The organism is Fibrobacter sp. (genome assembly GCF_045131395.1).
In the GTDB taxonomy this organism is placed as follows: Bacteria; Fibrobacterota; Fibrobacteria; order Fibrobacterales; family Fibrobacteraceae; genus Fibrobacter.
The window spans coordinates 57672-288357 of record NZ_JBGUQY010000002.1 but is presented as its reverse complement, the minus strand read 5'-3'; the positions used below and the strand labels follow the sequence as shown (position 1 = coordinate 288357).

The following is a 230686-nucleotide window of genomic DNA, read 5'->3' as shown; positions in this document are numbered from 1 at the left end:
CATGAACAACGTGTAGCGACCTCCGCCCAAGCAAACCTTTTCCTTGTCCACCTTCGGAGCAGTCAAGGAAGTCAAATCAAAGCCACACTTGTACACACCTGGAGTAGACACATTTTCAAAACCTGGTACCGGTTCAGAAGAAATCAGGTTTCCTTTTACAAGAGTATAAGAAATGTTTAGACCAGCATTCGCAATCTCACCACCGCAATAGGTTTCTTCACTCTTGCCACCCGTCATGGCAGCAGCGCAAGAGCCATCACCAGACGTAGTATAACAAACGTCATAAGAAAGTTCGGCTGGATTCTGTTTGCTCTTTGCCGACCTCACTTCGATAGCAGACTTCTGCAAGATGTACATATTCGTCTTGATACGTACGTTACTCATGGTGGTACGACGGTCGCAGAAGAAGATATCGATATCGTATTGGTTGCCCACTATGAGCTTTCCACTCAAGCCTTCGAACCTATCCAAATCGACATAACCAGGAGCAGCCAAGTGGGTACCGCCAAGGTCTACGGCCAGCTTGTTGTCTACGAAAACCCAAATATCATCGTCTCCGCGGAAGCTGAAGCGAAGTCCAGGCTTGTGGGTAAACTTAGCGTGGGATTCAAAACAGAAGTGCTGGTTACGGCCAGTCTTTGAGGTCCAACGAGCACTAGGACTTCTCGATGATGCAGATGACGACACAGGGGTTTCTGTGCCATACTCAAAAAACGACCATCCCGCTGGAGCCCCGGATTCAAGGCAACTCCAACCAAACACGCAATCACCAGAACTTAAACCAAGCCATTCACTTAAGGCTTCCTCGGTAGAAGCACCATCTCCAAACAAGCCTGTACAATCATATCCCTTATCCCAACCGGGGCCATTACATGCCAAGTCAATTAAAGGGGCTCCTTCAGCAGGATCTAATTGTCGAAGTTTTGGCCCATAGAAAACAGGTCCTTCAGCAGCTCGTTTGATACGAGCGTCGCTCACAGGTTTTTGAGTCGGATCTGCAGCCAAAATGAACTCATCCGTCGAAAGTTCCACCGGATAGAAACCACCCTGAGCTGTTACGCCGGGACTAGTATAGTAGTCCGAATCGAATTCCCACTTACCGTCGCTACTCCGAGTAAACGGCATATCGTAGCAGCTCTTTTCGTTTACATTTTCAGTATAGTTAAACAGCTGATTAAAGAACGTTTCATTTATAAAGCATTTCGCTCCAGCCTTAGACAGCTTCGGCTTTTTCGTGGTGGGGTCCAAGGTAGATTCTACAAGTCCCGGAGTCACACCAATACAAGTATTAATAGCAGTTCTGACAGTAATAGAATCTACACCAGGAAAACCAAATTGGCACCCCTCGCCACCAGCAGAATAACAGGAGAATGACGGATGCAATTTGGCATCGGTATCATAAATGATGGCGGCTAACGAATAAGAGCATGTTCCTTCAATGCCATCGATTTCGGCAGCACTGTAATAAAAACCATCTTCATTCGTTTTTTGCTCTTCGTCTGGTACAAAGAACAGGGAATCTACACCCATACTGTAGAACAGTCCCAGCGGAATCGGCTGTGCCGTATTCCCCGGTTCCCAGTTGCCGTACACGCCAATCATATCTTCACGGTCAATGTCTTCGTCACGATAAAGCACCACTTCATCTGTGATTTCTTCATTCCAGAACACATAAGAGTACCAACCGCACATATCCGCCACAGCAGTCATGGGCCTACCGGTCTTACCGCCATCCATACTGATCATGGGGACAGACGACATCCATTCTTCAAAATCAGGAGGAATCATCACAAAGAAATACTTGGCGTCAGGAGGATTTGCAGAAACTACGGTTTTACCAGGATCTTTGGGATTTTCGTAAATGTAAAGAACTTCCTCATCTGCACATGAAAATGTATTCATTTGATCCCAATCGCCTTGATCATATAAGGATGCCGTCACAGCCTTATTGTATATGTAATCAGAAGTACTAGTAAATAGGAATCTTGATTCAAAAGACTGACCTACACTTGCAGCAGAAATAACATACCATCCATTATGAAGCATCTCCTGAGGCAACAGAGAGAAACTAGCAGCTGACATCAAATACACTTTACTCCAAGACTCCGGTGCCTTGAAATAAATAGTACCTTCGCAAGCCAATGCAAACGCATTCTGCACTCCTGCCATAGCAAGGAGCAATACAAACACAAACTTCTTTATCATCGTATTCATTTTTATACTCCTTTAAATAAACCAGTAAGCAATGTTGAACTGCCACTGCCATGTCTTGGGAGAATCATCGGCATCGCTAAGGGCCGTAATGCCATACACAAAACGCAGTCCAATATCGAGCATCGTTTTTCCGATGGGTCGCATTCCGCCGATTCCGTACACCGTCGCAAATTCAAAGGTGTTAAAGCAATTGTGATCCCTAAATTCTTCGGTACCATAAATATCCGTCACCGAGAACTTGGTCTTGGAATACAGATTAAAGGACATCATGGGGCCCGCTTCAAGGTAAACCCTGGAGGGGAACATAAAGCGCAAGGCCAGAGGCACATCGATATTCATCTGGCGCACATAATACTTCATCTTGATATCGGATTTTTCGGGCTGACGGGTTTCGTCATCCCAATACAGTCTTACCGAAACATCGGATTCGCCGTCACCGCGCCTCGATGCAAGGGCCAAATCGGCACGAACGCCAAAATAGGAGTTAATCAGGAACAAGCCACTCAAGCCCACATTGGCGCCCAGGCCCCAATAGTTGGCCATGATATCGTTCGATCCCTTGACCGTCAACTGGTAACCCTCGCCCGATTCGATATTGTCGAAACCGAACTTGGTGCTATGGAAATCGTTATAGGTCCCAGCCACAGTAAGACCAGCCCAGAAACGCTTTATGCCGGGATCAGAAGAGGTCTTGGCGGCTGCGGCAGGAGCTGCGGCAACCTCTTTAGCGGCGGGAGCGGGCTTCTCGACGGGTTTGACAACCGGTTGAGGAGCCGGCTGCGGAGCAGGAGCTGGTTCTGCTTGCTGCACTGGGGCCGGAGCGGGCGCAGGTTGCGGGGCAGGAACCGGTTCCGCCTGCTGCACGGGAGCCGGGGCTGGCGTCGGCTGTGGCGCTGGAGCCGGTTCGGCCTGTTGCACGGGAGCCGGAGCTGGGGCAGGTTGCGGGGCAGGAGCCGGTTCGGCCTGCTGCACGGGAGCCGGAGCAGGCGCAGGCTGCGGCGCTGGAGCCGGTTTTGCCTGTTGTACGGGAGCCGGAGCGGGCTTGGGTTGAGGAGCTGGCTTCGGAGCGGGAGCGGGCTTAGGCTGAGGCGCCGGCTTCGGCTGTTCAACCACTTTAGGCTTACCAACGACAGCATCTCCCCAAAGATCGTCCTGGGCAAATGCAGAGAAAGCGAGCAACAAGGTGCCCGCACAGAGTATATTGCGAATCGTTTTCATATTTCCCTATTAGTACAATTTCTTCATGTCAGTAAGTTCGCCAGCCTTTTCATGGAAAAGAACCAACGAGCCACCCTGTAACTTCTTGAAGACCGCAGTCAGCTTCGCAACAACGGGGGCTTCTTCAAAGCCAATTTCGTTGTAAGCCGTTTCGCCAATCACAATTCCCACATTCATCAGGTCCGGAGACTTACGACGCAGGTAATTCAAAAAGTCCTCATCGTTATTCAGGATATCCGTTGCGGTCGGCTTTTCAAGTTCGGCCGGGTCACGGGTACTGACCAAAAGCGGATACATTTCGTCAGAAATGACCTGCTTTGAATTGAGGTAGAAAGTATTGCCCACGAACAGGCTAATGGAGTCATTCAAAACCTGGCGCACTTCGAGGATCACATCGCTCTGCGAAGATGCTTCCTGGATTTCGAGTTTAGACGGACCGCAAGCCATAAAAGCCAGCGAAACGACAGACAGGACTGCTAGGGCAAGTTTTTTCATATTTTCACCTCTTTATTATATAGCAAAGATATATTTTTTTTAAGAAATCGTGAAAATATTTGTCTACAATGGGGGCTTTTAGCTGGATTTCAAAATATCCAAGGCCCGTTCAATGAGTTCGGGTTTCAAGTCAAAAATGCGGCTCAAAGTTTCAACGCGGGAAGATTCCTCTATTTTTTCGATACGGGAACCATGGGCATCGCGGGTCACGAGGTTACCCTTCTGGTAATAGTACTGCACGCCCCTCTCCCGATCCAAGCGATTCAGCACCGGATAAGTCATCATTTCCCGGTAAAAGCTTTCATTCCAGTGCTGCTTAAATTCTTCGACAGACACGCCCTCGACAGGGTATTCAAAACGAAGTTTCATGGGAGCGCCTGCGCCACCCGTCCACAAGGCCATGCTATCCATAGTCGGGCGGTCCAGCCTTACACAGTTAGGGACTAGCGGAAAGAACGCAGACCCCGTACCGAACGGCGACGGCAAGGGCATGGGAAGCGGATCAAAAATCAGATAACCAGGGTCGAAGAGGTATTCTGTTTTATGGATTGCCGCGCCTTCGGCTCGTAATGACGCAGCGGGGTCGTCGTCGGGCAAAATGAGGGCGCAGTGAATATTGCGTTCCTTGCGCTTGTGGCCCATGACAAGACGCGGGTTCAACCCCATGTCCTTGAAAACCTGATACAGGTGCCAGGTCATGCTAAAGCAGGTGCCGCCACCCATCCAAGCATCCACATCGTTCTGAAAACTGTCATCCAGTTTTTGCGCGGCGGAAGAACTCCCTGTCGATTCCAGACGGATAATTTTCGTCAGGTTCTCGTAGGTGACTTTGGACAGCTTATCGCAAATGTCCTGAATTTTTTTCCATACTTCCGATTGCATAAAGTAAATGTAGAAATTACGTCATTTGGATCGCCACGCCAACGGCTCGCGATGACGTACTTAAAACAACATAGAGATGCCGTCGACACCGAGAACGGTAAGGCAGGCCACAACGGCAACGCCCACAAGGCCTTGGCCCAAAAGCGACGCAATTACCGCGGCAACCAAGGCGCAGGCACCTGAAAGCACCCTATCCGTCGAATACAGAATGGCAGGAACCGTCATGGCGGCAAGTACGGTGTAAGGCACATAAGCCAAGAAGGAACGCCAAAAACGGCTCTTGATTTTACCCTTTAGCAGAACAAAGGGGACCGCACGCAACAGGTATGTCACGCCTGCCATCACGAGCAGGAACAAGAAATAATCTCTTATGTGCATGCATCCTCCTGCGAATCCTCACCATCTTTAATCGGGAACAGTGCCGCACCGATAAGCGAGGCTACCAGGGCGCAAATAATGATGGCAAAGCCAACAGTCACGCCGCTTAGCGCCGGTACAAACTTGAATGCAAGACTACAAGCAATCGCTATCAAAACCGCGATAAATGTGGGGCGATGAGCCTTCATTTGCGGAACAACGATGGCGATAAACATGCCATAGAGGGCAACGCCCAAGGCATTCGTGACGATCCCGGGCAAAATCTCGCCACAAATAGCACCGCACAAAGTACCCGAAGACCAACCGATATAAGGCAACGCCATGAGTCCTGCAAAATACCGAGCAGTCACCGGTTCCCTCTGGCTCACCGCAAGGGCATAGATTTCATCGGTAATGCCCGTTGCCAAAAGCAAACGCTTGAAGGTACCAAAACTCGGCGAAACCTTTTGGGACAAGGAAATAGCCATAAGGCTATAACGCAAGTTGATGAAGAATGTGGCGATTGCCATTTCGATAAAGGTGCCGGCGGCATCGGACATAATCTGGAGTCCTGCAAACTGCCCTGCAGAAGTCAGGTTCGTCATCGAGATAAAAGTAACCAGCGGCCAACTAATCAACTTGGACCCGGCAATACCAAAGGAAAACGACACTGCAAAGTAGCCGAGTCCTATAGGAAAGCCGTCTCTTACACCATCCGAAAATCTCATGGGCCCAAAATATAGAAAAAACTATTAGAGCAGTATGCAAATATGCAAATTTATGCAAAGAAAAAAAATCCCCGACATAAAGCGGGGATTCTGCACTACAAAGGTCTATATCACTTAATTGCGATTCGACGGATCAAGCTATTGGAGCCCGAACGCACCTGGACAAGGTAGTTCCCCTGGCGGAGCATGTCAAGAGCAACGGAACCCTTCACCTGCTTGAAGCTGGCCACCGGGCGTCCCTGCAAGTCGAACACGTTAACGTCGGCCCATTCCACACCGCCCACAAGGAGCATGCGGCCCTCAACGGCAAGCGTCATCGACCCCATACGCTGAGCAACGATACCCGTTGTTCCGCTGGAGCTAGAAGCAGGATTAGTCGAGCTACTGGTTTCTGCAACAGAAGAACTGCTTTCGGCGGCAATCACCGTCAACTTCAGTTTGTACTCCTGTGCTCCAATGGTAAAGGTCTCGGTATAGTTGCCTGCAGCGAATTCCTTCGGAACGATACCCGAAACGACCAAGCCTTGGTTATTCGATTCAAAGTCCAGGAAGTACAGGTTCCAAGTGCGAGTGTAATCCCTGGCGTTCTTAAAGGTAACAGCTTCAAGCTTGCCACCCTGAGCAACGGACTGTTCCAAATCGCCGCTGACAACGACAACAGGGGCTACAGAAGAACTGCTTACCGCGCTAGACGAAGACACCACAGAGCTAGAGGAGCGAACGACGGAACTGGAGGACAACACGACAGAGCTAGAGGAGCGTGCAACAGAACTGGAAGAGCGGACAACAGAGCTGGAAGAACGCACTACAGAACTACTCGAGGCAACGGCAGAACTGGAGGAGCGAACCACGGAGCTGGAAGAACGGACAACAGAAGAGGAACTTGCAACACTGGAAGAAGACGCCAGCGAGCTAGAGGAGCGTGCCACAGAACTGGAGGAACGGGCAGCGGAGCTGGAAGAGCGCACCGAAGAGCTAGAAGAGGTCGGAAGCGCAATCGCCATTCCCGTGCAACGCACATCGTCAACATACAAGTAGTTCAGAGTCGGCTGATCGCCCTTGACTTCCCACGTAAGCTTGGCAATGCGCTTTTGAGAAAGATCCACCGGATCAGGCCATGCTTCCTGGGAAAGCATATCCCAAGGAACCGTCACCGTCGTCCAGGTGCTAGATGCAGACTTATGAATCTGATGGTATCCATAATCCAAGACTTCTGTATCTTCGGCCTTGAAGTTATGGGCAGCACCCTTGTACCTGTAGGTAATCTGCTTGCAAGCGGACAAATCGTAGGCGGTCTGCTTTGCATTCAGCGAAAGGCCCAAAGCCACATAGGGATCGTACAAGTTATCACCCTGCGAGAGTTTGATTCCCGTAACGCCAGCCACGTACTTGCTGGAGTCACCGGCCTTGGAGCCAGCGATAACTACATCATAACCACCGCGGGCGCCCTCGCCGTTGGTAATCGTGGAAGCACCAAGGTCACCATCATCGGTGTAGGCATACCATTCGCCACCGGTATAGGTATAGTTGTCGCCATCTTCCAAGTCATCGATGTAGTCGGTAGTGCCTGCCGGCTGCACGTAGCTAGAAGAACTTGCGGCAGAGCTGCTAGAAGCCGGAACGCCGGAGCATGCCGTATAAGATTTGGGGAGCGAGGCGAACACATTGGAATTCACCCACTGGCCGCTCGTAGAATAAGACAGATTGTTCATGCCGCCTGAATAGTAGGAAGCGGATTCATCCTTGTTGGACACAGACCAGTTCGCACCGGAAAGCTTGTGCGTTTTCATCCAGTTGTACCAAGTGGTACTATTGGAGGAATTGAAGCCGCCGTTACCCGAAGCATCGACAGTGCCCCATTCGGTCACAAACACAGAAAGGCCGCTATTCATTGCCGAAACAGCATTTTTACCTTCTTCAGTGGTATAGTGCGAGCCGGCATAGTAGTGGAAGGTGTAAGCGATGTTATTCTTGGAATCGGCAACAGGGCTGCTCGCCGCTTCATTCGGATACTGGTCCCAACTGCGGGTACCCACCACAATCAAGTTATCCGAATACTCTCGAATAGTCTTCACCACATCGTCGGCGTAGGTCTTGATAGAACCCCAAGACTGATCTTGTAACGGTTCATTGAAGATTTCAAAAATCACGTTGTCGTAGCCGCCCCACTTCTGGGCCATGGTAGCAAAGAATGCCTTTGCGTTGCTCGGGTTGTCGGCAGCATGGTGGCTATGATAGTCAATAATCACGTAGATATCGTTGTCGATGGCTGCCTGCACCACAGTATTCATCAAACCCTGGTAATAGCCGGTATTCGTAAAGTAGTTGCCAGCATACCAGTCTTCGTCAACACCCATGGGAGCGCGAATCAGCTGGATATTCTGCTCCTTGACAAGCTTATCCACATGTTCAGCAGTCCAGAAGGGAGCGCCAACATCGCTGGAAATGCTCCAGAAAAGGCTCATGCCCTGCACGGCAACTTCGGCCCCGTCGGCAACGCCCTTGCAGGCGCCATAAATCTGGCCCTTGCCACTAGAGTTTTTACCAGCCTGCAATTGGCCGTAAGCACTCACCGGGCCCACGCGACCAAAAGAGAGCGAGACAAGGCCCATGGCGAGTACGCCCAAGCCCAACATCTTTGCGCTAAAATTGATTGCCATACATCCTCTTTTTTACCAATTTTTCGCTGACAAATTTAGATTAATGGACCCACTTTTCCACGTGATTTCAAGCACATAATTTTTTTATAAGGATACGGGCGTAAACATGCTTTTATAAGGCGGAAATAAAAGTTCCAGAAAAAAAAAGCCCGGCTTTTTAAGCCAGGCAACCAGTAAGCGAAATGTCGCGAAACGAATTAGTTTTCGTTGTTGTGCATTTCCATCTGTTCACGGTCCATCGTGTGCTGCAAGTATTCCTTGAAGTCACGGTCGATGTTCACACCGTCGAGATCCAGGTCGTCGTTTTCCAACACGAACACGGCGCTGGGGTTATCGAGCCAGCCGACCACGTCCACCTGATCGAGTTTCATGGACTTATCGCCTGCAGCCTGTGCAACATATTCAATCTTGGATTTCTGAACCCAACCCTGTCCGCACGGACCCTTCACGAGCACTTCGGTTTCACCGTCCTTAAGGATAGTGAGTTCATCATTGAAGCTTGCGGTACAAACAACGGAACCGCCATCTTTTTCCTTGGTCAGGTCCACGTCACCCAGCTTAGATTTGACCTTCTTGCCAGCAGCGAAGGAAACGCTAACCATCAGAGCAAGAGCAATTAAAAGCACCTTTTTCATATCTTTCCTCAGAAACAGGTTAAAAACTTGACAATGCAGATACGAATATACCTTTTATTTTTGACTTTCGTCACAATTTCTTTTAAATTTTTGCGATATGAAGAAGATTTTACTTATTTTGACCCTCATTTTGGCACTTTTGGGCACTTTTTTAGCCCTAAACCTCAAGTCTAGGATGGAGGAAAAGGCTCAAAACAGTCAAACCGTGCTCCTGGAAGTCCCCAAGGGCAGTTCTCCCTCGAAAGTTTTCCAGATTCTAAGACAGAACGGAATCTGGAGCGACGACCTCGCCTTCCGGTTGACCATGAAAAGGTTGAACCCGAGCCTCAAGGCCGGCTGGTTTGAAATCCCCGCAGGGCTTACACTACCCCAGGTACTGGACATTATTGCAAGCGGCAAGGTCGCCGTGCGCCGCGTAACTATCCCCGAAGGTCGAGCCTCTTGGGAAATTCCCGACTACCTGAAAAAGGCTTACCCGGACCTGGACGAGACCCGCTGGAACAAGCTCGTCCAAGACCCGAAGTTCGCCCGCAGCCTCGGCGTCGAGGCAAACTCCTTGGAAGGCTACCTGCTCCCCGACACCTATCCCTTCCCCATCGACGCCAACGAAGAAACCATCCTGAAACAGATGGTGGCCGCCAACCTGAAGGTCCGCGACGAAATGCAAAAGAAGCCCGGCTCCATGTGGAAGACTCTCGGAAACTGGCACAAGGTGCTGACCCTGGCTAGCGTGGTAGAAGAAGAGACCGGCATTCCCGAAGAACGCCCGCTGATTGCAGGAGTGTTCCACAACCGCCTGCGCATCGGCATGCCGCTGGGAGCAGACCCCACGGTGCGGTTCATCTTCAAGAACCTGACCGGTCCCATCTACAAGAGCCAGCTCAACAGCGACAGTCCCTACAACACCCGCAAGTTCAAGGGACTCATGCCCGGTCCCATCTCGAATCCGGGCCGCAAGGCTATCGAGGCCGCCCTGTTCCCCGCCAAGACCGAAGCCCTCTATTTTGTCGCAAAGGACGATGGCTCCATGACCCATTTCTTCAGCAGCAACCTGTCCGACCACAACAAATACAAGGACGTCGCCGCCAAGAACCGCGGTGAATAAGGCAAGAACATTCTAACTCATTGATGGTTGCAGAATTACACAACCTGTAAGGCCTCTTGAAAAAAGAGGCCTTTTTTTACCTTAAAAGCGCCTGACGGAAAGCAAAATATAGTCCGCGGAATCCCTTTGGGAGCACCCCCTTATTTTCTATATTTGGGGCACACATAAGAACAGTAAAAGAAGACTCGGCCGCCCAAATTTATGGCGTTGGAAAGCCGAGCAAAGAAGGAAAATCATGAGCGAAGCATGGAAAGGCTTTGAAGGTGGACTTTGGCAGAGCGAAATCAACGTCCGCGACTTTATTCAACGTAACTACACCGCCTACGAAGGAGACAAGTCCTTCCTCGCAGGCCCGACCGACGCAACGGAAAAGTTGTGGGGCGAGCTGCAGAAGCTGCAGGCTGAAGAACGCAAGAAGGGCGGCGTGCTCGATATGGACACCGACATCGTCTCGACGATTACGAGCCATAAGCCGGGCTACATCAGCGAAGGCCTCAAGGACCTGGAAAAGGTCGTCGGCCTCCAGACTGACAAACCCCTGAAGCGCGCCTTCATGCCGTTCGGCGGCATCAAGATGGCCGAAGAATCCTGCCTGCAGTACGGCTACCAGCCGAGCGCAGACCTCCACAAGATTTTTACCGATTACCACAAGACCCACAACCAGGCTGTGTTCGATTGCTACACTCCTGAAATCCGCGCCGTCCGCAAGGCTCACTTGCTCACCGGTCTTCCGGATACCTACGGCCGCGGCCGTATCGTGGGCGACTACCGTCGCGTAGCTCTTTACGGTATCGACTACATTATCAAGCAGAAGATGAACGACCTCGCCCACGTGGGTGACGGCACCATGACCGACGACGTGATCCGCCTCCGCGAAGAAGTCGCCGAACAGATCAAGTCCCTCAAGGCCATGAAAGTGATGGCCCAGAGCTACGGCTTCGATATTTCGAAGCCCGCCACGAACGCCCGCGAAGCTTTCCAGTGGCTCTACTTCGGTTACCTCTCTGCTATCAAGACCCAGAACGGCGCCGCCATGAGCGTTGGCCGTATCTCAACCTTCCTCGACATTTATATCGAACGTGACCTCAAGAACGGCACGCTCACCGAAAGCGAAGCCCAGGAACTGGTGGACCACATGGTCATGAAGTTCCGCATGGTGAAGTTCGCCCGTATCGAATCCTACAACCAGCTCTTCAGCGGCGACCCGGTGTGGGCCACCCTCGAAGTCGGCGGTATGGGTCAGGACGGCCGTCCGATGGTCACCAAGAACGACTTCCGCTTCTTGCACACTCTTGAAAACATGGGCCCGTCTCCGGAACCCAACCTCACCGTTCTCTACACCAAGCGCCTCCCTGAAAACTTCAAGGAATACGCCGCCTTCATTTCTGTGACGACCAGCTCGATCCAGTATGAAAACGACGACGTGATGCGCCCGGTATGGGGTGACGACTACAGCATTTGCTGCTGCGTGTCCGCTACTCAGACTGGTAAGGAAATGCAGTTCTTCGGCGCCCGCGCTAACCTCGCCAAGGCTCTCCTCTACGCTATCAACGGCGGCAAGGACGAAGAAGCCGGTCTCGTGCCCGGCATGCAGATTGGCCCCGAACTCGCCCCGATTACGGGCGACGTGCTGAACTACGACGAAGTGATGCACAAGTATGACATCATGCTCGAATGGCTCGCAGGCATCTACGTGAATACGCTGAACCTGATCCATTACATGCACGACAAGTACTACTACGAAGCTGCAGAACTCGCCCTCATCGATACCGACGTGCGCCGCACCTTTGCAACGGGTATCGCAGGCTTCAGCCACGTGGTCGATAGCCTCTGCGCCATCAAGTACGCCAAGGTTTCTGTCGTTCGCGGCGAAAACGGCCTCGTGAAGGATTTCAAGATCGAAGGCGACTTCCCGAAGTACGGCAACGACGACGATCGCGCCGACGAAATCGCAGTATGGCTCCTCAAGGAATTCATCGCTAAGATCAAGAAACACCACACCTACCGCGGTGCCGAACCGACTACGTCGATTCTTACGATTACCAGTAACGTTGTTTACGGCAAGGCCACCGGCAGCCTCCCTGACGGTCGCCCGGCTCACGCCCCGTTCGCTCCCGGTGCAAACCCGAGCTACGGCGCCGAAAAGAACGGCCTGCTGGCCTCGCTCAACTCTGTCGCCAAGCTTCCGTATGAATACGCGCTCGATGGTATCAGCAACACGCAGACCATCAGCCCGAACGCTCTCGGCCACAGCGACGAAGAACGCTCCCAGAAGCTCGTAACCGTCATGGACGGCTACTTCGCCCAGGGCGCACACCACCTGAACGTGAACGTGTTCGGTGTGGAAAAGCTCCTCGACGCACAGGCCCATCCGGAAAAGCCCGAATACGCGAACTTCACCATCCGCGTTTCCGGCTACGCCGTCAAGTTCCTCTCTCTCACGAAGGAACAGCAGGACGACGTAATCAGCCGTACCTGCCACGGCGTACTATAAGACCGCTCGGCTCTACCGCATTCACTAGAATGTGATATCGCCTCGCTCTCGCAACCGCCCTCGGTTAACACCCGAGGGCTTTGTTGCTCACGGAAGACCGCTCGGCTCTACCACAATAGATGGCGGGTCTAGCCCGCCATGACGTCATTAAAAAACGCCTCGGAAGCAAGCTTCCGGGGCGTTCAACTTTTATGGAGGAGAACAAAAATCTCTTTTTCTATTACGACTATTCAGCAGCGGCTGCGTCAGCGCGAGTCATCAGGAGCTTGCAGTAACCGTCTTCGACCACCACATTTTCCGGAGCCAGATTCACCTTTTCCATTTCCCAGTTACCGGTAGACCAGTGAGCGGACAGAGAAGAACCTTCAAAGTCATCAACCCAGGATTCGGTAAAGGACTTGGTTTCGGTATCGTAGGAATAGACGCGCACGAAGTCAATCCACTGAGCCTTAGGAGCTTCAGCAAGTTCATCACCCGTGAATGCGCCTACCCAGCCAGCGCTCTTGGATGCCCAGAGGTTGAAGCGGAGCGACTGATCCTTGGTGAGGAATGCAACCTGGTCGGCGTCAGCATGAGTGCCACGAATCATGCCCAGCGTATCACGGCGAATTTCTACACCGTCAATTTCCCAAGACACATATTCAGGTGTCCAAGTCATTGCGAACAAGTGGAAATCTTCAGTTGCGTCGAAGCCAAATTCATGCAGAGGCTTGCTTTCGGAAGAAGTATTCTTGCCGATGGTCGAAACGCCTTCGCGAGTGATGATGTTGGACTGCCACATTGAACCGCCCTTACCGAGAACTTCGATATCAATTTCGTTCCACGGTTCATCGCCCTTCTTCCAGGAATCATCGTAGTAAAGGAACATGGAGCTCACAGAACCCGGAATCGAGACCATCTTCATACAGGCTTCGAAACGACCATACTTAAACTGATCGACACCAGAAAGTTCGGCACCAAAGTACTCATACGAACCGGAAGACGGCGTTGCTGCATAGGTCGGTTCCACAACCGGAGTACGGGCAGAATTGCGGCATGCAGCCACCGATGCAGAGGGATCGACCGGAGTGCCTACGACAGGGTCGGTTGCCGGGTCGCCGGCAGGATCCGTTGCCGGGTCAGTAGCCGGGTCACCTGCAGGATCGGTAGCGGGGTCTGCTGCAGGGTCCGTATTGCCAGCAGGATCAGCAGCCGGATCACCGGCAGGGTCACCTGCGGGGTTAGAAGCCGGGTCGCCAGTCGGATTTTCAACTGCGGCGGGATCGGTTCCAGGAACAGTGTTTTCAGGAGCTCCAGAGCTGCTGTCGTCGCCACAAGCGGCAAACAGACCAAGTGCAATAATCGGGAGAAGGAATTTCGTTTTCATAATAAACCTCTTGTCTTTGAATATAAATATACCCCCTTTTCCACCCCTTGGGTAGTACCCGAAACGCAAACCAATCATAACTGTACTAATTGTACTCGCTCATATATTTCTACATTTACAATATGCTCGGACGAATCAATAAACTAGAGACCTTTGGCTCCGTAGATGGCCCCGGAGTACGTTTTGTTGTATTCATGCAGGGTTGCCCCATGCGTTGCCAATTCTGCCACAACCCCGAAACCTGGGATTTCGGCGCACAAAGCGCAAACGGTATTAGCAACGGTTCGTTCGAAATTTCCGCCGAAGGTTTACTCAAGAAAGCCCTGCGCTACCAAAGCTACTGGGGCAAAGACGGAGGCATCACCGTCAGCGGCGGCGAACCGCTTGCGCAAATGGATTTTCTTATTGAGTTCCTCGAAGCAGCAAAGGCCGCAGGCGTACACACCTGCATCGACACCTCGGGAGTAAACTTTGTCCGTAACGAACCCTACTTCGGTAAATTCAAGCGCCTTATGGACGCGACTGATTTACTTCTCGTAGACATCAAGAACATCGACCCCGCAGAGCACAAGAAACTTACCGGACACGACAACAAGAACATCCTGGACATGTTCCGCTACCTAGACGAAATCAGCAAGCCCATCTGGATACGCCACGTACTGGTGCCCGACGGCAGCGACAACGACGAGCTCCTTATCAAGACACGCGAATTCATCGACACACTCCACAACGTGCAGAAAGTCGAAGTCCTCCCCTACCACGCGCTAGCCCTGGCCAAGTATCAGGAACTGGGCATCGACTACGTGCTGAAAGACGTGAAGTCTCCCAGCCCGGAACGAATTGCTAACGCTAAAAAGATTCTTGGCGCTTAGCGCCACACCAAATCGTTCTTGGTCTTGCTCGATTCTGATCAAAAGACCGACAATAAAAAAAAGGCGGACCAAAGTCCGTCTTTAATAATTTTGCTTAGATACGAGATTTTGTCGAAAGGCAAGCAACGAAGTATTACGCCGTTTACTAGCCCTTGATTGCGTCGCCCATCGAGAACATCGGCATATACATTGCAATCAGCAAGCCACCGACAGCGCCACCGAGGAACACGATGATAATCGGTTCCATCATACCCACGACACCATCCACAGCAGCATCCACTTCTTCGTCATAGAAGTCAGCCAATTTCAAAAGCATGCCACCCAGGTTACCGGTCTTTTCACCCACGCCCGTCATCTGAATCACCATGGGAGGGAACAAACCTGTATCGGCCATGGGGTCCGCAATACTCTTACCGCCGGCAATACCGATGGCAATCTTATTGATACCCTTTTCCACCACTTTATTCGTAACAGTAGAGGCCACCACCTTCAAGGAATCCATGATGGACACACCGGCATTCAACAAGGTTCCCAGCGTTCTAGAAAAGCCAGCCGTAGTCGACTTAATCTGAAGGTCGCCTAACTTGGGCACCTTCAGCATAAACCCGTCAAAGGCAAATCTGGCCTGGGGCACACGCATGGCGAGCTTAAAACCTACACCCAGAACTATCGCGCCAATAAACAGGAACGCACCATTATCGCGGATGAAGTCAGAAATACTCATCACAAATTGCGTTGGAGCCGGAAGCTCCGCACCAAGGGAGGCAAACTGTTCAGCAAACACCGGCACCACGAAGGTCATAAGGGCAATCACCACCAAGATACCCACGATAATAAGCATCACCGGGTAAGTCAGTGCCTTTTTCACCTTACGTTTCAGGCGTTCATTGTTTTCAAGCGTTTCTGCCAGACGGGCCAAGATACCATCCAAAATACCGCCCGCTTCACCAGCAGCCACCATGTTGGTATACAAAGTACTGAACACCTTGGGGTGCTGGGACAATGCGTCTGCCAAAGAAGAACCACCGTTAATGGACTGCGTAATCTTGTGGACCACATTCTTGAGTTCTGGGTTTTCGCACTGGTTTTCAAGAATATTCAAGCACTGCAACATGGGCAAACCGGCAGAGCTCATAGAAGAGAACATACGGGTAAAGCGAGCGATTTCTGCAGGCTTGATACCTGAACCTATCTTAATCTTGATTTCAGTAGGCTTCTTTTTTAGGCTTACAATAATCAGGCGACGACGCATGAGCATGGATTCGGCTTCAGCCTTGTCCTTCGCCTCAATTGAACCTTCAAAGTTGTTGCCTTGGCTATTTGTCGCCTTGTAAAGGAATTCAGCCATAGATTACACCCCTTCTTTCACGAACAACTGTTCCAACTGGTCCGGGCTCGGAGAACGAGCGAGAGCATCAAAGCGGTCGACCTTGTGAGCCTTCACCAGATCGCACAAGCACATATTCATGGTGTTCATGCCGAACTTCTGACCGATTTCAATCATGGACTCAATCTGGTGCACCTTGTCATCACGAATCAAGGCACGGATACCAGGAGTCACGTTCATGACTTCGTAAGCCATCACGCGGCCACCGCCAATACGCGGCATAAGGGTCTGGCATATCACGCCCTGCAGCACGAACGAAAGCTGGGTACGCACGGTCTGCTGTTCGCCCTTGGGGAATGCGTCCACCACACGGTTGATGGTCTGCACGCAAGAGTTGGTATGCAAAGTTGCAAAAGCCAAGTGACCCGTTTCTGCAATGGTCAAAGCAGCACGGATCGTTTCAAGGTCACGCATTTCGCCGATAAGCACCACGTCGGGGTCCTGACGGAGAGCCATCTTCAAGGCCTGAGCAAAGCTGTTGGTATCGCTACCCACTTCGCGCTGGTTGATCATACAGCCCTGGTGCTTATGCAAGAATTCGATCGGGTCTTCCACCGTCAAGATGTGGTCGTGACGCTCCTTGTTGATTTTGTCGATCATGGCAGCCAAGGTTGTGGATTTACCGGAACCGGTTGCACCCGTCACCAGCACAAGGCCAGAGGGACGGGTCGTAAATTCGGCCATAATCTTCGGAAGGCCGAGATCTTTAAAGGTCTTAATTTCGAGCGGAATAATACGCAAGGCAAGAGCCACGCATCCGCGCTGCAAATAAGCGTTCGCACGGAAACGCGCGAGGTTTGCAATACCGAAAGAGAAGTCGCATTCCTTCTGCTGTTCGAAAGTCTTTTTCTGGCCTTCGTTCATCAAGCTATAGGTCATGCGCATGGTTTCGTCCGGTTTCAGCTTGTCTTCGCCAATGGGAGTAAGCTTACCAGAAAGACGAATAAGAGGGGGCGCACCCGCGGTAATGTGCAAGTCAGAAGCGCCACGCTGGACCATTTCAGAAAGAAGATCTTGAATATTATATGCCATACCAAAGAATATAACTTAAAATAGGGCCGTTTTTTCATTAAAATTGCACATTTTTTCAAAAAAAACACTATTTTATTATATCGGAATGGAACTTGGGCGTAAAATAACCTCTTTACGGGGTGTTTTTTCTGTAATTTGCATGGGACTTCTAGCTCTTGCAATCGTGTTTTCTGCATGCGGACAGGAACACTTCCAAACCGCCCCCACAAAAATTTCGGATTTCAAGGGCAAGCTTCTAGACGGCCATATATCCAATTACCAAAATGAGAAAGGAACCGTCACCTTGATTGCCCTTACGGCATCCTGGTGCCCCGGCTGCCGCGCAGAACTGCCACACCTCAAAAGACTCGATGAAGAATTCGCCGACAAGGGCTTCAAGATCCTCATGGTGAACGAGGACGACTCCCCTAAAATCGGCGCAAAGTACAACAAGGCCGCAGGAATTTCGTGGACGACCTTCCACTGGAATTACGACATGATGAACGCCCTGGGGAATCCGGGAGTCATTCCCGTGACGTACCTTGTGAATGCACAAGACAGTATCATCAAAATCAACGTCGGCGAGTTCGACGAAGACGAGATGCGAAAGCTAATCGAAAAATTAATTCGCAATTAAGCGATAATGCTGGGGAAGAGAATAACGTCAGAGATATTCTCTTTTTTCATCGCCAACATAAAGAGACGATCAAGACCAAGGGCCACGCCGGAGCAGGCGGGCATTCCTGATTCTAGTGCCGCCAAGAAATGTTCATCCACAGGCGGCAAGGGCTTATTCATACCGCGACGGATTTCAAGGTCGGCGTCAAAACGACGGCGCTGTTCCTTGGCGTCGGTGAGTTCGGTGTAACCGTTGCAAAGTTCCACCTGGTCCACAAACAGTTCGAAGCGACGGGCCCAAGTGTAGCCATCCTCGCCCACATACGTCTGCGCAAGGGCCGCCTGGGACTGCGGGTAATCTAAAATGAACTCGGGGCCGTTCTTGGCCAGCTCGGGTTCTACGGCAAAGACCATCAGGTAATCCCACCAGTCTTCGCGGGACATGGCCGTGCCATCAGCCGGGAGCGGAATTTCGCGGGCGGTACAGGCCGCGGCGAATTCTTCACCCGATGCCGTCAGCGGGTTCACGCCTGCATAATTCTTGAACGCATCAATCCAGCGGGTACGACGGGCGTTAATGGGCTTGCCAATGATTTCAGAAACGAGCGCCTCGACTTCGTCCATCAACTTTTCTTGCGGCATGCCTACGCGGTACCATTCCACCATGCTGAATTCATTGTTATGGTGGGCACCGAATTCATCTTTACGGAAAGACTTTGTAATCTGGAAAATGTCGCCGAAACCCGCAGCCAGCAAACGCTTCATGTGGAATTCGGGACTCGTCATCATAAAACGCTTGCCTTCAACCTCGAAGTAATCCAGCTGAGGATCGGTGCCGCCCGCAGCCGAAAGCACAGGCGTTTCAACTTCGAGAACTCCACGACCTTCAAAGAAGCGACGGACCTTGTTCATCAAGGCCTGGCGCTTTATCCAGGATTCGCGATCGCAAGTCGGTTTAAAAGACATTTTTTACTCAGCAGCAGGTTCTTCTGCAGGAGCTGCGTTTACAACGCAGCGGACAGACAGCCAGAATTTCTTATCCACAGGAATGGCAGAAACTTCTTTATCGGTACTGAACATGGAACGAGCGACACCGCGGCCGTCACCCACATCCTTGCTGGTCCAGAAGTAGGCGCCCTCGCCCATGATCACAGAGATGCCATTCTTGTTAGCATAGCCGCCAAAGGTAGCGGTAAAGGCGTAGTCGTCAGAACCGTTACTGCGGAGACGCACGGCAGCTTCATTCGCACCGCCCGCATAGATTTCAAGCATTTTCCAATCGTCGTCTGTAGCAAGGTGCGTGCCTTCGGGGCAAGCCGTCAAAGCGGCATCATGCGTATACAGGCGACCATAGGATTTACAGTTGTCATCTTCACGGTCATAGCACATGGAATTTTCTTCAATGACAAAGTTCAGGTTTTCTACAAACCAGCGAGTACCATTGATTTCTTTCACCTTGTAGGTCTGACCATCACGATTATCCACAAAGGACTCGAACACCGGACAGCGGGTTTCAAATTCCTTGGCACCCAAAATAGAGTCCACAGCCGGTTGCCATGCGGTGCAGAAACGGAAGAGTTCGCCACCGGGGAGAGCCGTAGAATCGGCCTTGTGCTTGTCGGCCCAGCGATTCACGTAAGCAATATTGATAACCGAGGTATCAGGAATCGAAAGGGTTTTCGCACTCGCCTGCAATACCTTTGCATAGCGTTCTGCATTGGACTTGGGAGTTTTCCAGTAACCTTCCAAAAGACCGGTACGAAGCTTTTCGTAAAGCGGAGACGGCTTAGTCACCTTAACCGTAGTATCTACAAAATGTTCCGGCTTTGTTGCACAGGCCGCTTCGCGAATGGTATCGCGCAGGCTACCGGCCTTTTCGTAACATTCTTCGACGCACTTATCGCGGGCTTCGCCTTTTCTCTTGGGACAGGGCACCCAGAGGCTCGTATCAGAGTCAACCTTTACCGGCTTTGCATAAGCCTTGGTCTTCAAAGCAGCCTTGGCCACCTTTTCAAGAGTTTCGGTCGCCTTGACGTTTCCGTTTTCGCCTTCGAGCAACAAGTAAGAAATTACCTCGGTACAGGCATCCATGGCCTTGGCGTTGGTGCATACCTTTTCACCATAGCCATAAGAAAACTGAGATTGGCAATTGGAAAAGGATTCATAAGGCATGGCCTTGAAGATTTTTTCGTAAACCTTGACGGCATCTTCAGGGGACAACTTTCCGCAATAGATTTCTTCGGCAGCGCCCTTCTTCACAATCTTCTGGGCAGTTGCAATATCGCCGTTATCAATAGCATCGCGGAGCTCCGGCTGGGCAAAAACAGAAGACACGCCCAAGGCAAGAACTCCAGTCAATAAACCTCTAAGAAATTTCATTGTAACCCTCGCTAAAAATTCCGAGATAAATATAGAAAAACGGCCATAAGCAGAACACAACAACCCATAATAACTTGTGCCTTTATCCACTCATAATTTATGGCTATAGCGTCAATTACTATATTTGGGCCCATGATTGATGCAGAAAAAATCCGCAACGAATTTCCGATGCTCGTCGCTGGCGACAAGGATGCAAAACCCCTCGCCTTCTTGGACAGCACCGCCACCACGCAAAAACCCGCCTGCGTGATTGACGCCATGGACGACTTTTACCGCGAGCATTACAGCTCAGTAAAGCGCGGCGTATACCGCCTGAGCGCTCGCACTACCGAAGCATTCGAAGCCACCCGCAAGAACGTGGCAAAATTTATTAACGCCAAAACCGAAGACGAAATCGTATTCACCCGCGGCACCACCGAAAGCATCAATCTGGTGGCATGGAGTTACGGTCGCAAGTTCTTCGAAGCCGGCGACGAAATTTTGATTAGCGGTCTCGAGCACCACGCCAACATTGTGAGCTGGCAGCTCGTCGCCGAAATGAAGGGTGCAAAAATCAAGGTCATCCCCGTCAAGGATGATGGCGATCTAGATTTAGCGGCACTTCCCGGGCTCCTCACGGCACGCACCAAGATGGTGGCCGTTACCCACGTGAGTAACGCCGTGGGCACAGTGAACCCGATTGCCGAAATCATCGCCACCGTGCGCAAACTAGCCCCGCAATCCAAGATTTTGATTGACGGCGCCCAGAGTTCCAGCCACATCAAGATTGATGTGCAAAAGTTGGACTGCGATTTTCTCGTTTTCAGCGGACACAAGATGTATGGCCCCACCGGCGTGGGCGTACTCTACGGCAAGTACGAGGTTTTAGACAGCATGCCCCCCTGGCATGGCGGCGGCGAAATGATCAAGAATGTGACTTTCGAAAAGACGACTTACGCAGATGTTCCCGCCCGCTTTGAAGCCGGCACGCCCGCCATCGCCGAAGTCATCGGCCTCGGCAAGGCCATCGAATGGCTGAACGAAAAGGGTATCGAAAACATCCGCAAGCACGAAGAAGAAATCACGAACTACGCACTGGAACAGCTCGCCACGATTCCGCAGGTAAAAGTGCTGGGCAACCCCAAGGAACGCGGCGCCCTCGTGAGCATCACCCTGGACGGCATCGCCGTAAGCGACGCCGCCATGATTCTCGACGAAGAAAACATCGCCGTCCGCAGCGGACACCACTGCGCCCAACCCGTAATGGACCGTTTCGGAGTCGACGCCACGCTTCGTTTGAGCTTCGGCGCCTACACCCTGAAGCGCGATATCGACCGCCTGATTGCAGGCCTCCAGAGAGTCGTCCGACTTTTCGCATAGTTCATTATGGGTATTGAAAAAGGCATTTTCAACCGCACATCGCTCCTTCTCGGAGACGATGTCATGGAAAGCATCTACCAGAAGCGCGTCATCATCTTTGGACTCGGCGGTGTGGGCAGCTGGTGCGCCGAGAGTCTGGTGCGCTCCGGCATCAAGGAACTCGTCCTCGTTGATTCCGACCGCGTTTGCGTTACCAACGTGAACAGGCAACTGATGGCCACCACCAAGACTGTGGGGCAAGTCAAAGTCGAAGTTCTCAAGAACCGCCTCCTCGAAATCAACCCGCACGCCAACATTGTCGCTTTGCAGGACATCTACGAAGAAGCGAATACCGAGAAGTTCCAACTCGACACCTTCGACTACATCATCGACGCTATCGACAGCCTTGAAAACAAGATGCAGTTGCTCTGGCACGCCACGCGCACCAAGGCTACCGTTTTCTCTTCAATGGGAGCGGCCCTCAAGATGGACCCTACGCGCATCAAGGTCGCCGAATTCTGGAAAGTGGCCGGCTGCCCCCTCGCCCGCGCCCTCCGCGACAAATTCAAGCGCAAGAAAAAGAACCTCAAGAAAAAAGTCCTGTGCGTCTACAGCGACGAAATCCTGAAAAATCGCGGCAAGAACTCCTCTTGCGGAACCGCCGCCTGCATGTGCCCCAAGGTCCGCAGCGAACACAGCGAAGCTGAACTTAAGAACGCCGAACTCGTCGGCCACGAATGGTGCAGCAGCAAGGCGCAAATCAACGGCACCATGGCCCACGCCACCGCTATTTTCGGTTTCACGATTGCGGGCCTCGTGATGCAGGATATTTATCAGAAAGCCTTAGCAAGCGCCGAGTAAAAAGCTAGAATTCCGGCATGCTAAAATCGCCGTAAAGTTCACGGCCGTCAAACACCCAGACCACCATCTTTTTGCCATCCAAGAATTCCGAACGGTCCTTGAACAAGGTCGGGCCCAAGTTTCCCCCGCCGATACGGCTACGCGTAAACGTCTCTATCCCTGTCGCCTGCGCAATGTAGGCGCCAATATTGGAAGAACTATTCCAGCCAAAATCGGCATTGCTATCGCCAATTACCACAATGGGAGCATCTTTGGATCCGCGGTAGCGTTTACCTTCTGCATCCACGGTCTTTAACACGCGCACATCGTAATCCGGGTAAGAATTGTACTTCAAGTGATAAAGATTCCCGGTACCGGGAACAACCGTATCGCGCAGGAACCATTCTTCCCTCGGAACATCCAAGTCCATCTCGTTGATAGAATCGGCAATCATCTGGGCAAGCAACTGCCGGCCGGCACTTGTATAATGGCTTTCGTACGCCTCGAACATGGGCGTTTCTTCGTTCTTTTCGAGAAACTCCTCTACCGCATCGACAACGACAACGCCTTCGTCTTGCAATGCATCTACCCATTCTTCATATTGCGGGGCAACGATACCACCCGACATTTCTTCCGAATAATGTTCCGCCTCGATTTGCAATTTGTCTGGAACAGGCACGACCACCAACTTGATACCGCGCGCTTCCAGCGAATCGTTGAAAGCGACAAATGAATTCAAGTTTTCTTTCCAGTCCACCACCAGGTTGACAAGACTTTCCTGCAAGAAAATCCAGTCATCTACACCGCTTACCGCGCAACGAGTCTCTTTCAGCTGCCCGCCACATTTTTCAATATCGGCTTCGATCTGTTCCTGAACGACCAACGGGATAAGCGGACGAGTAGATAGGTAGACCATGGCAAGCGCAACAACCGCCACTCCAAATCCGAAAATAAGCCCCAAATGTTTCCTAAAAAACATGACAGGGCCAAATTTAGAATTTTTCGGATTCTTTGGCACAAGCCTGACAGCGATAATACTGCCGACACAATAGTTCCTCCGCCCCAATAGGCGACAATTAATGTCGTCCGCTTTTTATATATTATAAAATACTCCCCGCCTCGCGGGGATTGCATTGTGCAGGAGGCTTTATGGCAGATCAGGCTCGCGGCGAACGAATGATACAGATATTCGTCTACATGATGGCGCACTACAACAACCGTTATAGCGTAACAGACATCATGCGACACTTAGACTTCCGTGAAGAGGACTTACGGAGCGTTCAGCGAGACATGCAAGCACTCTCCAATATTGGAGGCGGCTACATCAAGCGCTCTGTTGAAAGCGGCAAGATCTATTACCAAGTGGCACTCGAACGCGCAAACAAGCTCGTTTTCCCCGAATTTGGCGACACGCTACTGCATTTCATGTTCCTGCAGCGCATCGCAAACATCTACCCCGCGACATCAAATCTCATCGAAGACCTGACCAAGAGAATCACGCAGGACTTGCCCGCTAAGGAACAATCGACTTTAGCGCATTACGCGAAGGAACTGAACGGACGCATTCTGTTTATGGGAACGCCTCCGAGCGTTGACGATAACGTAGGCAAGAATCTGCCAGTCATTCTCGACGCCATTCGCAAAAAGCAGAAAGTACAAATCACCTACACCGACAACTGGGGCAATACAACCAACAAGCCTCGCATTCCGCTGATGGTCGCCATCAATCAGGGCGAAATCTACATCGGCTGCGTATCGCAACACCTCCCCGACAAAACATACGCCCTCAAGCTCCGCCGCATCCAATCCGTAAAGCTTTTACGCGAACAATTCGTCGAAGATCCGAAAGTCGTTGAGACACTCCGCAAGCGAATCCGCACAGGCACGCTACTTTCAGGCGACCAAGACCAACAAGAAGAAAAAGTCGTCATCTATTTCCCGGGCTACGCCAAAAACTTTCTGCAGGAACGCCCCTATCACCCCAGCATGAAAATCAAGGAATTGGAATGCGGAGACATTCACGTCACCATGAAAGTCGCCGTGAACGGCCTGCTCAAGCAATGGGTCATGTACTATGGTTCCATCGCAGAGGTGCTAAAGCCCGCCAAGCTCCGAAAAATGGTACTTGAAAGTGCCAAAGATTTGGTGAAACTGTACGAGAGATGAAATCCATCTCAAGTAAAATCTTCCATTTCTAGAAAATCTTTTAGCTTGATGTGCCTGACGGTACTAGTGGAATAATCAATATCGTCATTGGAAATGAGGATCTTTGCATGAGTATTGTCAATATCTGCAAACGCCCCCATTTCTCGGTCGTAAGTTGAACGCTCTGCCACGGAATAGGCAACCTGAATGAAGTATTTTTTGTTTTCCTTTTGGGCACAAAAGTCTATTTCCTGTTTTCCGGAATAAACGCTCAGTGAATACCCCCTATACAGAAGTTCGTTATAGACAACATTCTCTAAGTTGTGAGTCAAATCGAAAATGCCATCTGCAACGCGAATTGAATTAAAAGCCACATCTTCGTCATATATTTTTTCGAAGAAGTTTAGTTCCCGCTTAGCCTTTGTTGAATACTGCTTGATGGAGCTGATGACATACGCCTCTTTCAGATAGCCCAAATATTTAGTTATCGTATTGACGGAACATTCGCTAAATTGCCCTTTGATATAGTTGTAGATGGATTTTGCAGACAGAATTCTTGAATTGGAAATAAGAACGTAATTGGCAAGTTTGGAAAAAAGCTCCGGCTTGCGTATTTTGTAACGGTTAACAATATCATTGATTACAATCGTTTGGTCAAGATCGTTCAGGTAGTTCCGTGTAGCACTTTCAGTGTTGAATTCAAACCGCATCGGGAATCCGCCATAGACTAGGTAATCAGTAATGGTTGCGGATCTACCCTGTTGCGTCAAACATTCCTGAATTTCTTTAAAGACAAATGGCCTTATCCTGAACGCCACATAACGGCCACTCAGTTCCTTGGTAAATTCCTTGGATAATAGTTTTGAATTGGAACCAGTGATGAATACGGAGCAATCATGCAAGCGCAATGTCTTGCAAGCATCAGGCCAGTCTTTTACATTCTGAATTTCGTCAAGGAAAAGGAAACATTTGCTCTTATGGCGAGTCTTTTCCACATAAGCAAGAAGTTCATCGCAATTGGATATTTTAGACAATGTGCCACGATCTTCAAAATTCAGGAAGATAACATTGTCCGTTTTTTTGCGGATTTCTTCGGAAATCTGCGAAAGCACAACCGACTTGCCACATCGGCGAATGCCAGTAATAATCTTGATGAGATCGCTGTCATAAAAGTCTCGAATTGGGGCGATGTATTTTTCGCGTTGAATCATAGCTTCCCTTCTACTGAACTCTTTTTTATAAATATAACAAAAGTTTTCAGTATAGTGAAAACTTTTTCAATTTTTAGCAAAAGTTTTCACTACAGAAGGATGAAATACAGGTAAATTGGCGTTTTTCGCTTAAAAAGGTGGTATTATACCACCTTTTACGCATTATTCTCGTTCAAAAACGGCAAATTCAGGGTTTATTTAATCCTATCCCCGCAGAATTCCTGGCGACCGCATTTTTTGCAGTGCGAACCCATCCATAGCGTATCGAACTGTTCTATAGCAGGTTCGACAAGCGCAGGGTCGTTCGTGAGGATACCCGCTTCAAAGTTGCGACGCAGAGAACTTTTCATACCGATTCCGGCCCCCGTCAAATTCGCAGAGCCGATGTAAGCCGTTTCGAGATCAAAAATCATCATCTTAAAATGCACCCGCGGGCACATCACGCGTTCCAAATCCGTCACCAGAATCGGGAACCGGTCAAAATCCTCGCGAAAATTCGGACCAGGTTCCTTTGCATGAATCAAGCGCACACCCACCCCTCGCTTCAAAAGTGCGGCCAACTGTCCCAGCAATGGAATCGCATCGCCATCCTGTTTTACATACACATCCTTAATGTCGGCAGTACCAATCCACAAATTATTGCGAACCGACATGATTCGAGAAATCACTTCGGAGTAATGTTCTTCGTTCTGGATGTATTTAGTGAAAATGGACATGGTGGGAAATATCGTTTTGTTGGACTTCCTATTTTCTCTCCGCTCTTGCAGCTTTGATTTCGGTGACAATTTCTTCTTCGCTCATGCCTGCAGAGCCGTTTTTCAATGCATCATCATTGAGCGCACGTAATGCCGACATAAGTTCAGAAGATTCATTCACCGTCGGACGTTCAGACACCTTAAACGGCAACCCTCTTTCAATTACCGCACGCTTGAAAAAAATGCGAACGGCCGTAGGAATGTCCATTCCCAGACTTTCAAACAAGTCGGAGACCTCGTCTTTCAACTTGTCATCAACGCGTATTTGTAATATTGATGTCGCCATACAGACCTCAAACGATATACAACTACTAAATATAGTATAAACACATTACAAAAACAATATGTTTGTATATTTATTGAAAAAGGCCGTCCAAGGAACACCGTTTTAGCCAATATTCAAGCCTTTTTTCGTTTTGTTCTTGATGAATTCGCCAATGTTTCCAACTGTTCAAGGATTATGCGCAGCAACGCTTCTTTACTATTAAGCGTCTTTCGCAATCCAGCGAGTTCGCTTTTTACAAGGCTGATTTCAGACTCAACATCACTTGTTGCAATATCAACGAACGACAACTTTTCAAGATACTTATTTTGTTCTTCATCAAAACCCATACTAGTGCAGAATTTCAAAAAATCCTTATATTTCCTCAATCGATCAAAATTTCCAGAAAAATCTTGCAATAAGACCTTTTGTCCTTCAAGGCAATGCAACCGTTTCTTCGCATTTTTAACATCCCAGCTGAGAGTCCGCTGCAAACATTCAATGCGATGATCAATCCATAATTTTAGCATCTGCGCAAACGAAAGTTTCTCAACTTTTTCACCGGTCCAAATAGAAAACGTCCTAGAATCGTCCAACAATGGATGATGCGATTGCGAAGCACCGTTACAACAATCACGCACACAAGTAATAACATCTAAAAAATCATGCGGGGGAACACTAGCGCACGCACCTTCAAATCCGTTCACAAGCAGATTAGGGAACATTGACGGCAAATAAAGCGGTTCTTTGAACATGCCATTGTAATTGTCATACAATGGTACTGCATTTTTCTCAACCCCATCCAACATAGCCTTTCCAATACGTGAAATTTTCACTTCAGTATACCGCGCTGCACTGTTTCTCAAAGGTTCATAATCTTCACGTTCTCGAATTAACGGCCACTCGGCGTCAAATTTTGCAAATAGAGCCATGTCGGCAAGCGCCTTATTAACATCATCATCTTCACAAGGAATATAGCGTATCAGAGCAAAGAAAGCTACCGTCGTAGACCTTACAAACCTATTCCATGTAGGCTTCGAAGCATCCGATAAAGCCCAAAAGATTTTTCTCTGCACAGAAGTCAAGCCATCCCGCACATCGGGATACAATTCCATCTGTTTTGTATCGTTATTGTTTATCGTGTTCATAACCGTCTCCTTTTTCATGAAGATAGATTGTGTCCACGACAATTAGCGTCGTTTGGTTCTACGGCAAAAAATATGCAAAAAGGTAGTCGAAAGACTACCTTTTAACTATTTTTAATAAAGCTACCAAATCCGTGATTACCATCTGAATGATTTTTTCGTACAAACAGACTACGAAAATGCCTAATATGGCAAAAAATGAAAGAATCTTATCCCAAGCATCTAAATTACCCCAATAAATAGGAATACAAACAGTTCCTATCAATAAATCTAATGGCAATACTAGCTCCAAAAGAAACCCCAAGGGATCTCTTTTGATTCTCAATACCCGATTTTCAGAGTTACTTGTTTTCATAATCATCTCCTTTTTTCTTGAAGATAGATTATGGTCATGACAATAAGCGTCGTTTGATTCTATGGTAAAAAATATGCAAAGAGATAGTCGGAAGACAACCTTTTTTAATGGTTATTTCCACAAGGAGCAAATCTTTTGGATGATTTCTTCCTGAGCCTTTCCTTGCGGATGCGGCACGACAATGCAACGATGCGTTTTTCCAGATTCGCCAACCAGGATAAATTCGCCCGTAGACTCATTTTTAGATTTAAGTTGCCCGCGAGGCTCCCAGCGTTCAAAGAACCGACCGACTCCTTTTCTACTACTGCTGTCTTCATTTACACCTGTCAAAAAAACAGAAACACAGGGTTCCAGGTCATCCATTTCAGCAAGCAACAACTGGGCACATTCATTAATCTGTTCGCTTCTTAAGCCTTGCGTAGTTCCCTGTTTCGCACGGAAATTGATCTTATACAAATCGCTCCAATAGAAATCATGGAAGACATCTGGGCCATACGATTCACCACGAACACGTTCAAGAACATGACCGACCACCCGCCAAAAGGAGGAATCGTCAAAGTAATAACCATCCCTGGATTTGAGCCAAGCCAGTTCATCGTATTCGTAATCGGTCACCAACGGAACCTTGTCTTGCCCAAGGCCATAAGTATCTCGACCGACGAACATCGGCATCCCTTTCTTAAAACGGCTTCGTGGACCAACGAAATGCGTCGGCATAATACCCAAAGCGTCGCTATTGGGCAAAGATTTCACCTTGTCGTAAAGAACTTTGTAAAGTTGTTTAACTTGTGGGGTCATAAAGATAATCCACTTACTTCAAAATTTTACTAAAACTATCCACAATTAAGCCTATATCTGTTTGAACAGATTCATCATTTTTAAATTTATCGAAAACACTAGTCAACTTTTTCTGTATTCTTTCAATATTGTTAATGTCGTTTGAATTTATAAAAGCCTTATCATCCTCAATTGCATCTAATTTATCTTCAACAAATTTTAACATTTGAAAATCAAGAACTTGTTTTTTTCGAACATGCTCCTGCAATATCGGCAAATAATCATCAAGCTCTCTAATAGCTTTAGAAACCTTATCCTTTCTTGTTCGTTCTTCAAGCAGTCTATTTTTTTCATCTCGTTCTTTTCGAATTCTATCTTCCATTTCGTGTCTAATACGTTTTTGTTCCTCCTGGAGTCTTTGATTTTCAAGACGTTCTTTTTCTGAAGCATCCTGAATCAGCCGTTTTACTTTCATTGCTATTTCAGCCTTATTTTCCACATAAAACGTCCTTCCAACATAGTCCAATATTTTCATACAATTCTGATAAGTATTTTTATTTTCAATTTCATACTTATCCATACTCGTCCGACGTTCTTCTATTTTCTTGGAATATTCATCCAATTTCTTTTTTCTACGGAAAAACCAATTCTTCTTCAATTCTTCAGTATGCTTCTCTTGTTCAGAACTAATTTCATTTTCGAAATACTTCACAGCCCTTTCATATTCTGATACAAAGAATATCGCATCATCAACCTTTTCCATATTTCCCAATTCTTTGAAGATATATTGAGCAATTCTGTTCACTCTCTTACAGAATACAACTCTGATTACCACCAGTACTAAAATTGCTAATAAAATTGCTGATGCAATAACGATAATGGAGGCAGTCGTTTCCATATTCACCCCTTCCCAATCAAGCCATTTTTCATATCATTAAGGCTGCTATTGAACGATTTGTCAATCTCTAAATACTTTATTGCATCTTCAAGATTACCTTGGGATTTAAGATAAGTTGTATAAAGTTCAGATTTTTGGTCTTCAAGCTTGCTTATATCTGATGATATGAGCGCGTATTTGTTTGCATCGCTTATATATTGGCGGCGTTCATCCTCTAGGAATTTGATATGTTCGCTCAACAAGTCTCGTTCCTTCGAATACATATTTTCCAAGCAATTTAATTGAGCCGTGTAAAAATCAATTTTCTTTTCATAGGCCGCAGATGCGGCCTCAATCGCAATTCTGAAAGCTTCACATTGCTGCTTGTACATAGCTTCTTCATGGCGATTCTGTTCTTGTAGAATCTCTTTTTCATGCTCATTTTGAATTTTTTGCATTTTTTCCTTATGAGCAAGCTCCCTTTCCAAATTCATTTGTTGCATTTTATTTTGAAGTTTCTGCAACTTTATAGTCTGATGACTTTGCAAAGCGTGATCAAACATTTCAACAACCGAGGATGCCGTTCGGCCTGCACTATCCACAACAGAAGACGCCATTCCCCCTACAGCCCCAACAGCGCCACTCACGGCATTAGCGACACCTGCATCACCAAGCACTTCTATGCTTTTGCAAGCTATTTCGAAAGACTTGTCAATTGAATTATTTTCGTTAGACATGAATAGCACTCCTTGCAATTTGATTATCTCGCCATTTTAACATTTTATCCATGAATTCGCACAAAACACTAAATAAATCATCCAATGACATTGGAGTAGATTCCAACAAAATATACTTCCCTTCACATACAGGAATCTCTTTCGTTGATAAATTAAAAGGAGACGACATTAATATGTTTCCTGCTGTACAACAAGAAAAATCATGTGTATAAAAACGTACACCTATATTGTTAGAATCAAATTTCACTTCCAATTGCATCGTTTGTTTTGAATCAAACCTTATCGTTCCACCTTCATACGCATACAAAATACACGTCAGAGCGATTTCACTAACCTTGTATTCAAATTTTCCCTTATATACTCTATGAATTCGATGATACATTTCCTCAATTTTATTCTTTATCAAGATATCAATAGAAGCCATGGGAAAATTGAGGTATTTTTCATTTAATATTTTAAACTTTCTTATTTCCTCAGAATGATTCCATGATTTTTCATTTGAAGGATGATGTATGGGATAAAATAATACTGAAGGATATGTTGAATAGGCAAAGCACCCAATGTCTTTCATCCAACCGTCCACATTTCCGTCAGGTTTTGGCATCATTTTCTTCAGATATTCGCCCCAAACAAAAACTAGTTTAGGCTTCAAAATGTTTAAGACGCATTTTTCTTTATTTTTCGTACCAAAGAATAATTCTTCAGCCTCTTGCTGAAAAACTTGTTTATTTTCTTCTAGCCAGCTATGATCATGAAATTTAGGAGTACCTACGCATCTTTGAAAATAATTGTAAAAAGCCAACGAGTCCCACACACTATCACAATTACGATCTTTTTCAGAAGCGGTCTTCAACAGATTCGCCATGCGTCTAAAATTTTTTCTTATACCTTTAGCCTGTCCTTTGGGGAACTCCTTAAAAGAAGAAAAATTATATTTCCAATTTTGATTTAAATATTCACCAACAATAACTTCAAATGTATAGCAAAGCAAACAATCCTTTTCTCTTCTTCTTTCTTTCTCCGAATAATGAGATTCTCCTAAAACAAGAATCCGAGGATTAGAATCCCAATAATCCTTTCCAATAAATGGTATAAAATTGACGCAAGTATTCTCAAAAGGCTTACGACATTCCAACCACAGTCGATTATAAGTATCTTCATTCATTTATATCAACATTTCCATTTTCTATAAGGTCTTCTTTTACACAATCTCTTTCAATAAATGTTTTAATAGCGGCATTTCCAACAATATTTGTTGACACCCCATCAAAAATTGAACCAACAACGCATCCCAAAACTGGAACCATTTTTCCTATGTTAACAATCCCAGTTGATCCACCTTTTGTAAGGAATCTGAATCCAATTGCCCTATTGATTTTTGTAATCATTTTTCCTGTAATTTTAGGCATTATCTTTTTTACAAAAACTTTTTCCGTCGTTTTTATTCCCGCCTTTTTTAAGAATGATTGTACGCTCTCTCCTAATAAGCAACATTTGACAGCAGTCTGCAATTGGTCATTTCTTAAATCACGAATTCCACCAATATAAGCAATCGCAGCTATCATTCTTATTTGAATAAACAAAATACTCGAAACATTAATCGGAAGCGTCGCTATCATTGTAGCGAAACCTCCAAATCCAGTAATAGCTCCATCTACAGCGGCCTTTGTATTCTGCCACCGAACAAGCGCATTTGCAGCTTTTATTGGAGTTTTATACTTAGCTAGATAAGTTTTAGCCAAATCTGACGCGGAATCAACACCAGGAATTGATCCATCCACCACAACGCCATATATTTTATCAATAGCCTTTACTACAACATTACTTTGATTATCAGCAGAGTTCTCATTTTTGATTTCTTTTTGAGGATCAAGCTCTCCCGACACTTGCTCATTAGCCTGAACATCTTGATCCGCAACATCTTTAATAGATTTTTCGTCTTTTTTAAAAACAGAAGTCACACGTTCCAAGCCATCGCTAATGATTTTCGTACTTTCAGCAATTTTTTGAGCATTCTGTTTGATTACATCTAGATTTAACTTTACCATATAAAGCTCCGTTTTCTATGACATCCGCAAGCAATGAAAAATTCCAACTTACTCCAATTTTTACATCACTTCATGTTTCCCGCCACGACTGCAGTTGCCGTTAGCGATTGTCCAAAAATCATATTCAAATCCGCATTTGGCGCACACATATTTCGGACCTTGTTGCATTCCGCGATAAGGGTCATGCTTGCCACCCTTGCTACAGCCACCGTTTGCAATAGTCCAGGCGTCATAAGACTGTCCGCATTTTTTGCAATAAAAGTTCATTTTCCCTCCTTTTTTACTTCACAATCAACGCTACAATCGCAACGATCAAACCGCCGAGCAACAGAGCGGCAATTACGACGGCGATGACCATAAACCATTTGGCGTATTTCAGGATTTTCACCAAGGCAGAATTCTGGTCCTTTGAAAACTGCTGAACCACATTCATGGTAGCAGTCACAAGGAATCCGATATCATCGAGCCAGCCCACTACGGGGATGGCATCGGGAGCCAAGTCGATGGGCGACGCAGTGTACAAAAGCGACATGATCATCAAAAAAACGGCAAGCCCTTTCTGCACGGGCGACGCACCGTTCATATCCTTCACATCGAAAACTTCGGGTTCTTTATCCATATTTTTTCCTTCTTGAAAAGAAATATATCCTATTTTCTACAAAAGAGTGCAATTCCCCACAAAAACTATAGTTTCCCCTCAAAAAACGTTGTTTTTGATGTTCCAATTTGGAATAAATAGGGCTTAGTAGTCTTTCACACAGCGGGCTGCACAGGCGCAGGAAATGTCGTACAAGAAATTGCCAATGTAGGCGTCATCTGAGAAGTTATAGAACTGAACGCGACGGAACCTATTGTCCATTTCGTCGCGACTCCAAAATGTGGCGGTACTACCAATTTTGGCATTTTTGCCATGCGAGATGCAGTCCGAGGGAAATATGCTAAAGCCAAACAGATCTATTTGTTCTCCGGGAGATACGCCTCGCGGAAAGTCTTTGTCAACCATCCACTCGCCAGCCAACTTTAAAACCTTCGCCACACTGGAATAGACTTCTTCGTTATCCACGATTCCCGCAAATTTTCCACCAACATTATGGAAAAGAATTCGCCATTCATCTACTGTCGGCAAATGCCACCCGTCAGGTATTGCATCCGACAATCGCTCCCTGCAATAGAGCTGAATTTCACTTTCGCATTTGTAACGCAAGTTTTCGGCAAACCAAATTTGATTACCGATTTTCACAGTTCGATAGGTTTCTCCATCTCGCGGGTCCGTAAAGTATGAGTCATTCATAAAAGCCTCTTTTTTGTTTTAAGAAAATGTTGTCATCAACAGTCCTTCACGCAGCGGATTGAATTTGCGCAAGAAAAGTCGTTCCAAAAACGGTCGAGAACGGCATCGTCGTAGAAGTTGTCCAGGCAAACGCGGCACGCCCACTTATTTTGCCCAACAGAACTCCAAAAACGCGTGTGTCGGCCACGCGCTCCACAAAAACCGAATTCTTCCATGCAACCCGCTGGGTACGCAGTAAAGCCGAAAGCATCGGTGCTTTTGCCGACAGGGAAAAGTTCGTCTTCTTCCCAGCCGTCTTTGGACTTTAACGCAAGAGCCGCCCCAAGGTAAGTTTCGGCACCATGCTCGCCCATTTCGCATTTTGCACCGACGGCATTAAACAGGTCTCGCCAATCGTCATTGTTCGGCAAACGCCAACCTTCGGGGACAGCGGCTTCCGCAAATTTCCAGTAGTAGCACAAGCCATACTTTTTCACATCCGGATCGCAGCTCCAATCGTAGGGCGGGGTTTCACCATTCAAGCACAAATACCCCATGCCGCCGGCATACGCCTGCGCACCTTCGCATTTATGCCGCAAGTTTTCGGCGAACCAAATCCGATTTCCGATTTTCACGGTGCGGTAGGTTTCTCCGTCTCGCGAGTCTGTAAAATATGAGTCATTCATAAAAACCTCCTACATAATCAAGTTCACCACGAGCTTGGTCATGGTTTCACATTTTTCGGGTTTACTTTCAGCGATGAGCAGCGTGAGTGCGACTAGGGCACCATCGCTTACGATTTTGGAACCATCCACACGATAAAGGATATCGTTGCGCGACATGTACCACAAGAAAATGAATGCGGCAATGCGCTTATTGCCATCGACAAAGGAGTGGTTCTTGACAAGCAGATACAGGAGTGTTGCCGCCTTCATCTGCACGGTCGGATAAAGTTCCTTGCCGTCGAAGGTCTGGTAAATTTGTCCGAGTGAACTCTTGAAAGAAGCATCCTTTTCGACACCGAAGATTCCGCTGTCACGAAATTTTTCCTTGAGTACACCAATCGCTTCCATCGCCTGCTCGTAGGTGATGGGGCCGTTCGTTTCGCTGTAGTCTACACCGGATTTCGGCAATTCCAGCTGCTGGTGGTCGTAACGATCCAAGGTTTCAAGGGCCGCACGAAAATCACCGATGACATTCGATATTTCAAGTTTTTCCATTCTGTTCATGACGCACTCCTTTTAGGGGAACATCACGAATATAGATTGAGCATGCGACAATAGACGTCGCAGTTCGCCCTATTGCACGCCCTACTAAAATTTTGTATATTCTTGCCGATGTGAGCTAATCCCGCTGACCGAGGCGTACGCATCCACGGGCGGGTACATTCCTACTCGCAGTCGTAGGTCCGGTTCTGACGGAGGCGAAAGCCCTGGCCTTGGAAAACCCATGCGGAATACGCTGCGATACATATACCGACTTGCCTAGCGGTCGGCTTCCATAACAAACCAACAATCAGTTATACACCATTCGTGTACGTTTTTTCGTACGCGAGCAAACCGCTATAAAGCAAAGGTTCTTTATGAATAAGGAACAGTACGCAGGCATGCTCAAGGAAATCAGCGACACCCACAAGCAGGGAGGCGATGTTTCCGCATGCATTGCAAAATACAAGGAACGCTACAAGTACGTCTATATCTACAACGACGCCGTCATCAAGTTGCTTCTCGGGGTTCCCGAGAATGAGTCGATTGCGGTGGATTTCTTCAACGCGGCACTTCATCTTTACGGAAGCGACTGCATCGAACACCTCACCTTCGTGAACAAGGAACTCCCCGGGACAATCACCAAGAGTTCTTTTTCGGACATCGTGGCCGAGGACCAGCGCACGGACCGCATTGTGCTGGAGGTCCAGCACATTGAGGACGAAAGCTTCAACAGTCGCTTGGTGTACTACGCTTCGAAGCACACGGTCGCAAGCCTTGCCAAGGGGCACCCGTACAATCTGAAGAGCTTGAATCTAATTAGCCTCCAGATGTTCGTGGGGTTCCCGGAATGGAAGAACTACGTGCACACGATCCGCCTCAAGAATCAGGATAACGAGGAATTCTACAAAAAGCAGACCATCACCCTGGTGGAAATACCCAAGTTTCTTAAGGGTGGGTTCGAGGCCGACAACAGCCGTTTTGCCCAGTGGCTGCGTATATTTGACGGGCTGAACAACGAATCTTCCGTACCCGTTCCTGAAGGGTCGCCGTTCTCCCTCTTGCAGAAAAAGGCCGAATTGAGTAAATTTACGGAAGAATTTCTTATTAGCGAGGCTATGAAGATGAGCGACCGTGAATATGAACTCTACGTAGAAAAAAAGCACGCCCGTGCCGAGGGCCTTGAAGAAGGACGTACGGAAGGTGCCGACAATAAGGCTCGTGAGATGGCAGCCAAAATGCTCGCAGAAGGTGATTCTGTTGAGAAGGTCGTGCGCATTTCTAAGCTGACAGAAGCCGATGTTCTTGCAATCAAGGCAAGCCTCGAACATTAGCCGACACATCGTCAAAATTATGCAAAAAAGGTAGTCCAAGGACTACCTTTTTTCACATTTTCAACGCACAATTGGCGAGACTTAGTAAATAAACAGCATTTCTCTGTACTTCGGCAAAGGCCACATTTCGTCGGGGACGACCTTTTCGAGGCCATCGACAACCTTGCGGAGCGCAGCCATTGCATCGAGAATGCCTTCGTGCAGGCCGTTCAGGCTTTCTTCCATCGTAGCGATGGCGGCACTCAAGTTCTTGACGCCTTCGCCGAGAGACTTCACGTAGGCATCGACGCCAGGGAATCCCTGGTTGAGAGCCATTTCGTTGGTCTTGAGGGCGCTAGAGTAAGCTTCGACGACCTTCGGCAAGATAATGTTCTTGGCCATGTCGCGGCAGACTTCGCCTTCGATGTGGATGCGCTTGTGGAAATCTTCGACATTGATTTCGTAGCGGGATTCCATTTCGCGGCGGTTCATGACGCCATACTTTTCGAACAACTGAATGTTTTCTTCCTTGGTGAGAGCCTTGAGGGCTTCCACGGAGGTGCGGATATTCGGAAGTCCGCGACGTTCGGCTTCGGCGACCCATTCATCGGTGTAGCCGTTACCGTTGAAGATGACGCGCTTGTGTTCCTTCACGATCTTCTGCAGAATCTTTTGCAGGCCCGTGTGGAAGTTCTTTTCGTCGAGTTTTTCGAGCTGTTCAGAAATCATGTCGAATGCTTCGGCGACGATGGTGTTCAGCACCACGTTCGGTTCGGAGCAGCTCTGGCTAGAACCCGGTGCGCGGAATTCGAACTTGTTGCCGGTGAAGGCGAACGGAGAAGTTCTGTTGCGGTCGGTGGCGTCGCGCGGGAGCGGCGGAAGCATGTCAGCACCAATGCGGAGTGCACCAGCTTGCTTACTGGACTTGGGCACGCCTTGTTCAATCTGTTCGATGACATCCATGAGTTGGTCGCCGAGGAACATAGAAACGATTGCCGGAGGAGCTTCGTTTGCACCGAGGCGGTGATCGTTGCCGGCGCCAGCAGTCGTCATGCGGAGCAAATCAGCATGGGTGTCGACAGCGTAAATGATAGCGCAGAGCGTGGTGAGGAACACGGCGTTCTGGTGCGGGTCCTTACCCGGATTCAGGAGGTTGCCCTTGCCGTAAGACACAGACCAGTTGTTGTGTTTGCCGGAACCGTTCACGCCAGCGAAAGGTTTTTCGTGCAGCAGGCAGACGAGGCCATTCTTATCGGCCACGTTGCGGAGCACTTCCATAATTTGCATGTTGTGGTCGCAAGCGAGGTTCACTTCTTCGAACATCGGAGCGAGTTCGAACTGAGCGGGAGCGACTTCGTTGTGGCGAGTCTTGGCCGGAATGCCGAGCTTCCAAAGTTCAACTTCGACTTCGTTCATGAAGTTCAGGATGCGGGCCGGAATGCTACCGAAGTAGTGGTCATCCATCTGTTGGTGCTTGGCGGGAGCGGCACCGAACAGCGTGCGGCCGGCCTGGTACAGGTCCGGGCGTTGCAGGTAGAAACGCTTGTCGATCAGGAAGTATTCCTGTTCGGCACCGAGCGTGACCGTCGTCTTCTTGGGGCCAGCCTTGAAGCAGGTCATAAGGCGGCGAGTAGATTTAGAAAGAGCTTGCAAACTGCGCAAAAGCGGAGTCTTCTTGTCGAGAGCTTCGCCGGTGTAGCTGCAGAATGCCGTCGGGATGCAAAGCGTGGCACCGTTGCCGTGGCGCTTGAGGAACGCCGGAGAAGTCGGATCCCAGGCGGTATAGCCGCGGGCTTCGAAGGTGGATCGCAAACCGCCGCTCGGGAAGGACGATGCGTCCGGTTCGCCGACGATCAAGTTCTTGCCGCTGAAGGCCATGATGGCGCGGCAGCCTTCGGGTTCAAGGAAGGAGTCATGCTTTTCGGCAGTAGAACCGGTGAGCGGCTGGAACCAGTGAGTAAAGTGAGTTGCACCGCGGTCCATAGCCCACTTTTTCATGGCATGGGCGACATCGCCAGCAATGCTCGGGTCAAGGGCAGCGCCTTCGTCGATTGTCGCAAGCAGTTTCTCGCAGACATCCTTGGGCAGGTATTCGCGCATGGCGTCGGCGTTGAACACATCTTCGCCGTAGAAATCCACATTTACCGGAGCGGCCGGCTTGACAGGCGCGGTCGGTTCCTTCGCGATTTCGTTGATGGTCTTTTTGCGGTAGCTTACGCTCATTTTGAACCTCATTTTTGCCATATTATGGCTGTTTTTCAATTTATGAAAGGAAATTAGGAATAAAAATGGGGTCTGGCACCCGAATTTTACAGGTTTTGAAACAAAATGTTTTACAATATTGTAAAATTAAGGTATATTATTACATTATTGTAAAACTCATAAGGCGTTGTATGAGCATAGGGAGATCCTTCGACTCCGAGGCTACGACTCTACGCTCAGGATGACAAATTGAACGAAACAGAAGAAATAGAGAGACTGAAAGCGGAGATCCGCGAATTGCGCAACATCATCGACGAGAAGCCGGGAAAGATGGTCGGCAACAGCGGTGAAATGCGCGCGGTGTACAAGCAGATCAAGGCTTGCGCGGGTAACGATGCACCGGCGCTCATCTATGGCAATGACGGCACCGGCAAGGAACTTACCGCCCGCACCATCGCAGAACTTTCGCCCCGTAAAGACAAGCCCTTTGTCGTGCTGGGCTGCGCCAACCTTCGCGAAAGCTTCGGGAACCCAGCCAACACTTTTGAAAGCGAACTCTTCGGCTACGAACGCGGAGCGTTCCTCGGCGCAAACACTCGCCGCATCGGAAAGGCGGAAACCGCTAACGGCGGCACCTTATTTCTGGACGACATCTCAGCACTTTCCCCCTCCGATCAAGAAAAGCTGCTCCGCTTTCTGCAAGGCCAGACATTCAACCGCCTAGGCGGAAACATGCAGCTGCATTCCGATGTGCGACTGATTGCGGCATCTAGCCGAAACCTCGAAGAAATGATGTTGCAGAAGCTATTCCGCGAAGACCTTTTCTACCGTTTGAATATCGTGCAGATTACGCTCCCCGACTTGGCGCAGCGCAAAAGCGACATCCTGCTTTTGGCGGAACACTTCATATCGCAAGTGAACCTGAAATACGGCAAGCATGTGGTGCGACTTTCGACGCCCGCCATCGACATGCTCATGAGTTACCATTGGCCGGGCAATGTGCAGGAGCTGGAGAACTGCATCGAGCGCGCAGCACTTGCCACTGACGACGACTGCATTCACTCCCATAACTTGCCACCCACCTTGCAGACCGATGAATCGGCCCGCAAGCCCATGCTCACGGGAAAGATTGCGCCACTGTCGACGCTCATGGATACCTACGAAAAGGAAATTCTTAGCGAAGCATTAAAAAGAAACGGCGGCAACATGTCTGCCGCCGCCAGAGATTTAAGCATTTCGCCGAGAGTCATGCACTACAAGGTGCACAGGCTGAAAATAATTCAACGTTAAATTGCTTCCTCCACGCTTCGCTCGAAGCTGGCTTACTGCGTTCCTCGCTATGACGTCTGCATCTACCTAACGTTAACCTGGACCGCATCCTTGTCCACGCGTACCGTGTAGCTACCGGACTTGGACACATTCACACGCTGGGACCCATTGGATACAACACCGCGTTTTACAATGCGACCATCCATATCGAACACCATGTAACGTGCGCCCAGGCGGGCTTCCTGAATTTCGAAGGCTCGGTTATCGAGGACCACATTGAAGCGAACCACGAGTTTCTTGAAGGTCGCCGTATAAACATCGTCTTCAAGCACCCACGCGTCAAAGGTGTACTTGACGCCGTTCTTCGAGTAATCCTTGGGCTTCACACTCAATAAGGCGCGGGCAATAGTCGTATCGGCGCGATCCGTATAGATCACCACGATTTCACCCTTGTCGCCATTGGCATCGTAACGGATCGTCTTCTGGAACAAGGGATACAAGCTCTTGTTGCCGGAATCCTTTTCACGCATGGCCTTTACGCGGTCGCCGCGACCCTTGGTCTTTGTATACCAGCCATTAAACTTCCAGCTCGTATCGGACTTCATGACCGCATCGGGCAACTTGGTCACCACGCCAGGCCTGTAACCGTCAAATTTCTTGGTCAGTTCAGCACCCTTAGGCAGGTGGAAATTAATCTTGAATAGGAGATTTTCAATCTTCACAAAGAGGGGTTCATAAATACCCGTCTCTGTATTCAAAACAAACTTTGCAAATTCGTATTCATACAGAGAATCGGCAGCCTTGGTCGGAAGCGGAATGACGGGATCGTGTTTTGCAAACGCATCCTTGATCAATTCCTGCAATTCCTCGTCCGTTTTAAACTTAGAATCCTTAATGTCAATATGGATGGTATCCTTCGCTCCGGTACCATAGGCAACGATGATTTCCTTGGGACGTTCAGATTGTTCAAAGATCGGTTCATAAACCGCCAACGAATCGGACACCCACTTCAAGGAATAAACATACTTGTCATTATAATCCTTGGTCGGGAGCTCAATCTTAGGTTCATAGGACAGCAAGGCTTCGCTAATAGCATTGCTCACCAGCGAATCCGATTTGACGTCGCCGATGTCCACCCAAACCGTATCCTTGTCTTCGGAGCCGTAGTGGACCTTGACACGCTTGGACCAATAGGGATAAAGCATCAAGTCTGACTCACCGCCATACTTGCCGCCAAATTCATATTGCTTAGAACCACCATCGGTCAAGGCCCACCCATCATGGAGGAAACTGACCCTGTAATCACTATTATAGTAGGAATACTTTTCCGACGAGAGCACCAATGTATCGCCATGGGTCTTGTAGTCAATTTCCACGGAACCCATGCCACGAACACCTGCGGAATAAATCACCTCGTATTGTCTCGGAATCCATTTCGCATACAGGGTAACCGCACCAAAAGAGCCTTCCGAAATCTGAGTTGCCAACTGGGTATAGTCGGCATCGTAATACCAGCCATCGAACAGATAGCCGATCCTGTTCTTCGCAGAATCCAGAATAATCGTTTCGTCTTCAATCGTATAGCTGGTGGGGTTCGATTCCTTATTTTCACCACCATTCATCTCGTAAGTGATCGCATACGATTCAAGATTCCACTTGGCGTACAGGGTAATATCCTCCGTAATAGCCGTATTGAAATCAAAGGCATTCTGACAAGCGGGTTCAATAAACCAGCCTCCGAAAGAATAACCGTCCGCTGTCGGTTCAGGCTTTACCGCCTTGCCGTTCTTTTTAATTTGCTGGGAATGCAACTCGCCGCCTTTTCCCTGTTCATCGAAAGCGACGGTGTAGGTCGCATTGGTAGACCAGACGGCATAATAAGTCAAACCTTCTTCAGCAACGCCCAATACGGCCAAGGGTTCCGTTGCCGTCTTGGTTTTGGCCCAACCGGTAAAATAGTACATGTCGTCAGATGCATCGGTATAAGCAGCCGGAGCAGTAACCGCAACGATAGGATCGCCGAGTCCAATCTTCTTTACGGCAACACCCGGATTCACGTCGTTGTTATAGTCGAACGAAACTTCAATCGCCTTTTTCCAGACCGCATACACTGTCCTCTGACCATAAACCGTATCGATAACGGTCGACGTCACCGGAGCGGTTGCGGCGGGATCCATCGACCAGCCCCAGAAAATACTGTCACCTTCATAAATCGGAGCCGTAATTTCATCACTCGTCACCACTTCTGCAAAGCGTAAGTACTTGACCGTTTTGGCTCCTTCCGGGAATTTGCCGCCGTTAGCATTGAATTTAATGGTGAAAATGGTTTCGTTCTTCTCGTTTTTCGAAACACCCTGGTTGGTAATGTGGTCTCCCGTAGACCAAACTCCATCCTTAGAGCAAGTTGTTCCATTCCATTCGCCTTCGTTCAATATACAGGCAATTTGCTCTTCGTTAAGGATGGACGCCGAATAAACACCGTTCGAGGAACCGAGAGCAACGCCCTTATCCACATCGTTCTGGTCGTAATAGGAATTCTTTACAAGTGTCGTATTTCCTTCATAACGGAAACCGATTACGCCACCGTCTCGGGCTGTGGAATCGTTGATAAACTTACCACCGTCATAAACGCACGATTCAATTTTGACATTGTTCTTTGCCTGACCGATGATACCGCCTACATAGGCTTCGCTACCTGAAATTTGAATCGAAATGATGCTCAAGTTGTTCTTGATGGTACCTGAATCCGCATTACCGACAATGCCGCCGACAGCCTGGCCCTTACCGCTGTTGTAGATAATGCCCGATGCGTAGCAGCCCTCGACCGTTCCAGACTTCTGCCAAGCAACAATAGTACCCACACTGATTTTATTGTCCTCTCCTTTAAGAATCGATCCAATATCGGTTGTAGCCTTGATGTATACGCTGTCTAGAACCACATTTTTTACGGTACCATTATTCAAGGCCGCAATAAAGGCAATATTCTGTCCATAATCCCTATTAATGCTAGAAATATGATCGCTACTAATGCTCAAATTCTTGATAACCACGTGGTTGCCGTCAAATATACCGCTAAAGTATTGGTCTCCCTTTCCTGCAGCGATAGGCACAAAGGGCTTATGATTCATGTCGATAAAGTTTGCGACAACCTTGGCATTCAGCTTCACGTCACCACGAGCCGAATGATTCACCGTATCGGAGAACCACGCCAAGTTAGCAGCGGATTCAATCATGAAATAATCTGTTTTACCAATTTTTTCAACCTTTGCCGGAGTCTTGGTTACACCATCCCAAACATCCGCCCACACAGATTGAGCTCCCAACAAGAAAATAAGCAGGGAGAGCACCTTTCCGAGAGAAATCTTACCTGTATTCATAGACATTCCTCTTATTCTAGCGTTTTGTCCTTCAGCAAAAACAAGGAAAACCACTAGGAATCCTTCTTGACACAAAACTAATTATTTTTTTTTACAAATTCCATTTTTTTTAATATTTTTTTGCGCAATGGCTATTTTTTACTTATTTTTTGTACTTGAAACCCTGTTTACGGGAGCCAACGCACGATTATGACAACAATTCGCAAAATTTTAACCCTCAGCAGCCTTTTGGCTGTTTTCGGATTTGCCCAAGGATCCCCCGAACCTCCCCCCGCAAATAACGATGGATGGGACGAATGGACCGAATCCAGCGATTCAACCGCCACGAGCCAACCGCAGGTGGCCAACCAGGATTCTACGGCAAAGGATACCTCTGCCGTCCAGGCCGTTGCAGACAGCACTAAGCCTGCTGACACCAACAAGGTGGCCGAAGTCCCCCAGGACTCGCTCAAGGCGGACTCCACCGTTGCAGACAGCGCGGCTCCTAAAAAACCCCGCAACAAGATTACCTACGCCGACTACCAGAAGAAGGTCCTGCGCGCCGCCAAAAAGCGTTCGAAGACCTTGCACCACGGCCTAAGCCTTGTCAGTGCAGACTACCATGACAAGAACTACTGGCATACGGACCATGAGGCCAACTGGGGCATGGGCATGGGTATGTACTACTTCTACAGGCGCTACATTGGCAATTACCTGGGATTTCAGGGCAGGCTGGGCGCCCTCTACCGTTACTCCCGCTGGACCTTTGACGCCGACGAGCAGGACGGAAAGCTTTCTACCGGCGAAAAGTACACCCTGGTACAAAACCTTGACCGCAAGTACTACAACTTCTCGGCGGACATGCCTCTCACGGGAAAGGTCGGTTACCATGTCAAGGGCACGACCACGTTCCTTTTCGCCAGTGCAACATTTGGCCTGGCCAAGCCCATTTACGAAATGACCGATACCGAAAACAGGCTCTACCTTAAGACAAACGACAAGAACCTGAAGGCTGACCTGGACTTGATCGGCAATGCCGGCCAGAGCCCCTTCCCCGTTTACGAAAGCCACCAGACCAACAAGTTCTTTTATATGGACGACTGGGAAACCAACGGCTGGATCGGCCTCGGTATCGAAAGCAGACTGGTCTCTATCGAATTCCAGATGTTCGCTATTGGCGGTGCATCGCAAAATGCAAACCACCGGTACTATCACATTGGACACGACAGCCACCCGACCTGGCGCATGTTCCTGGACTTTAGCATAAGGTAATGAGGTAACGTTATGAATCAGAAAAGCTTTATGTTGAAACTCGTTACCGTTCCGTTGTTTGCCCTGACGGCCCTGCAGTTTACAGCCTGCGGCGACAACCCCATTGAAGCCGAGAACAAGAAACAGGTTGAACTTTCCATTGACGTGGATTCGGCCCTGGACACCCTGGCAAGCCGTCGCGAAAACATGGATTACTATTCTTGCTACGACAAGACCAAGCGCTATGTGGCCAACTACAAGAAGCGTTGCGACAACTTTATTGAAAGGTATCGCGGCAGCGACGCCGACTCGGTGCTGAGCCTTTCCACCGTCATCAGGATGGTCAAGGACGAAGACGGCTACAACGACAAGGGTAGCTTTATCGGAGGCAGCTACGATGATCCGGCCATTAACTACCTGCAAGCCTCGAAAATGCTGAGCATCACGCTCACCAGCTACAAGCAGACGGCAAGCTCCATTAGCAAGAGCGAAAAGATTGGCGACCCTGAAATCAGGTTCCTCGTGAAGTCCTATATCGATTCCGAGCCTTCGGAATACGACCCGCTTTCTGCAACGGTACTAGACACAGTCGACGTCAAGGAATGGAGCGGCGAAAAGAAAGTCGCCATCCAGATTCCCCGCGGTATAGACGCCATCAAGATCTGCCCCGTACTCAGGGACAAGAACGAGCATGATGCCTACTACGACGACGAAGACCTGTTGAAGGAATCTGACTGCGTCTCCGTGAAAAACCTGGGATGGGTCGAAGAGAACAAGGTCAAGTCCCAGACCACGAAGGGAGACAAGGCAACCATTTCCTGGAAATGGTTCCTGTACCCGATTGAATAGCTTAATTGCCTTGAGCGCGGCGAGCGGCCTCTGCGGCTTCACGCATGCGCTTGCGGGCTCGCGAGCCGGGACGATTCTTGCCGATGGTACGGCGACCCAGCTGGTCTTGCGGATTCACCTTTTGAACTCCCTCGCTCCCAAAGCTTTCGCTTTTTTGAGCGGGGCGTTTTTCGTTTTGCGGCTTAGGCTTATTGCTGGGCTTCTGTCCGCCTTGACGGTTTTCGTTGCGGTTATCGCGGCTGTCGCGATTGTTGTTACCGGGCTTGTTTTCGTTACGGCGGTTGTCACGATTGCCGCCACGGTTCTTGAATCCGCGACCACGGGCATTGCGCATTTCGCTTTCGGGAGTTTCTTTCTGCTGGGGCGGGAGCTTTTCGTAGATAGCCTTGTCGCCTTCGGGAATACTGATGCGGGTCAGCTTTTCGATGGCGCGCAAGTCCTGTTCTTCGTCGGGAGCGCAGAAAGAAATGGCGATGCCGTCTTTGCCAGCTCGGGCGGTACGGCCAATGCGGTGCACGAAGGTTTCCGGCACATCGGGCAGGTCGTAGTTGAATACGTGTGACACGTCGTCCACGTCAATACCGCGGGCAGCAATATCCGTTGCCACCAAGACGCGGATCTGTTCGCACTTGAAGTTGCCCAAAGCCTCTTGCCTGCGATTCTGGCTCTTGTTGCCGTGAATGGCGGCACACTTGATACCAGCCTTTTCAAGCACGCGGGTAATCTTATCGGCGCCGTGCTTGGTGCGGCTAAAGACCAGCACCTTCTTCATTTCGGGGTGGGCCAGCAGCAGTTCCTTGAGGAGAGCGCCCTTGCGGCGCTTGTCGATGCGGTAGAGCTCCTGGTGAATGCGTTCGATAGGCGTGCTCTGGGGCGCCACCTCCACCCTCACTGGGTTCGGGCGCAGGATCGTGGCGGCAAGCTTCGTAATGTCATCGGGCATGGTCGCGCTGAAAAAAAGATTCTGGCGATTCTGCGGCAACAGCGCCACCACCTTGCGAATATCATGAATAAAGCCCATGTCCAACATGCGGTCCGCTTCGTCCAGCACAAAGAATTCCAAGGCCTTCAAGGACACCGCTTTCTGGTTAATCAAATCCAGCAGGCGCCCTGGCGTTGCCACCAAGACATCTACGCCGCGAATCAGGTTACGCTTCTGGCTTACATCGCTAACGCCGCCGAAAATACAGGCGGTAGAAATTGCCGTAAACTGGGCGTATTGCTTAAAACAGTCTTCTACCTGAATGGCAAGCTCGCGGGTCGGGAGCAAAATAAGGGCGCGGCAAGTCTTGGGCGCACGGAACTTCCCGGAATCCAGCAACAACTGCAAAATCGGGAGCGCAAAGGCGGCCGTCTTGCCCGTACCCGTCTGGGCGATACCCAGCAGGTCACGACCCTCCAACAGACTCGGGATTGATTTTTCCTGAATCGGAGTGGGTTGTTCGTAACCGACAGCGCGAATGGCGCGCTGCAAGGGATTAGCCAAGGGAAGTTCTGAAAATAGCATATTAATGTCAAATGTAGAAAATGAAAGCGTTGTTCACTACTATAAGAAGAAAACCCTTTGAGGATTGTGTTCCTCAAAGGGTTTTCTTTTAGAGAGAGGTTTTAAAGTTCTTATTAAAGCTTGACCTTATAGGACTTGCTGCCCACCTTGACAACATAGACGCCCTTGGCACCGGTGTAAACCTTCTGCACGGCACCGAGACCGCGAGTAGTACGCACCTGATGGCCGAGGCTGTTGAACACGGTAATGTTCATGCCCTGAGCGCCACCTACGACGATATAGTTGTCAGAAGACCTGTAAACAGAGACATGGAAGTCGTTCGGAATTGTCGGGGCAATTGCTGTGCTTTGGCAATTAGGATCGAACGGATTGTTGCAAACTTGTCCCTCAGAGCTAGAAGAGTTGTCAGCCGGGCCTGCGCTAGAAGAAGAAACTTCGGAGCTGGAAGAAGACGGGCCAGCACCTTCGCCTGCGATAACGATATCACCTGCATTCGGGACGGCATCAAAGATAGCATAGCCACCTTCAATCTTGGCTTCGAGCTTGGCACCCGCCTGGGTGACTTCGGCCTTGGAAAGGCTCGTCTTGACCTTCAAGGTAAGCGGATAGTCGTAATCGGAAATGTTGTCCTTAATATTATGCGTCAGCTTAACGGTAGTGGTGCTGCCGCTGGTGGATGCAGAAACCTGAGAGGCCTTGCGTTCCTTGATATACATGGCGACATGGCCCATCGGGGCAACCCAGATATCCTTGTCATTCTGCTGAGCCCACTTAAGAGCACCTTCGATAGCGCTGATATCCGTCGGCGAGTAACTGGCACCACCATTGTTCTTCCCCTGGAAACCATGAGTAAGGAACATGACCCATCCATTGCTGCTAACGGCCTGTTGCATTAAGCCCGTAAAATCATTCGTAGACTTGACGCTGTTCTCAGCACCCGTCATGGCTGCCGGAACTTTAGCCCAGTTGCTCGGGCCGTCTTTACTCATCACATCGCTAGGGATTTGTGCCCAGCTGGCATTGCAAACTCGACCCGCAATATAGTTCTGCAGAACCTGCCGCTCATCGGGAACATTGCAGTTCGGGTAAGCAAGGGTTATGCATCCGTATTTCTGCTTGATCTTTTCGTTAATATGGCTCTTTGAAGATGCAATTTCACTATTGGGCATAGTTCCATTACCCGGGTGAGTATCACTATGACTAGCCATCTCATGACCAGTATCCGCCATTTTTTGGAAGCCGTTCCAGTCCGGAGTATTCCAACCAGCAGAGACAATCAGATTAAATGTAGCCTTATAGTTGTACTTATCAAACAACGGGCCCGCATCGCTCACATGGCTCGGGGCGCTATCATCAAACGTGAACGAGGTAGCCCCTTTGCGGAAACCAGACCATGTAGCAATTTCTGCATCTTGGGCGTAAATCATTGATGCGCCCATAAGAGCTGCAGCAACAGTCAATTTTTTGTAATCCATACTCGGACACTCCTTGCATTATTTCACTCGCCCATAAATATATATATGGGGTATAAAAAAAGGCCCTTTCGGGCCCATATAGCGTTGTTTCAATTTACAACGCCTAATCGCAACACTTTTGTATAAATACGTTTACAATATTTAGCCGAGTTTCTGGAGGAAATCCATGAACAGGTAGAGAGCCGGTGCAGCCAGGTAGAAGGAATCGCAGCGATCCAGAACGCCGCCGTGACCCACGAACAGGTTGCCGGAATCCTTGGTACCGCTCCAACGCTTGAGTGCGCTCATCAAGAGGTCGCCCACCTGACCGGCCACCGTCAAGAGCAAGCCGATAACGACGGCAGAGCCCCAGTTGATTTCGGCACCGAAAACAGAGAGTGCCGTGCTGCACTTGGCCCAATAAGTCACCCAGACGATGGTAGCGACAGAGCCTGCAACAGAACCTTCCCAAGTCTTTTTCGGGCTAATGCTCGGAGCAAACGGATGACGACCGAAGGGGCCCTTGCCCGCCGCAAACTTTCCGAAGAAATAGGCGACGGTATCGCAAAGCCAGCACGACGTCATGACCAGGATAAACGGATAGCAATGTTCAAAACCCTGACCGTTACCCATCATGAGCACGTTCATGCCGCCCCAGAGACCCACATAGAGAGGAGCTCCAAGCTGCATCACCAGCCAAGGGAACAGATGGTCGATTTCGACCTTCGCGAATGCCACGCCAATGTAGATGGCAAAAATCACGAGGAAGGTCATTCCCACCACGTAAGGCACGGCCGGAAGACCAAAGAAAGCACCCTTAGAAAGAGCCCAGGCAATCGTAAGGGCCAGGGATGCCGCAAACGAAAGGTAGCGGGTATCAGGGCCCTTGTACATTTTGCATGCCATGCCGGCCCATTCCCAGGCGCCGACACCGGCCAAAAAACACATCAGTCCTACGCGGCTGTAGTCGCTGAACCACAGCAAGAAGAATACGATAGGAATGGCGATAAACGCCGTAATTAAACGCTGCGCAAGATTACTCATGCAACACCTTTCCAAAACGTCTTTCTCGAGTATTAAAGAACTCGACGGCCTTCAGGAATTCCTCCTTGGTAAAGTCGGGCCACAGCGTATCCGTTACGTAGAACTCACTGTAGGCGGCCTGCCAAAGCAGGTAATTCGAAAGCCTGAACTCTCCCCCGGTACGGATTACGAGATCCGGATCGGGAGCCCCTTTTAAATACAAATTCTTAGCGAAGAGGGTCTCGTCGATATCTTCGACCTTGATAGCCCCCGATGCTACCTGCGCGGCAATGGAACGGGTCGCTTCTACAATTTCTTGCCTGCCACCGTAAGAAATGGCGAGGTTCAGTTGCATACCCGTATTCTTGGCAGTCTTGTCGATAGCGGACTGGAGACTGGCGCGAGGCTTGTCCGGCAAACGGTTCATGTTTCCAATTACCGTAAGCTTTACATTTTTTTCCATAAGGTCGGGAATTTCCTTGACCACCATCTCGATCAGAAGGTTCATCAGGTAATCCACTTCCTTGGAAGGCCTGCCCCAGTTCTCGGAGCTGAACACATACAACGTCATGTGCTCGAGCTTAAGGTTGACACCGACTTCCACAGCATCGATAGTCGCCTGGGTGCCCTTGCGGTGACCCAGGAAACGTTCAAGACCGCGGCTACGGGCCCAACGCCCGTTACCATCCATGATAATCGCTACATGTCTAAGCTGATTTGCCACGCAAACCCCGGACTACACCTTGAGGATGTCTGCTTCCTTTTCGGCCAGGAGGCTGTCAATCTTGGCAATAGCCTTGTCGGTAGCCTTCTGGATTTCGTCCTGTTGCTTCTTGACTTCGTCTTCAGAAATTTCCTTGTTCTTCTTGAGAGAGTCGTTAGCATCGCGACGAATGTTGCGAATTGCCACGCGACCTTCTTCGGCATGCTTGCGGGCAATCTTTGCAAGTTCCTGACGGCGTTCCGTGGTAAGAATCGGGAGCGACACGCGGATGCAGTTGCCGTCCTTCATCGGGGTAAGACCGATGTTTGCAGCAAGAATAGCCTTTTCGATCGGGTCCACCATGGTCTTTTCCCACGGAGACACAAGCAGCATGCGCGGTTCGGGCACAGAAACCTTGGCCACCTGAGAAATCGGAGTCGGCGTACCGTAGTAGTCGATACGCACGTCATTCAGGATAGCGGGACTTGCCTGTCCAGCACGGATTTTCGAAAATTCACGTTCGGTGGCCTCGATGGCCTTTTCCATTTTTTCGGTATATTCTGCCATAGTTATTTGTTAGTTAATAGTGAATATTTACTAGTAGCGAAATATAGATAATTGATTTTAGGGGAGCAAAAAAAGTGAGCTTTTTATAAGTGAAAACGAAAAAAAACGGCACCTCCTTTTAAAAATTCTAAATTTGACTATATGCCTACTAAAAAGCCCAAAGTTTTCGTTGTTCATTTAGGATGCGCCAAGAACCAGGTCGATGCAGAGAACCTGGTCGGCGAAATGCTGCACGCCGGCTTTACCACTTGCGACAGCGCCGCCAAGGCGGACTACATTCTGGTGAACACCTGCGGATTTATCGAAGCCGCCAAGGAAGAATCCATCAACGCGATTCTCGCACAAATTAACGGCAAGAAGCCGAAGCAGAAACTGATTGTATCGGGCTGCCTTTCGGGTCGTTACGGTGACGAACTGGTGAAGGAACTCCCCGAAGTCGACTACTGGGTAGGCACCTACAAGCCGGGCGAACTCTTGAAGAAGATGGGCATCGTGGCTCCCGCTACTTGCGATGCAGAAAACTTGCCCCGCATGAACCTGGGCGGATTCAAGCACCACGCCTACCTGAAAATTGCCGAAGGCTGCAACCGCCGTTGCGCCTACTGCGCCATTCCGCTCATTCGCGGCAAGCAGGTTTCCCGCAGCATCGAAGACATCGTTGCAGAAGCCAAGGAACTTGAAAAGCAGGGCGTCCAGGAAATCACGCTTATCGCCCAGGACACGACTTACTTCGGTCGCGAAAAGGGCAAGAAGGGCGGTACCCTCGCCCAGCTTTTGAAGGCCATTCTCGACAATACGAACATTCCGTGGATCCGTACGCTTTACTGGTACCCCATGTTTGTGGACGACGAGCTCCTGGACCTGATGGCCAAGGAACCGCGCCTGGTGAAGTACGTGGACATGCCGATCCAGCATGCCAGCGACAACGTGCTCAAGAACATGAAGCGCAACTACCGCAAGAAGGAACTCGTGGACATTCTGCACAAGATTCGCGAGCGCATTCCGGGCGTTACGCTGCGCACCACGGTGCTTGTCGGGTTCCCCGGCGAGACCCACGAAGATTTTGAAGAACTGATGGAACTCCTGGAAGACATCAAGTTCGATCACTTGGGCGGATTCGTATTCAGCCCCGAAGAGGGCACCCCCGTGATGGAAATGGACCTGCCCGCCGTGGACGAAAGCGAAGCCCGAGCAAGGCTAGACGCCGTGACCGACTTGCAAGAAGAACTGGACGCCGAACACGCCGAAGCGATGATCGGAAAGACAGTCCGCATTATCATCGACCAAGTGGCCGAAGAAAGCGAATACCATTTCTACGGACGCACCGAAGGCAACTCCATGGAAAACGACGATATCGTGAAGGTGCTGGAAGGCGATGCCGACGTGGGAGAATTCCGCGACGCACTGGTTGTCGACGCCGAGCCCCATGAACTGATTGTGAAGCTGGTGTAGGATGCGATTGTACACAAACCTTCGGTTTGTGTACCTGCCCCTCGGCTCAGAAATAGGCAAGCTAGCTTGCCTGCTTCATTCGCCTTGCGGGGCAGTCGAACTTGCATTTTCATCTAAATCAAAAAGTATAAAAGGAATGCTCCCTAAGGGAGCATTCCTTTTATACCCTTGATGCGATTCGAACGCATGACCTTCAACTTCGGAGGCTGACACTCTATCCAACTGAGCTACAAGGGCGAGTGGTGCAAATATAGCAAAAAGGCCGGCATTGCCGACCTTTTTTATAAACGATAATCAGGACTTAGCGACCGGCGACGCCAGAGCGGGCTCTAGCCTTTTCACGTTCGCGGCGACGCTTTTCGGTGTCATCCGGGAAGAGTTCCGGCAGGGCGTAACCGATGGCAATACCAAAGACAATGCCCGTCTTATTCATACCATCTTTTTCAACGACCCTAGTAACCCATTCTTCGTTCAGCCAAATCTTTCCGCCAGCGCCATCATCAAGTTCCCTCTTGCGGAAGCTGGGGTTGTCAGTTTCGGCTTCATGAGTCTGCGGAATCTTGGCAAGCTTCGGAGCATAGTACATACCGATAGAGAACTGCAGGTAGTACCATTCGTTGGTGAGGTAAGTGATAAGAGCATCAACCTGAATACCGTCCACCTTAATCAAGGCACGAACGCCACTATCATCCGGTTTGATGTCATGGTCAAAGTAAACCGTACCATAGGAAACAGACACTCCCAAATGGAGCGGGTTCTTGGGGAACAGGTAGTAGTTCAAGCCGACCTTGTAACCCGTGCCGCCTTCAAGTTCCCATTCATCGAAGTCGTTGTCGGTACCCTTAGGCAAGAAACCGAAAGAACCATAGAGAGCCAGGTGGAAGGGCAAGATGTATTCAACGCCAGCACCGAGACCCATACCCATACCGGTTTCACCCATAATCGGGTAGCGGGAACCCATACCGATCTGGAAAATCAGACGGTTGCGGAGCCAATCACGACGGCGTTCAGAGTTTGCATATTCGTCCAAACGCTGTTCTTCTTCAAACTTTTTGCGTTCGGCCATCTCTCTACGCTGGGCAGAGTTCATACCGACGTCATAGACTTCCTCTTCTTCGTCTTCATCAGTAGCTATTTTGGCATGAGAACCGCCTTCATCACCTTCCTGCGCAGCAGCCGGAGCAGAAATGAAGCCTTCATCATCTTCATCAAAATCGTCTTGCGCCCAAGACAAGAAGGCAGACAAACATAAGGTCAAAAGTACTTTCTTAAACATGAAAAGCCTCAGATTATATAATCGCATCTGCGAATATAACTTTTAAGCGCGTAAATTGCAAAAAACAAAATGTAAAAAAAGCAAAAAACTCGCTTTTCCATGGGCATTTTTGCACAAAATAGCAACAAACGTCCCAATTATTTTACATCCAGCAATTTTGCCTTTATCGAGCCAAGAGCGATTTCGCACTCCATGAGCACCGGAATACGGCGGTCATCGTCCGTCAGCCAGATGAAAATACGACCCTTGGACACGAAAATTCCATCACCATCGAGCACTGGTTCCACCTTGATGCAGGGAACCTCGCCAAGGACACTCTTTATTTTTTCGCGGCCGTGCACGACCACTTTAAGTTCGTAACGCTTCTTGCCGCTCACCGCCGAAAAGCGGGAGGTCTCGCCCACCGTCAGTGGGAGGGTTCGAACCAGATAAAACGCCGACATAATGCTATGTTCCATGCCCTGGATAGCCACAGAGGTATCGGCGGAACGTTTGACATTACGGGTCTTCATGTCCGTAAACACCGTATCCGAGAGCCAGGCCTTTTCGCCCTTGCGGTCAAAACGGATAACCGAGGTATTATGGTAGGTTCCCTCGTGCAGGCGCTTGCGGAATACTTCGGTCATGAGGCCCTTGTTGCGCACGCGAGTGTAGATGGTATCGTTGACCGGATAGATTTTATTGATGGTCTTATTGCCAGTGGCAAAGGTCAAGAACTCCGTCTTGCCATCCAGCGTCGGACGGACTTCAAGCGTTGCAGAACCCGCTGTAATAAAGCCCCAACCGAGGCTGAAGGTCAACTTTTCGCCCTTCATCCAAGGAGCTTTGACCTCGGGCAAATCCGGTTCGCCAGCAAAACACGTAGCCACAAGGAACGCCGCGAGTGCGACGACCTTGAAGCTTAACTTAATGCACCCCCTGTACATTCGCAGGATTAGCCTTCGATATCGCCGAGGCTCTTGCGGTAGGCAACGAGCTTTTCACGAACAGCGGGGTCAGCAATGGCGACGATGTGGGCGGCGAGGTAACCGGCGTTCTTGCCGTTACCGATGCCGACGGTGGCCACCGGGATTCCCGGGGGCATCTGCACGATAGAGTGCAGGGCATCGACGCCGTTGAGCGGGCCGCCGGCGCAGGGCAGGCCAATGACCGGAAGAATCGTGTGCCCTGCGAGCACGCCCGGGAGGGCTGCAGCGAGGCCAGCAACACCGATGAGGACCTGGAGGCCTCGCCCGGCGGCTTCACGGGCATACTTTGCCGTAGCGTTCGGGGTGCGGTGAGCAGAGAGAATGTTGAATTCCCACACGATGCCGAACTGGTCGAGCACCGCGGTGATCTTGTCTACAGTTTCCTGGTCGGACTTGCTACCGGCAACGATACCGACCTTTGCGTTTTCTTTCAAATCCATAATTTGAATCCTTTTATGGTTCCGCCCCGCACGTCATTGCGAGCGAAGCGAAGCAATCCCTTTACTTTGCCAACCTTGCAAGGCCCTTCTTACCGATGTCCTTGCGGTAGAACTTGCCTTCGAACTGAACCTTTTCGCAGGCGGCGTAAGCGATGTTCAAGGCTTCCTGGAGCGTTGCGCCATGGCCCACCACACCAAACACGCGGCCACCGTTGGTCACGAGCTTGCCGTCGGCCATCTTGGTACCGGCATGGAGCACCTGGGCGCCGTTCTTTTCGGCTTCTTCGATACCCGTAACGACCTTGCCCTTTTCGTAAGAGCCCGGATAACCGGCGCTAGCGAGCACGACGATAGCGGAGCTGCCCTTCGGAGCCTTCGGGGCACCGAGCTTGGCCAGTTCGCCCTTTTCGGCGGCATCGAACAAAGCAAGCACGTCGCCGTCATAGAGCGGGAGCACAATCTGGCATTCGGGGTCACCGAGGCGGCAGTTGTATTCCACAACCTTTGGGCCCTTGGAGGTCACCATGATGCCCACATAGAGAACGCCCGTGTAAGGCTTGCCTTCGGCGGCCATGCCCTTGAGGGTCGGTTCGATAATAGTCTTCTTCACTTCGTCGAGGAGGGCGTCCGTCACTACCGGAGCCGGGCTGTAGGCGCCCATGCCGCCAGTGTTGGGGCCCTTGTCGTCGTCAAAGACGCGCTTGTGGTCCTGGGCGGAGCTGAGGATCACGTAGTCCTTGCCGTCGCAAACCACGAAGATGGAGGCTTCTTCGCCGTCCATGAATTCTTCAATCACCACCGTCTTGCCGGATTCGCCGAAGACAGCCTTGTCGCCGAGCATTTCTTCGACAGCGTCGTTCGCTTCCTTGTCGGTCATGCAGACGATAGCGCCCTTGCCCGCAGCGAGGCCCGACGCTTTCACCACGATCGGAGCCGGGTGTTCGGCGAGGAACTTCTTAGCAGAGGCGAGATCGGTGAAAGTCTCGAAGGCTGCCGTCGGCACGCCGTACTTCTTCATGATATCCTTGCTGAAAGCCTTGGAGCCTTCGAGGGCAGCGGCAGCTGCCGTCGGGCCGAAAGCGCGCAGACCGCGACGGCGGAATTCATCCACCACGCCAGCGACCAGCGGAATTTCCGGGCCGATGACCGCGAGGTCAATCTTTTCTGCCACGGCGAGGTCGGCAATGGCCTTGGGGTCGGCAACGTCCACCGGCACGCACTTGCCGAGGTTTGCCATGCCCGGGTTACCCGGAGCGCACACGAGGGTATCGCACAGCGGCGACTTCTTCACAGCGAGGGCAATCGCATGTTCACGACCACCGCTACCAACAACGAGAATATTCATATAGCGTATCCTTTGTTTTTTACGGAGGATAATTTAGAAAAATACGAGGTGCGAGAAAAAGTCACCCACGCGACAAGCCCTTAATTCATTATCTCCCAATGGCCGTCTTTTAACAATACGCAGGGTTAAGCCCCGCTTTTTACTAATTGTATGATGTCGACGTTGGCAAAATGGTTCTCGACAATCTCCGAAACCTTAGCTCTTTGCTTTACTTCTTTTCTTTAAGTTTCCGTATTGCTCAATAAACTGTTCCTTTTGCATTTCAATCTCGCGGGCCAGAATTTCCTTAGACGGAATGTAGGTCAAATATTTTGCAGCATACATACGTTTATTTGTTGCAAGTGTTGAAAAACGAGCGACATCGGCATTAGTGTCGGAGCAGAGAATTATGCCAATTGTCGGGTTATCTCCTTCGGTCTTTTTGTAAGTGTCATAGAGTTTGAGATACATATCCATTTGTCCGACATCTTCGTACGATATTTTTCTTGTTTTCAAGTCTATCAAAACAAAACATTTCAGCATATAATTGTAAAACACCAAGTCAATATAATAGTCGTCATCTTCTGTATGAATATGTTGCTGTCGGCCAACGAAAGCATAGCCTTTCCCCATTTCCATCAGAAAATTTTGCAAGTGGTTCAAAATCGCACTTTCCAACGTTGACTCGGTCACCGCAGTACCCTGGTTTACTCCAAGAAATTCTGCAATCAAAGGATTCTTGATAAACTCCGAACGCTCCTTCTGATAATCGGCCGTCAGTTTTTTCATTTCCTTGACAACGGTAGCCTTTTTGGCCTTGGGCGTTTGCATTAACCGATAGTAATATTGAGATGCAATATTCCGCTTCAGGGTGCGATAATCCCATTGTTGCGAAGCGACTTCCTGCATATACCACGTTCGAGCATCGATGTCAGTGACACGCATAAGGCATTCGTAATGGCTCCACGATAATTGGGTAGGCAGAGCCTGCCTTATTTCCTCACTTTCAAAAAGGGCAGGCAATGCCTGCCCTTTTGCAGCAATCGCTTTCTTAAACTCTACAGGCAGAGTTTGAAATACCTGTAAATCCTGAAAATTAAGATAAAATTTCCTATAACTTTTTAACGATGCGATCGAGAAACCCTTTCCGAATTCAGCAGTTAAATTTTCGGAAGCCGTTTCAATAACATGTTTCCCATAATCAGCTCTAGCCTTTCCATGCTGTTCCTGTTCCACAATTCGCCAGCCTAGCAGCCAATTGCAGGCGACCTGCATCAGATTTGCCGCACGAAAACTCATATTCCGTGCCGTAGAAACGATGTTCTTCAAATCTGTTATAAAGTCGGCGTTGAGGTTCGCGTTGCTCTTTGACGAAGCGAGTTTCTTTTTAGACATAGCAGCTCCTTTGAAAAAAAGAAAAACATTTGATAATCATCAAATGCCTTTCGGAGCCTACACTATTAGGAACCGCAGCTGAAATGTAGATAATATTGGGTTTCTGGCAAGGGGCTTAAGGAAATTTTACAGAGCGCTTCTAATCACTTCGCGTAGCCGACGGGATTGTTCAGCAAGGGCGTCTGCGAGTCCGAAAGCTTGAGAACCTTCTTGATGGCGGGAACGTCCATCGTCATGCGCGGGCGGGTCACCAGGCCCATGCCGGCACAGAACAAATTAATATTCTCGCTCACGATGCCCGCATCGGTTCCCATCGTCACCTTCGCGCGAGCGTCGCTGCTTCCGAACTTGGTCTCGTCTGCAACGATGAGGATGCTGACCGGGGCCGCCTTCGCCCAATCCTGACGGTCGGCAACGAGCCCCCTGTGGTCACCCTTCGCCACCTGCTTCAGCGCGTTTTCCTTGTTCAGGTATTCCGAGACGCCCTTGCTCGTGAACACGAACACGCGGATTTCCTGGAAGTTGCGGGCAGTCGGCGACGTGAGCTTGCCGTCGGCAGGGCGGTTTACGCCGATAGCCGCAAAAAGCAAATTCGAAAGATCCTGGTCAGAGAGCATCTTGTCGCTGAACTCCGTGCCGGAAGCCCTGTCCCAGAGCGCCTCCATGACAGGCTTGCCGCCGGTCTTTGCCGGAGCGGGGAGCTTTTGGAGCTGCGCCATGGCAAGCGTACTGCAGATGAGCGTTGCCATAAGCGTGAGTGCAAAACGATTTTTCATGGGGAACTCCTTGTGGAACAGTTGGGTTTATTGTTGCGTCCTTGTTCAGGTACAATAATATATATTCTATTACATGATAACGTTTATAGTCATTCTCAGTGCAATCGTCTTTTGCATGTGGTTCTTCCAGAACCAGATTGTCGGGCACATCGGCGAGAAACACACGGCAAACAGAATCCGTGCCATCAGCAAGGGAACCGTCTTCAGGGATGTCTATGTGGAAGGGAGCCATGGCGTACAGCAAATCGACATTATCGCCGTGACAGAGAAAGGCGTTCTCGTCATAGAGAAAAAGACACGCATCGGGCTCATCGTGGGGAGCGCCTATGACAAGCAGCGGCAAGTCATCTTGAATCGCGGCAAGAAAAGATTCACAATGACTAATCCCCATCACCAGAATTACGGGCATATACAGGCCCTATGCGAAAAGTTCCCAACACTCAAAGACAAGTTCATCGACCTCGTGATATTCGGGAACAACGCGAAACTCGGCGACAGAATCCCCGAAGGCACAATCCGCGACAGGGATTTCAAGAAGTTCTACAGGAACCTGCCGACACGAATGAACACCCAGGAAATTGAAAGCGCCGCCCGAAACATTGCCTCCCTTAACAGCGACAGGGCAAGGCTCAAGGCGATGCACAAGCAGAAAATTAAGAGGAAGAAGAAGGAGTGGGATTAAAAGATAGCCTAATTCATCCTTAAAGTGCATGATTTTTTAGATTTATCATATGATAAAAACTTTTTCAAAAAATTACCCTCATGAGCAGATCCAAACAAATAAAAAGAGCAATAACAAATTACCTCAATTCTATAAAGGAATTAAAACGATTGGGAATAATTAAAACAAATCCATCTTTAGGCGAGATAGGCGAATTTCTTTGTCTGCTCGTTTATCCAGGTTTAGAATTAGCAGAATCGCCTACAAATCCATGTTACGATGCATTATTTAATGGGAAAAAAATCCAAATCAAATTTACCGATTCATCTTTAGCAGGCAACTTTAATGTAGGTGACCCCAATAATTATGATGAATTAATCTTTATTACAGGCCCCAACAGTTGCCATCGGAATCCTTCAGAACCTGACGAAAGAAAAAAGCTATATCTTTTTTATAGGTATTCAAGCGCAGAAGTAATAGATAAGTTTAAAAGCGGATCCAATTACTCTATATCCAAAACAAAACATTTCAAACTAGCTGAAAGGGTTTGGGCCTTATAACTCGTAGGGCATTTTAATGTTTTTAATGGATGGCAGATAAAGGCTTTGCTCTATACAATGTTCGGGAAAGCTCCCTCGAACAGTTTTTTTGCGAGCGAAAGGATATACATGTCAGAATTAGAAGAAATTGAAAAAAAAATCGATGCAGATATTGTTTATAATCAGCATTATGTTCCAAGATGTTATTTGAGAGCCTGGTTGGGCGGAAATGGAAAACTGGAATGCTACGACAAATCCAATACTAGAACATTCTACCCAAGTGTTGAAAATGTTGCAAACGAACATTATTTCTATACGGCAGCATCTTTGACAAAAGAACAGATGACTTTCCTTTATGATATGTGGATTGCAGATACTCAAGACCCATTAAAGAGTCTCTTGATGGGTTGGATTAAGTGTTTCTCACTAAAAGATGCTTTGATGGCTTTTTGTAAACAAGTGAATTGGAATGCTGCTGCAAACTGGTATGAAAAAAATACAGAAGAAAAATTTTACTCTATTATTGAAGGTAAAATTCCTATATGGAGAGAAAAATTAGAATCATTTGATTCAACCTACTGGTCCGACGAGGATAATGAAATAGAATTTATTTTTTGGATTGTATTGCAGTTCATACGAACGCCCCTAATGCAGGATAAATATATAGAAGCGGCGAAAAAGGCAGGTGGAGAACTTGAGAAATTGTCGCTAAATACGCAAAATGTATATCGACTGATTTTCGCCACTAGATTTGCTCATAATATAATAATGTCTGATGATATGAAAATTTTCCCATTTGTGAATAAAACGGGAATACAATTTATAACATCGGACCAACCCGTTGTAAATGTATGTGCTTCATATAAACCGCTTGGCGAGCTGTCTTACTATGACTTAGAGCTTTATTATCCCATTTCTCCTGAAATAGCAGTTCTTATTTCTCCGAAAGATTGTTATACAAAATGGAGAAGTATTGAATTGAATCAAGGACAGGTAAATGCGTACAATCAAGTGATAGAAAAAATGTCTAAAAGGTTTATTTTTAGAAAACCTTAAAAAATAAAACGAATGCCACAGAAATGTTGCATTCGTTTTATTTAAGGAGAAGAGAGCGCTATTTCCGCCTTTTCGCCCTCACCTGTCTAACCATTGAATAAGCCTTGTGGAAAGGCAATCTCGTGTACAGCAGATATTCGGTTCAGCGATTGCCAAGTTCACGTAATAGTATGCGAGAAATTCATAGCCGCTGAACTTCTTGCTCGGAAACACTTTCAGCATTTACGTCTTGTCGCCACCAACCGAAAAGCCATTCACGCCCGCAAAAGCATACTCCACGAAAACGTCCTTAACTTATTCTGTAACTTTCCTCGCAATCAAAAACGCACATAACTAGACAAAAATGTATCCCTTTGTCAAAATGATACCTTTGATAGCAAAGAAAGAGCCCAAAACAGACTTATTCCAAACAGGGAAAAAGCACATGAGCATCGACATCAATCAGCTTGAACACCTAAAGGAGCACAAAGAAGGACAAAAAAAAATCAAGCAGACGCAAGCCAATCTCCTCCCTATACAATGTCGAATAGCAAGAACAAGGCTATTTTACAAACTTTAAAGCGATCCTAAAAATGGGTAACTAACAATTGCGGAGAAACTTACAATTTCATGCATGACTCGGGATGAGCAAATTCATAAGTCATCGTCCTATAAACGGATTCATCTTGTCTTTTAACAAGCGTTCAAGAGCCGAAGTCACATAGTACGTTTTCGCAGTCATCCCAAATTCGCTCAAATCAATGTAACTAAGCGAAATTCGGCTAGTATCAAACGAATTCTTCTGCAAAAAAATTTCTAGTCTCATTGATTTTGTTGTAGAATCGCAGGGGAGATTCCAATGCTCCTTTATACGCTTCTTCAACTCTTCGCTTTTCCCGATATACATGGGGAAGCCCCCCACGCCATCAATAGATTTACATTTTTTTGATTTGCTCTTATTGAAGGGGGATGCATTGGCACAATTCTTTAGATGCGCCTCCCAAAGAGCTTCTATTTCAAAGATCTTTTCGTTGTAGCAAAAAAGATACAAACCACAATTGTTCGGAATTTCCTCAAATTTCGCTGGATTTATAGGTTTAAGATTTTTCTTGAGATATGACTCAATATCATCCGCGACATGGCAAACCTCTTCATTTAAAGCTAAATGTTTTGTCAATAAACCTGATATATTATCTTTATTCACAAAAACTCCTTCATACAAAATCTAGTTTCTTTCTTTTGAAAAATATTTTTGTTTTCTATTGTCAAATGCTGGGTATGTTCCTTCAAGCACATCAACTACACATTGGTTTATAGCAGGATTCTCGATTGATCCCGAAACAAAAGAAACTGTATTTTTATTAACCTTATCAATATCCATTTTAATAATTTGATCGGCATCACAAACCACAGCAAGATTGGGATTGTGCGTAACCATAATAATCTGTCTCTTTTTCTTCGCAGCCTTTATGAAGGAAACTAGATATTTGTAAACACTTTCATTATCAAGATTTTCTTCTGGCTGGTCTATAATCAATGGCTTATCATCGTTGTCTATGAATAAGTAGAATAACAATAGAATGGCACCTCGTTCACCTGGTGAAAGCGAGGCCAATTTCTTACCAGACATTTGCAATTGGAATAGTGGCTTTATGTAAGACAAACCATAAATATAATTATACAACTCCAATATTGAATGTCCCTTTTTTAATTGGTTGGTTATATCACGAGGGATACTTTTGCCCTCTCTGTCATCTATTTTCAAGCAACTCTCAAGTTTTTTTGCAAAAGCGCATATTTCGCAATCGTTATTCAAATTTACATCATCGCAAAGTTCTTTTAGTTTTGCTGCACCGGCTTCTTTCCCGCTAAAGGAACCAACAACACCTTGACTGATAAAATCAAAAAACTTTTCATTGATTTCGTCAAAGATAAAGGTTGATTGTATTTCAATTGGAAATTCCTTTAAATTTTCTTTATTCCGTTCAATAAATTCAGTAATAGGCGCAAACAATCGTGCATAGTTGGTTAAGATTTTCTTTTTGTTATTTAAAAGATCGACAACAAGACTATCCCTATTCTGACTTGCTATTTGCAAATCACCTTCCAAATGTTTTTCAACATATTCTATTTGTTTTTCATAGAAAATAATTGTATCTGGTATTGTTTCAGATCCATTAATTTGCGCGATCTTTTCATTCCAATCTTTCAAATCTTCTACATATTTTTGGTATTTTCTATCGGCTTCTCCAAGTTTTTCTTGTTTTGCCACAATTTCAGCCGTTATTTTTTCTTTCTGTTGCGACAAACTATCTGGATTATCATTATTTATCTGAGCTTTCAAAGAAGAAATCGTTTCTGTAGATGCCGCTATTGTTTTGCCAAGCATCTCTGTATTCAATGACAAAGAGATGACATCATCTACCTTCAACCCATTAGTTTCCAATAACGGAGAAATTTTGGCAATTACATCGTTTACATATTGCCGCGCTCGAACTATTTGATCTTGTACAAATTTAAGATCTTGATTCTTTTGAGTTTCTTTTGTTAGTTGATTTTGTACTTCAACTATTTTATCTTCTATCTCTTTTTGCTTCTTCGTAAGAGACGTTATTTCTTCTTGTTTTCTTTGATCTTCTGCGTTATCTTCATGAACCGGTTTTTCGACTTTTTGGGGTTCCGCAGACTTAAGATTTTCAAGAATTGCTCGTTTTAGTTCTAAGTTGTTTTTTAATGATATTATATATTTGGGTTCTTGTTTGGCTTCTAAGTCAACTATTTTTTTATTAACTTCATTAATTTTCTCGAATAGCTCTTTCTCAGAAAAAATGATTTCCTGCGATAGATAATCTATAACATCATCTAATTTTATTTTTCCATATTTTTGCTCTTCTGGCAAATACTGAAATATGATTGATTTTAATTCCTTTTCAAAATCTTTATCATTCTCTGTCGTACACAATTCTTCAAGGAAATTTTGAGGAATATATTTCACACGTTCTGGTTGAGTTACATTAGAATTGGAATCCAAGGAAATATTTTCTGTTTCAGAATCATCGGCCCATGTTATGTGCGCTTCAAAAGCCTTTGATCGATTAAATGGTCTAGGCATCCTAAATTTCGTCGGCTTTAAAAAGGACCAATGTTCAGGATCAACATGTGTATTGGCGCATAGGCTAGTAATATCAGCAATAGCGCTTTTTCCACTACCCTTATTCCCGATGATAGCAACAAGTCCCGGATTTATATCAATATCAGTATTGTTGTACCATATTTCGTTAATTATTGAGTCCTGTTTTTTATTTATAAAAAGTTTTTTTATGAAATTTTGCGGACTCACTTTAATTTTCTTTAGAAGCTCAGGAGCATCATCCAAGCAGATTCGTTCCATTTCGTTAAGTGTCTGCCTCAAGCCTCTAAAAGTAGGATCTGCTTTAACCCATGAATATTTTTGTCCAATCTGAGAAAATGAGTGAGCATCACTGCTTTGGAATAACGGCCTATTTTGTTGAGCCCAAAATTTTTGATCATCAATTAAATTTCTTGGATTCTCAGATGAATGTATTAGGAAATTAGTCTTTTCATATATTTTTTCATAAGCCGAACTAGTTCGACCATTCCCTTTTCCTCGAGACAAAAAACCGGCTAGACATCTATGGCAGATACCTAAAGACTCATCCTCTATTTTGTTTATTATTTCATCTAGTTCAATAACGCCCTTAAGATAGTCGTTTGACGACTCTATTTTGCTTGCTTTTTTAGGATGCCCCTCCACAAGCACGTTTAAGTTACTCAAAAAAAGATCTATTGCATCTTTTTCCAAACTGTTATCAAATATTATATGAAAATCACAGCAGTCATCTTCCTTATTTTGATAAGTCAAGCGAATTTCTAAATTGAGGAAAACAGTTATTCCCGCCGATTCTAATTTTTTCTTTAATTGATAATCTTCTTCTTTAAAATTAAAATAATTTGTCAATCCAATGACTTTTAAACCCGAACCAACAATTTTATCAACAAAATCTTCTTCCGTCTTGTTGTCAGATTTATAATTATTATTCATATGCGTATAAAATGAATGAAGGTGCAAATCCCACTTTCTCCATTCGGATCCTTTTGCATATAATTCTGGCATATTAAATTTCCTTTTTTTAAAGATTTTTCTCAATGCGTTAATATAAATTAAAAATTTACTTTATAAACAAAAGAAAGCATTTTTATTAGTTTTTAATTTATTTCTCTTTTTACGAAGGGACTAAACTATTTGAGCAAAAAATATCAGGCTATGTAGAACTTTAATGTTGAAGCACCGCCTGATGTTTAAAATTTTAAACAAAAAGGACTTTAAAAGGGCTTTTGGTGATTCGACAGGATTCAACGGCTCTTAAAAGCACGGTTCTTGTCAACATTCCATTAACAACAAAAAAGTTCTACTTATCCCTATATTTAGTGCGCAAGTGTATAGTCTTTGGCGTTTTTTCCAGAAAACACTGCGCTTCGGTCATGCCTGATTGCAAACAAGTTTGCATCAGTCACGACTCTCAGCTTTGGCGTTTTTCCGCTTGTATGCCAGAGGAGTTGACGATGAAGAAAAAAGATGTAGTACCGGCGGCCAACAAGGATGAAATTGTTGTTTATCAGCCGGAAGGCGCAGAATTCCACATAGCAGTCCGGGTAGAAAATGAGACCGTCTGACTTACGCAGGCGCAGATGGCGGAACTTTTCCATGCCACTAAACAGAATATCAGCCACCACGTCGCAAAAATTTTCAAGGAAGGCGAATTGGACCCTAGAGTGGTTGTCAAAGAATATTTGACAACCACTTCGCATGGCGCTATTAGCGGAAAAACGCAGGTCCACGCTGTAAAAAATTACAATCTCGATGTCATCATTTCCGTTGGATATCGCATAAAATCGATTCAAGGAACTCGTTTTCGCCAATGGGCTTTGAACATTCTGAAGGATTACATGCTCAAGGGCTATGCAGTAAATCAGCGAATGCTCGTTCCCCAGGCCCAACAAACGCAACTTGAAAATGTCAACACCCGGTTAACAGCGGTTGAGCAGCGAGCAGATTTCTTCGTCAATACAGTCCATTCGGCACAAAATCAGAAGATAGAACAGCTTTCGAACGATGTGCAAAAAGTCATGGAGAACTTCATCGACCCAACAACCTACAAACATTGAGTCGTAAGTTGTTTTCTGCATAAAAAACGATCATCTTTATGCAGAAAAGCCACAAAATCTGCATAATAATTCAAAGTTTTTATGCAGATTCAGGTGTTTCTGGGGATTATTTATGCAATACCCGTTCCCAGGACCTTTTCCATCGAAATCCACGAGACTCCGTTTTCAAAATACTTGGTTTCGAATGTGCGGAAACCTTCGCGCTCGTAGAACGAAACGGTCTGCGGAACATCGCCACTAGTATCGAGCCACGCGCGGTTATGCGGCAAGAAGGATTGAATTTCATGCAACAGAATGCGACCGTAGCCGTTTTTCTGGAATTCCGGCAGAACCATCAGTCGGCCAATAAAAAGCGAGCCGTCATCAACGCGACCGCGGACTGAGCCGATGATTTTTCCATCATCCGCAAGCATCTTGAGCGTCGTATACTTCGGAAATTCTGCGAGCGCATGTTCCACAGTTTCGGTCAAGGTTGGTGCATCAAGCCAATTCAGGCTTTCAGCAACAGGGCGAAACGCCTTGTACTGAAGGTTTAAAATTTCCGGGACATCGTCTACTGTTGCAATTTCGATTTTCATTATAACTATTTCTAGAATCGTCTCGAATGTTTGCAATACTCTTCGTATTCTTCGCCGAAGTCGCGGCGGAGGCGGCGTTCTTCGCTGAACACCTGCACCATCATGATGACAAAGAAAGCCACGAGCACGACGGCAGCTTGCCAGTGCCACAGCCATACGGCAGCGCCTGCAAGGTACACAAGCGTTCCGGTCAGCATAGGATTGCGGTTAATCTTGTACGGACCTTCGACCATCAAATGTTGCGTACGCGGGGCAACCTCGTGACCGAAGGCGTCCATCGGATTGCCCTTACCGCGATTTCGCATGTAGACGATGGTATAAACGCTGAGCACGAGGCCGCAGAGCATCAGCACCGCAGCGCCAATGCCACGAGCTACCCCGACGGGGCATAATTCCGGCATGCCGGATGCGAGCCACATGATAGACGGAATCAGGGCCACAAATAAAATGCCGCCCAGAAGGTAACCAAAGAAATCTCTTATACGCTTCATAAATTTCCTCCTTTCACGTATAAGATAATAAATCTTATACGTTACCGTTTCTTGAAGACGACGATTTCGGCGTCGGTGCCGTTCTTGCCGTATTCGCTTACGAGAATGTAGTGTTCGTCGCAGGCGATTCCGAAACAGCGGCCTTCGGAGCCAATCTTTTCGACCTGGTTTCCCCAGTAGCTGGCGTTATCGTCAAGGAGCTTGACGGAGTTGCCATTGATGTGGTATTCCTGATTGATGAACGAGCCCTGCAATACGAAGAGATTGTCGATGCGGGGCATATCCTTGATGCCGAGGGCATTGACTTCTTCAATAAATTTCTGCTTCATGGGCGAAGTGGCGTGCGGCAATTGATCAGCCGGAAGGCGCCAGCGCTTGAGGGACGGGAAATACTTGCGGAGTTCCACCTTGTATTCATCACGGGTAAGGCTCTTGCCAGTATTCTTGTTGAATTCGTCCACGAACTGCGAGCAGAATTCCACCATCTCTTCCATGGTGAAGTCGCCCGTGAACGCGCCGTCTTTGTAGCAGTAGATGCAATATTCCTCGTTCTTGCTACCGTCGGCATTCGTACCGAGAATTTCGTTAGTGAGCGGCATGCCGCAGCTTTGACAGAATTTCATTTCCATAAGTTCCCCTTTATTTCTTCTTTATCGGGTGGCGGATGACTGTTTTCAACTTTTCCGGGGCGACTTTGCGCGCGTCGGAGAGATAAATCTCGTGATGACGCCTCGTGTCCGAGATGTCATTTTCGTAACCGTTGTCGGCGATAAACTTGTCCATTGCAGCGATTGTCGCGGATTCGTCATCGTACGAGCCGGAATGCATGCACTGCACACAAAGTCCTTCTTCGATTTCTAGAAATTCGACTTTTGAAAAGTCCATTTTCTTTTTGCGGGTCGCTTCTTCGGTTGCCCACTCGAAATCACTTCGAGTCACAAAATCAGGGAGCCTGACGACAGAAATCCATCGGAAGTTTTCCTTGTGGCTGTAATCAATTCCGTCAACTCCCTCTTGCCACCAGAAGCCCTCTAGCGGAGGAACCACATAATCAAAATAGCCATCGATCTTGTGATCGCCCTTTTTGCTCATCTTGATGGTATAGGCGATTCCGTACAAGAGTTCAATAGACTTCTTGTAGTCACCACCTTCCTCGTTCGGGTTGCCGCAGCCACGGACCGCGATATAATTCATCGCCGGTACAGTGACGATTTCCGGTTTGCCCTTGGGCATGTAGAATTCTTTGTATTCTTTCTTGAAGTCAAACGGCATGGTTACTCCTTGACGAACGAGCCGATTTCCACCAGATTCCCTTCGGGATCGGCGATGTAGCAAGTACGCTGCCCCCACGGCTCCGTAGTCGGCGGCATGACGCCTTTTGCACCTGCAGCAGTGACTTTGGCGTACGCCTTATCGACTTCGGCATAGTTCGCGACGCCTAATGCAATTTCAAAATGCCCGTTGACGCCTTTGCAATAAGCGAACTTTTGGCTTGTCATTTTTTCAAAATCGGATTTTCGGAACAGCAAGAACAAAGTGCCGTCCTTTTCTAGAAAAACGTTAGTCGTATTTTCGTCTTCCTTGATTTCAAAGCCCAAGACATCTCTGTAAAAGCGGACCATCGTCGCCATATCATCGACAAAAATTCCAAAGCCCTCTAATTTCATCGCAAAACCTCCTTATAATACATACACAAATGTACACTATTTTAAAGGCTCTGTCAAGCCAATCCGTATAAAAAGTAGGTGCTAGCAAACTTTTCTTGATTTGTAAGCCCCTAGAAAACTGCATTTTTACTTCAAAAACGCCATTTTTAGGTAGTTTTTAGGTTTCGGCGCCGCAGCATAACCACAGCCAAAAAATAGCCGTACGACCAGACTTGACAGAGCCGTGGCTAAAACCGCAGCAGAACCGCAGTTTTTCGGAAATAACCACGCAGCTATATAAAAAGGCTTGACAGAGCCATTTTAAAATTCTTGTCAAGGAACTTATTCAAATTATTTCAAAATTTGAGCAATCGGTTCCAGGGTATCGAGATTCACGAAGTCCAATTGCTTGCCATAGGTGGCGATGAGGGCGCGGACTTCGGCGTTGCGCTCCGCTTCGGGGATTTTCGTGACCTTCGAATACAAAAGCTTCATCATGATTCTGTGTTTCAAACCGAGTTTGGTGTAATCGATGGCGCCATTTTACTTTCGTCGTAATGCGATGCAGGAACCTGCTTTTTGAGGCTTTATCACACCACGTCATATCCCGCATCAGACAAGACTTTCAGCGCTTTCTCGAAATTTTCGGCTTTCACAAGGATATAATCCGTATTGAATGTGGATACTGCAAAAATACCAATGTTATTTTCTGCGAGAATAGCTGATAGCTTTGAAAGAATGCCGATAAAAGAAAAATCAAGTACACCCTGAATACGGAATCCTCGCCATCCATCATCTCGTTCAATAGTATTTTGGGGTACATCATCTGTTTTGCATACGAGGGATATCTCTTCGTCGGTCTTGCCAATGAAATAAAAATCCTTACCCGTATCGACATCACCAACGTCCGCTACTTTACAGACTGTTAGTTTGTGATCCAATTTCTTTATTACCATAAATTCAATCGTTTGTTAGAGTTTTACTTTCGTCGTTGACTATACTAAATACAAAAGTTTTAGGATATTCGCCTCCCCAAATTAACTCCAGGCCAGTAGCACCATGCAATAACAGCGGGAATGAGGGACGAGAAACATCGCAACCAAGTAAAATCATTGATACAGCTAAAACCACCAACCAGAGCGCGAAGGCTGTAGAGCACAACAATGGTGATGATTGCCATACGTGTCAAGGGCAAGCGCCGGATGTCGCCGGTAGCCGAGAGTGCGTAAAGTCCAGCCACGCAGAATGCAAAGGCAAGACCGATGGTCAGGGCATACAATATCCAAATGTGGCCTGATACCATCTGATGCATGATATCTTTAATTCCATAGGCTTCGAATGCCTCGTCTAAAGCGAACAGGCAGCATACATGACCAATAGCAATAAGGAAGTGGAGCGCCGCTCCGAATCGTAATCTTTTCATGTTTTTTTATCGCAGTTCATTGATAGCCTTTTGCAAATTCGCGAGGAATTTTCCGGCGTGTGCCCCGTCCATTTGCGTGTGGTGAAACTGGAACGAAACCGGCAATTCATAGCGGAAAAGACGCTTCCTGTAACGACCCCAAATCATAAACGGATTGTTGAAAATGCCGGAATTCATGCCGACAGCTCCGTCGATTTCTGTATCGATGATAGCCGATGTGCCGATGACCATGCTGTTCTCGGACAGGTCCCAATCCCCACAACTTTCCGCCACGATTTTTGTGTACTTGAGGTAGTCACGATTGAACGTCGCCAAATTTTCGGAATACGGGATGTCGCAAGAGCTGACTTCGCCTTCGTCGTTTTTCACGATTGTATTCACCGCAATTGAATCGTATTGCATGAGCTTGCCGTTTACCGGGAGCATGTAAAATTCCTTAACGCTTGTGGCGGCTTTGCCGATGCAGTAATCCATAAGCATGTTAAACTTCAAGCCGCGCTTCTTGCTCACCTTTACAAGTCTAGTGACGTTCAACGTTTTGAAAAATGTCACCATCGGGTTCGGAGCTTGCATCCAAAGTTCGAATGCCATTGCTCTAGTAGTGCTTTTCGGATCGATTTCTTTTGCCATGATGAATTTAATAGATTAAGTCCGCCCCAAAACGGGGCAGACTATGGATAAAGTTTATTCTATTGGAATCTGGATGACCGAGAGCCATTTTTCAGGGTCTTCTTGGTTCCAGGCTCCGTCGATGTAACTGGTGCGGGGGTTGCCAGCGATTTTGTACCCCTTTTCTTCGATGTAGCGGAAGGCTTCGATGAACGACTCGTAGAATCGTTCGTACGGGCCGACATGCTTCATGCAGAGCGCCTTGGGCACTGCCGGAATACGCTTAAACTGGATGATATCGCTATCGGTTCCCATATCCAGGACTTGTTCGCAATATTCGATATCGACATCTGTCGGAGTGTATTCCTTGTTGTGCTCGATGGTAAAGCAATAGCCGGGTTTGGGGCACTTGCAGTTGAGTCGCTGCATTTCAGGGCCGATTTTCTCGTAGCACAGAGGGCCAAGTGCTTCGTAGTTGGGGATGATTTCTCGATGACTTGCCACGATGATTTCTGGCAAAGACTGGACACTGAATTTTTCCATGGTATTCATTTCCTTTAGAGAATTCTTCCAGTTGAGCAGTTGGTCGCGGCGGGCAATCAAAAGTTTCAGTTGCGCTTCCGTTTCCTTGATTTTCTCTTCCATCTGGTGGATGTTTGGCGTGTGCGAATTGTCTTCGTACAGTTCCTTCACTTCATCCAACGAGAATCCGAGCCTTTGCAATTCACGGATATTTTGCAGCTTCTGCATCTGATCGATACTGTAATAGCGGTACCCCGTCAAGTTGTCCACATCGTGAGGCAATAGCAGACCTTTCTGTTCGTAGTGACGCAAAGTCTTTACGGTAACTTGCATCAACTGCGAGAACTCTCCGATTTTAAGTTTGGTTTTGTAGTTTGTCATCGTACGATTTTGGTTTAGATTCGAATCTGCTTAAAATATAAGGTCTGCCCTAAGGGACGAGTCAAGGGGTTTTCTTGAAAAAATTTGCCTCCAGTTTCATAACTCTTACAGGGCGGTCGGAACCTACCGCAAGGCTTGCGCATAAAGTTTCTTCGCCGGTGTCGACGAACCCGCATTTTTCCATCACACGGCCTGATGACGGATTGTCGAGAAAGTAGTCTCCCCACAGAGCGGTAAAGCTTTTCACGCGGATGCAGTAGTCTACCACCAACTTCATCGCTTCGGTGCAAATCCCCATACCCCAATACGGGCGGGCAATCCAGTAGCCTACTTCGCATTCGGTTTCCGCAATTTTCAAGTTTGATGCGGTTGATGGCAAATAGCCAACGCAACCGATGGGTTCATTAGTCTCTTTCCAGATGATGGCCCACATCCCTTCGCCGCTGAAAACCATGCGGATGATTTGCAAACTTTCAGCGATGCTTTTGTGCGGAGGCCAACCTGCACGCGGCCCCACTTCAGGGTCACTCGCGTATTTGAACAGCGCCTCGGCATCGCTTTCGTTCCAACGACGCAGTAAAATTCTATTCGTTTCCATCATTTAATAACCTGATAACGCAATCTCAAATATGAGTTTTGTAAAGCTGTGCAGTCCATCAGTTTCAATGCACAGAGCTTGTGAAGTTCTTCTACGGATTGTAGCGAATCTCCGTCAATCAAAGTTACGGTCTCTTTCCCGCCAATCAAAATCGGTGCCACTACAATGTCGATAAAGTCAAATAACTTTTCCCGCAAAAAGAGTCCGTTGATTGTTCCGCCGGATTGCACCGTCAGCCGCTCGCAACCATAATCCGCTTTCAGGCTTGCAAGGGCGCCCTGCAAGTTCAATTCTTTTTGGTAGATAATGTGCAAGTTTTCTTCGTGAACTGAAAACGCGGGATGCTTCGGATTTGAGGTGATTAAAACAAAAGCCTTGGACCTCGCGCAAAAATAGCGGACGCCATGTTCGGTCAGGTGCGTGTTGTCCAAAAGGACGAACGATACCGGCGACTTGGCAGGCATTTCTTTTTGGTTGCAGCCCATCTTTTGCTGGACACGGCCCGTGTTGAATGACCACAAGTCAGTTGTCTGCTCGATTTCGTAATACTGGTGCAGTCCTTCCTTGACGCCATCAATATGCGGAAAATCCTGGTCTACGTCCAATGCGTCCGTAGAACCTGTGCTGATTTTTCCGTCAACGGACATCAACATGAACAAAGTGGTAATCGGACGATTCATTTCTTATAAGTCTCAAAAAAATGTTCTAGGTGCTTTCGGATAATCTTTAAGGATTCTTTTTTACTATTTGGTTGCCGGTCGACTTTCGAAAGCAATATTACGACGGGTGCCGTAATTTCTAGCGCGAGCAATGCAGAGTCGCCTTTGGCGAGAATGCCCTTTTGCATCATACCTTCGATAATCGCTTGGTACATTTTTTGAATGCCTTCGATTTGATGGCGCGTCGTGATTTCGGCGAGGCGCTCGTTGCGGAACTGCTCCTGCACTAGAAAAATGCGCATTTTTCGGATCAAGGGGTCGCTCATGGTAAAGCGGATTTTTTCGACCGTTTCATGAATGAACTCGTCGATGCTATCGGGAATCTTGTCAATATTCTTGTCGGAGCCGAAGTTTTCTTCGTAACGGGCTTCCGCCGTATCGATCAGCGAATTCAAGATATCCTCTTTGCCCTTGAAGTGCTTGTAAAGCGACGGCGCCTTGATGCCGACATTCTGCGCGATTTGCTCCATGCTGGTGCCATTGTACCCGTTCTCGGCAAACAGGGTTAGGGCTGTTTCGAGGATTTTTTCTTTTGTGGACATCTGGGCGCTCCGAGCTTCAAAATTTTTAGCTAACAAACGTTAGCCTCACAGCGCACAAATTTAGCTAATATTCATTAGCCTGACAAGGGGTTCAAGGAGAAAGAGTTTTCACAATCGGTTCCAGGGCATCGAAATTCACAAAGTCGACTTGCTTGCTGTAGGTGGCGATTAGGGCGCGGACTTCGGCATTGCGCTCCGCTTCTGGGATTTTCAGAACCTTCGAATACAGGAGTTTCATCATGATTCGGTGTTTCAGGCCGAGTTTGGTGTAATCGATGGCGCCGCGAAGGTGAAAGATTTTGCTTTCGTCGTAATGCGATGCGGGAACCTGCTTTTTGAGGCCGCCCCTGATGTGATTGACATTTTCGGCATCGGTCGGGTCAGCGAGACCGACAGTCGCGACAATCAGCTCTTGATTAGGAGTCAGCGAGCTAACGGTTTTCTTGAGGCCCATAACACCACCTGCGCAGAGGGCTCCCAAATAAATAATGCGGTCATAATCGGCGACACACTTCACATCCTTAAAGAAAACAGCTTGAAGCCCCGTCATTTGAGCGAGGCGTTCCGCGTAGCGCTTTGTCGAGCCATAGCGGCTCCCGTAAATGATGATAGAGTTTTTAGCCATAAATTTCCTTGTATTCAAGCCGATTTACGCTTTAATAATAGAATTTAGAGGGGCCCTTTACCGCTTTTCTGATAAAATTCGATTATATTCAGTATAAAGAGAGAAGGGAAAATGAAATATTTTGGCTTGTTAGGTGTATTGGCGGTGGCATTTGGAATTGTTGCTTGCGGCGATGACGGGAGCAGCGTTTCGGCGGAGGTAACATCTAGTTCGTCGGAAGAGGTTCTGTCAAGCAGTTCTTCGCAAACGCTTTCATCTGACAATCATTCGTCAAGCAGTGAAGATCATAACAGTTCATCGTCAGACTTTTCTGCGGCGAGCAGTGCAGGCACAAGTTCCGCAACTACACCGGACACCACCAAAATCACATACTCTCTCAAACGTTTCGATGGACCGCTGGCTAACCCGCACAAGGGTTTCACGGTCCCCACCGGCGGAGCGTGGGTTTTCGTTCCTGAATTTGAATACGGACCTTACGGTTCATTGAACAACAAGGCATGGGATCTTGTCACCTACGGCTCCGGTCACCAGAGGTGGAGCAAGCTGAACCCCGCAAAGGGTGTTTACGACTGGACGGAACTCGACAAATTGCTAGAGGCATTAGCAGAACACAACATGGGCTACGCCTTGCGCGTTCTCCCGTATTCGCCTTCATATATCAAGAGCGACGACACACCCGAAGAAGAATACGACTGGACACCGCCCTTCGTCTATGAAATGGGTGCAAAGAAAATCACGGCCACCTTGCAGGGGAAAGGCTACCGTGCCTCCGTTCCCGTTTGGGACGACCCGATCTATTTACAGGCGGCAAAGGATTTTGCGAAGGCCCTGGCGCAGAAATACGATGGCGATCCGCGAATCGAATACATCGACATACGTCCCTTTGGCGAATGGGGCGAGTGGCACGCATCTCATCTAGATGGCAGCGAGATGCCCTCCGATTCGATAAAGATGGACATGCTGGATTACTACGCCTCCGTTTTCAAGAAGACGTTGCTGGTGTTGCCTTCAAGCGGCGCGGGAGACGTCTATACGCATGCGCTCGAACTCGGCATTGCCAAGCGCGACGACGGTTTTATCGGCACCCCCGGCAGGCCGGATTCGTTGGTGCGCGCCTACAAGGCCAACTTGCCAACCATCGCCGAGAACATCGCCGGATATACCACCATGCTTAATTACACTGACGTGATTCCCGGCGGTTACCTCAAATGGACTCCGCAGCGTTGGGTGGACGCGATTACCACGGCGCACCTGACTTACTACGTGCTGGACCAAGATAGCGATTGCGGTTATAACTTCTACAAAGACAACAAAACGCTCGCCGATTCCATGAGCAAGGTCATCGGCTACAATTTCACGGTGACGCAAGCGGAACTTACGACCATCGCAAGCGATGCAGACTTCACGAGCAATTTGAACATTACCATCAAGAACACCGGCGTAGCACCGTGCTTCTTTGACATCTATCTGGTGGCAGAATTCGTCGACAGCACAGGAGCTGCCATCGCGCAGTTGGGCAAGACGATTCACATACCCAAGGCAACATTCAAGGACAATTCTTCGCAAGACTTTTCGTTTAGCGGCGCAACTCCATTTGCGGCAGCATCAGGCGCAAGAATCGCCCTTTCACTCTACGAAAGTGAAGACACCTTCAAAAGCGGAAAAAATCCCACAGTGCGCTTTGACAACGACGGAATCCAAGAAAACAAGAAACTTCTTTTGAAGTAGCTTCGTAAAATTTTATAAAACATGCACTGATTACACCGCTCCCATCGGATTGCGAAAAACCACAAATTGTGCAATTTTGGTTAAAATCGCCCATTTTGCAAACAATCCGCTTTTCAGGTGTTGTTTTTACAATCAACGGCTTTTTATAAAGAAAAGTGGGTATTTGTTAGGATAGGACTATATTATACCCAAAAGGAGTGATTTATGAAGTCGATGAAGTTGCCCGCAATTGCGATTTCTGCAATTTTGGGGTTTGTTGCTTGTTCAGACGATAAAAACAACATTACGGATCCCAATAACGGGGATCTCCCTTACAGCGATCCAAGTTCCTGCAACGATGTTCCCGGTTACGACACCCCGGGTAACGACAATCCAGGTAGCAACATCCCTGACGGAACTATTCCGGGCGAAAATAATCCCGGCGGTAATGTTCCTGGCGAAACAATTCCGGGTGGCGACGTTCCCGAAGGAACTAATCCGGGCGGTAACTTGCCGGGCGACGTTTCCAGTTCTAGCACTTTGCTTCCGGGCGAAGGCGCTCCTGTCCTTAGTTCCAGCAGCGTAGGCGGCTCTACGCCGGGCGGCCAGACTCCTGGTGACGACGAGAACGACAACGAAGATTCCAGAACCCTGGACGGCTCGCAGATTCTCTTGAAGCTGGCAGGGACTTCAGCTACGGTCGAAAACAACAACGGCTGTGTCAACATTGCCGACAAGAGCGCCACCATCACTTGCCCGGGCGCCTACTATGTGACTGGCGAAGCTTCTGACTTCCAGGTGGTGGTGAACACTCCGGGTACCGAAAACGAAGGCAACACCGGCATCTACCTCTACAACGCGACTTTAAAGAGCCAGAACGCCCCGATTCTCGTGAAGAATGCCGACAAGACTGTCATTCACTTAGTCAAGGGCACCACCAACGTGGTGGAAGATGGCAACGGCAACCATTTGTTCACAACAGTCAACGGCAAGCAGGATACCGCAAAGGCCGCCATCTATGCCAAGGACGACTTGAACATCAAAGGCGCCGGCACCCTGACTGTCAACGGAAATTTCAAGAACGGCATTCAGTCCAGCAACGACCTTAAAATCAAGAACGGCAACATCACCGTGGTGGCCGCAGAAAACGCCATCAAGGGTAAGGGCAGCCTGCATATTTCGGGCGGCATTCTGAATGTGACCGCCAAGCAGGGCGACGGCCTTGAAAGCGACGAATGCGTCGAGAACAATGATGGTTCCTTCAAGGACACCGTAGCCACCAAGGGCATCGTGAAAATCACGGGTGGTAACATTACTATCAAGGCCCAGGACGATGGCATCGACGCCGCGAACTATATTCTTTTGAACGACTCTACCGAAGAAGCCAAGATCAAGGTGACCGCTACCGGCAAGGGCCTTGCAGCCGAAAAATTCATCTACGTGGACGGCAGTACCCTCGAAGTCAATTCCGATGACGACGCCTTGCATACCCATTGGCAGGTCTACATGAACGGCGGCAACGTAACCGTCAGTTCCAAAGACGACGGCATTCACGCGGATTCCGCCTTGTATCTGAAGGGTTCTACCATCAACGTGGTCACTGCCAACGAAGGTCTTGAAGCTTACAGGATTTTTGCCGAAGGCGGCATAACCTCTGTGTTCGCAACCAACGACGGCTGGAACGCTGCAGGCGGCCCCAAGGAAAACGCTGGTGGCTATTCCATGTTCAGCGAATCTAGCGGTCACGCCGTCATTAGCGGCGGCTACCACTACATTAGTGCCAAGGGCAGCATGATCGACGTGCTGGATGCTAACGGCTCTGCAAAGATGACCGGCGGCGTGCTGATTCTCGAAATCACGGGCGAAAGCTACGAGAACGGCATGGGCGGCGGTGGCATGTGGGGCGGTGGCGGCGGCTGGGGCGGCGGCATGGGTGGCGGTGGCGGCTGCTCCGAAAACATGGCCGGCGGCTTGATCGATACGGATACCGGTTTTGAAATTACGGGCGGCGTGCTGCTTGCATTCGGCAACTACTCCACAGACCTTCCCAAGTGCGCAACCGTCACTTACAACAACACCAGCTACTACGGCACAAGCAATGCGGCCTTCAAGCCCACGTACCAGGGCAACGCCATTATTTACGGCGGTTCCGTGACGTCAGTCGCCCAGGTGCAAACCAACGGCATGACGGAACTCAAGTTCCCCAATGGCGTAAGCTACATGTACAAGTAGGGCTATTTATTCAAAATATCTGACAAGAGCGTAGCTTTTCAGAGAAAATTCATCTATATTCAAAAAGAATATAAGAGGGAAGAATGAAAAGTTACGCTTTTTTAGGTGTATTGGCAGTTGCATTCGGATTGTCCGCTTGCGGTGATGACGGGAGTAGTACTTCGGCGGAGTTAACGTCCAGTTCGTCGGAAGAGGTTCTGTTAAGCAGTTCTTCGCAAAAACTTTCATCAAACAATTTTTCTTCAAGCAAAGAAACAGGGGATTCCGGCTCAGGGGCCGGAATGACAAATTCGAGTAGTTCATCTTGGATTGCCGCGAACTCTTCGAGCAGCGCAGACACAAGTTCTGCGGCAGCACCGGACACCACGAAAACCACCTATACCCTGAAGCGCTTTAACGGTCCGCTAACAAACCCGCATAAGGGTTTCACCGTCCCCACCGAAGCCGCATGGACTTTTGATCCCGGCTTTGAATACGGTCCCCACGGTTCCTTGAATAACAAGGCTTGGGACTTGGTGACTTATGGATCCGGTTACCAGCAGTGGAACAAGTTGAATCCGGCAAAAGGTGTTTACGACTGGAGTGAACTGGAAGAATTGCTGGATGCACTTTCGGAACATAACATGGGTTACGCCTTGCGCGTTTTCCCGTATTCGCCGTCTTTTATCAGGGACAATAACACGCCCGAAGAAAACTACGACTGGACTCCAAAATTCGTCTATGAAGCGGGCGCGAAAAAGATTACCGCTAGGTACAAGGAAAACAACGCAAACGCGGCCGTTCCCGTTTGGGACGATTCCGTTTACTTGTATTATACAAAGGAATTCGCCACGGCGCTTGCAGCAAAGTACGATGGAGACCCACGCATCGAATATATTGACGTGCGCTCCTTCGGCGAATGGGGCGAATGGCATGTCTCGAATCTGGACGGCAGCAAGATGCCTTCCGTAGAAATTCAAAAGGACATGCTGAAGCATTACGCCTCTGTTTTCAAGAAGAGTTTACTGGTTCTCCCCTCTGACGGCTACGGCGATGTTTACACGTACGCGCTGAGCCTCGGCATTACCAAGCGCGACGATTGCCTTATCGGAATTCCCGGAACCGCGGATTCGCTGGTGCGGGCCTACGAGGCAAACTTGCCGACAGTCGCTGAGAACTGCGGAGGTTACGCCATCATGCTAAATTACACCGACGTGATTCCCGGTGGTTACCTCAAATGGACTCCGGAACGCTGGGTGGATGCGATTACGACAGCGCACTTGACTTACTATGTGCTGGATCAGGATTTCGACGATTGCGGTTACAACTTCTACAAAGACAACAAGGTCCTCGCAGATTCCATGACCAAAGTGATCGGCTACAACTTTACCGTCGAGCGCGCGGAACTGGAGACGGTCGCAAGCGACAAAGATGCGATGAGCACTTTGACCATCACTGTCAAGAACACCGGCGTAGCCCCCTGCTTCTTTGACTTGTACTTGGTGGCAGAATTTGTGGACAGCACGGGAAGCGCTCTCAAACAATGGAATTCCTTCAAAATACCGAAGGGGACTTTCAAGGACAACACATCAAAGGACTTCGCCTTTATGCATGTATCGCCTTCCGGGGAACCCCACATCGCGACTCAGCCGGGAGTCCGCATCGCACTTTCCCTCTACGAAAGCGAAGAAGCCTTCAAAAGCAAAAAGAATCCCACCGTGCGCTTTGACAACGATGGGATTCTTGAAAACAAGAAATTGTTATTGAAAGAGTAATTAGCCGAGGTCTACATCGGGAGCAATGTGCACATCGTAGCCCGGGAAGGCTTCGCTGACTTCTTTAGTAAGAATGGAAGCACCTTCTTCGGCAACAATTTCAAAACTCATGACCACGTCAAAACGCATCGCTTTTTCCTGCAGATCCACATAAAAACCGTGGAGCTGCAATGCCCACGGGTGGGCCTTGACAATCGAAAGAACCTTGCTGCGAATTTCGGAAGCTTCATCGTGCTTGGTATTGTAGGAATACACGCTCACGCCCGTGAGGAGAACTCCCGTTTCTTTATAGACTTTGGCCTCTAGCTTGCGGGTCAGATTGTCCAATTCTTCGACGGTCATGGTATCGGGCAATTCCAGGTGAACGGAACCAATAAACTTGCTCGGGCCGTAATCGTTCAGAATCAAGTCGTAAGCGCCACGCACGGGTTCCTCGGACACGAGGACAGCCTTGATGCGCTTGACCAGATCTCCGTCGGCACGCTTGCCCAAGATGTCATCCAACGTATCCTTGAGCATTTCAATACCCGACTTGATGATGAATATGGAAATCAAAACGCCCACATAAGCTTCCAGCGAAACGCCCGTAGTCACGAATACGATGGCAGAGGCAAGCACCGATGCCGAAAGGATGGCATCAAACAATGCGTCTGCACCGGAGGCCACTAGCGCACCGGAATTCACGCGTTCGCCCTGGCGCTTCACATACTTGCCAAGCACAATCTTCACCACCACTGCAGTAGCGATGATGATAAGAGAGACTGTCGAATAGTCGGCATCTTCGGGGTGGATAATCTTCTTGACAGATTCCACTGCAGAAGTTCCGCCCGCGTATAGCACGATGGCCGCCACCGTCATGGCGCTCAGGTATTCAATACGGCCATAGCCCAGCGGATGCTTCTTGTTCGGGCGCTTATTCGAAAGCTTCGCCCCTACGATGGTAATCACCGAGGACAGAGCATCGGAAAGGTTGTTCACTGCATCAAGCGTCACAGCGATGGAACCAGTGATAAAGCCCACCGCAGCCTTGAACGCCGAAAGCACCACGTTCGTCACAATGCCCACGATACTCGTGCGCACGATGACTTTGCTACGATTTTCAATTTCGTTATCAACCATATAAACCGTCCAGAGGGGTTATTTCAAGAACAGTGAAAGTTTGGTAAAATCAAGAATCGTGATGAATACGAAGAAACTGATAAAGAAGGCCGCAGCCACATTCTGAATGACGGTCTGGGTCTTGGTAGAAAGAGGTTTGCCGCGCAGCTTTTCGATGCCCAGGAACATGAGCAGGCCACCGTCGGTGATTGCGAGCGGGAGCAGGTTCATAACGCCCAGGTTAATGCTGATGAGGGCAAGAAGCATCAGGAAATCCTGGAAGCCGCTCATCCATACGTTACCCATGACAGCTACGATAGAAACCGGGCCAGAGAAGGCATCCACCTTGACTTGGCCTTGGAACATGCGCTTAAAATAACGGAAGATGCTGGTGGTCATTTTCCAGCTGGTGGCGCAAGTTTTAGTGAAGGCTTCCACAGGGCCGCGACGAACCAGTTTCGTTTCGCGGAAAAGCACGTAACCCATCTGGATGCCCACCATGTAACGCTTGTATTCTTCGTTATAGGCAGGCGTGAGAGCCTTGGTCAGCGTATCACCATTGCGGATGACCGTAATGTTCACCGATTCACCCTTGCTGCCGTCAATGATGCGGACCACATCTTCGTAACGGGAAATGTGTTCGCCGTTGATTTCAAAAATCGTGTCGTTCTGGAGAATGCCTGCCTTTTCGGCCGCAGAACCGGCCATAGGCGGAAGGCGCACCATCACGCGGTTTTGCGGATAGATGCCAATATCGCCGATACCCATCTTGATTTCAGAACTGGTAGAATCCTGAGCGGGAATCACAAGTTCTTCGGGTACAACCGTCACGACGACAGGTTCACCGCCGCGATGAACGGTGAGGGGCACGTTTGCGCCGAGACTCACACCAATCTGTTCGCGGAAATCATCCCAGCCCTGGGTGGGTTTGCCATTAATTTCGACGATGGTATCGCCAGGTACAATGCCTGCGGCCTGAGCCGGAGAATCCTTACCCACAAAGCCAACGATAAGCTCATTGGTCGCAGGTTCCTGCACTCCCACCATATAAAGAATCATCAAAAGCACAAAGGCAAAGACAATGTTGATGAACGGGCCCGCAAAAGCAATCGCAGCGCGAGCACCCACCGACTTGCCCATAAAATCGCGTTCACCGGGAACTTCGCCTTCTTTCAGCTTATCGGGATTCTCGCCGGCCATGGCCACATAACCGCCAAAAGGAATTGCCGAAATGCAGTATTCCGTTTCGCCATGGCGATAGCGAATCAATTTTTTACCGAAACCGACGCTGAATGTATTGACCTTGACATTATTCCACTTGGCCACCAGAAAATGGCCCAGTTCATGAATGGTCACCAAAAAACTCAAGCCCAACAGGCCGAGCACAAACATCAAGACATTGCTGAGAATCGATTCCATCAGCAAAAAGATAGCAAATGGAGCCCTAACAAAAACACCCCGGCTCTTACGAGTCGGGGTTGTTTTCAGCTGAAGTATTTGATTACTTCTTCAGGAATTCATTAATTCCCGCGGCAGCGCGACGGCCCTCACCCATAGCGAGGATCACGGTTGCAGCGCCGAGCACGATGTCGCCACCGGCGTAGACCTTTTCCATAAAGGTCTTGTTGGCGGTTGCATCTTCGAGAAGGATGTGACCCTTCTTGTCCACAGAGAGTTCCGGCGTGGTGTTGCTGATAAGCGGGTTGGAACCGTTACCGATAGCAACGAGCACGGTGTCGCATTCGATTTCGAAGCTTGCACCTTCGACCTTGACCGGACGCGGACGGCCCTTTTCGTCGGGTTCGCCGAGTTCGTACTTGTCGACGAGCATGCCGCGAACGTGACCGGCTTCATCACCGAGGATCTTGGCCGGGTTCTGCAGAACGCAGAATTCGACACCTTCTTCCTGGGCGTGGAGGATTTCTTCCTTACGGGCCGGGAGTTCGTTCATGCTACGACGGTAAACGATGCGGACCTTTTCGGCACCGAGACGGAGAGCCATACGGGCAGCGTCCATAGCGACGTTACCACCACCGAGCACGACCACGTTCTTACCGGGCCACATCGGAGTATCGGCATTTTCCTTGTCATAGGCGCGCATGAGGTTAGCGCGGGTCAGGTATTCGTTAGCAGCGAACACACCGACGAGGTTTTCGCCTTCAATGTTCATGAAGAGCGGGAGACCTGCACCGGTACCGACGAACACAGCGTCAAAGCCATCCTTTTCGATGAGGTCTTTGAGCTTGCGGGTACGACCGATGACAAAATTTGTCTCAAACTTCACGCCCATGGCAGCGAGGGATTCAATTTCCTTGTCAACGATTGCCTTCGGCAGACGGAATTCAGGAATACCGTAGCGGACCACACCACCGAGCTTGTGGAAAGCTTCGAAGATGGTCACGTCGTGGCCTTCGCGGCGCACGTCAGCGGCAACAACCAGGCCGGCAGGACCGGAACCGATCACAGCCACCTTCTTGCCGGTAGCGGGCTTCACGGCCGGCACAGAGGCGCCACCGTTGTTGCGTTCATAGTCAGCGGCAAAGCGTTCGAGGCGGCCGATAGCCACAGCCTTGTTCACGTCCTTGTGAGTCTTACCGACGGTGCAGTTCATCTGGCACTGGCGTTCCTGCGGGCAAACACGGCCGCAGATAGCCGGGAGAAGGCTCGTTTCCTTAATCTTGGCGATAGCGGCCTTGAAGTCGCCCTTGGCGATTTCAGCAATGAAGGCCGGAATGTTGATGTGCACGGGGCAGCTTTCAACGCAGAACGGCTTCTTACAAGCAAGGCAGCGGTTAGCTTCAACGATAGCCTGAGCTTCGGTGTAACCCTGGGCAACTTCTTCCATCACGCGGGCGCGGTAGGAAGGTTCGAGCTGCGGCATCGGCTGAGAAGGAATAGCAAGCTTGTCCTTCATCTTGAGGGGTTCGGCAGCGCTTCTAATCTTTTCAAGTTCCACCTTGGCGGCGGCGTCCAACTGTTCGCGAGTCATATGTTCAGACATTACTTGCTCTCCTTGGCCTTTGCGTCAGCCATCTTGTCAATGTTGCACTTGTGGCCATCGTTTGCACCGAAGCGGTGCAGGGCTTCCTGTTCCTGGGGCTTGAAGGCGCCCATACGCTGGAGCATGTTGTTCCAATCGACTTCGTGACCGTCGAATTCCGGGCCATCGACGCAGACGAACTTGGTCTTGCCACCGATAGTTACGCGGCAGCCACCGCACATGCCGGTTCCGTCCACCATGATGCTGTTAAGGCTGACCACGGTCTTGACTTCGTAGGGCTTGGTAGTGAGGGCGCAGAACTTCATCATGATCGGAGGACCGATGGCGATGACCATGTCCGGCTTGCCCTTGGTGTCTTCGCAGAGTTCCTTAAGGGGTTCGGTCACGAGACCCTTGCGGCCATAAGAACCGTCGTCGGTCATGAAGATAATGTTGTCGGCGAGAGCAGTCATTTCTTCCTTCATGAGGAAGAGGCTTTCGTTACGGGCACCCATGATGATGGTGACCTTGTTGCCGGCGGCCTTGAGGGCCTGAACGATCGGGTGCATCGGGGCGATACCCACGCCACCGCACACGCAGACCACGTGGCCAAAATTCTCGATGTGGGTCGGGGAACCAAGGGGGCCCACGAGCACCGGGATATCGTCACCGACTTCGAACTTGGAAAGTTCGGTGGTGGTCTTACCAACGGTCTGGAAAATCAAAGTGATAGAGCCTTCAGTCGTGTCGGCATCAGCGATGGTGAGAGGCACGCGTTCGCCGTTGTCCTTGTTCGTCTGGAGGATGATAAACTGGCCGGCCTTACGCTCTTGAGCGATCAGCGGGGCCTCGACGCGGAATTGGAATACCGCAGGAGATAACTGTTTTTTAAAGAGAATTTTTGCCATAGTGGGTGGAAAAATAGAAAAAAGGCACCCCTAACGAGGTTACCTTTTTAATAAAATGATGTTCCAAAACGGGCTAAAACAGCCCGACTAGGCAATTAGAAGTAGATGAATCCGCCGAAGCTCACGAACACGCCTTCGCCATTGAAAATGGACTTGGTGTCGGTGAAGAAGGAATCGCCAAAGGCAAATTCGCAGGCGGCCCAATTCTTATACTGGTAACGGAATCCCATGGAGGCGTCCACCTTGTCGGAGACACTCTTCTTGATTTCCACGTTGTCGTAAGGGGTCTTGCTATCCACATAGCGGAAGGCTTCCCAGGTGTAGCTGGCTTCGCCAAAGAGCATCAGGGATTCGGTCAAAAGGACCTCGCCCAAGATATTGGGAGTCAAGCTCAGTCCAACAGTCTTCAAAGATACTTCCTTGAGCTTGCCAGAAGTCGTATCGCGCATATCTGCCTTGTCATAAATGGTGATGGGCAATGCGGAATTCACGCCCATATAGACGTTGGCATAGCTTGCACGGAGTACCGGGACACCATAGCTAAACACCGGAACAATGGAAATGCTAGAAGCCAAGGAGTCGCCAATCAGCGTTTCTCCAACTTCCATTTCGTCTTCGTGGCGGTTAAAGGCTACACCGGCAGACCAGAAATGCTTCTGGGCAGAGGGGCCATCCGACACAATCAAGGATGCATCCAGGTCGCGGTAACGCTGTTCAATTTCGGGTCCATTCTTAGGCTCCGTGCTGGTTTCATTAGCGAAGGTGGTCCAGTCACCAGCCAAGGTCACCGAGTAGCCACCAAGCGTTGCAGAAAGGGTAAGTCCCCAATCATCGCCTTCGATAGTTTCCTTGACTTCGGCACTCTTGGTATCGGTCTTAATTTGTCCCAAACCAATGCGGGCGGCAACGGCAAACACCGGCGTTGCATAACCGAGGGTTGCACGGCCCAGTTGACCGGAAATATCCATTGCACCGAAGAAGCCTCCCAGCGAAACAACGCCCATCTCACCCGAAGGTTCGACGTAGAAGAACTTGTTGAAGGCCATTTTGGTCAGGCTCTTGTTCAGCAAGCCGTTTACGTTATCGGCAGCGGCTTCGTTTTCGACACGGTTGTAGGCATTGCCATGCAACACGGTAAAGGGAGTCTTGGGCGGACCCATACGAACGGCACCTTCCGGGGCGGGAGCCGCATTTTCGGGAGCAGGTGCAACAGCAACTTCAGCGGGAGCAGCAGGGGCAACAGCTGCGGCAGGAGCTTCGGCGGTTGCCTCAGGAGCCTGGGCGACAGGTTCCGCAGTCTGGGGTTGTTCTGCAGGCGCAGCTACCTCGGCAGGCTTAGCCTCATCAGCCTTGGCTGCCTCCTGGGCAGGCTGGGCAGCTTCAGCAGCAGGAGCCGCAGAAGCTTTCTCAACGGGCTGAACTTCGGCAGCGGGCTGTGCTGTAGCCGTTTCGGCAGCATTAGCAGGGGCCGCTGCGGGTTGTTCCTGGGCCATAGCAAAAGCCACGGACACTAGAGTCATTGCAATAGTTTTCTTCAGATTCATATCTTCCTCACTGAATACTTTCTTTTGCAATTATAACCTAAAAACTTGCCAAAAGCAAGTATTTTTTTACAAAAGCGATTTTTTTAGCGCAACATATCACAGATTTCAGGGCCAATTACCCCGTTCTGGATAGTCGTTACTAACAAACGTTGTTCAATTTCGCTAGGCGGATCCTGCACGCCCACGAATGGCTTAGCCTCTCCGGTCCAATCCTGCAGCAGACGTTCCCCCAGGGCCGCATGCAAGGCAAGACTTGTATCGATATACTTGAGATGGGTGGGTTCATCCAGCACAAAATTCAAGGGAGATTTTTCGTTCAGCACCCTTGTCTTGGGAACATGTTCGCCAAATTCATCTTCCACGCCCATATTGGCCACAACAGCCTTGGTATTCGCAAGAATTGCCGATACGGCAGACAAGGTAAGCGCATTCTTGAGACCGGTCGCCGTCACCACGAAATCAGCATGGGTAACCACATCTGCAACCATGTCATCATCTAGGTAATCCTCGATGCGAACATCGTTGTTCAACAACACGCTGCTAAAATTCGAATTAGAATTGCCGTTACGGGTATTGGTAATCGTGCAGACCTTCATACCACGGCGCACACCATGCAAGGCAATGCCACAGCCCACCTTGCCACTTCCGAAAACCACCAGCGATTTACCTTCAAAGTCTCCATAGCCCAAGGATTCCAGCCCACGGAAATAGCCGTCACCCGTTCCAAGCACCGTTTCAATGCGCTTGACAATTCCGCTATCGGCCACATACACCGGGTGTTCCGACTTTTCAAAGAACTGCACTCCGCTGCGGGTGAGTTCCACGAAGCCCTTTCTGGGGTGGCAAAAGGCAAACTGACCGGCACAATCCAGAATCAAGTCGAAGTCATCGGCGACTTTACCGCTCTTGATATCTTCATCGGTAATGACGGGAATGCCTTTTTCTTTCAGCAAGTCAATGATTTTCTGGTCGCAGGGCATGACCGCCCCCGAAGTTCCGACGGAATGGCCCACATACAGATTGGCGCCGCCCGCCAAAAGCGCTCGGTATTCCACCAAGGTATTCCTAAAAATCGGTGTTGCCACAAGGACTTTACAGCCCCAAAACGGGCGCATCTGCAACCACTGATCCGAAAGCAGGGCCAGTGCCGGATATTCCCTCGGTTCGTAGGATTCTTTGATGATTTCGGAAAAAATCATGGCGCCGAATTTAGAAAAAAAATTTCGGATAATGTGACCTAGTCACAGATAAGCGGACTCACATTAGGTAAAATATAGGTGTAAACAAGAATAAAAACAAAGAGAGGTAAAAATGTCCGAATTGAACATCACCAAGAGCAACTTTGAAACAGAAGTCATGAATTCCGACAAGCCCGTCCTGATCGACTTTTGGGCACCCTGGTGCGGGCCCTGCCGCATGCTTTCGCCCACCATCTCCGAAATCGCCGAAGAACATGGTGACAAGGTGAAGGTCTGCAAGGTGAACGTCGACGAACAGGGAGAACTGGCATCTTTCTTTGGCGTCATGAGCATCCCTACGCTCGTCGTCATCAAGGATGGCAAGATTGTCAATTCCGCAGTCGGGGTTCGCCCGAAAGACCAGATCGTAAGCATGATCAGCTAAACGATTAACGAACTAAACCTTTCTCCTTGAGGCGATGCACCTTTTTTGTATATTACAAGGAAGGTGCATCTTTTATGAGCTTAGGTCCATTCAGTCACTTCCTTCCGAATCTGCCCTTTTGGCAGAATCTTTCGCCCGAAGAAAAGGCGATGGTTTCGGACCGTTGCGTCACAAAGCGCTTCGGCAAGAATCAGATGATTCACAACAGCAAGACCTCTTGCCTCGGGATTATCTTTATCTTGAGCGGAGGGATTCGCGTGGGACTCATCTCTGACGAAGGCCGAGAAATCACCCTGTACCGCGCCAAGGCTAACGAGTTTTGCGTATCGACGGCATCTTGTGTGATTCACCAGCTGACTTTCGAAACCTTGGTCACCGCCGAAGAGGATACCACCGTACTGGTGATTCCGGCATCTTTGTGCGCGAAGCTGATGGATTCCAACATCCATGTGCGAGCATTCATCTTTGAAAAAGAGACCGAGCGTTATTCGCAGACCATTTGGGCCATTCAGCTCATGCTGTTCAAACGGTTCGACCAGCGTCTGGCCTCTTACCTGATTTCGGCTTTTGAAAGCACCGGCAAAGACGAAATCAAGAAAACGCAAGAAGAAATCGCCCGCGACGTGAATTCTGCCCGCGAGGTGGTGGCCCGTATGCTCCAAGAATTCGCCGCCAAGGGCCTTGTCGAAATCAAGCGGGGCCGAATCTTGCTCCGCGACATCGACGGACTGAAGAAAATTCTGTAAAAATATTCTAAATTTGTGCCCGTCCGGCGCAGGTTGCGCCGCATTAACTAACCGGAGGCTTAAAATGGCACTTCAATTCTATAACACTGCATCGCGTAAGAAAGAGATTTTCACACTTCCTGAAGGCGTTCCCGCCGTGCGCATGTACTGTTGTGGCCCGACGGTGTACCATTTCGCCCACATTGGCAACCTCCGCACCTACATTTTTGAAGACTTCCTGGTCCGTACACTGAACTACTACGGCTACAAGGTCAACCACATCGTGAACATAACCGACGTGGGCCACTTGACCAGCGACGCCGACTCCGGCGACGACAAAATGGAAAAGGGCGCCGCCCGCGAAGGCAAGTCCGTGTGGGATATCGCTAAATTCTACACCGACGCCTTCATGGCCGACTGGCACCGCCTCAACATCCAGGAACCGACCCGCTGGACCCCTGCCACGCAGCACATCCAGGAACAGATTGACTTGGTGAAGACGCTCGAAGAAAAGGGCTACACCTACCGCACTTCTGACGGCATCTACTTCGACAGCCTCAAGTTCCCGCGCTACGCCGACTTTGCACGCCTCGACGTGGAAAACCTGCGCAAGGGTAGCCGCATCGACATGGGCGAAAAGCACAACGCCACCGACTTTGCTCTGTGGAAGTTCAGCCCGAAGGACAAGAAGCGCGCCATGGAATGGGATAGCCCCTGGGGCGTCGGCTTCCCCGGCTGGCACATCGAATGCTCCGCCATGGCCATGAAGTATAACGGTCCGACCCTCGACATCCACTGCGGCGGCACGGACCACATCCGCGTGCACCACACGAACGAAATCGCCCAGAGCGAATGCGCCAACGGCGTTCCGTTCGCACGTTTCTGGATGCATGGTGAATTCCTCCGCACCGCAAGCGAAGAAAAGCTGGAAGACGGCACCACCGAACAGAAGTTCGGCAAGATGAGCAAGTCCAGCGGCGAATTCCTGACGGTTTCTCTCCTGATGGACCGCGGCTTCAACCCGCTCGACTACCGCTTCTTCGCCATCGGCAGCCACTACCGCAACTACCTGAACTTCACGTGGGAAGCCCTGGAAGGCGCCAAGGAAGGCCTCAAGAGTTTGCACAAGAAGACGGACCCGCTGATCGGCAAGGCTACCGCGATTACTAGCGAAGCTGCCAAGGCATTCCAGAACGAATTCAAGGACGCCATCGGCGACGACCTGAACATGCCTCGCGCGCTGGGCATCATGAACACGATGCTCAAAAGCGATATTGACGACGGCGAAAAGGCCGCCCTGGTTGCTGACTTCGACAAGATCTTCGGCCTCAAGCTGAATGAACCCCGCGAAGAATACGCCAAGAAGGGTGCCAACGACGGCGTTGACGTTGCCAAGATCGAAGCCTTGATTGCCGCCCGTAAGGAAGCCCGTGCCAACAAGAACTGGGCCGAAAGTGACCGCATCCGCGACGAACTCGCCGCCATGAACGTGGTCATCAAGGATTCCAAGGAAGGCACGACCTGGGAAATCAAAGGATAAATAGAGATTCCGGGTCAAGCCCGGAATGACAGCGTTCTGCGAATCATTTCAACATTGTCATGCCCGGCTACGACCGGGCATCTCCTTTTTTATATTAGGCATTATGGTTATCAAGCAATTTGTCGTGAATTCCTTTGGCGTGAACGGATTCGTTTTAAGCAACGATGACGGCGAAGCGATTCTCATTGACCCGAGTGTCAGTAACGAGCAGGAAGAAGAAGCCCTCGCCCGCTACATCGAGACGAATCATTTGAAGGTGCGCCGACTCCTGAACACGCATTTGCACTTGGACCATGTGCTGGGCAATGCATTTGTGGCAAACAAGTACGGCGTACAGCCCGAAGCCCACGAAGAAGACACCTTCCTTTTGGAATTGCAAGAAGAACAGAGCCAGATGTTCGGGCTCCCCCTGCGCGAGCCTTCGCCGGCATTAGGAAATTACCTAGCCGAAGGCGACAGCATCGAAATTCCCGGAATCAAGCTACAAGTGTTCCATGTGGCAGGGCACTCCCCCGGCGGCATCGCCTTCTACTGCGAAAAGCCAGGGGTCGTCAACGGCCAGAAAGATGTGCCGCCGCTGCTATTCCCAGGCGATATTCTGTTCGCAGGCAGCCGCGGGCGAAGCGATTTGTTCGGTGGCGACGAAGAAGCTCTGGTCAGCGGAATCAAGAGTAAACTGCTGACGCTCCCGAAAGAGACGGTCGTGTTCCCCGGACACGGACCCCTGACAACAATCGCCGATGAGAGTAGATGGTATTAAAGAGATTCCGGCTCAAAGGCCGGAATGACGGAAAAACGGATGGAGAAATCGGCAAGAATCGGGTGGATTGACGAATTCAAGGGATTCGTGTTGCTGCTGGTATGCCTATTCCATGTAGAGCAATCCTTCTCGTGCGCGAACATGGGAATGCTGCACTTGAGTGCGCTGCGCATGTCGGCCTTCTTCTTTATTTCGGGAATGCTCTTTAGTACCCGCCACTTTCCGAATTTCAAAGGCTACTTTATTCACAAGACAAAAGTCCTGCTTATCCCCTACATTTTGCTTTCGCTCTTATTTTTGGCGCTAGACCCGGTACTATACAACTTCGACTTGTTCCCGAAAGCGCCGCGCATGACGGTGATGAATATACGCCCCGCAATCGCAGGCGTGTGGGATTATATCTACTGGAACCTGGCGAAGATTTTTGTGGCCGGAAAATCATCCATCGGATCGGGCCCGCTGTGGTTCGTGTTTACGCTGTATTCTGTGAGTTTAATGTTTTATGGAGTGCAAAAATTAGCCGGGAAGACAATCGTGGGCGCCAGGATGACAGTTGCGGTCATCGCAATCGCATGCCTTATAGGCGGCTGGTTCCTCTACAAGAATCACATTCGCTTTCCTCTCGGAATCGAACGCGATTTGACGGTGCTATTCTTCTTTGCTTGCGGCTGGCTAAGCAAGGACCCGATTCGCGACACGCTCTGCGCGAAAGGAAAAAAAGGAATCCCTTGGAGTCTTGTTGTTGCCTCCTCCATCACCGCATTCATTCTTTATGCCGCATTCGAAATCCCGGATCCGAATTTCAGCATCATGAATAATGACTTGGGCAAAAGCCTTCCCGTTTTTGTTGCCAGTTCCGTCTTCGGCATCGCAGGCCTTGTAACCGCCTTTGTCGCAGCGGACAAGATTCCAAACATCGGCCCCATCCGCATACTCAAGGGCATTCTGCGCAACATTTCAAGGAATGCGTTGGTGATTCTTGCCGTGCACTGGTACATTCTGCTGGTCATGCGCCTGCTCTTCCGCAGTACCTTCAATAAGCCCGGCATCGCCTACATTACAATCGCCATCGTAGCGGCAGGCGTTATCGCAGCAATCCCGCTGTTCCGCAGCAAGCTCTACAAGCTGCTCGGCAAGCAGCCTGCAAGCGTGCGGGAAAGCTTGAATATCCGCGATTAAATTTCCAGGAAAGCCTTCAAGTCGTCCATGCGCTTTTTCGCCATTTCGACGCCGTGCTCATAGGACTCGTTCATCTTTTCCATATTGGTGTCAAACTGGTCGCACAAGTCGATAATTGGGCGAATTAAGAAGAGTTTGCCCTCTTTTTCCAGTTTTTCCATGCGTACGAACATTTTTTCGTAGCGTTTCAGGCGAACCATGAGCGCACGGAACAGGTCCGGGTACTTGCGCTTGTACATGGGGTTCAGAATCGCACGATACTTGCGGAAATCCGTCACCGCTTCGCCCGGGTAATGGGTCGAAATGGCCACCACCTTGTCGCAGCCCTTTTCAAAAGCACGTTCGAAAGGAATCGCCGCCGAAATGCAACCGTCGGCATAATGCTTGCCGTCCAGTTCCGCCATCGGGAAAATCATCGGCAAGGCACAGCTGGCGCTGATCAAATCGCACAGACGCTTCTTGTCGTTCTTTTCGCTCTTGAATTCGGCGCGGCCCGTTTCGCAACAGGTGAGTCCGATTTCGCATTCGATTTTGGAATTGTGGTACGCCTCGAAATCCAGTGGCATATCGCCATCGGCAGCCAGATAGTTCAATGCATGGAATTCCTTTTGAATCCCGATGAACTTGCTGGCCCATTTCTTGCCTTTCTGTAGGCGAGTCGGCAACACGATAAAACGCAAACGGCCCTGCTGGCGCGTAATGAAGTTCACCGCCGCATGGGCTCCGGCAGAAACACCTGCCACGTAATTAAAATCAATACCTTCGTCGAGCCAGGTGTCAATCACGCCTGCGCTGAACATGGTCTGACGAGAACCGCCCTCTAACACCAACCCAGTCTTCATGCTTGCACCTCTTCGGGTGTTTCTGCTGCAACCGGGAGCGGAGCCACTTCAGTCTTGCCCAGAGCCTGTTGCTTGAGGCCCCAGACTTTCTGCCTGAAATATTCACTGCGTTCAGTCAAGTGTTTCGAAGAAGGAATTCCCTTCACGCGTTCAATCTTTTCGGGTTCACTCACCACAATCTGCGTGCGGTGACCACGCTTATAAATACCATCGATACCCACCGAAAGCACCGGAGCTCCGGTACTGCGGGCAAGGAACGCAAAACCAGTCTTGAATTCATTCAGCAAGCCGTCATAGCGGCACTTGCCTTCAGGGAAGATAATCACAGAATTGCCTTTTTCCAGTTCGCGCTTGGCAATCAGGGCCCATTCGGTATCCAGGTTAAAACGGTCGCAAGGAATCACGCACTTCACGCGGGTCAGGGCCCAGCTAAAATGCGGGTCTTCAATCTGGTCCTTCGCCACCACGATGCTTTTATGGTGAAAAAAGATAGCGAGCATCATGAGGGGATCCCACATGCTCGAATGGTTCGCAATAATCACCGAGGGCGTCTTCAGGCGCGGAGACTTCACTGTTTCGCCCACAAAGGTAACCTTCGGGCGGTACCAAACAAACAAGTAAACTCGCACGGTGTAGATGACTATCACCATCACGAGTTGCATGAAAAGTTCAAACAGCGGGTTCTTTTTCTTTACGTCAGACATCTACCTTACTTACCCAAACTTTCCTTGGGAATACTGGTGAAGGTAAGGGCGCCCTTGGCATGAACGTTGCCGTTCACTTTCACGATGCAGTCAAAGCCGACCAACACGCCGCCTTCCTTCGTCTTCTTGACAGAGATTTCAAGCTGGTCGCCCGGAATCACCGGCTTCACGAACTTAAAACCGTCAATCTTCAAAAGCACGTAGAGATTCTTTTCCAAATCTTCGGCAGGCTTTTCGATCACGAGGGAGCAAAGCTGAGCGCAACTTTCCACAATGAGCACGCCCGGCATAATGGGAGTGCCCGGAAAGTGACCCGTAAAGTACGGTTCGTTCACGCTCACGTTCTTGATACCCACGGCAGATTCATTCGGCACCAGTTCCGTGACCTTTTCAATCATCTGGAACGGCGGACGCTGAGCAATCTTTTCGCTGATTTCGTAAATATTCATCATAGAGAAAGTCCTCCGTCGAGCACGAACACCTGGCCGGTCACATAGGCGAACTGGTCAGAAGCCAAGGCAGACACAATGTTTGCAACTTCATCGGCAGAGCCAAAGCGCTTCAGAGGAATCTTTTCGAGGTAGCCCTTGCGGGTTTCTTCGGGAATCGCTTCGATCATTTCGGTAGCGATAAAGCCCGGAGCCACGGCGTTCACGCGAATGCCAAAACCGCCCAGTTCCTTGGCAAGCGTCTGGGTCAAGGAATTCACGGCACCCTTCGTGGCGCTGTAAACAGCCTGGCCAGCGAGAGCGAACTTGGAAGACACAGAACTCATGTTGATAATCACGCCGGACTTCTGCTTGTACATCTTCACGGCCACCTGCTGTGCGCAGTAGAAGTAACCCTTCACGTTCAGGTCAAAGCACTTGTCCAGGGTTTCGGGATTCATCATCATCAGGTATTCGTCGCGCACGATACCGGCGTTATTCACCAGCACGTCAATGCGGCCGTATGCCTTGAAGACTTCGCGAATCATGACCTTCACCTGAGAAAGGTCGGCGACATTTGCCTTGTAAATCATGCCGTCACCACCTTCAGACTTGATCTGGTCCAAAGTCTGCTGGGCAGCCTCGTCGGAACTGGAGTAGTTCACCACGACAGTATAGCCATCGCGAGCAAGGCGCAAGGCGCAAGCCTTGCCGATTCCCTTAGAAGCACCTGTTACCAAAGCTACTTTCATATTCAAGCTCCTTCTACCTAAACACTATTTTCCAAGCACGACTGCGCTGTAAGAACCGCCCGTCGCGTAAGAGATAACCAAAATTTTCTTGAGATTTGCCGATTCAGCCGTCTTTGCAGAGACAGATCCGTCTGCTGCCACAAAGTAAGCGTTATCGTTTACCATTTCACCGCTCAAAAGGAGAGCGGCTTCGGCAGCGGCAAGGGCTGCAGACCCCGCACGGCCTTCACCGGTGCGTTCCTTGACTTCGAAGAGCGGCATCGTAGCAAGCTTTTCGCCAAAGACACGCTTGAGAGCACCCTTTTCGATATCGTCAATCTTCTTGCAGCCGTTTGCAAAACCGCAGACTGCATCCACGTCGGCAGCCGTAATGCCAGCATCGGCCAGAGCGTCGGCAATGGCCTTGTCCAAAGCTTCGTCAGAACCAACCAGCTTACCGAACTTCACGTTCTTGCGGCCATGGCCGAATCCGAGAGCGTAGCAGTAAACCTTGGCACCGCGGGCCTTTGCATATTCTTCTTCTTCGAGCAAAATCGACACGGAACCGTCACCCACCACAAAGCCTTCGGCGTTTGCGTAAGGAGCGACCACATCGTTTGCGGCCACGCCAAGCTTCTGGGCAAATTCCGTAATGATGGGCAAGTTTTCGTCGGTACCGGTAGCCATCATGGCCTGTTCCTGACCGTCGTGAATCACGTTCATGGAATAGCCAATGCTATCGAGGCCAGAAAGCGGACCGGTGGTAATGGTAACGCCGTAGCCCTTGATGCCCGAGCAAATGGAGAGGTAACCGCCAGCCGCATTGTAAACGGTGTGGGGGAACTTGAAGGCGGAACCGCCGGCATTGCCGAGTTCTGCAATCAGTTCTTCAAAATCGTAAGTGGCGCCGAGGCCGCCTTCGCTGGTACCCACGATAATACCGATATCCATGGCATTTTCGTCAGAGACCTTGAAGTTTGCATCTTGCAGCGCACGCATGCCCGAAACGGTCTGGAGCTGGCCCAGGTTGTCAAGCTTGCGGTAGAAAGCCATCTTGATGCCCAGTTCCTTGTAGTCTTCCAGGGCAATCGTCGAACGCACCGAAGCGGATTCCGGCTTCTTGCCGGCCTTCACGGCTTCAACGTAGGCGGTCTTGCTGTTGCCGAGGGGCGACACAATTCCGAGACCCGTCACGGCAATCTTCTTGCTTGCCGCGCTCTGGGCAGACACGTTACCCGATTCCTTCGAGAAAACGATAGCGGCATTGGTACCACCGAAGGCAACGTTATTGCTCAGCACGCACTTCAAATCCTTGTGGCGTGCAAAGTTCTGCACGAAGTCCATTTCGCCCACCTTTTCCTTGAGGGCGGTAGACTGTTCTTCGCTATAGGGGAAAGTCGGGAGCACGGTATCGGTAGTCAAAGCCTTAATGCTGAACACGGCTTCGATGGCACCGGCAGCACCCAGGCAGTGGCCCGTAAGCACCTTGGTAGAGCTCACGCTCACCGTCGGGTTTTCTTCGCCAAAGTATGCCTTGAAGGCAGTCATTTCGGCGTTATCGTTCTTGCCCGTACCCGTACCGTGGGCATTGATGTAACCGATGTCGGTCTTTGCAATGCCGGAATTCTTGACGGAGCGGTTGATGGCTTCCTTAAGGCAAAGGCCATCTTCGCGGGGGGCGGTAATATGGTTGGCATCGCTGGTGACACCAGAACCCAGTACTTCACAGTACTGCTTGGCAGAGCGCTTCTGGGCATGTTCGTAAGATTCAACGATCACGATGCCGGCGCCTTCGCCCAGCGTAATACCGTTGCAACGGTTAAACGGGGAGCAGCCGTTTTCATCAAGGGCATGCAAAGAAAGGAATCCGGAATAAGGCACCGAGGCAAAAGAGTCGGCACCGCCCGCAATGACAACATCCGCCTTGCCGGCGCGAATCAAGTCGCAAGCCACCGCAATGGAAATCGTACCGGCAGCGCAAGCGTTAGCCACGTTCGTTACAATGCCACCGGCACCGCAGGTTTCAGCCACCTGGGAGGCAATGGAGGCAATAGGCATCTTGGCAATTTCAGAAGCGTCGCGACCATGCTGATGATACTGTTCAATGGAAAGAACACCACCCACGCAACTTCCGATCACCACGCTCACGCGCTGGTCGTCGCCAAAGTTCTTGAGACCTGCATCGGCCAAAGCTTCGTTTGCAGCCTTGATGCAAAGTTTCGAGACGCGGTCCTTTTCTTCGGGAGCATCAATTTTATCGAGGGTGTCGCACTTGACTTCGGCAGCCAAGTCAGCATAGCAGTTCACCGTATCAACAGAAGTGGTCTTATGAATGCCGGAAACCGATTCCAGGGCATTCTTCCAAGTTTCTTCGACATTGTTACCGACGGCACAAATGACGCCTAAACCTGTAACTACACAACGCTTATCATTAGGGGTCATAATTATTCCAAAGAGCTAATGGCCCCGATCGTTTGTTCCAAAAAGACAATTATGACAGGGACCAAGATACCAAAGATAAAGAGAGCCGAGGTTTTTCCCCTCGGCTTAAGTTTATTAGGCCTTGTGAGCTTCGATGTATGCAGCGATTGTATCGATGCTCTGGAAGTTTTCCTTAGCAACGCCAGTCATGGAGACACCGAAGTTACTATCGACAAAGGAAATGATTTCGAGAGAATCAACGGAATCGAGGCCGATTTCTTCACCAAAAAGCGGAGTATCGAACTGGAGAACGTCGCCGTCGACACCGAGATCAGACATAAAGAAGGCCTTGAGTTTTTCTTTCATTTCGTTCATATTTTTACCTCATAACATTTTTGGCGCAAAGATAGAAAATAATTACAATCATATTGTCAAATATCTTACAAAAGCGACATATAGACATAAATCGGAGACGAAATGCACAGAACAGTGCCGTTTTTGGCCAAAAATCGATATTAGAACGCTTGACGAACGTAGAACGACAAACCTAAATGGTCAAAATCGACCCAAGAAAAATCGGCTCGGGCAAACAGATTTTGTTTAAGATTCAGTCCTAAAAGTGCGCCTACGCCAACGGACCGGTGCCAGTCGTTGCGAACAAGTTCGCTAAAATACCGCCCCGCCTTTCCGCCTTCAAAAAACAGATGACTCCCCAGACGCCACCAAATAAGCTGACGGACCTCGGCCTGCATAATCACAGCCTGGTTGTCGCCAAAATACAGGCTTTCTACCCCTCGAAAACGGCAAATTCCATCGGGCCCCGCAAGCATGTCAAAGGGGACATCGCCATCGGCGCGTTGCCACAGGAATCCAAGGGCCATGGTTGTCGTGGAGGTTACCGTTGAATAGCCTCGCATATCCAGCATTTCTACATCGAAGGTGTAATCGCCCAGGCGGTCGCTGTAAAACATCTGCTGCCACTGCACCAAATATCCGTGGCGGGTCCAGTTGATATTGTCACGGGTATCAAGACCGACCAAGTATCCCGCTCCATTGCGCCAGCCGGAATGGTCGTCGGGAAGGTCCGTCACCCCGCCCTCTTCAAAGTCTATCTCAGTGTACTCCGCATGGACTTCAACCCCATACTTGAGGAATGTCGGAAGGCCGATTCTAGATTCGATTCTAGTGCCGTACTGGAACTTTTTGCGGTTGAAGTTGGTGAACACATCGATGTCGGGATCATTGCCGCGGCCATAGTAACCCGCCACCCAGTCCTGGTACTTGAGCAAGCCCCAAATACTGATCTGGTCATGGAACATGTAGTAGTAGGGTTCCAAGGCAACCTGCAACTGACCACGGGTCGAACCATAGGCAGTAAGGCCGATTTCGGGAACATTGCCCCCCTTTTCGTCGGGCCTTAAAAAGAACAACGACATCACGCCAATCTGGAATTCCGTTTCTTCGGTATAGCCAAGAATGGGCACTACAGAATACCGTTGAAAATCGTCTTCGGGTGCATCATCTGTTTCCGCGACGGCAAACGCCACGAAAACAATCAAGAGCAGTCCGATCTTTTTCAACAATTCCATTATAAACCAAATATAAAATTTAAACGGGAACTCTTTTTTATTGTTAATTTTTCATCATTCATTTTTCATTCTCAACTCCGAAAGCTGAATCCAATATTTCGAATTCGTATGGCCCGCGCACGCAAGACAATTACACCAGACCCGTATGCCAAACCGATAGCGAAACCGCTACCGCCCGAGCAAAGCTTGCCAGGGCACTTGAAGCAGTTCCAGGCCAGCACCCGGGCAGAATTTGTCCTAGAGAGTCCTTATGGGGCTGCAGGCGACCAGCCTAAAGCCATCGAAGAAATTACAAACGGATTCAAGAACGGCGACCAGTTCCAGACGCTCCTGGGTGTTACCGGTTCGGGCAAGACCTTTACAATGGCAAACGTCATCAAGAACGTGGGCAAACCCACGCTCATCTTGACCCACAACAAGACGCTTGCAGCCCAGCTTTACCAGGAATTCAAGGCATTTTTCCCCCACAATGCGGTGGAATACTTCGTGAGCTACTACGACTACTTCCAGCCCGAAGCCTACATTCCCCACACCGATACCTTTATCGAAAAAGACGCCAGCATCAACGACGAAATCGACAAGCTCCGCCTGCGGGCCACCGCAAACTTGCTCACCCGCAGGGACGTGATTATCGTTGCCTCCGTGAGCTGCATCTACGGTTTGGGAAGCCCCAGCGAATATTTCGACCTGATGGTGCGAATCAAGAAAGGCGAAATCTACGATCGCGACAAGATTCTGCACGACTTGGTACGCATCCAGTACACCCGCAACGATTTCAGTCTGGAACGCGGCACCTTCCGCGTACATGGCGACGTCATTGAAATCCAGCCCAGCTATGACGAAGAAGGGCTCCGCATCGAACTGTTCGGCGACGAAGTAGACAGACTCTGCCGCTTCAACATTGTCACCGGCGAAGTCACACAAGACTTGGACGAGATGACGATCGCTCCGGCGAAACACTTTGTGACCAAAGAAGAGGGCCGCGCCGGCATTCTGCAGCGCATGCAGGTGGAACTCACCGAGCGCCTCGCCGAACTCGACAAGGAAGGCAAGGTGCTGGAATCGGCACGCCTTAGCAGCCGCACCCGCTACGACATGGAAATGATCCGCGAAACGGGACAGTGCAGCGGCATCGAAAACTATTCCCGCATTATCGAAAACCGCGCCCCGGGTACGCGCCCCTTTACACTTATCGACTATTTCGGTGACGACTGGCTCTTGATGGTGGACGAATCCCACGTGAGTATCCCGCAGGTGGGCGGCATGGCCGAAGGCGATAAAAGCCGCAAGACAACTCTTGTGCAGTATGGTTTCCGCCTGCCTTGTGCCCTGGACAACCGCCCCATGAACTTCGCCGAATTCGAATACATGTATCCGAAGCAGGTGCTTTTCGTGAGCGCCACCCCCGGCGATTACGAACTTACCAAGACAGGCGGCGTAGTCACCGAACAGATCAACAGGCCCACCGGACTTCTGGACCCGAAAATCGAAATGTTCCCCATCAAGGGACAGATGGACGTGTTGCTTTACCGCATCGAAGAAGTGGTCAAGAAGGGCGATCGTGTGCTGGTCACGACGCTGACCAAGAAGATGGCCCAGGACCTTACCGACTTCTTTGTGGAAGCGGGCATCCGCGCGCGTTACCTGCACAGCGACATCAAGACCCTAGAACGCCACGAATTGATTCGCGGGCTTCGTACCGGCGAATTCGACGTTCTGGTAGGTATCAACCTGTTGCGCGAAGGCTTGGACCTGCCCGAAGTGAGCATGGTGGCCATTCTCGATGCAGACAAAGAAGGATTCCTGCGCAACTACCGCAGCTTGATTCAGACCATGGGCCGTGCCAGCCGCAACGTGAACGGCACGGTGCTGCTGTTCGCGGACAACATGACCGACAGCTTAGAAAAGGCCATCACCGAAACCGCTCGCCGCCGAAGCCTCCAGGAAGAATTCAACAAGGAACACGGAATTACACCGAAATCGGTGACCCGCAAACTGGAAGACGACCTGAGAATCAACGACCCGCTGGGAGCCATTGGCGACGATGTCTCTGACGAATGGGAAGATGACGGCACGGGAATCCGACCCATGGAACCGTTGCAGCCTTCGAGCAAAACGAAGAAGAAGGGAACTATTCGTAGGAAAAGTATGGATTCCCTCCCTGCGGTCGATAATGACCATTCAAATCGAGCAAGCAGCAAGTTAGAAGAGCTGGAAAAGCAGATGAAAGAGGCCGCCGCCCGCCTAGATTTCGAAGAAGCCGCACGACTTCGCGACATTATTCGCGGTATGGAATAGATTTATATCACGAAAAACCGCTTTTTTAAGCAAAAAAACGTGTTTTTCGCCCCATTTTTGCCAAAATTTACACTTTTTTAATTGCATTTCACCCTAATTTTGTTTATTTTCAAGAAAAACATTCTAAAAAGGACAAATCATGACTTTTGCAAAGAAACTTTTCATGGGTTCCGTTTTTGCCGTAAGCGCCTTCGGACTCATTGCATGCGGAAGCGACAGCAAGTCTTCTTCTGAACCCGATCCGAACGAACCGGGTGCTCCTGTGGTTGTTCCCACCCAGCAGGACGCAAACATTACCTTGAGTAGCGAACTTGTGGGCGAAGGCCTGTTGACCAACTCCAGACTTTCTGGCGACGACATGCGATTCAAGGGCCGTTTCGGTCTCGACATTACCCAGGACTCCTCCGAAAACGACATCAACATTAAGTTTACGAACATCGAATACAAGGTGCTCGATGCCGAAAGCAGAAATGTCGCCGTAGCAATCAATTCAAACCCGATTGCGTTCCCCACCCCCAGCGACATCGACCTGAACTCGATGAATTCGGCTGGCGTGAAGGTCAACATGACCGACCCGGGCTTTACGGCATGCGGCAAGTATAATCTCATGGTCACCGTGACCGCAAATAACGGCGTCAAGGACTTCTTCAGCACCGTGCTCATCCCGTTCGAACGCGATGCAGCTGAATACTGCCGCGAACAGAATCAGGATCCGGGCCAGCAACAGCCCGTAAAGCAGGAAATTCCGATGAGCTTCTGCGAAGTCGTGGTTTCCACAAACGTGAATCCGGGTCTTGATCTCGCAAGCTGCACAGCCGTTCCGGCACCCGCCACTACTGCAGACATCATCTTCAGCAAGGCCGGTACAAGAGACAATCCGGAAGTCACCGCCACCAGCGGCAACGGCACCCAGTTTGCTCCGATCAGCAACGGCGACCTCCTGCCCACCGAAGACGACTACGAAGTGAATATCTGGCCCGAAGACATGAACCCGGACCGCTCCCCGGCTACTGCCTACGTGAGCGACTTTAAGTACAAGACTCTCGGTTCTACGATTACGTCGATGATTGAAAATTCCAACCAGATTTACGTTGCAGCAACCGCTGCCTACAATAAGGATACTGGTGCAGGTTTCTATGCATTTGCCATTACCGACCCGAGCCAGGGCAACAACGGTGACTACACCTTGACCCTCAAGGTCTACAGAGTCCAGTAATTGGGTCTAAACTGAGTTTGAGCCCTCCCCTCGCGGGAGGGCTTTTTTATATAGTGAACAACGAAAAATAAGAACTCCAAAAAGATATTTTTTCTAAATTTACCCGCGTAATTTAACAACACGGAGTAAACCATGCTCAAGAAGCTTTCCAATTTCCCCGGCATCAAGGGACCGGTCGTAACCATCGTAATGGATGGTTTTGGTATCACCGATAAGGTCGAAGGCAACGCCATCAAGGCTGCCCGCACCCCGACTCTCGACAATCTCTTCAAGATGTACCCGAATGTGCTCTTGAAGGCTCACGGCCGCGCCGTGGGTATGCCCACCAACGAAGACATGGGTAACTCCGAAGTCGGCCACAACGCTATCGGTGCTGGCCAGGTCTACAACCAGGGTGCCGCCCTCGTGCAGGATTCCATCGTCTCTGGCGAAATCTTCGGCCGCGACGCTTGGAAGGAAATTGCCGGCAATGCCCGCGAAAAGAACACCGTCCTCCACTTCATCGGTCTCTTCAGCGACGGTAACGTTCACTCCAACATTTCTCACCTGAAGGCCATGGTGGCCCAGGCCAAGAAGGAAGGCCTCAAGAAGGTTCGCGTTCACATTCTCCTCGACGGTCGTGACGTTCCGGAAACTTCTGCCCTCGATTACGTTGGCCCGTTCGAAAAGTTCCTCGAAGAACTCCGCTCTCCGGAATTCGACGTCTGCATTGCTAGCGGCGGTGGCCGTATGCAGATCACCATGGACCGTTACAACGCTAACTGGAAGATGGTGGAACTGGGCTGGAAGACCCACGTGCTCGGCGAAGGCCGCATGTTCGACAACGCCACTCAGGCTATCGAAACTCTCCGTGGCGAAACCAAGGCTATCGACCAGGACCTCCCCCCGTTCGTGATTGCCAAGGACGGCCAGCCGGTCGGCACCATCAACGACGGCGACTCCGTGGTGTTCTTCAACTTCCGTGGCGACCGCGCCATCGAAATCACCCGCGCCTTCGAAGAAGAATCCTTCAGTGAATTTGACCGCAAGCGCTTCCCGCACGTCTGCTACGCCGGCATGCTCCAGTACGACGGCGACCTCAAGCTCCCGAACCGCTTCCTCGTGCCGCCTCCGGCCATCAAGGAAACCAGCGGCGAATGGCTTGCAGAAACTGGTGTGAAGCAGTTCGCTTGCTCCGAAACTCAGAAGTACGGCCACGTGACTTACTTCTGGAACGGTAACCGTTCCAGCAAGTTCGACGGCGAAACCTACCTCGAAATCGAATCTGACGTTGTTCCGTTCGAACAGCGCCCGTGGATGAAGGCTGCCGAAATCACCGACGCCATGATCGAAGCTTTGAAGAGCGGCAAGTACCAGACGCTGCGCTGCAACTTCCCGAACGGCGACATGGTGGGCCATACCGGTTCCTTCCGCGCTGCTACCATGGCTATCGAAGCTGTGGACATCGGCCTCGCTCGACTCCTCCCGGTGATCGACGCCCTCGGTGGTGTTGCCATCATCACGGCTGACCACGGTAACGCCGACGAAATGTACGAAATCGACAAGAAGACCGGCATGCCGAAGGTGAACAAGGACGGTTCCTTCAAGGCCAAGACCAGCCACACGCTCAACAAGGTGCCCTGCATCTTGTACGATAACGTGACCGGCGGTAAGCTCGGCCTCAAGGAAGGCGACTGGGGTCTCTCCAACATCGCCGCCACGACCGCCAACCTTCTCGGCCTCGAAAAGCACGAGGCATGGGACGATTCTATGTTAATCGTTAAGTAAACGATTAACATAAAACGAGATTAAAAATGGAACCCGCGAGGGTTCCTTTTTTGTACTCAAATTGTTCAATGCCAAACTGTTTGCTAGCCTTAGCGAAAGAATATATATTTATTGAAAAGAATCTAAAGCATTTTAAGGGGAATTTTATGTTCTTTTTTATTCTCAGCCCCATCTATGTTCCCGTGCTAGTCTTTTTGATGGCAAAATCGATTACATCCACCGAGAGAACCCATCCCGCAGTCTTTGATGAATCAGAGTTTTTTATCCAGATGAAAAAAAGTACATCCGGACTCAAGGCGGCAGCAATTCCCCTATGCATACCATTCCTACTCATTTTGGCTATGTGTATTTTATCTTCATTGTTTAACCCACATTCCAAAAACGAAGCCGACTTAATATTCGTAATGTTCTTTGTTACCTCAGCTTTCGTGGCTATTATAGGCTGTTTTTCGTTCTATTTTTACAACTATCTTTTCTTGGCACGAACGTTCCTAAAGTCAGCCGCAATCCTAGCCATTCCCTATTTAGGATTAGTAGTTTGCCAGGTTTTCTTGTGCGTCTATCTTGAAAGCGCCGAATTCCTCGTTTCCCTGATTCCCTTCTTTTTCATCTTTCTTATTATGCTACCCGTCCTCAAGTTCAAGCGATCTAAATTCATTGGGAACGTATAGTACAATTGTCTTTATCCAGAAGAGGAGCAAAATTTTCAATCACCTTATCAGGGTTTTAGGGGCGGAGGGAAGCGGCAGACACGGCTAGAGTGGATGCCATGGCTAGAGCGAGGGGACAACTGAACAAGGCGAGCGTTGTGCCAAACGGAGTTTGGCATAACCGAGCCGTACAGTTGGGGCTTGAGCGAAGCGAAAGCCCAACACTTTCCCTCTGTTACTTTCCTAAAGTTCCGCGGGAGTATTCGTTGATGCAGGTGACGGCCTTGCGTTTGCAGGGTGAACTTTCGTCGTAGAAAACCACACGGTCGTTGCGGAAGACTTCGCCGAAAATTTCCTTGCCGGCGGCGTTGCTAGCCTTGTTGTACTTGACATCGTAGAAGATGTCGGTGTCGCGGGTGACTACGCGGATTTCAGCATCAATCTTGTACGGGCCGTGGGAGCCTTTCAGCTTGAAACCATAAGGAGCCTCTTCCATCTTCAGGAACTTAAATGTAGGCGCTTCGAAATCCAGCTGCATCCAGGAGCGGGCACCGCCCTTGTCGCGCAGGTTGAACCAACCTTCCAGCGAACCTTCGGTACTTTCGTTGGCAGATTCCATAGCCATGTTCAGGCATGCGATATAGCCGTCGCGGGCCAGGGAAAGGTCTTCCTTGAACTCGTGATAGGTATCCATGTCGCCATCGTAGGCGAAAAGGGGTGCAACAAGAAACGCGAGCAAAATAACGAGATATTTCATGTTCAGAAATGTAGAAAAGAAACATTTTACTATATTTGTGGCACGCCCGAGCCCGGGTGGTGGAATGGTAGACACTGGGGACTTAAAATCCCTTGAGGGCAACCTCGTGCGGGTTCAAGTCCCGCCCCGGGCATTTACGGCAAACCAGGGAGCCATTATGATTGAATTCTACCCGAACAGCATCTACTATCCTCGCGAAGCAGTTGAAGAAAAGCTCGCCAAGGGTGAACTCCAGAAAACCGAAAAGCACCTGATGGGCTGGACGGAACGCCACCGTGGAGAAATCTGGGACTGCGCTCGGGACGACTCCGACAATCCTACCGACGAAATTCTCCTTGACAACCTGCGCGCCCTTCTGCTCTGCAAGGGTTCCTTGCAGCCTGCCGCCGAAATGGGCGACATGATTAAGGAAATCAAGAAGGAAGAATGGTACAGGAACGAATCCCACCACGAAGACCCCGAAGAAGTGGCCGAAGAATGGAAGGCCAAGTACTTGGTGAAGTGGCGCGAAGCCCGTATGTTCGAAGCCTTTATCCTGATTGAAAAAAGAACCGCCGAATTGTTGGCGATTCTCAAGAATCAATAATTTGTTTTCCACACGAACGGAACCCACGCCACGAACTTGCCTTGTACGCTGCGGGGGTAACGCCAATAGGTCTGGATTTGCGAAAGCACCAGGCCTTTAAAATTTTCGTCGTCCACGTTAGTGAAAAGAATTTCGGGATTAAACATGCCCGTAGAATCCAGTGTGAGCTTGATTCCCATAAAGGCATTGGAATCCTTGTGAGCATTCTTGCGGTTCGCCTTGAAGTAGGCGGCAGAGGCAAAGTGAAGACTCGCGGCACGACCTTTCAGGAACTTTTCGAACTGGACGATATCCCGACCTGCAGAATTATCAAGCACATAGATGTCATCGAGAGAGGGCATGACCATGCGCCCCGTGAAGCCTTCCGGTTCAACCGGTGCAGGAGCATCAGATTCAGTGTTTGCCACTGGAGTATAAAGCTGAACCCTGGAAAGAGCGAACATGAGTATCGCAAAAACCAGAATCAAGAAATATATCGGCAGGTTGCGCATTTGTTATCCCAGTTGTTTACGAGTTCGGTTCAATGTAGGGCTCGATGGCCTTGATGCAAAGCTGCAAGGATTTGCGATCGTTAAAGTAATTCCAGGTAGGCTCGAAGATGACCGACACAGGCTTGCTGAGCAGGCTCTTGAACTTGCGAAGTCCGAAACCGATAGCCGGATACACGCGGCTCCCCGCCTGGGAAATATCCATCTGCAAATGTCCGCCCTTGAGTTCGCGAAGGCGGTGCACTTTGACATTGTCTGCACGGAAGGTGGGGTACGGGAAGTTGCCGCTAAAGGGTTCCAGCAAGTCGATAAAATCCAGAATGGAAATCAGCTGGTTCTTGTTGGCCCCATTGCCGACACCGTATTCACGGGGAGACATGTACTGGGCCGCTTCGACTACAAGTTCGTTCAGCGAAATGCGGATGTCGTAGGAACAAGGCGCCATTTCTTCTTCGCAAGTTTCGGTTCCGGTGTAGTTCTGGCTTGCAGCAGAAACCTCCAGGCGCTTGCGAAGCTCATCGATTTTATCGGCAGGGAGCGAGAAGCCCGCCGCATTGGCATGGCCACCCCAGCGATCAAAAAGTTCACGGGAATCGAACAGGGCCTTATGCCAGTTAAAGCCAGGAACCGCACGGGCGCTGGCATGGGCCATGCCGCCCTGAATCGAAAGCACCGCCGTGGGCCGGTGATATTCCTGGGCCAGCTTTGCAGCCACAATGCCGATGACGCCCACATGCCAATCGTTACCTGCCACCACAATCACCGTGGGAAGGTTTTCGCCGTACATGGCTGTCATCTGGGACTGGGCCATCTCGGTGATTTCAGCTTCTTTCTGCTTGCGCTTGCTGTTCCATTCGCGTAGTTCCGCCATCAGCGCATTAGCCGTAGCCATGTTCGGGCTGAGCAAAAGCTTGAGGGCCGGATCCGGACGTTCCATGCGGCCGGGAGCATTCAGCAGCGGAGCGAACTTGTACATGACATCAATGCCGCCCACACTGCCATGGCCCTTCATCAGGTTGCAGTACATTTCCTGCAGGCCCGGCCAATGACTGGTTTCAATAGACTTAAGGCCCGCCTTGGTAAAGGAGCGGTTTTCAGGAGTCATGGAGACCAAGTCGGCAAGCGTTCCCAGCGCCACCAAATCCAAGAACTTGGTAGGCTCCGGCATAGAAAGTCTTGAGTACAGCGCGCACACAAACTTGTAGGTAACACCTACGCCACAAAGTTCCGGGTTCGGGTAAGTATCCCCTTCCTGGTGCGGGTCCAAAAGCACATCGCATTCCGGGAGTCCATCGCCCGAAGGCTGGTGGTGGTCAATAACCAGCACCGACATTCCCAACTGTTTGGCCAGCGCAATTTCTGCATTGGCGGTAATGCCGGTATCCACCGTAATCACGTAACGGGCGCCCGCCTGGTGCATTTCTTCCACCGCCGAAGACGAAAGGCCATAGCCATCGCCAAAGCGGTTCGGGAGTCTCCAATCGGACTCGATGCCCAATTCCGAAAGGGCGCGGGTCATGAGCGTTACGGCAGACATGCCGTCCAGATCGTAATCGCCAAAGACAAAAACTTTTTCGTGCCTGTCGCGAATATCCAAGAGCCAGGCAACCGCGGCATCCATTCCCTTGATCAAGAAGGGATCCAAGACATCACCGGCGTTTCCGCACAGCATGCGGTGAGCTTCGGACACGGAACGAACTCCACGAGACACCAGGAAACGCGCCACCACATGGGGAATGCGCAGGCTTTTCGACATTGCCGAAGCCTGGTGTTCGTTCAAGATTTCGTCCTGCACCTCAGCCATTTATTTATAGCCCTCGAAAAGTTTTAGGGACAGGTTCTGTAGACACATGTATGCAGGCACGCGTCTCGATTCGATTCGCGACATGGTTTCTTGAACCGCCACAAGAGCAAGTTCCAAGGCCGTCGCATCGATACGCGGGAAATTGGAAAGGCCCACCGCCGCAGTGGTTTCGGGCATACGCAAAGGAGCCCCCGCCTGCTCGCGCAGCAAATCCGCCAGCAAGAAGGAAAGGACTTCCAAGAAGCGGTTGGCGTCATAGGCATCGTCCAGCGTGGTTTCCTTTAGCTGCATGAACAACTCGGTGTAATTACCACGCAGGGAACAGATCACAAAGTCAGATGCCAGCTTGCACCAGGACTTGGCGTGTTCCGCATAGTAAAGGGCCTTGCCCGGAGAACCTACCGCAAGCCCGATCACATCGTCGGTGAGGGAGGTCTCGTCAAATTCTTCGCCAGCAACCCGGAGAACTTCTGACTGCACTTCGTCGTCGGAAAGAGGCAGAAGATGCAACGCCAGACAGCGGGAACGAATAGTCTGGAGCATCTTTTCACGGGAACTGGTGGTCAATATAAAATAGGTGTTGGCCGGAACGTCTTCAAGAGTCTTAAGGAAGGCGTTGGCCGCCGATTCGTTCATGCGGTCCGCTTCGGCAATAATAATGGTGCGGATGCGGTCGCCCTTCATGGCAAAGCTGGATGTCATGGAGCGAATCAGGTCTACCGAGATATAGGCCCCTGCCGAAAAAATATCGACGCGGTAGGGGTTCTTCTGGATTTCTTCGATGTAGGCCTTTTTAAAGTCTTCGATGGTCTTCGCCTTGCTTCCCGGAGCCACGTCATCGGAACTGCGGGCGCGAGCCTCTTCGGCTTCCATAGGAACCACCCAACCGTCAGTGGCGCCACTGTCTTCTGCCATACGGCAGCCAAAGCAATGCCCGCAGGGTCGCATATTCGGATCGGTACACTGCAACGCCTTGGCGATTTCCATCGCAAGCCATTTCTTGCCGATTCCCGCAGGGCCATCAATCAAAATCGCCTGAGGGAAACGGTTCTCGCGGAGCGCTGACATCACCCGGATGCGGGCGCGTTCTTGAGAAGCAGGACCATGTAAAGTATATTCGATCATTTCTGTTTCAACCACTGCAAGGGGTCCACTGTTTGTGTCCCTTCGCTCACTTGGAAGTACAATTTAATTCCATTTAAAGAGGCAACATCGCCCACTTCGCCAATTTCTTCGCAATTTCGCACTTCTTTGCCCTCTTGCACACGGATTGACGCAAGGTGACCGTACACGGAATAGGTTCCGCCAGCGTGTTCGATAATGACCGAAGGTCCGCGACCATCGATTTCGGCCACCATCACCACCGTACCGGCCGCGGCAGCACGAACGGCCGCGCCCCGTTTTCCGCGAATTTCCACGCCCAAGTTGCGGGTCATAATATGCAGCACCGGATGTTCCTGCAAGCCGTAATTGCTAATGACGTCACCCTTAAGCGGAGTACACTTGGGCCCCTTTACCGATTCGGCCACCGTAACCTTGGGCTTTTCCACCGTCTTTGCCGGAGCCTTCTTGTCCTTCTTTTTGTCCTTGCCGGCCTTTTCCTTGGCCTTGCGGGCAGCCTCGTCTTTCTTGGCCTGCTCGATTTCCTTCTTGCGCTTTTCTTCCAGCTTCTTGATAAGGGCCAGCATGGTCTTCTGGTTCTGTTCGAATTCCTTGAGGGCGCGGCGCTGCATGTTCTGGTCATGCTTCAAGGACATGAGCATCTTTTCCTGCCCACTCATTTGCGAGACCAGCCCCTTTTCTTCGGCGGCCTTCTTGGAACGCATCTGTTTAAGGTCATCCAAATGGGCAATTTCCATTTGCTTCTTTTCGTCGCGTTCTTGCACCAGCTGTTGCAAGACTTCTACTTCTTGCTGGTCCTGGTTCAAAATGTGGTGAACCCAATACACCTGGCGGTCGGGATTCCCCTGTTGCGTGAGCAGGCCATAAAGAACGCGGGCCTCGCTGTTTCGACCGCTCACATAGAGCGTACGGATGCGTTTTTTCATGGCGTCCCGACGGCTCTCAATTTTGCGATCCAGGGAATCGATATCTTCCGATAGCTGCACAAGCGCCCGTTCCAGCATGAGTTCGCTCCTGGAAAGTTCCGAGAGGTAGGTACGGGTCTGGTTCAGGTTCTGGTCGAGAATAGAAATGGTATTCAGAACGCCCTTTTCTTCGGTTTCGAGGAGAGCCAGTTCCTGGCGTTTTTTCGCCAAGTCCGATTCCAGTTTTTTCAGGGCGTTTTTCTGCTCGTTGATCTGGGCGTCCGTCTTTTTGGTCGCAGAAGACTTGGGCGCAGACTTCGTTGCAGCCTTCGTCGTCTTTTTGGCAGGAGCGGATTTTGCAGGTGCACTCTTAGCATTTTTTGCGGCAGGCTTAGCGTAGGCGTTTTCGACGCCAAACCCAAGCAACAGGCAAAAAAGCAACACCACAAGCCGCATCGTTAATCCTGCTCATTGCGCTTGATCGAAAGGAACCCGCGCACCGTACGGTAACTGAAGTAGCCCGAAAGAGCCGTCACCAGAAGGACCACTAAGGCAAGACAAGAGCCAAGGCCCGTCAGGTTCGCCGCCACAATGGGGAACGCATCGGCAACGGACTCTAAAACCACCGCCAGCAAGATAACCGCAAGGCCACTCCCCACAATACCCTGGAAAGCCCCCTGCAGCACGAACGGAAATTCGATAAAGAAATGGCTTCCGCCGGCATACTTCATGTTTTCTACCAGGAGCCTGCGGGAAAGGAGGGAAAGCCTTACGGAGTTGCAGATAATCAGGGAAAGCGTAAACAGCAAGAGCACGCTGACACAGATTGGCCAGAAAAGCATGCGGAACTTCCAGGCCGAAATTTTCTCTACCCACTGCACCGGGGCCTGCACTTCTTCGAAATAGTCCATGCGGGAAAGATTGTTCTTCACATCCACAAGGGTAGCGGGATCTTTATTAGCTTCGGCAAGAGTCACCCGGAAGAAGGGCGGAATGGGGTTCCCTTCCACAAGGTCCAGCATTTCACCCGAAAAATGCCTACGGAAATCGGCCAAGGCGGAATCGGCGCTGACAAAGGTCACCGAGTCAATATACTTGGTATGTTCCAGACGGTCCTGAATCACCTTCAGCGAATCTTCACTTACCGATTCCGGCAAAAAAGCCTCAATGGCGTACAGGTTCCTTTCCATGGAAAGTACCCGCATCACGGCCCCGAAAGCGGTAAAGGAAGCCGATAAAAGCAAGGAACACAGGAATATGGTGGCAAAGGACGGCAGGATTACCGTACGGTGCTGCCGCATTCCGCGAAAAGATTCCGATATTAAATAGCCAAGTTGTCCGAACACGAAGTGAATTATAACTAAATTTTAGACAGTCATTCGAGAGTTCTATGGGAAACATCGTTCTAAAAATAACCGCACTGATATTTGGCATTGCCCTTTGGTTCCTTGTCATATCGCAAAAGGATTTCCAGCTTTCGGTGAATGTCCCGTTGAACTTCGTTAAGCTCCCCGAAACAATGGCGATAGCCTCGAAGCCACCTCACTCCCTGCACATTACTGTCGAAGGAAAGTCCTGGGATTTGATCCGCTTGAACAACCTGGTCAAAGATCCCAAGCAAAACTCCGTCGCCATGGTGGTGGACCTGCAGCAAGCCGAACTGGGCGCCAAGCGCATTCACCTGGACAGCAAGAATTTCGTTTCGGCAGGTTTCCCGGATGTCCGCTTCGTAGAACCCGAAAATCAGCTTTTGTTCGTAGACCTGGATATCGATACCCGCATTACGCGAAACGTCCCCATTAAATCCGTCGCCACCTTCACGGCTGCGCAAGGGTACCTGATTGCCGACGAGCCCGCAGTATCTCCCGAAGAGTTGCTGGTATCCGGAGCCCGCAACGCCCTGACCCGCATTATCGACATTCCTACCGATTCCTCATTCTTTGACACACTGCGCAACAGCCAGGAATTCAGGGTTCCGTTGGACTTCAGCATGCTCCCCGCCTTCGTTGCTCCTAGCGATTCTTCCGTGAAGATTTCGGTGAACATCCAGAAAATGAGCAGCCACACTTACGACAGCATCCCCGTAAGCCTGATCGGATTTTTCGACAAACAAGTTTATTCTCTAGAGCCCAAGAGCCTTTCTGTGGAAATCACGGGCGGCGAACTGGCACTTGATTCCATTACCGCCCAGAACATTGAACTGGTAATGGAATACAACCGTTTTGCCATCGAAGACGCCGACAGCCTTTCTCCTACAGTCAAGCTCACGCTTCCGGCCCACATCAACCGCGAAATGGCAATCAAGGCAATCCAGTTGAAGCCGGAAAAAGTAACGCTCCGGAAAAAAGAAGAAAAGCCTGCCGCTCCTGCGGACTCCCTCGAAGAGGTTGCACCATGATTTGGCTTGGAATTGAATCCAGCTGCGACGAAACCGCCTGCGCCATTCTGCAAGACGATCCCGTAAAAGTTCTTTCGAACCCTCTGTACAGCCAGATTGACGAACACGCCCTCTATGGCGGCGTGGTTCCCGAAATTGCCGCCCGTGCGCACCTTCAAAAGATTTCGCCGATTGCAGAAGCCGCCGTCAAGGAAGCAGGTATCGAGCTGAAGGATATCGACGCCATCGCCTATACCACGGGCCCGGGCCTTATGGGACCGCTCCTGGTGGGGGCAAGTTTTGCAAAGGGCCTCGCCCGCGACTTGCAGATTCCGGCCTATGGCATGAACCACCTGGAAGGCCACCTGGCCGCCGCCTGGCTCACCCACCCCGAAATCGAGCCGCCGTTCTTGACGCTTACCGTTTCGGGCGGACACACGGAATTGGTGTTGGAAGAACCGGGGTTCAAGTACACAAGCATCGGCCGCACCCGCGACGATGCCGCCGGAGAAGCCTTTGACAAGTGTGGTAAACTGCTGGGCCTCAAGTACCCCGCAGGCGCAACCATCAGCCGCCTGGGTAAAGACGGCAACCGCAAATTCGTGGACTTTCCGCGAGCGCTCCATGTGCACGACAACTGCGAGTTTTCTTTCAGTGGCTTAAAGACGGCTGTACTGCGTTACACCGAGACTCACGACCCTGAATTCATCCAAAAGAACATCGGCGACATTTGCGCGTCCCTGGAAGACGCCATTGTCGATAGCCTCGTAACCAAGACCATTACCGCCCTGAAAAAGACCAAGATGAAAACTCTCGTGGTCGGTGGCGGCGTAAGTGCCAACGCCTGGTTACGCACAAGACTGCAGGATTACTGCGACAAGCACGGAATCATGTTCTGCATTCCGGAACGCAGCCTGAGTACCGATAACGGTGCCATGATTGCAGCCGCAGCCATTCGCCGCAAGCGTCAAGGCAAGCTGATTTCGGTAAACGAAGTCAAGCCCTGGATGCCGCTAGCTCTTTAAAAACTGTAATTGCCGATGCGGATGAAGTAATTGTATCCGCTCAAGTGCGTCAAATCGCCAAAGGTGCCGTAATCCACTACACGGCTGATTCCAGCATATGCGGTAACCGAGCGGTATGCGAAGCGCAAGGCCGGTTCAAAGACAAACTTGTCCACATCGAGATCCGCATAGGGGCTGTCTTCAAAATCATGGTAATAGGCGCCAAAAATCCAGGCACCTAGATAGTTTCCATGGAATCCGCCATTCAAGCGCAACATGGCATATTCATGGGAAGAAAGCTCAGGATTGTACCATTCGGTAGACCAGGGTGTTGCCGCCGCATGCAAGCGGTAAGCCACATCCAAGGGAGCCTTTTGAAAAGACTTGGGCGAAACGTAGCCATGGCCTTCATCATGATAACGTTCGATGGCACCGACGGCAGCCGCAGTCAAGGTGATAAAAGGAACCGGCGAAAGGGAGTAACGGGCATCGGCCAAAAGCTTCCAATAGATGGGAACCACATCGAGAATGCCGTCATCGAAGCCAATCGATTCAAAACCTCCCCATACATTCAAGACGTAACCCTCATTGGCAAACCAATTGTCGTCAGCACCATTCAGGTAACGGTAATGCAGCATGGGCGATACCGGGAATGTCTTGATGGGTCGATCGCCGTAGTAGGCCGAATCCAAATCGTAATAGCGGGAACCAAAAATAAACTCCGCCGAAACACGCTGACGGCTATCCATCGTATACAACAGGGTCATCATCAAGTCGCTTCTTTCTTCGGATTTTATCCGGAGCCAGCGATGCACGCTGTTGTAAGACTTCAAGGGAACCAATTTCATATAGTCGTAACCGAACTGCAAATCCCAGTGACGATTCCACAATTTTGAAATATTCAAACGCGGGCGAACTCCGTAGGAATGTCCTCCCCAGAATCCGGCCAGCACCAAGTCAATTTCAACATGGTCTACATAATGAACCGCCGCTTCAGCATAGGCGTTGGGACCAAACGCATTGGAACCGAAACCGCCTGCCGCAAGGTCCAGTGTAGGATGCACGGCAGATTCCACCGCAACGTTACCGCTAGGTTGCATGTCCAAAGACAGCGAGTCATAGGCGGGATTCTGCAACATGTCCAGAGCAAAATTCCTAGGAGCGACCAAGCCTGTATCGGAATCTCCCCAATAGGCCTTCACTGTATTTTGAACTTCAGGCGAAAGGGTATTGTAGGTAGGTTCAAAGCGGAACCAGGGTTTTGCGGCATCACGATTAACAGAATAGTCAACGCGGCGGCCATTCAAGATCTTGAAACTCGCAAGCTGCTTTTCCAGGGACGAAAAACCGGACTGGATCCACACCGCGCGAGAGGTATCTAGAATCGTATGGGCCCTTACAACAACTCCCGGCTGGCTGGCAAGTATTTCGGCAGCGTGCTGTTTGATAAGGCGAGTCCGTTCATCGCCCACAATGGGAGCGCGCAACGGGTCCGACGCTACGATAATCGAAAGTTCCTGGGCATTGTCCTCAACAGGCATGGCGTAATAAGGGCACAATTCGCCAGACATTCCTGCAGAATCGTTCCCCCAAAGCGGAAGCGAGGCGATAACTTCCGGAACCGAATTACCGACAACAACGGGACTTCCCGATTCGCAGGATTGCACCGCAAAGGGAATGCGGATTTCCTGACGCTGACGATAAAGGCTTTCCTGAAAACGGAGCTTTGCGAGGGCTCGCACGACCTGCATGGAATCCGGCGTAAGGGATTTCTTTTCTGTACGGATTGAACGAGACGTATCCATCATTACCGCAAAGCGGCTTCTAATGGCGGGCACACCCGATACAGAAATCGGGAGTTCGTAGGAATCCGTTTTCCTGCGGCCCAGTTCACTCCCGACCGCCGAAAGGTCATGCCCCACAAAGTCCACAATGGCCGAATCCAGCATGAGTTTCTGGATATCATCCAGCGGAACGCCACGAGCCCACAAGGAAGCGACCCATGCGCCCCAGGAAGTGGCCACCACGGAATCTACAGGAATGCCATATTCCTCGATACCGTAAAGCACACCCAGCTGGAACCAGGGAGAACGTTCTCCGCCCCCCAGGTAAAGAACCGTCTTCACCGGAGTCGCGGAAACCGTAGAAGCTGCACTATCCGGAGCCGCCGGAATATTCACAGAAGAATCAGCATGCGAAGAATCCGCCTGCGCAATGGAATCTGCAGATGCTTTCAGCAAATCAAGAGACGGGACATCCTGCAACGAAACGGAATCAGCTTCGTCGGAGACCGCCCACGTTACACATAGCGCAACCATCGCCATTAATTTGCTGAAGACTTTCTGCACTAAGTTATCCTAAACGAGCGGGGTTAGAAACAACACGGACAGCATCTTCAGAAGACACGTAGCCCGCCTTCACGAGTTCTGCAAGGCAGTCATCCATAAGCATCATGCCTTCGGAAGCAGAGGCCGCAATAATCGAAGGCAAGGTGTAATGTTCACCGCCGCGGATTTTGGAGGCCACGTTCTGGGTACCGTAAAGGATTTCCCAAGCGGGCACAACACCCTGGGCACCCGGCAGCAAGCGCTGCACCACCACAGCCTTCAGTACAGAAGCCAGCATGTTGCATGCCATGTCACGGTTTTCAAGGGATTCCGACGAAAGCAAGGCATCAAGAGCGCCCACCGCGTTACCGGCCGTTACCGTCAGCACCACAAGGGCACCCGCCTCGGCGGCACGAAGTACGGGAATCAAGGACTGGCCCTCGAAATTGCCCAACCAAATCAGGTCAATTCCACTGCGAAGCGCCTGCTCCATCTTTTCGGGAATGGTTCCCGTAGAATTTTCAAGCACCAAGCTGTCGCCATGCTTTACAGGCATTTCAGCGTCAGGGTCCAACAGGCTCACTCGCATAATGCCCGACTGGCAAAGGGCCGACACGTAGGCCGTCGCAGTGGTAGTCTTTCCGCTACAGGCAGGGCCACTAAAGACCACCAGGCCCGAACGGATTCCAAGCAAGTTCATCAAGGATTCGGGAACGCCCAGTGCCGTAAAATCCGGGCACTCGTCAAGTACCGGGCGGAAAATGGCAGAGCTACCCAAAGCAGTACGGCTGTAATGCACTCGCCACTTGGAGCCACACCAGGGGCCACCCATAATCGTTCCCGATTCGCCCTCCATGGAATTCAAGAAGTTGCGGAGGGATCCCGTTTCTACAGCAGGGGCATCAGGAATGGCACAAACCTTACCCGCCAAGCGTACCGCAGAGGCAGCCCCTTCGGTAATCACCAGTTCTGAGGCGCCAACGTTAAGCGTATATTCCAGCAAAGATTCAATTTCTGTAGCCATAATATCCCCTTAGTTCTGAGAGCGGTATGCCGCAAAGCGGCGGCTATCGCAAGCGCGTTTCCACGCTTCCACGCCCTCGATATAGCCCGATTCCACACACTTCTGCAAGGAATCGTCCAGAGAAATGCCCTGATCCTTTTGACTGCTGATCGATGCAGAAAGCTGAGAGATTTCACCGCGGCGGAGCATGTTGGCCATGGTAGAATTCATCTTTGCCGCTTCTACTGCCAGCACCTGACCCTGATTCTGAACAATGGGAATCAAGTGCTGCACGATAATACCCTTGAGCTGTTCAGCCAAGGAATTTGCAAAAGCCGTGCGCTTTTCGGCAGACACCGACGAAAGCAAACGTGAAAGCAAAGCGTGAATGTTGTTGCCCGCCGTCACCGCAAACACCAAGGCACCCGCATTGGAGGCTCGCAGTAACATCGAAAGTTCATCCATGTTTTCAAGGTAGTCGAACAGAATCACGTCTGCGCCACTCTGCATGGCAAGTTCAATGCCTTCGACTCCCGAGCGCACATGCAAGCCTACTTCACGCTGGGCAATGGCCCCGCGCGGATTCTGGAGCACACGTTCAATGGGCTTTTCGACCGTCTGGATATAGACATCGCGATTGGCCGCAATGGTTTCGGCAAAAGTCGAAATCGTCGTGGAGCGACCGCTAGCCGCAGGGCCCGCTACAAGTACCAGGCCGCTATTGAGTTCCGTAAACTGGTTGCAGAACGTAGGCAAGTATAGGTTTTCAAGAGTGGTGGATTCCTGGGGAATCACGCGAATGGAAACGCTGGGATTCGTACCGTTCCACGTCACCGTTATACGGGCGCGGCCCACACCGGCAAGGCCAATGGTCTTGCTAAAGTTCTTGCCAACAACAATCTTGTAGCCGTCCGAGAATCCCTTGGAAGCTTCATCCAGGCGTTCATTAATACGCGACAGGTCCAACACGTCGTCAGAGGCCACAAAGAGCGCTCCCGACTGGCGCATGACCACCGGACGGTCCGCATACAAATAGATATCCGTCGCACCGAACTTGCGGGCGAACGCGATAATCTGCGACAAGTTCGTCATGGGGCGAATCTTTTCGGGGGCTTCCACCGGAGTGCCTTCGCCAGTGAGAATGGCAAAACGGCTAGGCAGCTTTTCAGCTTCTTCGCTGGAGGATTCCTCTTCGGCTTCGGCCTGCACCTGTACGGTGCTGATGCTCGTCGATTCTAGGCCAGCCACCGCTTCGACTTCCACATTGGAGGTCGAAACTTCGCCATAGAGACTGCTGTTGCCTTCGATTTGCAAACCTTCGGACTGCGGGGCAGGCGCCACGGGCGTAGACGATGCCGGCGGAGCTTCAAAACGGGCAGCAGAGGGCTTCGGCGTAGCTGCGGCAGCACCAGCGGCAGGCTGGGCAGCCGGAGCGGAGCCGCCTTCGGCAGCGCTCTTCGCTTCCAGATTCTTCACAAAGGCAAGCACCTTGATGTACATAGGGGGCGGCAAAATTCCTGCATCCACCAGTACCTGGCCAATATCCTTCTTGTCTGTAATTTCGCCCCAGTGGGCTTTAACCTGAGCTTCAGTAACAACCTTGTTATGCACAAGGACTTTCGCCATGTATTGGTTTCTCATAAGAAGTCCCTCCGGCTAAACCACCAGCTTGCAACCGCCAGGAACAAGCCGATGTAGCCCAGTGCGTAAACGCTATTCCAGAACAAGTACATGTCGGGGAGCGCCACGCCATGTACCACATAGCCCGTCACATTGTAACGGTACAACCCCGGGAAAACGGCATGAATCACTTCAGCAGCCTTCTGGAATACCAAACTGGAAGAGCCGTTGAGTTCGCCCATGCGGGTGGCAAAGCGAACCTGTTCCAAAAGCTGGTCGCTCAAGTGACCTGCAAAGTAAACGCCCAAAGTAAACAGTGCCGAAAGTACCGTGCTGCTGAAGCTGCTGAACAAGAGCGCAACCGCAATCACCACCGCCATCTCGCAGAAAATCAGATAGATGGCCGTGAGCAGGCTTACCGTCGGATCGGAACCCGTCAGGAACAGCATCACGTAGTAAATGGCTGTCAACAGCGTAAGGTGCACCGCCACCACCGCCAACAGACCAAAATACTTGCCCACGATAAACGCGGCACGACTAATGGGTTTCGAAAGCAGCGTGAGTACAGTACGGCGCTGGATTTCCTTTTGCACCAGGCTAATACCCACGAAAATCGAAATCAACAGGCCCGAAAGGCTCATCACCGAAAGGGTGGTAGACTTGATTACGTAGGCACGGTCAAACACCGACCATTCACCAAGCACAATGCTGAACAAAGTCATGGCGATGGCCAAAAAACCGATATTATAAAGAATCTTGTCGCGAATGGATTCGCGGAACGTATTGAGGGCAATAATGCCGATATGCTTAAGCGTCTGCACGGGCAATTTCCTCCGTCAAAATGTCTTCGAGGCTGGGGCGCTTGTGGTCCATGCGCTCCACCGCAATCCCTTTTTCCAGGCAGAAGCGCAACAGGCGGTCGCGGGCAGCATCGTCGGCGCATACACATTCCTGGGGGTGACCGGCAGGAGAAACACCTTCGGGCAATTCCACCTGGGGAATTGCTTCGCGGGTACGCACATGGTATTCCACGCCGCAAGATTCCGTAATCTCGTCTACGGTTCCTTCGCGCACAATCTTGCCATCCACAATCATCGCCACCTTGTGGCTAATGCTTTCCACATCGCTAAGCAAGTGGCTGGAATAGAAAATCGTGACACCGTTACGGTTCAGTTCCATAATGGCTTCGCGCACGTCGCGGCGGCCCATGGGGTCAAGACCGCTCATGGGTTCATCGAGAATCAAAAGCTTTGGCTTGCCAAGAATCGCCTGGGCAATGCCCACGCGCTGCATCATGCCCTTGGAGTAAGAACGCAGGCGGCGGTCAATCCAGTCCTTGTCTGCATGCAAGAGTTCCAAAGACCACTGAATGCGGTTATCGAGTTCCTTGCCGGAAAGTCCCACCAGCTTGCCGTAGAACTGCAGGAGTTCACGACCCGTCAGATAATCATAGAAGTACGGCTGTTCCGGAGAATAGCCGATAAACTGTCTGCTCTTTACATCTCGCGGCGAAATCCCGTTCACCAGGACCTTGCCCGAATCAAAATTCAAAAGACCCGTAAGCACCTTGATGGTCGTGGACTTGCCCGCGCCGTTCGGCCCGATAAATCCATAGACCTGCCCCGGTTCCACACTGAAGCTCACGTCCTTGAGCGCAAGCTTCGGTTTCATCAAGAAACCGCTGCGGTATGTCTTATGCAAATGTTCAATCTTAATCATAAACAACCCAATCAATTATCCGAATCATCGGACTTTTTACCAAAGGCCCGTTCCGAGGCTTCTTCGATTTCCCTCTTGCGGCGTTCCGCCATCTCTTGCTTCTTGATAAAGAAATGGATAATGGCGCCCACGGCATAGCATGCCACGCCCGTATAGAAAATCGGATTGATCGAATGGCCCTCGAGCCCGGGGAACAAATTCAGGACAACACTGTGTCCAAAAAGCATCAAAAGCACCAGCACAAAGCCAAGGGCGCGGAGCACATAAGTCACAATCACGAGTTTTTTCATAGATACCTCAAAACTGCACCTTTCGGTGCATCTGTTAACTGAAAAATACACAAATATTCGAGTAAAGGAAAACGCTTATACAGAAAAAGCGCTGAAAACAGCGCTACAATCTGCAAAAGAATTATTTATTACCGCCCATCGTGCAGCAAAGGCTTACAAAGCGAGCAGAAGCAGGCGTAAAGCGACGTGGCGTATTAAACAATACGCGAGGAGCTTTACAACGAACTTACAGACCGTTCGGCACTATTGCAAATAAAAAAGATAACTTAGCCTCACTCTCGCAACCACGCCTCGTTTATACGAGGCGTTTGTTGCTCACAGACGAAGCTTTTTAGCCTTTGATATGGATAGCAGCGGCGAATTCGCGCAACAACGCCGGATCCTCCACCTTTTCCCAGAGAGTACCGGTCACGATGATGTTCGCGCCAGCAGCCACGCGGATTGCTGCAGTCTGCGGATCCTTGATTCCACCGCCAGTCATAATGGTCATTTCGGTAGCCTTGCGGGTGTAGGCGATGTGTTCTACCGGCACGGGTTCTTCGGCACCGCTTCCGGCTTCCAGGTACACATAACGCATACCCATGAGTTCGGCGGCAATGGAGTTCACCATGCTGAGCTTGGGCTTGTTGGCAGGCACCGGCATGGTTCCGCTAATATATTCCACCGTGGTACGCTTGCCGCTGTTAATCAGCTGGTAAGCCGTCGGGATTGCTTCCATGTTCAAGGCGCGTACCAGGGCGCCACCGCGAACCTGTTCATCAATCAGGTAATTCGGATTGCGGCCGCTCACCAAAGTCATAAAGAGCATGGCATCGAAACCAGGCACCACCTGGGAGGCGCCACCCGGGAATAGCACCACCGGCAAATCCACGTTGGCCTTGAGGGCAGCCACCTGCTTAGGGAGCGTAAAGTTACCCAGGTAAGAACCGCCCACCAACAAGAGGTCAGCACCGTTTTCGGCAGCCATGGCGCCAGCCTTCACAAAGGCGGCTTCGTCCGAGGTATCCGGATCCAGCAGCACCGCAAAAAGTGCACCGCGTTTCTCGATTTCTGCATTCAGACGAAGTTCGGTCTTACCAGGTTTCATACAATTCCTTTTCTTGCGTCTATTCCGCAAGACACCATAAAGATACAATATTTTTCCTTCCATGCCATAAAAAAAATGAAGAAGGAGGGCTGAAGGCCCTCCTTCTCGTTCTCGGCCTGTTCTCCCCCAACCGAATCCTCCTAACCGGTCCTTCGAACAGGCCTAACCCCCAAATTCGCTATTCGTCTTTGATGCAGCGGACAAAGCCAGAGCCAGGCAAGTCGTAACCGAGCACTAGCGCTTCAAAATACATATTGGCCCCATTCCTACGGCTAGAAGTTTGAGTTGCAAGAGCTCCCACGATATCACCCGCTGCATTTTCACGGATTTCCTCAGGCGTCACCACAGGCTCAAACTGATACATTCCCACTCCTCTAACTATAGCCCTATAGTTGCCTTTTTCACCACGAATGTCAGCCAGAAGATCCAAGCCAAATCCCGTAGGATCTCCATAATTCGCCAACAGCAAGGTCAATGCAGGACCCTGTCCAAGGCCATCGAGATAACTGAGCAAAGCATTCCAGTCTTCATACTTCGGCATGCGCCAACCTTCTGGACACACTTCAAAATTTATCGTCTCGAGCGAATCGATCACCTTGTCCCAAAGCATATTATCACCATCGTCACGATAATCGCCATATTCATATAGTTCATCACAATCTTCTTCGGCCCTACCCCGCCAATACAGCGTATCATCTGACATAATCTCGTTCAAGTATTCAAGAGTTTTAACATCAACACACCCTTCTTTAGTCGTGTACTTTCGGTAAGACGAATCCAAGCCATACAACGGAGAATACAACCGACCGTATACAGAGCAGTACGACGAATTGTCCATAAAGCAGTTGGAATATTCCGCCGCATACCTTAAGTTTTCCGCCATCCAGGTCTGCGAGGCCCCACCCAAATCAATAGTCACCGTTTTATATTCCTCGCCATCACGAGAATCAACCATCGCCCCAAACGTATGTGCAATATTCAAACGGCTCGTTTTGCGATATGCAAATTCCCAAAAACCGGACACGCACTTCAGTTCAAAGAGATCTCCCTGAACATCGGCAAACGTCCCCTCGTTTTCAGAAGAGCATTGTCCCACACCGAAAACACTTGCCAACAGGTTCACATAATAAGCCTTAAATTGCATGCACTCCTGATAAAAATCCTCATCCCACATTTCAAAGGCCTTTCGCGAAGAGCTCAACAATCTCCAATAGTGCGACTTCTCAACAGCTTCCGTCAAAGATTTTTTTGTATCTTCCGACAAATCAGCCAACAATCCAGACTCGCCAAGTTTCTCTTTCAAATGCTGTAGCAAATTAAACGGGAGCAATTCATTAAACGCCTTGCGCCACACAGCTACATTCGAGGAATTCATCAAGCTTTCCTCCACGAACGGATTTTGCGAGCCAAAACCTAGCGCATTTGCAATTTCGGTTTCAGCCTGGGCCTTCGCCGTCACAAACGACATTCCAGATTCAGCCAGCTTCCGTATGCGATAGGTCGCCAAATGACTCAATCCATCAATCACAAAGGTATTTGCATCCCGGATATCCACAATCGCACTCAGCGATACTTCACCCGATACAGCTTCTAACAAGACAATCGGACTCCTCAGCGAAACACTATCAAAACTGGCCATTCCGTCGTCACCAGGAACCCTTTCTCCTGTGAGCGAATCTATGACGTCGCCCTTAAAGGACTCCGTAATCGTGGAATCATCCAATGGTTCAAGCGTCACCGTATCCAGTTCCGTCAGAATGATCTGCCCTCCATCGAAGAACACATTCGTCGGAACAGAAGCAGCAACATCTTCTGATGACGTTCTTTCAGCGCTTGCAGGCGCATAATAAGCCCTGGCACTCAAAGAGATTTTTTCGTACGCAACGATTCTCGGTTCATCAGAAGCGCCACCCATCTCCGTTCCCGGGGTACCATCTACCTTTGAAACGGAGTTCCCATCTTCAGTAGAGCAGGCCGCGAACATCAAGGCGAGCGGCATCGCCATTTTGCAGACAAACTGTCCAGCTATTTTTGTGTAATTCATGGTATCCTCCTAACCCTTTTTTGAACCATTTTTATTTGTCATGGGGAAGAACTGGATGTTCAGGCGGTACACCTCATCCGTTTCAGTTTCCCTAGTGGCAATTTCAATAATGCGCTTACGGAAAGCATCGATTTCTTCGACAATTTCATCGTAGGCTTTTTGCGTGACCCCCAAAGTCACACCCGAAAAAAGACGTTCGTTCTGCGGAACACCTTCAATCGTATCGAGAGCGAGCTCACCCATTTGGCGGTGCAGGCCGCGAATCACAGCAGGAGTCACCTCCATGGGCCCAGCCGTTATGGACCTATCGGTCTGCACGTAATTACCGTCCTCGTCTTTCTGCAGCATGTTCGCCTTGACAAGAAAGTTGAGAGACTCGGTTACCTCGGCAGCAGTAATTTTAGGGCGGCAAGCCTTCGCAAGCGCCAGCGGTTTTGCTCCCGGCATGGCAGGCGCCAGTTCACGGAGCACCGGATTTTTCCAGCTGTCAAAATAGCGATAGGCATCGGCCTCGATGACCTTCACCTTGCGGCTTTCCGCCATCGTCACCAACTTCTGGAAGGATTCCTTTTTCTTCTTGTCCGTCTTGGCGTGATCGAAGCGGACCATCTCGCGGAAAAACTCGAGATCGCCACCAGACAAGTGCATCGCCGCAGCAACGCGTTCGACAGCCGCTTCACTCAAGTTGAAGCGCCCCTCGCTCACATATTTAAGGTAGACCGGCGAAGAAAAACCCGCCGCAGACGCGAACTCCGGCCAAGTAAACGCAGATTTCGCCTTTTTGTCGGCGTAGTAATCCGCGATATACTGACGGTAGCTCGTATATTCAAGTATATCTTTCATTTGTCCTCCTCTTAACCCCCCGGTTAAGTATACCCTAAATATAAACAAAGAATTTTAAAAATCAATAGTTTTTACAATAAATTTTTTACTTATTTTGCAAAATTTAGCCATTTTGTCAAATTTTATATAAAAATTACATATTTTCTACAATAAATAGACAATAAATCGCATTTAGGAATCGCGCCAGAACGGCATTTCCTTTACCCACCAGGAATACCATTTCTAATTAAATTTGTCCTATGGAGCTTTCTACCAGAGTCAATATTCCAGAATCGGGCTTCCGGATCAATTACAAGAGCCGTTTGGCGTTTTTCGGATCCTGTTTTGCAGACAATATTTCGACGCAGTTTGCATCGCGGAAATTCAAGGTACTCACAAACCCCTTCGGCACCGTCTACAACCCGCTTTCCATAGAGCGTATGCTCCAGAATATCGCCGACGGAAAAGCCTTCGGCGAACAAGACGTCTTCAAGGACGAACGCAGCGACGGCCTTTGGCACTGCTGGGACGCCCACAGTTCGCTTTCGGCAAGCAACCGCGAAGAATGCATTGACAACCTGAACGCCGCCAGCGCCCAGGCTCGGGAATTCTTGCAGCACGCCGACATCGCGTTCATCACCATCGGCTCGGCATTCGTCTACTCGCTTAACGGTAACATCGTCGCCAACTGCCACAGACAAGACCCGCGAATCTTTGAGCGTAGGCTAATTTCCGTAGAAGAAGCATCGCAATCCATTCAGAGAGCCGCAGCTCTTCTCCGCAACATAAATCGCGACATCCACATCGTCTTTACAGTATCGCCCATCAGGCACCTCGGCGATGGCGCCCACGGGAACAACCTTTCCAAGGCAACGGTACTGCTGGCCGCAGAAAAAGCCATGCAAGAGATCGCTTCGCCTTTGGCTCGCAATGATGTTGTCGAATATTTCCCGAGCTACGAAATCATGATGGACGAGTTGCGGGATTACCGCTTTTACAGCGACGACATGATTCATTTGTCTAAAACGGCAGAAGAATACATCTTTGAACGGATGGTCGAAACTTACTGCGACAGCACCACCCGCGAGAACATGGCGAAAGTGGAAAAATTCCTGAAAATGGCAAATCACCGAATCCAAGACGAGAACTCCACCGCCACCCAGGAACTTAAACAGAAAATCAAGACGCAGGCCACGGAACTCGAAAAAATAATCCCAGGGCTTAATTTAAGCTAAAAAAAACGGAACTTTTGGTTTCACTTTGTTTACATCCTTTTGACTCCTTTTTGATTATTTTATATATGAGAGTGACTGTGGGAGGTTAAGAAAAAGGAGTAGCAATGATTAAAAATCATTCCATTGCGGGTCTCGCTTTGTGCGCGACCCTTCTCGGTGCAGGCGCAACAAGCGCTTTCGCCGCAGACGAAACCCTCAGATCCCTTGCAGAAAAAAACAACATCTACATCGGTGCCATTCTGAACTCACAATGGTTCAGCGGACAACTTCCCGGCAACTACGAACAAATTCACAAGACGCAGTTCAACATCGTCGTCGCCGAAAACGAGATGAAGTTCGACGCCACCGAACCCAGCGAAGGCCAGTTCAATTACAACAACGGCGACAAAATGGTCAAGTATGCCAAGGCTAACGGCATGCGCGTTCGCGGCCACGCCCTTGCTTGGCACAGCCAGGTTCCGGGCTGGGTGAGCCAGAAATACGGCAAAAACAAAAAAGAACTTCTCCGAGTTCTCAAGAACCATATTGAAAAAGTGGTCGGCCACTGGAAAGGCCAAATTGACGAATGGGACGTGGTGAACGAAGCCATCAGCAACAACGAACCCCAATGGCGAACCTATTCCGTGTGGTATGAGGGCATCGGTCCTGAATTTATCGACTCCGCCTTCGTATGGGCCCACGCTGTCGACCCGGATGCAGAACTCTGCTACAACGACTACAACCTAGAACAAGGCATTAACCCGAAGGCAAAGGCAGGCTTCTTGCTGGAACAGGTGAAACGTTGGGTCGCAAACGGCATTCCTATTCATTGCGTGGGCTCCCAGACCCACGTGGAAGACACCACCACCGACAAGCACTTTATCGGTTCACCGGACAGCCTCCGCTCCCTTGCCAAGGAACTCGCAAAGCTTAACATCAAACTGAAAATCACCGAACTTGATATCGGATTCAAGAGCGGAATCAATGTCAGCAAGAGTGACCTCGAACGTCAGGGAAAGACATTCCGCGAATACCTGGACATTGTGCTCGAAGAACCGAATGCAGACACTTACCTGATCTGGGGCGTGTCCGATAAATGGAGCTGGCTGAGCGGCCTGAACAGGCAAAAAGGCCTTATCTACGACGACAACCTGAATCCCAAGCCTGCATTTGACAGCATCATGGTGCGACTCCAGACGTATGAGCCGCCCAAAGACACAAGCTCTGCGGATTCCTGCGAGGCCGATTCCTGCGGCGACTCGACCAATGTCATCCGGACGTTCACGGTACGGGCAGGCATTTCGATGCACCTTGCCGGTCGCACGCTCTCTATCGCAGGCGTCACCGCCGCCAAGGTCGAAGTATTCGACATGCAAGGACGCCCGGTATTTAACGCCCGAAACGTGAAGGGATCCGTAGAACTCAAGAACGTTTCCGAAGGGCTTTATGTAATCCGCATCCAAGAAGGCACCAAGAGCCTGATGCAAAAAATCACCATCAAATAAGTCTGCCTCGTTCTCACGAACTACAGGGACTAGGATCAACGCCTAGTCCTTTTTATTATCTTTAGCAATGGTGTAATGGGATGATAGAGGCATATATGAAGCATACTCTGTCTTTTTCGCGCATTGTATTTAGCGCAGCAATTTTAGGCGTAGGAATTTCCAACGCCGTAGCCGACGATGAAACCATTAGAGAACTGGCCAAAGAACGGGGGCGCTTTATCGGCACCATCCTGAACAGCGAATGGTTCAACGATGCCATCGAACCGGAATTCGAAGAAATTCACAAGACCCAGTTCAATGTGGTGGTGGCCGAAAATGAAATGAAGTTCGACGCCACCGAGCCCAGCGAAAACGAATTCAACTACACCAAGGGCGACAAGATGGTCGAATACGCCCAGGCCAATGGCTTACGCATACGCGGTCACGCTCTTGCTTGGCACAGCCAGGTTGCCGGATGGGTAAGCCAGAAATACGGCGGCAACAAAACAGAACTTCTCAGGGTTCTCAAGAACCATATCGACAGCGTTGTCGGTCACTGGAAGGGAAAGGTCGCCGAATGGGACGTGGTGAACGAAGCCGTGAACGACGACTACAATGCAGACTGGCGTTCCACGAACTCCGTATGGTACGAAGGCATTGGTCCTGAATTTCTGGATTCCGCATTCGTCTGGGCACATGCCGCCGACCCCGATGCAGAACTCTGCTATAACGACTACTCCCTCGAATGGGGACTTCGCGAAGGTTCCAAGGCTAGCTTTGTCGTGGAACAGGTGAAGCGCTGGAAGGAAAACGGCATTCCTATCACCTGCGTAGGCACGCAGACGCATATCGAAATCGCACACGAGACCACCCCGCAGAATGTACGCGCCCTCGCGAAGGCACTCGCGGAACTGGATGTAACATTGAACATCACCGAGCTCGATATCGGTTTCCCGCAAGGAAATGCCGACAAGCTCACTGCCGCAGACTACGAGAAACAAGGCCATATTTACCGTCAATTTATGGACGTGTTCCTCGAAGAACCGAACATGGGCGAATTCGTGATTTGGGGATTGACCGATGCTCACAGCTGGCTTGACGGTCAGCAGGGCAAAACGCAAGGACTCCTCTACGACAAGCAATACAAGCCGAAGCCCGCCTACGATAGCATTATGGTTAGCCTCAAGGCTCACCCGGCTTCCGAAGTGAAATCCCCCTATCCGGCATCCCTGTTCAATACGGAGGCCATCAAACCCGTAGTCAAATCCAACGGAATTTCCATGCAACTCGCTGGCCGCACACTCTTTGTCGCAGCAGCAGCCAAGATTGACCTATTTGACATGCAAGGACGCCCGGTATTCACCGCCCATGACGTAAAAGGCTCCGTAGAACTGCAAGGCATTTCTAAAGGACTCTACGTGGTCCGCGTGCGCGAAGGTTCCAAGACCCTGACGCAGAGAATTACCATTAAGTAAAACAGTTGATTTAATAGAACGGGCTGCGATTTATTTCGCAGCCTTTTTTCTTATCGTTTGCGGCGATCCATTCCCGCGTGAGTGGCATAAAAAGCTTTCTTGTCTTCGTACATGCGGGAATCAACAACATTGATAAAGGCGTCTTCGCTTTCCGTTTTCACATTGAACTTGTGAGCCCCGATAGAAACCGACAGAACGTACGGTTCCTTCTTTTCAATATTGAACCTCTCGAAATGCCTTCTAATCTTGGCAATACACTTCTCCACAACTTCGTCATCTTGCGTATTCAGGAGAACAATAAATTCATCACCTGCATAGCGGATAACACAGCCTGCATCGCCTACGGCAGACTTGAGTATGCGTCCCGAAATCACCAAGGCGTCGTCACCCACGGAATGTCCAAACTCATCGTTGATATGCTTAAAGCCGTTCAGGTCAATCATGATACCCGTGATATTGAACTTGGGACGCTTGGTATACTTTTTCAGCAAGTAATGCATGTAGGAACGGTTGAACAATCCCGTCAGCTGGTCATGATAAATCATCTCGTTCTGGAGACTGGCCAGCACGCCCGCAATGGAAACCGCGATACTCGTGGGAATCACCGAAATGCCATAGAACAAGGATTGGACGATGCCCCCGATAAAAATCGGCACGATATAGACCCAAATAGGGAAGAACTTAAGGACTCCGCCTTTAGCCTTGGCCTTAAAATAAATCACCAAGCTATTAATAACCAGCATGTAATCTACCGCTAGGTAAAAAGCATACAGGTAGGATCGGGTATAAAGATTATTGTCATCGATATAGAATACGATAGGCACAAACAAATTAATCACAAGCAGGACGAGACCTACCAGCACTACCACATTCAACGCTATTCTGGAACTCCGACGCATTCCCCCATTCAAGTAAAGCGACAAAAAGCGAACCCAGAAATAGACCGCAAGCATATTTGCCGCAAACAACCATGTACTGGTAGCATAGACCGCAACCTTGGGGAGCATTCCGGGCAGGCCCTTCATGGTATAAGAAAACGGATCCGCAATACAACTCGTCAAGGCGAGGAACATCATCGCCATCAAGTTCTTGTCGGCCCGACTACGGGTCTGAAAGCGCCACAAGTTACAAACAATCATAACCGCAATTAGAACAATTCCGATTGCGTTTGTAACACAAATGCTTTGTAGATTAAAAAGCGGTTCCATCGTACGCCTTCGCATCTAATAATACATTTTATTTAAAGCCATGGGCCCAAAGGACACAAAAAAGGCCGCGATTTGATGTGAACCCCGAAAATTGGACACAACTTTCGGGGTTCACATCAGATTTTTGTCGAGGCTTTCTTTTTTGAAGCTATGAAACGGGCTATTCCCTTTCGTCGCGTTCTTTATGCTTCCAGTAGTCAAGTTTATCGGGATCCATGCCGATACGCCTTGCAATAAAGGCCGGATTGCGGCCCTGCTTGCGCTGGAATTCGTAATCGCGGAGAGCCTTGAATGCGACATTGCCTAGAATAACGCATGCGGGCAGGTTGATAAGCGCCATGCCGCCCATGGTGATATCGGCGAGTGCCCAGCAGGCATCCATCGGAGTCACCGCACCAAAAAGCACCACCAGGCAGCACAAAATGTGAATGACCACCATCGGCTTCTTGCCAGGCATCTTTTTCTTGTTAATGTACGCAATTGCGTTGTGTACGTAGTAGAGGTTGCCAAGTAGCGTTGTAAACGCAAACAACGTCATCGCGACTGTGATGAACACGGGACCCGTCACGCCAAACGTCGTAGAAACCGCCTGTTGCACGTACATAGCGCCCGCATTTTCGGCAGTCCCCGGCACGCCAGAAACAAGGCAAATCAAGGCCGTGGCCGTGCAAAGGAAAAGCGTATCGATATACACCGAAAGCATCTGCGCAAGGCCCTGCTTTACCGGGTGCGAAACATGTGCCGCCGCAGCCGCATTCGGAGCAGAACCCACGCCCGCCTCGTTGGAATAAAGTCCGCGCTTGATACCATACATCAGGCAAGACCCCGCAATGCCGCCACCAATCGCCTGAAAATCAAACGCATCTTGCATAATGGCAACAATCACCGAAGGAATCAAATTGATGTGTGCCACCAACATGACAATCGCGAGAATCACATAGAAAAGGCCCATGACAGGCACCAGAATGCCCGTCGTCTTGACAATGCGCTTGCCGCCACCGAACAGGCAAACGCCCACGAGCACAGCCAAGATAATGCCAATAATCCACGGCGTCACCGACGGATTATAGAAACTGTACGTTTCGAAAGTCGACTGCAAGTTGAAAGAACAAAGCAGGTTAAAGCCAAACGCATATGTAGAAATTAGGAACACCGCAAAGACGATACCTAAACCGCGGCTGTGCAACGCGCTTTCGATGTAATAAGCCGGGCCACCGTAACAGGCGTTCGTACGATGATCGCGACGCTTGTACACCTGCGCCAGCGTACTTTCAACAAATGCCGACGACGCACCGATAATTGCAAGCACCCACATCCAGAATGCGGCCCCAGCGCCGCCTAGGCAAATCGCCGTCGAGACACCGATGATGTTTCCTGTACCCACGCGCGACGCCGTAGACACAAGCAGCGCCTGCAACGAAGAAACCCCGCCAGCCTCGTGCGGCTTTTCGATGAGCGAACGAATCGCCTCCACGAAAAGTCGAATCTGCACGAACCGAGTTCGAATGCTGAAATAGACTCCCGCCGCAGCAAGAACAATAATCAGAATAGGGTAATAAAGGACGCTGTCAACAGCGTTTAAGAAATCGACCATGAGGACTCCTAACAAAATACGCTCACAAAATTCAATTTAGAAAGATTTTTTGGGACATTAACAACACACAGAAAAGGCTGCGTTTTACCGCAGCCTTTTTCAGATTCTCGATCAAGTCGAGAGTGACGAATGGCATTAAGCACCCAACTTAGCACGGATCCAGTTGTTGGCGTTAGCGATAGCACCGGCAATCTTGTCGACTTCCTTGGTGCCGGCCTGAGCGCGGTCCGGACGTCCACCGCCGCGGCCACCGCAAGCAGCAGCGAGGTCCTTGACAATGTCACCGGCCTTGATGCCCTTGGCCTGAACGTTCTTGCCAACCAACACGGCGATGCTTCCGTTGCCTTCGCCCTTGTTGGCAATCACGGCAACGCTATCCACGTCGAGTTTGTTCTGAACGCCGTCGAGCAAGTTCTTGTACTTTTCATCCGGCAAAGCGAGTTCGCGAACATAGAGGTTCACGCCAGCCACGTTAATGCCGCCGTTCAAGAGTTCGGCAGCGGCAAGCGTTGCGAGTTCCAGCTTCACGGACTGCAGGCTCTTTTCGAGGTTCTGAGTCTTGGCGAAGGACTGCTGAATACGATCGAGAACTTCGGCATCCTTGCAGCGGAGCTGTTCGCGGAGAGCAGTGAGAATCTGAGTGCCAGCGCGGAGCAGCATCAATGCGCCACGGCCAGAGACCGCTTCGATACGACGCACACCAGCGCTCACGCTAGATTCAGAAACAATCTTCACGAGGCCGATATTACCGGTGTTCTGCACATGCAAGCCACCGCAGAGTTCCTTGGAGAATTCTTCGTTTGCGCAGCCCATCTTGACCACGCGGACTTCGTCGCCATACTTTTCGCCGAACAGAGCCATAGCACCGCTTGCCTTAGCTTCGTCCACGCCCATCACCTGGGTGTTGACCGGCAAGCATTCCATGACCTTGGCGTTCACGATGTCTTCAACCTTCTGGATTTCTTCAGCGGTCATGGCGTTGAAGTGGCTAAAGTCGAAGCGGAGGAGTTCGTTAGAAACGAAGCTACCCTGCTGCTGCACGTGAGTGCCCAGCACCTGACGGAGAGCGGCCTGCAGCAAGTGAGTGGCGGAGTGGTTCTTGCGAATGTCGTTACGACGATCGTTATCGACGGTGGCCATGAACACGGCTTCCATCGTCTTTTCGTCGGCTGTACCCTTCTTCACCTTACCGCGGCAAAGAGCGGTATCGTTCACCTTCACGGTGTCAAACACGTCAATTTCGAGGTCGCCAGAAACCAGCGTACCCTTATCGCCGACCTGGCCACCCATTTCAGCGTAGAACGGAGAGGTTTCAAGCACGATGCTGAGCACGCCCTTGTCTTCACGCCAGCGGACAACCTTCGTTTCGCAAGCGGAGAGTTCATAACCCACGAACTTGGTGCTAGCTTCGCTGTACTGCGTCCAGCCTTCGGTACCCATGGTGTTAATGCCCTGCTTCATGTTGGCGCGGGCGCGGGCCTTCTGTTCTTCCATGCACTTCTCGTAGCCTTCTTCATCAATGAGGAGGCCCTTTTCTTCGGCGAGAATGCCAGTGAGGTCCGGCGGGAATCCATAAGTATCATAGAGGAGGAACACCTTGTCGCCCGGGATCTTGTCGCCCTTCTTGAGTTCAGCAGAGATAGCGGCAAAGCGTTCGAGGCCGGCGTCCAGCGTGCGGATAAAGCTTTCTTCTTCGCTCTTGATGACGGAGGCAACGAATTCCTTGCGTTCGCGAATTTCCGGGAAGGCATCGCCCATCGTATCGGCAAGCACCTGCACGAGCTGGCAAATGAACGGCTTCTTCTGGCCGAGGAGGCGGGCAAAGCGGCTAGCGCGGCGCAAAATGCGGCGGAGCACGTAGCCACGGCCTTCGTTGCTCGGGAGAGCGCCGTCGGCAATAGCGAAAGAAATAGCGCGGATGTGGTCGGCAATCACGCGGTGCGGGGTGCCGGCTTCGCCATCGTTGTACGGAACGCCGGAGAGTTCAGCAATCTTTGCGATAATCGGGGTGAACACGTCGGTGTCGTAGTTGCTGGTCTTGCCCTGAAGAATAGCGCAGATACGTTCGAAGCCCATACCGGTATCGACGTTCTTGGCCTTCAGCGGAATCAGGGAGCCGTCGCTCACGCGTTCGTACTGCATGAACACGTTATTCCAAATTTCAATGTAGCGGTCGTTTTCGCCGTTCACGCCCTTGATCGGGTCCTTGAAGGTTTCGGCCTGGGTAGCCAGGTCGCCGCGGTCGTAATGGATTTCGGAGCAGGGGCCGCAAGGACCGGTGTCGCCCATTTCCCAGAAGTTGGAGTGAGCATCGAAGCGCATGATGCGGTCATCCGGAAGACCGGACACATCTTTCCAAATCTGCCAGGCTTCGTCGTCATCCTGATAGACGGTAGCGAACAGGCGTTCCTTCGGGAGCTTCCAAACTTCGGTCAGCAATTCCCATGCCCAGGAGATAGCTTCTTTCTTGTAGTAGTCGCCAAAGCTCCAGTTACCGAGCATTTCGAAGAAGGTGTGGTGGTAGTTGTCGCGGCCGACCACATCGAGGTCGTTGTGCTTACCGGACACGCGAAGGCACTTCTGGCTGTTGCATGCGCGCTTCCAACCCTTCGGATTGTCGCCCAGGAAGATAGCCTTGAACTGGTTCATGCCCGCGTTCGTGAACATGAGCGTCGGGTCGTCATGGGGAACCACCGGCGAAGAACGCACAAAGAGGTGGTCCTTGGATTCAAAGAACTTGATGAAAGATTCGCGCACCTGCGCAGAAGTCATAGTAGGCATAATGTGTCCTTTTAATTTTTACGGCACAAATTTAGAAAAAGGCGAGCGTCGCGGCAAAAGTGCGCAAGGCGAGAAAGCGCAAAAACTTGTTTTTGCATTTGCGAGCCGTAGCCACTGACGTCGTAGACGTCAAAACAATAAATTGTTTTGACATGACCGAGCCGAGCAAAATCCGCTCACGTCTGTATACAGAAAAATTTAGAGCACTCTAGCTTTTTAAACCTATCATTTCTAAAATTGGCGCTGTATGCAAGTGCAAGTCAAGGACCGCTCCTTATTAAGCCTTTCGTGGCCGCTGTTTATTACCTTCGGCATCGCCACCTGCCAGCCCATGATGGACAGCTGGTTTTTGTCGCGTACCTCCGAATCGGCGGCAGCGGGCGTGGGGGCATTAATGCCCGTCCTGGGCGCACTCTTTATGGCAATCAACGCCTTCGCCCAGGCAGGGGCGAGCATCGCCTCCCAATTCATTGGAGCAGAACGCCCCAGGCAAGCGAGCACCACCCAGACTATGGTGTTGTTGGGTAGCCTCTTGCTCGGTATCGCCATCACACTGGTCATGATCCCCCTGAACAACCAGATTGTGAGCTGGATGGGGCTTTCCGGCGAAGCCGCCCTCCACGCCCGGGACTTCTTGCATATCGTTTCCATAGGATTTGCATTCCGCGCCCTGCAATCTACCCTTACCTCGCTGATTGCCACCCACGGCCTTACGGTCTGGAACCTGCTCGGAAACATCATCACGATTATTTCCAACGCCATCATGAACGTCATCTTCCTGAACGGCTATCTCGGTTTTCCGCAGATGGGCGTGAAGGGCGTGGCGCTTGCCACCATGCTTTCTTGGCTCATTGCGGCAAGCATCCTGTTCGTCATCTTGCGCGTCAAGGTTCACCACAAGATTCGCCGTACGGACTTCAAGCGTTCCCGCGTGATTCTGCCGGACTGGATCCGCATCGGATTCCCCGCCGCCGTAGAGCCCGTCAGTTTCCAGATTTTCCAAGTAGTTCTGACCGCCATCGTGGTACACCTGGGCATTATCGCCATGACCGCCCGCATCTTCAGCGCGAACTTTGCCATGCTGGCCGTAATCTTGAGCGTGGGCCTAAGTAGCGGCAACCAGATTCTGGTGGCCCACCTGGTAGGCGCCCACGACTTCGACAAGGCCAACCGCAGACTTCACCAGAGCCTTATCGCCGGTAGCGCCAGCGGCCTTATCGTGGCCATTATAGTCGCCCTGTTTGGCACCGAATTACTCACCCTTTATACAAACGACCCCGAGGTTCTCCGTCTCGGCAGGCTCTGCCTTTGGTGCGACGTAATCCTGCAACCCTTCAAGGCTGCCAACATGGTCATTACATCGGCACTTCGCGCCTCCGGGGATTCCAAGTTCCCCGCCATCGTGGGTTCCGCCATGATGTGGACCTGCGGCCTGGGCACCGCCCTCTTGCTGGCTTTCGGCCTAGAACTCGGCCTAGTTGGCATCTGGCTGGGCATGGCAGCAGACGAATTCTACCGTTCCATCGTCAACTACATCCGTTGGCGCGGCGGCAAGTGGAAACGCTACGGCGTTGTTTAGGCAAAAATAGGGAAAATCCCCGTTTTAGGCCCATTTTTATCACGCTTTTTTGCACACACCTTCCTTTTTTTATTTTTACATTGTATATTATAGGTATGTTCAATAAAGTAGCGCGCCAGACTTTCCAAATCATGAACACGGCAACCCTTATAGCCGTGTGTTTGCTTTTTAGTCTTGCCTCTGGAGTCTGGGCTCAAGACGAGAACCTGGACAAGCCCGTAAGCGATGTCGAAGTGTTCCGCCCCGAAAAGCGCGACACCAAGGTACAGTTGGTAGATTCTACCAAGAATAACGCTGTCACCCTGAACGTGGACATTTTTGCCGACGGTATGGTAGGCTCTTACTACATCCTATGGGACGAGGTAGACCTTTCCGAAGACATCAAGAAGCAGATGACCACCCGCGACTTCGCCCGCGACGAATTCTTTATGCAGAATATCGACCGCGAACAGTTCGAACAGGAACGTCTGTTGCAGCTCTTCGAAGACAAGAAGAAGCAGTACTTCGCCATCTTCCCCGAAGAAGCCCTCAAGATGCTGGAAGACGAACAGAAAGACCAGTAGGCATGTTTTCTCCCGAACGAAATTTTGTCGACTGGCAACTTTGCGGATTCGGCAATTCGCCCGCGCAACTTCTCCTAGAAACTCAAAGCACTCATAGCTTAATGAAATCGCTTGCCGCAGCAGGCGAAATTACGCCCGGCACCCTTATTGTCGCCGACAGGCAAACTGCAGGCCGAGGCCGCCACGAACGCACCTGGGACTCCCCTGCCGGGCAAAACCTTTACTTCAACATTCTGATTCCCCTCAACGGAATCCCCCTTGCATCCGCCCCTCAAATTACACAAGTGGCTGCCCTTACCTTCGCCGAAATCTTCAAGAGCCTACAAGACGACGCCAACGCCAAAGGCCTAGGCAACAAGAGTCTCGGGAAGGTCTCCGTCAAGTGGCCCAACGATATCCTGTGCGGCAAGCACAAGTTCTGCGGCATCCTGGCCGAGATGACCTATGTCAAGGGAACTCCCGCTATCAGCATGGGGGTAGGAATCAACGTGAACAGTAGCCCGCTGGACTATGCCCACCTGGGCCGCGCCGTCACCACGCTCAAGGATATTTGCAGTCAAAATATCAATCGTGAAAAGCTGTTGCAAATGCTTATCGGCAACCTGGAACGGGCCCTAGGTCAATTCCGTGCCTTCGGCATTCGCCCGTGGGTCACCGCCTGGAAGCGTATGGACCAGTTCATTGGCGCCCGCGGCACCATCGTGGTAAACAACCACTGCACCGACCAGAACCGCGACAGCGGCGAAGGCGCCCTCAAAAAAGCAGGCGTAATCCTCGACATGCAAGACGACGGAAGCCTTCTCTTTAAATGCGACGACGGCACCGTAGAAACAGTCTACAGTGCCGACCTAGAAATTTAATCGCGCGAAACTACTTTCTTCTGGTTTTAAAATACAGGCTGCCCGTCAAGGCGACAGCAAGCACCACGATCATGGCCGTAAGACCCATATCGGCGAGATTCTTGTAATCGCCTGCATAGCCCGATTCAATAAGCATAATCAATACGAGCGCAATCACGGCGGCAGTAGCCCCCATACGTTCGAACATCTTGATTTTTTCTTCAGTGCCAAAAGGCTTGTTAGTAAAGGGCATCGACGTTACCTCCCAGGCAAATCCAAACGATGAGTCCCGCCATCACAAGCACGCTAATGGCGACGTTGGCCAAGAAAAAGTCGCGGTTCATGGCATCCAGGTCATCGGATTTTCTGAACAGATGAATGTAGAGCACTGCAGCAGCCATAAGCCCCGTCACAACCCACCAGGGCGCACCCATGCTCCAGAACACGCCGAACGCCACACAAAGTACGAGCATCGCAATATGGCTCCAGAAGGCGATTTGCAAGGCGCGCTTGCGGCCAAAGCGGGCCGGCACCGAATGGAGTCCCATGGCACGGTCAATTTCTTCATCCTGGGTCGCGTAAATAATATCAAAGCCACCCATCCAGAGCATCAGAATCACCAGCAAGAAAATCGGGAACACGGCGAACTCGCCGCGAATAGCAATCCAGGCGCCCAACGGGCTCATGCCAATGGCAAAGCCTAGGAACCAGTGGCAAAGCCAGCTAAAACGTTTCCAGTACGAGTAAGAAAGCAACAGGAGCCACACCGGCAAAGCCAGCAACCCGGCAAGGGGTTGCAACAGCGCCGCAAAGGCCACAAACAGGATTCCATTCACTACGAGAAATGCGACCACCGACGCCTTGCTCAGGCGGCCCGCCGGCAGGTGACGCTTCGCGGTACGGGGATTCTTGGCATCGATATCGGCGTCGGCAATGCGGTTAAAGCTCATGGCGCTGTTGCGGGCGGTGACCATACAGCCCACAATCAACGCAATCATCTTCACCGCCTCCGCGGCACCCATGCCGCGGAACCCGTTTGCCGCAACCCACATGGAACCGATCGCAAAAGGCATCGCAAAAAGCGAATGACTGAAGCGCACCATGTGTCCGAATTCCAGGATCTTTTTCAGCATAATCGAGCAACCGTGAACGTTAGAAGCAGACAAAAATCAATTACTTCTTTTTCCCTTTCGACCGGGACTTGGGCCTTGGGGCAGGAATACGAATCCCTTTCCACGGCTTGACAATGTTGTCGGCTCCCGTAAGCGCACCCAAGTGCACCAGGATTCTTGCAACCACCGTATCGACCAGTTCCTCAATGGTCTTCGGACGGTCATAAAAATGGGGTGCCGCCGGAATCACGATTCCGCCCATACGGGTCAAGCTAGTCATATTGCCCAAGTGAATCAAGTTGTAAGGCATTTCACGGGGCACCACAACCAGGGGGCGGCGTTCCTTGAGGCAGACATCGGCCGTTCGAATCAGCAAGTTGTCCGAAGTGCCGGCCACGATACGGCCAAGGGTACCCATGGAACAAGGCACCACCACCATTCCCGAATAATCGGCAGAACCACTGGCACACTCGGCAAAGAAATTCTTCACGTCGGGCAATTCATCCACATACTTGAACAAATCTTCTTGGCCCTCGTAGGCAACCACGCCTCTACCCGGTGGCGTCACCAAGGCTGTCACGTGGTGTCCCAGGCGTTTCAAGTGCATCGCAGTACGCGTGGCATAAATGGCGCCACTTGCACCGGTCACCCCCAAAATATATCGACTCATGTTCGCCTCCTAAGCAAAACGCGGAATGCAACCCCGAAAAAACAGGGCTTCACATGCACCAGTTCAAATCCGTTTCTTTCTGCCAACGCCACAAAATCTGCCACCGGCAAAAAACGCAATACAGAATTAACCAAATACTCGTAAGCTTCGCGCTTGCTAAAAAACGCCCCCAGTACCGGAATAAACAACGGTGCAAGCCTCTTGTAAAAGAACTTGTTAAAAGCCCCCCGAGGCGAGAAGAATTCCAGCACCTGCAAATAACCGCCGGCGGCAAGCACCCGTGCCGATTCACGCAAGCCGCCTTCTGCATCAGGCAAATTGCGCATTCCGAAACCATTCAAGATGACGTCAAAAGATGCATCCCCAAAGGGCATCTTCATGGCATCCAGCTGCACAGGGACAGCCACCGTATCCTTGCCGGCAGCACCCTTCAGCATCCCATAAGAAAAATCACCCAACACGGCCACATCGGGCTTGCCGTTGAATTTTTCATAAGTTACAGCAAAGTCACCCGTGCCCCCGCACAAATCCAGCAAACGCTTGCCAGGATTCTGCTTCTTTATTTCGCGGCAACAGCTACGGCGCCAAAGAATGTCCTGAAAGCAGCTCAGCGTATGATTCAGAAAATCATAGCGGTTGGCAATTTCGTCGAACATCTTGCGCACTGGGCTTATCATGGCGCCCAATTTAGAAAATTTTTTGAAACATCCACAGAGTCCAATGTACGATAGTCTTTCCCTAACCATCAAAAAGAGCCTATTTCCCAAAGGAAATAGGCTCCGAAAAGATGTTATTTTTATTACTACTTGAAGGATGCGGAAATGGTCATGTCGCCCTCAAGGCTAGCAACGCACATGTCAGTCCCGTCAACAGGGGTACAACCCGACCAACTACCCAGAACGCTTCCAGCATTGGGCACAGCAGACAATACCATCTGCATTCCCTTAAAGAATTTTCCCTTGTAGCTAGAGCTAGGCAGATTCATGCCTTCCATCAAGACGGATCCTGCACCATCTGCAGTAATCGTCACGTTCACCATATCTTCCAACTTGAATTCGCTCTTGTATTCAGAAATGACCTTAGCGTCGCGTTCCGAAGCCCAAGATTTCAAATGAGTTCCCTTCCAGTCAAATCCGTCCGGATAATACATTTCATCTTGTTTGAACTTTTCGACATCTCTTTTCTTTTCTTCTTCAGGAATCGTAGCAACCATCTGGTCTACAATTGTAGACACATTCTTGGAATTCAAATAGCTATTCAACATCACGCAGCTACGATTGATAAACATGCGCTTGAAATCAGCATTTTCCATCAACTTGATATAAAGATTCGCAAAGCAGCCGACATCCTTACACGGCTTGTTACCACCGCCTTGCTTAATCCAGGTGAACATATTTGTTCCATCATTAAACTTATCACCATTCGGGTCAGACACACCCCATTTCCAGCCGAAACCGTGATCCAAGTCATAGACCAAGAACTTCCAGGGCTGTCCCGGAGCAGACCAGGCACGTACGTTATTGTTCGGCCAGTCACCATTGTGGTAATAGATTTCGGCAGCCATGTAATCGGCAAAATTACCGACATCCAACAGCGTCTTTGCAGCCGCATAATTTTCAGCCGAAGACATGTCGTTGCCACCAACAAAATTAAGCATATTCTTATATTCCGTAACGGCTTGTTCATCATCGCCGCTGGCCGTAATCTTATCAATGGCACCCAAATGCTTAACCATATGCACAGTGTTGCTGTTGATACCGTAGTTGGTTTCCACATAGGCACGATTGTAACGTTCACGCATATCGTGAATGCCGTAATACTTGCCGTTATAGAACACCACCACCTGGCGGCTACGCTGGTAATCTACACCCGAGCCTTCCAAGAGAGCGCCACCCATGGCATCTTCGATATAGTCACTTACAAAGCGGTTACCGTTGTTACGCAGGTTAAAAGCCTTGTACTTGTCATTTACGCCCTTACGCGTTTCAAACAACGGATACTCAATCTTGCCTGCCTGGTATTCTTCATGCATGGCAATGGCAACAGACTTTTTATCGTTGACGCGGCTCCAACCACCCATCAAGGAAATGCCTGCATCGATTTCAAAAGCCTTTTCCTTGGACTTGCTTCCATCGGCAAAGTATTCCACATGCACAGGATATTCGATATCTTCCATCAATCCCGGCGGGCAGGTGGCAGGATCAGAATCACCGCAAGAGCTCTTTTTAACATAATGTTTATCGAAGAAAATCGGATCCACGCTCAATGCCACCACCGGCATTTTTATTTCATCTTCTTCGATAAAGTACGTGTTGGTCACCACTTCCTTCGTGAGGAGTCCCTTCTGGTAAGCGGCACAACGCAAGACCATATTCTTTTCGATCTTGATAGGTTCATTAAATTCCTGGGAATTTTCAGTCGGAAGGGATCCGTCTTGCGTACAGCGGACCTTCATTCCTTCCGGAAGACCCGTGGGAACATTCAAGGTGATCGGTTCGGTATAAAAACCGCCGGACTTGCCGTTAAAGCTAAACTTCGGGGCCATTCCGTCGTATGCCGTCGATTCAGTATTCTTCTTTTCAGGCGTTGCCTTTTCAAAGAACTTCCAAACACCGCCATCGACAATGCCGTAGCTCAAGCCCGAAGTAATTTCAGGGTAGTGAACCGAGTCGCGGATAGAATAGTAGCGGTCAATCAGGTAAATCGAACCACCGCTCTTTTCCAGCTTCCAGTTGGTATGAGGACGCTTATGGAAATCACCCTCATCGCCACTTTCCACTACAGAACGGTTTCCCTTGTCACAGAACACCACGCGGAACGACTTGGGCTTGATGGTTTCATCACCAAAAATCCACTTGCGGGGTTTGTCCATATTTTCGACAAGCGAATAACCCTGGAGGCTAGCTTCTTCATCGCCGGCATTGTAAATTTCAACCCAACCCGGATCGTCTCCATTTTCGTCGAGCCAGTCCAGGTTTACCGGAGCGATTTCAGTAATAATCAGCGAAGAATTGCCAACCCAGCGAACGGTAGTGTCGGCAGGGATATACACCGTATCATAAATGGTAACCGTCTTACCGGTAACAGGGTCAATCTGAACGATCGAATCCACCGTCGGATGAATAGTATCGTACGTGACAACCCTATTCCCGCTAGAATCGATGGTAACGGTAGAGTCAATCCTGATTGGTAAATCTTCGCCATTTTGCGACGAAGTCGTATTATCATCGGAAGAGCAGGCTATAATTCCCGCAAAAACCAAACTCAGTCCGCCCATCAAAGCGAGGCTATTCATTTTTCTGAATACGTACACGCTGCCACCTATAAAAAATATTTGCCGGAAACTCCCGATTTCCAGAGTCCTAATCTTCTACACCCGGATACTAAATTTAGAAGATTATTCTTAAAAAAGGGAAAAATATCGGTAATATTCTATTTACCCTTGACAGACATCACAAAGTGTTCTATATTTGGCCTACCAAGTCGGCGCTGTAGCTCAGTTGGTAGAGCAGCGGACTGAAAATCCGCGTGTCGTCAGTTCAATTCTGACCGGTGCCACTAAAAAGACCTCGAGAAATCGAGGTCTTTTTTAATTTTTTTACCAAATTTCAGCAGAATTACAGGGATGCAGGGGGAACAGCGCCGATTAATGGCGGTATAGGCTGTAAATTTCGTCCCAATGTTCCATAAGGACATCCACAAGTTCCGGTTGGAACTGTCCGCCGCGCTGCTTCAGGAATTCATCCTTGACCTTTTCTTCGGGCCAGGGCTGCTTGTAGCAGCGCGGGTTAGAAAGGGCGTCCAGCACGTCAGCGACAGAGCAAATACGGCCTGCCAACGGGATTTCTTCGCCCGTAAGGCCCTTGGGATAGCCGCGGCCATCCCAGCGTTCGTGGTGGGAACGGGCAATATCCGCCGCAAAGCGGAGAAGCTTGCGCTTGGAGTTGTGGAGCATGTTGTAGCCGATTTCGGAATGCGTCTTCATAATGGCATATTCGTCATCGGTAAAGCGACCAGGCTTATTGAGAATGGCATCGGGAATACCCACCTTGCCCAGGTCATGCATCGGAGTAGCAAGGCGAATGCGCTCCACTTCGTTTTCCGGGAGTTTCAGGAACTTGGCCAGCATATACGAAATCTCGGCCACACGCTGAATGTGGTCTCCGGTTTCCTGGCTACGGTATTCGGAAACTTCGCCCAAAATGTGAATAATTTCGCGCTGGGTAGCCTCAAGTTCCATATTCAGCATGGCAGATTCAACCGTCTTTGCCGAATAAACTGCAGTAAGGCTCAGGCGTTCCAAGTCCTGGATCGAGAACACGCCGGCTTCGCCCAGCTCGTTTTCGCCCTGCTTGTTTATGGCCTGGTACACACCCATCACGCCGCCCGCCGAATTCATCAGCGGAACGGTCAACACGGAGGTTGTACGGTAGTGCGTCTTTTCGTCGCTCCTACGGTCGAACCTCGGGTCTTGGTAAGCATCTTTGATCAGGAGCGGCTCGCCAGTCCTTACGGTATAACCCACAAAGCCTGCATTGTAGGGAATACGCAGTTCGCTTACGCCGTGGGCCACCTTGGTCCACAATTCGCCGCTATCTTCATCGACAAGCCACAGGGAGCAACGGTCCGCCATCACAATGGAGCGGCCCAAATCAGCCATCAGAACCAACAAGCTGTCCATCTTGCGTTCTGCCGCAATCTTCGGCATGTACGCAAACAGCAGCTCCAGGATCCTCTGGGATTCGACTACCTCTTTCTCGTCAAGTCCTGTCATACTATGTAAAAATTAGATAAACTTCATTTTATTTACAACTCTGCTTGACAGAAAAGGACTAATTTTTCTATCCTTGGATAGCCCTGGAGGAATAGGCTAATTGGTAAGTCAGCGGTCTTGAAAACCGCCGCCGTAAGGCTTGGGGGTTCGAGTCCCTCTTCCTCCGCTAGAGAAAGACCCCCGCAGGGGTCTTTTTTGGTTCTGATCTACGACAAGTCCCATTCCATCTGGTTGTCCGCAGCAAAATCAGCGGCCGCAGAGGCAGGTTCGTCGTAAAGCAGGGTACAAACCTTGACCGGGAGCGGAAATCCACGCCCAAAGGCGGCAAGACATGCCGATGTGGTCGCCCCCGTGGTAAAGACATCGTCTACCACCACAACCGTCCCGGACACCGGGGGTTCTTTCAAAGTACATTCAAAGGCATACGCCACATTGCGCTCGCGGGCTTCCTTCGACAGCTTGGTCTGCGAAACCACAAAAGTCCGACGTCTAAGCCAGCGACACACCTTACCCCCGAAAACAACCGCAAGGGCAGCCGCAATCTTTTCGGCCTGATTGTAGCCCCGTTCCCTGAACCTCGCCCTATGAAGCGGTACCGGAACAAAATATAGCGGCTTCGGAAGCATCGAAAGATCCTCACGAACTACCCCATATCGAACCGAGGATGAATGCTTGACCAGGTAAGTCGCCATGCCCGAAACGCCTTTGTACTTTAGCGCATGTACCAATTTCCGGGTCAAGGGCCGCATCGGAAACAAACTATAGACGTCCGGTCCCGGAGATAAATCCACGGTGGATTCCCGATCCAATTCAGAAACACATTCCGGACAAAGCCACGGATCCAGATTCCTAGAAGGTTTTCCGCAACCAAGGCATTCCGCCCCGAAAACAAAGCGGCCAACATTTTCTATCCAGCGCATATAAACTCCTGGCAGCACAAAGTGCTCCTCTTATATATACGCCAGATTCGTAAAAAGCGGGGATTTGGGTTCTAAGTCCCGAACTATCTCCTACGGGCCTGATAGCGCAGGCAAAGCAGGAATCCCACCAACACCATACAGGTAAGGGCAAAGGATCCGCCGTAAGAGAGGAAGGGCAAGGGCAATCCTGTCACCGGCATTAGCCCGATAGTCATGGCGATGTTCACCAGGATATGGAACAGGAAAATCGTCGACGCGCCCATGACCATCAATGTCACAAAGGGGTCCGAGGACTGCTTGCTGATAGATGTGGCTCGCCACAGGAAAAGGCCGTAAAGCACGAGCACAAAGGCGCAACCCAGAAAGCCGAACTGTTCCCCCAGAACGCTAAAGATAAAGTCCGTATGTTCTTCGGGCAAAAAGGCTAGGTTGGTCTGAGAACCGTTTCCAAAGCCCTTGCCGGTCAGGCCACCCGAGCCGATTGCCGTCAAGGACTGCAACACCTGATAGCCATCACCCAGCGGATCGCTCATGGGGTCAAGGAAGGTGTTCACGCGTTTCTGCTGATGGGGTTCCAGCATGTTCCAGGCCATGGTGCTTGCATAACCCGCAAAAATATTCGCCATCAGAATAATCGCCGTCAAGACTTTCGGAAGCCTGCGACGGAAAAGGGCAAACACCACCAGACAAATCAGAAGCCCCCAAAGAATCTCGAAAACAATATCCTGGGAATGAGAAAACAACACCGAAAATACCGGGCTTACAATCAGGAACATGTCGGTCAGGGTAAGCCCTGCAAAAAAGAACCCAACCATGGTCACAGCGATAAACACCAAGGCCGTACTCAAGTCAGGCTGTTTCAACACCAGGGCAAAAGGCACAATAAACAAGAAGAAAGGCACCACGAAGGTCTTCATCTTATACAAGCTAACGGGATGTTTCGAAAGCCAATAGGAGAAGGTCAGCAAGTAAGCAATCTTTGCGAATTCCGAGGGCTGCAATTTGAAAATTCCCAGGTCAATCCAACGACCGGCGCCCTTTACCACATCTCCGGCAAAGAACAACACCACGACAAGCAACACCAGGGCCAACGCGTAGCAGGGTATGGCGGCTCGCTTCAACCAGTCGATACGCACAAACACCAAAGCCGCCGCAAAGGCACTGCCGAAAACGAAATAGATAATCTGCTTGAACCAGAACAATTCGACCACAGAGGCATCTTCGGCAATGGTCGCCGAATACACAAGGGCCACACCCACGCTCATCAGGGCAAGCGTAAGCACGATAAACATCCAGTCAAATTTCAACGAATGGTCAAGGAGCCGTTTGGGTTTCATTTTTTCCCGCCTCCTTTTCCTTGTTTTCAAAATAGGCTTCCATCACTTTTTTGGCAATAGGGCCAGACACGGCGCCACCACCGCCAGCCGCTTCCATAATCACGGCCACGGCAATTTCCGGATCATACAGAGGAGCAACTGCCGCATACCAGGCATGGGTCTTTTCGCCCTTCTTCCATTCACCAGAACCGGTCTTTGCTCCTACACGGACATTGGGCAACGCCCCGCGTTTACCGGTACCACCCGGATGGTTCACCACCGAATCCATGGCCGCAAGCAAAATACGATGTGTGTAGGGCTTCATGTTGCCGGGTCGAATAATTTCGGGTTCGTAACGACGCACCACGTTCCCATGGTTATCGCGCAGTTCCTTCATAAAGTGTGGCCTATAAACTCCCTTGCCGGTAGCCAGGGACCCAATCAAGGTTGCCTGCTGCAAGGGCGTCACAATCTGTCCCTGCCCAATGGAAAGGTTCAAGATAAGACCGCGGGCCCAACGCCAGCCCAGACGCTTATTTTTCTGGTTGAAGGACGCCGAATCCGGAAGCCACCCCGCTTTTTCGCCAGGAATGTCCACTCCGAGAGGCTTTTCGCCCAGGCCAAAACGCCGACCGAATTCATTGATGCGGTTCATATCAATGTCGAGACCCGCCTGGTAAAAGAACACGTCGCAACTCAGGCGGATGGCGTTCACTACATTCAAGCTACCGTGAGTGCCCCAGCATTTCTGGTAGCGCGCCCCGTACTGGTAGCCACCCGTACAGGACTTGGAATAATACTTGTTCTCCGTCAAGATTCCGCTTTCAAGACCAGCTCCCGCCGTCACCAATTTAAAAATAGATGCCGGCGGATACGTACCCGAAATCGCACGGTTCGTAAGCGGCCTCATGGTATCCAGAGCCACGTGAGCCCAACCCTTGTTGCGCTCACGCTTTTTCAGCGAGAAAATATTGGGGTCCAGTCTCGGCGAAGAAACCATGGCCAAAATTTCACCACTCCGCGGATCAATGGCCACCAGCGCCCCCTTCGCCGAATCGGGAATGGCCTCTTCGGCTACTTTCTGCAAGCGCAAATCAATGGTCGACACCAAGCGCAGTCCGGGCACGGGTTCTGTGCCTTCGACACCGTCGACCGTGCCCACCTCACGACCAGAAGCATTCACTTCCACAAGCTTCATGCCGTTTACGCCACGGAACTCCTTGTCGTAAAACTGTTCAAGTCCCTTTTGGCCAATGCGGTCACCCTGCGTATAGCCTTCGTATTCCGGCAACTTAAGCTGTTCTTCCGAAATTTCGCTGGTGTATCCCAGCACATGGGACGCTAAAGTCCCATAGGGGTATTCGCGCCTGGATTCAATCACCGTCATCACGCCGGGCAATTCTTCGGAACGTTCTTCAATAATGGCCACCTGTTCGGCGGTGGCATCTTCCAGCAAGCGGATAGGCCTATTCTTGATCCAGCGGGAACGCTGAAACGCCGTATCCAGGGACAGGGAATCGAACAGGCGTTCCCCGGCCGTATCACGGATACCGAGCAGCTTCTGGAACAGCAAATCCCTATCCGCCTTCTTGCGGGGCATGTTCATGGAAGAAATGGCAATCTGGTACGAAGGACGGTTGCGCACCAGCACCTCGCCGTTGCGGTCATAGATGTAACCGCGCTCGGCCACCAAAACCACTTTACGGATACGGTTGTTTTCGGAACGCTGCAGGTTCTCGTCGTAATGCGTATACTGCAACGAGAACAGGCGCATCAAAAGAATGAAAAACAAGATTACAACACCGGTCATGTAAATCAATACATTCCAGTTCCTGTTTTGCAGGGTCTCGTTTTCAGACATTCCCTTAAGCATGCTTTTTCTTTTTACTGCCTATATCCAGGTAGAAGAATATTCCGCCAATCAACATCGTATAAATGCACTCCGGAATAGACTTCGTCAAGAACAGGTTAGTCACCACATCCTTGGAAAGACCGGTAATGCCATAGTAAATCATGTCGCACACGAAAAATCCAAGACCAAGAACACCTACCTTCGCAGGCATATTCAACGACAGGAATCTTTCTTCCAGCTGACCCACTGCATAACCCAGCACAGTCATCGAAATCGCATTTGCACCGAGCCATTCCACCGGAGCATACACGTCTTGCGTAAAGCCAGCAACAAAGCCCCAGAAACATCCTGCAGTAGGTCCCCTTCTAATGGCAACCGCCACAATGAAGATGATTATAAAGTCAGGGGCAATGTCAAAAAAGCTAAGCCAGTCGGCAACCGTCATTTGCAAGGCAAACACGATTACAAACATGATAAAAGTCTTGAGCCAACCCAAGTTATTCATCGAGCAGCTCCTTGATAATCCAATCCGGTTCTTTTTCCATCACGAACACTTCTTCAAGAATCGAGAAATCCTGGAATGGACTCACTTCCATCTGGCGCATCACATCAAGGTCCGACTTACGGACATCCTTTACCGTTCCGACAGGAATACCCTTCGGGAAGATTCCTCCCAAGCCCGAAGTCACCAAGGTGTCGCCAGCATGGACTCCGGCATGAGTCGGCACAAGAGCCGTCAAGCGAACGCCATCCATGGATTCCAGGAATCCGACCACGCGGGTACGACGGTCCATTACAGACAACTTAAGATTCGGGTCTACCAGCAACTGCACTCGGGAATGGTTATAGGTGGCCTTCGAAATCTTTCCTACCAAACCATTCATCGAAAACACGGGCATGTTCTCTTTTACGCCATGTTCCGTACCGCGGTTAATCACCATGGTCGTCAGGAACCTTCCGGGATTGTGCCCAATCACGCGGGCCGTCACAATGGGGAAATCCCACTTGTCGTCAAATCGGACTAGCGTATGCAGTCGGGCCAGTTCCTGCAGGCCTTCGCGGGCATGGTAGGTTTCTTGCCTCAAGCGTGCGTTTTCTTCTTTCAGCTGTTCATTTTCTTCAGCAATGGCCTTGTAATGCCCCACCGCAGACACAATCCGCTGAGCCGGGAAATAAAGCGTAGAAACCGCCGTCGAAACAATGCTTTCGCGAATCGGCGTCGGAGACTGACGCATCAGCAGGCCAAGAGCCAAGAAAAAGACAAAGGCAACGATACCGTGCCTTTGCGTAAATAAGTCGACAATAAAGCGAATCGCCCTAAGCATCGAACCCTGTCAAGTTAGTTCGAGGAAGCAATCAAAACCGGGCGGTATTTATCCAAGTCTTCAAGAATGCGGGCTGCACCCTTGCAGACGCAAGTCAAAGCTTCATCAATCACGTTCACCGAGAGTCCCGTTTCCTTACGGATACGTTCGTCAAAGCCGCGCAACTGCGAGCCACCACCCGTCATGATAATACCCTTGTCGTAAATATCGGCAGAGAGTTCCGGCGGAGTAATGCTCAAGGCCTGCTTCACCGCTTCGATAATGGCGGTCACAGGTTCGTTCAGGGCTTCGCGAATTTCGGCACTGTTAATCGTAGTCGTACGCGGCATGCCGGCCAAGAAGTCATGGCCCTTCACTTCCATGGTCAGTTCTTCTTCCAGCGGGCTTGCAGAGCCAATCTGGATCTTGATCTGTTCGGCAGTGCTATCGCCCACGCAAAGGTTGTACATAGTGCGCAGATAGCGGACAATAGCATCGTCCATTTCGTCACCGCCCACGCGCACAGAGGCGTTACAGACGGTGCCATTCAAAGCGATTACGGCGATATCGGAGGTACCACCACCAATATCCACAACCATGTTACCAACAGGGTCTTCTACAGGGATACCCATACCGATAGCGGCAGCCATGGGTTCGTGCACCAGGTGAACTTCCTTGGCACCGGCCTGCTTGGCGGCATCGATCACGGCACGCTTTTCCACTTCGGTAATGCCGGAAGGCACACCGACCACCACGCGAGGTTTCACCATCCACAGCGGGTACTTCTGCACGCGCTTGATGAAAGTCTGCAAGAGGGTTTCGACCAATTCGAAATCGGCAATCACGCCATCGCGCATGGGGCGCACCGCACGGCTTTCGCCAGGCGTACGGCCAAGCATCTTTTTCGCTTCGAAACCGATGGCAGATACACGGTTATTCTTGCTGTCCACTGCAATAACCGTAGGTTCATTGATAACTATTCCCTGACCGTCCACATGAACAAGCGTATTCGCCGTGCCCAGGTCAATACCGATATCGCAAGAAAAGAGGCCGAACAAAATCCAATCCTTTTTTAAGATTCAACTTCCTTTAAGAAATATAAAAAAAACTAACGAAGTGAGTCCGCACCGAACTTCCATTCCTTCTTGTAGCGGTCCCATCCACGGGTGCTTACGTCATAGCGGTATTTGCGCTTTTCATGCATGGCAATGTCTTTGTAGATAAAGAAATCTACTTCGGCATAGGCCGCATAAATGCGGGCCTCCGCGCCATCGAACAACCTAAAGTCCTTCACTCGGTAATAGGGCGTATCCAAGAGGCCTTCACGAGTCTTGGAAGCCTTCATGGTTTCGGCGACCATGAATTTCAAATCGTCCTGCAAGTATTCAGTTAATTTGTTTTCAATACGTTCCGTCGGTTCAGAACAGCCCACAAGCAGGGCGGCAAGAGCCAATGCGCTAACAAGTAGTTTCATGTCCCTAAAGTAGAAAAATTGCAGCAGAAGAAAGGGGGCTCCAAAAGCAACAAAAACGCCCCTCATGGAGGGGCGTCTTCACATTCAAGTCCGAGGTTCTAATTAGAACGAGTAGGTTGCATCGAGACGAGAGAAGAAGCGGCCTTCACCCTGGAACGGGTTGCGGAACAGCAGGTCTTCTGCAACGGTCACGTCGATCTTCAGGCGTTCTTCGATGTTGATGCCGAAACCGAAACCGACATGGTCGTCGGCAGAACCGTCAGCCAGCGGATTGGTAGAGAAGAACGTACCATCGTCCTTGCAAATGCCATAGCGGTCAGAGGTGTATTCGTTCTTGGAGTTCACATCGCAATCGGTGTAGAGGATGGACTTCTGGCCACCCACGCGAATCACGAACCAATCCCACCAGATATTACGTTCGATACCGAAGCTGATCTTGCCACCGATATCGGAACGCTTGTCCCAATGCGGATCGTCTTCGTTGCGGGAATCATAAACCCATGCGCCGCCATTCAAAGCCTTGTCATAGAACCAGTCATGAGCCTTCGTCTGGTTCCAGATGAAGTCGAGGCCCAACCAGAAGAAGCCACGGTCCATAGCCACGTTGATACCCATGCCGGCCTGGGCGAGCTTGTCCTCGATACCAGGAGACTGAGCGAGCTTAATGTTAGCAGCAGGAACCAATTCACCGTCAATGGCTTCGAGAGTAAAGAAGGCACGAGCCTTGCCGAGAATGGAGAAGTCGCCATCATCAAAGAAGTTGTGATGTTCCGGGCCGTACTGGACACGAGCAATGCCACCGGACAATTCGTAAGAGGTGCCGCTGCCCAGCTGGAAGTTCAAACCAGCGTCCAACTGAACGATAGAGGCGTAAGCCTTGCTATCCGGCTGATAGACACCGCTTTCATCGAGGTCGCCACCATCCTGGTGGGCGATGTAAATGTGCAAGCCCCAAGCGTCGCCGCTAGAGAAAGTGCCGCCCAAGAAACCGTCGAAGTTGGTCACGGTTTCGGGAACAACCACGTAGCCTCTCTTACCAACCTGCACATAGTCCGGCAGATACATGGCGAGGTCCTGGTTGATACGGCCGAAAAGACCACCAATCGTGAACTTCGGATCGGGATTGTTGTCATCACCGAAAGAAATGGAGAAGATACCGCCGAAAGTCGGATGCTGCGGATCAACGTTTCCGCCAGCCGTCAAGTTGTTGTCGGTATAAGCACCAAAGCCACCGATCAAATAGTTGGAGTACAGGTTAGCATTGGCAGGGTTGTCAAAAATGCTCACATCATCCATGATGTAGGTCGTGTTCTTGCCCATGGATTCTACGCGTGCAAAAGTAGCGAACGCGGAACCGACTCCAAGAATACCGAATGCGGCACCAACCGCGGCAGCTGTTCTTAAGTTCATTGGAAAACTCCTATTGAAATTTCTGCTTTAAAGTTAGTTTAATTAAACGTAAAACGCAACAAAATTTTAAACAAAAGCCAACTTTTTTTATACAAAAAAGGCCGAGCAGAGACAACAGGCCTGTAGCCTGTTGTCGGAGCGAAGGGTAAACAACGACTGACTAATCCTTTTGGAGTTCCCGTATTTCGTTGTTTACGTATAACAAAAAGGCCGGACTGAGGAGTCCGGTCTTTTTTCAAGTTTTCGCCGAATTATTCGGAGAAGGTGAACGGGATCGTAACAGTGGTGTTACCAGACTTCACCTTGCTGAACTTCCAGCGGCTCACAGCGGTCTTGACTTCGCCGTCAAATTCGCCGTAACCGGTCGTAGAAGAAGCAATGGAGATGCTGATGATTTCGCCACCCGGAGCGATCGTGAACTTCAAGGTAACCTTACCCTGGAAGCCCGGTTTCTTCTTCAGGAACTTGTTGTAGATGTGGCGCAGGCCAGGAGTACGCTGACGCACAACCTTCATGATGTCTGCAGCGGAACGAGATCCACCACCGGCACCCATGTCGATATCGCGTTCAGACGGAGTCCTGATGGAGCCCTTAGCCTTGGTAGCGATACCACCGCCACCGCCGCCGAGAAGACCTGCCAGGCCGTCACCGATACCACCGGAACCACCTTCGGCATAACCTTCGTTAAAGCCACCATCAGCCTTACCGCGACGACCACCGAGAACGGTCTTACCCGTCGTCTGGAGGCCAGCCACGTCCTTGAGCACCTTGTCGATGTCCTTGGAGAACTTCTGGTTCTTCATGAGGTCATATGCACCGGCAGAGGCATTCTTGGTCTGAGCAGTCAAAAGCTTAAGCACACCACGAGTCTGGGGAGCGTTGGGCTGACCCTTACCACGCGGCTTGCCGCCACCACCAGCCTTCTTACGAGGCTTCTTGGGTTCTTCCTTCTTCTTCTCTTCCTTCTTCTCTTCCTTCTTTTCATCGATGGTCATAGAAGCAGTAAGATCAGCAGCGGCAGAGTCGTCGAACACGACTTCGTCCACCACCTGTTCGTACATGGAAGCCCAAAGGCAGATAGCCAAAGCAACGACTAAAGAGATACCGGCAATAGCACCCATCTTCTTGTCGGATTCCGGCATCAGGGACGCTACTAACGGATCCATTTCGGGAGTATTCTTTTTAGCCATAGTTATTCCTCCCCGCCGTTCTTCTGCATCACGGCGAATGCAATGTGCGTGTAGCCAGAGAAGCCGCAGGTGGCCATGACCTTATACATTGCATCGTAAGGGATGTTCTTGTCGATCTGCACAATGATGTTACCGGCTTCGTCAGCAGGAAGGCCCATCTTAAGAGCGTGTTCCTGTTCCGTTGCGCGGCGTTCCTTAAGAACGGAGTCCACCTTGGTCACAAGAAGATCTTCTTGCTTCAAGACGTCTTCGGTAGGAACGATCTTTGCGTTATCGACCACGACATAGTTGTTATCGACCACGACCGTCAGAGCCACTTCCTTCGGCTGCACCTTGGAGGTAGACACCGGAAGGATGAGGTTTTCGGCCTGGGTCAAAAGCTGACCTTCAGCGTCCAAGTTCTTGATCATGAACACCAGAATGATGGTCATCATGTCCATCATGGACGTCAAAGAGAAAGGTACGTCTTCGCTAAATTTACGAGTCTTTCTAGCCATGATTAACCTCCCAGCTTAGCAAGGTTGATCTTGCTGAAACCGGCTTCTTTAGCACGGTCCATAAGTTGAATGATCTTGTCGAACTGGGTGTCGTCGTTAGCAACGATGATGATGTTATCGACGTCTTCGAGGTCAATGAACTGCGTATGGATCTGAATCAGGTCCTTAGCGATCAAATCGTAGGCGGAAAGCGGGTAGATGATGTTCTTGGCAGCCACATCCGGTTTCAGGTTACGAGCCGAATTCGGAGTGAGGGTTGCAAGAACGGCACCTGCGCTGGGCTTCTTGAGCATCGGCGGCGGGGTAAGACCCATGGCGCCTTCGCCAGGAGCTGCGAGGAAGGCGTTGTTGCCGTCCACGTAAGCGCTGTCCGGTACATTTTCAGACTGAGAAGAATACACGGCCCAAATCACGCGGCCCGGATCTTCTTCGGATTCCTTGTTGATAGCCCAGAGTTCGATGGTTTCGATTTCGTAGAGATACTTCTCTTTATCCATTTCGGATCCATCTTTGCACTTGGGGCCATGACCGCTTTCTACAGCTGACTTCACATCTTCCGGCGCATAAGTAATAAGCTGCGCATCGGACTTGCAACGGAACGTCCACATTTCCTTGAAGTAGACATTCGGCTGGAAACCACCGCGGGCACCAATCACGAGATATTCAGGCGTGATGGCGAGCGAGAGGTTCAGAGCCTGCTGGTCCGGTTCCGGAGGAGTCTCGTTATCCATGTTCATCATGCTGCGTTCCGGCATGTTGATTTCAACGATAGCGAGCTTGGAGAAGGCAGTCATAGACAACAGCATAGGAATCAGGATGGTAAACAAGCCCATCGCCGGCAACAGGTCCGGTTCTTCAGGCTTGGCTGGTTTCTTGAGTTCTTTTGCCATGTTTTATAACTCCGTTAAAATTATCTCTCGATCTTCGATTAAGCGAGGGAGTTGATAATCTTGAGGCCCTTTTCTTCCATTTCCTGGATAAGGCGTTCGGAGTTCATGTTGAGGAGGCCCACGATGACCAGAAGAGGCACAGCGGAGAGAAGGCCGAGGAGCGTGGTACCCATAGCGATAGCAATACCGTCGGAAAGAGCCTTGGCACGTTCAGCAGCCGGCTTGTTAGCCACAGCGTCGAAGGTGTAGATCAGACCGTAAATCGTACCCATAAGTCCAAGCAACGTGGAGATGGAGGCCATAACCTGGATGATGCTAATGTAACGAGTCAGACGGGGAGCTTCAGTCAGGAACACTGCGTCGCAAGCAGCAGACATGGTTTCGCGACCACCGTTACGGGCAGCAACGATTGCAGCCATCACGCGAGCGATCGGGAGCTTGGTTGCGTTGGCATAGCTGAGAGCTTCATCATAGCGCTGAGCAGAAATATGAGTGCCGAACTTGGCCAAGAAATCCTTACGGCCCTTAGCGCTCTTCACCATGATGTAAAGGCAGCGTTCAACAGAGAAGCCGAGGCCGATCATGAACACCACGAGGATGATCCACATGAACTGGTAACCATCAGATTCAGGGCTGAAGGATTGAAGCATTTTAGACATTAGAGTACTCCTTGATTGAGTGTTTTGGTTTATTTTGAAAAATCTTTGTTCATATTTAATCTTTTTTAGGGCAAAATTGTGTAGTCGAGCCGGTAAAATCTTGTTTACTACTCAAAAAACGCCATTTTTACCCTAATAGAATAGGGGAACCCTATGAACTAGGTTCCCCGTAAAATTGTTTTTACCGCTACTTTTTCTTCTTCTTGGCCTTCTTCTTGGCCTTCGGAGCAGGAGCAGGGGCAGCTTCCGGTTCAGAAGCTTCGGCAGCGCTATCGTCCATGGAATCCATGGAAGAAGAGGCGTTAGAAGCGGAACCACCGGCGAGCTGTTTCTGGAGGTCAGCAAGTTCAGCCTTCAGCTTTTCGTTTTCAGCCTTGGCATCCTTGATGATTTCGCGGTAGGTGTTGATCTGTTCTTCCGGAGTCATGACTTCGGACTTAGCAATCTGTTCCAAGCGAGCCTTGGTCTTGAAGTAAGCCGGGTCAGAGAACAAGGTGGACGGGTCGAACTTTTCAATCTTGGTGTTCAAGGTCTCGTTGTTTTCATCGAGGCTCTTGAGGAGTTCGAAGAGCTTTTCGGTCCACTGGTTTTCGATACCGTAGTGAGCAGCAGCCTTGATACCGGTTGCGCACTGCGGGATAGCGAGTTCCTTAGCACCGTTAGAACGGTTGGTCAATTCTTCGCGGTAAGCTTCCAAGTCTTCGTGGACAGCTTCGACGGCGTCTTCCTTGGCCATGCCTTCATATTCAACGTATTCCTTCACGATAGAAGCGGAGTCCGGCAGCGGAGAGTTGGCGAATGCGTCAGCCACTTCGACGAACACAGCGCAGCCCTGGTAGTACATTTCAATGTAGCCTTCTTCAGCTTCGATCACGTCCTGGTTGTAGAAGCCCTGGTCGCGAGCGAGGTCGATGTTCTTCTGGAAGATCGGACGAGCCTGTTCATAGTAGCTCGGGAGCTGCTGCACGATACCGATACGTTCAGCAAACTTTTCTTCTTCCTTCTTGCCGTTCAGTTCCTGTTCGCGGATCTTGGCGGCCATGGTCACGAAGAGCATACCCATCTTGTTGGTGGCCTTGAAGGTCCAGCGTTCAGATGCATAGGTAGCAGACTTGGAGTACTGGCTCATAGCCTTCTGCAGGATATCAACCAACTGCTTGATGATCTTGGCCTTTTCCTTTTCCTTGCCCTTCAGGACATACGGATCCATCTTGTGGTATTCGTATTCACCGAGGTAGAAGGCAGCTTCAGCCGGAACACCCGGATCGGCGTTCTTGATCTGCAGACCGTACTTGTCGTAGGCTTCCAGAGTCTTGCGGTAGTCTTCGACAGCCTTGTCTTCTTCCTTAAGTTCCATGTAGGCACGAGCGGCACCGATATAGGCAGCAATCAGCTTTTCCTTATCTTCCTGGCCGTAAGCCTTGATGAAGTTGTGGTATTCAGAAGCAGCGAGATCCCACTTCTTAGCGTTACCGTAAGCCATCGGGATGCTGAAGGCAGCGTCGAGGGCGTAGGAGCTCTTCGGATAGTCGCGGACGAGGTCCTTGGAGCAGCGGATAGCTTCGTCGGTCATCTTGGCTTCGTCGTAGCTCAAGCAGGCGCTATAGAGGTAGCCCGGAGTACGTTCATCCTTCGGATAGCGCTTGTAAGCAAGTTCGTAAGTCACAGCAGCAGACTTCTTGTCGGCGATGGTGTCGTAGACCTGGGCTGCAGAACCGATAGCCATGAATGCCATGGAATCCTGCGGGAAGTTGTTCGTGATGAACAAGTAGGTCTGGGCAGCTTCGCGGTATTCCTGTTCGAAGTACTTCTGGTCACCCTTCTTGGCATTAGCAGCCTTCTTGTGAGCGTCACCGGCACGGACGATACCCTTGATGGTGAGCGGAGACTTAGCATACTGCTTGGGGAGGATCATGAAGGTTTCGGCAGCCTTGATGAACTGATTGTCCTTTTCATAGGCAGCACCGGCTTCGAACACGGCCTTGTCGGCGATGTCGATGAGCGGGTAACGCTTCACGAGAGCGAGGTAAGCTTCAGCACCCTTCTGATACTGGCCCTGCTTGACAGACTGTTCGGCCATCTGGAAGAGCACGTAGGCAATAGCCTTTTCGATTTCCTTGGCCATGGAGTCATTGCGAGTTTCCTTGACCTGGGTATACTGCTTGTAGAGCCATTCGAATTCGGTGAGGGATTCGTCATACTGACCAGATTCCAGGAGGGACTGGGCAAGCATACGGCTGATGAGCAAAATGTACTGATGCTTCGGGAAGTCCTGCTTCAGCTTGCGGAGCACGCCCACAGCCACCTTGAACTGCTTGGCATCGTAATGAACGATGGCAGCGTTGTATGCAAGTTCTGCAGCTTCCTTGTTCTGGCCGTACTTGGCCATGTACTTGTTAACCTGATCGAAGTAAGCCTTGGTTTCTTCGGACTTGTATGCCTTCACAGCATCGTCGCCATACTTTTTCTTCTTGGCGTTTTCACGAGACTGGTCCATCATGAGCACGGCGTTGTAAGCAGCTTCTTCCTTCTTCAGGAGAGCTTCGGAGCCCATGGGGCGACGGCCGTAGCGAGTGGTATCAGTGTCAACGATCCAGTTGAACATCTTGGCAGCGTTAGCAAACTGGCCCATTTCCTGGTACACGAGAGCGAGGTTGATGTGAACCTTGTATTCGTCCCAGGTCGGTTCCTTGGCATAGCGCTTCAGGAAAGCTTCGTAAGCCTTGATAGCTTCAGCATACTGCTTCTTACCGGCTTCCAAGTCACCTTCCTTGGTGAGCTTAGCAGCGCGAGCGTGGTGGTACTGCGGAATGTCGAGCATAGCGCCACGGATAGCAGTTTCAGCGTTCTTCACAGATTCCGGATACTTCTGATTCTTCTTGTACCAAGAAGAGTTGCGGTCATAGCGCTTCACCACAGTGTAGCGGTGCTGCTGAGCTTCTTCGAACTTCTGCTGGATGATGAGGATTTCGATCATCGCAATATCAGCAAGAGGAGCGTCAATGTAATCCGGGTTGATGGACATCAAGCGCTTGAAGGACTGCACGGCTTCTTCGTTACGGTCGTGGTCCTTGTTCTTCATACCGATACGGTAATACACAGAGTCCTTGAACGGAACCTTCTTGTCCTTCAAGAAGGATTCAGCTTCGGCAACACCACCACCTTCGAGGTCGGAGAAGGAGGCTGCCATGAAGTCCATAGCTTCTGCGCGCAAGTCTGCAGGGTATTTACCCTTATCAGCACCAATGATATATTCGTAGTACTTGATTGCAGCGGTTTCGTATTCTGCAATGTTGTAGTAAGATTCAGCCAAGTGATACATGGCGAGTGCAGCTTCCTTACCGGTAAGGGTTTCGAAGCCAGTCACCTTCTTGTAAGCCTTAACTGCATCACGGAACTTACGGTTCATGAAGTGGTATTCCGCAATACGGAGCCAAGCCTTCGGAACGAGACCGTTATCCGGGAAGTTTTCGACGAGGCGCATACGGAGCTTGTATGCCTTTTCGTCTTCACCACTAGCTTCCTGCACGGCAGCAGCCTGGTAAATCACGGTCGGAGTCTTGTCTTCCTTCGGATACTTATCGATATATTCGAGGAAGTAACCCAAGGACTTCTGGTGATCAGCCTTCGGAAGCTGGTCGATGTTGGCGCACTTTGCCGGCTTGTTATCGCGGTCAGCGCACCATGCCACATCTTCTTCATACTGGGCGTTCTTGTCGAGGAAGTGCTTTTCTTCGAGCTGGAACTGGTAATGACCCAACTGCTGGAGAGCAGAGGCGCAACGCTTGTTCTGCTTACCCTTACAGTTATTTACCTGCTTTTCCCACTGGCGAATGGCATCTTCCATGCCCTTTTCATCGAGGCCACCGGAACGGCAAGCCTGTTCGGCCTGGTGCTTCAACACCTTGTAAGAGTTAGCGCACTGGGTCTTTTCAGAACCTTTCGGCATCGCCTTACACTTGGCCGCCAATTTCTTGGCTTCATTGACTTTGTCTTTACAAGGATCTGACGCTGCAAAAGAGGAGCCTACGAGCGAGCAGACGATTGCACCAACAAGCAAAAATTTTTTCATTTTTCTTTTTCCACTTATTAAGATAATAAAGGGGAAGACCTGGTTGTTTCAAGCCAGGTCTAATTTATTCCATGTTATTCCAATCCGCCGTCGTCGTCGCCGAGATCTAAGTCGTCATCCAGGCTTTCGAGTTCCTGAGCAGCTTCGGAGTTAGCTGCACCCTGACCCATCTTGGTCTTAACAGTTGCCAAGGTGAAGCCTGCGTCATCCAAAATACGCTTACGGTTGGATTCGAAACGGTCACTCTGAATAGCCTTCTGAGTGAATGCGGCGTAATCTTCGATAGCTTGGTTAGCCTTGTCGAAGCTCGGCTGCAAGGCTTCGCGCTTGCTCTGCACACGCGGAGTCGGGAGCTGGCGAGCGAGGTCCAAAGCCTTGACCTGCACGGAGTCGAATTCGTCCTGCATGGAATCGTAAGCCTGACGGGCGCTGTCGCGAGCAGCAACGGTCACGACCGGCTGTTCGGTGCGCTTTTCAGCCTGTTCCAGGGACTTCACGGCATTGTTGTAATCCTTCTTGATGAAGTAGCAGTAACCCTGAACGAGGTATGCTTCGGACACGAGGAAGGATTCAGGCATATTCTTGATAATCCACTGTGCCGGCTTGATAGCTTCATCGGGCTTGTTCACCTTGAGGAAGGACCAAGCGATACCGAGCATGGCTTCGTCATACACCGGAGAACCGGGCTGGACCTGACCATACATCTGAGCGGCAGCCGGAATATCGGACTTTTCGCCAGAGAAGTAAATATGGCCGAGCTTCACCTTGGCAGCGTCCTGCAAGTCGCGTTCGGACTGGTTGGACACCGGCTGTTCGGTAATGTCGCGGAAGCAGTTTTCAGCTTCGTCGAACTTGCCGAGACGGCTGTAAGCAATACCCATGGTATAGCGGGCGTAGAAGTAGTTGGCGTTACCCGGAAGAATGGCGGCGAGGAGGTCGACAGATTCCTGATAGAGGCCCTGTTCGAACTTGATCTGGCCGGCAACGTAGTCAGCGTCAGCCTTCACGTCGCTTTCACCGAACTTCTGAGCGATATTCTGGTACTTGGCCATAGCGTCGATGTACTTGCCTTCCTTATAGTCGATGTTCATCAACTGGAAGTGGTACTTGGCGCGCTGGTCACTCTGCGGATAGCGCTTGATAGCGTCTTCGTACACAGACTTTGCAGCCTTGTGCATGCGGAGGTTTTCGAAAGACTTTGCCTTATAGAATGCGGCCTGGTCCACAAGGTGGAATGCCGGGTACTTGGTCTGAACCTTACCGAAGGCATATGCAGCTTCCAAGAACTGACGGTTCAAGTAGAGACGCATAGCGGCGCGGTAGTCGTTTTCAGGTTCGATCTTCAAACGACGATAACGTTCTTCACCGATCTTTTCTTCGCGAGTGTCACCGAAACGGCTGGTGAGCTTGACAGCCCAGATAAAGCCACGGTTCTTCTTGGCGTAGAGGTCATCGTGAGACATTTCGAGGTCGAGAGCGAGGTAACGGAAGATGCTCACGTCCTTGACGTTAACCGTAGCGCCGGCAACCGGGTAACCTTCCTTCGTGAAGCGGAGGCGGACACCAAGGTGCGGAGAGAGGTAGTAGGTCAAAGTGAAGCTCATTTCCGGATTCAAACCTTCACCACCTTCGGAGTCGGAATGGAACACGTCGATGAGAGAAAGTTCTGCCTTAGCTTCGATCACGCGGTTGAAACCACGCCAGAAGAGGGAGAAGTTCAGGTTAGACGGAATGTTGTAAGCATCGTCGCGGTCGCCGCCGAAGAAACCCGGGGCAACGAAGCCACCATTATCTTCCATGCTGACGCCCGGCTGGGCGATGTTCTGGAGGGCAACGCCCACCAAGAGGTAACCGAACTTGGAAGAGTTGAGCGGGTTCCAGCTCAAGCCCACGTCGGAACCGACAGTCACCTGCTTCACATCATCGAACTGGTTGATGTAGAGCACGGACACGTCGATACCCAAGGCGATGCAATGCATGAGCCTGTAGGCATAACCGAGCAAGAAGGCGTATTCGCCGTAAGACTTGCCACCGTCAATGGAAGCACCGTTTTCGAAGAACGAGAAACCGAGAGTGTGCTTGTAATCCATCGGGAAGGTCAAGCTAACGTATTCCTGGCTAGCTTCACCACTGATAGAGCTAAAGAACGCTGCGCTGAATTCCAACTGGTCAGTTTCGGAAATTCCTGCGGGGTTCACATACATGGCAGTATTGCCACCAAATTCTGCAAACCAGTCATTCTGCTGATACTTGTGCGGAGAATAAGTGGCTTCTGCAAACAAGGAAGTGCTGGCTACCGTGAGTCCAAGGACTGCTGTTTTAATAACACTAGTACGCATCACTTACTCCTTTACTTGATATCCGTACGGATAAACTCAATACGACGGTTCTGGGCACGGCCTTCAGGGGTCTTGTTCGTGGCAACCGGTTCGGTGTCACCCTTACCGCTCGTAACGATACGGCTTTCGTTGATGCCCTTTTCCACGAGGAAGTTCTTCACGGAAGCGGCGCGGTCTGCAGAAAGCTGCAAGTTCTTTTCTTTCTTACCGACGTTATCGGTGTGACCGACAATTTCGAAGGTTGCTTCAGTGAAGGTTTCCATAATGTCCACAACCTTCATGAGGGAGATGTAGGAATCCTGAGTAATCGTAGCCTTACCGGATTCGAAGTTCACACCTTCCAACACAAAGACTTTCTTCGGCGGCTGCGGCACTTCGTCCGGGCATCCGTCATCATCCTTATAGCTGTTCAGAGTTTCTGCCTGTTCCGGGCAGAGGTCAACGCCCTTACAAATGTGAGCGAAGGTAGCAAGCATACCCTTGGCTTCAACCCACGGGTCGCAGAGACCGTCGCGGTCGTTGTCGGCATCCGGGCAGCCATCGTCATCCTGGTAGCCGTCGAAATCTTCAGCTTCTTCGGGGCAGTTGTCGAGGCCGGTGCAAACGCTTGCATACTTGTCGGAAACACCTTCTTCGGAAACCCACGGATCGCAAAGGCCATCGCCATCGCTATCCGGATTACGAGTTTCTTCGACCGCTTCTTCTTCCTTCACCAGTTCGGCGGCAGTCAGACCGATGTCTGCCTTGCCCTTACCGCGCTTGAGCATCGGCGAGGTGGACTGGCAGTAGAAGTTCGGCTGCGAGAGAGAGGGGTTGATGAACTTCGGATCCAAAGAAACGTTCGTGCGGTTCACCTTGATGAACTGGTTGAACGGATAGTAGTTCTTGTAGATGTTGTTGTATTCCACCTTGGTCTGGCCGGCAGCGGGGTCGGCGAACACACCATAGTAGTGGTTTTCCATGAAGATGTTGTTACGAGCAATCACGTTGGTCGGGCCCTTCAGAGCAAGGCCAGAGTAGCCGTTGCGGAGCACGACGTTGTGTTCGATAAAGGCATCGAGGGACTTAGCACCCCAAGCAAGGATGCCGGACCAGCGGTTGCCGTACACCACGTTGTTACGGAGATGCGGGAGCGAGATGAACGCACCGATACCCGTGGCATGGTTGTCGAGCACATAGCAGTGGTGAATGTAGGGAGCGGCGTTTTCGCAAAGGATACCTTCGAGACCGTTCTTCACGGTGAAGTGCGACATTTCGGCGCCCGAAGTACCCATGACGGTCGGACCTCTACGGCCACCATCGATGATGGTCGTGTGGGGATCCTCGCCCTTAAGTACAACACCCATGATCAGGGTGATGTTTTCGTTATAAGTTCCGCGTTTGACAAGGATGGTATCCCCGGCGTCCGCATTACCGAGAGCATCTGCAATCTTCTGATAGTCGCCAGGAACATTGATATTCTTTGCCATGGCGGTTCCAGAAAGAAGCATCGCCCCGGCCGTGATTAAGACCAGTTTCTTTAGGGTCATACTGCTACGTTTCTCCAATCATAGAACACTTTGAAATTAAAACCTATACACCCGCCAAAACGGCGAATGCAAAATTCAAGTGGGAATATACCTTCAAAAACGGCATTAGTCAAACGCTTTTCGCAAAAAATGCCTAAATAATTGAGAAAATGTCGATAAAATCGTTTCATTGAGGTATATCTAACCCGTTCAAGGTCAATCGGCGGATGCCGGTTCGGCCTTTTCCTCTTCCTTTTTCGCGCCTTGAATAGACACGCGAATCTCTTGGCAGGTCTTTTTGATGTCCTGCAAAACCTTGCGGGCACGGGTGCCGGCAGACTTGTTTCCGCGCTCGAACTTTTCGTACTCGCGCTTGAAGTTCTCGACTTCCAGTTCAAGATCGTTCACTAAGCTCATAAGCAAACTCCATATAAAAATATGCAGTATGGAAAATAAATTAAAGTTTATGCTAAAAATCCGCCGTTTTGTAAAAAATTCTTCAAAAAACGCCGAAAAACGCATTTTTTTTCATTTTTTAACATATTATTCACCCTGAACTAACGCCCAGAGGGTCTCCAAGGAGGCTTTTCCCCTATCCCCGACATTCTCGGAGAAGTCATTTACGAACATCCGGATATGCGCTTCCATGACATCCGGATCGTCAATTTGGGCCAATTTATCGATAAACGGAGTCACCAGATTTTCCCGCTTACGGGCAATATTCAAACTTTCGCGGATTTCCTTTTCCACCTGAAGAACAACATCTTCTCCAAGGGAACGCCTTGCAACACCTATTCCTAGCGGTATGGGTGTACCCGTATTTTCTTCCCAGAACGCCCCCAAATCCTGCAACAGATAAAGGCCGTCGCGTTTCCAGGTAAAGCGATGCTCGTGTATGACAACGCCCTGCGAAGCCTCTCCGGAGCGCAGGGAACGATACACCTGGTCAAATAGGGCATATTCGATTTTCTGTTCGGATTTGCCCGTTTTTTGATGCCAAAACTTGAACAAAAGGGCCGCAGTCGTGTCTGCACCGGGCAAAACCACCGGTTTTTCGGGGCAAAACGAGTCGCCTACAGACGAAAGCAACAGCGGACCGCAACCGTATCCGATGGCGCCACCGCAAGAAAGGCTGGCATATTCTCCTTCGACTTTGGGGTACACCTGGGCGCTCACCTTGGCCACATCAACCTCTCCGCGACGCACCATTTCATTAAGGGTCTGCACATCGGCAAAATGGACATCCCATTCAAAGGGAGAATTTTCAAGGCCCTGGACTAGGGCCTCGTAGATATAGGTGTCGTTAGGACACGTGGAAATACCGAGTTTGAGACGCATGTAATTATCCAAAAATCGTTTTGCGGAGGACGGCGAGAGCTTCTTCAAATTTCCAGGAAGCCCTGTCGCGGGTAGTAGCCATATTGCATACGGAACGGATTTCGAAAACGGGAATACCGTGAGCCATGCAGGCCGAAATCCCCGCGGCGCCTTCCATATTCTCGATATCGGCGTCAAACATCCTGCTCCGTATCAAGCCCAATTCTTCAGTGCCCGTGCAGCAGTTCACCGTAAGGCCTACGGCAGATTTCAACTTTCGCAAATGCAAGGGAGCAAGCTCGACAGCCGTGGCACGGAGGTTACTGGGGAACGGGGAAAAGGAACCGTCTTTTTCCTGATAGCCCATATCCCCCACACATTCAGAATCCACGCGCACCACGTCGAGAACATTGATTCCGCGGCCGGGATAGGCTCCGCAGACACCGAGGATATAAACCGCCGAAAAACGGATTCCCCGCTGTTTGGCAGAACTAATCAAGCAAGACAGATTCGTTGAAAAACTCAAGATTCCCATCCCGAGAATGCAGGCGTAGCCGCGGTTTCCCGAGAGTTCAATTAATTTATCCAAAGTGACATTGTCGGCAGAGCCGGCATATTCTGGAAACAGCGACGCAAATTCAGCAGGGGTTGCAAACGCAAACAAGTCATTCTTGTTCGGGAAGCTATTGTCTGCAACAGCCATCGCCTACTCCAGTTTTTCTACCGCATCGGCAATAGCCGCCTCAAGTTCTGCAACGCGTTCCACCTTGATATTGCAGGGACGTTCCACCTCGCAGCGGGCAGAGGCAACCGCAGTCGCCTTGATGAGGCACTGTTCAAAGTCAAGGCCCATGGAATCAGCATAAAGCCAACCGGCAAAGAAAGAATCACCGGCACCGATACGGTTGTTGACCTGGACCGTGGGCGGCAAAAGCTGCACGCCCTGGAACTTCTTTTCTACCAGGCGGAAGGCACGTACCGGAGACTCTTCATCGGTTACAACAAGGTTCTTGATCGGAAGCCGTTCCAGCACGGCAGTCGCCGTCATTTTCCAGAACTGGGGGCTCGACATCACCTGTGGAATCCCGAGCCTAGAAAGCAACTTGCAGTATTCCTTGAGATTGATTTTCAAGAGCTCCACGCCCTTTTCAAGCCAGGCATCCACATCTTCGATGGCATCCACATAAATCTTTTTGCCAGCGAAATCAAGAGCGTTCAGTTGTTCCACATTGAAACCCTGGGGGAACGTTCCACACAAGGCTACACTCTGGGTCGAGCTCCAGTAATCATTGATGGTCTGGAGAAAGTCCTCATTTTCGTATTCTGTAAGATCCGGCGAAGGCTCGATGAGCTCCGTGGATTCGCCCTCACTCACGATGGTGGTGCAAATACGGGTCGGTTCCTTAATCCATACGGGCGCCTGCTGAATTCCGTATGCAGAAATTTCATCGAAGATTCTTGGGCCATGTTCCGAACCCAAGAAGTGCATCATGAGCGGAGTTCCACCCAAGAGGTGAAGTACAAGAGCACAGTTGATGCCCTTGCCCGAAGCGTACTCTTCGATCTTTCCGATACGGTGAACCTCGCCCGGCGTAAACTTGTCCACGTAGAACAAGCGCTGCCAAGCGGGATTGAGCCCGAGAATTAGGATTTCCTGAGACATGATCCTAGAAATTCACCTTGAAGAATTTGCGCTTGCCCACCTGGACCACCAGCTGGTCGCCACCCTTGATTTCAATCTGGGACTGCGGATCGGCAAGCTTTTCGCCAGCAATCTTCACGCCGCCGTTCTGGACCATGCGACGGGCTTCGCCCTTGGAGGCAAAGGCCTTGATTTCAACGAGCAGGTCCAGGGCACCGTAGGTGCCGGCCGCCACGCTGCATTCGGCAGCATCGCTCGGGATGGCATTACCGCTGTGGATTTCGCGTTCCTTAGCAGCGGCGGCCTCGGCGGCTTCTGCGCCATAATACTGCGTCACGATGTCGATAGCGAGGCGGTGCTTGGCATCGTTGGGGTTCATCTTGCCTGCGGCGATGTCGGCCATCATCTGCTTGATTTCTTCAAGCGGGATGTTGGTCAGAAGTTCGAACCAGTTTTCGACGATGCTGTCAGCCAGACTGTAAATCTTGTGGTACATCACGTCGGCCGGCTCGTTCAGGCCCACGTAGTTACCGATGGACTTGGACATCTTGACCTTGCCGTCGGTACCAAGGAGGATCGGCATGAAGAGACCGATCTGCGGTTCCATGCCTTCGAAAAGCTGCAAGTCACGACCGCGAAGCACGTTGAACTTTTGGTCGGTACCGCCCAGTTCCACGTCGCTATTGATGGCGACAGAATCATAGCCCTGCATCATGGGGTACATGAATTCATGCAGGCTGATGGGCGTATTGGCGGCATAGCGGTTGTGGAAGTCTTCGCGTTCGAGCATCTGGGCCACGGTAAACTGACCCATGAGTTCGGTCACCTTGCTGAACGGGAGCTTGGAGAACCATTCACCGTTGTAGTGGATTTCCACCTGGTCGCGGCGGACCACCTTGAAGAACTGTTCCTGGTATTCCTTGGCGTTTTCCAGCACCTGTTCGTGGGAAAGACGGGGACGGGCCTTGTTGCGGCCGCTGGGGTCACCAATCTGAGCCGTGTAGTCGCCCACGATGAGCACGACAGTATGGCCCAAATCCTGGAACTGGCGGAGCTTACGCATCACCACCGTATGGCCAAAGTGCACATCCGGAGCCGTGGGGTCAACACCCATCTTGACACGGAGAGGAACACCGGTATCATAAGACTTCTGAAGCTTCTTTTCAAGTTCATCTTGCGGCACAACATCGATAACGCCGCGCATCAAAATTTCAAGCTGTTCTTTTACAGGACGGAATTGCATTTTATATCCTTTTGTTTTTCCAAGGGGAAAATATAGAAAGAGATCTAAGTCTTTCAATCGGGATACGTTTTGGAGGACTTGGAAACAGCGAAAAAAAGACCAAAAACATTGACATAAGAGCCAATTAATTTATATTTGGACAAATTAATTCGCGTTCAGGAGGCTTTTTCCAATGAAAAAGATATTTGTTGCTGTACTTGCAATAGCAGCAATGGCTATGGCAGAATCTCAACCTCACACCCACGACGGTTTCTTCTTGAACTTGGCACTGGGCTTTGGCTATCAGGGCTTTACTTATGACGCCAATAAGTCCCGCTACGACATGGAAGCAAAGGGTGTTTCTACTGAACTTGACATTAAGCTTGGCGGACGTATCGCCACCAACACCCTCCTGCATGCCACAATCCTGGGTGTAACCAACACCAGCGAAATCGAATTTAAAACCAAAGGCGGAAGCAAGGTAGGATCTTATTCCGATAAAAGCGAAAACCTGTCGATGCTCGGAGTTGGTCTTACGTACTATTTACCTGAAAACATCTTTATCAGCGGTTCCGTCGGTTTTGCCAATTTCAACCTGCAGGACAACACAGACGAAGACAACGACATAGAAGGCACCACCGAAAAAGGCCTCGGCGTTCAAGTTGCCGCCGGTAAGGAATGGTGGGTCAGCGACAACTGGGGTATAGGCGTATCTGTAGCATTCACCTACGGATCTGCCGAAGACCAGAAGGATCTGGGCGACGCTTCTGCCTACGGCGTCAACGTCATGTTCTCGGCTACATTCAACTAAAAAACGGGGTCATAGCCCCACAAAACTATTTTCCGAAACCAGCGAGGTCGATGCCGAGCTGGTTTATTTTGTATGTAAGGATGCGTGGAGTCGTGGAAAGGCTCCGCGCAGCCGCGGCAATCTTGCCCTTGCTACTTTTGAGGGCGTCACAGATGATGTCCTTTTCGTAGGCTTCCACCATGCGTTTCAGGTTTCCGTTCACTGGAGTTCCACTGGTTTCAGCAGTCTGCAACGTGGTCGGGAAATGGTGGGGGTAGATGACATCTTCGTCAGTCACGAGAACCGCACGTTCAATGCCGTTTTCCAGTTCGCGGACATTTCCGGGCCACGGGTAACTCATGAGCATGTTGATGGTGGTACGCGCCAGACGACGGACATTCTTGCCCACGATACGGCAATAGTGTTCCACAAAATGGTCCGCCAAAAGAACGATATCCGTTTTACGGTTGCGGAGAGGCGGCACATAAATCGGGAAAATATGCAGTTGGTAGTAAAGGTCTTCGCGGAAGGTCCCTTCTTCCACCATCTGCTGCAAACTCTTGGTGGTGGCCGCAATGACGCGGACGTTCACCTTTTTAGAAATGCGGGCGCCAATGCGTTCGACTTCGCCATGCTGCAACAGCCGCAAAAGTTTCACCTGCAAGTTCGGTGAAAGCTCGCCCACTTCGTCGAGGAAAAGCGTGCCACCGTCGGCCTGTTCAACGCGGCCCGGCGTCTCGGCCAGGACGCCCACCAGGGCACCACGCTCGCTACCGAAGAGTTCACGATCCAAAACGGATTCAGGCATGGAGGCGCAATGGACGCGGACGAAGGGGCCCATGTTGCGGTCGGAGCGGTAATGAATGGCCTCGGCCACAAGACCCTTGCCCGTACCGACCTCGCCCACGATGAGTGCCGGCAGGGGACTGCGCGAAACCTGGTCAATCTGCGCATACACGCGCTGCATCTCGCTGGAACGGCCGATAATATTATCAGGGTGGAAACGGTCTTTCAGTTCCAGCGTCAAGCGTTCGTTTTCGGCCTTTAGGAGTTCATTTTCTTCGCGGGCTTCACGACGGAGTTTCACTGCCGCAGCAAGCATCTGTGCGATGATTTCTAACAAACGAAGTTTTTCAGGAAGTTCATCTTCCACTGGATTCTGCACGTCGGCACTGAAGGCGCCAATCACCTGGTGCTCCATAATCACGGGCACACAAAGGAAGGCCTTGTCTTCGGTCTTGCCGCGTCCCGTTCTATCCAAGAAGTCCGGATCCTTGGCAACAGAGGGAATGATGATGGGCTTACCGGTTTCTACTACGCGGCCCGTGATGCCTTCGCCCACCTTGTAGCGGCCCTTACGGGCCTGGCGATTTGAAAGGCCTTCTGCAATTTCAATGGAAATTTCGCCCGTGTGACGGTTATACAGCGTCAGGGTCGCATGTTCCACGCCCATGGTAGATTCCACCACTTCCAAAATCGGATGAGCGACGCTTTCAAAATCCAGCGTCTGGTTCAGAATGGAACTGATCTTGTAGAGCAGTTCCAATTCAAGAATTTTGGATTGGGATGTGGGCATGAGCGCACCCACCGCCTATTACTTTAATGCTTCTTGCACGAGAGCGCTGGCGCGCTTGGCATCGAAACGACCCTTGACCTTCGGGGAAAGTTCCTTCATGATCTTGCCCATGTCCTTGGGGCTAGAAGCACCCGTCGCGGCCTTGATTTCGGCAATGAGGGCCTTGACTTCGTCTTCGGTCATTTCGGCAGGCATGTACTTGCGGTACAGGGCAATGATCGCTTCTTCGGCAGGAATCTTGTCCGCAAAGCCACCCTTCGTAAGAATATCGATGGCTTCCTGCTTCTGCTTTACGCTGCGAGCGAGCACGTCGACGCACATTTCGTCGGTGATCGTTTCTTCGATCTGAGCCGGAGTGGCACCAGACTTCATGGCTTCATTCTTGATGTCGGAATGGAGGGTACGGAGCGTTCCGAGAGTTTCGGAATCGTGCGCCTTCATGGCGGCCTTGATATCATCCTTGATCTTAGTCAGCAATGCACTGCTCATATTTTTACCCTTTGCGGACCTACCCGCGATTAAAATATCCCTAGAAACACGCAACGAGCCACCGGTCATGGACCGACGACTCATTACAAAAATCGATGCCTTAATGGCGACCGCTAAATCGACCCGAAAACCGGGCGCGAATTAGTAGAGGCGCTTACGGTTCTGGTCAGCGATTTCCTTCAAGCGCTTGCGACGAGCGGCAGTTTCGATGCGCTTCTTTTCTTCAGAAGGCTTTTCGAAACGCTGACGCTTCTTGACATCGGAAATGATGCCGTTCTTTTCGCAGGACTTGGTGAAACGCTTGAGAGCGCGTTCAAAAGGTTCGTTGGACTTAACAATTACGCCGATCACGATTATCCTTTGGTTAAATTAGAAATTCGTTTTTGGATAGCCAAATATATTTAATTGCCGTAATTTCGTCAAGGGTATAAAAAAAAGCCCCTTTTCGGCTCTTTTTTGAATAAATTTTACATTTTAACTTGCGTAACATCAAAGACTTATGTATATTTTTTGTTATAAAAGACTCCTTTTGTCTTGATTTTTCAAAAAAAGTGGAGAATTGGATGAAAAAAGCAATCTTATCTCTGAGCGCCGTTGCCCTCGCAAGCACCCTGCTTGTAGCTTGCAACGAAGAAGAAGAACTAGTTCCGAAGATGGAGCAGCCTAAGCCCGCGGCACAGGCTCCCGTCGAACAGCCTGCCCAGCAGGTTGCCGAACAGCCCAAGGCTGACGAACCGGAACTCGTCCCCATCCAGTCCCTTTCTGGAAACGAAGAATCTAGCGAAGCCGCTGTCGAAGAAACCGCAAAGAGCGCTGCCCCCGCACCGGCCGGCAGTGTCCAGCCGCTCGCCAAGGGTGAATTCGTCATCCAGGTCAGCATCCAGTCTTCCAAGAGAGCTGCCGACGGTATCGTGAAAAAGCTTGCCGAAAGCGGAATCAAGGCCTATGTCGCCGAAGTGGAAAATCCGGGCGAACTGGAAGGCACTTACTACCGTATTCGCGTGGGTTATTTCGAATCCAGCGCCAACGCCCAGGAATACGGCAAGCAGGTTCTCTCTCCGCTGAACTATGCCTGGTGGGTAGACATGAGCAAGAACGACGACGTGGGCAACCCCGGCGGCGATGAAGACTACTCCAACTACTCCTATTCCAATTCTAACACTTATAACGAACCGGCCGCGGCACCCGAGCCCGAACCGGCACCTGCTCCTGCTCCCGAACCCGAGCCCGCTCCTGCTCCGGCACCGGAACCGGCACCCGCTCCTGAGCCAGCACCTGCACCGGCACCCGAGCCTGCTCCTGCCCCCGCACCGGAACCCGCTCCGGCACCTGCTCCCGAACCGGAACCGGCACCTGCAGCTCCGGCCGCCGACAACTTCGACGACTGGGAATAAGCAGAGAATTAAAGAATGTTAAAAAGGAACCCGAATGGGTTCCTTTTTTAATTGCATTACAAGTAAGTACTAAGTGCTGTCCGCCCGGCGCCTCTGGCGCCAGAATGACTACTTCTGCAGATTCAGGCTGGCATTGGCAGCACCGTAAAGGCTGATGCTGTAGTCCTTGATTACGTACACAGGAATCTTGTTCAAAAGCGGACGGATGTTCGGGTTGTAGTTCTTTTCGAAGTACTTCATGAACAGGTTGTCGCGTTCGAGCCAGCGAAGGTCCTTCTGCACCGTACCGCCAGCCAGGTAGAAACCACCCAGCGGGAGGAAGAGCGTTGCGGCATCGCTTGCAAAGCGGGCAAGCATCTTCACAAACAGGCGCATCATTTCAGCAGCCACCGGATCGGTATCGCTGGCGCGGCTGATGTACTTCGGACGGTCATTCGGTTCGGTTTCTTCAATCTTCTTGAAGGCATCGTTATCGGGCACGCCGCGAGTTTCCTTCCACCATTCGTACATATTACGGAGACCCATGCCGGACACGAGCGGTTCTACGCCGGGCACAGCACCAAGCTTCTTTTCCATGTAGTCGTGGAATTCCTGGGAATCCTTGTCGAACGGAGCAAACGTGGAGTGGCCACCTTCGGAGCAAGCCGGAATGTATTTCTGACCGTCGAAAGCGAGGAAGCCAACGCCCATGCCGGTACCCGGGCCAACGACAGCCTTGGTCGTCTTCTGCGGAGCAGGCTTGCTACCGTCAGTGTGGACCAGCTGGTGAATTTGCGCAGGGTCGTTAACGTCGAGAGTCGGAATGCCATAGCTAATAGCCATGAAGTCGTTGATCACAAGTGTCGGGATACCAGTTGCAGCTGTCAGGGCTTCGCCATCGACGCTCCACGGGAGGTTGGTCATGACGCACTTGTTGTTGCATACGGGGCCTGCGGCACTGATGCAAATGTGGGACGGCTTAAGGTCTGCACGGCTTTCGACTGCAATCTTGAGGGTCTCGCGAATCGGGGCTTCGAGACCGTCGATGTCCTTGGAGGGGCAATCCGTTTCGAGGATAAGGGTAAACTTGTCGTCCTTGTAGCCCACCAGGCCAAGGTTCGTGTTCGTACCACCAATATCGCCCGCCAAAACAAGACGGTCAAACTTTGCATCGGGATTAAGCCATTTGATTTCCATAAAAACTCCAGTTTTATACGTACCGGTTAATTATAAATAATTACTCGCCAAGATATTCAACTGCAAAGATAAGAGTTGAACCACCAGGGATAGGTCCTGCGCCTCGGGCTCCGTAACCGAGTCCGGGAGGCACCACCAAAATTCTCTTTTCGCCAGGGAGCATGCCCTGCACACCCAGTTCCCAGCCGCGAATCACGCGACCTGCACCCAGCGTAAAGCCAAAGACCTGGCCGCGATCACGGGAGCTGTCGAACTTGTAGCCGTTGGTAAGCCAGCCGGTGTAATGCACCTTAGCCACGTTACCCTTTTGGGCGGGTTCGCCTTCGCCCTGCTTGATAATTGCATAACGGAGTCCTTCAGGACCGTTTTCAAAGGTAAGGGCCGTAGTGTCGGGGAAGAAATCCATATTTGCGACAACCGCTTCATCCACTTCGGAAGCGACCAGTTCCACGCGGAAAATCAAAGTGGAATTGGACGGAATCATGGAGTAGGCTGTTGCGCCATAACCCATGGCCGGAGAAATGCGGAACCAGCGTACGCCGCCTTCGCGCATGCCTTCAAGGCCTACTTCCCAGCCCTTGATCATCTTGCCGGCACCCATCACCACCGAGAGCGGCTTGCCCATGTCCTTGGAAGAGCCGAACTTGCGGCCCGAAAGGAGCCAGCCTGTATAATGGGTCTTGAGCACGGAACCCACCATGGCAGGTTTGCCGTTACCGACCTTTTCGTCGTAGACCTTGAGGCCCTTTGCGGCTTCGCGCCACTTGAGGCCTTCCACATTCTTGGGGAACACATCGGGTTCCATGGGAGGGTCTGCGCTGACCAGTTCGACGATAAAGAACAAGTCAGAATATTCAGGAACCCCTTCGAGAGAATTTTCGCCATAGCCCATCTGGTAAGGCACGTAGAGCTTGCGGACTTCACCCGGCTTCATGCCAAGCAGGCCCTTTTCCCAGCCAGGAATCACAAGGCCCATGCCCAGCGTAAATTCAAGGGGTTCTCCACCGGCATAGGATTCCGAGAACAGCTTAAAGCGAGTATCGGTGGGAACCGGAGCGATAGAATCCACAAAGGTTTTCGGCGCAGCCGAAGAGTCCACGACCGCAGCCACCGTATCTACAGCGACCGGAACATCTTTCTTGTTCTTGGACTTTTTCTTCTTGGACTTCTCGTTCACCAACTTGGTCGTGTCAACTTTTGTCACACCAGCAATCTGGTCGGAATTAAAGTCGTTTGCTAGGCGAAGGGAATCAGCAATGCGCAAGGAATCCGCGAGACGGGCCTTTTCGGCCAGGATTTTTACACTGTCTAGATAAACGTAGCTTTTGTAATGCACCCTGATAAGCTGACCGGCCCGAATGGAGTCTCCAGAGCCTTCCCTAACCGTTTCTACCTTGAAGGGGATGGCAAAACAGGCGCTACACATCAGCAATACAAGAAAAATCTTCAATTTCGACATAAAATCTCCTGTCCCACAATTTAGAAAATGCTAGTTTTTGAGAGTAACGAATAATTCCAAATGGAATAAAATATGCTATCAGTCATTATCGTCATCGCGATTATTGTCCTGTCCGTGATACTCGCCGCCATCGGCGCGTACGTGATTATCCACAGTTCCGACGAAAAGGACGAACCCAAGCGCGTTATCGACGTTTCGGGACAATACGCCGTAGTGGTGCGCCCCGCCCGGGAATCCCTCACGGCAGTAAAGCCTTCCGAGGCATCCCTCAGGTCTTGGCTCGATACACAGAATTTGCCTGCCGAAAAGAAAGAAGAATTGATCGCCCAATGGAACGCCACCATGGAAGCCACCATCCGCACCATTGACGAAGGCGACAAGAACGGCACCGCCACCTACCGCATCGAACTTGGCCCCAAGGGCAAGCAATACGTGAAGTTCGTGAGCGACGAAAACTTTATTACCCGAGAACAAATCCGCAACCATGCGGAAATTCTCCCGCCCTACGTTTTGGGCTGCGACTGCAGGCTTTTGCCTAAACAACCCTGGGAAAATCCCAGCAAGTCCGGCTGGAAAGCAGTCGTGCCTGCGCACGGCAACCACTATGATGTCCCCGACTGGAGGCAACTTGCGTAAATCTCTACTTACAGCACTTCTTCTTGCTCCCGCATTGTCTTTTGCGGCAGGTTCTGCCATTATCACCCTCGAAATGCCCGTAGGCGCACGCCAGCTGGGCATGGGCGAAGCCGGTGCGGCTCTTGCCGACGACCCGACCGCCATGTACTATAACCCGGCAGGTCTCGCCTTTGGCCCCCTGGCCGATGAATGGCGCATGAGCTACCCCGTCGAATCCAAGAATGCCCCCTTCTTTACGAGCATGGCCTCCCGCTCCAAGGACGGATTCTTCAGCAAGAGTGAACTTTGGGCCGGTACCGCCGAAGGTATCCAGAAGTTTGACGGCGAACAATGGGTCAACTATCATTCTATTACCCTACAGGGTAACGCCAAGGTCCGCGACGCCGTAAAGGTTTATGTAGGTTCCGAACGTGGCCTGGACGAATATGTGCGCCAGGTGAAGAAGTTCAACGACATCAAGAACGCCGACGACGAAAAGCACGTGGTAGAAGTCAAGATGCCCTGGAACCTGGTGGTCAAGGACACCATCACGGCAGTCCTTTACGAAAGCCGCACCGAAAAACTTTGGGTAGGCACCCCCAAGTCCCTCTACCGCTTTGACGGCAAGGCCTGGAAGAACTACGACGAAGAACTGGGTCACCACCGCATTACCGCGCTGGAAAGCCAAGGCGCCTCCATTTGGATCGGTACCGAAGATGGTCTGTTCGTTTACCGCAACGGTCAATTTGAACAGAAAGGCAAGGTGCTCCCCAGCCAAAAGATTCGCGCTCTGGTCTGGTCCGAAAACCGCAAGGAACTTTACGTGGCAGTCGAAGGCGCCGGTATCGCCAGGCTCATTCCTAAAAAGAGTGTCAACGACAAAGACCGCTGGAGCCTGTTCACCGAAGAAGACGGCATCATGGACTTGTCACCGACGGCCTTGGCCGTAGACAGTTCCGGCCACGTCTGGGCCGCCCATAACGGAGGTCTCTCCCACTTCACATTGCGCAAGTGGGAACAGGTGCAATTTGCAGATAACAGGGTGAACGATATTTCCGTGGACCAGCGCGGCGGCATCTGGATTGCAACCGACAAGGGCGTATGGCGCCACCTGCCGGACTACGCCACCGCAAGCGGCCGCAAGGCGGAACTTGAACGCGGCGCCGCCGAAGAAGAAGGTTCCACCAAGAGCGAAGACGAATGGGTGCATTACCACAGCGGTAACGGTCTCAGCACCAACAAGGTTTGGGCAGTGCTTCCGCAAGGTAACGACGTATGGTTCAGCACCGCCAACGGCATGGAGCAGTTCAAGGACGCCGACTACCAGATTACAGCCTTCTACGAAAAGCTCTTGCCGATTCTGAATATTCCTGACCTGTACCACCTTTACGCAGGCATGACCATTCCGCTGAATGACTGGGGTACTCTCGGCTTTTTCGTGAACTTCGTGAGCTTCGGTTCTACGGTTGCCTCGGGCGATGTGGACGCCGACGATCTGGTCGCCTATAACAGTTCCGAAATCGTGGGCGGCTTCAGCTACGGCACCCGCTTCCCCAACGACTGGGGCCTGGGCCTTTCTATCAAGTTCTTCTATTCGGACCTGAGTTCCGGCGCGGCCGCAGGCGAAGAAGAAGCAACCACCTTCGGTTACGCCTTCGACATCGGCGTCTTGAAGAAGAACTTGTTTATAGACAAATTAAATTTTGCCTTGGTTCTTGCCAACATCGGTCCTAGCGTGTACTACGTGGACAAGACCATCGAAGACCCGATTCCGCTGACTTGGCGCTTGGGACTTTCTTATGAAATCTTGAGCCTCGCCGATTACAAGTGGACTGTAGTCGCCGACTACAACCGCGAAGTGGTTTACGACGACTCCAAGGGCAATCCGGAACCCTTCTACATTTCTAGCTGGAAGTCCCTGATTCACCCCGAAAGAGACGGCAACAAGGTTAAGGAATCCATTATGCAGGGCGTGTTCAACCTGGGCACCGAATTCGTATACGCCAACACCATCGCACTGCGCGCCGGTTACCTGTACGACGAAACCGGCAAGCGTAACGAAGTGGACCTGGGCTTTGGCTTCATGCTCTCCGACGTGCTGCAATTCGACTTCGCCACCATCAAGGACGTAGGCGACAACGACGGCGTGCGCGACGGTCAGATGCGCTTCGGCATGCTGTTCAAGTTCTAATTCAGAAGCAGACAGAATTACAAATAAAAAAGTCAGGTTTAGCACCTGACTTTTTTCGTTTGCAAATCAGCGAAAAATTATTCCACTCGTTCGAGAATAATGAGGGCGCGTTCCTGGGTGCTGTTGGGAATGGTATAGAAATGCTGACCCACGAACTTGTAGCCAAAATCCTCCGGGTGGAAAGTCTTGAGTTCGTCTGCAACGGCGGGGCCCTTCATAAAGAAAACGCGGCCGCCCACCTTCAATGAATTTGCAATTCTCGGGAGGGTCTTTTCCATCAGTTCGAAAGCGCGACTGATGACACCATCTACCGGAATGGTCATGCTGCGGCTAGTGACCTTATGGCCGAACACGTCGATACCCTTGAGGCCCATTTTTTCAATGACCATGTTCAAGAAGTTGATGCGGTTCGGGCGCGGTTCACACAGCGTGAGACGAATGGAAGGGTTCACGATCTTGAGGGGAATGCCCGGGAATCCGGCGCCACTCCCCACATCGATCATGCGGGCAGGCCACTTGGGCACATAGGCATTGATGAGGGTGCAGTCGGCGTAATGACGTTCCACCATGGTTTCAAAGGCATTGAGGCGCGTCAAATCCTGGTCATCGTTATTGGCACGGAGCAACTGGTGGAATTCCCAAATCTGCTTGAGAGTTTCGGGCTGGAGTTCCACGCCATAGTAATGCAACAGCTTGTCGAGACCGGCCAACGAAGGCGTTACACGCTTGCCGTTAAACAGCGGGAAGTCGGTGCGGGGAGCCTTGAGGTGCGGCACGAAGTCGCGACCTGCGGCAGATGCATTACGGGAAGGTTGCCGTGAGGGACCTTTCGAGAAGGGCTTTTTGGACCAGTTATTTGCCATAAAGACAAAAATAGAACTTTTCAGGGTGCAAAAACGTACCGTTTTGGGCAAAATGGCGTGTATAATATAGAGGTACCCCGAAAATGACATTACTCCTGTTTCTTTTATGCATCGCCATCCCGCTAGCTTTTGCGGCAGAAGCCACCAGCCTTAACGAAGCCCAAGTTTTTGAATGGTGGGATGACGGCATCATCGACAGCGACGAAGCCCGTGAGATTTTTGACCTGTTGGAAGAGGGCAATACCCAAGAAGCATGCATTTTAGCCGAAGTGTATGCACTCGAAAGTTGCGCCAGCGAAGAAATACCCAAGCTGAAAAAACAGGAAAAGAAACCTCCCGTAAAAAAGCAAGCCCGAAAAAACGAGAGACCGAGCCTAGTTCCCCACGGGTACGTGGAATGGCAAGGCCGCACAGATTCCCTGGGATATCTGGAAAGTCAGCGCACCGACATCCGAATCGATTTTTACAGGTATACGCTACGGCTTGGAGCACAATCGCTTCTGACTTACAGGAACGCGGGCAGCGAAGCTCACTTCGGACAGATTTCAACAAAAGAGCTCCATAGCGTCATTCCACTAGATACCTTATGGGGAACAGCCCTGCTTTATCCCGTGGGATTGTTCAAGGTGGGAGCGTTGCTGGACACGGCAATGACCACCCGGCTGGCCATGGATTTCTTGCCGAATAAAGAGATGGACTTACAACTCGCTTTTTGGAACCACAAACACCCGGCAGACAGTATCGAAAAGCATTCCCTTTCAGTGCAAGCGAAAGGAAATTGGGGAAGCCTTGCCGCTTGGTGGGTTCCAGAAAATAACAGCGACATTCCCTTAATAAAATTGCAACTCCACTACCGGGAAAAAGTGGAATACGCCACTTTAGCATGGAAGACCGATGCGTACGTCCACGGAGATTCCTTGCCACAAGAAGCGCACCTGAGTTCAACCATCACCAAAAGCCGTTTTTGGGGAAGTCAAAATATCGGAACAACCTTTCATGACCCGTGGAAAAGCAAGTTTGCCATAAACGCCCGAACCATGATCCCTCTAGAAGGCGATACCAGCAAGACCCGACTCAAAGGCTCCACCGAATCGGGCCCAGAAACTTTAAGGGGAACGACAAGTGCGACCTGTCTTTCGGCAGAAGAATATTGTCGACAAAATGATTTAGCCTTAAAGATCCAATCCACATGGAATCTTACCGGAAATGACGCCATGCAGGAACAGTTGATTTTTTCAGGAAAAATCCGCGTAAGGCACACTCGCGATATAGGTTTCGGGCCACCCCTTTACGAGGCGAAAGCGACTTACGCCGTAGACGCATTCAATAATGCAAGCGTTGCCCTAACCATACCGAAGGGGGCACCGAGGCGAGAGATTCAATTGCGCAGCAGCGCAGAAATCGGCAATGTTTTTTTGCAATTGTCACTGGCGGTAACATTCAGGCGATCAGCCGAGGAGGCCATGCATCCGCTGCACGCGGCAATGAAAGCGAGAGTCAGCTTTTAATGGATTGGCTAACGAGTTACTGGCGGCTCCACATGGCGCAATAAGTCTGAGTGCGTGCGGAGAGACGTTCGTCCTTGAGGATTTCGCGGATTTGTTTCTTGTCGAACCATTCCGCCTGAATTTCTTCGACTTCGGAATCGCTGGGGCGGATTTCGCCACCGGCCACACCAACAACGACCACATTTCTTTCGTTAGAAAAACCCACTGCGGAATAGCTGGGTTTCCAGACTTCGTCGATTCGCATGAGCGAAAGGCCTGTTTCTTCGCGGAGTTCGCGAGCGGCGGCCTCTTCGTAAGATTCACCGGGATCAATAAGGCCTGCCGGGAAATTATAGATGCTTTCGCCCACGGCCATGCGATATTCCTTGCAAAGCAGGAGCTTTTGGCCGGTACAGTCATGCATGATCATCACCACGGCATGGGGCTTTTTCTCCAGCATATCCTTAAGGCCCGTGATATCGGGGTTACGGCTAATCATTTCATAAGTCTTGGGCTTGCCGCTGACCGTCTTGTAATGAATATCGTAGCGGGTAATGAATTTGCCCTGGTGAATTTTTTCAATTGATTCAAATTCCATAATCACACCCCTTGTATCGTTTCGTAATAAATGCAGTCGTGGGCACATACCCCATCGAAGGCGCTGCCGCAAATGGGCATTTTGTAAAGCATCTGGGCCTCATCTTCATTGCGGGAGATTCGCTTGCGCACATAACCGATATCCTGGAAATTCGCTTCTTTGCCCTTGATAAAAGCGGCACAGGTATTAATCCATACCACATTGCAGTCTTCGTGGGCGCACAAGTCAAATGAACGGCGGAAATCGTAGGACCCCGTAGAGAATGAAGGTACAATAATGAGCGTTAGCTTAAAGGAACGCATCAATTGCTGCATATATTCCGTAGTCAAGAAATCTCTACAGACTAAAATGGCAATACGGCCAATCCCCTGGAAATGAAGAATGTTCACCACCAGGTTTGAATTAATTTGTTCAAGGTACCCTACGCCGTCGAATTCCTTGCGGAAGGGATTTTGCTTATTCTGCTTGCAAATCACTTTCCCGAACTTATCCATGACCGTCACCACGTTACGGTTCTTTTCCCAATAAGACGGCAAAATAATCAACGACGGGATTTTGTCCGCTTCGGCGGGTGAAAGGGATTTGATCTTATTGGCCACAAAATTCGTGGTTTCTGCATTTCCGAGAAGTTCCGGGAAGACGACAATATCACTTTCGTTTTCGGCGGCGGTCCATATTTTTTCCCAAATCAACAGATTGTCCGACTCAAAGGAAGGATTTTCATAGGCAATATTGAAATACTGGACCTTGTCCTTATCCGTGAGCTGGACTTTAAAATTACGTTCGCGACGCAAGGGGGTAGCCGCAATCTTTACGGAATTGCGTTCCTTGAACCGGGGGAACAATTCCTTTCTTAAAAAATAATGTTCGTCAATGAGTTCACCCAGCACCGAATTTTCGATAAGCAATATATTATAGAGAAAACTTTCCAAGTTGTTGTAGCGATGTACAAGTCGGTGTTTACGCTCCCATATACAAGAACATCGTGGCAAAATCCCCACACCAACCGTCTCTCGGTTGGTATTCAGCACTATCGAAAAATTTTCACTTTCAAGCTCAGTTATAGCATTCTCCAATAGCAAAGTCATGGATTGATCCATAATCTGCAACAACCCTAGCAAAGCATAGTAATCCCGACTATTTTTCAATTCTTCTATCAGGGATTGCAAACTTTTAAGGAAGGATTCCGTTATATCGCTGGGCTCTAGCTGCCGGACTTCCGGCTGTTCGCCTTCATTGAACAAAACCTTAACGCCGAACTGCACAACCTTATAGATGCGCGCCTTTTCAGCAGGAGACACGCAACTGTACTTGACAAAGAACTCCTCTGAGCAGGAGCCCACAATAATCGAGCAGAGTTCTGCGACATGATTATAAAGGTTTAGCATTGGCAAGAAATATAGCAAAGAACTTCAGCGGCTTTTAACGCACTTTTAGCGTCAATTACAGTTGGTTACAGGGCTGTTTACCCGAGTAAACGAGAAATGCACTCTAGATATGGTTATTCCATATTGGAATATCTATTTTATGGATACCCAAACACTCCCTGACGGCTCTAGGTTACCTCCTTTACCCGGAGCCGTCCTTTTTTTATCTTTAAGTCATGTTTATCGCAGCCATCATCGGCGCAATCGCCTTTTTACCCTCTATTGCACTGAATATCGCACTCGCCTGCGGAGCCCCCCTCGGCAATTACGCCATGAACGCCCGCTACAAGGTGATTCCGCCCGAAGTGCGCAAGGCCTTCATTGTGCCGACCACAATGCAATTCGTGGCACTTTTCGTGCTACTTTCGGCCGGACACGTTCTGCCCGAAATTATTCCGTTTATGGTAACGCGCATTCTCGCATTCTTCTTTGCGCTGTACCTCACGTTCTATACGGCCACCGTACTTTTTAGCACCGCCCACAAGGAACGCACGGTCATGGGAAGTTTCGCTGTAGTCACAAGCATTTGTTTCTGGATTACGGCTTTCGGCACCTTGAGCTGGGGATAAGACATGGAATCGCAGCAGCCCAAGCATAATTACCAGCGCGACTTGGATTATATTATCCGCCGTTTGGAACGCACCGGCGAAGTGCCGACGCTCTTGTTGCATGCTTGCTGTGCGCCCTGCAGCAGCTACACCATTGAATACTTGTCCCAGTATTTCAAGATTACGCTTTTCTACTACAATCCGAATATCGCACCTGATGAAGAATACCGCCACCGCGTTGAAGAAATCAAGCGCTTTGTGGCCGAATTCAAGACGAAGCATCCGGTGACATTGATTGAAGGCGAATACGATCCGAAAAAATTCTACGACACCGTCCGCGGCCTAGAAAACGAGCCCGAAGGTGGCAAGCGCTGTCGCAAGTGTTTTGAATTGCGTCTCGAAGAATCTGCAAAGCTCGCCAAAGAGTTGAATTGCGAATACTTCACTACTACGCTCACCATTAGCCCCATGAAGAACGCCCAGGTGCTAAACGAAGTGGTGCAAGAACAGTGCGACATTTACGGAATCAAGCACCTGCCCAGCGACTTCAAGAAGAAGGGCGGCTACAAGCGTTCCATCCAGCTCTCTGCCGAATACAATTTGTACAGGCAGAATTACTGCGGGTGCGTTTACTCCAAGCGGGATGCGGAGAAGCGCGAAGAATCGCGCTGAGCGTTATTCTTGATTGCGTCCGAGAATTCCGTCAATACACGCTTCGAATTCGGAATCATTCTGCTTTTCATATTTCAGCAATCCCGTATCTTCGATCTCATAGAAATTACCTGCATAAGCAGCGCTGCACATTTCAGGCTGGACATACACGATTTCCCGATGTTTTCCAACGCAGGTCACGTCGCCCGACTTGAGAGTTACAGACAAGCTATCCTTATAATAGGCATAATCTACATTAAGATCAAAGGTCAAACCATTATAAGAGAACTTCATGGATTTCTTCGTCTTTTCAAGAATGCTTATCCCATATTCTTCCTGTTCGTATTTCGTATCCGAATAGTAATAGGGCGTTTCCAACTGAATGGAGCCTCCGTCCCCGATGAAATCGAATAACTGGTCAACAAAGACTGTCTGCATGTAGTCGTAATCTACGCGGTCCGTGACGCGGTATTCCACCTTGTCTCCATCAAACTTGAAGAACTGATCGTAACCGTCATTCATGCAGTACATCTTTTCTTCACGGTAGCGGCACTGTGTATTTTTCCAGATTCCATCGAGCTTACCCGCTGTACCGCCCACAAAGATGAACGATTCCTCGTATCGCTCCTGGTCTGCTTCATACGGGTCCGGTTCACGGATTTTCGAGAGCAACAGCGTATCGCCACGGAAACTGTAGGCGAATGTCAGCGAATCCGCAAAGTAGAAGTTCTCGTCATAGGCAAACGATTCACCCTCCTTGACACACCCACCGTTTATTTCAAGAACGATGGTTATCGAGTCACCGGCAGCACTGCGTTCCACTTTTCCCGACTGAGCGACACGTGCCAGCGCGTATTGAGACTCAATAAGTGTCACTTTGGCGGAATGGTCTTCAGCGACAATTCCGTTCACGTCTTCGGTAAAGCCACCGCAGCCGACAAGCAAGGCGACACAGGCAAAGCCCAACGCAAACATTTTTCGCATTACATTCTGCTTTACAGAATTATAAGTTTTCATCTTTCTTCTCCCGCTTTTCGCTTAACGGAAACAGTTGCAAATTCAATCTGTACACGCGGTCACAACCTTCGTCTTCCGAAACGATTTCCTTGACCCGTTCGCGAAAGAGTTTAATTTCATTGACCAAGCGTCCAAAAGTTTTTTCGTTTATTCCAAATGTAAATCCCGAAATATCGCGTTCCGTCGAAGGAACAATATCCAGTGCATCGGCGGCCAATTGCGCCACCTGCTTTTGCATCATCCTCATGGCACCTGACACCAGGACCGGATCCCCAGTCAAGCCCTTATCGGTCTGCACGTAAGATCCATCAGGCATGCTCTTGAGCAATCCCGCCTTTACCAAAAGCGTGAGCGCATTCCGCACCTCGCCAACAGTCACCTCGGGCACACACATCTTGGCAATTTCAGAAGGTTTCGCCCTCGGCATCATCGGAGCCAACTCGCGCACGGTCGGGTTGATCCACGACTTGTAATAATCAATCGCCTCGGCCCCCAGCACGCGCACCCCGTTTGCCTCCATCAGGGCGCACATCTGCGAAAATATCTGTTCACGGGAGCGAGCATCCAAAGAATCACAATAATCGACCATCAGGCAAAAATATTCTACCCTGAATCCCGAAAGGCCCATGGCCTTCGCCACCCTTTCGGCCCCAGCGCGTTTCAGCCTCGTTTTTCCATCGCAGACAAGCTTCAAGTATGCCGACGAAGAATACCCCGTTATCTTTGCGAATTCGCGCCACGAGAAGTACGAGGTGCGTTTTTTCTCCTCGTAGAAGTCCCGCATATAAAGGCGATAATCTTTGTATTCAGCAATCGGTTTCATAGCTCTTTAAAGAAAAATAAGATTTTCATGAAACAAAACAAGCGTAATTTCAACAGAAATTAAGATTTTTATTCGAAAAACATACAAAAACAGACCATCCATGAAACATTCTGTTTCATAGAAAAGGAAAAGCCCCGCCAAGGCGGGGCAATAAAATCAAGCCGCTAGGCCAAAAGCTCTTACTTCAGCTTAAAACGGAGACTTTCCAAGCGATTGAGCGATTCGACAAGGGTTTCGTCTTTCTTGGCGAAGTGGAAACGAATCAGGTGATTCACCGGTTCACGGAAGAAGCTTGAACCCGGCACTGCAGCGACGCCCACTTTTTGCGCAAGGTCAATACAGAACTGGTCATCGGATTTGTAACCGAATTCGCTGATATCCATCATCACGAAATACGTGCCCTGGGGTTCGGAGAACTTGAAGCCGAGATTCTTGAGACCGCCCGTGAAGATATCCTTCATGTGGGTGTAATGGGCCTGCAGTTCCTGGTAGTAATCGTCGCCGAAGTTGAGGGCGGTCAAAGCCGTTTCTTGCAGCGGCGAAGAAGCGCCCACCACCGTGAAATCGTGAACCTTCTTGATGCAATTCATGATGGGTTCGGCGGCAAGCACGTAGCCCAGGCGCCAACCCGTAATGGAATAACTCTTGGAAAGGCTGGAACATTCGATGGTGCGTTCGCGCATGCCCGGAAGCGTTGCCAGATAGGTATGATGGTGCGGAGCGAAAACGATGTGCTCGTAGACTTCGTCGGTGATTACATACAAATCATATTTAATGGCGAGGTCGGCAATAATCTGTAGTTCTTCGCGGGTAAAAACCTTGCCGCTGGGGTTCGACGGATTGCAAAGCACCAACGCCTTGACGCCCGGCTGCTTCATGGCATCTTCGAGGACGTTGGCATCGAAGGTGAAATCGTGAGGGTCCAGCGGAACATAAATCGGAGACGCACCACTCAAAATCGTGTCGGCGGTGTAGTTTTCGTAGAAAGGCGAAAAGATCACCACCTTGTCGCCCGGATTGCAGACCGACATCATGGTAATCATCATGGCTTCGGTACTGCCACAAGTAATGACCATTTCGGTTTGCGGGTCGTAAAGCAGCCCGCTGAAATGTTCCTGCTTTTTCGAGAGGGCTTCGCGGAAATTCTGGGCGCCAATAGTAAGCGCGTACTGGTGCGGCCCTGTGTGAGCCACTTCGGCCAATCGGTCTTGCAAAGCCTTGGGCGGATCAAAATCGGGGAAACCCTGCGAAAGGTTAATGGCGCCGCAAGCGTTTGCGATGCGCGTCATATGACGGATGACAGATTCAGTAAAATGATCAGTACGATTGCTTAAAGGCTTCATGGTATACAATTTAGAAATCCATCATAGATTGCCGCGTCACCTGCGATTCCTCGCAATGACGTACGAGGTTATTTTCTAAATTACATTCTATGTACGATCCGCGTTTTTTGCCTATTTGTAAAGAAGACCTAGACGAGCTCGGCTGGGATTACGTGGACGTCATCATTATCAGTGGCGATGCCTATGTGGACCACCCATGCTTTGGGCACGCCGTGGTAGGTCGCCTTTTCCAGCATGAAGGTTTACGCGTAGCGATTCTGCCGCAGCCGAACTGGCGCGACGATTTGCGCGACTTTAAGAAGCTAGGCAAGCCCCGCATGTTCTTCGCGATTTCAAGCGGCATGGACAGCATGGTGAACCACTACACCGCCGCCAAACGCCTGCGTAGCGACGACGCCTTTACGCCCGGCAACAAGGCAGGGTTCCGCCCCGATTACGCGACCTACACCTACGCGAAGATTTTAAAGAAACTCTATCCCGATGTTCCGCTGTTGATTGGCGGACTCGAATCCAGCTTGCGTCGCGTGACGCATTACGACTACTGGAGCGATAGACTCAAGCCGAGCATTCTGTTCGATACCCAGGCCGACATTCTCGTTTACGGCATGGGCGAAAAGCCCCTCAAGGAAATCGTACGACTTTTAAAGAAGGGTGTTCCCTTCTCCAGCTTGCATTCCATTCCGCAAACAGCCTACTTGGCCCCCAAGGGACAAATACCCACGACCAAGCAGTGGGAAGACTTGCGCCTCGCCAGCTACGAAGATTGCCTTGCCAACAAGCGTAACCAAATTGACAACTGCCGCAAGGTAGACATTGAATGCAACAAGTGGTTCCAGCGTCGCATTCTGCAAGATGTGGCCGAGCAAACAGTGGTGATTAACCCGGCCTACCCGCCGCTGGAATACGGCGAACTGGACGAAAGCTTTGAATACCCCTACGCTCGCGAACCGCACCCCCGCTACAGAAAGCGCGGAGCCGTGCCTGCGTTCGACATGATCAAGTTCAGCATCAACACGCACCGCGGCTGTTTTGGCGGTTGCAGTTTCTGCGCCATCAACGCACACCAGGGCAAGTTCATTGCCAGCCGTAGCCGCGAAAGCATTCTGCGCGAAGTGGATTTGATTACCAAGATGGACGGCTTTGCCGGCACCATCACCGATTTGGGCGGCCCCAGCGCCAACATGTACAACATGCGTGGCCGAGACCCGAGCCGTTGCCAAAAGTGCGCTCGCCCCAGTTGCCTGACTCCGAAAGTCTGCGACAACATGGACACGCACCACCACGAACTTTTGGAACTTTATCGCGAAGTGCGCAATCACCCGAAGGTGAAGCACCTATTCATCGGTAGCGGCGTGCGTTACGACATGCTGTTGCAGGAAACCGATGACGAAGAACTGATTCGCGACCACGAAGAATACGCCCGCGAACTGATTGATTATCATGTGAGCGGGCGCCTGAAGGTGGCCCCGGAACACACCAGCGATGCCGTGCTCAAGCTGATGCGCAAGCCGAGCTTTACGCTGTTCCACAAGTTCAAGGAATTCTTCGACGACGAATGCAAGCGCATCGGAAAACGCCAGCAGATTATTCCATACTTCATCAGCAGTCACCCGGGATGCACCGAAGCCGACATGGCCGAGCTTGCACTCGAAACAAAGCAGCTCGGATTCCAGCTGGAACAGGTGCAGGACTTTACGCCGACTCCGATGACCATTGCAACGGAAATGTTCTACTCTGAAATGACGCCGGACGGAAAGCCGCTTTACGTGGCAAAGACACCGGAGCAAAAGAGAAGCCAGCGCCAGTTCTTCTTCTGGTACATTCCAGAAAACCGCCCGCAAATTCGCGCAACGCTAGAACGCTTGAAACTCGGCAAGATCGGCCGACTGCTTTTAAGCCGCAGTGCAAAGGCCGAAGGCAAGGAATTCTTCCCCAGCAAGGAGCGCGAAGAAAACGAGGACTACCGCCAGCGCGAACAGCAGAAACGCGAACAGCGAGTGGTCACCATCGTACCGCAGAAATCCGGCGAAAAGGGTCGTTGGGAAAACTCCGCCCGCAAGGAACGCCGCGCCGCACAGTTTGGCGATCCTCGTGAAAATCGCGGCAACAACCGCGAAGGCCGTCGCGATGACAATCGTCGCGACTTCCGCGACGACAACCGCAACAACAATTTCGGTAATGGGGAGCGCAAAAGTTTCCATAGCGACCGTAAATTTGGCGGTGATCGCCGCGACTCCAATGGCAACAAAGGCCGCGATTTCCATCGCGACAACAAGCAGAACAACCGCGACAATCAGCGCGGAAATGAAAAACGGAATAATTCTCCGGTGCAGTTTAGTTCTTTCCGCCGCGGGAAATAACGCTTACGCGTTCACCGCGAGCACACTCCACCATTGCAATCTCACTTCGTGAGATTGCCAAATGCTAGGCTCGGTCATATCCATACATGTATGGCTGCGACGCTCGCCTTACGCATTTGTCACCACTACGCGGCTCATTTAGGAGTGTGCAAGCACACTCCACCATTCGCCGCTGACTCTTTCTTCTTTGACTTTGAAGCCGGCTTCTTCGAACCACTTGAGGATATAATCCTTTTCGGTGAGGAGCTGTCCCGAGATAATGAGTTCGCCGCCTTCGGCGAGCAAGTCTTCGATGTCGTCTCGGAGCGGCCAGAGTTCACTGCGGATCATGTTGCAGAGAATCACGTCGAACTTGGCGCCATCCTTAAAAGCGTCCAAGAAGCCGAGAATGCAATCGCTTTCCTTGAAGCCGTTGCGTTCGAAGTTTTCGGCAATGCAAGGAATCGTGAGTGGGTCGATTTCGGTGCCGACAGCCATGCGGGCGCCCAAGCGGCGAGCGTACATGGCCAAGATTCCCGTACCCGTACCGATATCCAACACCGTCTTGTCCTTGAAATCAATTGATTCCATCAAGGTAGCGCAGCTACTGGTGGTATCGTGTTCGCCAGTACCGAAAGCAGTCTTTGCTTCCAGTTCGAGCACCACGGCTTTCGGGTCATCGGGAGTAAATTCAACCCAAGGCGGACGCACCCACAAATGCGGGGACACAGACACCGGCTGCGCACGGTCGCGCCACCACTTGTCCCAATCCTTGGCAGGTTCTTCGCTAACGGAAAAATGATACTGGGGGAATTCATTTACGATACGGTCCCGTTCGGCCTTGTCGCCAGTATAAAAGCAAAAGTCTGTGCGGCCTTCTGCCTTCGGATCCAATTCTTCGAGCGTTGCCACGCCTGCTTCAAAAAGCAGGTAGCTAGCCAGTTCAAATTCTTCAGCGGGGCAATAGCCCTCGGCCTTGTACCATGTATCGATTTTCTGCATGTGGCAAAAATAAAAATTCAAGCCCCAACAGAAGATTCCAGATTCCCTTATGGCTCAACATTTTCAAAGCCTAAAAAAGGAGAGAGACTCGCCAACCCGTCGAGCCTCTCTTTACCAAGCGCAAACACCTCAAATCGCTTGGACCCCTAATCCATCTGTAAAGAAATATAAACAGATTCTGTCGAAATAGTGAAAATTTTCACAAAAACAGTATTCCAACTTGGAAGAATAGCCTTTTTCTCTTGTTTTTTCCGCTTTTCTACGTATATTTTGCGTCAAATGATCGTTTCTAAGCCGCTTTTTATACACCAGTACCCCGATTGGACCAAATTCCGCTACAACGCACAGAGCGTTATAGACGCCCTCGGCCAAACCCGCCTGCAAGAAGGCGCCCTTGTAGGGGTAGCAGACCTTGTCTGTAATTCCGACTTTGAAACCAAAATGCTGGCCCGGGATATTGCCGCAAACTACGCCCTGGACGGAAACGAACTTGACTTGCAGAACCTGGAAGGCGAAATTCAAAAGAAGAATTCCGCCAAGAACGACATTCGAAATTTTGTCGGCGCCATTCAGAACGCCAAGCTCCCCCTTACCGAAGAGCGTCTATTCGCATGGCATGCCGCCATCGGTCAGAACAAAGTAAAAAGCTACAGAACCAAGGAAAGCATCGCAGGCACATTTACCGGTGTAAGCCCGGAGCGTATTCCACACGAAATGGAACGCTTTATGGACTGGTTTGAAAATTCAACGCAAGACGGTGCGATTAAAGCAGCAATCGCTCACTTCTGGTTCTTGACCATCCGCCCGTTTGAAGACGGCAACGGCCGCATAGCCCGCGCCTTGAGCGCCATGCTATTGGCCCGAAGCGAAGACACCTCCCGTTGCCAATATGCGCTGAATGAACAAATTTTAAAAGACCGCGAAAAATACATCGAAACCCTATTCAAGGCGCAAGCAGGAAACGGAGACTTGACGGAATGGATTTTGTGGTTCTTGAACGCCATGCGAAAATCCATCGAAGATTGCAGCAAAGAAACGGCTGGTGCCCTCAAGAGAATGCAGTTCCTGCAAAGGAACCAGCAGGCCGATTTAAGCGCTCGCGAACGCAAGATTGTAGAAGCCGTTTGGAGCGGCGCCTTGCCGCAAGTATTCTCGGTCAAGGAAGCGGCAGCCCTCACTGGCACAAGCCACGACTCCGCACTCCGCGACATTCAAGACCTAATACAAAAAGAAATCGCCCGCCCCGAAAACAAGGGCGGACGAAGCCAAAAATACAGTTTGATTTAACCGCTAATTAGCAGTGCACCAGCGTGCCGAGGTCGCCCTGAACGGCGGCGCGGGTCAGGTTGCCCTTTTCCATCTTGAAAACGAAGATGGGCATGTTGTTTTCCATGCAGAGAGCAACTGCTGCGGTATCCATGACCTTGAGGCCGCGGGAGATGACTTCCTTGTAGGAGATATCATCGAAGCGGGTAGCGGTCGGATCCTTGACCGGGTCTGCGGTGTAAATGCCGTCGACCTTGGTAGCCTTCATGATCACGTCGCATTCGCTTTCGATAGCGCGGAGAGCAGCACAGCTGTCCGTGGTGAAGAACGGGTTGCCCGTACCGGCCGAGAAGATTACCACGGAGCCAGCGGAGAGAAGCTTGAGAGCCTTGCGGCGGTCGAAGAATTCGCAAACCGGTTCCATGCGGATAGCGGACATCACCACAGAATCCACACCCTGCTTATCGAGAGCATCTTGCATGGCGAGGCCATTCATCACGGTGCCGAGCATGCCCATGGCGTCGCCCTGGGCGCGATTCATGCCGCCTGCAGATGCGGAAATACCGCGGACGAGATTGCCGCCGCCAATTACGAGAGCGACTTGCACGCCCTGCTTGACGATGGAGGCAATTTCGGACGCCATGTCAGTAAGAATCTGGTTGTCGATGCCGTGGCCCTTTTCGCCTGCGAGGGCTTCGCCACTAAGCTTGAGGAGAATGCGCTTGAATTTAGACATAATTATTTGCCGGTTAATTGTTTTCGGAATAATTTAACAAAAAAATGTAGGCCAATATTAGTGGTCATGTGTTTTTTTCCATACAATACGACACTCTTTTCAAATTAATGTATTTTACAAAGTGGTGTTAATCTAGGATGTTTTTTATGAAAAACAGATTTCTTCCTTTTTGCCTTTTACTGTCCATGTTACCCACAATGGCCTTTGCCGACATCGTGTGGCAAGGAAAAAGGGTTGCCGCTTGGCCCGAAGAAGCCATGCCTAGATTCAACAATAACGTCACTCCATCTCGCGCCCTCATGAAAGCGACGGCCACCACGACGCAGAGCCATTATGCCGCACCCAAGGGCAAAATCTACAGCCTTACGCTCCTTGTCGACTTTTCAGACCAACCAGCGCCTGTTACCGTGAGCGAAGTAGAAGACTGGTTGAACAAGGAAGGCTTCAACAGGGATGGTTGTAACGGTTCCGTGCGTGATTACTACCTGGATGTTTCCAATGGGCAGCTGGACCTCACCAATGAAGTATTTGGCTGGTACCGCGCAAAATACCCCAAGTCATGGTACGAAAGCCCTGATAGAATCACAAACGGAGATGATTACAAAGGCTCCGAAATTCTCTTGAAAGAAGTATTCGAGCACTTCGATTCTCAGGTGGATTTTTCACGCTACGACAACGACAAGGACGGCACCACCGAAGCCATCAACATCGTCTATGCCGGCGCCGGTAAAACTTGGGGAAAAGGGCTATGGCCTCACTCGGGATGGTCCAGTGAAAAACGCGACGGTGTAAAGCTCTCGCACCACCAGATGACTGACATGCCCGGCAAATTCTCGATATATGTCTTTGTGCATGAAAGCGGCCACATGATTTTCGGCTGGCCGGATCTTTACTGGTACGGAGACTACTGTACCATGGGCAACCGCGCAAACGACTTGAACCCTGTAGCCATCAATGACTTTTTCCGCGCCGACCAGGGCTGGATTCCGTTTGTAGACATCACCAGTGACGACGTAAATAACGTAACGCCCCTCGAGATTACCAAGCCAGGCGAAGTCTGCTACCGCTACAAGAATCCCGCAAGGCCCAATCAAGAAGGATTGGTATGGTCCTACGTACGCAATACGGGCCGCGACAAGGTCCTCGCCGGAAGCGGGCTCTTGATGCAACATTACGACTTTTCCATAGGCGACAACACCGCTTCGGACAAGCTCGGATTGAGAATCGTTCGAGCCAATCACACAGAACCGTCACTCAACGGCGATGAGGACCAGTGGCCAAGCCCCGGCAGTCAAGCAAGCGCCTTCTTCAAGAACGGCACCTATCCAGAATTTTCAGACGCTACCTACCCCACCATCACTTGGTATAACGGAACCAAGACGGGGCTCAAAATCACTGACATCGGAACGCCCGGCGAAACGCTTACGTTCTGCATCGGCGAAAACTGCTCCGCCGCCGAAACGCCTTCAAGTTCTTCAAGCACCCCGGCAAGTTCCAGCAGCGCCGTCGAAGTCAAGATTCAAAAAATCGCCTTGGAAACAAGCCTCCCTGTTGACAACAACTACGGCTACGTGACTCTAGACTTGAAAGGCAGCGACGTTGCCAAAGCCTTAGGCATCAACAAGAGTGAAATTGCTGACAAGGCCATTTTCTACGGAGTAGAGCCCGATGGCACGCTCAACAGCCGCACCACCGGCGAAGGCACCGGGCACTGGTTTGACGCTGACGGAAAAATTGTCGCCTGGGATCCGAACGGAACAAGCATCGTCTTCTCTAATGCGGATCTCACAAGCATGACCACCAAAATCGGGCACATGCCGAATAAAGTTACGGCCGGAGAATCGTACACCATAAGACAGGCTCTGGTTTATGGGAGCAACCAAGTCACCTTCGAAATCACGGTCACCATCGGCGAAAAGACCACCGTCATTTCCAATTTCGAAAAGGCAAAACATGGCAAACCCGGAAGCCGAATCTTCAACGTGCTCGGCAAACCCGTAGGCAAGAGAACGGCATCCGGCGCCCTCCCCGACCTGCCCAAAGGCATGTATGTCGAAGTGGTGAAATGATTTCCGGCAATTTGCCATTCACTGCCGTTCATTTCTTACAATTCTATCATAATTTTCTTACGCAAATTTTACCGCGGAAAAGGGTGATTCCGGCTCATCGGGCCGGGTTTTGCCCTTTGGAATAAACTATTTTATACCCCGTGAATTTTGCAAAATAGCAGAGTTTCAAACTAAACACTAATTAAACCGTTAAAGAAATATGAGTCTTAAAATCGTTGTGCTTGCTAAGCAAGTACCTGACACACGAAACGTAGGCCCGGACGCCATGACGCCGCAGGGTACTATCAATCGTGCCGCTTTGCCCGCAGTCTTCAACCCTGAAGACTTGAACGCCCTGGAGCAAGCCCTTCGCCTGAAGGACCAGTTTCCGGGTTCCACCATTTCCGTGCTGACCATGGGTCTCCCGAAGTCCGCCGAAGTCATCCGCGAAGCTCTCTACCGCGGTGCCGACTGCGGTTATGTGATTACGGACCGTACCCTCGGTGGTGCAGACACGCTCGCTACGAGTTACACCCTCGCCCAGGCCGTGAAGAAGGTCGGCGACTATGACATTATTCTCGGTGGCCGCCAGGCTATCGACGGCGATACCGCCCAGGTGGGTCCGCAGATTGCCGAAAAGCTCGGCCTCACGCAGGTGACCTACGCCGAAGAAATTCTCTCCCTCGACGAAAAGGCCAAGAAGGTCGTGATCCGCCGCCACATCGACGGTGGTGTGGAAACGGTGGAAGCACCGCTACCGCTGGTCGTGACCGTGAACGGCAGTGCCGCTCCGTGCCGCCCGCGCAACGCCAAGCGCATCATGAAGTACAAGAACGCCACGGTGGTTGCCGAACGCGCCCCGGAAGAAGCCGAAAAGTACGAAGCGCTCATCGCAAAGAAGCCCTACCTCAACATCCCGCAGTGGGGCGCCGCCGACATCGACGCCGACCCGACTCAGATTGGTAAGGCCGGTTCTCCGACGAACGTGAAGGCCGTCAAGAACATCGTGTTCAAGGCGAAGGAAAGCCGCACGCTCACCGCGAGCGACGCCGACGTTGAAGGACTTATCAAGGAACTTTTAGACGAGAAGATTATTGGCTAGCCTATGAATAACGTATTTGTATATTGCGAAATTGAGGGCACGACCGTCGCTGACGTTTCCCTCGAACTTTTGTCCAAGGGTCGCAAGCTCGCCAATACTCTCGGCGTACAGCTCGAGTGCATTTGCGCAGGCAAGGGCCTTGATGGCATTGAAAAGCAGGTTCTCCCCTACGGTGTGGACAAGGTCCATGTGTTCGACGCAGAAGGCCTGTTCCCCTACACCACCAACCCGCACGCATCCCTCGTGGTGAACCTCTTCAAGGAAGAGCAGCCGCAGATCTGCCTGCTGGGTGCAACGGTGATCGGCCGTGACCTCGGCCCGCGCATTTCTAGCGCCATGCACAGCGGCCTTACCGCCGACTGTACCGAACTCGAAATCGACAGCTTCGAAATGAGCATCGGTGGCGTGAAGAAGGCTTACGAAAATCAGCTCTGCCAGATCCGTCCGGCTTTCGGCGGTAACATCGTCGCAACGATCGTAAACCCGGAACACCGTCCGCAAATGGCAACCGTCCGCGAAGGCGTGATGAAGAAGGAAATCGCCGACCCGAACTACAAGGGCGAAGTGATCAAGCACGATGTGGCCAAGTACGTTCCGGAAACGGAATACGTGGTCAAGGTGCTCGAACGCCATGTGGAAAAGGCCAAGCACAACCTCAAGGGCGCCCCGATCGTGGTAGCCGGTGGTTACGGCATGGGCTCCAAGGAAAACTTCGACATGCTGTTCGAACTTGCCAAGGAACTCCACGCCGAAGTGGGCGCAAGCCGTGCCGCTATCGACGCAGGCTATGCCGATCATGACCGTCAGATCGGTCAGACTGGCGTGACGGTTCGTCCGAAGGTCTATATCGCCTGCGGTATTTCCGGTCAGATTCAGCACCTCGCCGGTATGCAGGATTCTGGTATCATCATCTCCGTGAACTCCGACCCGGATGCTCCGATCAACGCTATCGCTGACTACGTGATCAATGGCACCGTCGAAGAAGTCATTCCCAAGATGATTAAGTATTACAAGGCAAACAACAAGTAAGCGCTATGGCAAATTTCTACACAGATCATCCCGAGATTAAATTCAACCTCGAAAGTAGTCCCCTGATGCAGCGCATTGTCGAGCTCAAGGAGCACGGCTACGCTGACAAGGACAACTTCGACTACGCGCCGGAAGATTTTGCCGACGCTATGGACAACTACAACCGCGTTCTCGATGTCGCTGGCGACATCACCGCCAACACCGTGGCCGTGAATGCCGAAGATGTTGACGCCGAAGGCCCGCACTGCGAAGACGGCCGCGTCCGTTACGCAAGCAAGACCTATGAGAACCTGGAAGCTACCCGCAAGGCCGGCCTCAATGGCGTGACCATGCCGCGCCGCTACGGTGGCCTCAACTTCCCGATTACGGCCTACACCGCCATCAACGAAATGATCGCTACCGCCGACGCCGGTTTCGAGAACATCTGGTCCCTCCAGGACTGTATCGAAACCCTGTACGAATTCGGTGACGATGACCAGCGTTCCCGCTTTATCCCGCGCGTCTGCGCCGGCGAGACGATGTCGATGGACTTGACTGAACCCGATGCCGGTTCCGACCTGCAGCGCGTGATGCTCAAGGCCACCTACAGCGAAGAAGACAAGTGCTGGTACCTGAACGGCGTGAAGCGCTTCATCACGAACGGCGACTCCGACATTCACCTGGTGCTCGCCCGCTCCGAAGAAGGCACGCACGACGCCCGCGGCCTTTCGATGTTCATCTACGACAAGCGTGACGGTGGCGTGAACGTCCGCCGCATCGAAAACAAGCTCGGTATTCACGGAAGCCCGACTTGCGAACTTGTCTACAAGAACGCCAAGGCAGAACTCTGCGGCCGCCGCAAGTTCGGCCTGATCAAGTACGTGATGGCCCTCATGAACGGCGCCCGTCTCGGCATTGCCGCACAGTCCGTGGGCATTAGCCAGGCCGCCTACAACGAAGCCCTCGCCTACGCCAAGGATCGTAAGCAGTTCGGCCAGGCCATCATCAACTTCCCGGCTGTCTACGAAATGCTTTCCAACATCAAGGCCCGCCTTGATGCCGGCCGCGCCCTCCTTTACCAGACATCCCGCTACGTGGATATCTACAAGGGCCTCGAAGACATCGAACGTGAACGCAAGCTCACCGACGAAGAAAAGGCCGAACTCAAGCTTTACACGAAGCTCGCCTCTGCATGCACTCCGCTTGCCAAGGGCATGAACTCCGAATACGCCAACCTGAACAGCTACGACAGCATCCAGGTGCACGGCGGTTCCGGCTACATGCTCGAATACGCTTGCCAGCGCCTGTACCGCGACGCCCGTATCACTTCGATTTACGAAGGTACGACCCAGTTGCAGACCGTGGCCGCTCTCCCGCACATCACCACCGGCACCTACAGCCAGATTCTCGAAGAACTGGAAAACGGCGAAGTGGCAGCGGAATACGAAGCGCTCAAGGCCCGCGCGAAGGCAATGGACGCCAAGTACAACGAAGCGATTGAGTATGTGAAGGCTACCGAGAACAACGAGTTTCTCGACCTCTGCGCCCGCCACCTCTACGAGATGGCCGCGAACTGCGTGATGAGCCAGTTGCTCCTCCGCGACGCCACCAAGTCTCCTGAACTGTTCGAAAAGAGCATGAAGGTGTACCTGAACATGGCCGAAGCCGAAGTCGCCAAGCACTACAACCTGGTCAAGAGCCTGGATGTAGCTGCGATTGATAGCTACAAGAAGTAATTCTTAAGGCATAAAAGTATTCAGCCCCGGCTTGACCGGGAATCTCCCCTTGCAAAAGAACCTCGATGCAAATGCATCGGGGTCTTTTTGTTGCTTAAAAGGAGGTTCCGGGCAGAGGCCCGGGAAGACAATTGTGGAATTACTTCTTACTAGTCCCAACACTATCGTTCTGGAGCTTAAGAATGATGTCGCCGGATTCGGGGTCCATCATCATGTCGAAACTGGAGCGGATGGTAAAGTTGTAGCCGCAAACATCGTAGCTGATATCCAGCGAGTGGACCATACACTTGTTCATGTAATCGAGGATCAGCTTGTCGCGGGTGTAATCCAATGCGTTTATGACATTGGTTTTGCTTTGCTGCATCAGCGAACTCAAGTACTTGTAATGGATTTCGTAGGTGTACTTGTCTTCGAGTTCCTTGGGAATGTACGAGATTCCGCCCATGCGAAGCACGGGAGAATTTTTCGTCAGGTTCCAGAACAAGAATCCGCGATAACCCGGGTCGTAAGACTTGGTGTTCGTTGCCTCGCCCGATGCCATAAAGTGCGCAAAGGCCTCTTTTCGCTTGAAGTAGCTCTTCATGGCCACATCGTCTTCTGACATGAATGCCGAGAAGATGGTTCCGTACGGAGTTTTGCCGAAGACTTTGCCCACATGGTAGATGCGCTTGACATTTCCGCTGGTCGTCTTCGCACGGAAGGTCACTTGCTTTGCCGCTGTGCTTCTGCTCGTAATCTGTTCCGAGATTTCCGCGTTTATCTTTCCGTAATCTTCAGGGAGAATCGCGTCCTTGAAGAATCTCCCCACATGTTTCCGGAATTCATCGGTATTGGCACACTCGAACATGTCGAGCACTCGTGCATTCACGTAAAGGATTTCGCCTGTCCTTACGCTGAACAGAACGACTCCGCCCGGAACGTATTCCATATAGTTCAACGACACCTGACGAAGGGTTTCCGCATTCTTGATGGAACCGTCAACCTTCGCCTTGATCATGTCCTTGTCGTTAATCGGTGTCACGAGGAACTGGGAGGCGCCCACACGGATACTTTCTTTGGCAAGATCCATGTTGTCGGTCATGACGACAAATGGAATCTGGAGGCTACGCTGTTCAGCCTGGAATTCTTGAATGAGTTTGAAGCCGTCTTTTTTCGGAAGGTCAACCCCAATCAAGGCGAGCGATACATGGCGTCCATATTCACGCAGTAAGTCAAGCGCCCGTTCGCCATCTTCGGCAATCAGCACATTGTAATCATCCCTCAAAATACTTTCGAGGAACGCCCTATCCTGCGGATTGGCATCGGCGAGCAAGATCGTCTTCGCCTCGGACGGAAGCGCTTCTTTACTGTTTATAGAAGAACTGTCGAAGGCGCTCACATGCGTATTGCGCAGCGTCATGTCGTAAATGTGTCGGCCGTTAATATCGGCAACCAAGGCACCACTCAAATAAACATAGGTTCCGTGCGAGGCGTACGTAATTTCTTGCGGTGCATTATAGGCAGCACGTTCCATTTCGTGAAGCGTATAGTACACGGGATTTTCAGGATCGTTGATAGACTTGACAACAGCATCAATATTCGGGAAACCGACACTCAACAACTGCTTTTCGAACTGTTTGTTCATGAACAGGAAGGTAAACTTTCCGTTTTCGCTGGAGAGGATTGCCTTGGAACTTTCGACCAGATAGTCAATGCTACCCAGTTTCGAATACACGACTCGCATGTCGCGGTCTTCGGTGACAAGCCCCAAAGACGTCATATGTTTCATGGTTTCTTCGAAGGGTTGCGGCTTTCCGTAATAATAGCCTTGCATCTTTTCGCAACCGATACTCTTCAGGAATTCCATCTGTTCCTTGGTTTCGACACCTTCGGCCAAAGTCTTCAGCCCAAGATTCTTGGCCATGCGGACAGTCGAACTGATAATGACTCGGGAGGCCTCGTTAAAATTCGAAAGGAAAGCCATGTCGATTTTCAACTCGTCGAACTTATAATCCTTGAGAGTATTCAACGAAGAATAGCCACTTCCAAAATCGTCCATCCAGACTTCGTAACCCACCAAGCGGAATCGTTGGATTTCACTCTGGACATAGGAATCCGAAGCCATGATACTTTCCGTAATTTCGACGCGGATGTATTTGCGGTCGATCTTGTATTTTGCAAGGGCCGCTTCAACCACGTTAAAGATATCGCAACCGACAAAGTCCAAACGAGAAAGGTTGAACGACACGGGAACAATAGGGTGTCCTTGGTCCAGTTGTTCACGCAACTCCTTGCAGACGAGTTCTATCACCTGACTGTCGAGCTTGTGAATCTGCTTGGATTCCTCTAACGCACCGATAAACACGCCCGGGTTCAAGAAGCCATATTCCGGATCGATCCAGCGGACAAGCGCTTCCATTCCGCAGAATGTCTCAGTAATCGTTCGGACTACCGGCTGGTAATAAATCTTGATGTAGCCATTCGCGACGGCATCGTCAATGTGGTTCACCACGTAATTCTGCAGCAAGAGAGTCCTGTGCAGATCTTCGTCGTAATACCGAATAAAGCTGTCGCCTTTTTTCTTTTGAATGTTGCAGGAGAGTTTCGCTTTCTCGATTGCATCAAGAATATCGCCATCTTCATCAGCTTGGCAAACGCCTGCGTAAAGATCCATCGAAATTTTCGAGACCGTGCCTTTAACGTATTTTCGAACCTTGTCAAGCTTTTCATCTAGGTCGGCAATATCGGTTACAACTACAAAATGGTCATTCGTGCCACGGCATACCAAGTGCTTGGGGAACAACTTTTTAAGCTTGGCTGCAAAGTGAATCAAGAATTCGTTTCCGCTGCTAAAGCCGTTGGCATTGTTGTAAAGCTTCATCCCGATGATGTCGAAGAAAACCACTGCAGGGGTAACGCCTGTATTTACAAGTTCTTCTATGTAGTTTTCTCCGCGGATGCGGCAATATTCCAAATTCGGGAGCCCTGTCAGGGGGTCAAAGAAACGGTCGGAATGATCGTTGACGCGCATGAAAATGGAACGTTTGCCACGCCAAGAAATTCGGGAAGCATTTACAACTAGATCTTTTCCGGAATACGGACAACGAATAATCGACACCCCTTTTTCAAGGAGTTCTTCTATGAACAAAGTATCCGCTTCATTAGGAGGAAAGAAATAATCTTCGAACTTGATTCCCTCTTCATAGGGCCTTTTCGGTTTCCAGAAATGCGAGATAGATGGATTCACCATATAGATTTCGTGCGTTTTCGCATCGAAAATCACAAACGGATCCACCTTGGCCGTATTCAAAAGTTCCACGACTACCGACGCGGGAATGTCGGATTTTTCACGCAAAGTCATTGCTCCCACCTTAATTCATATTTTCTCTTTCTTATCCATTAAATTAATTGATTATTTGCGAAAAAGCAAATCTTTTTATACAAAACTACAGGAAATTCAGCAAAAATCAGCCTTTTGCGCATAAAATGGCCCTGTTTTAGCAGTCTGCTTTCTTTCTATATTAGCAACATGATCTTGAATAAGGCTATACTCCCCAGTTTTATTTGTTCAATGGCATTCGCGCTGACGGCATGCGTCGGCAACGCCCCCTCCCCCGAAACCAACCCCCAGCCTGAATCGGCAAACGCCGCAGACGTTTCCCAGCCCCAAGCAGGAACCGGCACAGAAACGGGTCAAATCGGCGAGAACCAGGAAGTCTTCTTCAACTCCCAGGCGCTGGACAACCACCGTCTGAATACACCCGACAATATTCCGACAGCCAACCCAGCCAATACGTCTAATACGGACGCCGTCACGCAGGCTGCCGTTGCAGACCCCTACACCACCATTCCGGCCATCGTCCAGAACATTTTCGAATACGCCAACACCTTGCACAAGGCGGGTTATACCGATTCTGCAAGCGCTTACCTGGAACGTTTCCGCGTCATCAAGCCCTTGTGGGCCCAGTGGGAATCCAAAGCCGACTCCATGCTGAATGAATTCGGCAAAATCCGCGCCGAAAAGGCCAAGGCTTACGAGCCCATGGTATTCCAGATCCAGAACATGAATCGCGCCAGTTCCGACTACGGTCTCGTGGCCGAAACAGCCGACAGCCTGATAGCCCTCGCCCCGGGCGACTCCCTTACCCAATGGGCAAAGGCACAGAAGGATATCGCCTACAAGAACACACTCGCCAAGGCCAAAAAGGAATATGCCGCGGTGAAGGCTCTCGCCGACAACCAGGCGCAATTTGCCGAAGCCGAGAAGCAGGCGGTCACCTTGCAGATGCGTTACCGCGACTTCGAAGACGTACTCCACTTGCAGGAACTCATCGACCACATTCGCGAACTGATGCAGTCTACTAACGCCGAAGCCGCCAAATACTGGGAATCCCACGACCCGGCCCAGGCGCTGGCCCAGGCAGACTCCCTACTGCAAAAAGAAAAGTTCAGCGAAGCCAAGGAACTCTTGAACAAGCTCAAGGCCAGCAAACTGCGCAAAGAAGCCAACGAACTATACCAGAAACTGGCGGATACCTACTGCACCAAGCAACGCAAGGCAACGAGCCAGGTATTCGCCAAGGCGCAAAAGCAAAAGGATGCGGCCAAGAAGAAAAAGCTGCTGCAAGACGCCATCGCACCGCTGGACAAGTGCCTGACGGAATATCCTGACAATCCGCAGAAGCAGAAGGTCATCGAAAACAAGCAGTTCCTGGAAAAAGAAGCGAACCGCTAAGTTTAAAGCGGATGAACGGGCTCTTTGAATTTTTCCTTGAATTCATCGTAGGATTCAAGCATTGCACCCGTCACATCCATTAAAGAATTTATGGAATGCACACCCGATTGGTTGTGAACAATTTTTCCGTTGCGGTCTCTTAAAATGATGTAAGGGACCGCATCTTTTTTAATTTTCAAGCCCTCGGTAAGCCCGTCGTGCCAATACACTTTTTTCCAGTTCCACGGAACTTGATGCTGGTAAGCCCAGTCATGGATTTCATCGTTATTGGGTCCACCCACGATCAAGACGACATTAATCTTGAATTCCTTCAAGCCCTCGTCTAAGGGGTAAATATTGACGAGCTGCTCGCGACAATGCGGGCACCATGTACTCAAGCGGACAATCAACGTTCCGTTTTCGCCTGCAAGATCTTTCATCGACGTAACCTCTCCGTCAAATTTACGGAAAGGAACATCGTCTTTAATTTTATCGGAGAAAGGATTAATGTTTTTAACGGCAACAACGTAGTACGCCGCTGCGGCAATAATTGCCAAGATAAGAAGTACCTTGATATTCATAATTAAGCTCCCCTTTAAAATTGAATTTATTTACTTGTATTCGTCGCCGTGCAGCGGTTTTCGCAATAGCTTGTATTTTGTCTTGATGGCGGTGCGGAGTAGCGGCCAGCCGACCTTATTGAACGTCTTTTGCCAAAGCTTGTCTATGGCCTGAGTTGCAGAATTGCCCACGGGCCCCGGGAGCCATTCTTCTTTAAAGTCGGGAGCGATGCCGGCATCTACAATCATCTTGTGATAATCGGCATTCAAGGCGTTATAGGCTCCATGACGAATGAAATGGACTTTTTCTTCGAAATTAAAACGACGTTGCAGCAGCTTGCGCTTAATAAACCCAGCCCCTTGAGCAATGAGTTCAGGATAGGCAAATATGGTCCGCAAGTGGGTATTGTAGAGCGATGCAGTCTGGATTTCGGCTTCATCGAATTTGATGGCAAGCCCGATTTCCAGCTTGTGCACAACATCGTAGAAAGTTTCCTGCTCGGGAGTTTCAAGCAGATGCAAGTAGAAGGCGCCTAAGGCTTCTTGCTTCAGGTACAAGAAGAACGACTGCAAATGGGGGCGAACTTCATCGTTTTGCGTAAGGGAAACCACATCAGCCGTACTAGCTTCGGCGCGGCGGATAAAATCGGCAAAGTTGTTCTGGAAATAAACGATGGAATCGTTTGTCAGCAACAATCTAGAGATGCTGTTGAATTCAATTAGATTGTTATGCCCGTTAGCGATATCCTTGAGGAACCTGCGCCACATGCCGAAATCGAATCCGTGATTTTCGGTCAGGTAAAGCTTGATTCCGTTATCTTCCAGAAACGCCATGGTCTCTGCCGAAAGGGGGCGTTTATTGGTGAGCAGCACGACGGTGAAGTCGGTCTCGGCAAGGTGCTTGAGCGCAAAGCGGACATACCCGGGAAGTTTTTCCCCGGTCTGATAACTTGCATAAAGTATAACCTTGCCGTTAGACATAATACCTCTACTTACCTTCTGCCACCGCGGCCATGGCTTTTGTTGCTACGGCCGGCACCCTTGCGGGAGCCTCCCTTACGGGGCTTGCTTGCAACATGGAAACCGTCGTCCGAATCGCGACCGCTGCGGTTGCGTGAACCGCGGCCGGTGCGTTCAAAGCTCGGAGCGTCAGAATCAAAGCGCCCGCCGCGAGATTTTCCGCGGCCGCCTCGTGCATCTCGGCCGCCACGGTTCATGTGGCTATGGGCGGAAACGAATTCCGGTACACCATCGTCAAAGTCGTCGCCGTCATCGAAATCGGGCTGGCTCACGTAACCGAGGGCTTCCGCCGCGGCGGCGCGGTCAGCGCGTTCGCGAACGTCGCGGTTGCGATAATCGTTATCTTCGCCTTGTCTGCGGCGCTTCTTCGGTTCGCTAGAGAGCTTTTCGATAATGCTGAAGTCCGCCTGACCGCGCAGAGGGTCCACCCTCAAAAGGCGCACCAGCACCTTGTCGCCGCGGCGGAAGGTACGTCCGCTCTTCTTACCGAAAGCGAGACCTTGATCCGGATTGAACACGTAGAAATCTTCGCCCGCAATATCGCGGAAGCGCACGAGGCCTTCGGCGATAGGGTCTGCGATAGACACATAGATGCCCCATTCTTCGATACCCGAAACTGTCGCTTCGAAATCATCGCCAATGTGGCTCTTCAAAATCCAGCAGCTGCACACCTTGATGGCGATGCGTTCCGTTTTCTGGTTCTTGACTTCGTTTGCAGAAATCAAGTCGCAAACTTCAATGACGCTGTTCTTGCGTTCAGCCGTAATTTCCTTGCCCTTGCGAGCGAGTTCACGATGACACCACAAGTCCGCATAACGGCGGATCGGGCTGGTAAAGTGAGCGTAGTCCTGCCAGTTCAAGGCAAAGTGACCGAAGCTGTTACTGTCGTAATGGGCCTTCTGCATACTGCGAAGAATGCGGTTGGTCAAAGTCTCGTCGCCAGCGGCGCGCTTCACCAAATGTTCGTACAGCTTGAATGCCGTCGGGTTCAGGTTGGTATCGCCACTGCGGGGTTTGCCCAGGTCACGCAGCATCACCGGAGAATCCTTGAACAGGTCCGGATACATGTAGTACAGTTCCATGATGTCCTTGGTGTCCGGAGCTTCATGGATACGGTAAATGCCCTGCAGCTTGCGCTTTTTGAGTTCCTTGGCGCAGCAGTTGTTGGCAATCAACATGCATTCTTCCACCCACGAATTGGATTCGTCGGTAGTACGCGGATAAATCTTTTCGGGTTCGCCCTTCTCGTTGAACTTGCAGCCGAATTCGGTGCTCTGGAATTCCAGCAGGCCGTCCTTGGTGCGGTTCTTTTTCAAAAGGGCAGTCACTTCGGCGAGAGCCTTGATATCGTCGTCGCCGTTCTTCATCATTTCCATTGCCTGTTCGTAGGTAATGGACTTGGTAATCTTCACGATACTGCGATGGAAATCCCAGCTGAGCACATTGGCGTGGCGGTCCAGTTCCATCATGCAGGTAAAGGCGCAGCGGTCCACGCCCTGGTGCAAACTACACACGTTGCTAGAAAGCTTTTCCGGGAGCATGGGCACTGCAGTCCACGGCAAATACTGCGTGTAGCTGCGTTCCAAAGCTTCTTCGTCCAGCTCGGAACCTTCGGGTACATAGTAACTCACGTCGGCAATGTGCACGCCTAGCTTGTAGCCGCCCTTGGGGGTGCGTTCTACGCTAATGGCGTCGTCATGATCCATGGCGCCTTCGGGGTCGATACAGAGAATCGTAAGTTGTCTGTAGTCCACGCGGCCCTTGAAATCCTTGCCGCAGGGTTCCTTGACGCCGTCCACATATTTCTTGATAGCGGGGCTGAAGTCCTTGGGCAGATTGGCATCATCCATGAACTTCACCTTGACTTCGTCCCAGCTGATGTTCATGGCTTCGGCAGTGCGATCCACCTTTGCCAAGTAGCTATGCTTGAGTTTCGGATGCGGATACAGCGTGAAGCTGATGGTCTCGCCTTCCTTGCCCGGAGCCTGCCTGCGGTGGCACATTTCGTACACCTTGCCGGTTTCCAGTTCATGGACTTCCCATTCTTCTTCGCCGGTCTGGTGCAGAATACCGCGCTTGACGCGGGTCTCGTTTTCCTTGCCCGTCTGACGGCGGCTACGTGCGCCCGGACGGCGATTGTCTTCAGGGTACTGTTCCGAAATTTTCTTGATGCGCTTCTCGCGTTTTTCTTCAACGCTTTCGCCGTCACCCAGCTGGTATTCCTTGTGACTGGTACGCTTCAGAAGACCCTGCTCCACCATGTCGGCGAGCAGCTGTTTAAATGCCATTTTCTGTTTCTTGGGGAGGCCAAGTGCGCTACGCAAGCGGCTTCCGACCATAGGTTCGTCGCGGAGGATGGCGATAATCTGTTCTTGACTAGGTAATTGCTGTGCCATATTAAACCTCCTGCCTATAAGGCAATGCCGATGATATCATATTGTGAATTTCGTCGCGCAACTGGGCGACAGTCTTGTCTACAAACATTTCAGGGGTCTGCAACGGATGCACCACGACTTTGACAACACCCGGAGTCTGCGACCACTTGGTCTTGGCAAGACGCTTGCCGCTGTCCACGATCGTTACGGGCAATAGCGGGAATCCGTTTTCTTTCGCCATACGGAAAATGCCGTTCTGGAACGGAAGCATGTGTCCGTCGTTGCTGCGGTGACCTTCGGGGAACACCGAAATCGTCACGTTGTCTTCAAGACGCTTTTTCACGGTGGCGCCCATGCCCAGATTCTTGCGCGGGTTCCTGTGAACAGGAATGCAGCCGATTTTAGTCAGGACCCAACCGAACACGGGAATCTTCCAGAGTTCAGCCTTCGCGATAAACGAGGTCATGGTAATCGAGGGCCAAATGACATTGATGTCCAAAAAGCTCTGGTGATTGGCAACGAGCACAAACTTCTTGTGGTCGGGGATATTCTCCTTGCCGACAATTTCGACCTTGATTCCCGAAAGTTTGAAAAGCACCTTGAAAAACGGAATGCACACGCGGGTACTGTCAGCCCAGCGCCTGCAAAGCACCCCCTTGTAAAACATAAACGGAATACCGACAACGAATAGACCTACTGCAATGAACAGATAGTACAAAATTGCACGAAAAAATGCCATAATACTCCCAAAATGAGTGTTTACCCCTATAATGTATATTTTTTGCAGAGAATAGAACATAAAAACGAAAAAAATATGCTCGCGCTTTGCAGTTATCACCCTTTTACAATTTGGCGTTGAAAGACGATAAGATATTGAATTTTCTAAATTATACTTGAACAAAAGGATTTATTATGGCAGACTGCAAAGACAAGAAAGAAAATGCGCCTTCCGAGATCATGAAGAAGGCTGAAGAATACCTTGCCTCCAAGCGTAAGATTTTCCTGTGGGGCGGTGTCGATGACGAAAGCGCCGAACGCATTGTGAAGGAACTTTTGTACCTGGATTCGCTCTCCCACGAAGACATCTATTTCTTCATCAACAGCCCGGGTGGCGTGATTTCCAGTGGCCTGGCCATTTATGACTGCATGAATGCTATCCAGAGTGATGTGGTCACGATTTGCTGCGGTCAGGCTGCCTCCATGGGCGCCGTACTTTTGACTTCTGGTGCCAAGGGCAAGCGCTATGCATGGCCCAACGCTCGCATCATGATTCACCAGCCGCTCATTCACGGTGAAATTGTTGCTCCTGCAAGCGATATCCAGATTCAGGCTGAAGAGATGCTCCGTATCCGCAACATTACGGGTAAAATCCTTGCCGAAACGTCTGGCCACACCATGGAAGAAATTGACCGCGATACCGAACGCGACAACTTCATGAGCGCCGAAGAAGCCAAGGCCTACGGCCTGGTCGATAAGGTCGAAAGCCTGGTTTAACAAAACGGAAGTTTTCTAATGGGACTTTTTTCTGCCATTAAGAGTGGCCTTGCCAAGACCCGCGACGCCTTGATGGGCGAATTGAAGGGTATTGTCGGCGCAGGCAAAATTACAGACGACACTCTTGAAGAACTGGAAGAACATTTGATCAAGGCCGATGTGGGCGTTGAAGCAGCCTTCCTTTTGACGGACGCCCTTCGCGAACAGGCTTTGGGCAAGTCGCTTACGACTGAACAGGTGCTTGACATTATGCGTAGCGAAGCGGAACGCCTGCTCAAGGATCCTCCGCCGTTCGAACTCAAGGGCAAGCCCCATGTGGTGCTTGTGATTGGCGTGAACGGAGCCGGTAAAACGACGACAATCGGTAAGCTTGCCGCCCGCCTCAAGGACGAAGGCAAGAAGGTGATGATTGCCGCCTGCGATACGTTCCGTGCCGCAGCTATCGACCAGCTTGAAACCTGGGCAGAGCGCAGCGGTGCCGAATTCGTGAAACACCAGGAAGGCTCCGACCCTGCTGCAGTAGCCTTTGACGCCTGCAATGCGGCAGTGGCCCGCGGCTGCGACGTGGTACTTATAGATACCGCCGGCCGTCTGCATAACAAAGACTACTTGATGGAAGAACTCAAGAAGATCGTTCGCGTCATCAAGAAGGTAAGCCCGGACATGCCTCACGACATGTGGCTCGTGATTGACGGCAACACCGGACAGAACACCATCAACCAGACGAAGATTTTCAACCAGAGTTTCCCGCTCACCGGCCTGATCGTGACCAAGCTCGACGGAACGGCCCGTGGCGGCGCAGTGCTTTCGATTGCAAGCTCGCTGCAGATTCCTATCCGCTGGATCGGCATGGGCGAACGCATCGACCAGCTGGTTCCGTTTAGCAAAGCCGAATACGTCGAAGGCCTTTTCGAAAATGCTTTGGAAGAAAAGGAACAGTAACGGGTGCAAAGCCCCTAATCATATCATGCCGGGCTTGCCCCGGCATCTCCTTTGCGTTCTTTTTGTTCTTCTAGTCGGCTGCGCACGCGAAGCCTCAGTCGACCAGAAGTTCGTAGACCTGTTTGTAGAATTGCGCGTTATCGACATGACCTATGGCAAGGATTCGCCAATGGGTCGCCTGGTGCGCCAAGACGCCTTGAAGGCGGCGGGCTACACCCGCGAAAAATTCCTTGCAAAGACAGACGACATCTTAAATGACGAACGCCAGTGGGTGCCTTTCCAAAAAGCCGTTAATGCCCGTCTCGATTCGCTGTTGGCACCTCCGCCCGAAACAGCCGTTAACGCAGACACCTCTGCAGCAAAAAAGCCTCCTGTAAATGTCTCGCCCAGTCGAAAGGTAATGCCTCAAATGCCCGCGCATAAAGGAGGTGTACGTTGATAAAAGCTTTTGCAAATCTGATGTCGTCGAAGGCGACGTTGTTGTTCCTGGTCCTGGGTTTATGCTCGGTATCGTTTGCGGCGCCCGCGGCTTCTACGGTCCCCGCCCAAAAGGAACCGCGCAAGTCTACCGTCCATTGGATGAGCTACAAGGACGCTCTCGAAAAGGCACAGAAAGGCCCGAAACTTATTTTTGTGGACCTTTATGCTGACTGGTGCGTGCCGTGCCGCATTATGGACGCAAACGTCTATAGCGACCCGACAGTTGCCTCTTTACTGAACACCCGTTTTTATGCGGTCAAGCTCGACGCCGATTCTCAAGACACCATCATGTGCGACGGTCAAAAGAATACGGTGCAGCGCTGCTATTTTGATGTATGGGAATTGCACGCACTCCCCGCCTTTGTGCTTGTGGCTCCCAAGGGAATGAGCATTCTTACGGTTACCGATTCCATGTCGCCGCAAGAACTGCGATACATGCTGTATCAATTCCTTGAAAAAGAAAAGGAGTGGATATCCCGATGAACGAACAATTCCTTTTTTACGCCCAAATCGTCTTTTGGGTGATGATTTTTTTGCTGGTGCATTGCTACCTGCTGTTCCCCATGACGCTCCCTTTCGTAAGCGAAATCTTTAAGCGTCGCAAGTCGCAAAAGCAAGGCAACTTCGAACTCCCGACGGTATCGATCCTGATTTCGGCCTACAACGAAGAGGCCGTCATTGAACGCAAGATTCAGAATATTCTAGAACTCGATTACCCCAAGGACAAGCTGGAAGTCTTGATTGGCGACGACGGCTCTGCCGACAAGACCGCAGAAATCGTGTCCCGCTACGAATCCCAGGGAATCACGCTGGTAAAGGCCCCGAAGAACGCCGGCAAGGCCGCCATGCTGAACCGCCTGAACAAGATTGCGAAAAACGAAATTCTTTTGTTCTGCGATGCCAACACCATGTTCTTCCCCAACGTGGTGCGCAAGCTGGTGATTCCCTTCCAAGACAAGAAAATCGGTTGCGCCTGCGGTCACCTGATTCTGTCTGACAAGAGTGGCTCTACCCTGGGTCGCGGCGAAAGTTCTTACTGGGATCTGGAATCCGAAATCAAGAAATTCGAAGGGGTGCTGGACATGCTCATTGGCGGCAACGGTGCCCTCTATGCCATCCGTCGCGAACTGTACACGGAACTGCCGGTCAAGAAGAGCGTCATGGACGACTTCTTCGTAACCACCAAGGTTCTTGAAAAGGGCTATTACTGCACCTTCGTTACAAGCGCTATCGGTACCGAACAGACTTCCAAGGAATCTAGCGGTGAATTCCGCCGCAAGGTGCGTATCGGCCGTGCGAATTTCAACTTCCTGTTCTCTTACCTGCCTCTGTTGAATCCACTGCACCCGTTGCTTGCTTACCTGTTCTTCTCCCACAAGATTTTGCGCTGGTTCTCTCCGCACATCTTGATTCTCTTGTTCGCGGCCAACGCCTGCCTACTCACCAGCGGACTCTTCTACCAAATTTTCTTTGGCGTCATGGTGCTTTCACTGCTGGTGGCCATGCTCAAGATTGTACCCAGCGGCTACTACTTCCTTTCGATGAACTACGCCATGCTTAAAGGTTTCTTCATGGCCTTCAAGCCCGAAAAGAGCGGTGGCTGGGCCCGCGAAGCCCGCAGTGACGAATAAGTTTTATATTTTAGTTCGTGATATGAAAAAGATCTTCTCTGCCATTCTGTCCGCCTTAGCACTTGCCGCAGTGCCGGCAAACGCATTCACCATGGATGTGCAGGGCGGCGTGGTAAACCACGTAAGCGACATCGGAACATTCAACCTGAACGTTTACAGTCACTTGTGGTATCCTATTGACCAGATGCTCTTTTTCGGCATCGGCACGGGCTACCAGGAAATTGACAACGTGAGCCTGATTCCCGTTTCGGGCAGCGTCTGGATTCGCTTGCCGATCGGCAGCCGCACACTCCCCGTGGCTACGGGCGATTGGGGATACCTGTTCGGCTCTAACCACCAGATGTTCTGGCGAGCCGGTGGCGGTTTCGATATCAAGAATGGCGATTACTCGTCCATCATGCTGATGGGCGGCTACCAGTTCCTCGACCACGAAGGCAAAGGTTACGCCTACGTACAAGCAGGCATCCTGATAGAATTATAATACACCTTTTCAACAAAAAATCCCTGAAAACAGGGATTTTTTTATGGCTTAATTCCATAATTTGCTGAAGCCGTTTACCGCACCAGCACTTTCTTGACCTGCTGTTCGGAGCCTGCGCGGACGCGGAGCATGTACAGGCCGGACTGCGGAGCGTCCAGCACCAATGCGTTGGAACCTTCCAGCGTCTTGGCGGTGACCGTAGACATCACGTGACCCTTCATGTCCAGAATATCGACACGGGCATTGGTGCCGGCAAGGCCGGAAGCATCGAAAGACACCTGCAAGCGGTTTCCGAGCCTTGCCATGCGCAGGCCCTTAAGCGTATTCTCCGCAACAACCTTTGCAGAAGGCGCTACCCGCACCGTCGCAGTCTTTGCCGCAGACTTCAGATAAACCGTCAGCGGAACGCCATCCTGCATTTCGGTGGTGTTGCCGTCTACCGTCACGAACACGCGGTAGCCATAAGCCTTCACGCCATCGATACCGTCAAGGGTCAGGTAACCAATGCGGTCGCTAGATGCCGACAGGGCAATGGTCCATTCCATTTCGTCGGAAGCTTCCTTAATGGACTTCGCCAAGGCGCGCTTACCTTCGACGATCATCAAGTTCACATGGTCACCCATGCCTTCAGGCGGTTTGTCAGCAGCGACCGGATTCAAGCCGGCACCCAGAACGTTCCAATAGTCCTGCTTGCCATTCTTGTCAGCCAGCTTTGCCTGCAAGGTCCAGCGTTCTTTAGTCTTAGCCCGCGCAAGAGTTCTAGCCTTTTCTGCAGCCTTGGTTGTAGTATTGAACACCGGCGCCGCAGATACCTTCCATTTGGTTTTCTTGGAAACCTGAGCCCACACAGCTTCGTACGGGCCAATATCCTTAAGCACCGGATCATATCCACCAGTCTCAGCATTCCAGCTCCAGAATATAATTTCAGATTCTTCGTCTACGTCCTTGATTGCATCCGGGTTGTTTGCGAACAGGTTCACAGACCAGCCATGAGGATTTGCAACCATGTTCCAACCCGAGTTTACGCGGTCCATTTTCCAGACAAAGTCTTCACCTTCGTCCTTGACATCGAAATTCAACGGAAGCGGGCGCCCCTCCAGCGAATTATACCACACGCCGCGAGTGCCAACCAGCGAATCGTCCTTGGTCAATTGTCTATACTGCCAGAATTCACCCGTACCATGTTCATCCCACCAGTAGAATATCTGATCACCATCCCACGTAATCGAAGACATATCCACCGCCGAAAGCGACAGCATCTGCCAGCTATCCACCGCAATGGAAGAAATTACAGGGCTTACAGAGAATCGTTCTTTATACTCCACAATGGAATCCGTTTTATCCTTAAGCGTCAAAATCAACTTGTAATCACCCGGCTTGTCCATACGGAAAACGAAGTCTTTCTTGAAGCCCATCTCGATAGAATCGCCTAATGCGGTATTAATCACCACCGAACCGCTGACTTCATCAAGAACCTTCACTCTGGCAGAAACACGGCGTCTTACTTCAAAGTTACTTGCCGTAAAGCTCAACTGGAACATGCTGCCGCTAGGCGTCAAGTGCTTTTTCACGAATGCGACATCCGTCTTGTTTTTCCAGCCAAAGTAAGCCTTGAGCGTCACATTGTCCAAAATCTCCGGCATGTAGTCGCCTTCGTGGAGCACCGTATCGGTTTTGCCATCACGCAGCACCACCAAGGAATCCAAAACATAAACAGAGGTATCCGCACCCATTGCCCGCACCCTAAAGTTGCGGCCGTTCAATTCCATAGGAACGAACATGGTGCCATCTTCGGTAAAGCGACGTTCGACGGTCTTGTCCTTATCGCTTTCAGCAAACCAGACGCTTCCATTTTCCTGTTCCACAGCCAGTTTCATAAAGTCTCCGGCGCAGCTGTCAAGATTCGTGGTCCACTTGGCATACAGCAAATCCGGGAGAGCAACGCCAGTCGCCCGGCTCTTTGCCTGCAACTCGTCAAACAAGTCCTTATCGAGTACCTTGAGCAACTCTTCAGAGGTCGGATCGATAGCCCAACCGGCAAGGCACTTTTCTGCATTGTAGACGATTGTCGGAAGCACCACAGAATCGCCGCCTTCGTAAGAAATTTCATCGGTCCAGTCATTGCCAAAGTAGATTGGGTCATCCGAATTTTCATTGAGAGAAACATGAATAGAGGAACCATCGCCTTTACCCAAATCAACCTTAATGACCGTATTACCCTTAATTTCAAAAGGTTCACCAGGAGCAACCGTATCGAGAACATTGCCTTGAGTATCCATCACATAGATTGCCTTGGCAGCGTAATTGTCAAAATGCTCAACGTCAGCACTGAACTTCATATTTTTCAGATATGCAGGAACCTTGAGTCCCGATTCTCCCACCCAGTGACTAAATACAGAATCGCCAACCGTCTGCGTCAGAATCAGCATCGGCTCATCCTGTTTCAGGGTAGATATTATCGTGTACGTCGTCGTATCACAGCCAATTTGCTGCAACAAGTTAGGATCCATCGGATTAAACGAAAGATGCGCACCCACAGTTCCACCAAGTTTAGTGTCGTTCCATATTGCATAGAAAGCGGAAGCATCAATCATAGCATCGATATCATCGAACAAAACTAAATAATCAGCATCTTTTATCGGTTCGCCCCAGCCAACCACGCAAGCACCAGCACGTCCAACATCTGGAACTGCAGAGAAGGCTTTATCGTCAACGACATCTCCAATTCCATAGAGGCCGTCCCAAACCCAATTAGGGCCAAAGAAGACTTCGTCATTCGAAGCATTTGCAAGGAAGTGCTTGCCAAAGCGGACACTCACTTCCATGTCCGCATTCACCTCGAAGTAGTCATAAACGGAAGCATTATTCAAACCATATTTTTCGATTTTTTCGTCAGAATCTTTCTCTACGCTAACCCAGGAATCAGAGCCTTTAGCACGATAGTACAGGAAATCCAGTTTTCCAAAATAAAGCTGGTCATAATCGCCTTTTCCTTCAAACCTAAATTCGTCAAAGAATACGTCCAAGGCTTCATTGTTCGCATTCTTGACATACGGGATCTTCAAGCCCCCTGCAGTAATCGGATATTCACGTTCACTATTCATATTCAAATAGTAGGAATCAGAATGGCGCAGCAAAGACATCGTTCCATACTTCAAGTCAGGCGAAGTCACCGTATAGTACTTGTTATCGCAACTTTTCCAATGAGCATACAGAACGATTTCTCCGGTCTTACCCAGTTCATTGTATTTCTTTATAAAGTCATTATCCAGCTCCGTATAGACGCCATTCGTAGCATCGTCAGGGTCAAACGTATAGCCGTCAGAGCAATAACCCACACGATAATATATCTTTGGGAAGGTTTTGTTGTCATCTGTGTCAAAGTAAGTTATGTAGGGTTCCCAGTTGCCATCGCTATCAACAGAAAGCTCATCCACATGCCAATCGTGAATCAAGCCGCCCTGTGTACCGACAAACGCCTTGGCTTCTGAACTGCCCACGTTTTCGTTAAACGCCAAGCGATACGCCTTAGAGATATACATAACATTGATATACATGCCCGGCCTAGCCATTGTACTCGGGTTAATGACCAATGTCGTGTCCGTATCCGTCGCCTTAAAGCCAAAACCAGCCTTTTCCTCCGGATCCCCGCCAGTCGGATCCTGCCACAAGAATGCTGCATCAATCGACTTTATGGCATAACCTTTCTTCGGCTCAAAAGAAACCTCAAATGTCAATGTATCGTCCACGTTTGGAATATAAAGGCAATGAACATTTTCAGATCCTGTTACATTTCCATCCGTGTCAATCAAATCAATATCACACGCACTAGACGTCTGTTTAAAAGTCTGGGCGTCTTCTTCGTCACTGACTTTTTGTTTAAGAACTACATTTCCATGATAACTGGATGCATCAGGCAAGAGGTTTCCATATTCATCATACTCCTTTACAACAATTTTTCCCGTTCCAAGGGGGCGCCCAGTAACCTTTGGATACAACGTAAATTCAGAAGTCAAAGGATTCACATGAGACAACAAATCTGATGTCAATTCGTTATCGACGAAATAATTCGGATCGTTCTCATCTAACACAGGGGTCCAATCAGCCTTACCAAAATCCGGCGACAGAGGATTTGCATCATCCATCACATACACTCGCGAAAGCTCATGATGGTCTGAAGATACATCCATATTTTCTTTGGAAGCGTTCCAGTTCTTACCGAGAACCGCATATGTTAGCGATTGCAAATCAAAGTTCACAGTGTATTCGTTCAAAGAATAACTCCAGCCCTTATAATAAATTTTAACAGGGTCCTGCGAAGGGGATTTATAAACAAACGGTTCTTTATCGTACGATTTCGAGTTGTTGTCTTCAAAATAATAACCATCATTATCTATACTATAACCCGCTTTAACATGAGCGGAAATCGCAAATTTAAATTCACCACCAGCACCTTGCGGAAGAGGGATGGAAGGTCCGCCCAAGTCATCTGCACCACGCGCGCTGCGATGTTCAAATACATACTCTTTACCTCCCATTGAAACGATCTGAGTCAGCACCAACGTAAACACATCACCATCTTTACAAGCCAGGTCTCCATCGCAATCTACAACCACATGGCTCACAGGATTTGCGGAACCAGCCGCCCATACAGGGTACAATTCCAAAGCCGGATCTTCTCCTTCAACCTGTTTAATGTCATCGCCCACACTTTCAAGCAAGCTAGCACTAAACTGATTGTAAGAAGATGCATAATCAGCACAATCACCTTTTCCCAAAACACAGCGAGCTTTGTCAGATTTAGTCGTCCATACGGATGAATACATTTTTCCCGCTGTAGTATTTGCATCGCTATAATTCTGAGTTACCGCATAAAGCATCGGCAAAGCCTTTGTTTGCGCTTCTAAATTATAGGATATCGGAGCATTTAAATTATCTTCAACGTAAATTTCATAATCCTGGATATCAGGGATACTGCCATCTGTAATTTGCTCCGTACCCCCGATATCAAAGGTCACGTTATAGGTAATAAGTTCAAATTTCGGCGTAACGGCAATTTCCATTTCATCAAAAGGATTTGCAGCTTTATTTTTTGTCAAATCAGCCAGCAGCACATTCACCAAATCGACTTCAGCGCCAGGCTGCAACCCTTCAACAACCCAGGTTGCCTTTATACATCCACCATCAACGCTCGAAAGGATTTCGTCTACCGTAGCAAAATTATTATTTTCAACATAATTGGGAGGTATTACACTAGGTTGCGCATCTGTACAGGAAGTTCGCTCTGTTACGCTGAACGAAACAGCATAAGTATCGCAAGCATAACCAGTCTTGCAAACAAAATCCGTCGCCTTAAGATACCTAGAATACGGCACAGATACTTCATCCGCAACACCATTTCCATTTATAGTCGATACTTTACTTACAACCTCATGCGTCGCACCGTCTACAGCATCACTAGCCATCGTAACATAGAATTTTGCAGCACTCGGATTCTTAACGATTATTGACTGACTACCGGGCTGTCCATTCGGCCAATATTTCAGAACAATATTCTTTACATCAGCAACATTACTGTAACTGTCGTCAATAATGCTAGATGCCAAGCGAAAGCCTGATAAACCATCATTGGTATGGCCAACATTGACTGAATTGCCACTAGCATCCTGATATTCAACATTATATTGCAATTCAACGGGATCATTCAAAATAGAAAGCATCGGGACGATTGTATTCTCAAGAGAAAAATCCGTCATAAAATAATTTACTCTCGGAGACATAAATATAAAGGTTTTATCATTGACATCTTCAATATTTTCACAAGTAGTTGCAGCAACACTAGGATCATCATCGCAATATTGATAAACCACATTGAATTTAAAGGCGGTTTTGAGCTTCAAATTATCACCTCTGCCAAAAGCACTTTCAACAGAAAGCTTTATACGTGACCGAGGATTATCAGCATCCACCAAACTCAAAAAGCGTGGATTATGCTCGTCATTTGCCATTCCCTCAATGACTGCATTTACACTATCAACAAAGCCCTTACTGAGTTGACCATTTTCATTTGTAAAACCAACCATTGCATACGTCGGCCATCCATTATTTCCGCCATCAGCACAGTATTCATAATGATATTCACGAAAGCCATACGTTGACAATTCTGTCGTTGAAAAGTTCAAACCATTATCCAAATACACTAAAATAACATAGTTGTTATTTGTTCCAGACAATATAGGCAAACCACCATTTTTTCCCGTTACTCTAGACCAAGTATATTCGTACTCGGTATTCTTATTCAACAAGGCCGCAAACTTGTCAGATTTCATATCATCATCAGCAGCAATACCGTTCCTAACAGGATTTTGGGGTTCATACAAATCCACAAAGCTTCCTGGAGCGAAGAAATCAATGTACGAGACTCCCCCGCAACCAGTTGTATAAGTATATAAGCTAAGTTCTCCGTTTGCAGTAAAATTGCTTCCCGCATTACGCACATTGCCATAAACATAGTCAGAACCCTTAAGCCAATTACTTTCGGTATAACTTCCGATACCAAGTTTTACGGCGTCGGAACCAAAATGATAATTATTCGTTATCGTTCCTCTTACAGTAACAGGGGATCCATTATAATATACATTGCCAACGATATACCCCAGCGTATCACGATTCACCTCGCCTGAGCCAATAAGATCTCCCACTGAATAAGTATTTGATATATTCAAATTGGAGCTCGAGACAGCAGCCTTTCCTATCAAGCCTCCAACATTATGGCCACCCGAAATCGTTCCTTCAAAGCTTGATTCCGATATATTAAGAACGGCAGACCCCATAAGATACGCCCCTATATCAGGGAAATAACCAAATAGGCCACCCATATTGGCAAGCGAAGCACTTGATTCATTTTTAATCGTTGTTCCTGTAAGAGAAAAAGTCGATATCCTACTACTATTGTCATTACCATACGAGCCCATCACGCCACCCAAATTCACAATTCCCGTCGCAGTGGACGCTGCCTGAATCGTATTATTTGAAAATTCAAACGAGTTTCCATTAAATACAACATCTCCACATGCAGCTAAAGCACCACCTGCACTACTTGCTATTACAGAAATATTCTTAACAATGATTTCCGATACCGATGCATAGTTAGCCTGAAATCCATAAAAATCGCCAACAACACCTCCCGCATCATCTCCAATAACCGTAGCCCCATCAACAGTCACTTTGGAAACATCGACTCCTTGCGACGAAGCAGGAGCCAAAACTCCCGCCTTGGCACCTTCAACATACGCATTTGTAAAAACCACATTAGAATACGACCGATTATAACCATTTAATTCGGACACAAAACCCGCATTACCTGACGTTACAAAACAGAGCCCATCAATGATCTTACCATTTCCTTCAAGCGAAGCTATACTTATAGGACGAAAAGTCATTCGGCAAACAGAACCGTCATAGCCACCCAGATCCAAATTCGAAGCCAGCGACAGTTCTACATTCGAATAAGCTTTCAACGCAACCCATACTCCTTCACTATTGGTGCCATCCGTTCGATACCAGCAGTGGTAATCATCCGAAGAAGGAGAATCCGTACTAATTTGAGACAACTCACATGCAGGATTACTTCCGGAATCGTCACAGTCTAAATGGAAATATACATCACCAGAAAGACATCCATTACTACCATAAGTCACCGCACTAAAGACCGGTTCTACATTAACGTCCTTGTTCGGCATGGTGAATGTCGCCTTATTGCCAACGACAGTTGCCGTTGCCGCTACAGTCCCATCTTCTAAATCAGTAATATTCAAACCCGCAAAAACATAACCAGCACTTGGAGTCGCGGTCACAGTCACAGTCGAACCATTTACAGCAACACCACTGCCAACCTCAATTTTTCCACCCGTGGCCGTCTTAACCTCTACTGCATTACCATTTATTACCGTAACCATCAAATCCAGACCGTAACTACCATAAGCATCATCAGTCGATTCAAAACAAATCGTCATAACAGAAACAGCACCAATGTCGTAGCTGTCAGCCTGGGTTATATCAGAAAAGTATCCGGTTTCATAAAAAGAATAAGAGCTGCTCGTACTATTGCCTTCATATACAGCCAAATAGGCATAATCTTGATTAGCGTCCATTGCTCCCGTTAACTTCAGCAACTTCTTTGCAGGAGCATTTATAACAAGGCAACCTATCACACCACTTGAGTATTCATCATCCTTGCCACCATCATCATAAACACTAAACGTGGTCACTCCAGCGGAAACATTTAATGTTTGCGTTCCAAAGGATGGCAAATTGATATAATAGCCATCCGTCACATTATCCAACTGTAGGATGACCTCATTTGATTCTGCAGCAAACGATGCCGCAGACAAGACCATCAAGATGGCTGAAATAATCCAACATGCTCCCGGAATCTTTTTCATAAGACACCCTCTGTATACATTTGTAAATAAATGTAGTTTATTACAGGAAGTTTACAAAATAAATACAATATTTATTTACAAACATTATGCAGGAAATAATGTCTGTTTTTGCACGTAAAACAACTAAACAAACTATAAACAGAAAATTAACACTAAGCCAACACAAGAAATCCCCGGCTCACGAGAGTCGGGGACTTAAATTCTAGATCCGGCATTCGCCGTAATGGCGTTAGCGCGTTACTTCACGATTTCGGCGTCTTGCACCTTCTTGCCGTTGATGGTCTTGGGCGTAGAGCCGTTATCGCGGCGGATAATCTTGTACTGAATGATGCTCCAGAAGTTAGACACAATCCAGTAGAGCACAAGGCCGGAGGGCATCACCGCGCTGAAGAGGAACATCATGGCAGGCATCATCCACACCATCATCTTCTGCTGGGCAGGGTCCATGGCACCGTTGCCGCTCATGGTCACCTTGGTCTGGAAGTAGGTAGTCACCACCATGATCCAGGGGAGGAGAGCAAAGCCATCGGGCATGAGGAACGGAATGCTGAAGCCGTGGAAAATCACGTCGCTACGGCTAAGGTCGGTAATCCAGAGGAAGGCCGGCATGCCGCGGAGTTCAACGGCGCGACCGAGCACGAAGAAGAGGCCCATGAAGATCGGCATCTGGATAATCATCGGGAGGCAGCCACCGGTGCAGCTGGCCAGCGGGTTCACGCCGTTCTTGGCGTAGAGTTCCATGATGGCGGCCTGCTTCTTTTGCGGATCGCTACGGTACTTCACGTTGATTTCGTCGAGCTGCGGTTTGAGCTTGCTCATGGCAGAGGTCGACTTGAGCTGCTTAATCGTGAACGGAGTCGTAATGCCGCGAACAATGAAGGTCACGAGAATAATGGCGACACCGTAGTTCGGAATGATCGAGTAGAAGAACTTGAGCAGCTTAAGGAGCATGGCGCAAATCCACACAAACCAGACGCTGGAACCGGGGAACCACTTGGATCCGGTCACGATGATCTTTTCGTAGCCCTGGCCGAGTGCTTCAACTTCGCCCCATTCCAGCGGGAGCACCATGAAGTTGTAAGCGATAGAATCACCGCGCACGGCGTCTGCAATGCTGAGGCTGTAGGTACCCGGATCCGGGTTACCTTCGGTAGCCAAGTTAATGTGCTTGGCCTTGACTTGTGCAGGCACCGGAGCATCGAACTGCACCGACATGGCCACGTACTTGCGGCGCATGCCGACCCAGTAGTAATTGGCGTTGTCGAAGGTCATGGCGTCGGTGAATGTTTCGCGTTCGGTGATTTCGTTGTTCTTGAAAATCACTTCGCTAAAGAAGTAGCTGGTACCGCCAAAGCTCTTGCCCTTCGGGAATTCTTCGGTTTCCTTCATGCCGCCCTTCCAGGAGAGCTCATACTTGTCGACACGGAAACCCTTGAACTTGTTCACCTGACGGACAGCAACGCCGGCCTTGGTGAAGCCGTAGCTACGCACGAGCTGGTTGCCGTTGGCATCGGTAAAGACAAACTGAATAGTGGTATCGTTTTCAACATTGATCCATTCCGGAGCTTCAACATCAAACATGACATTAGAAAGATCAGCACCGCCGAGGTTCAAGTCGAGAGCGCCGAGAGTCGTATCTTGAATGAGTTCGGGGAAATGGTTTGCAGAATCCGGCAGGGCCTTCACGATAACGCTCTGAACCTTACCGCCCTTGTTGCTAAGGGTCATGATGAACTTGTCGGTTTCGACAGTGACCGTGCGCGGGGCAATGACATTCGGGGCAACGGCGGAATCCGTTGCAGCGCTATCGCTTGCAGCAACCTTGGCAGAATCGTTTGCCGGGGCGCTTTCAGTGGCGGCACCGAGAACCGGCGCGGCCTTGACTTCGGCAGTAGAGCCGGGGAGCACGAGTCCGTTTGCAGAAGGAGCTTCGGCGGAATCGGCGACCTGGGCGGCGGCTTCCTTCGCGGCAGCCTGCTTGGCGAGCTTTGCCTTTTCGGCAGCTTCGTTGTTCGCGCTGGTCATGGAGAACCACCAAATCATGATGGCTGCGATAAGGACTGATCCGATAAGAGTATTCTTGTTCATCTCTTTTCCTTTTTGGGCGGGACCGGGTCATAGCCGCCCTTGCAAAACGGGTTGCACCTTAAAATTCTAAAAACCGCAAGATAGAAACCTTTGAACACGCCATGCACCTTGATTGCTTCTATCGCGTATTGCGAGCATGTCGGCTGGAACCTGCACACCCCATGAAAAAAGAAGGGGTGAATGATCTGGTATAGCCGGATAGGCACAATCAATGCGCCCTTCAAAGCCTCGTTAACCTTGTGCGTCCAAGCCATCGGTCCATTCCATCTTCTTGAACACCTTGAGCGCCGATTCGCGCATGCGTTCCGAAGACATGACTTCGGAATTGTCGCTCACAATGATCATCGCCCAGACGGGCTTGGCAATATGGGGAACCCTTTCAAAAAACAGGGGCCGCAGAATCCTACGGCACTTGTTGCGGTAAACAGCGTTACCGTTCTTCTTTTTTGCCAAAAAGCAAAAACGACAAAAACCGTCCGGGCTTTCAATCCAACGCATCGTGAAAGATGGCGTGCGGATAAATTTCCCATGGACGGCTACTTGCCGATAAGCTGGCTGGTTAGGCAGCCTATAGGAGCGCAACGAGGCTATGAGCCAATCCTACTTCTTGTAGATGGTGTCGCTCACGGTGAGGCGCTTGCGACCCTTGGCGCGACGACGGCTCAGAACAGCACGACCCCAACGGTCTTCCATACGGGTGCGGAAACCATGCTTGTTGGCGCGCTTACGATTATGAGGCTGGAATGTTCTTTTCATTGTAGTAACCTTTATTAAAAGTCAAATTTTTGAGTCTCAAAATTAGAAAAATTCCTAGATAAATCAAGGGGTTAGGCACCTCCGTAAGCAAGTTTTACTCACATTTTTAGGCTTTCCCCAGCTGTCGTTCCAAATTATCAACAATCTATCAACACCTATTTTCGAACCACCCCCAAACGGCACGCCATTCATATCGGCTCAAAACAAAAAGTTATATTTCCCCGCGTTATGAAGAAGAAAACATTTCTTGCTATTTCTCTTTCGGTAGCGGCCCTGGTTACCGGCTGCTCTAAAGGACTTAAACCCAGCGACCCCGACGTGTACCGCAACAAGACGGGTATTATCGGCGTATTCCGCCAGACCGCCTTCTACTGCGAAGACGTGATGCCCCAGTACATGACTCTCGGCACCCAGAAGATTGTAGTAAAGCCGAACTGGAGTCACGAACAGGACAACCTGTTCATCAGCGAAATGAAGCCGGGCATCGCACCGCTTTACAGTTACGAATACGCCTGCGGCATTGACGAAACCAAGCTCAAGCTCGACACTACGGACAATGGCAAGAAACCCTTCCCCTACGCCGTGAAAATTCCGGACAAGGGATTCTGCAAGATCGTCATCTCGTTCCTGGAAAACGACAACCTGTTCTCCCATAACGACGACCTCCTGAGCGAATTCTTCGAAAAGAACGAAGTAGCCGCCGGCTACCCCAACATTCCCTACTGCGAAGTCATCGACACCAAGGGCAGCACAGTCACCTTCATGGACCGCGACTCCCTTTACCGCGAACAGTATGCCGCAGCCGTCAAGAGCGCAAAGAACCTGACTGCCGACGACATTTACCCGCTAGTATCCATTGACGGAAGCTCCGACATGGCGCAGCTCAGCGGAGACAATTCGCAGGTCGTCTTGGTCACATGGCACAACAACCCTGATGCATTCAAGGACGGCCAAACCATAACGCATACCGACAAGGTCATCTGGGCGTTCACCGACAAGGAATTCCTGAAATGGTTCCGTGAAAATCACGCCACGGTGGAAAACTGGGACATGCGCCTTAAACAGCTCATCGGCATGTCCCCCGAAACAGACAACAGGTACTTTACCGTGTTCTGGGCCAACGTGACCGATGTGTTCCGCCCGGCATTCTTCCCCGAAATCAACAGCGGCATGATGAATACCACCTTCACCAACACCTTGGAAGAAGACACCACCGCAAACGCCATGTGGTTCAAGAACTGGTTCGATAAGACCAGCGCCACCATTTACAGCAGGGACGGTGGCCACCCCTGGACTCGCCTGGGTTACACCTACGACTGGGGCAATCCCAACAGCAAGTACGGGCTTTCTGAATTTATCGTGAAAGAGGGCGCCCAGATCGAAGTGAAGTTCACCCGCAAGAACCGCGCATTCCTCACCTGGATGAATGACCGAATGTAGTCACCTTGAACAGTTCCTGACCGGCGGCTCGATACTTTCTTTCAAAGGCAGTCTCCGGATTCTCAGGGCTAAAGGTCCCATATTCGACATCAAGATTTAGCGAAAGCAAGTCGCCTGCAATGCGGGCGGCTTCTTTAAATTCGCGGGCGTAGATTCCCCAATTGGTACGGAGTTCCGTCACCGGACTCAGGCGCAACAGCGTCGGGAAAATCGGATGCAAGTGAAAGCGCCGGGTGGCTTCGCTTTCTTTGGGCCATGGGTTCGGGTAGTAGAGCGCATGGTGCAAAATTTTCCACTCTCCCGCATTCACCTTTTCCAGCGCAAGACGCCAAAAATCCAGCAACTCGGCGCGAACCCAGAATACATTCGTCGGAAGTTCCATGCTCCCCGCCACGGCATGCTTTAGCTGGTGTTCATTACCCGCCTTGGTCAATCGCTCCGCCGACTTGTCCACCCCGATCACGGGAACATTCGGGAACTTGCGGGCCAAGTGGATGGAGCTTTCACCCGTACCACAGCCGGAGTCCAGAACAACCTCGGCGCATTCCGCAGAAGCCGTTCCATAAAAAGCACGAACGAACTCGCAGGCTTGCTCAAAGGCATCCCGAGTGTGATCTGCCACCGGGCGCAAAAAAGTCGTGGCAGCGTACTTGCGCACCACGGCTTCCAAATTCTTGTAGATGTCTTCTTGATTTGTCTTTACCGAATGGACGACCACTATTTCTCCCAAATGGAGAGACGATCGCCACCGATAAGTTCGACATCGTCCAGCCACACTTCTGCATAACCGTCGATGGTCTTGAAATCCCAAGCCAACTGGTTGACGCACTTGAAGGCATCCTTGTCGGCTGGCAGCGGCACACTCACGCGCACCCAATCATCTTCGAGACCGTACTCGGACTGAATCAACTTCTGATGATCCGGTTCCAAATTGGAATCGATAATGTTAAAGACAACAGAACCGATACCCTTAATGCGGAAGGCAACGGAGTCCACCGACGAAATATCGTTACAAAGTTTCTTGTCGCTCTTGCCAAGTTCAACACCCATGGTCGCCCAAGCCCAATGAACGACTCCAGCAGAATCCGTAAAGGTTTCGCCAAAGTGGGCCGCAACATGAGCAGAAACGTTTCCGTCTTCGTTGGCTAGCGTAAAGAGATGGTTTTCACCGATAACAAAATCAGGAGTCACATTCTCGGCAAAGTCAAAATACCACCAGCCACCATCGTAAGTGCGAGCCGGCATAAAGCGGTTCTGGTAGTTGGAATCCTGGAAGTCATCCAGCAACAGCGCGCGGCTTTCTTCGGCAAAGGTACTGGACATGGTCTTCTCGCCAGCCAAGACCTTCAGATAGGTGCTACTGGTGTCGCTATTTTTGGCATCGGAAATAAACACCAGGCTGAGCACGCCTTCAGGAAGCGAATCCAGAGTGAAGTTTCCGTCTTTAACCTTCGCAGAATGTTCCAGACCGCGAACCTTGACGACTCCATTAGCGGAATCACCAACGCTACCAGAAACAGTAGCCATCTTTTTGAGCCGGCTCTTCTTCAAATCGACACTGGCACCGGAAACGGTCACCGCCAACTGCAAAGCTTCACCATCGAGTTTCGCTTCAAGAGTGTAGTCTCCATCAGCAACATCTTCGATCACAACCTTGCCGTCCTCATCCGTTTCGGCAGAATAAGCCTTTTCGCTATCCAGGCCTTCGCTATCCATAAGGCGAACCCTGGCCAACGCAGCCGGAGACTTGTCGGCAGTCAAAATCTGTGCCGTAATGGCGTTGCCCGCTTCGGAACCGCTGGGGCCGCCGCCCGCCGTTTTTGTCTCGCCACAAGCCGAAAGGCCAAGCCCCATAGAAAGGGCAAGGATCGAGAATGCGGCGCACTTCGCCATATTTGCGGGGTTATTGCTTAGCACATCCCAAAAATAGAAAATTTTATTGCGAGTAATCATTACACCCCCTTGTTTTGCGGAGCGGCTCCCGTGTCGGGATCGTCCACTTTATCAGACAAGGGGAACATCGCAATATTTAAAGCATACACACGGTCGGCGCGTTCGCTCTTGCGGGCAAACTGCAACAGACCTCTACGGAATTCTTCGATACGGTGACGGATTTCGGGCAAGTCGGATTCATCGGCCGTAAACACCACCGACGAAATGTCTCGTTCTTCGGGTTTATGGCGGTCAATGGATTCCTGGGCAAGTTCAATGGTATGCCTATGGAAATCGCGAACCGCCTGGCTCTTGACTTCGCCGCCGGTACTGATAATCTGGTCGGTAATATTCCAACCGCCGTTACCGTCAGGGACAACCAAGCCCAGCTGTTTTAAAATGCCAAGAGCGGAACGGGCTTCGTCCTGAGAAATAGCAGGGCTCAGGCTCTTGCCCAACTTGCCAATATCGCTGGTGTCCTTGGTAATGCCAATCAGGGCGCGGAGGGCCGCACAGGCCCAGCTGCCGAAATAGGAAAGTTCCGGTGCAGAAAGCACACGGGTTTCCATGGAACGAAGTTCCATAAGGCGGTAATACAGTTCCGAAAGGGTCTGCTTCGCCTTGGTCTTGTTAAAACGATATAGAGTCTTGAAGTATTCGGCACGACGGTCATCGAGGCCGCACAGACGAATAAACGCAGGGAGTGTTCCCTCGTTCAAATGGCCTTCTTTCTGGAATACACGAACAAGCCAGGCCGGGTCTACGCCGGTCTTCTGGCCTAGATAGCGGTACGAGGTGAAGGGGCTGCCTTTCTTGGTTTCGACAAACCAATCCTTCAGGAACTCGCGGTATTCCAAATAGTCTAATACTTCGGGCATAGCCATAATTTACCCAAATATAGATAGAAAATGTTTACAAACCGTTGTCAATTACAAAGTTCCGTTGCAAAATTTTCAACGCGGCCAGCTTATTCCTCATCAAGGTTCATCAGGCGCATGGCGGCCTTCCATGTTTCCTTATTTTCAAAACCATCCCGTTTACCGCCACCATAGCGGGCGTGGGCAAATTCCTCCACAAGAGATTCCCACCCTTCGAGTTTGCCATCTTTCACTAAATTATCCAGATTGACAGCAGACAGGGCGATTCCCAAACGGTCCGCCACATGTTCCTTGCATACGCTTTCCAGCTCCAGAAGCCATTCACGGCTATCAGCAGAATTCACACGCTGCTTAAGAACCAGCATTTTTTCGCGCAGGACGCTTTCTGCAGCATTTTTTACAGCTACGGCCTGCCTTACAGCGGCACGGCGACGGACACGCCAGAGCCCCGCAAAAAGCACGCAGAGGGCCACCACCAGCCCGACTCCTATAGGAAGAGGGTTAAAAGGCTCATTTACGCGCACAGGCACGCTTTCGCTACGCAGGTCCAGTGGTCGCCCCACCTGCGTCGGAATTTCAAACCGCAGGGCTGGAACATTCAAGTTTCCCGTATCCTGCGCCACGATCTTGTAGGTAAAAGTAATGGAGGCCACCTCGGCGCCGTCCTTGACAGACCGCGCCGACTCCTGGGACATCGCCACCTGCGTAAGCCCCTTTGCATTAGCCGAACTTGCTGGCACCACCAAAAGCGCACTCCCCTGCACCGCCCAAGAAACAGTCACCGGGAAATCAAAGGTATCGCCCACCGTTACCGCATGCATTCCACCCTGGGGCCCCGACGTAATCGAAATACCCAACTGTTCCGGAGTCGGCAACTGGATTTCAGGCGCCGCAATGACGGAATCCGTCATGGCAGAATCTGCCACCATGTTTTCATTCAAAGAATCGTTTTCCATACCGGGAGAATATACAAAATACCCCCAATTAAAATACCCCCGATCAAATCGGGGGTACCTATAAAAGCTTTATTCAAATGACCGGGAAAGCTATTCTACTACATTAATCCGCAGAGAAGACATTCCCTTGGCGCCCTTAAGCACCGCCATATACAGCCCCTTTCTAATGGAGGCGTTCAGCTTCAAGGAAGCACGATCCTGTACATCCATAGAATAGATCTTCTTGCCCGTCACAGAGAACAACGTGAGGGACTCGTAACCTTCAGGAATCAAGAAAGAACGATTCGTTGCATCAAAGTGGAACTGATCTTTCATAGAAGCCTTTGCAGAGCCAATCGACACGATCTTTGAATCCTTCGTTATTTTCAACTCCAGGCTATCCGTAGAATCGGCCTCATAGACCGTAAGAGCGTCAATAGAAAGGTCTCCCTTCCAAGAAAGCTTGAGATTCGCGGAACCTTCGACCGGCAAAGCAATCTTATTGTAGAACCCCTTGAAGGTAGTCAACCCGCCCGTCGAAGTGTACTTCACGGAATCCACAATGGCACCGTCATCTACACTATAGCGCAGGTAGCCATCACTGTTAGCACCCACCTTGGCAAAGAACACATAGTAACCAGAAGCAGGAACACCCATCACCGTGTAGCTCGCCCAAGATTCCGAACTGCTATTCTGAGTAGCCAAGTATTTGCCATTTTGAGCAACCTTCTCGACATCAACAGTCTTCACATTCGACGAATCCATATAGTTTTCGCCCTGAATGGAATAACCAAACTCACCTATACCGTTTCTGACAAACTCGTGTACGCTAGCCCCTTCTATCAAAGAACAGTCTACATTGGTTTCGCTCAAGCCAACGCTCGAAAGTCCCTTGCCAGCATTCAGATTCTTCATCAGGTTCTTGACATACTTACCCGATGCAGTCAAATTACCATCGTTCCAGCCACCACTGGCGCTTGCACCACCAGTCAATGCGGCGGAAGTTTCACCCTTGTCGCTAATAGACCAGTTCGCCCAGCTGACTCCAATGGATTCAATCCAAGCCATCCAAGTATCGTTCATGCTTTTGTCGAACTTGCCGTCACCGGTGGATTCAGAAACACCCCATTCCGTAATGATAATCGGGAAATCATTGCACTTGCCCTTGAGCACGTTGTAGCGCAAGCCACCATGACCGCTTGTCGATGCATAGAAATGCAGCGTGTAGGCGATGTTCTTCTGGCCCGTAATAGGATTAGCGCGAGCCGCTTCGGTACCCTGGGAATAGTTCGGGGTACCCACGATAATAATGCCGTTCGGGTCGTTTGCACGGATCTTCGGTATCACCGATTCCGCATAAGACTTAATGTCTTTCCATGTCGTTAGGGAACCACCCGCATAGGTATCATTTCCGCCACTGCAATTTGCGTAAAGCGGTTCGTTGTACAATTCGTACAACACATGGTTGTAATTCTTCTGCTTTACGTAGCTAGAAATGTTGCCAAAGAACGTCTGGGCTCCAGAAGCATTCTTATGGGCGCAATGGGAATGGTAGTCCACAATAATGTAGATACCTGCCGAAGCTGCATAGTCAATCATCGACTTGGCACGGGATTCGTTCAAGTCATGGAGCGGGGTACGTATCACGTTTCCACCCCAATCATTGGCAATCGTCTTTACGGCACCTTCGGTAAAGAACTTTTCAAAACCCCAGTCATCCCAGAAGAAGCTCATCCCTCGCAAGATATACTTGGAGCCGTTCTTATCCACGACATCGAAGCCCTTAAGAGACAACTGGCCATGTTCCGAAACCGGGCTAGCCCATATAGCCCCGGCTGCTACCAACAATCCCATTAATACTTTTTTCAACACCATTGTCTTATATCCTTATTAGTAATTCCAGTACTTGACGAAATACCCATTCAGGAACAACGAATACAACATCTGCATCGAAGGTTCAAAGTAGATGTTATTCTGCTTGTAAGCCATATTCAGGATTGTTTCGTTACAAGCGTTCGTATGGACTGCAGTTTCGGCAGACACCGTCCATAAAGCACAGAAGGCTCCACGGAAATGGGCTCCACCCAGACCAGTTGTGGACGGCTGTTCACCTTGGTAAATGTACTTAATCAAAGTCTGATTAATATCGCCACCGGTCGAATTCAAAGCGAAGGTTGCGGCAGTAGTAGCAAGGTTCTTGGCACGGTCATCGCCATACCAATTGTAGTCCCACATAATGCGGAGCGGAATGCGTACACCTTCAAGGCCATAATAATCGCAGAGCTTCCCAGTCAAGGAACCATTTTCCGGATCGGTCGGAACACCCTCCGCATTGCTCCAATCGGGCCACAAGCCATTACCGGCAGCCTGAACCTTGGTCATGTATTCGTAGGTTGCATTGAGAACTTCGGTCCACTGAGCACTACGTTCCGTATCGTACTTGATCATCAGGCGGAGTGCCACCAGCGAAAAATAGCTAGTATTGTAAACATAGCCATCGTTCATGTGCTTGCCGTCGTTACCCGGCATGAACAAGTGCGTAGTCGCATTGACTTCGGTATTGTAAATAGCGCCAGCAATGCCCTTGGCATAGTTCAGGTATTCTTCGTTACCCTTTTCGGCATAAGCGAGCAATAGAGCCGTCACCACATCCAAGTCAGCATCTGTTGCAGAACCACCCGTTGCTTCAGCAGAGAAGCCGCCGTTCATGTCATCACCCTTGACCATCCACTTCATGAAATACAGACCATCCGCTTCGCTAACGGGATAGGCCTTGTAATACTTGAACAGCTTATCGAACTTTTCCCAGTCCTTCATGAAGTAGGTAATCAGCAAACCATAACCGATGCCTTCGGATACCGTATTCTTCGGAGTATCGAACTTGATACGAGCCGAACCTTCCAGCTTTGCACGCCCGCTGGAGCCCAAGTACGCCGGTTGTGTCACTTCTTCTTCATAAGTCACATAGAACTTGGCAATCCAGTTAGCATACATTGTCTCCACGGCCTGCTGGTTTGCAGTCGGGAATGTGGCATAGTAAGCCGATGCACTAGGATCCGGGGTCACACTCTGACTTGAATTCAGACCTGGCTGAGGAGCATCACCGCCTGCACTTGAAAGAGGCGGATTGTCAGGATTGCCGGCGACACTAGAAGAGGAAATTCCCGGCTGATCCGGATTGTCGACAACATTAGTTGCATTAGAAGATGCATCATCGGAACATGCCGCCA

Annotated in this window: 202 protein-coding genes and 4 tRNA genes (2 of these 206 only partly in view); 60 read left to right on the top strand and 146 right to left on the bottom strand. The window is 50.3% G+C overall.

Annotated features, from left to right (window positions below; genetic code table 11):
• From ACJMNB_RS01250 to ACJMNB_RS01215, 8 genes are all read right to left on the bottom strand, one after another.
• Window positions 1-2214: the 5' portion of a fibro-slime domain-containing protein gene (locus ACJMNB_RS01250; RefSeq protein WP_405338167.1), read on the bottom strand. It extends 2070 nt beyond the left edge of the window; only the first 2214 of its 4284 coding nucleotides appear in the window; it begins with the start codon at window positions 2212-2214; the stop codon falls past the left edge of the window.
• Between the two features lie 12 nt (window positions 2215-2226).
• Window positions 2227-3432, bottom strand: a complete 1206-nt coding sequence (locus ACJMNB_RS01245; protein WP_405338165.1) for a porin family protein — start codon at window positions 3430-3432, stop codon at window positions 2227-2229.
• Between the two features lie 9 nt (window positions 3433-3441).
• Window positions 3442-3927, bottom strand: coding sequence for a hypothetical protein (locus ACJMNB_RS01240; protein WP_405338163.1), 486 nt, complete (start codon window positions 3925-3927; stop codon window positions 3442-3444).
• 78 nt (window positions 3928-4005) lie between these two features.
• Window positions 4006-4809, bottom strand: a complete 804-nt coding sequence (locus tag ACJMNB_RS01235; protein WP_405338161.1) for a hypothetical protein — start codon at window positions 4807-4809, stop codon at window positions 4006-4008.
• Window positions 4810-4869: 60 nt separating this feature from the next.
• Entirely contained in the window at window positions 4870-5187 is a 318-nt protein-coding gene (locus tag ACJMNB_RS01230; RefSeq protein ID WP_405338159.1) for an AzlD domain-containing protein, read from the bottom strand.
• Complete coding sequence (locus ACJMNB_RS01225; protein ID WP_405338157.1) at window positions 5178-5894, bottom strand: AzlC family ABC transporter permease; 717 nt, start codon at window positions 5892-5894, stop codon at window positions 5178-5180. The genes ACJMNB_RS01230 and ACJMNB_RS01225 overlap by 10 nt, the downstream gene beginning before the upstream one ends.
• 110 nt (window positions 5895-6004) lie before the next feature.
• Entirely contained in the window at window positions 6005-8554 is a 2550-nt protein-coding gene (locus ACJMNB_RS01220) for a cellulase family glycosylhydrolase (RefSeq protein WP_405338154.1), read from the bottom strand.
• A gap of 197 nt (window positions 8555-8751) precedes the next feature.
• Window positions 8752-9189 (bottom strand): hypothetical protein, encoded by a 438-nt coding sequence (locus tag ACJMNB_RS01215; protein ID WP_405338151.1) that lies wholly within the window; start codon window positions 9187-9189, stop codon window positions 8752-8754.
• Between the two features lie 97 nt (window positions 9190-9286).
• Between ACJMNB_RS01215 and mltG the strand changes: the two genes are divergently transcribed.
• The gene (mltG, locus tag ACJMNB_RS01210; protein WP_405338148.1) at window positions 9287-10294 is read left to right on the top strand and encodes an endolytic transglycosylase MltG; all 1008 of its coding nucleotides are present in this window, start codon (window positions 9287-9289) and stop codon (window positions 10292-10294) included.
• 235 nt (window positions 10295-10529) lie between these two features.
• Window positions 10530-12788 carry a formate C-acetyltransferase gene (pflB, locus tag ACJMNB_RS01205; RefSeq protein WP_405338145.1) on the top strand — a complete coding sequence of 753 codons (2259 nt, stop codon included), beginning with the start codon at window positions 10530-10532 and terminating at the stop codon, window positions 12786-12788.
• Between the two features lie 226 nt (window positions 12789-13014).
• Here the strand turns inward: pflB and ACJMNB_RS01200 are convergent, their stop codons facing one another.
• Window positions 13015-14154 carry a family 16 glycosylhydrolase gene (locus ACJMNB_RS01200; protein ID WP_405338142.1) on the bottom strand — a complete coding sequence of 380 codons (1140 nt, stop codon included), beginning with the start codon at window positions 14152-14154 and terminating at the stop codon, window positions 13015-13017.
• A 122-nt stretch (window positions 14155-14276) separates the two neighbouring features.
• On the opposite strand from ACJMNB_RS01200, the gene pflA reads away from it, so the two are divergent.
• Window positions 14277-15026 (top strand): pyruvate formate-lyase-activating protein, encoded by a 750-nt coding sequence (gene pflA, locus ACJMNB_RS01195; protein ID WP_405338139.1) that lies wholly within the window; start codon window positions 14277-14279, stop codon window positions 15024-15026.
• Window positions 15027-15171: 145 nt separating this feature from the next.
• On the opposite strand, the gene ACJMNB_RS01190 is transcribed toward pflA, so the two are convergent.
• Entirely contained in the window at window positions 15172-16374 is a 1203-nt protein-coding gene (locus tag ACJMNB_RS01190) for a type II secretion system F family protein (protein ID WP_405338136.1), read from the bottom strand.
• A gap of 3 nt (window positions 16375-16377) precedes the next feature.
• Window positions 16378-17445, bottom strand: a complete 1068-nt coding sequence (locus ACJMNB_RS01185; protein ID WP_405338133.1) for a type IV pilus twitching motility protein PilT — start codon at window positions 17443-17445, stop codon at window positions 16378-16380.
• Window positions 17446-17584: 139 nt separating this feature from the next.
• On the opposite strand from ACJMNB_RS01185, the gene ACJMNB_RS01180 reads away from it, so the two are divergent.
• On the top strand, window positions 17585-18061 hold the full coding sequence (locus tag ACJMNB_RS01180; protein ID WP_405338130.1) for a TlpA family protein disulfide reductase: 477 nt from the start codon (window positions 17585-17587) through the stop codon (window positions 18059-18061).
• Here ACJMNB_RS01180 and epmA read toward each other — a convergent pair.
• Together epmA and ACJMNB_RS01170 are read right to left on the bottom strand one after the other, a co-directional pair.
• Window positions 18058-19008 (bottom strand): EF-P lysine aminoacylase EpmA, encoded by a 951-nt coding sequence (epmA, locus tag ACJMNB_RS01175; RefSeq protein WP_405338127.1) that lies wholly within the window; start codon window positions 19006-19008, stop codon window positions 18058-18060. The two genes, ACJMNB_RS01180 and epmA, sit on opposite strands and share 4 nt — an antisense overlap.
• Window positions 19009-19011: 3 nt before the next feature.
• Window positions 19012-20421 (bottom strand): FISUMP domain-containing protein, encoded by a 1410-nt coding sequence (locus tag ACJMNB_RS01170; protein ID WP_405338124.1) that lies wholly within the window; start codon window positions 20419-20421, stop codon window positions 19012-19014.
• Between the two features lie 132 nt (window positions 20422-20553).
• On the opposite strand from ACJMNB_RS01170, the gene ACJMNB_RS01165 reads away from it, so the two are divergent.
• Window positions 20554-21780: an aminotransferase class V-fold PLP-dependent enzyme gene (locus tag ACJMNB_RS01165; protein ID WP_405338121.1), complete on the top strand. Its 1227-nt coding sequence runs from the start codon at window positions 20554-20556 to the stop codon at window positions 21778-21780.
• A gap of 6 nt (window positions 21781-21786) precedes the next feature.
• The gene (locus tag ACJMNB_RS01160) at window positions 21787-22620 is read left to right on the top strand and encodes a ThiF family adenylyltransferase (protein ID WP_405338118.1); all 834 of its coding nucleotides are present in this window, start codon (window positions 21787-21789) and stop codon (window positions 22618-22620) included.
• A gap of 4 nt (window positions 22621-22624) precedes the next feature.
• Here ACJMNB_RS01160 and ACJMNB_RS01155 read toward each other — a convergent pair whose 3' ends face one another.
• The gene (locus tag ACJMNB_RS01155; RefSeq protein ID WP_405338115.1) at window positions 22625-23578 is read right to left on the bottom strand and encodes a hypothetical protein; all 954 of its coding nucleotides are present in this window, start codon (window positions 23576-23578) and stop codon (window positions 22625-22627) included.
• A gap of 170 nt (window positions 23579-23748) precedes the next feature.
• Between ACJMNB_RS01155 and ACJMNB_RS01150 the strand changes: the two genes are divergently transcribed.
• Window positions 23749-24765: a helix-turn-helix transcriptional regulator gene (locus ACJMNB_RS01150; RefSeq protein WP_405338112.1), complete on the top strand. Its 1017-nt coding sequence runs from the start codon at window positions 23749-23751 to the stop codon at window positions 24763-24765.
• A gap of 8 nt (window positions 24766-24773) precedes the next feature.
• On the opposite strand, the gene ACJMNB_RS01145 is transcribed toward ACJMNB_RS01150, so the two are convergent.
• From ACJMNB_RS01145 to ACJMNB_RS01075, 15 genes are all read right to left on the bottom strand, one after another.
• The gene (locus ACJMNB_RS01145; RefSeq protein ID WP_405338109.1) at window positions 24774-25955 is read right to left on the bottom strand and encodes an ATP-binding protein; all 1182 of its coding nucleotides are present in this window, start codon (window positions 25953-25955) and stop codon (window positions 24774-24776) included.
• A gap of 194 nt (window positions 25956-26149) precedes the next feature.
• Window positions 26150-26671, bottom strand: a complete 522-nt coding sequence (locus ACJMNB_RS01140; protein WP_072799813.1) for a phospholipase D-like domain-containing protein — start codon at window positions 26669-26671, stop codon at window positions 26150-26152.
• 28 nt (window positions 26672-26699) lie between these two features.
• Window positions 26700-26996, bottom strand: a complete 297-nt coding sequence (locus ACJMNB_RS01135; RefSeq protein WP_405338105.1) for a type II toxin-antitoxin system RelB/DinJ family antitoxin — start codon at window positions 26994-26996, stop codon at window positions 26700-26702.
• 113 nt (window positions 26997-27109) lie between these two features.
• A complete protein-coding gene (locus ACJMNB_RS01130; protein WP_405338102.1) occupies window positions 27110-28120 on the bottom strand; it encodes a DNA gyrase subunit A in 1011 nt (336 codons plus the stop codon).
• Window positions 28121-28214: 94 nt separating this feature from the next.
• Window positions 28215-28472, bottom strand: coding sequence for a hypothetical protein (locus ACJMNB_RS01125; RefSeq protein WP_405338099.1), 258 nt, complete (start codon window positions 28470-28472; stop codon window positions 28215-28217).
• A 111-nt stretch (window positions 28473-28583) separates the two neighbouring features.
• Window positions 28584-29270: a hypothetical protein gene (locus ACJMNB_RS01120; protein ID WP_405338096.1), complete on the bottom strand. Its 687-nt coding sequence runs from the start codon at window positions 29268-29270 to the stop codon at window positions 28584-28586.
• A gap of 13 nt (window positions 29271-29283) precedes the next feature.
• Window positions 29284-30147: a hypothetical protein gene (locus tag ACJMNB_RS01115; protein WP_405338093.1), complete on the bottom strand. Its 864-nt coding sequence runs from the start codon at window positions 30145-30147 to the stop codon at window positions 29284-29286.
• A gap of 2 nt (window positions 30148-30149) precedes the next feature.
• Window positions 30150-30863 (bottom strand): hypothetical protein, encoded by a 714-nt coding sequence (locus ACJMNB_RS01110; protein WP_405338090.1) that lies wholly within the window; start codon window positions 30861-30863, stop codon window positions 30150-30152.
• Window positions 30856-32028, bottom strand: coding sequence for a hypothetical protein (locus ACJMNB_RS01105; protein WP_405338087.1), 1173 nt, complete (start codon window positions 32026-32028; stop codon window positions 30856-30858). Before ACJMNB_RS01105 ends, ACJMNB_RS01110 begins: the two co-directional genes overlap by 8 nt.
• Window positions 32021-32911, bottom strand: coding sequence for an EcsC family protein (locus tag ACJMNB_RS01100; RefSeq protein WP_405338084.1), 891 nt, complete (start codon window positions 32909-32911; stop codon window positions 32021-32023). Before ACJMNB_RS01100 ends, ACJMNB_RS01105 begins: the two co-directional genes overlap by 8 nt.
• Window positions 32912-32971: 60 nt before the next feature.
• Window positions 32972-33178, bottom strand: a complete 207-nt coding sequence (locus tag ACJMNB_RS01095) for a hypothetical protein (protein WP_405338081.1) — start codon at window positions 33176-33178, stop codon at window positions 32972-32974.
• A 13-nt stretch (window positions 33179-33191) separates the two neighbouring features.
• Window positions 33192-33530, bottom strand: coding sequence for a DUF1232 domain-containing protein (locus ACJMNB_RS01090; protein WP_405338078.1), 339 nt, complete (start codon window positions 33528-33530; stop codon window positions 33192-33194).
• Between the two features lie 123 nt (window positions 33531-33653).
• A complete protein-coding gene (locus tag ACJMNB_RS01085) occupies window positions 33654-34202 on the bottom strand; it encodes an FISUMP domain-containing protein (protein WP_405338075.1) in 549 nt (182 codons plus the stop codon).
• A 35-nt stretch (window positions 34203-34237) separates the two neighbouring features.
• Window positions 34238-34867, bottom strand: coding sequence for an FISUMP domain-containing protein (locus ACJMNB_RS01080; protein ID WP_405338072.1), 630 nt, complete (start codon window positions 34865-34867; stop codon window positions 34238-34240).
• 9 nt (window positions 34868-34876) lie between these two features.
• Window positions 34877-35410, bottom strand: a complete 534-nt coding sequence (locus tag ACJMNB_RS01075; protein ID WP_405338069.1) for a type II toxin-antitoxin system death-on-curing family toxin — start codon at window positions 35408-35410, stop codon at window positions 34877-34879.
• Window positions 35411-35763: 353 nt separating this feature from the next.
• On the opposite strand from ACJMNB_RS01075, the gene ACJMNB_RS01070 reads away from it, so the two are divergent.
• On the top strand, window positions 35764-36720 hold the full coding sequence (locus tag ACJMNB_RS01070; RefSeq protein WP_405338066.1) for an Rpn family recombination-promoting nuclease/putative transposase: 957 nt from the start codon (window positions 35764-35766) through the stop codon (window positions 36718-36720).
• A gap of 81 nt (window positions 36721-36801) precedes the next feature.
• On the opposite strand, the gene ACJMNB_RS01065 is transcribed toward ACJMNB_RS01070, so the two are convergent.
• The gene (locus tag ACJMNB_RS01065; protein ID WP_405338063.1) at window positions 36802-38922 is read right to left on the bottom strand and encodes a glutamine synthetase III; all 2121 of its coding nucleotides are present in this window, start codon (window positions 38920-38922) and stop codon (window positions 36802-36804) included.
• A gap of 228 nt (window positions 38923-39150) precedes the next feature.
• Between ACJMNB_RS01065 and ACJMNB_RS01060 the strand changes: the two genes are divergently transcribed.
• On the top strand, window positions 39151-40191 hold the full coding sequence (locus tag ACJMNB_RS01060) for a sigma-54 interaction domain-containing protein (RefSeq protein ID WP_405338060.1): 1041 nt from the start codon (window positions 39151-39153) through the stop codon (window positions 40189-40191).
• A 62-nt stretch (window positions 40192-40253) separates the two neighbouring features.
• Here ACJMNB_RS01060 and ACJMNB_RS01055 read toward each other — a convergent pair whose 3' ends face one another.
• Window positions 40254-43547 (bottom strand): InlB B-repeat-containing protein, encoded by a 3294-nt coding sequence (locus ACJMNB_RS01055; protein ID WP_405338057.1) that lies wholly within the window; start codon window positions 43545-43547, stop codon window positions 40254-40256.
• A 189-nt stretch (window positions 43548-43736) separates the two neighbouring features.
• On the opposite strand from ACJMNB_RS01055, the gene ACJMNB_RS01050 reads away from it, so the two are divergent.
• Window positions 43737-44798 (top strand): hypothetical protein, encoded by a 1062-nt coding sequence (locus ACJMNB_RS01050; protein ID WP_405338054.1) that lies wholly within the window; start codon window positions 43737-43739, stop codon window positions 44796-44798.
• Between the two features lie 12 nt (window positions 44799-44810).
• Window positions 44811-45626, top strand: a complete 816-nt coding sequence (locus ACJMNB_RS01045; RefSeq protein ID WP_405338051.1) for a hypothetical protein — start codon at window positions 44811-44813, stop codon at window positions 45624-45626.
• Window position 45627: 1 nt separating this feature from the next.
• On the opposite strand, the gene ACJMNB_RS01040 is transcribed toward ACJMNB_RS01045, so the two are convergent.
• The 5 genes from ACJMNB_RS01040 to frr form a co-directional block, all read right to left on the bottom strand.
• A complete protein-coding gene (locus tag ACJMNB_RS01040; RefSeq protein ID WP_405338048.1) occupies window positions 45628-47133 on the bottom strand; it encodes a DEAD/DEAH box helicase in 1506 nt (501 codons plus the stop codon).
• A 113-nt stretch (window positions 47134-47246) separates the two neighbouring features.
• Complete coding sequence (locus ACJMNB_RS01035; RefSeq protein WP_405338045.1) at window positions 47247-48608, bottom strand: polysaccharide deacetylase family protein; 1362 nt, start codon at window positions 48606-48608, stop codon at window positions 47247-47249.
• A 141-nt stretch (window positions 48609-48749) separates the two neighbouring features.
• The gene (locus tag ACJMNB_RS01030) at window positions 48750-49631 is read right to left on the bottom strand and encodes a phosphatidate cytidylyltransferase (RefSeq protein WP_405338042.1); all 882 of its coding nucleotides are present in this window, start codon (window positions 49629-49631) and stop codon (window positions 48750-48752) included.
• Window positions 49624-50334, bottom strand: coding sequence for an isoprenyl transferase (locus ACJMNB_RS01025; RefSeq protein WP_405338039.1), 711 nt, complete (start codon window positions 50332-50334; stop codon window positions 49624-49626). The genes ACJMNB_RS01030 and ACJMNB_RS01025 overlap by 8 nt, the downstream gene beginning before the upstream one ends.
• Window positions 50335-50346: 12 nt before the next feature.
• Entirely contained in the window at window positions 50347-50880 is a 534-nt protein-coding gene (gene frr, locus ACJMNB_RS01020; protein ID WP_405338036.1) for a ribosome recycling factor, read from the bottom strand.
• A 141-nt stretch (window positions 50881-51021) separates the two neighbouring features.
• Here frr and rimO point away from each other — a divergent pair, with 141 nt between their 5' ends.
• Window positions 51022-52332 carry a 30S ribosomal protein S12 methylthiotransferase RimO gene (rimO, locus tag ACJMNB_RS01015; RefSeq protein WP_405338033.1) on the top strand — a complete coding sequence of 437 codons (1311 nt, stop codon included), beginning with the start codon at window positions 51022-51024 and terminating at the stop codon, window positions 52330-52332.
• Window positions 52333-52495: 163 nt separating this feature from the next.
• On the opposite strand, the gene ACJMNB_RS01010 is transcribed toward rimO, so the two are convergent.
• From ACJMNB_RS01010 to ACJMNB_RS00980, 7 genes are all read right to left on the bottom strand, one after another.
• Window positions 52496-52569 (bottom strand) — tRNA-Arg (locus ACJMNB_RS01010).
• Window positions 52570-52633: 64 nt separating this feature from the next.
• The gene (locus ACJMNB_RS01005; RefSeq protein ID WP_405338030.1) at window positions 52634-53608 is read right to left on the bottom strand and encodes an autotransporter outer membrane beta-barrel domain-containing protein; all 975 of its coding nucleotides are present in this window, start codon (window positions 53606-53608) and stop codon (window positions 52634-52636) included.
• 137 nt (window positions 53609-53745) lie between these two features.
• Entirely contained in the window at window positions 53746-54477 is a 732-nt protein-coding gene (locus ACJMNB_RS01000) for a DUF3108 domain-containing protein (RefSeq protein ID WP_405338027.1), read from the bottom strand.
• 65 nt (window positions 54478-54542) lie between these two features.
• Entirely contained in the window at window positions 54543-55016 is a 474-nt protein-coding gene (gene purE, locus ACJMNB_RS00995; RefSeq protein ID WP_173383840.1) for a 5-(carboxyamino)imidazole ribonucleotide mutase, read from the bottom strand.
• Between the two features lie 61 nt (window positions 55017-55077).
• Window positions 55078-56361, bottom strand: a complete 1284-nt coding sequence (purD, locus tag ACJMNB_RS00990) for a phosphoribosylamine--glycine ligase (protein WP_405338024.1) — start codon at window positions 56359-56361, stop codon at window positions 55078-55080.
• 195 nt (window positions 56362-56556) lie between these two features.
• Window positions 56557-57735 carry a YhcG family protein gene (locus ACJMNB_RS00985; RefSeq protein WP_405338021.1) on the bottom strand — a complete coding sequence of 393 codons (1179 nt, stop codon included), beginning with the start codon at window positions 57733-57735 and terminating at the stop codon, window positions 56557-56559.
• Window positions 57736-57878: 143 nt separating this feature from the next.
• Window positions 57879-58511 carry a nitroreductase family protein gene (locus ACJMNB_RS00980; protein WP_405338019.1) on the bottom strand — a complete coding sequence of 211 codons (633 nt, stop codon included), beginning with the start codon at window positions 58509-58511 and terminating at the stop codon, window positions 57879-57881.
• Between the two features lie 73 nt (window positions 58512-58584).
• Between ACJMNB_RS00980 and ACJMNB_RS00975 the strand changes: the two genes are divergently transcribed.
• From ACJMNB_RS00975 to ACJMNB_RS00965, 3 genes are all read left to right on the top strand, one after another.
• Window positions 58585-59193, top strand: coding sequence for a nuclease-related domain-containing protein (locus ACJMNB_RS00975; protein WP_405338017.1), 609 nt, complete (start codon window positions 58585-58587; stop codon window positions 59191-59193).
• A gap of 80 nt (window positions 59194-59273) precedes the next feature.
• Window positions 59274-59732 carry a hypothetical protein gene (locus ACJMNB_RS00970; protein ID WP_405338014.1) on the top strand — a complete coding sequence of 153 codons (459 nt, stop codon included), beginning with the start codon at window positions 59274-59276 and terminating at the stop codon, window positions 59730-59732.
• Between the two features lie 108 nt (window positions 59733-59840).
• On the top strand, window positions 59841-60767 hold the full coding sequence (locus tag ACJMNB_RS00965) for a DUF4238 domain-containing protein (protein ID WP_405338011.1): 927 nt from the start codon (window positions 59841-59843) through the stop codon (window positions 60765-60767).
• Between the two features lie 78 nt (window positions 60768-60845).
• Here the strand turns inward: ACJMNB_RS00965 and ACJMNB_RS00960 are convergent, their stop codons facing one another.
• The 3 genes from ACJMNB_RS00960 to ACJMNB_RS00950 all read right to left on the bottom strand — a co-directional run bounded on the left by ACJMNB_RS00960 (window position 60846) and on the right by ACJMNB_RS00950 (window position 64914).
• A complete protein-coding gene (locus ACJMNB_RS00960; RefSeq protein WP_405338008.1) occupies window positions 60846-60989 on the bottom strand; it encodes a hypothetical protein in 144 nt (47 codons plus the stop codon).
• Window positions 60990-61407: 418 nt separating this feature from the next.
• Entirely contained in the window at window positions 61408-61950 is a 543-nt protein-coding gene (locus ACJMNB_RS00955) for a hypothetical protein (protein ID WP_405338005.1), read from the bottom strand.
• Window positions 61951-61971: 21 nt separating this feature from the next.
• Complete coding sequence (locus ACJMNB_RS00950) at window positions 61972-64914, bottom strand: TrlF family AAA-like ATPase (RefSeq protein WP_405338002.1); 2943 nt, start codon at window positions 64912-64914, stop codon at window positions 61972-61974.
• Between the two features lie 542 nt (window positions 64915-65456).
• Here ACJMNB_RS00950 and rhuM point away from each other — a divergent pair.
• Entirely contained in the window at window positions 65457-65933 is a 477-nt protein-coding gene (rhuM, locus tag ACJMNB_RS00945) for a RhuM family protein (RefSeq protein WP_405337999.1), read from the top strand.
• 110 nt (window positions 65934-66043) lie between these two features.
• Here rhuM and ACJMNB_RS00940 read toward each other — a convergent pair whose 3' ends face one another.
• The 14 genes from ACJMNB_RS00940 to ACJMNB_RS00875 form a co-directional block, all read right to left on the bottom strand.
• Entirely contained in the window at window positions 66044-66511 is a 468-nt protein-coding gene (locus ACJMNB_RS00940) for a GNAT family N-acetyltransferase (RefSeq protein ID WP_405337996.1), read from the bottom strand.
• Window positions 66512-66522: 11 nt separating this feature from the next.
• A complete protein-coding gene (locus ACJMNB_RS00935; RefSeq protein ID WP_405337993.1) occupies window positions 66523-67002 on the bottom strand; it encodes a methyltransferase family protein in 480 nt (159 codons plus the stop codon).
• A gap of 41 nt (window positions 67003-67043) precedes the next feature.
• Window positions 67044-67631 (bottom strand): zinc ribbon domain-containing protein, encoded by a 588-nt coding sequence (locus tag ACJMNB_RS00930; RefSeq protein WP_405337990.1) that lies wholly within the window; start codon window positions 67629-67631, stop codon window positions 67044-67046.
• Window positions 67632-67641: 10 nt separating this feature from the next.
• A complete protein-coding gene (locus ACJMNB_RS00925) occupies window positions 67642-68274 on the bottom strand; it encodes a GyrI-like domain-containing protein (RefSeq protein WP_405337987.1) in 633 nt (210 codons plus the stop codon).
• A gap of 2 nt (window positions 68275-68276) precedes the next feature.
• Window positions 68277-68669, bottom strand: coding sequence for a VOC family protein (locus tag ACJMNB_RS00920; RefSeq protein ID WP_405337984.1), 393 nt, complete (start codon window positions 68667-68669; stop codon window positions 68277-68279).
• A 330-nt stretch (window positions 68670-68999) separates the two neighbouring features.
• Entirely contained in the window at window positions 69000-69146 is a 147-nt protein-coding gene (locus ACJMNB_RS00915) for a hypothetical protein (protein ID WP_405337981.1), read from the bottom strand.
• 92 nt (window positions 69147-69238) lie between these two features.
• Window positions 69239-69604 (bottom strand): ACT domain-containing protein, encoded by a 366-nt coding sequence (locus ACJMNB_RS00910; RefSeq protein ID WP_405337978.1) that lies wholly within the window; start codon window positions 69602-69604, stop codon window positions 69239-69241.
• 59 nt (window positions 69605-69663) lie between these two features.
• Window positions 69664-70071, bottom strand: coding sequence for a hypothetical protein (locus ACJMNB_RS00905; protein WP_405337975.1), 408 nt, complete (start codon window positions 70069-70071; stop codon window positions 69664-69666).
• A gap of 6 nt (window positions 70072-70077) precedes the next feature.
• On the bottom strand, window positions 70078-70701 hold the full coding sequence (locus ACJMNB_RS00900) for a CatA-like O-acetyltransferase, family 2 (RefSeq protein ID WP_405337972.1): 624 nt from the start codon (window positions 70699-70701) through the stop codon (window positions 70078-70080).
• A 54-nt stretch (window positions 70702-70755) separates the two neighbouring features.
• Complete coding sequence (locus tag ACJMNB_RS00895; RefSeq protein WP_405337969.1) at window positions 70756-71583, bottom strand: MerR family transcriptional regulator; 828 nt, start codon at window positions 71581-71583, stop codon at window positions 70756-70758.
• A gap of 61 nt (window positions 71584-71644) precedes the next feature.
• Window positions 71645-72181, bottom strand: a complete 537-nt coding sequence (locus ACJMNB_RS00890; RefSeq protein WP_405337966.1) for a GNAT family N-acetyltransferase — start codon at window positions 72179-72181, stop codon at window positions 71645-71647.
• Entirely contained in the window at window positions 72181-72861 is a 681-nt protein-coding gene (locus ACJMNB_RS00885; RefSeq protein WP_405337963.1) for a dihydrofolate reductase family protein, read from the bottom strand. Before ACJMNB_RS00885 ends, ACJMNB_RS00890 begins: the two co-directional genes overlap by 1 nt.
• Window positions 72858-73442 (bottom strand): TetR/AcrR family transcriptional regulator, encoded by a 585-nt coding sequence (locus ACJMNB_RS00880; RefSeq protein ID WP_405337960.1) that lies wholly within the window; start codon window positions 73440-73442, stop codon window positions 72858-72860. The genes ACJMNB_RS00885 and ACJMNB_RS00880 overlap by 4 nt, the downstream gene beginning before the upstream one ends.
• 91 nt (window positions 73443-73533) lie before the next feature.
• Window positions 73534-74067: a flavodoxin domain-containing protein gene (locus ACJMNB_RS00875; RefSeq protein WP_405337957.1), complete on the bottom strand. Its 534-nt coding sequence runs from the start codon at window positions 74065-74067 to the stop codon at window positions 73534-73536.
• Between the two features lie 111 nt (window positions 74068-74178).
• Here ACJMNB_RS00875 and ACJMNB_RS00870 point away from each other — a divergent pair, with 111 nt between their 5' ends.
• The 3 genes from ACJMNB_RS00870 to ACJMNB_RS00860 all read left to right on the top strand — a co-directional run bounded on the left by ACJMNB_RS00870 (window position 74179) and on the right by ACJMNB_RS00860 (window position 79760).
• Window positions 74179-75795, top strand: a complete 1617-nt coding sequence (locus ACJMNB_RS00870; RefSeq protein WP_405337954.1) for a DUF4832 domain-containing protein — start codon at window positions 74179-74181, stop codon at window positions 75793-75795.
• 204 nt (window positions 75796-75999) lie between these two features.
• Complete coding sequence (locus ACJMNB_RS00865) at window positions 76000-78006, top strand: carbohydrate-binding domain-containing protein (RefSeq protein ID WP_405337951.1); 2007 nt, start codon at window positions 76000-76002, stop codon at window positions 78004-78006.
• A 281-nt stretch (window positions 78007-78287) separates the two neighbouring features.
• Window positions 78288-79760 (top strand): hypothetical protein, encoded by a 1473-nt coding sequence (locus ACJMNB_RS00860; RefSeq protein ID WP_405337948.1) that lies wholly within the window; start codon window positions 78288-78290, stop codon window positions 79758-79760.
• On the opposite strand, the gene ACJMNB_RS00855 is transcribed toward ACJMNB_RS00860, so the two are convergent.
• From ACJMNB_RS00855 to ACJMNB_RS00830, 6 genes are all read right to left on the bottom strand, one after another.
• Window positions 79761-80879 carry a cation diffusion facilitator family transporter gene (locus ACJMNB_RS00855; RefSeq protein WP_405337945.1) on the bottom strand — a complete coding sequence of 373 codons (1119 nt, stop codon included), beginning with the start codon at window positions 80877-80879 and terminating at the stop codon, window positions 79761-79763.
• Window positions 80880-80897: 18 nt separating this feature from the next.
• Window positions 80898-82277: an RIP metalloprotease RseP gene (rseP, locus tag ACJMNB_RS00850; protein ID WP_405337942.1), complete on the bottom strand. Its 1380-nt coding sequence runs from the start codon at window positions 82275-82277 to the stop codon at window positions 80898-80900.
• Between the two features lie 82 nt (window positions 82278-82359).
• Window positions 82360-83859 carry an NADPH-dependent glutamate synthase gene (gene gltA / locus ACJMNB_RS00845; protein WP_405337939.1) on the bottom strand — a complete coding sequence of 500 codons (1500 nt, stop codon included), beginning with the start codon at window positions 83857-83859 and terminating at the stop codon, window positions 82360-82362.
• The gene (locus ACJMNB_RS00840) at window positions 83859-84746 is read right to left on the bottom strand and encodes a sulfide/dihydroorotate dehydrogenase-like FAD/NAD-binding protein (RefSeq protein WP_290951045.1); all 888 of its coding nucleotides are present in this window, start codon (window positions 84744-84746) and stop codon (window positions 83859-83861) included. Before ACJMNB_RS00840 ends, gltA begins: the two co-directional genes overlap by 1 nt.
• Before the next feature lie 95 nt (window positions 84747-84841).
• A complete protein-coding gene (locus tag ACJMNB_RS00835) occupies window positions 84842-86290 on the bottom strand; it encodes a hypothetical protein (RefSeq protein WP_405337934.1) in 1449 nt (482 codons plus the stop codon).
• Between the two features lie 83 nt (window positions 86291-86373).
• Window positions 86374-87489, bottom strand: a complete 1116-nt coding sequence (locus ACJMNB_RS00830) for an adenosylhomocysteinase (protein ID WP_405337931.1) — start codon at window positions 87487-87489, stop codon at window positions 86374-86376.
• Between the two features lie 112 nt (window positions 87490-87601).
• Here ACJMNB_RS00830 and trxA point away from each other — a divergent pair, with 112 nt between their 5' ends.
• The 5 genes from trxA to ACJMNB_RS00805 all read left to right on the top strand — a co-directional run bounded on the left by trxA (window position 87602) and on the right by ACJMNB_RS00805 (window position 92117).
• Entirely contained in the window at window positions 87602-87913 is a 312-nt protein-coding gene (trxA, locus tag ACJMNB_RS00825) for a thioredoxin (RefSeq protein ID WP_405337928.1), read from the top strand.
• Between the two features lie 74 nt (window positions 87914-87987).
• Window positions 87988-88659 carry a Crp/Fnr family transcriptional regulator gene (locus ACJMNB_RS00820; RefSeq protein WP_405337925.1) on the top strand — a complete coding sequence of 224 codons (672 nt, stop codon included), beginning with the start codon at window positions 87988-87990 and terminating at the stop codon, window positions 88657-88659.
• Window positions 88660-88723: 64 nt separating this feature from the next.
• On the top strand, window positions 88724-90178 hold the full coding sequence (gene cysS, locus ACJMNB_RS00815; protein WP_405337922.1) for a cysteine--tRNA ligase: 1455 nt from the start codon (window positions 88724-88726) through the stop codon (window positions 90176-90178).
• A gap of 103 nt (window positions 90179-90281) precedes the next feature.
• Complete coding sequence (locus ACJMNB_RS00810; RefSeq protein WP_405337919.1) at window positions 90282-90938, top strand: MBL fold metallo-hydrolase; 657 nt, start codon at window positions 90282-90284, stop codon at window positions 90936-90938.
• Window positions 90939-90962: 24 nt separating this feature from the next.
• Entirely contained in the window at window positions 90963-92117 is a 1155-nt protein-coding gene (locus tag ACJMNB_RS00805) for an acyltransferase family protein (protein ID WP_405337916.1), read from the top strand.
• Here the strand turns inward: ACJMNB_RS00805 and ACJMNB_RS00800 are convergent.
• The 7 genes from ACJMNB_RS00800 to ACJMNB_RS00770 form a co-directional block, all read right to left on the bottom strand.
• Window positions 92114-92959: a patatin family protein gene (locus ACJMNB_RS00800; protein WP_405337913.1), complete on the bottom strand. Its 846-nt coding sequence runs from the start codon at window positions 92957-92959 to the stop codon at window positions 92114-92116. The two genes, ACJMNB_RS00805 and ACJMNB_RS00800, sit on opposite strands and share 4 nt — an antisense overlap.
• A complete protein-coding gene (locus ACJMNB_RS00795; protein ID WP_405337910.1) occupies window positions 92956-93663 on the bottom strand; it encodes a lysophospholipid acyltransferase family protein in 708 nt (235 codons plus the stop codon). Before ACJMNB_RS00795 ends, ACJMNB_RS00800 begins: the two co-directional genes overlap by 4 nt.
• Before the next feature lie 5 nt (window positions 93664-93668).
• The gene (fabZ, locus tag ACJMNB_RS00790) at window positions 93669-94115 is read right to left on the bottom strand and encodes a 3-hydroxyacyl-ACP dehydratase FabZ (RefSeq protein ID WP_072801092.1); all 447 of its coding nucleotides are present in this window, start codon (window positions 94113-94115) and stop codon (window positions 93669-93671) included.
• A complete protein-coding gene (locus tag ACJMNB_RS00785; protein WP_405337905.1) occupies window positions 94112-94843 on the bottom strand; it encodes an SDR family NAD(P)-dependent oxidoreductase in 732 nt (243 codons plus the stop codon). The genes fabZ and ACJMNB_RS00785 overlap by 4 nt, the downstream gene beginning before the upstream one ends.
• A gap of 24 nt (window positions 94844-94867) precedes the next feature.
• Window positions 94868-97264 (bottom strand): beta-ketoacyl synthase N-terminal-like domain-containing protein, encoded by a 2397-nt coding sequence (locus tag ACJMNB_RS00780; RefSeq protein ID WP_405337902.1) that lies wholly within the window; start codon window positions 97262-97264, stop codon window positions 94868-94870.
• A gap of 114 nt (window positions 97265-97378) precedes the next feature.
• Window positions 97379-97618 (bottom strand): acyl carrier protein, encoded by a 240-nt coding sequence (locus ACJMNB_RS00775; protein ID WP_072801095.1) that lies wholly within the window; start codon window positions 97616-97618, stop codon window positions 97379-97381.
• 140 nt (window positions 97619-97758) lie between these two features.
• Window positions 97759-98832, bottom strand: a complete 1074-nt coding sequence (locus tag ACJMNB_RS00770) for a hypothetical protein (protein WP_405337898.1) — start codon at window positions 98830-98832, stop codon at window positions 97759-97761.
• Window positions 98833-98940: 108 nt separating this feature from the next.
• Here ACJMNB_RS00770 and uvrB point away from each other — a divergent pair, with 108 nt between their 5' ends.
• The 3 genes from uvrB (at window position 98941) to gpmI (ending at window position 104113) form a co-directional block, all read left to right on the top strand.
• On the top strand, window positions 98941-101130 hold the full coding sequence (gene uvrB, locus ACJMNB_RS00765) for an excinuclease ABC subunit UvrB (protein ID WP_405337895.1): 2190 nt from the start codon (window positions 98941-98943) through the stop codon (window positions 101128-101130).
• Window positions 101131-101269: 139 nt separating this feature from the next.
• Window positions 101270-102346 (top strand): hypothetical protein, encoded by a 1077-nt coding sequence (locus ACJMNB_RS00760; RefSeq protein ID WP_405337892.1) that lies wholly within the window; start codon window positions 101270-101272, stop codon window positions 102344-102346.
• Window positions 102347-102478: 132 nt separating this feature from the next.
• The gene (gene gpmI / locus ACJMNB_RS00755) at window positions 102479-104113 is read left to right on the top strand and encodes a 2,3-bisphosphoglycerate-independent phosphoglycerate mutase (RefSeq protein WP_405337889.1); all 1635 of its coding nucleotides are present in this window, start codon (window positions 102479-102481) and stop codon (window positions 104111-104113) included.
• Window positions 104114-104998: 885 nt separating this feature from the next.
• On the opposite strand, the gene ACJMNB_RS00750 is transcribed toward gpmI, so the two are convergent.
• Window positions 104999-105520, bottom strand: a complete 522-nt coding sequence (locus ACJMNB_RS00750; RefSeq protein WP_405337886.1) for a hypothetical protein — start codon at window positions 105518-105520, stop codon at window positions 104999-105001.
• 50 nt (window positions 105521-105570) lie between these two features.
• On the opposite strand from ACJMNB_RS00750, the gene ACJMNB_RS00745 reads away from it, so the two are divergent.
• Both ACJMNB_RS00745 and ACJMNB_RS00740 read left to right on the top strand, forming a co-directional pair.
• A tRNA-Leu gene (locus tag ACJMNB_RS00745) sits at window positions 105571-105653 on the top strand.
• Between the two features lie 24 nt (window positions 105654-105677).
• Complete coding sequence (locus ACJMNB_RS00740; protein WP_405337883.1) at window positions 105678-106106, top strand: hypothetical protein; 429 nt, start codon at window positions 105678-105680, stop codon at window positions 106104-106106.
• Here ACJMNB_RS00740 and ACJMNB_RS00735 read toward each other — a convergent pair.
• Genes ACJMNB_RS00735 through ACJMNB_RS00715 form a run of 5 tightly spaced genes read right to left on the bottom strand, consistent with a single transcriptional unit; the run spans window position 106100 to window position 111726 of the window.
• Window positions 106100-106597, bottom strand: coding sequence for a hypothetical protein (locus tag ACJMNB_RS00735; RefSeq protein WP_405337880.1), 498 nt, complete (start codon window positions 106595-106597; stop codon window positions 106100-106102). The two genes, ACJMNB_RS00740 and ACJMNB_RS00735, sit on opposite strands and share 7 nt — an antisense overlap.
• A 16-nt stretch (window positions 106598-106613) precedes the next feature.
• Window positions 106614-108398 (bottom strand): single-stranded-DNA-specific exonuclease RecJ, encoded by a 1785-nt coding sequence (gene recJ, locus ACJMNB_RS00730; RefSeq protein ID WP_405337877.1) that lies wholly within the window; start codon window positions 108396-108398, stop codon window positions 106614-106616.
• Window positions 108399-109523, bottom strand: a complete 1125-nt coding sequence (locus tag ACJMNB_RS00725) for an ATP-binding protein (RefSeq protein WP_405337874.1) — start codon at window positions 109521-109523, stop codon at window positions 108399-108401.
• The gene (locus tag ACJMNB_RS00720; RefSeq protein WP_405337871.1) at window positions 109520-110881 is read right to left on the bottom strand and encodes a murein hydrolase activator EnvC family protein; all 1362 of its coding nucleotides are present in this window, start codon (window positions 110879-110881) and stop codon (window positions 109520-109522) included. Before ACJMNB_RS00720 ends, ACJMNB_RS00725 begins: the two co-directional genes overlap by 4 nt.
• A 2-nt stretch (window positions 110882-110883) precedes the next feature.
• Window positions 110884-111726, bottom strand: a complete 843-nt coding sequence (locus ACJMNB_RS00715) for a cell division protein FtsX (RefSeq protein WP_405337868.1) — start codon at window positions 111724-111726, stop codon at window positions 110884-110886.
• Window positions 111727-111815: 89 nt separating this feature from the next.
• Between ACJMNB_RS00715 and ACJMNB_RS00710 the strand changes: the two genes are divergently transcribed.
• Window positions 111816-112823 carry a YbbR-like domain-containing protein gene (locus tag ACJMNB_RS00710; protein WP_405337865.1) on the top strand — a complete coding sequence of 336 codons (1008 nt, stop codon included), beginning with the start codon at window positions 111816-111818 and terminating at the stop codon, window positions 112821-112823.
• Complete coding sequence (gene tsaD, locus ACJMNB_RS00705) at window positions 112820-113827, top strand: tRNA (adenosine(37)-N6)-threonylcarbamoyltransferase complex transferase subunit TsaD (protein ID WP_405337862.1); 1008 nt, start codon at window positions 112820-112822, stop codon at window positions 113825-113827. Before ACJMNB_RS00710 ends, tsaD begins: the two co-directional genes overlap by 4 nt.
• Here the strand turns inward: tsaD and ACJMNB_RS00700 are convergent.
• The 9 genes from ACJMNB_RS00700 to ACJMNB_RS00660 form a co-directional block, all read right to left on the bottom strand.
• On the bottom strand, window positions 113824-116124 hold the full coding sequence (locus tag ACJMNB_RS00700; RefSeq protein WP_405337859.1) for a patatin-like phospholipase family protein: 2301 nt from the start codon (window positions 116122-116124) through the stop codon (window positions 113824-113826). The genes tsaD and ACJMNB_RS00700 overlap by 4 nt on opposite strands.
• 34 nt (window positions 116125-116158) lie before the next feature.
• Window positions 116159-117157, bottom strand: coding sequence for an ATPase, T2SS/T4P/T4SS family (locus ACJMNB_RS00695; RefSeq protein ID WP_405337856.1), 999 nt, complete (start codon window positions 117155-117157; stop codon window positions 116159-116161).
• 9 nt (window positions 117158-117166) lie between these two features.
• The gene (locus tag ACJMNB_RS00690; RefSeq protein WP_405337853.1) at window positions 117167-118777 is read right to left on the bottom strand and encodes a type IV pilus twitching motility protein PilT; all 1611 of its coding nucleotides are present in this window, start codon (window positions 118775-118777) and stop codon (window positions 117167-117169) included.
• Complete coding sequence (locus tag ACJMNB_RS00685; RefSeq protein WP_405337850.1) at window positions 118774-119577, bottom strand: ABC transporter permease; 804 nt, start codon at window positions 119575-119577, stop codon at window positions 118774-118776. The genes ACJMNB_RS00690 and ACJMNB_RS00685 overlap by 4 nt, the downstream gene beginning before the upstream one ends.
• Window positions 119564-120475: an ATP-binding cassette domain-containing protein gene (locus ACJMNB_RS00680; protein WP_405337847.1), complete on the bottom strand. Its 912-nt coding sequence runs from the start codon at window positions 120473-120475 to the stop codon at window positions 119564-119566. The genes ACJMNB_RS00685 and ACJMNB_RS00680 overlap by 14 nt, the downstream gene beginning before the upstream one ends.
• A gap of 11 nt (window positions 120476-120486) precedes the next feature.
• Window positions 120487-120765 carry a hypothetical protein gene (locus ACJMNB_RS00675; protein ID WP_405337844.1) on the bottom strand — a complete coding sequence of 93 codons (279 nt, stop codon included), beginning with the start codon at window positions 120763-120765 and terminating at the stop codon, window positions 120487-120489.
• A 331-nt stretch (window positions 120766-121096) separates the two neighbouring features.
• The gene (locus tag ACJMNB_RS00670) at window positions 121097-121852 is read right to left on the bottom strand and encodes a geranylgeranylglyceryl/heptaprenylglyceryl phosphate synthase (protein ID WP_405337841.1); all 756 of its coding nucleotides are present in this window, start codon (window positions 121850-121852) and stop codon (window positions 121097-121099) included.
• 178 nt (window positions 121853-122030) lie between these two features.
• On the bottom strand, window positions 122031-123896 hold the full coding sequence (locus ACJMNB_RS00665; protein ID WP_405337838.1) for an FISUMP domain-containing protein: 1866 nt from the start codon (window positions 123894-123896) through the stop codon (window positions 122031-122033).
• Between the two features lie 9 nt (window positions 123897-123905).
• On the bottom strand, window positions 123906-124739 hold the full coding sequence (locus ACJMNB_RS00660) for a TIGR02147 family protein (protein ID WP_405337835.1): 834 nt from the start codon (window positions 124737-124739) through the stop codon (window positions 123906-123908).
• A gap of 239 nt (window positions 124740-124978) precedes the next feature.
• On the opposite strand from ACJMNB_RS00660, the gene ACJMNB_RS00655 reads away from it, so the two are divergent.
• The 3 genes from ACJMNB_RS00655 to ACJMNB_RS00645 all read left to right on the top strand — a co-directional run bounded on the left by ACJMNB_RS00655 (window position 124979) and on the right by ACJMNB_RS00645 (window position 128891).
• Window positions 124979-125953 carry a GSCFA domain-containing protein gene (locus tag ACJMNB_RS00655; RefSeq protein ID WP_405337832.1) on the top strand — a complete coding sequence of 325 codons (975 nt, stop codon included), beginning with the start codon at window positions 124979-124981 and terminating at the stop codon, window positions 125951-125953.
• A 104-nt stretch (window positions 125954-126057) separates the two neighbouring features.
• Window positions 126058-127437 (top strand): endo-1,4-beta-xylanase, encoded by a 1380-nt coding sequence (locus ACJMNB_RS00650; protein WP_405337829.1) that lies wholly within the window; start codon window positions 126058-126060, stop codon window positions 127435-127437.
• A gap of 95 nt (window positions 127438-127532) precedes the next feature.
• Window positions 127533-128891 (top strand): endo-1,4-beta-xylanase, encoded by a 1359-nt coding sequence (locus ACJMNB_RS00645; RefSeq protein ID WP_405337826.1) that lies wholly within the window; start codon window positions 127533-127535, stop codon window positions 128889-128891.
• 50 nt (window positions 128892-128941) lie between these two features.
• On the opposite strand, the gene ACJMNB_RS00640 is transcribed toward ACJMNB_RS00645, so the two are convergent.
• The 3 genes from ACJMNB_RS00640 to alaS all read right to left on the bottom strand — a co-directional run bounded on the left by ACJMNB_RS00640 (window position 128942) and on the right by alaS (window position 134474).
• Entirely contained in the window at window positions 128942-130030 is a 1089-nt protein-coding gene (locus ACJMNB_RS00640) for a GGDEF domain-containing protein (RefSeq protein ID WP_405337823.1), read from the bottom strand.
• A gap of 229 nt (window positions 130031-130259) precedes the next feature.
• On the bottom strand, window positions 130260-131693 hold the full coding sequence (locus ACJMNB_RS00635; RefSeq protein ID WP_405337820.1) for an alanine/glycine:cation symporter family protein: 1434 nt from the start codon (window positions 131691-131693) through the stop codon (window positions 130260-130262).
• Window positions 131694-131828: 135 nt separating this feature from the next.
• Window positions 131829-134474 (bottom strand): alanine--tRNA ligase, encoded by a 2646-nt coding sequence (gene alaS, locus ACJMNB_RS00630; protein ID WP_405337817.1) that lies wholly within the window; start codon window positions 134472-134474, stop codon window positions 131829-131831.
• 247 nt (window positions 134475-134721) lie between these two features.
• Between alaS and ACJMNB_RS00625 the strand changes: the two genes are divergently transcribed.
• From ACJMNB_RS00625 to ACJMNB_RS00615, 3 genes are all read left to right on the top strand, one after another.
• Window positions 134722-136053 (top strand): MATE family efflux transporter, encoded by a 1332-nt coding sequence (locus tag ACJMNB_RS00625; RefSeq protein WP_405337814.1) that lies wholly within the window; start codon window positions 134722-134724, stop codon window positions 136051-136053.
• 95 nt (window positions 136054-136148) lie between these two features.
• Window positions 136149-136616 carry a hypothetical protein gene (locus ACJMNB_RS00620; protein ID WP_405337811.1) on the top strand — a complete coding sequence of 156 codons (468 nt, stop codon included), beginning with the start codon at window positions 136149-136151 and terminating at the stop codon, window positions 136614-136616.
• Between the two features lie 101 nt (window positions 136617-136717).
• Complete coding sequence (locus tag ACJMNB_RS00615; protein ID WP_405337808.1) at window positions 136718-137476, top strand: biotin--[acetyl-CoA-carboxylase] ligase; 759 nt, start codon at window positions 136718-136720, stop codon at window positions 137474-137476.
• Between the two features lie 10 nt (window positions 137477-137486).
• Here the strand turns inward: ACJMNB_RS00615 and ACJMNB_RS00610 are convergent, their stop codons facing one another.
• The 5 genes from ACJMNB_RS00610 to ACJMNB_RS00590 all read right to left on the bottom strand — a co-directional run bounded on the left by ACJMNB_RS00610 (window position 137487) and on the right by ACJMNB_RS00590 (window position 142532).
• The gene (locus ACJMNB_RS00610) at window positions 137487-137708 is read right to left on the bottom strand and encodes a hypothetical protein (protein WP_405337805.1); all 222 of its coding nucleotides are present in this window, start codon (window positions 137706-137708) and stop codon (window positions 137487-137489) included.
• The gene (locus ACJMNB_RS00605) at window positions 137695-138621 is read right to left on the bottom strand and encodes a 4-hydroxybenzoate octaprenyltransferase (RefSeq protein ID WP_405337802.1); all 927 of its coding nucleotides are present in this window, start codon (window positions 138619-138621) and stop codon (window positions 137695-137697) included. Before ACJMNB_RS00605 ends, ACJMNB_RS00610 begins: the two co-directional genes overlap by 14 nt.
• A 7-nt stretch (window positions 138622-138628) precedes the next feature.
• Complete coding sequence (locus ACJMNB_RS00600; RefSeq protein ID WP_405337799.1) at window positions 138629-139237, bottom strand: UbiX family flavin prenyltransferase; 609 nt, start codon at window positions 139235-139237, stop codon at window positions 138629-138631.
• On the bottom strand, window positions 139234-139914 hold the full coding sequence (locus ACJMNB_RS00595) for a ubiquinone/menaquinone biosynthesis methyltransferase (RefSeq protein WP_405337796.1): 681 nt from the start codon (window positions 139912-139914) through the stop codon (window positions 139234-139236). The genes ACJMNB_RS00600 and ACJMNB_RS00595 overlap by 4 nt, the downstream gene beginning before the upstream one ends.
• Window positions 139915-140039: 125 nt before the next feature.
• On the bottom strand, window positions 140040-142532 hold the full coding sequence (locus ACJMNB_RS00590) for a CotH kinase family protein (protein ID WP_405337793.1): 2493 nt from the start codon (window positions 142530-142532) through the stop codon (window positions 140040-140042).
• A gap of 190 nt (window positions 142533-142722) precedes the next feature.
• On the opposite strand from ACJMNB_RS00590, the gene ACJMNB_RS00585 reads away from it, so the two are divergent.
• A tRNA-Phe gene (locus ACJMNB_RS00585) sits at window positions 142723-142795 on the top strand.
• Between the two features lie 88 nt (window positions 142796-142883).
• Here ACJMNB_RS00585 and ACJMNB_RS00580 read toward each other — a convergent pair.
• Entirely contained in the window at window positions 142884-144011 is a 1128-nt protein-coding gene (locus ACJMNB_RS00580; RefSeq protein WP_405337790.1) for an HD domain-containing phosphohydrolase, read from the bottom strand.
• An 85-nt stretch (window positions 144012-144096) separates the two neighbouring features.
• Here ACJMNB_RS00580 and ACJMNB_RS00575 point away from each other — a divergent pair.
• Window positions 144097-144177 (top strand) — tRNA-Ser (locus ACJMNB_RS00575).
• Between the two features lie 40 nt (window positions 144178-144217).
• Here ACJMNB_RS00575 and ACJMNB_RS00570 read toward each other — a convergent pair.
• The 20 genes from ACJMNB_RS00570 to tyrS form a co-directional block, all read right to left on the bottom strand.
• Window positions 144218-144931 carry a ComF family protein gene (locus ACJMNB_RS00570; protein ID WP_405337787.1) on the bottom strand — a complete coding sequence of 238 codons (714 nt, stop codon included), beginning with the start codon at window positions 144929-144931 and terminating at the stop codon, window positions 144218-144220.
• Window positions 144932-145014: 83 nt separating this feature from the next.
• Window positions 145015-146268: a rod shape-determining protein RodA gene (rodA, locus tag ACJMNB_RS00565; RefSeq protein ID WP_405337784.1), complete on the bottom strand. Its 1254-nt coding sequence runs from the start codon at window positions 146266-146268 to the stop codon at window positions 145015-145017.
• Complete coding sequence (gene mrdA, locus ACJMNB_RS00560) at window positions 146246-148120, bottom strand: penicillin-binding protein 2 (protein WP_405337781.1); 1875 nt, start codon at window positions 148118-148120, stop codon at window positions 146246-146248. The genes rodA and mrdA overlap by 23 nt, the downstream gene beginning before the upstream one ends.
• Complete coding sequence (gene mreD, locus ACJMNB_RS00555; RefSeq protein WP_405337778.1) at window positions 148113-148604, bottom strand: rod shape-determining protein MreD; 492 nt, start codon at window positions 148602-148604, stop codon at window positions 148113-148115. Before mreD ends, mrdA begins: the two co-directional genes overlap by 8 nt.
• On the bottom strand, window positions 148597-149424 hold the full coding sequence (mreC, locus tag ACJMNB_RS00550) for a rod shape-determining protein MreC (protein WP_405337775.1): 828 nt from the start codon (window positions 149422-149424) through the stop codon (window positions 148597-148599). Before mreC ends, mreD begins: the two co-directional genes overlap by 8 nt.
• Window positions 149425-149438: 14 nt before the next feature.
• On the bottom strand, window positions 149439-150461 hold the full coding sequence (locus tag ACJMNB_RS00545; protein WP_405337772.1) for a rod shape-determining protein: 1023 nt from the start codon (window positions 150459-150461) through the stop codon (window positions 149439-149441).
• Window positions 150462-150511: 50 nt separating this feature from the next.
• Window positions 150512-150877, bottom strand: coding sequence for a hypothetical protein (locus tag ACJMNB_RS00540; RefSeq protein WP_405337769.1), 366 nt, complete (start codon window positions 150875-150877; stop codon window positions 150512-150514).
• Window positions 150878-150979: 102 nt separating this feature from the next.
• Window positions 150980-152287, bottom strand: a complete 1308-nt coding sequence (locus ACJMNB_RS00535; protein WP_405337766.1) for a hypothetical protein — start codon at window positions 152285-152287, stop codon at window positions 150980-150982.
• Window positions 152288-152538: 251 nt separating this feature from the next.
• Window positions 152539-153477, bottom strand: a complete 939-nt coding sequence (locus tag ACJMNB_RS00530; protein ID WP_072801022.1) for an AgmX/PglI C-terminal domain-containing protein — start codon at window positions 153475-153477, stop codon at window positions 152539-152541.
• Window positions 153478-153479: 2 nt separating this feature from the next.
• On the bottom strand, window positions 153480-153974 hold the full coding sequence (locus ACJMNB_RS00525) for a biopolymer transporter ExbD (protein ID WP_072801023.1): 495 nt from the start codon (window positions 153972-153974) through the stop codon (window positions 153480-153482).
• Window positions 153975-153976: 2 nt separating this feature from the next.
• Window positions 153977-154864: an ExbD/TolR family protein gene (locus tag ACJMNB_RS00520; RefSeq protein ID WP_405337763.1), complete on the bottom strand. Its 888-nt coding sequence runs from the start codon at window positions 154862-154864 to the stop codon at window positions 153977-153979.
• 38 nt (window positions 154865-154902) lie between these two features.
• Entirely contained in the window at window positions 154903-155523 is a 621-nt protein-coding gene (locus ACJMNB_RS00515; protein ID WP_072801025.1) for a MotA/TolQ/ExbB proton channel family protein, read from the bottom strand.
• A gap of 187 nt (window positions 155524-155710) precedes the next feature.
• Entirely contained in the window at window positions 155711-159595 is a 3885-nt protein-coding gene (locus ACJMNB_RS00510) for a tetratricopeptide repeat protein (RefSeq protein ID WP_405337760.1), read from the bottom strand.
• Window positions 159596-159669: 74 nt separating this feature from the next.
• Window positions 159670-161934: a tetratricopeptide repeat protein gene (locus tag ACJMNB_RS00505; RefSeq protein WP_405337757.1), complete on the bottom strand. Its 2265-nt coding sequence runs from the start codon at window positions 161932-161934 to the stop codon at window positions 159670-159672.
• 11 nt (window positions 161935-161945) lie between these two features.
• Window positions 161946-163463, bottom strand: a complete 1518-nt coding sequence (locus ACJMNB_RS00500; RefSeq protein WP_405337754.1) for an OmpA family protein — start codon at window positions 163461-163463, stop codon at window positions 161946-161948.
• Window positions 163464-163658: 195 nt separating this feature from the next.
• A complete protein-coding gene (locus ACJMNB_RS00495) occupies window positions 163659-163859 on the bottom strand; it encodes a hypothetical protein (protein WP_072801029.1) in 201 nt (66 codons plus the stop codon).
• Window positions 163860-163985: 126 nt separating this feature from the next.
• Window positions 163986-164780 carry a 1,4-dihydroxy-6-naphthoate synthase gene (locus tag ACJMNB_RS00490; protein WP_405337751.1) on the bottom strand — a complete coding sequence of 265 codons (795 nt, stop codon included), beginning with the start codon at window positions 164778-164780 and terminating at the stop codon, window positions 163986-163988.
• A gap of 4 nt (window positions 164781-164784) precedes the next feature.
• Complete coding sequence (locus ACJMNB_RS00485) at window positions 164785-165462, bottom strand: futalosine hydrolase (RefSeq protein WP_405337748.1); 678 nt, start codon at window positions 165460-165462, stop codon at window positions 164785-164787.
• A 3-nt stretch (window positions 165463-165465) separates the two neighbouring features.
• A complete protein-coding gene (locus tag ACJMNB_RS00480) occupies window positions 165466-166422 on the bottom strand; it encodes a 1-phosphofructokinase family hexose kinase (RefSeq protein ID WP_405337745.1) in 957 nt (318 codons plus the stop codon).
• 4 nt (window positions 166423-166426) lie between these two features.
• Window positions 166427-167644 carry a tyrosine--tRNA ligase gene (tyrS, locus tag ACJMNB_RS00475; protein ID WP_405337742.1) on the bottom strand — a complete coding sequence of 406 codons (1218 nt, stop codon included), beginning with the start codon at window positions 167642-167644 and terminating at the stop codon, window positions 166427-166429.
• A 172-nt stretch (window positions 167645-167816) separates the two neighbouring features.
• On the opposite strand from tyrS, the gene ACJMNB_RS00470 reads away from it, so the two are divergent.
• Complete coding sequence (locus tag ACJMNB_RS00470; protein WP_405337739.1) at window positions 167817-168434, top strand: hypothetical protein; 618 nt, start codon at window positions 167817-167819, stop codon at window positions 168432-168434.
• A 25-nt stretch (window positions 168435-168459) separates the two neighbouring features.
• Here ACJMNB_RS00470 and ACJMNB_RS00465 read toward each other — a convergent pair whose 3' ends face one another.
• From ACJMNB_RS00465 to rpsU, 3 genes are all read right to left on the bottom strand, one after another.
• Window positions 168460-169989 carry a sigma-54 interaction domain-containing protein gene (locus ACJMNB_RS00465; protein ID WP_405337736.1) on the bottom strand — a complete coding sequence of 510 codons (1530 nt, stop codon included), beginning with the start codon at window positions 169987-169989 and terminating at the stop codon, window positions 168460-168462.
• An 18-nt stretch (window positions 169990-170007) separates the two neighbouring features.
• Window positions 170008-170478 carry a GatB/YqeY domain-containing protein gene (locus ACJMNB_RS00460; RefSeq protein WP_405337733.1) on the bottom strand — a complete coding sequence of 157 codons (471 nt, stop codon included), beginning with the start codon at window positions 170476-170478 and terminating at the stop codon, window positions 170008-170010.
• A 141-nt stretch (window positions 170479-170619) separates the two neighbouring features.
• Complete coding sequence (gene rpsU, locus ACJMNB_RS00455) at window positions 170620-170829, bottom strand: 30S ribosomal protein S21 (RefSeq protein WP_014546541.1); 210 nt, start codon at window positions 170827-170829, stop codon at window positions 170620-170622.
• Between the two features lie 212 nt (window positions 170830-171041).
• On the opposite strand from rpsU, the gene ACJMNB_RS00450 reads away from it, so the two are divergent.
• Window positions 171042-171872 carry an SPOR domain-containing protein gene (locus ACJMNB_RS00450; RefSeq protein ID WP_405337730.1) on the top strand — a complete coding sequence of 277 codons (831 nt, stop codon included), beginning with the start codon at window positions 171042-171044 and terminating at the stop codon, window positions 171870-171872.
• Between the two features lie 108 nt (window positions 171873-171980).
• On the opposite strand, the gene ACJMNB_RS00445 is transcribed toward ACJMNB_RS00450, so the two are convergent.
• Both ACJMNB_RS00445 and ACJMNB_RS00440 read right to left on the bottom strand, forming a co-directional pair.
• Window positions 171981-173048, bottom strand: coding sequence for a glucokinase (locus ACJMNB_RS00445; RefSeq protein WP_405337727.1), 1068 nt, complete (start codon window positions 173046-173048; stop codon window positions 171981-171983).
• A gap of 40 nt (window positions 173049-173088) precedes the next feature.
• Window positions 173089-174507, bottom strand: coding sequence for an FKBP-type peptidyl-prolyl cis-trans isomerase (locus ACJMNB_RS00440; RefSeq protein ID WP_405337724.1), 1419 nt, complete (start codon window positions 174505-174507; stop codon window positions 173089-173091).
• Window positions 174508-174579: 72 nt separating this feature from the next.
• Here ACJMNB_RS00440 and ACJMNB_RS00435 point away from each other — a divergent pair, with 72 nt between their 5' ends.
• Together ACJMNB_RS00435 and ACJMNB_RS00430 are read left to right on the top strand one after the other, a co-directional pair.
• Window positions 174580-175143 (top strand): hypothetical protein, encoded by a 564-nt coding sequence (locus ACJMNB_RS00435; protein WP_405337721.1) that lies wholly within the window; start codon window positions 174580-174582, stop codon window positions 175141-175143.
• The gene (locus tag ACJMNB_RS00430) at window positions 175136-177313 is read left to right on the top strand and encodes a PorV/PorQ family protein (protein ID WP_405337718.1); all 2178 of its coding nucleotides are present in this window, start codon (window positions 175136-175138) and stop codon (window positions 177311-177313) included. The genes ACJMNB_RS00435 and ACJMNB_RS00430 overlap by 8 nt, the downstream gene beginning before the upstream one ends.
• Before the next feature lie 77 nt (window positions 177314-177390).
• On the opposite strand, the gene rsmG is transcribed toward ACJMNB_RS00430, so the two are convergent.
• Window positions 177391-178176, bottom strand: coding sequence for a 16S rRNA (guanine(527)-N(7))-methyltransferase RsmG (gene rsmG, locus ACJMNB_RS00425; RefSeq protein ID WP_255369180.1), 786 nt, complete (start codon window positions 178174-178176; stop codon window positions 177391-177393).
• A gap of 83 nt (window positions 178177-178259) precedes the next feature.
• Here rsmG and ACJMNB_RS00420 point away from each other — a divergent pair, with 83 nt between their 5' ends.
• Window positions 178260-179684, top strand: coding sequence for a hypothetical protein (locus ACJMNB_RS00420; RefSeq protein WP_405337714.1), 1425 nt, complete (start codon window positions 178260-178262; stop codon window positions 179682-179684).
• A 16-nt stretch (window positions 179685-179700) separates the two neighbouring features.
• On the opposite strand, the gene ACJMNB_RS00415 is transcribed toward ACJMNB_RS00420, so the two are convergent.
• Together ACJMNB_RS00415 and ACJMNB_RS00410 are read right to left on the bottom strand one after the other, a co-directional pair.
• Window positions 179701-180261: an NUDIX hydrolase gene (locus tag ACJMNB_RS00415; RefSeq protein ID WP_405337711.1), complete on the bottom strand. Its 561-nt coding sequence runs from the start codon at window positions 180259-180261 to the stop codon at window positions 179701-179703.
• Window positions 180262-180263: 2 nt separating this feature from the next.
• The gene (locus ACJMNB_RS00410; protein WP_405337708.1) at window positions 180264-181649 is read right to left on the bottom strand and encodes a hypothetical protein; all 1386 of its coding nucleotides are present in this window, start codon (window positions 181647-181649) and stop codon (window positions 180264-180266) included.
• Window positions 181650-181864: 215 nt separating this feature from the next.
• Between ACJMNB_RS00410 and ACJMNB_RS00405 the strand changes: the two genes are divergently transcribed.
• Window positions 181865-182257 (top strand): hypothetical protein, encoded by a 393-nt coding sequence (locus ACJMNB_RS00405; protein ID WP_405337705.1) that lies wholly within the window; start codon window positions 181865-181867, stop codon window positions 182255-182257.
• 3 nt (window positions 182258-182260) lie between these two features.
• Window positions 182261-182908 (top strand): epoxyqueuosine reductase QueH, encoded by a 648-nt coding sequence (locus ACJMNB_RS00400; protein ID WP_405337696.1) that lies wholly within the window; start codon window positions 182261-182263, stop codon window positions 182906-182908.
• A 3-nt stretch (window positions 182909-182911) separates the two neighbouring features.
• Here the strand turns inward: ACJMNB_RS00400 and ACJMNB_RS00395 are convergent, their stop codons facing one another.
• The 3 genes from ACJMNB_RS00395 to ACJMNB_RS00385 all read right to left on the bottom strand — a co-directional run bounded on the left by ACJMNB_RS00395 (window position 182912) and on the right by ACJMNB_RS00385 (window position 186070).
• Window positions 182912-183904 (bottom strand): hypothetical protein, encoded by a 993-nt coding sequence (locus tag ACJMNB_RS00395; RefSeq protein WP_405337693.1) that lies wholly within the window; start codon window positions 183902-183904, stop codon window positions 182912-182914.
• Window positions 183891-184727, bottom strand: a complete 837-nt coding sequence (locus ACJMNB_RS00390; protein WP_405337690.1) for a TIGR02147 family protein — start codon at window positions 184725-184727, stop codon at window positions 183891-183893. The genes ACJMNB_RS00395 and ACJMNB_RS00390 overlap by 14 nt, the downstream gene beginning before the upstream one ends.
• Before the next feature lie 179 nt (window positions 184728-184906).
• Window positions 184907-186070, bottom strand: a complete 1164-nt coding sequence (locus ACJMNB_RS00385) for a pyridoxal phosphate-dependent aminotransferase (RefSeq protein WP_405337687.1) — start codon at window positions 186068-186070, stop codon at window positions 184907-184909.
• An 89-nt stretch (window positions 186071-186159) separates the two neighbouring features.
• Between ACJMNB_RS00385 and ACJMNB_RS00380 the strand changes: the two genes are divergently transcribed.
• Window positions 186160-188430 (top strand): YgiQ family radical SAM protein, encoded by a 2271-nt coding sequence (locus ACJMNB_RS00380; protein WP_405337684.1) that lies wholly within the window; start codon window positions 186160-186162, stop codon window positions 188428-188430.
• A 138-nt stretch (window positions 188431-188568) separates the two neighbouring features.
• Here ACJMNB_RS00380 and ACJMNB_RS00375 read toward each other — a convergent pair whose 3' ends face one another.
• Window positions 188569-189411: a 50S ribosomal protein L11 methyltransferase gene (locus ACJMNB_RS00375; RefSeq protein ID WP_405337681.1), complete on the bottom strand. Its 843-nt coding sequence runs from the start codon at window positions 189409-189411 to the stop codon at window positions 188569-188571.
• Window positions 189412-189690: 279 nt separating this feature from the next.
• On the opposite strand from ACJMNB_RS00375, the gene ACJMNB_RS00370 reads away from it, so the two are divergent.
• On the top strand, window positions 189691-190698 hold the full coding sequence (locus tag ACJMNB_RS00370) for a Fic family protein (RefSeq protein WP_405337678.1): 1008 nt from the start codon (window positions 189691-189693) through the stop codon (window positions 190696-190698).
• A 7-nt stretch (window positions 190699-190705) separates the two neighbouring features.
• On the opposite strand, the gene pyrH is transcribed toward ACJMNB_RS00370, so the two are convergent.
• Entirely contained in the window at window positions 190706-191413 is a 708-nt protein-coding gene (pyrH, locus tag ACJMNB_RS00365; RefSeq protein WP_405337675.1) for a UMP kinase, read from the bottom strand.
• A 185-nt stretch (window positions 191414-191598) separates the two neighbouring features.
• On the opposite strand from pyrH, the gene ACJMNB_RS00360 reads away from it, so the two are divergent.
• The 4 genes from ACJMNB_RS00360 to ACJMNB_RS00345 all read left to right on the top strand — a co-directional run bounded on the left by ACJMNB_RS00360 (window position 191599) and on the right by ACJMNB_RS00345 (window position 197307).
• A complete protein-coding gene (locus ACJMNB_RS00360; protein WP_405337672.1) occupies window positions 191599-193482 on the top strand; it encodes a M6 family metalloprotease domain-containing protein in 1884 nt (627 codons plus the stop codon).
• Between the two features lie 199 nt (window positions 193483-193681).
• The gene (locus ACJMNB_RS00355) at window positions 193682-194563 is read left to right on the top strand and encodes an electron transfer flavoprotein subunit beta/FixA family protein (RefSeq protein ID WP_405337669.1); all 882 of its coding nucleotides are present in this window, start codon (window positions 193682-193684) and stop codon (window positions 194561-194563) included.
• A 3-nt stretch (window positions 194564-194566) separates the two neighbouring features.
• Window positions 194567-195592: an electron transfer flavoprotein subunit alpha/FixB family protein gene (locus ACJMNB_RS00350; protein ID WP_290952234.1), complete on the top strand. Its 1026-nt coding sequence runs from the start codon at window positions 194567-194569 to the stop codon at window positions 195590-195592.
• Between the two features lie 5 nt (window positions 195593-195597).
• On the top strand, window positions 195598-197307 hold the full coding sequence (locus tag ACJMNB_RS00345; RefSeq protein WP_405337665.1) for an acyl-CoA dehydrogenase family protein: 1710 nt from the start codon (window positions 195598-195600) through the stop codon (window positions 197305-197307).
• Window positions 197308-197446: 139 nt separating this feature from the next.
• On the opposite strand, the gene ACJMNB_RS00340 is transcribed toward ACJMNB_RS00345, so the two are convergent.
• Window positions 197447-200647, bottom strand: coding sequence for an EAL domain-containing protein (locus ACJMNB_RS00340; protein WP_405337662.1), 3201 nt, complete (start codon window positions 200645-200647; stop codon window positions 197447-197449).
• A gap of 168 nt (window positions 200648-200815) precedes the next feature.
• Between ACJMNB_RS00340 and ACJMNB_RS00335 the strand changes: the two genes are divergently transcribed.
• On the top strand, window positions 200816-202021 hold the full coding sequence (locus ACJMNB_RS00335; RefSeq protein WP_405337659.1) for a hypothetical protein: 1206 nt from the start codon (window positions 200816-200818) through the stop codon (window positions 202019-202021).
• 2 nt (window positions 202022-202023) lie between these two features.
• Here the strand turns inward: ACJMNB_RS00335 and ACJMNB_RS00330 are convergent, their stop codons facing one another.
• Genes ACJMNB_RS00330 through ACJMNB_RS00315 form a run of 4 tightly spaced genes read right to left on the bottom strand, consistent with a single transcriptional unit; the run spans window position 202024 to window position 206694 of the window.
• Window positions 202024-202581 (bottom strand): TlpA family protein disulfide reductase, encoded by a 558-nt coding sequence (locus ACJMNB_RS00330; protein ID WP_405337656.1) that lies wholly within the window; start codon window positions 202579-202581, stop codon window positions 202024-202026.
• A 30-nt stretch (window positions 202582-202611) separates the two neighbouring features.
• Complete coding sequence (locus ACJMNB_RS00325; RefSeq protein ID WP_405337653.1) at window positions 202612-203541, bottom strand: hypothetical protein; 930 nt, start codon at window positions 203539-203541, stop codon at window positions 202612-202614.
• Window positions 203542-203552: 11 nt separating this feature from the next.
• Window positions 203553-205976 (bottom strand): ribonuclease R family protein, encoded by a 2424-nt coding sequence (locus ACJMNB_RS00320; protein WP_405337650.1) that lies wholly within the window; start codon window positions 205974-205976, stop codon window positions 203553-203555.
• A gap of 1 nt (window position 205977) precedes the next feature.
• Window positions 205978-206694, bottom strand: a complete 717-nt coding sequence (locus ACJMNB_RS00315) for a lysophospholipid acyltransferase family protein (RefSeq protein ID WP_405337647.1) — start codon at window positions 206692-206694, stop codon at window positions 205978-205980.
• Window positions 206695-206867: 173 nt separating this feature from the next.
• Between ACJMNB_RS00315 and ACJMNB_RS00310 the strand changes: the two genes are divergently transcribed.
• The 6 genes from ACJMNB_RS00310 to ACJMNB_RS00285 are packed head-to-tail and all read left to right on the top strand — an operon-like array spanning window position 206868 to window position 210983.
• The gene (locus ACJMNB_RS00310; protein WP_405337644.1) at window positions 206868-207449 is read left to right on the top strand and encodes an ATP-dependent Clp protease proteolytic subunit; all 582 of its coding nucleotides are present in this window, start codon (window positions 206868-206870) and stop codon (window positions 207447-207449) included.
• A gap of 18 nt (window positions 207450-207467) precedes the next feature.
• Complete coding sequence (ftsY, locus tag ACJMNB_RS00305) at window positions 207468-208391, top strand: signal recognition particle-docking protein FtsY (RefSeq protein WP_405337641.1); 924 nt, start codon at window positions 207468-207470, stop codon at window positions 208389-208391.
• 34 nt (window positions 208392-208425) lie between these two features.
• Entirely contained in the window at window positions 208426-208830 is a 405-nt protein-coding gene (locus ACJMNB_RS00300) for a hypothetical protein (RefSeq protein ID WP_405337638.1), read from the top strand.
• Window positions 208827-209354 (top strand): thioredoxin family protein, encoded by a 528-nt coding sequence (locus ACJMNB_RS00295; RefSeq protein WP_405337635.1) that lies wholly within the window; start codon window positions 208827-208829, stop codon window positions 209352-209354. The genes ACJMNB_RS00300 and ACJMNB_RS00295 overlap by 4 nt, the downstream gene beginning before the upstream one ends.
• On the top strand, window positions 209351-210502 hold the full coding sequence (locus ACJMNB_RS00290; protein WP_405337632.1) for a glycosyltransferase family 2 protein: 1152 nt from the start codon (window positions 209351-209353) through the stop codon (window positions 210500-210502). The genes ACJMNB_RS00295 and ACJMNB_RS00290 overlap by 4 nt, the downstream gene beginning before the upstream one ends.
• Before the next feature lie 22 nt (window positions 210503-210524).
• Complete coding sequence (locus ACJMNB_RS00285; protein WP_405337629.1) at window positions 210525-210983, top strand: hypothetical protein; 459 nt, start codon at window positions 210525-210527, stop codon at window positions 210981-210983.
• A gap of 74 nt (window positions 210984-211057) precedes the next feature.
• Here ACJMNB_RS00285 and ACJMNB_RS00280 read toward each other — a convergent pair whose 3' ends face one another.
• From ACJMNB_RS00280 to rpmH, 5 genes are all read right to left on the bottom strand, one after another.
• Window positions 211058-219427 carry a T9SS type A sorting domain-containing protein gene (locus ACJMNB_RS00280; protein WP_405337626.1) on the bottom strand — a complete coding sequence of 2790 codons (8370 nt, stop codon included), beginning with the start codon at window positions 219425-219427 and terminating at the stop codon, window positions 211058-211060.
• 237 nt (window positions 219428-219664) lie between these two features.
• Entirely contained in the window at window positions 219665-221515 is a 1851-nt protein-coding gene (locus tag ACJMNB_RS00275) for a YidC/Oxa1 family insertase periplasmic-domain containing protein (RefSeq protein WP_405337623.1), read from the bottom strand.
• Window positions 221512-221739, bottom strand: coding sequence for a membrane protein insertion efficiency factor YidD (yidD, locus tag ACJMNB_RS00270; RefSeq protein WP_405338555.1), 228 nt, complete (start codon window positions 221737-221739; stop codon window positions 221512-221514). The genes ACJMNB_RS00275 and yidD overlap by 4 nt, the downstream gene beginning before the upstream one ends.
• Before the next feature lie 7 nt (window positions 221740-221746).
• Window positions 221747-222097, bottom strand: coding sequence for a ribonuclease P protein component (locus ACJMNB_RS00265; protein ID WP_405337620.1), 351 nt, complete (start codon window positions 222095-222097; stop codon window positions 221747-221749).
• An 18-nt stretch (window positions 222098-222115) separates the two neighbouring features.
• Window positions 222116-222271: a 50S ribosomal protein L34 gene (gene rpmH / locus ACJMNB_RS00260; protein WP_072798095.1), complete on the bottom strand. Its 156-nt coding sequence runs from the start codon at window positions 222269-222271 to the stop codon at window positions 222116-222118.
• 228 nt (window positions 222272-222499) lie between these two features.
• On the opposite strand from rpmH, the gene ACJMNB_RS00255 reads away from it, so the two are divergent.
• On the top strand, window positions 222500-223711 hold the full coding sequence (locus ACJMNB_RS00255) for a hypothetical protein (protein ID WP_405337616.1): 1212 nt from the start codon (window positions 222500-222502) through the stop codon (window positions 223709-223711).
• Here the strand turns inward: ACJMNB_RS00255 and ACJMNB_RS00250 are convergent.
• The 6 genes from ACJMNB_RS00250 to ACJMNB_RS00225 all read right to left on the bottom strand — a co-directional run.
• A complete protein-coding gene (locus ACJMNB_RS00250) occupies window positions 223686-224429 on the bottom strand; it encodes a tRNA (guanine(46)-N(7))-methyltransferase TrmB (protein WP_405337613.1) in 744 nt (247 codons plus the stop codon). The two genes, ACJMNB_RS00255 and ACJMNB_RS00250, sit on opposite strands and share 26 nt — an antisense overlap.
• Window positions 224429-225664: a hypothetical protein gene (locus ACJMNB_RS00245; RefSeq protein WP_405337610.1), complete on the bottom strand. Its 1236-nt coding sequence runs from the start codon at window positions 225662-225664 to the stop codon at window positions 224429-224431. The genes ACJMNB_RS00250 and ACJMNB_RS00245 overlap by 1 nt, the downstream gene beginning before the upstream one ends.
• On the bottom strand, window positions 225664-226521 hold the full coding sequence (locus ACJMNB_RS00240; protein ID WP_405337607.1) for a TIGR02147 family protein: 858 nt from the start codon (window positions 226519-226521) through the stop codon (window positions 225664-225666). The genes ACJMNB_RS00245 and ACJMNB_RS00240 overlap by 1 nt, the downstream gene beginning before the upstream one ends.
• Window positions 226522-226610: 89 nt before the next feature.
• Entirely contained in the window at window positions 226611-227477 is an 867-nt protein-coding gene (locus ACJMNB_RS00235; RefSeq protein WP_405337604.1) for a BatD family protein, read from the bottom strand.
• 90 nt (window positions 227478-227567) lie between these two features.
• Window positions 227568-229310: a cellulase family glycosylhydrolase gene (locus tag ACJMNB_RS00230; protein ID WP_405337601.1), complete on the bottom strand. Its 1743-nt coding sequence runs from the start codon at window positions 229308-229310 to the stop codon at window positions 227568-227570.
• A 36-nt stretch (window positions 229311-229346) separates the two neighbouring features.
• Window positions 229347-230686: the 3' portion of a glycosyl hydrolase family 8 gene (locus ACJMNB_RS00225; RefSeq protein ID WP_405337598.1), read on the bottom strand. 40 nt of this gene lie beyond the right edge of the window; 1340 of the gene's 1380 nt are visible here — the last part of the coding sequence; its start codon lies beyond the right edge, outside the window; the stop codon is at window positions 229347-229349.

What these genes read in the sequence shown, in the direction of transcription:
- ACJMNB_RS00750 (WP_405337886.1), bottom strand. Translation starts at nt 105,520, where the DNA reads ATGAAATATCTCGTTATTTTGCTCGCGTTTCTTGTTGCACCCCTTTTC.
- ACJMNB_RS00965 (WP_405338011.1), top strand. Translation starts at nt 59,841, where the DNA reads ATGTCAGAATTAGAAGAAATTGAAAAAAAAATCGATGCAGATATTGTT.
- ACJMNB_RS00245 (WP_405337610.1), bottom strand. Translation starts at nt 225,664, where the DNA reads ATGATTACTCGCAATAAAATTTTCTATTTTTGGGATGTGCTAAGCAAT.
- ACJMNB_RS00865 (WP_405337951.1), top strand. Translation starts at nt 76,000, where the DNA reads ATGAAGTCGATGAAGTTGCCCGCAATTGCGATTTCTGCAATTTTGGGG.
- ACJMNB_RS00490 (WP_405337751.1), bottom strand. Translation starts at nt 164,780, where the DNA reads ATGCGTCTCAAACTCGGTATTTCCACGTGTCCTAACGACACCTATATC.
- ACJMNB_RS01150 (WP_405338112.1), top strand. Translation starts at nt 23,749, where the DNA reads ATGGCAGATCAGGCTCGCGGCGAACGAATGATACAGATATTCGTCTAC.
- ACJMNB_RS00710 (WP_405337865.1), top strand. Translation starts at nt 111,816, where the DNA reads ATGGGAAACATCGTTCTAAAAATAACCGCACTGATATTTGGCATTGCC.
- ACJMNB_RS00420 (WP_405337714.1), top strand. Translation starts at nt 178,260, where the DNA reads ATGACATTACTCCTGTTTCTTTTATGCATCGCCATCCCGCTAGCTTTT.
- ACJMNB_RS01185 (WP_405338133.1), bottom strand. Translation starts at nt 17,445, where the DNA reads ATGGCATATAATATTCAAGATCTTCTTTCTGAAATGGTCCAGCGTGGC.
- mltG (WP_405338148.1), top strand. Translation starts at nt 9,287, where the DNA reads ATGAAGAAGATTTTACTTATTTTGACCCTCATTTTGGCACTTTTGGGC.
- ACJMNB_RS01040 (WP_405338048.1), bottom strand. Translation starts at nt 47,133, where the DNA reads ATGCTATTTTCAGAACTTCCCTTGGCTAATCCCTTGCAGCGCGCCATT.
- ACJMNB_RS00340 (WP_405337662.1), bottom strand. Translation starts at nt 200,647, where the DNA reads ATGACTTTGCGTGAAAAATCCGACATTCCCGCGTCGGTAGTCGTGGAA.
- ACJMNB_RS01225 (WP_405338157.1), bottom strand. Translation starts at nt 5,894, where the DNA reads ATGAGATTTTCGGATGGTGTAAGAGACGGCTTTCCTATAGGACTCGGC.
- ACJMNB_RS00835 (WP_405337934.1), bottom strand. Translation starts at nt 86,290, where the DNA reads ATGAATCTGAAGAAAACTATTGCAATGACTCTAGTGTCCGTGGCTTTT.
- ACJMNB_RS00740 (WP_405337883.1), top strand. Translation starts at nt 105,678, where the DNA reads ATGATTGAATTCTACCCGAACAGCATCTACTATCCTCGCGAAGCAGTT.
- ACJMNB_RS00345 (WP_405337665.1), top strand. Translation starts at nt 195,598, where the DNA reads ATGGCAAATTTCTACACAGATCATCCCGAGATTAAATTCAACCTCGAA.
- ACJMNB_RS01080 (WP_405338072.1), bottom strand. Translation starts at nt 34,867, where the DNA reads ATGAATGACTCATATTTTACAGACTCGCGAGACGGAGAAACCTACCGC.
- ACJMNB_RS00435 (WP_405337721.1), top strand. Translation starts at nt 174,580, where the DNA reads ATGCTATCAGTCATTATCGTCATCGCGATTATTGTCCTGTCCGTGATA.
- ACJMNB_RS01235 (WP_405338161.1), bottom strand. Translation starts at nt 4,809, where the DNA reads ATGCAATCGGAAGTATGGAAAAAAATTCAGGACATTTGCGATAAGCTG.
- ACJMNB_RS00465 (WP_405337736.1), bottom strand. Translation starts at nt 169,989, where the DNA reads ATGCCCACATCCCAATCCAAAATTCTTGAATTGGAACTGCTCTACAAG.
- ACJMNB_RS01075 (WP_405338069.1), bottom strand. Translation starts at nt 35,410, where the DNA reads ATGAACAGAATGGAAAAACTTGAAATATCGAATGTCATCGGTGATTTT.
- recJ (WP_405337877.1), bottom strand. Translation starts at nt 108,398, where the DNA reads ATGGCTGAGGTGCAGGACGAAATCTTGAACGAACACCAGGCTTCGGCA.
- ACJMNB_RS00655 (WP_405337832.1), top strand. Translation starts at nt 124,979, where the DNA reads ATGGAGCTTTCTACCAGAGTCAATATTCCAGAATCGGGCTTCCGGATC.
- ACJMNB_RS00275 (WP_405337623.1), bottom strand. Translation starts at nt 221,515, where the DNA reads ATGAACAAGAATACTCTTATCGGATCAGTCCTTATCGCAGCCATCATG.
- ACJMNB_RS01170 (WP_405338124.1), bottom strand. Translation starts at nt 20,421, where the DNA reads ATGAAATTTCTTAGAGGTTTATTGACTGGAGTTCTTGCCTTGGGCGTG.
- ACJMNB_RS00625 (WP_405337814.1), top strand. Translation starts at nt 134,722, where the DNA reads ATGCAAGTGCAAGTCAAGGACCGCTCCTTATTAAGCCTTTCGTGGCCG.
- ACJMNB_RS00975 (WP_405338017.1), top strand. Translation starts at nt 58,585, where the DNA reads ATGATAACGTTTATAGTCATTCTCAGTGCAATCGTCTTTTGCATGTGG.
- ACJMNB_RS00725 (WP_405337874.1), bottom strand. Translation starts at nt 109,523, where the DNA reads ATGATCGAATATACTTTACATGGTCCTGCTTCTCAAGAACGCGCCCGC.
- ACJMNB_RS00915 (WP_405337981.1), bottom strand. Translation starts at nt 69,146, where the DNA reads ATGATGAAGCTTTTGTATTCGAAGGTCACGAAAATCCCCGAAGCGGAG.
- ACJMNB_RS00775 (WP_072801095.1), bottom strand. Translation starts at nt 97,618, where the DNA reads ATGAACGAAATGAAAGAAAAACTCAAGGCCTTCTTTATGTCTGATCTC.
- ACJMNB_RS01005 (WP_405338030.1), bottom strand. Translation starts at nt 53,608, where the DNA reads ATGTTTAAGAAAGTACTTTTGACCTTATGTTTGTCTGCCTTCTTGTCT.
- ACJMNB_RS00495 (WP_072801029.1), bottom strand. Translation starts at nt 163,859, where the DNA reads ATGAGCTTAGTGAACGATCTTGAACTGGAAGTCGAGAACTTCAAGCGC.
- ACJMNB_RS00580 (WP_405337790.1), bottom strand. Translation starts at nt 144,011, where the DNA reads ATGACAGGACTTGACGAGAAAGAGGTAGTCGAATCCCAGAGGATCCTG.
- ACJMNB_RS00985 (WP_405338021.1), bottom strand. Translation starts at nt 57,735, where the DNA reads ATGTCTAAAAAGAAACTCGCTTCGTCAAAGAGCAACGCGAACCTCAAC.
- ACJMNB_RS00695 (WP_405337856.1), bottom strand. Translation starts at nt 117,157, where the DNA reads ATGGCTACAGAAATTGAATCTTTGCTGGAATATACGCTTAACGTTGGC.
- ACJMNB_RS00330 (WP_405337656.1), bottom strand. Translation starts at nt 202,581, where the DNA reads ATGAATATCAAGGTACTTCTTATCTTGGCAATTATTGCCGCAGCGGCG.
- ACJMNB_RS00320 (WP_405337650.1), bottom strand. Translation starts at nt 205,976, where the DNA reads ATGGCACAGCAATTACCTAGTCAAGAACAGATTATCGCCATCCTCCGC.
- ACJMNB_RS00600 (WP_405337799.1), bottom strand. Translation starts at nt 139,237, where the DNA reads ATGAGTCGATATATTTTGGGGGTGACCGGTGCAAGTGGCGCCATTTAT.
- ACJMNB_RS01160 (WP_405338118.1), top strand. Translation starts at nt 21,787, where the DNA reads ATGGGTATTGAAAAAGGCATTTTCAACCGCACATCGCTCCTTCTCGGA.
- ACJMNB_RS00540 (WP_405337769.1), bottom strand. Translation starts at nt 150,877, where the DNA reads ATGAAACTACTTGTTAGCGCATTGGCTCTTGCCGCCCTGCTTGTGGGC.
- ACJMNB_RS01045 (WP_405338051.1), top strand. Translation starts at nt 44,811, where the DNA reads ATGAATCAGAAAAGCTTTATGTTGAAACTCGTTACCGTTCCGTTGTTT.
- ACJMNB_RS00615 (WP_405337808.1), top strand. Translation starts at nt 136,718, where the DNA reads ATGAAATCGCTTGCCGCAGCAGGCGAAATTACGCCCGGCACCCTTATT.
- ACJMNB_RS00770 (WP_405337898.1), bottom strand. Translation starts at nt 98,832, where the DNA reads ATGGAATTGTTGAAAAAGATCGGACTGCTCTTGATTGTTTTCGTGGCG.
- epmA (WP_405338127.1), bottom strand. Translation starts at nt 19,008, where the DNA reads ATGTCTTTTAAACCGACTTGCGATCGCGAATCCTGGATAAAGCGCCAG.
- ACJMNB_RS00830 (WP_405337931.1), bottom strand. Translation starts at nt 87,489, where the DNA reads ATGATTTTTTCCGAAATCATCAAAGAATCCTACGAACCGAGGGAATAT.
- uvrB (WP_405337895.1), top strand. Translation starts at nt 98,941, where the DNA reads ATGGCCCGCGCACGCAAGACAATTACACCAGACCCGTATGCCAAACCG.
- ACJMNB_RS00590 (WP_405337793.1), bottom strand. Translation starts at nt 142,532, where the DNA reads ATGAATAGCCTCGCTTTGATGGGCGGACTGAGTTTGGTTTTTGCGGGA.
- ACJMNB_RS01145 (WP_405338109.1), bottom strand. Translation starts at nt 25,955, where the DNA reads ATGATTCAACGCGAAAAATACATCGCCCCAATTCGAGACTTTTATGAC.
- ACJMNB_RS01190 (WP_405338136.1), bottom strand. Translation starts at nt 16,374, where the DNA reads ATGGCTGAATTCCTTTACAAGGCGACAAATAGCCAAGGCAACAACTTT.
- ACJMNB_RS01115 (WP_405338093.1), bottom strand. Translation starts at nt 30,147, where the DNA reads ATGGAAACGACTGCCTCCATTATCGTTATTGCATCAGCAATTTTATTA.
- rseP (WP_405337942.1), bottom strand. Translation starts at nt 82,277, where the DNA reads ATGGAATCGATTCTCAGCAATGTCTTGATGTTTGTGCTCGGCCTGTTG.
- ACJMNB_RS00505 (WP_405337757.1), bottom strand. Translation starts at nt 161,934, where the DNA reads ATGCGTACTAGTGTTATTAAAACAGCAGTCCTTGGACTCACGGTAGCC.
- ACJMNB_RS01155 (WP_405338115.1), bottom strand. Translation starts at nt 23,578, where the DNA reads ATGTTTTTTAGGAAACATTTGGGGCTTATTTTCGGATTTGGAGTGGCG.
- ACJMNB_RS00785 (WP_405337905.1), bottom strand. Translation starts at nt 94,843, where the DNA reads ATGAAAGTAGCTTTGGTAACAGGTGCTTCTAAGGGAATCGGCAAGGCT.
- ACJMNB_RS01100 (WP_405338084.1), bottom strand. Translation starts at nt 32,911, where the DNA reads ATGGTAAAGTTAAATCTAGATGTAATCAAACAGAATGCTCAAAAAATT.
- gpmI (WP_405337889.1), top strand. Translation starts at nt 102,479, where the DNA reads ATGCTCAAGAAGCTTTCCAATTTCCCCGGCATCAAGGGACCGGTCGTA.
- ACJMNB_RS01130 (WP_405338102.1), bottom strand. Translation starts at nt 28,120, where the DNA reads ATGAACACGATAAACAATAACGATACAAAACAGATGGAATTGTATCCC.
- ACJMNB_RS00795 (WP_405337910.1), bottom strand. Translation starts at nt 93,663, where the DNA reads ATGTCTGACGTAAAGAAAAAGAACCCGCTGTTTGAACTTTTCATGCAA.
- ACJMNB_RS01050 (WP_405338054.1), top strand. Translation starts at nt 43,737, where the DNA reads ATGACAACAATTCGCAAAATTTTAACCCTCAGCAGCCTTTTGGCTGTT.
- ACJMNB_RS00840 (WP_290951045.1), bottom strand. Translation starts at nt 84,746, where the DNA reads ATGGCAAAAATTCTCTTTAAAAAACAGTTATCTCCTGCGGTATTCCAA.
- ACJMNB_RS00310 (WP_405337644.1), top strand. Translation starts at nt 206,868, where the DNA reads ATGGCAGACTGCAAAGACAAGAAAGAAAATGCGCCTTCCGAGATCATG.
- ACJMNB_RS00925 (WP_405337987.1), bottom strand. Translation starts at nt 68,274, where the DNA reads ATGCCGTTTGACTTCAAGAAAGAATACAAAGAATTCTACATGCCCAAG.
- ACJMNB_RS01065 (WP_405338063.1), bottom strand. Translation starts at nt 38,922, where the DNA reads ATGAGCGTAAGCTACCGCAAAAAGACCATCAACGAAATCGCGAAGGAA.
- mrdA (WP_405337781.1), bottom strand. Translation starts at nt 148,120, where the DNA reads ATGCTTAAGGGAATGTCTGAAAACGAGACCCTGCAAAACAGGAACTGG.
- ACJMNB_RS00350 (WP_290952234.1), top strand. Translation starts at nt 194,567, where the DNA reads ATGAATAACGTATTTGTATATTGCGAAATTGAGGGCACGACCGTCGCT.
- ACJMNB_RS00280 (WP_405337626.1), bottom strand. Translation starts at nt 219,427, where the DNA reads ATGAAAAAGATTCCGGGAGCATGTTGGATTATTTCAGCCATCTTGATG.
- ACJMNB_RS00290 (WP_405337632.1), top strand. Translation starts at nt 209,351, where the DNA reads ATGAACGAACAATTCCTTTTTTACGCCCAAATCGTCTTTTGGGTGATG.
- ACJMNB_RS01125 (WP_405338099.1), bottom strand. Translation starts at nt 28,472, where the DNA reads ATGAAAACAAGTAACTCTGAAAATCGGGTATTGAGAATCAAAAGAGAT.
- ACJMNB_RS00690 (WP_405337853.1), bottom strand. Translation starts at nt 118,777, where the DNA reads ATGAGAAACCAATACATGGCGAAAGTCCTTGTGCATAACAAGGTTGTT.
- ACJMNB_RS01180 (WP_405338130.1), top strand. Translation starts at nt 17,585, where the DNA reads ATGGGACTTCTAGCTCTTGCAATCGTGTTTTCTGCATGCGGACAGGAA.
- ACJMNB_RS01215 (WP_405338151.1), bottom strand. Translation starts at nt 9,189, where the DNA reads ATGAAAAAGGTGCTTTTAATTGCTCTTGCTCTGATGGTTAGCGTTTCC.
- cysS (WP_405337922.1), top strand. Translation starts at nt 88,724, where the DNA reads ATGGCACTTCAATTCTATAACACTGCATCGCGTAAGAAAGAGATTTTC.
- trxA (WP_405337928.1), top strand. Translation starts at nt 87,602, where the DNA reads ATGTCCGAATTGAACATCACCAAGAGCAACTTTGAAACAGAAGTCATG.
- ACJMNB_RS00230 (WP_405337601.1), bottom strand. Translation starts at nt 229,310, where the DNA reads ATGGGATTGTTGGTAGCAGCCGGGGCTATATGGGCTAGCCCGGTTTCG.
- ACJMNB_RS00400 (WP_405337696.1), top strand. Translation starts at nt 182,261, where the DNA reads ATGGAATCGCAGCAGCCCAAGCATAATTACCAGCGCGACTTGGATTAT.
- ACJMNB_RS00890 (WP_405337966.1), bottom strand. Translation starts at nt 72,181, where the DNA reads ATGGAAACGAATAGAATTTTACTGCGTCGTTGGAACGAAAGCGATGCC.
- ACJMNB_RS00920 (WP_405337984.1), bottom strand. Translation starts at nt 68,669, where the DNA reads ATGAAATTAGAGGGCTTTGGAATTTTTGTCGATGATATGGCGACGATG.
- ACJMNB_RS00700 (WP_405337859.1), bottom strand. Translation starts at nt 116,124, where the DNA reads ATGGTTGCGCTATGTGTAACGTGGGCGGTCTCCGACGAAGCTGATTCC.
- ACJMNB_RS01200 (WP_405338142.1), bottom strand. Translation starts at nt 14,154, where the DNA reads ATGAAAACGAAATTCCTTCTCCCGATTATTGCACTTGGTCTGTTTGCC.
- ACJMNB_RS00885 (WP_405337963.1), bottom strand. Translation starts at nt 72,861, where the DNA reads ATGAATCGTCCGATTACCACTTTGTTCATGTTGATGTCCGTTGACGGA.
- ACJMNB_RS00720 (WP_405337871.1), bottom strand. Translation starts at nt 110,881, where the DNA reads ATGCGGCTTGTGGTGTTGCTTTTTTGCCTGTTGCTTGGGTTTGGCGTC.
- ACJMNB_RS00680 (WP_405337847.1), bottom strand. Translation starts at nt 120,475, where the DNA reads ATGATTAAGATTGAACATTTGCATAAGACATACCGCAGCGGTTTCTTG.
- ACJMNB_RS00660 (WP_405337835.1), bottom strand. Translation starts at nt 124,739, where the DNA reads ATGAAAGATATACTTGAATATACGAGCTACCGTCAGTATATCGCGGAT.
- ACJMNB_RS00370 (WP_405337678.1), top strand. Translation starts at nt 189,691, where the DNA reads ATGATCGTTTCTAAGCCGCTTTTTATACACCAGTACCCCGATTGGACC.
- ACJMNB_RS01055 (WP_405338057.1), bottom strand. Translation starts at nt 43,547, where the DNA reads ATGAATACAGGTAAGATTTCTCTCGGAAAGGTGCTCTCCCTGCTTATT.
- ACJMNB_RS01105 (WP_405338087.1), bottom strand. Translation starts at nt 32,028, where the DNA reads ATGAATGAAGATACTTATAATCGACTGTGGTTGGAATGTCGTAAGCCT.
- ACJMNB_RS00285 (WP_405337629.1), top strand. Translation starts at nt 210,525, where the DNA reads ATGAAAAAGATCTTCTCTGCCATTCTGTCCGCCTTAGCACTTGCCGCA.
- ACJMNB_RS01070 (WP_405338066.1), top strand. Translation starts at nt 35,764, where the DNA reads ATGAATAAGGAACAGTACGCAGGCATGCTCAAGGAAATCAGCGACACC.
- pflA (WP_405338139.1), top strand. Translation starts at nt 14,277, where the DNA reads ATGCTCGGACGAATCAATAAACTAGAGACCTTTGGCTCCGTAGATGGC.
- ACJMNB_RS01135 (WP_405338105.1), bottom strand. Translation starts at nt 26,996, where the DNA reads ATGGCGACATCAATATTACAAATACGCGTTGATGACAAGTTGAAAGAC.
- ACJMNB_RS00500 (WP_405337754.1), bottom strand. Translation starts at nt 163,463, where the DNA reads ATGACCCTAAAGAAACTGGTCTTAATCACGGCCGGGGCGATGCTTCTT.
- ACJMNB_RS00440 (WP_405337724.1), bottom strand. Translation starts at nt 174,507, where the DNA reads ATGTCGAAATTGAAGATTTTTCTTGTATTGCTGATGTGTAGCGCCTGT.
- frr (WP_405338036.1), bottom strand. Translation starts at nt 50,880, where the DNA reads ATGGCAGAATATACCGAAAAAATGGAAAAGGCCATCGAGGCCACCGAA.
- ACJMNB_RS00820 (WP_405337925.1), top strand. Translation starts at nt 87,988, where the DNA reads ATGAGCTTAGGTCCATTCAGTCACTTCCTTCCGAATCTGCCCTTTTGG.
- ACJMNB_RS00880 (WP_405337960.1), bottom strand. Translation starts at nt 73,442, where the DNA reads ATGTCCACAAAAGAAAAAATCCTCGAAACAGCCCTAACCCTGTTTGCC.
- ACJMNB_RS01245 (WP_405338165.1), bottom strand. Translation starts at nt 3,432, where the DNA reads ATGAAAACGATTCGCAATATACTCTGTGCGGGCACCTTGTTGCTCGCT.
- ACJMNB_RS00315 (WP_405337647.1), bottom strand. Translation starts at nt 206,694, where the DNA reads ATGGCATTTTTTCGTGCAATTTTGTACTATCTGTTCATTGCAGTAGGT.
- ACJMNB_RS00635 (WP_405337820.1), bottom strand. Translation starts at nt 131,693, where the DNA reads ATGGTCGATTTCTTAAACGCTGTTGACAGCGTCCTTTATTACCCTATT.
- pyrH (WP_405337675.1), bottom strand. Translation starts at nt 191,413, where the DNA reads ATGTCTAAATTCAAGCGCATTCTCCTCAAGCTTAGTGGCGAAGCCCTC.
- ACJMNB_RS00650 (WP_405337829.1), top strand. Translation starts at nt 126,058, where the DNA reads ATGATTAAAAATCATTCCATTGCGGGTCTCGCTTTGTGCGCGACCCTT.
- ACJMNB_RS00870 (WP_405337954.1), top strand. Translation starts at nt 74,179, where the DNA reads ATGAAATATTTTGGCTTGTTAGGTGTATTGGCGGTGGCATTTGGAATT.
- ACJMNB_RS00235 (WP_405337604.1), bottom strand. Translation starts at nt 227,477, where the DNA reads ATGGAAAACGATTCTTTGAATGAAAACATGGTGGCAGATTCTGCCATG.
- ACJMNB_RS00445 (WP_405337727.1), bottom strand. Translation starts at nt 173,048, where the DNA reads ATGGAAATCAAATGGCTTAATCCCGATGCAAAGTTTGACCGTCTTGTT.
- ACJMNB_RS01230 (WP_405338159.1), bottom strand. Translation starts at nt 5,187, where the DNA reads ATGCACATAAGAGATTATTTCTTGTTCCTGCTCGTGATGGCAGGCGTG.
- ACJMNB_RS00535 (WP_405337766.1), bottom strand. Translation starts at nt 152,287, where the DNA reads ATGAACTTAAGAACAGCTGCCGCGGTTGGTGCCGCATTCGGTATTCTT.
- ACJMNB_RS00855 (WP_405337945.1), bottom strand. Translation starts at nt 80,879, where the DNA reads ATGGTTGATAACGAAATTGAAAATCGTAGCAAAGTCATCGTGCGCACG.
- ACJMNB_RS00930 (WP_405337990.1), bottom strand. Translation starts at nt 67,631, where the DNA reads ATGGAAATGAAATTCTGTCAAAGCTGCGGCATGCCGCTCACTAACGAA.
- ACJMNB_RS00910 (WP_405337978.1), bottom strand. Translation starts at nt 69,604, where the DNA reads ATGGTAATAAAGAAATTGGATCACAAACTAACAGTCTGTAAAGTAGCG.
- ACJMNB_RS01240 (WP_405338163.1), bottom strand. Translation starts at nt 3,927, where the DNA reads ATGAAAAAACTTGCCCTAGCAGTCCTGTCTGTCGTTTCGCTGGCTTTT.
- purD (WP_405338024.1), bottom strand. Translation starts at nt 56,361, where the DNA reads ATGAATATTCTCGTTGTTGGTAGCGGTGGTCGTGAACATGCGATTGCC.
- ACJMNB_RS00735 (WP_405337880.1), bottom strand. Translation starts at nt 106,597, where the DNA reads ATGCGCAACCTGCCGATATATTTCTTGATTCTGGTTTTTGCGATACTC.
- ACJMNB_RS00645 (WP_405337826.1), top strand. Translation starts at nt 127,533, where the DNA reads ATGAAGCATACTCTGTCTTTTTCGCGCATTGTATTTAGCGCAGCAATT.
- ACJMNB_RS00335 (WP_405337659.1), top strand. Translation starts at nt 200,816, where the DNA reads ATGATCTTGAATAAGGCTATACTCCCCAGTTTTATTTGTTCAATGGCA.
- ACJMNB_RS00940 (WP_405337996.1), bottom strand. Translation starts at nt 66,511, where the DNA reads ATGAAAATCGAAATTGCAACAGTAGACGATGTCCCGGAAATTTTAAAC.
- ACJMNB_RS00520 (WP_405337763.1), bottom strand. Translation starts at nt 154,864, where the DNA reads ATGGCAAAAGAACTCAAGAAACCAGCCAAGCCTGAAGAACCGGACCTG.
- ACJMNB_RS00460 (WP_405337733.1), bottom strand. Translation starts at nt 170,478, where the DNA reads ATGAGCAGTGCATTGCTGACTAAGATCAAGGATGATATCAAGGCCGCC.
- ACJMNB_RS00610 (WP_405337805.1), bottom strand. Translation starts at nt 137,708, where the DNA reads ATGCCCTTTACTAACAAGCCTTTTGGCACTGAAGAAAAAATCAAGATG.
- rhuM (WP_405337999.1), top strand. Translation starts at nt 65,457, where the DNA reads ATGGCGGAACTTTTCCATGCCACTAAACAGAATATCAGCCACCACGTC.
- ACJMNB_RS00675 (WP_405337844.1), bottom strand. Translation starts at nt 120,765, where the DNA reads ATGAAAAAACTCGTGATTGTGACTTATGTGCTCCGCGCCCTTGGCTTT.
- ACJMNB_RS00510 (WP_405337760.1), bottom strand. Translation starts at nt 159,595, where the DNA reads ATGAAAAAATTTTTGCTTGTTGGTGCAATCGTCTGCTCGCTCGTAGGC.
- ACJMNB_RS00525 (WP_072801023.1), bottom strand. Translation starts at nt 153,974, where the DNA reads ATGGCTAGAAAGACTCGTAAATTTAGCGAAGACGTACCTTTCTCTTTG.
- fabZ (WP_072801092.1), bottom strand. Translation starts at nt 94,115, where the DNA reads ATGATGAATATTTACGAAATCAGCGAAAAGATTGCTCAGCGTCCGCCG.
- ACJMNB_RS00470 (WP_405337739.1), top strand. Translation starts at nt 167,817, where the DNA reads ATGAAAAAGATATTTGTTGCTGTACTTGCAATAGCAGCAATGGCTATG.
- ACJMNB_RS00900 (WP_405337972.1), bottom strand. Translation starts at nt 70,701, where the DNA reads ATGGCAAAAGAAATCGATCCGAAAAGCACTACTAGAGCAATGGCATTC.
- gltA (WP_405337939.1), bottom strand. Translation starts at nt 83,859, where the DNA reads ATGTCTGAACATATGACTCGCGAACAGTTGGACGCCGCCGCCAAGGTG.
- purE (WP_173383840.1), bottom strand. Translation starts at nt 55,016, where the DNA reads ATGGATTTGAAAGAAAACGCAAAGGTCGGTATCGTTGCCGGTAGCAAG.
- ACJMNB_RS00255 (WP_405337616.1), top strand. Translation starts at nt 222,500, where the DNA reads ATGAAGAAGAAAACATTTCTTGCTATTTCTCTTTCGGTAGCGGCCCTG.
- ACJMNB_RS00875 (WP_405337957.1), bottom strand. Translation starts at nt 74,067, where the DNA reads ATGGCTAAAAACTCTATCATCATTTACGGGAGCCGCTATGGCTCGACA.
- ACJMNB_RS00800 (WP_405337913.1), bottom strand. Translation starts at nt 92,959, where the DNA reads ATGAAGACTGGGTTGGTGTTAGAGGGCGGTTCTCGTCAGACCATGTTC.
- ACJMNB_RS00415 (WP_405337711.1), bottom strand. Translation starts at nt 180,261, where the DNA reads ATGGAATTTGAATCAATTGAAAAAATTCACCAGGGCAAATTCATTACC.
- ACJMNB_RS00895 (WP_405337969.1), bottom strand. Translation starts at nt 71,583, where the DNA reads ATGACAAACTACAAAACCAAACTTAAAATCGGAGAGTTCTCGCAGTTG.
- rodA (WP_405337784.1), bottom strand. Translation starts at nt 146,268, where the DNA reads ATGAAACCCAAACGGCTCCTTGACCATTCGTTGAAATTTGACTGGATG.
- ACJMNB_RS00360 (WP_405337672.1), top strand. Translation starts at nt 191,599, where the DNA reads ATGTTACCCACAATGGCCTTTGCCGACATCGTGTGGCAAGGAAAAAGG.
- ACJMNB_RS00530 (WP_072801022.1), bottom strand. Translation starts at nt 153,477, where the DNA reads ATGGCTAAAAAGAATACTCCCGAAATGGATCCGTTAGTAGCGTCCCTG.
- ACJMNB_RS00760 (WP_405337892.1), top strand. Translation starts at nt 101,270, where the DNA reads ATGACTTTTGCAAAGAAACTTTTCATGGGTTCCGTTTTTGCCGTAAGC.
- ACJMNB_RS00485 (WP_405337748.1), bottom strand. Translation starts at nt 165,462, where the DNA reads ATGGCTGTTGCAGACAATAGCTTCCCGAACAAGAATGACTTGTTTGCG.
- ACJMNB_RS00980 (WP_405338019.1), bottom strand. Translation starts at nt 58,511, where the DNA reads ATGAAAAATCGTTTTGCACTCACGCTTATGGCAACGCTCATCTGCAGT.
- rimO (WP_405338033.1), top strand. Translation starts at nt 51,022, where the DNA reads ATGCCTACTAAAAAGCCCAAAGTTTTCGTTGTTCATTTAGGATGCGCC.
- ACJMNB_RS01140 (WP_072799813.1), bottom strand. Translation starts at nt 26,671, where the DNA reads ATGTCCATTTTCACTAAATACATCCAGAACGAAGAACATTACTCCGAA.
- ACJMNB_RS00780 (WP_405337902.1), bottom strand. Translation starts at nt 97,264, where the DNA reads ATGACCCCTAATGATAAGCGTTGTGTAGTTACAGGTTTAGGCGTCATT.
- ACJMNB_RS00970 (WP_405338014.1), top strand. Translation starts at nt 59,274, where the DNA reads ATGAGCAGATCCAAACAAATAAAAAGAGCAATAACAAATTACCTCAAT.
- tyrS (WP_405337742.1), bottom strand. Translation starts at nt 167,644, where the DNA reads ATGCAATTCCGTCCTGTAAAAGAACAGCTTGAAATTTTGATGCGCGGC.
- ACJMNB_RS00905 (WP_405337975.1), bottom strand. Translation starts at nt 70,071, where the DNA reads ATGAAAAGATTACGATTCGGAGCGGCGCTCCACTTCCTTATTGCTATT.
- ACJMNB_RS01095 (WP_405338081.1), bottom strand. Translation starts at nt 33,178, where the DNA reads ATGAACTTTTATTGCAAAAAATGCGGACAGTCTTATGACGCCTGGACT.
- ACJMNB_RS00935 (WP_405337993.1), bottom strand. Translation starts at nt 67,002, where the DNA reads ATGAAGCGTATAAGAGATTTCTTTGGTTACCTTCTGGGCGGCATTTTA.
- ACJMNB_RS00640 (WP_405337823.1), bottom strand. Translation starts at nt 130,030, where the DNA reads ATGATTGTTTGTAACTTGTGGCGCTTTCAGACCCGTAGTCGGGCCGAC.
- ACJMNB_RS00380 (WP_405337684.1), top strand. Translation starts at nt 186,160, where the DNA reads ATGTACGATCCGCGTTTTTTGCCTATTTGTAAAGAAGACCTAGACGAG.
- ACJMNB_RS00410 (WP_405337708.1), bottom strand. Translation starts at nt 181,649, where the DNA reads ATGCTAAACCTTTATAATCATGTCGCAGAACTCTGCTCGATTATTGTG.
- ACJMNB_RS00450 (WP_405337730.1), top strand. Translation starts at nt 171,042, where the DNA reads ATGAAAAAAGCAATCTTATCTCTGAGCGCCGTTGCCCTCGCAAGCACC.
- ACJMNB_RS01030 (WP_405338042.1), bottom strand. Translation starts at nt 49,631, where the DNA reads ATGAGTAATCTTGCGCAGCGTTTAATTACGGCGTTTATCGCCATTCCT.
- ACJMNB_RS00715 (WP_405337868.1), bottom strand. Translation starts at nt 111,726, where the DNA reads ATGCGGCAGCACCGTACGGTAATCCTGCCGTCCTTTGCCACCATATTC.
- ftsY (WP_405337641.1), top strand. Translation starts at nt 207,468, where the DNA reads ATGGGACTTTTTTCTGCCATTAAGAGTGGCCTTGCCAAGACCCGCGAC.
- ACJMNB_RS01035 (WP_405338045.1), bottom strand. Translation starts at nt 48,608, where the DNA reads ATGGATTACAAAAAATTGACTGTTGCTGCAGCTCTTATGGGCGCATCA.
- ACJMNB_RS01090 (WP_405338078.1), bottom strand. Translation starts at nt 33,530, where the DNA reads ATGGATAAAGAACCCGAAGTTTTCGATGTGAAGGATATGAACGGTGCG.
- rsmG (WP_255369180.1), bottom strand. Translation starts at nt 178,176, where the DNA reads ATGGCAAATAACTGGTCCAAAAAGCCCTTCTCGAAAGGTCCCTCACGG.
- tsaD (WP_405337862.1), top strand. Translation starts at nt 112,820, where the DNA reads ATGATTTGGCTTGGAATTGAATCCAGCTGCGACGAAACCGCCTGCGCC.
- ACJMNB_RS00665 (WP_405337838.1), bottom strand. Translation starts at nt 123,896, where the DNA reads ATGAATTACACAAAAATAGCTGGACAGTTTGTCTGCAAAATGGCGATG.
- ACJMNB_RS00515 (WP_072801025.1), bottom strand. Translation starts at nt 155,523, where the DNA reads ATGTCTAAAATGCTTCAATCCTTCAGCCCTGAATCTGATGGTTACCAG.
- ACJMNB_RS00385 (WP_405337687.1), bottom strand. Translation starts at nt 186,070, where the DNA reads ATGAAGCCTTTAAGCAATCGTACTGATCATTTTACTGAATCTGTCATC.
- ACJMNB_RS00620 (WP_405337811.1), top strand. Translation starts at nt 136,149, where the DNA reads ATGTTCAATAAAGTAGCGCGCCAGACTTTCCAAATCATGAACACGGCA.
- ACJMNB_RS00355 (WP_405337669.1), top strand. Translation starts at nt 193,682, where the DNA reads ATGAGTCTTAAAATCGTTGTGCTTGCTAAGCAAGTACCTGACACACGA.
- mreC (WP_405337775.1), bottom strand. Translation starts at nt 149,424, where the DNA reads ATGCTTAGGGCGATTCGCTTTATTGTCGACTTATTTACGCAAAGGCAC.
- rpmH (WP_072798095.1), bottom strand. Translation starts at nt 222,271, where the DNA reads ATGAAAAGAACATTCCAGCCTCATAATCGTAAGCGCGCCAACAAGCAT.
- ACJMNB_RS00860 (WP_405337948.1), top strand. Translation starts at nt 78,288, where the DNA reads ATGACAAATTCGAGTAGTTCATCTTGGATTGCCGCGAACTCTTCGAGC.
- ACJMNB_RS00375 (WP_405337681.1), bottom strand. Translation starts at nt 189,411, where the DNA reads ATGCAGAAAATCGATACATGGTACAAGGCCGAGGGCTATTGCCCCGCT.
- ACJMNB_RS00325 (WP_405337653.1), bottom strand. Translation starts at nt 203,541, where the DNA reads ATGTCTAACGGCAAGGTTATACTTTATGCAAGTTATCAGACCGGGGAA.
- ACJMNB_RS00480 (WP_405337745.1), bottom strand. Translation starts at nt 166,422, where the DNA reads ATGTCTCAGGAAATCCTAATTCTCGGGCTCAATCCCGCTTGGCAGCGC.
- ACJMNB_RS01220 (WP_405338154.1), bottom strand. Translation starts at nt 8,554, where the DNA reads ATGGCAATCAATTTTAGCGCAAAGATGTTGGGCTTGGGCGTACTCGCC.
- ACJMNB_RS00960 (WP_405338008.1), bottom strand. Translation starts at nt 60,989, where the DNA reads ATGCTGAAAGTGTTTCCGAGCAAGAAGTTCAGCGGCTATGAATTTCTC.
- ACJMNB_RS00390 (WP_405337690.1), bottom strand. Translation starts at nt 184,727, where the DNA reads ATGAAACCGATTGCTGAATACAAAGATTATCGCCTTTATATGCGGGAC.
- ACJMNB_RS00395 (WP_405337693.1), bottom strand. Translation starts at nt 183,904, where the DNA reads ATGAAAACTTATAATTCTGTAAAGCAGAATGTAATGCGAAAAATGTTT.
- ACJMNB_RS01110 (WP_405338090.1), bottom strand. Translation starts at nt 30,863, where the DNA reads ATGTCTAACGAAAATAATTCAATTGACAAGTCTTTCGAAATAGCTTGC.
- ACJMNB_RS00810 (WP_405337919.1), top strand. Translation starts at nt 90,282, where the DNA reads ATGGTTATCAAGCAATTTGTCGTGAATTCCTTTGGCGTGAACGGATTC.
- ACJMNB_RS00805 (WP_405337916.1), top strand. Translation starts at nt 90,963, where the DNA reads ATGACGGAAAAACGGATGGAGAAATCGGCAAGAATCGGGTGGATTGAC.
- pflB (WP_405338145.1), top strand. Translation starts at nt 10,530, where the DNA reads ATGAGCGAAGCATGGAAAGGCTTTGAAGGTGGACTTTGGCAGAGCGAA.
- ACJMNB_RS00595 (WP_405337796.1), bottom strand. Translation starts at nt 139,914, where the DNA reads ATGATAAGCCCAGTGCGCAAGATGTTCGACGAAATTGCCAACCGCTAT.
- ACJMNB_RS00670 (WP_405337841.1), bottom strand. Translation starts at nt 121,852, where the DNA reads ATGAAACCTGGTAAGACCGAACTTCGTCTGAATGCAGAAATCGAGAAA.
- ACJMNB_RS00240 (WP_405337607.1), bottom strand. Translation starts at nt 226,521, where the DNA reads ATGCCCGAAGTATTAGACTATTTGGAATACCGCGAGTTCCTGAAGGAT.
- ACJMNB_RS01165 (WP_405338121.1), top strand. Translation starts at nt 20,554, where the DNA reads ATGATTGATGCAGAAAAAATCCGCAACGAATTTCCGATGCTCGTCGCT.
- ACJMNB_RS01120 (WP_405338096.1), bottom strand. Translation starts at nt 29,270, where the DNA reads ATGACCCCACAAGTTAAACAACTTTACAAAGTTCTTTACGACAAGGTG.
- ACJMNB_RS01085 (WP_405338075.1), bottom strand. Translation starts at nt 34,202, where the DNA reads ATGAATGACTCATACTTTACGGACCCGCGAGATGGAGAAACCTATCGA.
- ACJMNB_RS00570 (WP_405337787.1), bottom strand. Translation starts at nt 144,931, where the DNA reads ATGCGCTGGATAGAAAATGTTGGCCGCTTTGTTTTCGGGGCGGAATGC.
- alaS (WP_405337817.1), bottom strand. Translation starts at nt 134,474, where the DNA reads ATGCCTACTATGACTTCTGCGCAGGTGCGCGAATCTTTCATCAAGTTC.
- mreD (WP_405337778.1), bottom strand. Translation starts at nt 148,604, where the DNA reads ATGAATAACTTGGGTTGGCTCAAGACTTTTATCATGTTTGTAATCGTG.
- ACJMNB_RS00405 (WP_405337705.1), top strand. Translation starts at nt 181,865, where the DNA reads ATGTTTATCGCAGCCATCATCGGCGCAATCGCCTTTTTACCCTCTATT.